This window comes from Staphylococcus sp. mip270_02, assembly GCF_054031535.1.
Genome location: NZ_CM132934.1, coordinates 980,414 through 1,211,099 on the forward strand (window position 1 = coordinate 980,414; position 230,686 = coordinate 1,211,099).

A 230,686-nucleotide genomic window follows, 5' to 3' on the forward strand; every position below is an offset into this window, starting at 1 on the left:
ATAAAAAAAGAAATTAGCCAATTAAATATAGCGTCGCGTGTTTATTATAGCGATGTGATTAATTTTAATAATGAGCTTTTAGCAATAATAGAAGACAGAATACAAGAAATTGAGGAATTAGCAAATGTATCCTATTCAACTTAACGTAACCAATAAACAAATTGTCATTATAGGTGGAGGCAAGATTGCATATAGAAAACTAATGCAAATATTAAAAGAAGATGCTTGTTCAGTAATGATTATTAGTAAAAAATTTTTACCTCAATTTTTTGAGATTGAACATCCTAAAGTAAAGCTATTAACAAAATGTTATGACAAAAATGATATTAAAAATGCATCTTTGATTATAGCTGCTACTGATGATTCAAAGGTTAATGACCAAATAAAAATAGATGCAAAGGAGCACCAACTTGTTAATCATGCAAGTGATCAGAGACAGTCCGATTTCTTTAATATGTTGGAGATAGAATTTGAAGATATAAAAATTTGTTTGAGATCAAATGGAAATGATTGTGTAAAAGTGAAGCAAATATCACAAGCAATACAAACTTATTTAACAGAGGCTTATAAGGAGGATAAACATGACTAAGAAAAAATTAGTAATGATCGGTAATGGTATGGCAGGGTTACGTACGATAGAAGAAGTATTAGAACGGGATGCAGAAAAGTATGAAATAACAATAATTGGCAAAGAACCCTACCCTAACTATAACCGAATCATGTTGTCGAATATTTTACAAAAGAAAATGACAGTGGAAGAAACTATTATGAATAGCTACGATTGGTATAAAGAAAATCATATACAACTTGTTACCGGTGATACTGTTGTAGAAGTTAATCGTGCATTAAAATATGTAACAACAAAAGCGGGATGTAAATTTGAATATGATGTATGTATATTTGCTACTGGTTCAAAAGCATTTGTATTACCAATAACTGGTTCAACATTACCAAGTGTAATTGGTTGGCGTACTATTGAAGATACTGAACGTATGATTGAAATAGCGCAATCCAAAAAAAACGCAATTGTGATTGGTGGAGGATTACTCGGGTTAGAATGTGCGAGAGGATTAATGGATCAAGGCATGGAGGTTACTGTTGTTCACTTAGCGGAGTGGTTAATGGAAATGCAACTTGATAAAAAAGCAGGAGAACTGTTAAAAGAAGATTTAGAAGCACAAGGTATGAACTTTAAATTACAAGCAAGTACAAGTGCCATACTTGGTGATGAAGATGTGACAGGTATTGAACTATCAGATGGGACAACGTTGGAAGCGGACTTAGTAGTTATGGCTGTCGGGATAAGACCATTTACGGAAGTTGCTAAAGAAAGTGGGCTTGAGGTAAATAGAGGTATTCAGGTAAATGATTATATGCAAACTAATGACTCAGCTATTTTCGCTGTAGGTGAGTGTGCAGAACATGATGGAAAAGTATATGGATTAGTTGCTCCTTTATACGAACAAGGAAAAGTTCTAGCTGATTATTTAACAGGACGTAGTACGGAAGGTTACAAAGGTTCTACAACATTTACTTCATTAAAAGTTTCAGGTTGTGATTTGTATAGTGCTGGACATATTATTGAAGATAAAGATGTTAGAGGTATTGAAATTTTTGATAGTCAACAAAAACATTATAAAAAAGTGTTTTTAAAAGAGAATGTAATTGTGGGTTCAGTATTATATGGTGACATTGAAGATGGACCACGTTTCTTTAACATGATGAAAAAATCAGAATTACTTGATGATTATACGATGGTATCGCTACTACATAAAGGTGGTGAGTCATCAGGACTTAGTATTGAAGATATGGCTGACGACGAAACAATCTGTGGTTGTAATGGTGTATCAAAAGGTTCGATTGTAGAAGCCATCAAAACAAACGGACTAACAAATGTGGAAGAAGTCACAAAGACGACAAAAGCTGGTAACTCATGTGGTAAATGTAAAGGACAAATTGGTCAAATATTAGAGTTTACATTAGGTGATGACTTCATTGCTGCTAAGCCTACAGGTATCTGTGCATGTACTGATTTAACACGTGATCAAATTGTGACGCAAATAAGAGCAAAACAATTAAAAACGTCTGAAGACGTGAGAAATCAATTAAACTTTAAAGATAAAGATGGATGTCCTAAATGTAGACCAGCATTAAATTACTATTTAAATATGGTATATCCATTTGATCATGAAGATGAAATTGCTTCAAGATTTGCTAATGAACGTTATCATGCAAATATTCAAAAAGATGGTACTTTTTCTGTAATTCCACAAATGCGTGGTGGTGTTACAGATGCAGATCAATTAATTAGATTAGGGGAAGTAGCTAAAAAATATAACGTACCATTAGTGAAAGTAACAGGGTCTCAACGTATCGGCTTATACGGTATAAGAAAAGAGTTGTTGCCACAAGTCTGGGAAGATTTAGAGATGCGTTCTGCTTCTGCATATGGTAAAAAGACACGTTCAGTTAAAAGTTGTGTAGGAAAATCATTTTGTCGATTTGGTACACAACATACAACACAACTAGGAATCAGGTTAGAAAAAACATTTGAGTATATAGATACACCGCATAAGTTTAAAATGGGCGTGTCTGGTTGTCCAAGAAGCTGCGTAGAATCAGGTGTGAAGGACTTTGGTGTCATTGGTGTGGAAAACGGTTTTCAAATATATATCGGTGGTAACGGTGGAACAGAAGTAACCGTTGGACAGCAATTAACTACTGTAGAAACTGAAGATGAAGTGATTTTATTATGTGGTGCATTGATGCAATATTATAGAGAAACTGCAAATTATGCTGAGCGTACTGCGCCTTGGTTAGACAGACTGGGCTTTGAAAATGTACAAACAGTACTATTAGATCCAGAAAAACAACAAAAATTATTTGATCGTATTATGGATGCTAAAGCAGCAGTCCGCAGTGAACCGTGGAGACAGATTGTAGATAATGAATTTGCACAAAGTATATTTGAAGTGGAGGAAGTGAAAGTATGATAGCAACGAACAAAGTAAAGGTGGCGAGCGTTGATGAACTCACGCCATTAATAGGAAAGAAAGTAAGAGTTAAAGAGCATGAAATAGGTATCTTTTTAACTGCTAATGGTGAAATTCATGCAGTTAATAATATTTGTCCTCATAAACAAGGGCCACTTTCGGAAGGGACAGTGAGTGGTGACTTTATCTATTGCCCCTTACATGATCAAAAGATTGATTTAAAGACTGGCATTTTACAAGAACCAGATACAGGATGTGTAGAAGTATATAAAGTAGAAATTATCGATGAGGATGTTTATATATGCATTTAGTAGAATCAGGCAAAGTGCATCTTGTTGGTGCGGGGCCAGGCGACCCAACACTTTTAACAAGAAAGGCTGAGCAATTGATAAGAAGTGCAGACATTATATTTTACGATAGGTTAGTAAATCCTTTCATATTACAATTAGCTAAACCAGAAATTGAAATTATTGATGTAGGAAAACGACCTTACCAAAAGCATATACAACAAACTGAAATAAATGAACAAATCGTTTTAGCGGCACAACGTTATTCGTGTGTAGTCAGATTAAAAGGTGGGGACCCTGCAATATTTGGAAGAGTACAAGAAGAGGCCGTGGCATTATCTGAACAGGGAATCCCTTTTGAAATTGTACCAGGTATTACATCAGCTAGTGCTGCGGCTGCGAAAATGGGTATAGGGCTAACTGCAAGAAATGTTGCTAAAGCTATTACTTTCACAACTGCTTCTCACTGTAAAGGGCAAGTAGAGGCACTTGATTTACACAGTCTTATGCACGGAGGCACATTGGCTATTTATATGGGCATAAAAAGGTTAGCTCAAATAGTAAAACAAATATATCAAGAAACAAAAATAGATTTCCCTATAGCAATTTTTTATAATGTGTCTACTTATAATGAACAAATGATTTCTGGCCAACTTACTACGATAATTAAACAAGTAGAAGAACAAGATTTAGGAATGACGCCAGGCATAATTATTATAGGTAAAGTCATGGATATGACAAATGAAATGTCTAGAAACATTGATAATACGAAACGAAAAAATTATTTGATTGCTGGAAAGCGAAGTTTAGCTATTGAAAAGGCTTTTGAATTATATGCAGCGGGACATTATTGCTTGATTAAAATAGATTCCCAACAGCCTTATCATAAATCTCAATTTAAACTTTATGCACAGCAGGAAAAAGATTTACAATTTGATGAACATATATTTATGGATAATTATCAAGCTTAGACAATTCTATTTTTTTGCACTTTCATAATTTAATGAGCGATATAAAAAATGACAAATTACTATGTTAGTAATTTGTCATTTTTTATTTGTACTAATAGTAGATAGATAAGTCGGATTGAATGCGATGGTTAAAGGTTTTAATTTATATAAAAATGGCCTTAAATTAAGTCTTATTATTTTAAAAAAACTAAATATATTAACACAATATAAAAGTAATGTCATTGAAATTTTACATTAAATTAATTTATTACAATATAAAATGTGTTAAGTTGTAAATATACAGTTATTAAATGGGTAAGCAATTTTATTTTAAGGGATGTAGTTTTAAAAAATATACTATGAGGTGATTTTAATGAAAAGAAATGAAAAACAATCTACAAAAACAGAAGTACAAAGGTTCAGTATTAGAAAGTATTCAGTCGGAACGGTTTCAGTATTAGCAGCAACATTTTTTATAGCAAGTGGACATATTTCTGAAGCAAGTGAATTGAATCATGCACAAGAAAGTAATAATGAAAAAAATATTACAACGATTAACTACGATAAAGATAATACTTTAAATTCAAACCAAGATAAACAAGCCTCCTCTGAAAATAATTTTAAATTAGAATCAAGTAATGCATCTGAAGAATTAAGTCAGCAATCATCTGAAATATCTCCCACATCTCACAATGACTTAGTAAAACAAAAGGCACCTACTATTCAAGAAGCGCCAACAGAGAAAGAAAATACAACTATTGAAAAAAATAATAGTGTTAATCAAAATATTGATCAAATTCAGTTAACAGATGTTGATAATGAAAATAAAATAGCAGAAGTAGAAAAAGAAGAAGAAGCCCCGAATAAAGCAGAAGTAGAAAAAGAAGAAGAAGCCCCGAATAAAGCAGAAGTAGAAAAAGAAGAAGAAGCCCCGAATAAAGCAGAAGTAGAAAAAGAAGAAGAAGCCCCGAATAAAGCAGAAGTAGAAAAAGAAGAAGAAACCCCGAATAAAGCAGAAGTAGAAAAAGAAGAAGAAGCCCCGAATAAAGCAGAAGTAGAAAAAGAAGAAGAAGCCCCGAATAAAGCAGAAGTAGAAAAAGAAGAAGAAGCTCCGAATAAAGCAGAAGTAGAAAAAGAAGAAGAAGCCTCGAATAAAGCAGAAATAGAAAAAGAAGAAGAAGCCCCAAATAAAGCAGAAGTAGAAAAAGAAGAAGAAGCCCCGAATAAAGCAGAAATAGAAAAAGAAGAAGAAGCCCCAAATAAAGCAGAAGTAGAAAAAGAAGAAGCCCCGAATAAAGCAGAAATAGAAAAAGAAGAAGAAGCCCCGAATAAAGCAGAAGTAGAAAAAGAAGAAGAAGCCCCGAATAAAGCAGAAGTAGAAAAAGAAGAAGAAGCTCCGAATAAAGCAGAAGTAGAAAAAGAAGAATACCCGAATAAAGTAGAAGTAGAAAAAGAAGAAACTCAAACGGATACTGAAAATAGCAATGAACAAAAGATAAAAAATTTAAAAACAAAAAATGGTTTTAATCCAAATAAAAATGAAGTTAAGCAAGAGTCTAAAAATGATCCAACAAAAATAAAAGATTTCGAAGCAAATAAACAAGCTACAACACGTAATCGTTCTAAAGTGCAACAAGCTGAGGTCGAATCTTTATTAAAAACTGCTAAAAAAGCAGAACAAGGTGTACATGTAAATAAATATCCAATTATCTTAGTACATGGTTTCTTAGGATTAATGGATGGTAATAAACCAGATTTGTATCCAAATTATTGGGGTGGAAAGAAATACAAAGTAAAGGAAGCATTAGAAAAAGCAGGTTATGAAGTATACGAAGCAAGTATAAGTGCAGTTGGCAGTAACTATGGTCGTGCTGTAGAGTTATATCACTACATTAAAGGTGGTCAAGTAGATTATGGTGCAGCACATGCTGCTAAATACGGGCATAATAGATACGGTAAAACATACGAAGGTGTTATGCCAAATTGGAAACCAGGTCAGAAAGTACATCTAATTGGTCACAGTATGGGTGGACAAACGATTCGTTTACTTGAGCAATTTTTACGTTTTGGAAATCCAGAAGAAATTAAATATCATGAGCAACATGGCGGTACAATTTCTCCATTATTCCAAGGGCAAAAAGATAATATGATTTCATCTATTACAACATTGGCAACGCCACATAAAGGCTCTCAGGCTTCTGATAAGTTAGCAAATAAAAATTTCATCAAAAATATATTAAATGATATAGCGAAATTAGGTAATAATAAAAATTCTAAAATTGATTTTGGACTTTCACAATGGGGCTTCGAACAGCAACCTAATGAAACGTATATAGAATATGTAAATAGATTGAAAGATAGCCCGATTTGGAATACTGAAGATGTTGCTACAAGAGATTTAACAACATTTGGTGCAGAAGATTTGAACTTAAATACATCAGTTAACCCTAATATTGTATACACTTCTTTTGCAGGACAAGCAACGCATAAAAATAGTTTAGGTCATCACAGACCTAATAGAGGTTTGTTTGGACTAATGGATTTAACAAGTAAATTGATAGGTAAAGATTCTAGAGAAGATTGGCAAGAAAATGATGGTGTCGTAGCAGTTACTTCTGCATTAAGCCCAACTGGACAACCCGCTAAAAAAGTACAAGATTTAACGCAAGCTACAGAAAAAGGTGTTTGGCAAGTGATGCCAATTAAAAAAGATTGGGATCATGTAGATTTCATAGGACTTGATAACCTTGATAGAAAACGCACAGGACAAGAACTTGAAGAATTTTATACTGGTATTATTGACCATTTAATGCGTGTAGAGGCACGTGAAGAACAAGCAGTTGCCGTATAAATAATAGAAAAATGACTTACAAATTTTGATAATAGCTTCCTTTACTTGTAATGATGGTAATCATTATTACGAGTAATGGGAGTTTTTTTATGTTCGAAAAGTTATTAGGGGATTCTTCTATCTAAATAGGTAAATCCCTAATATTTAGACTTTGTGAAAAAATGTACAATGGTTATAAGAATTAAAGAAATACAAAATTTGTGAATGCTATATAAATTATACATGAATGATGTGAGAGGATGTATAAAATGAAAAAATTTGGATTGCAATTCTTTAAACCAACAGAAAAATTTAATGGTGATTGGTCAATCTTAGAAAGTAAAAGCCGTGAATGGGAAAAAATGTATAGAGAACGTTGGAGTCATGACAAAGTAGTAAGAACAACACATGGTGTGAACTGTACAGGATCCTGTTCCTGGAAGGTATTTGTGAAAAATGGTGTCATTACTTGGGAAAACCAGCAAACAGATTACCCTAGTTGTGGACCGGATTTACCTGAATTTGAACCGCGCGGATGTCCTAGAGGAGCATCTTTTTCTTGGTATGAATATAGTCCTTTACGCATCCGTTATCCTTATATTCGTGGTAAGTTATGGGAGTTGTGGACAGAAGCATTAGAAGCGCATCAAAATAATACGATAGCTGCTTGGGCGTCGATTGTTGAAAATGAAGAAAAAGCTAAAATATATAAACAAGCAAGAGGTAAGGGTGGGTTAGTAAGAACAAATTGGAAAGATGTGTCAAAACTCATTTCAGCTCAAATTATATATACCATTAAGAAATATGGACCCGATAGATTGGCTGGTTTTACACCAATCCCAGCTATGTCGATGTTAAGTTATGCTTCTGGCGCGCGTTTTATGAGTTTGTTAGGTGGGGAAATGTTGAGCTTTTATGACTGGTATGCCGATTTACCACCTGCTTCTCCACAAATATGGGGTGAACAAACAGATGTACCAGAATCTAGTGATTGGTACAACGCAGCATATATTATGATGTGGGGATCTAATGTCCCATTAACAAGAACACCAGATGCGCATTTTATGACAGAAGTTCGCTATAAAGGCACAAAAGTAGTATCAGTTGCGCCTGATTATGCAGAAAATGTTAAATTTGCTGATAATTGGTTAGCTCCGCATCCAGGAACAGACGCTGCAGTCGCACAAGCAATGACGCATGTTATTTTACAAGAACATTATGTGAATAAACCGAATGACTATTTTATTAATTACGCAAAACAATATACCGATATGCCATTTGTCCTAATGTTAGATGAAGATAAGAATGGCTTGAAAGCTGGGCGTTTCCTACGTGCGCATGATCTAGGAGAGCATACTGAAAATAGCGACTGGAAACCTGTGATTTTCGATAAATTAGCAAAACAATTAACAGTTCCAAATGGTACGATGGGTCAGCGTTGGGAAGAAGGCAAACAATGGAACCTGAAATTAGAAAATGAAGAAGGTAAGCAAATTGATCCAGCAATGAGTTTTGCTGAAGAGGAATACGAATTAAGACTCATACAATTTCCATTTTTTAATAATGAAGGTAATGGAATATTTGAGCGTCCTATTGCTGTGCAAAAGATTAAATTAGCAAATGGTGAAGAGAAATATATTACCACTGTATTTGATTTAATGACGAGTCAGTATGGTGTGAAACGTTTTGATCACGAACTTGAGGCATCAGGATATGATGATCCAGCGTCATATTATACACCTGCATGGCAAGAAAAAATTACTGGTGTTAAACAAAGTGTTGTGACCCAAGTTGGCCGAGAGTTTGCGCAAAATGCAATTGATACCGAAGGGCGTTCAATGATTATCATGGGAGCTGGTATTAATCATTGGTTTAATTCGGACACGATTTATCGCTCTATTTTGAATTTAGTATTATTATGCGGCTGTCAAGGAGTGAACGGTGGCGGATGGGCACACTATGTTGGACAAGAAAAATGTCGCCCAATTGAAGGGTGGAATACGATTGCTTTTGCTAAAGATTGGCAAGCGCCACCACGTTTACAAAATGGAACAAGTTGGTTTTACTTCGCAACAGACCAATGGAAATATGAAGAATCAAATATCGATAGTTTGAAATCTCCATTGGCAGAAAATATTAAACATCAACATCCTGCTGATTACAATGTCTTAGCTGCTAGATGTGGTTGGTTACCATCTTATCCTCAATTTGATAGAAACAGTTTATCTTTTGGTGAGGAAGCGAAAGACGCTGGAGAATTTAATAATGAAGCAATTATGAAACGTGCGATTGAGTCCGTAAAGTCTAGAGAAACAAAGTTTGCAATTGAAGACCCAGATTCAAAACAAAATCATCCAAAAACATTGTTCCTTTGGCGCTCTAACTTAATATCAAGTTCTGCTAAAGGACAAGAATACTTTATGAAACATTTACTCGGTGCGAAGTCAGGGTTATTAGCTGAACCAAACGAAGATGTGAAACCAGAAGAAATTCAATGGAGAGAAGATACAGAAGGAAAACTGGATTTACTTGTATCCCTAGATTTTAGAATGACATCCACACCATTGTATTCAGATATTGTCTTACCTGCTGCAACATGGTATGAAAAACACGATTTATCATCTACAGATATGCACCCATTTGTACACCCATTTAATCCGGCAATAGATCCATTATGGGAGTCACGTTCAGATTGGGATATTTTTAAAACATTGAGTAAAGAAATATCAGAAATGGCTAAAACACATCTTAAAGGTGTTTATAAAGATGTCGTTACAGCACCACTTGCACACGATTCAAAACAAGAAATATCTAATGTGAATGGCATAATTAAAGATTGGACGAAGGGTGAAATCGAAGCAATACCTGGAAAAACAATGCCAGGTTTTGCAGTAGTCGATAGGGATTATACTAAAATATTTGATAAATACGTTACAGTAGGACCTTTATTAGAAAAAAGTAAAATAGGGGCTCATGGAGTAAGTTACTCAGTAGCAGAACAATATGAAGAGTTAAAAAGCATGGTTGGAACATGGAATGAAGAAGTCGAGGGTTCCATAAAAAATAATAGACCAAGATTGGATACTGCAAGACGAGCTGCAGACGTTGTATTAAATTTATCTTCAGCTACAAATGGTAAGTTATCACAAAAATCCTATGAAGATTTAGAACAACAAACAGGTATGCCGTTGAAAGATATTTCAAGTGAACGCGCATCAGAAAAAATTTCATTTTTAAATATAACTGCTCAACCGCGAGAAGTCATTCCAACAGCTGTGTTCCCGGGCTCAAATAAAAATGGTAAACGTTATTCACCATTTACTACTAATATAGAACGATTAGTTCCATTTAGAACATTAACAGGACGACAAAGTTATTACGTTGACCATGAAGTGTTCCAGCAATTCGGTGAAAGTTTACCTGTGTATAAACCAACTTTACCACCAATGGTATTCGGTGCGAGAGACAAAAAGGTAACGGGAGATGAAAGTACACTTGTCTTGCGCTATTTAACACCACATGGTAAATGGAATATCCACTCCACTTATCAAGATAACCAACATATGTTGACTTTATTTAGAGGTGGTCCAACTGTATGGCTTTCCAATGAGGATGCAGAAAGACATGATATCAAAGATAATGATTGGTTAGAAATCTATAACCGAAATGGTGTTGTAACAGCAAGAGCAGTAGTATCTCATAGAATGCCAAGAGGCACGATGTTTATGTATCATGCTCAAGATAAACATATTGAAACACCAGGGTCACAAATAACAGACACAAGAGGCGGTTCACATAATGCCCCAACACGTATTCATTTAAAGCCAACACAACTTGTTGGAGGTTATGCACAAATTAGTTATCACTTTAACTATTATGGACCAATAGGGAACCAAAGAGATGTTTATGTAGCGGTGAGAAAGCTGAAGGAGGTTGACTGGCTTGAAGATTAAAGCGCAAATTGCAATGGTGTTAAATTTAGATAAATGTATAGGTTGCCACACGTGTAGTGTTACTTGTAAGAGTACGTGGACTAACCGTCCTGGTGCGGAATATATGTGGTTTAACAACGTAGAAACGAAGCCTGGTATTGGTTATCCGAAACAATGGGAAGATCAAGAGCGATATAAGGGCGGTTGGTATTTAAATAAAAAAGGTAAATTAGAACTGAAATCAGGAAGTAAGTTATCGAAAATTGCTTTAGGGAAAATATTTTACAATCCTAATATGCCAGTGATTAAAGATTACTATGAGCCTTGGACATATAATTATGAAAATCTTACAACAGCTAAAGCTGGAAATCACTCTCCGGTAGCTACAGCACATTCATTGATTTCAGGTGATAAATTAAACTTAGAATGGGGGCCAAACTGGGAAGATGATTTGGCAGGTGGTCATGTTACAGGACCAGAAGACCCCAATATTAAACGTATTGAAGAAGATATTAAATTTCAATTTGATCAAACATTTATGATGTATTTACCTAGATTATGTGAACATTGTTTGAATCCAAGTTGTGTAGCATCATGTCCATCTGGAGCAATGTATAAACGTGACGAAGATGGTATTGTTCTTGTAGATCAGGATGATTGTCGTGGTTGGAGATATTGTATGACAGGTTGTCCATACAAAAAAGTTTATTTCAACTGGAAAACAAATAAAGCAGAGAAATGTACATTCTGTTTTCCTCGTATTGAGGCAGGGATGCCAACGGTATGTTCAGAAACGTGCACGGGCAGAATGCGTTATTTAGGTGTATTACTTTATGATGCTGATAGAGTAGAAGAAGCTGCTACAGCTGAAAATGAACAAGAATTATACGAAAAACAATTGGATTTATTTTTGAATCCTTATGATGAAGCGGTTATAGAACAAGCACAAAAAGATGGAGTCTCATTAGAATGGATAGAAGCTGCTCAGAATTCTCCAGTCTATAAATTGGCTATTGAATATAAATTGGCATTTCCTTTACATCCAGAATATCGCACGATGCCAATGGTATGGTATTGTCCGCCACTCAGCCCTATTATGAGTTATTTTGAAGGACAAACTGCAGCAAAGGCGAATAGAAATCCCAATATGATTTTTCCAGCAATCGAAGAAATGAGGTTGCCAATTCAATATTTGGCTAACTTATTCACAGCAGGTGATACGGAACCAGTGAAATCTGCATTACAACGCATGGCAATGATGAGAAGTTACATGCGTGCACAGGTAACAAATAAAGCATTTGATGTAGATAGATTATCAAGACTTGGGTTATCAGAAAGACAAACTAAAGATATGTATCGATTATTGGCAATTGCTAAACATGAGGACCGTTTTGTAATACCTACATCACATAAAGAAGCATATATGGACACATATCGCGCACAAGGTAGCGAAGGATATGGAGGAGAATACTTTGGCTCAAATTGTGAAGGATGTGGTGTTCCTGTAACTACTTCTTCTGGAAAATCAGGACAAGAAATCTATAATGATAATTTTTATGGAGGGATTTTCCGTGATTAATTTAGCGCATTTTAATAAACATCAAGAGGCACTTGGATACTTTGCACAGCAATTAACATTTCCAGAAAAGCTGACATTGCACCCTAAAACTTTTGAAGAAGTTATTCATATGGAACATCCTGCATACCAAGATTTAATTCAATATCGTAAACAAATGTATGAATTAAGTTTATTACAAATAAAGCAATTGTATTCCGATACATTTGATTTTAATAAAACTGCGCCACTCTATATGACATATAATAAATTTGATACTCAAAAAGAAAGAGGACAATTACTAGCTAAATTAAAAGTATTATACGAAATGTTTGGATTGAAAATGGCAGATAATGAACTATCTGATTTTCTGCCATTAATGCTTGAATTTTTATATATTGCTCAGTGGAAAAACGATTCACGAGCAAAAGGGAACATTGAATTTGTCATTATGATTATTGAAGACGGCACGTATGCGATGGCAAATCAATTGGCAGAGCAAAACAGTCCTTATTATTTCTTGATAAAAGGATTAAGAGAGACGTTAAAAGCTTGTATAGAGCCTGTAAATGAGGTGAAACAACATGTTTAATCAATTCTTATGGGTGATTATGCCCTATTTATGTATAGCTATATTTTTCCTCGGACATCTTGCTAGATTTAAGTTTGATAAATTTTCTTGGACCGCAAAATCAAGTGAATTTATAGAAAAGAAACAACTTAAATGGGGAAGTTTGATGTTTCATTTGGGGATTATACCTGTAGCAATGGGACATATAGTAGGTTTGCTTATTCCTGCTTCTTGGCTAACAGCAGTAGGTGTAAGTGATCATTTATACCACATTGGAGCTGTTTATATTGGAAGTATTTTTGGTATAATAACATTGATCGGTATGTTGTTATTAACCGCACGACGTGTAACCAAAAAAAATATTAGAAGATTAAGCTCAGCATCTGATATTATTGTTAATTTCTTATTATTAGCAATTGTTTTTATGGGATGCTACGCAACTCTAGTAACTAACGCAACGACACCATCATTTGATTATAGAGAAACAATATCAGTTTGGTTTAGACAATTATTTATATTTTCTCCAGATGCCGATTTGATGTTACAGGTGCCGCTAGCTTTTAAAACTCATATACTTTTAGGTTTTATTATTATGGCATTCTGGCCGTTTACTAGACTCGTGCATGTATGGAGTGTGCCACTCACATATGCAAGTCGTAGTTATATTATTTATCGTAAACATAAAGTTTGAATGGAGGCGATAAGTTGAATGCATTATCGTTAAGAGAAAGTATTAATTACCAATCAATATTAGACTCAATTCGAATCGAAGAAGGATTTGATTTTGCTGCAATCGCATTTTATGAGCAAGAAAGTGATATTTCGCCAATTAAATGGTGCTATGCCTCTGGAAATTTAAATAATCGTTATAAATTAATTGTACTACGCAAAGGAAAAGGATTAGCAGGTAATGTGATGAAGACGGGTAAGCGTATGGTGATAGAAAATGTAGCGCAATTATTATCTTCACACGAACAACATAAATATCCTATCGTTCTTTGTGAGTTATTAACAGCTATGGTTGCAATACCATTATGGTATGAAAAGAAAGTTTATGGTGTTTTGTTACTAGGTCAGCGAAATCAACAACCCTTGCCCAAAACATATAAAAACATATCACTTAAAAGTAAATTGGGTATATTTAATGAAGAAGATTAGGTGATTATAATGGAAAGCAAGCAACAGCTAGATATGGAAGCATTATTAATGCAATACTTTAATAATACGAGTGAAAAAATTGTATTTGTCGATAATCGTGGCCAAGTGATTGCAATGAACCAGGCAGCAAGTGATATCATCTCATTGGATAATGACTATGAAGGCATGACAAATGTCATATGTAATCATTGTGATGGTTATACTAATGAGTTCGAATTGCAATCATGTAGATATTGCTTTTTAGAAGCTGAAAATGTTGGGAATACAAGCTTTCAGGTATTTATGAAAACGACACGTGGTACAGTTGAGCCTTTTGCAGCTACCTATCAAACAATTGATGAATCCAAAGGAATTAAAGCGTTCACGTTACAAAATGTGTCACCTCAAATAGAAAGACATGATAAGATGTATCAACGAAAAATGATGCAAAAAACAATTTCTGCTCAAGAAAACGAAAGAAAACGGATATCTAGAGAATTACATGACAGCGTAGTACAAGAAATGCTAAATATAGATGTTGAATTAAGACTTTTAAAATATCAACAAGAAATAGAGCAGTTGGTTAACGGTTCTAAGCGTATAGAAGGATTGATGTCTAAATTAATTGATGATATACGTAATTTATCTGTAGAACTTAGACCATCTTCATTAGATGACTTAGGATTAGACGCAGCCTTTAAGACATATTTTAAACAGGTAGAAGTAAATTATGGTATCAATATTATCTATCAATCTAATTTAACGATGCGCAGGTTTGATAATGAAATTGAAACTGTAGTTTATAGAATAGTACAAGAAGCTTTGTTTAACGCCATAAAATATGCAAACGTTGATACAATTGAAGTTGAGGTACAAGTTAGTCACGGTAAACTAATTGCAGAAATTATAGATAGAGGCAATGGATTTATAAAGACAGACCAGCCAAAGGGAACTGGCTTGGGACTTTATGGTATGAACGAGCGTGCAGAACTTGTAAATGCTGAGATAAATATTGATACTCAAATAGGTCGAGGCACAATTGTTACATTAGAAGTTCCAATATAGGGAATAAGGAGACATTAATTTTGAGAATAGTTATCGCGGATGATCATGCAGTTGTGCGTACTGGATTTACAATGATATTAAATTATCAAGAAGATATGGAAGTCGTTGGGACTGCAGCCGATGGTGTGGAAGCTTATCAAAAAGTGATGAAGTACAAGCCAGATGTACTAATTATGGACTTAAGTATGCCACCTGGTGAGTCAGGGCTTATAGCAACAAGTAAAATTACAGAAAGTTTTCCAGATACAAAAATACTAATATTAACAATGTATGATGATGAAGAATATTTATTTCACGTATTAAGAAACGGTGCTAAAGGGTATATTTTAAAAAATGCCCCCGATGAACAATTGATACTAGCAATTAGAACAGTATTTAAAGGGGAAACATATGTTGATATGAAATTGACGACATCGCTAGTCAATGAATTCGTGAATAATTCAGGTGATGATAAGCAAACCACAACTGATCCTTATAAAATTTTATCAAAGCGTGAAATAGAGATATTACCTTTAATAGCAAAAGGTTATGGAAATAAAGATATCGCTGAGAAGTTATTTGTTTCTGTGAAAACAGTCGAGGCACATAAAACACATATCATGCAAAAATTAGAATTAAAATCAAAGCCAGAATTAGTAGAATATGCCATGAAGAAAAAATTGATTGATTTTTAAAGTAGTACTTATATAAAAGAGCTAACTTAATTGCCTAAAATATTCAGGCGTAGGTTAGCTCTTTCTTGTTGATTAGAACTTATTAAATACAAGGAGGAGTCGGTGAATAACTTAAATTTAGAAGTATATTTTGCTTATATAAAATTCCTTTAATTAAGTAGGGAAATTCCTGTATTTGTTAAGGGATAATCCTTATGTTCAATTTTTCACAAAGATTTTATAATGAAAATGTGGCCAGTATTCTGCTAATAGAAACGTTTATACTTACTCATATCACACCGGTGCTAATAATTATAATTGTTATATAGAAATACAGCACTTCAACTATATCCAAATACTGGCCTAATTTATCAAAAAAAATTTATAAATTGAAGGTGAAATGAATGAACAAAGCAAGTGGTGGTTTTCAACTAACATTGCAGTCTTTAAGTCTTGTTGTAGGGTTCATGGCATGGAGTATTATTGCGCCATTAATGCCTTTTATCTCTCAGGATGTACATATAACAAGCAGCCAACTTTCTATTATTTTAGCTATTCCTGTTATATTAGGTTCTATTTTAAGAGTGCCTTTTGGTTATTTAACAAATATTATTGGTGCGAAATGGGTATTCTTTTGTAGTTTTATTATATTATTATTTCCGATTTACTTTCTAAGCCATGCACAATCACCTAAGATGTTAATGGCATCAGGTTTCTTTCTTGGCGTAGGTGGTGCTGTATTTTCAGTAGGTGTGACATCTATACCTAAATATTTTCCAAAAGAGCGCGTAGGATTAGCAAATGGTATATATGGGATGGGGAATATAGGAACTGCCATTTCTTCATTCTTAGCGCCTCCGATTGCTGGTATCATAGGTTGGCAATCAACAGTTAGAGGTTATTTAATCGTCATAGTACTTTTTGCAATTTTTATGTTTTTATTAGGTGACAGTAAAGAACCCAAAATTAAAGTGCCTTTAGTTAAACAATATAAAATATTGATGAAAGATTTAAGGTTATATTATTTATCACTTTGGTATTTTATTACATTTGGTTCATTTGTAGCTTTTGGATTGTTTTTACCTAATTTCTTAGTACAAAATTTTGGTATCAGTGAAGTTGATGCTGGTATAAGAGCAGGGATATTTATCGCATTAGCTACTTTCCTAAGGCCGTTAGGAGGAGTGTTAGGAGATAAGTTTAATGCTGTAACTTTACTAATCTGCGACTTTATATTAATGATTATAGGTGCAATTACGCTAGGTTTATCAGATCATATACTATTATTTACAATTGGATGTTTACTTATTAGTATGTGCGCAGGTGTCGGTAATGGCTTAATATTTAAGCTCGTGCCAACTTATTTTGGAAAAGAGGCTGGATCAGCTAATGGTATTGTTTCGATGATGGGAGGCTTAGGCGGTTTCTTCCCACCATTAGTCATAGCTTATGTAACAAGTGTCACTGGAACAAGCCATTTCTCTTTTATCTTATTGGCTATATTCGGAGTTATTGCTTTAGTTACCATGATTCATATTATGAAACGTGAAAAATTAAATTCGACATTATAAAAAAAGCTGAAGTTAGATGGATTATCTAACTTCAGCTTTTAAATTTATCTTATAAAGATTATCAGTAGCCAATAAAATGACTATATTAATCTATTTGAATATTGGATGCTGACTGTTCTTCTTTGTCTTTTTTAGGTAGTGTTACGTTTAATATACCATTTTCAAACGATGCTTTAATAGCAGTTTCATCTATATTGTCAAAAGGATATTGACGTTTAACATCGCTATAAACCCGTTCTTGATGAAGGATGCGAACGTTTTCTTCTTGTTCTTTAGTATTATTTGATTGCTTACCTTCAATTGTTAAAGTGTCATTTTCAAATTGTAAACTAATATTTTCTTTTTTAAAACCAGGGAGTTCAGCTTCGATTATGAAGGCACGATCTAACTCTCTTACATCTGATTTAATGCTTGAAGTTTCAGGAAAGTTTTCAAAAAATTGACGTCCAAAATCTCTAAATAACTCAGTTGCGTCGCCTTCAAAAAATGGATTGTTATACGTTTTTTTATCAAAAGCCATTGTATCTCTCTCCTTAAATTTTTAGATTTAGTCGATTGAAATTTGTGTTTTTGTTTGCTTGATTGGCAGATTTATCGTTAAGATGCCGTCATTCATAGATGCTTTTATTTTATTTGTGTCTATATGTTTAAAGATAAACTGTCTACTTTGCTTATTAGAATTGCGTTCGTTAATTAAATAAGTACCTTGCTGTTCTAAATCAGATGAACGTTTTGCTAGTATAGTTAATGTTTTATGTTCGAAATTAATAGTAATATCATCTTTTTGATAACCAGGAAGTTCAGCTTCAACTGTATAGCTATCGTGTGCTTGATATACAGTTACTTTGAAATCGTGATGGTCTGAGACTAAACTTTCTAATAAATCTTTAGTAAGATTGTTAGTGCTTTGTATCATCTCTATTCACCTCTCCTTTTATCTTACAAATACAGTATAATATATTAGTCAAAGAAAGTCAAAGTCAAACCATGTGAAAATAAAAAAAGAGCTGAATATTAGTTTAATTGAGTGAGTAACATCGGTGGAATTGTGATGGGGTGGGGGCGTAATAAAAAGATTTAAGTAAGAGGAAAGTAAAGTCAAAAATAATAACATGAAAACTAGAACTTCTAACTTTAACTTTACCTCTAACAGATTAAATATCTTTAGAAAAATGTTTATTAACGAAGTGTTGTAATGTTTCTTTTAGATTAATAGCTTCATCCATGTCCATATCGAATTCGCTAAACACACGTTTTGATATTTTAGAGAGTGGTTCTTTAACATTTGCACCTTTTTCAGTAAGTGCAATCTGTAGGTTACGCTCATCATCAATTTCACGTGTTCTAGTTACATAGCCTTTTTTCTCAAGTTTTTTAAGTAAAGGTGTAAGTGTCCCTGAATCTAAATAAACACGTTCACCAAGCGTTTTAATATTGAGTTTTTCATCTACCTTAATTGCAAGTAGCACAATATAGCCTGTATATGTTAAATCGAATTCTTTTAAGTAAGACGTATACTTCTTAATGATTTCTTTAGAAGACACATAAAAAAGAAAACATAGTTGTCTTTCTAAGTAGCTGTCTTTTTCCTCCATTTAATCACCCCTTTTGAAATTTAACCTTATTATGAACTATGGTTGTTGTCAAGGAACAGTTGCGCACCTCTTTCTATTAAAAAAATAATATTTATCGACGTTTACTTAATTAGAAACTATATAGTGAAAAAGTACTGTAATAAGAAGTGCTTTTAAATTAAAAAAGTATGCTTTTAGAAGATGAAAAATTATTTTATGTTCGAAATTAATTTAAGGAGATTTTGTTACAAAAAGTCTATATGACTTTATAAATTATTTGTAATAAGTCATACTAATAATATTATGTGTTTTATTATATAATAAAGGTGTAATAAAGCGTTAATGAGGGGCGTAACTACTCATTTATCAGTTAGAAAGTTATCGTTTTAACTAAAGGAGATTAATGATGAAAACATTTTTTAAAATCATAGGTCTATTAGTGGTGTCACTGATTATTGCTATTGTATTTTTCTTTGGCATGAGAACATATCAGGGGCATAAAAATTTAGAACTAGTAGATCATTATATGGACGAACAAAATTTAACTGAAAAAATTGAATCCGAGAAAACATTGTATAGTGCTAAAAAGGGTTTATATTATAAGCAAGTTAAATTTAAAGATGATTCAGAACATACGTATACAGTGCAACCAATTAGTACATTTAAAGGTATTTTAGTACAAGGTTTTGATAGTGAAACCAATAAAAATATCAAAGATGCTAAACATAACGAATTTAAGGAAGATTATAAGCCGAAAGATAAATAGGCATACATTGTTAATATATGAGTTAGAGACAGGGACAATTAATTTGTCTCTGTCTCTAACTCATTTTTTTATATATTATCATGTTATTAGAGGTGTGCATGTATGAGTTTTTGCATTGAGGTTATAGTACAAAGATTACATGCCTTTCTTATTATCCATGTCGTGAATTTTCATCATTAAACCATGAGGAATGTCGTCATGATCGACAACTTCCATTTTACTAAAAGCGCCATCGCCTTCAGCTTTAATTAGCTTAACGAAATCTCCTTTTTTAGGAGAAAACCCTGATTCAGCCGGTAATTTAACATCATTTTCTATTTTATGATTTTTTTCACTAATTATTTTATCGGCGGTCGTTTCATTTTTCATATAGCCATAATAAGTTTCTTTTTGACCACTCGACAACATCATAATAATCAATACAGTAGCAATAATTAACATTAATGCACTTATAGTAATTGCGAACACTTTACTGCTTTTCAAAGTATAATTCTCCTTTATATCTATTTTCTTCTGTTATATCTAAAATATTTAATTTATGCAATCGAAAGTACAAACCATGTTTTAACTAAACGTATTTTACTATATTTTAAAACTTGTTAAGTTTAACGCAATTAAAATATGAAAAGTTAAGAAGGTAATATACGAATATATTTTAGTTCATCATGATGCAAAATAAATTCTAAGCTATTTTTAAATTCTGTAAACTGTCTAATTTCTGCTTTTGGTATAGTGGATTGTTCAATATATCGTAATAATGATCTTTCAATATATATGTCATTAAATGAAGGTGGTAATGCATAGTCAATAAATCCATGTTCTCGATTTAATGTCTGTATGAACAATGTGACTTTTGAATTTAATATAGTTTGTTTTAAGCTAAGATTAAGTACTTCTTTTGGTGAAGTACGACGGTTTATGGAATTGAATAAAAGTAAATGAATTTCTTCTTTTTCCTTTAGTATAATAAAGTTTTTATGGATAGAAACTGGTTTGCCTATAAAATGTCTAATGAATTGATATATATACATTAGGGGTTCATAAATGCCATGACTGTTCATCAAAGCGACGTCAGCTTTCTCTTTACGCATTAATTCGTACCCTACACCGCAACCTCTATTTAATAAGATAAGAATATGACACATTAAATCAGCTATTTCTAAAGGATGGCTTTCTTCGTAAAACTTGAAGCATTGCTTTGTAAGTTTTGTGTATACAAACTTTGATGTATCAATATGTGAAGCTTTGATTACTTTACTAAAGTAATCGTAATAACTCATTGAATTATTAAAACCCTCTCCTTTTTTATTTAATAAATTTCGAACTTGTGCTTGCTCTATATCGATAAAATGATAATCAAAGTTAAACCTTTGGAGTAGTGTGAAAGCATTTTTTAAAGAATTAACCTGGTTAATTACACCTTCGATGGTAATAGCCATTTTTATATTAAAGTTCAGATTTTTTATTTTAATATATAATCGATTAACTTCGTTTAATGATAAATGAGAGGTATCAAAGAGAATTAGGAAATTGTAATTCTGCTGATATTTTGCATATTTTGGTTTAAATTTTAAAAATTGTAATATTAAGCTTTCGACAAAATCAAACTGTGTCATAGATTTTATTCTTAGCGCGATACCGATATAATCAGAGAATAGTGAATCAACAAAATCAATCATACCAGTGAGACTTAAATTTTCTAAAGAGAGATTTTTAATATTATTAATTAATACATAGGCATCAGTTAAATCTTTAAAACTGAATTTAGAATTAAAGTCAGACTGAATAATATCCATTAAACTATCTATATGAATAAAAATAGTAGGAGGTTTTGCCAAATCCTTAAAATTTAATCGCTTGGTATCAATTTGTAATTGATTTGATGAAACAGGCTTTTCTTTAGTTATTAAATCAATTTGGGGCTTGAATCTATCCAAATCATTATTGTTTAGTACAATATTGTTTTGATGTGAAGCATGTATTGATTTTCTAAATTCATTAGGTGTCATATTTAAGAAAAATTTAAATTGATGGATATAATTTGAATAATGATTGAATCCATAATGTTCAGATATATGATAAATTGCGTGTTTCGTTTGAATAAGATCAGCGAGTGATAAAGCAATCTTAAGACTAGTTATATAATGTTTAAAGCTAATACCTAAATATTTCTTAAACAATATAGAAATATAAGGCGCAGAAATATAAAAAGTACTCGAAACATCTTTGGAGGAAAGTGATTGGGTAACATGAGCTTTTATAAACTCAGTTATATCATTTAATAAGGTGTTTTCTGTGCATATAGATGGAACATAAGTAAAGTCATGTTTTATTTTTGCCTCCTTATTAATTATAGTTATAATTTCATTGAGTATAGGTGGCTCAGTAGGTCCGCATTGACTCAACTGTTGAATCATCGTTAAGATTTGGAACTTAAGGTATTCATTGGAATTTAATAACTTGTAGTTATAGTAAAAGTTGAAAAAACTTTTAATTGTTTTTGTGAATTGTTGGACAGGTATACACATTTCTACTACTTGTTCGGAATCTGAAATGTGATATAAATCATTGTGATTTATAATAATGATATGGTTTTCAGCAGATATTTGATGGCCATTTAAGGTAACATCTAACTTATTGTTTAATGAAAATAAAAGTATGACTTGATGTATACATCGTTGTGTATGAGTGTTTAGAAATTCGTGGATACACAAAGTTGTACTATTCATAGTAAAGGCAACTCCTGATAATAATTTGAATTGGTATATTGTTCAAAATACATTATATTACAAAAAGTTATGACTTTTAATCCTTTAAATATAAATATTTTTTAATCTTATAAAGAGATTCGGCGTTAAAAATTAAATTTTAGACAATTTATTTTGGTTAGTAGATAATTTTTTCTGAGAAATCAACTTAAAAATTCATATTGTTCTATTTGTCACGGAGGTTTTGAAAAATGAAGCACATTTATTCTAAATTTTACAATCAAGAATCTAAAATAACGAAATTAAAATCTGAAGTATTAGGTGTCGTGTTGCATGATGATGCAGAAAATAATAGTGCAGAGGATTATATTGTCTGGCTACAGCAAAGGATAGATAATAATGAATTGGAAAAAGGATGGGTGTGTGCATATGTTGATAAGCAGACATGTTATTGGTTTCATCCCTCTCCATATGTAGAGTGGCACTGTGGTAATACTTTTGCGAACGAGCATTATATAGGTATAGAACGTTGTCAATCAAAAATTAATGGAATATTGTCTGATGAACAATTTATTAAGAATGAAGAAGCTAGTTATTGGATTGCAGCCTTAATATTGAAAAAAAATCAGTTACCTGTAAATAGAAATACAGTAAAACTACACAAAATGTTTTGTAATACGGAATGTCCTGCAAGAGCTTGGTCAATTCATTTGGATAATGCACCTACAAATGAAGAAAATATAAAAATGCTACAAGACTATTTTATAGACAAGATTAAATACTATTATTTCAATATAAAAGGAAGTGATATGACGGTAGTTGGATAATTATTGACACTTTAAATTTAGTCACAAAGAATATACAAAAATGGGATTGCGTTATTTAATGGAACCGATTACAATATTATTATAAAGTTTTGGTACCGGTTCCATTAAAAAGGAGGTAATATAATGAATTATAAAAAGTCTGCAGAAAATATATTGCAAGCGCTTGGTGGAGAGGATAATGTTGAAGCAATGACACATTGTGCAACGCGTTTGAGACTTGTATTAAAGAATGAAGACTTGGTTAATGAAAAGGCATTAGGGGATATGGATGTTGTAAAAGGTACATTTTCAACTGGGGGACAATATCAGGTTATCATTGGTTCTGGTACAGTAAATAAAGTGTTTAGTGAATTAGAAAAGATAACCGGTAAAGAAGCGTCTTCGGTGTCAGATGTGAAAGCGCAAGGCACTAAAAACATGAATCCTTTTCAAAGGTTTGTGAAAATGCTATCAGATATCTTTGTTCCAATCATACCAGCAATTGTAGCTGGTGGTTTGCTCATGGGTATTAATAATATATTAACTGCACCTGGTATTTTTTATGATAATCAATCATTAATAGAAGTACAAAATCAGTTTAGTGGCTTAGCTGAAATGATTAACATTTTTGCTAATGCGCCGTTTACATTACTACCTATACTAATTGGTTTTAGTGCTGCAAAACGATTTGGAGGTAATGCATATCTCGGGGCAGCACTTGGAATGATATTGGTTCATCCAGAATTGATGAGTGCTTATGATTATCCGAAAGCATTAGAAGCGGGAAAAGAGATTCCTCATTGGAACTTATTTGGACTCGAAATTAATCAAGTAGGATATCAAGGTCAAGTATTACCAATGCTAGTAGCTACATATATTCTTGCAACAATTGAAAAAGGACTAAGGAAAGTTATACCTACAGTATTAGACAATTTATTAACACCTTTATTAGCAATATTATCAACAGGTTTTATAACATTTTCATTTGTTGGTCCATTAACACGTACTTTAGGATATTGGTTATCAGACGGTTTAACGTGGCTATATGAATTTGGTGGTGCTATCGGCGGTCTTATATTTGGTTTGTTATATGCGCCGATTGTTATCACAGGTATGCATCATAGTTTTATTGCTATTGAAACTCAACTTATCGCTGACAGTTCATCAACAGGCGGTTCATTTATATTCCCTATTGCAACAATGTCTAATATTGCACAAGGAGCGGCTGCCCTTGCAGCATTCTTTATTATAAAAGAAAATAAAAAATTAAAAGGTGTAGCATCCGCTGCGGGCGTATCTGCTCTACTAGGTATTACAGAACCAGCAATGTTTGGTGTGAACTTGAAGTTAAGATATCCGTTTATTGGGGCAATTATAGGTTCAGGTATCGGTTCTGCCTATATAGCATTCTTTAAAGTTAAAGCTATTGCATTAGGCACTGCAGGTATACCAGGATTTATATCTATTAGCGGCCAAAACAATGGTTGGTTACATTACGGTATAGCAATGATCATTGCATTTATCGTAGCATTTTGCATAACATACGCTTTGTCATATAGCAAGAAATATAGAAATATTGAAGCATAGTAGTATAAAGGTATATTAAGATTTAAAGTAGTACAAAAATTACATTATCAAAATAAAAGACTAATCCGTCTTCATACGGATTAGTCTCAGACTGTCGACAAATTCTCCAACTTTGTTGACAGTTTTTTTGTATGCTTCCCGCGGTCACTGCCTTAGCCTATAATCTTCGACTAGAGTTCTACCACAGGAGTCGGTCTAAATCACTGCCGATATTACACTAAAAAGATTATATATAAATTAAACAGTGATGGTGTTTATTATGTTGCATAGATCAATTGATAAAAGAGACCAATATGAAATGATTTCTATTTCTAAATTAGTGCTTAACAATTATTTATTACGTAAAGTTGATGTGATATTAGATTTAAATTTTGTATATGAATTTGTCGAAGTCAAAAATTGTCTTATTAATAGCAAGGTGTCTATAGGACAGTTATTTTAATGAAAATATTATTTATACAAAGACTATTCTCACCATTGTATGAACGTTATAAAGTTTTATAAAGATTTTGTATGATTTAATAAGCGTTTATAATCTAATTCACAATTTTTGTTTGCGCCATAAAAACGCGCCTACGATGGTCACGATAATGAGAGAAATGCCAATCACAATGAGCCATGAAATATAACTATGGTCATCAATAGGTAAGGGAACATTCATGCCAAAAAAGCTAAATACTAAAGTTGGCAATGTTAAAAATACAGTGAAAAGCGTTAATGTTTTCATCGTATTATTCATCTCATTTGATAGTAATGATGCGTATGAAGTAGTGATACTTTCTAATATATCTGTATAAAGTCTCGTCGTTTCTAAAGCTTGATTATTTTCGATTAACAAGTCCTCTAAAATGTCTTCATCTTCATCAAAGCGTTTCATAGCTGGTAGACGGAATAATTTCTTTACTATGCCTTCATTACCTTTAAGTGCAGCTAAAAAATAAACTAAACTTTTTTCTACTTCCATTAAATTATAAAGTTGTTTATTTGTGACGTTATTCTTTAAGTCACGTTCAATACGCACACGTGTTTTATTCAGTAATCTCAAATTTCTATTGTAATGATTTGTAATTGTTAACAATATATTTAATGCAAAACGACTATGAAAGCGTAGGTTTATGTTCTGACGTGCAAAGTTTTCTAAGAATTCATTTTCAACATTACAAATAGTAATGATTTTTTTATTTCCAATAATAATTCCTAAAGGAATAGTAATAAATGACAATACTTTTGAATTAGTGTCATTTATAATAGGTAAGTCTAATATAATTAATGAATAATGCGAATCTTCGTCGTATTCAACACGCGCACTCTCTTCTCTATCTAATGGGTCTCGTATGAAATCTTCAGGAATGTCATAGCGATCTATAAGCATTTCGATTTCCTCCCAGTTGGGATCAACAACATTAACCCATGAAGCTGTTTGATCTAGTTTAGATTCGATTATTTTATCAGTTTGTGAATGTTTATATGCAGTTATCATGATAAAATGAGGTCCTTTCTTCAGAAGTGTTATTGATATTGTTCTTTTGCCATTAGACGTAATGGTCCGTTAAATATAATTTTGAATAAGTGATCAGCAACAATATCGGGTTCCATTCTATTATTATCTTGTACCCAATGTTTGATAAAAGAAATCGTAGCACCTGAAACATAACTATGAAAATAATCTATTGGTATGCCTGAAATTTTTTGTTTGTTGTTAAGGTTTTTTGTCATATTAGAGTACATAAGTTCTGAAATCTTATCTTCAAGATGGCTTTTTCTATCTAACTTAAAAATAACTAAGTAAAAATCGATATCTTTTTGGATATGGAGAATGATATTTTTAAGAATTTTTTCCGAAAATATTTTAGCGAAGTCTTCTAAATTTGAATCTTGCATAACCAACTTATAAGTACCTATTTCATCTGCTAAACCAACGAGAATTTCATCTTCTAGGTCTGAAAGTAAAATATATTTATCTTCGTAGTGTAAATAGAAAGTACCTCGGTTAATATCTGCTAAGGATGTTATATCTTGTATCGTTATTCGCTCTAGTTCTTTTTCTGCTAATAATTTTATAAAAGCTTGTTTGATTGCATTTTTAGTTTTTCTGACGCGACGATCTTCTATCATTTTACTCATCTCCTTAAACTTTAATAGACAAACCATGTTTATTTGTTGATAAACAAACAAAATGAAGTTTATTGAATATTGCTTATTGAATTATGCTCATTATAATAAACAAAGTAGTGATTAATCAACACAATGTTCAAAAAGGAGGTAATTAATATGAATATATTTAAAAATAAATTACTTTGGATAGCGCCAATAGCAATTTTAATCATATTGGCAATATTTTCAATAGCATTTTATCCAGCTTACAATCCTAAACCAAAAGCTTTACCAATTGCTATTGTTAATCAAGATGAAGGAACATCTATTCAAAATAATGACATTAACATTGGTAAAAAGTTAGAAGATAAACTATTAAATAGTGATTCTGATACTATAAAATGGGTTGAAGTAGATAATGAAAAAGATGCTCGAAAAGGATTAGATGACCAAAAATATTTTGGTGCAGCTATTTTTGAGAAAGATTTTTCAAAACATGCGATGAGTAAAACTCAAAAAATAGTAATGGATAGTAAAAAGCAAGAAATACAAGAGAAAATACAATCAGGTGAAATACCGCCAGAACAGGCTAAAAAAATGCAAAGTCAAATGGATAAATCTGGTGCTTCACAAGACATAACAGTCAACCAAGCAGAATTTAAAACATTGATTAATAGTGGTGCGAATATGCAAGCATCACAAATTTCTTCAAATGTATTAAAAGGTATCGGTGATAATTTAAATAAACAAATAACACAACAAGGTTTAGATACTCTAGAAAAACAGGATGTTAAAGTTAACCCTAGTGATATTCAAGGACTTACAAATCCTGTGAAAGTATCAGATCAAAAGATTCATAAAGTTAAAGACCATCAAGGTAATGGTAATGCATCATTCTTGATGTTTATGCCAGTGTGGATTAGTTCGATTGTGGCATCTATTTTGCTGTTCTTTGCATTTAGAACTTCAGATAATATTATAATTTCGCACCGCATTATTGCGTCGTTAGGTCAACTTGCAATTGCAGTTGTTACTGCCTTTGTAGGTGGATTTGGTTATGTATATTTTATGTCTAGTGTTCAAGGATTTGATTTCCCTGATATTAATAAAATAGGTCTTTTTGTTTCTATTGCATTACTAGGCTTTATTGGTCTTATTTTAGGTGTTATGACTTGGTTAGGTATGAAGTCTATTCCAATATTCTTTATAGCAATGTTCTTTAGCATGCAACTTGTAATGTTCCCTAAACAAATGCTGCCGCAATTTTATCAAGATTATGTTGTGAGTAGGAATCCATTCACTCACTATGGTGAATATTTGAGAGCATTACTTTATATGGATCAACCACTAGAAATGAATGCTACCATGTGGATGTTTATCGGTTTTATTATTTTTGGAGTTGTTTCTTCAATAAGCGCTGCAATAATTAGAAAACATAGTGGGAAACGTACAGAAGTTCCGTCATAAATGTATCAAATGCAACACTAATTATTATATTGATTTAAAATGAACAATTTTGTTAGCAGGGTTAGAAATCAAATTGATTATTTGATTTCTAACCCTTTTTATATAAACATTTCAATAGTAACTTAATTCAAAATCATATTTCATAAAATATACAAAATTAATTTGTATCAAATGTACTACCCATTGTTTTTATTAAACACTGTCATTACACTGTTTAAATGAATGTTGAAAACTGTTTGAAATATGATTGCATAATTGTTTAGCACATTATCTATAATTTTAATAAAGAATTAACATTTGCTTAACAAAAATAAGTTATAATTCACATAGTTTACAAATAATTTAAAGAGGTGTGACGATGGATTCTTCTGTAATGGAGATAATTTTCACTTTTATCGGTGGTTTAGGTATATTTTTATACGGAATTAAACAGATGGGCGATGGCTTACAAGCAACTGCTGGCGATCGACTGAGAAGTATATTAAATAAATTTACTAGTAATCCAATCATGGGTGTTTTGGCAGGTATGATTGTTACGATTTTAATTCAAAGTAGTTCAGGGACTACTGTCATTACGATTGGTCTTGTAAGTGCAGGATTTATGACAATGCGACAAGCAATTGGAGTTGTTATGGGAGCGAATATAGGTACCACGGTTACAGCATTTATAATAGGTATTGATATCGGTGCTTATTCACTACCCATCCTAGCTATTGGCGCATTTTTGATTTTCTTTATCCAGAAAAGAAAAGTAAAAAATATAGGTATGATTTTATTTGGTTTTGGTTCTCTTTTTTATGGCTTAGAGTTAATGAGTGGTGCAGTGAAGCCACTCGCTAATTTAGATGGGTTTAAACAAATCATGTTAGATATGTCATCAAATCCAATATATGGTGTTATAGCTGGTACATTCTTAACAGTTATCATCCAAAGCTCAAGTGCAACAATTGGTATATTACAAGGGTTCTTTGCTAATGATTTAATTAGCTTGCATGGTGCACTGCCAGTACTATTAGGTGATAATATCGGTACAACGATTACTGCTGTTTTAGCAAGTTTAGCAGGTTCTCTTGCATCAAAACGTGTTGCAGCAGTTCATGTTATGTTTAACGTGATAGGTGCAGCAATATTCTTGCTCATCTTACCGTTGTATCAATTAGTTATTGAGTGGATGCAAGGCGCAATGAATTTAAAACCAGAAATGGTTATTGCATTTGCACACGGTACATTTAACGTAACAAATACTTTAATTCAATTACCATTTATTTTTGTACTAGCTTGGATAGTTACGAAAATAATACCAGGTGAAGATATTAATGAAAAATACAAACCAAGACATCTTGATAAGAACTTAATTAATAGAGCACCTAATATTGCTCTACAAGAAGCTCAAGATGAAATTCAAAACATTGGTAGAATGACGTTATCCATGTTGCAAAAAGTCAATCACTACGACGAAAAAACTGAAAAAGATATTATTCAGAAACATGCAGCAATTGACAACATGTATGATAATGTCAGACAGTATCTTACTAAAATATCTGAGAAGAAGTTGTCACAAGATGATGCAGAAAGGATGTCAGTATTATTCGATGTTAATCGCACGATGTTGAAAGTGGCTGGTTTATCAGAAGCCTATTTATTAGATTTGAAGAAAAAAGATACAAATCCTATCAAAATATCTGATAAAGCTGAACAAAGTATTGAAAAGCTTTACAATCATGTTAACATGTCATTTGAAAAGACAGTTGAAATGTTCAACGTTTATGATCGAGTTAAGCGTGATGAAATTGTTAAAATAAGTAATGATTCATACAAACTTGAACATGATTTAAGGAAAAAACATATTAAACGTTTAAGTTCAGGTGAGTGTTCACCAGAAGGTGGCTTATTATATCTGGATATGATTGCAATATTAGAACGAATCGGTTATCATTCTAGAAATATTTCAGAATCAATGGTTGATATCGATGAAATAGAATTAGAAGAACATGTGGAAAATCCATTAGGTTGGTCTTACTAAATATTATTTAATCGTAAAAATTAGCATGTAAAATAACTACGCTAGGCGAGACAAAAATCAAATTTTAAATTTTGATTTCTGTCTCGTCTTTTTTATATAAATTATTAAAAAAGATATCGTTGATTCTAGTTATAGATTTATTAAGTTAAGAATGGTTGGATATTACCAAATTACTTTAATATCAACACTAAAGTAGCTGTCAAAGTTATAGCATACTATCTAATAATTGAATTTTTCTAAGTGAATATGTGGAAATTATCTAGATAATTAAATGTAGAGAATAAAATCAGTAAGCGTTTCCACTATCTTTGAATATTAATTTATTTTACAATTACAATTAATAAACGAAATAAATGGAGGTTACATAATATGAGTGTTTTAGACAAATTCAAACTGGATGGTCAAGTCGCAATTGTGACAGGAGGTGCCTCAGGACTAGGAAAAGCAATGGGGAAAGGTTTAGCTGAAGCAGGTGCAAACTTAGTTATTGCTGATATTAATTTAGATTTAGCAAAAGAAACAGCAAACGAATTTGAAACTGAAACAGGAAATCAAGCCTTGGCATGTAAAGTAGATGTAACAAACGTGTCGGATGTTGAGCAAATGGTTTCAGATGTAATGGATAAGTTTGGGCACATAGACATTCTATTCAACAATGCTGGAATCAACGAACATGTTAAATTTGAAGATATGCCTTACGATCGTTGGGTTAAAAATATGGATGTCAATATCAACAGCATGGTTTTAGTTTCACAAGCTGTAGGTAAAGTGATGATCAAACAGCAAAAAGGTACTATTGTGAACACTTCTTCAATGTCAGGTATCATTGTAAATACGCCACAACCACAGGCGGCATATAATACTTCTAAAGGTGCGGTAATTATGTTTACTAAAAGCTTAGCAAGTGAATGGGCAGAACATGGTATACGTGTAAATACTATTGCTCCAGGTTATATGGAAACAGAATTAACTAGAGATTATTTTGCTCAAGGTGGAGAAATGATTGATACATGGATGAATTTTACACCATTAGGTCGTCCTGGTGTACCTGAAGAATTACAAGGTGCAGCACTATATTTAGCTTCTGATGCTTCATCATTTGTTACTGGTAGTGTTGTCACAATTGATGGGGGATATACAGCATTATAAATAACTAGTGACTAATTTAAAATTAAATCTAGTAATATCAAAAGAGAAGTTGAGATAATATAATACTCCACTTCTCTTTTTTTATGCTGTTTTTAAAGTTCTTATGTTAAATGACTCTAATAAATCTAGCTTTATTTAATCCTTACTAAAACGATAAGAATACTTGACAAAGTTGTATGAGGAGCATAGTATTACTAGTAATCTAATATTCAGAAAATTGATTTGGGGGGATTATATATGACATCTATGAGCATTCTAGATCAAAGTCCAATTGATATTAATGAAACTGTAAATGAGGGTATACAACGAACTGTTGAATTAGCACAACTAGCAGATAAATTAAAATATACGAGATATTTTGTTGCAGAGCATCATAATATTCCAGAAGTTGCGGGTACAAGCCCAGAAATATTAGTGACACATCTACTCAACAAGACTAACGAAATACGTATTGGTTCAGGAGGAGTAATGTTACAGCACTATAGTCCTTTTAAAGTAATAGAACAATTCCATTTTATTAGTCACCTTGCACCAGGTAGAGTTGATTTAGGGGTTGGTAAAGCACCTGGTGGATTTCCATTAGCAACACAGGCTCTGCAATCAGAATTCAAATCGCCACAAGTTACATTCAATGATAAATTCCAACTGTTAAACAATTTAAATAATCGAAATTTTAAAGAAGATGATGCATATAATCAATTACAAACTTCTATAAGAGATAATGAAGTTCCTAAGCCAGAGCTCTTTTTATTAGGGGGCAGTGACCGTTCGGCACAATTTGCAGCAAATGAAAATGTTGGTTTTGTATATGCTTTCTTTATTAATTCTAATGTTGATATGTTAATAAGTGCAGTGAAATCTTATAAACAGCAATATCCAAAAGGGCGTTTTATTGTTGCTGTAGCAGCAGTAGTAACAGAAAATGAAAATGATAAAGAATTAGTTAAAGATGGTCGTACAAATTATGCTTTGCATTTTAAGGATGGTAGAAAAATTACTGTAAATACTAAGGAGCAACTAGAAGCATTTAGTAAACAAAGTGCAGAACATTTTGAAGTTGAGGAAAAGCAAATAGACGTTTTAGAAGGCTCAGCTGCTGAAGTTAGACATCAATTATCTCAGTTAAACAACGAAGGACTCATCGATGAGTTTATGTTGCATATGCCAATACAGAATCACAAATTAAGAGTGAAAACGGTGGAGAAACTTGCTCCATTATACACAATTGCTAACCAGAAAGAAGGGGTATTATGAGTCAGAAAAAAATAGATTTTGGAATTATGTTAAATGGTCCAGGTAGTCATATGCATGCTTGGAAATCTAATGAAGTTCCTAGCGATGCCAGTACTAACTTTGAATACCAACTAGACATTGCTAAGAGAGCAGAGCGAGCAGGTTTTAGTTTTGTTTTTGTAGCAGATGGTCTATATATTCATGAGAAGTCTATCCCTCATTTCTTAGACAGACACGAACCTTTAACGCTACTTGCTGCACTTGCGTCTATTACTCAAAAAATTGGTTTAGTTGGTACAATTTCAACTTCATATAGTGAACCTTTTACCGTTGCGAGACAGTTAGCAACGATTGATAATATCAGTCACGGACGCGCAGGATGGAACGTTGTTACATCACCACTTGAGGGTAGTGCAGATAACTATAGTAAAGGTGAACATCCGGAGCATGATACGAGATATGATATCGCTGAAGAACATATTCAAGTGGTACAAGGATTATGGGATTCATATGAAGATGATGCGTTTAAATTTGATAATGAAAAAGGCGAATATTTAGATAAAAACAAAATGCACACACTAGATTATAAAGGTGAATATTTCCAAGTAAAAGGACCATTAAATGCAAGTCGCTCTGAACAAGGTCAACCAGTCATTTTTCAGGCAGGCGCTTCACCTAAAGGACAAGACTATGCAGCCAAATATGCAGATGCAGTTTTCACATTAGGAGAATCAAAAGAAAGTGCACAACGGAATTATGAAAGTATTAAAGATCAAGCTAAGGCATATGGACGTAACCCCGATGAAGTAAGAGTTTATCCTATATTAGCACCAGTCATAGCTAAGACAGAAAGTGAAGCAGAAGCACGCTTTGAAAATATTAAGACTTTAGCAAATATTGATGAAGCATTAGATTATTTAGGTCGTTATTATGATCATCATGATTTTAGTCAATATGATTTAGATGCGCCTTTTCCAGATTTAGGAGAAGTTGGTCAAAATAGTTTCCGAGCTACTGCAGATGCAATTGCTAATCGCGCAAAAGCAAACCAATCGACGTTAAGAGAAGTTGCGCTAGAAGAGACAGTTAGACGCTCTCCATTTATGGGAACATACGAAACTGTAGCAGATATAATCATTGAATGGGTAGAAGACGGCGCAGCAGATGGTTTTATTTTTGGGCCTCATATATACGGGGCGGTTTATGATGAATTCTTAGAAAATGTATTACCTATTCTAGAAGAGAAGGGTTATTATGATAAAACATTTCATGGTGAAACATTAAGAGATCATCTTGGCCTTCCTTTTAAAGAAAATAGATACACACAATCCCGTGTTACAAATTAAAGCTTTGAAAATATTGAAATTGATGGACACATCTAAATTATAAAAGTTGTGTCTATTTTTTATTAAAAGGAGTGAACGACTATGTCAGAATCTAGTACAACATCTTATCAAAATACTGTTAATCAAACAGCTAACCAAACTTCTATAAAAACAAAAAGGAAATTAGAGTTACCACATGTGTTATTAATGATGTTACTAATGATGATGTTTGCTTGTTTTTTGACATATATCATTCCTGCTGGGACGTTTAATACTGACAAAGATGGATCGATGATACAAGGGACTTACCACGCAATTGCTCAACATCCTGTGAATCCATTTTATGCAATAACTCTGATTCTAAATGGAGGTACCCAATCTGCTCAAACAGTGACTTTGCTATTATTTATAGGTGGTGCAATGGGAGGCATCCTGCAGTTAAATTCAGTTACGAAAATAACCAATTTCATGATTTATAGATTTGAACATGTAGGTGCATTACCATTAATAATAGGTTTATTCTCATTAATGGCTTTTATAGGATTCTTTATCGGTGGAGATCAAATGATTGTGTTTGTAACCTTGGGCGTCATTTTAGTAAGACGTTTAAAGTTAGATCCTATTATGGCTTTGGCGATTACATTCTTACCTTTATATATGGCATTTTCTGTATCACCTTCTGGAATGGCTAAAATCGGACAAATTGTATATCCCGATGTCTCACTTTATTCAGGCTACGGTGGCAGGGCTATTATGTATCTTATATTTTTAATTGTGACCTTATTGTATGTAATTTGGTATGCGCGAAGAGTAATTAAAAATCCAGATAATAGTATGATGACTACAAAAGTTTGGCAACAACAAAACGATTATTCATCAAATGAAGCAATGGATTTGGAAGATAGAAAGGTAAGTTGGAGAGATTACATTGTCGTTAGTTTAGTTATTGTTACACCAATCATTTTAGCGTTAGGAAATGGTTTGCTAAAGTGGACTGAACGATATGGTAATGGTGTTTTTATTACAGTATTTGGTTTAAGTTTTGTGTTGGCCTATATTGTTAAGGGGAAACGACCATCTGAAATGGTGGATGGATTTTTAGAAGGTGCAAAACCGATGCTTGTAGTTGCATTTGCAATCATTATGGCAAATACCATTAGCGTGATATTAGAAAAAGGACAAATATTAAGTACTATAGTGCATGGATTGACGACGCAACTTGATGGTGCTTCATCAGGTGTAGTTTCGGTTTTAGTGTTTTTTGTAGCTACAATATTTAATTTCTTAGTGCCTTCTGGTTCTGGGTTGATGAGTGTGATGGTGCCTATATTACAGCCTGTTACAACAGCATTAGGAGTTAATGATCAAATATTATTAACTTCATTATCCTTTGGTGGTGGATTAGGTAATCTTATCACTCCGACATTAGGTGCTACAATTGGGGCTATAGCTATAGCTAAGGCTAATTTCGGATCATGGTTTAAATTTATGGCACCGTTATTTATCATATGGATGATTGTTGGTGGTGTGATACTTTATGTATTTACTGCAATTGGCTGGAGTGGTGGTATATAATTGATATTCAAAATAAAAGGAACAATGATGACTTTATCTAAAAGTAATTTATACTTAGAACATTAAAGTCTATCGTTGTTCCTTTTTTGTTTTTATTTTTTCATGGAGCTACTGTTAACGAGAATGGTACGTTTTTTTTCCATTTATTTGATGGTGTTTCATCAGTTATGACTTCTGTAATGTCACTGATTTTTGCAAATGAAAGTGTAGAGGATATATCGAATTTACTTTTATCAATAAGTGCAATGACATTTTCACTTTCCTTTACCATTTGTTTTTTTAATTGAACTTCAGGTAAAGAAAAATCAGTTAAGCCATTTTCAAGTGTAAAGCCGTTCGCAGATAAAAAGAAATAATCTATGTGATACATTTCTAGTATTTGTGAGTCGATATTACCTGTAATCGCATTTGAATCTTGTGAAACAAAACCTCCAACTACAAGAACTGTTAAGTGTGGATTCTCTTTTAATAATACTGCATTTTCTAACCCGTTGGTGATAATAGTTAGTTCCATTGTTGTTTCCGTTAATAATTTGGCTAATTCATAAGTTGTAGAACTTGCATCAATCATAATACATTGTTGAGGTTGTATTTTTTTTAAAGCATGTTTACTAATTTTATATTTTTCTGAATGTTTTTGAGTTAAGCGATAAGAAAAATTTAACTTAGAACCCAGATTATCAGTTATTTTTGCACCACCGTGTGTACGTATTAATTTATTTTCACTTTCAAGGCGTCTTAAATCACTTCTTACAGTTGCTTCTGTAACACTTAAGTAATCAGAGAGCTGTTTTACAGTTGCACGTTTATGAGATTTTATATAAGTATAAATATGTTCTCTACGCTCATCAGCATACATTTTCATATGAATCACATCCTCCTTTATATCATTATACATTTTAACATAAATAGTGCACAAGAAAACTAAAACAAATCAAAATGAAAATAAACGAAAGAATATTTGAAAGAAATGAAAAAATATATTAAAATAATAATTGTTAATGAAAACGTTTTCTAAAAAGAAAAGGGGAGATTTTAATTATGACTAAGAAAAATTATCCAGAACAAATGAATGCTGTTGTAGCTTATGCACCTGGTGAATATAAATATGAAACAGTTGAAACTCCGAAAATAGAAAATTCAAAAGAAATTATCGTAAAAGTGGAAGCATGTGGTATCTGCGCAGGTGATATTAAGGCCTATGATGGTGCGCCAAGCTTTTGGGGGGATGAAACACAGCCCTCATACATTAAAGCCCCAATGATTCCGGGTCATGAATTTATTGCTCGTATTGTTGAAAAGGGGGGTGATGTTACTGAATTTGAAATTGGTGATCGTGTAATTTCTGAACAAATCGTACCTTGTTGGGAATGTAGATTCTGTAATCGTGGAGAGTACTGGATGTGTGAAAAACATGATTTATATGGCTTTCAAAACAATGTGAACGGCGGTATGGCAGAGTATATGAAATTTACAAAAGAAGCCATCAATTATAAAGTACCTGAGGATATGCCTATAGAGAAAGCAATTTTAATTGAGCCTTACGCCTGTAGTTTGCATGCAGTACAACGTGCCAACATTAAACTAGGAGATTTTGTTGTACTTTCAGGTGCTGGAACATTAGGTTTAGGTATGGTAGGTGCAGCTAAAAAAGCAGGTGCTGAGACATTAGTTGTCTTAGACATGAAAGATGAAAGATTAGAGTTAGCTAAGGAGTTTGGTGCTGATATTGTAATGAATCCAGCTAAAGTTGATGTTGTTAAAGAAATCAAGTCAATGACTGAAGGATATGGCTGTGACACTTATATTGAAGCTACGGGTCATCCTAAATCAGTTGAACAAGGCTTAAGTGCAATCAGAAAATTAGGTCGTTTTGTAGAATTCTCTGTATTTGCTGATCCAGTAACAGTAGATTGGAGTATTATTTCAGACCGTAAAGAATTAGATTTGATGGGAAGCCATTTGGGACCATATTGCTACCCACTTGTTATTGATGGGATTCAAAAAGATGACTATCCAACTGATGGTGTAGTTACACATCAATTACCTTTAAAAGATTTTGAACAAGGATTTGATCTGATGAAAAAAGGAGATAAATCATTAAAAATTGTTCTCGTACCTTAAAGCTAATGGCTAAAGAATTCGTGTAATAAAAGGAGCGCATTGAAATGAAAAAAATGGTTAATAATCCAGACCATGTTATTGATGAATTAATGACTGGTTATTTAGCGGCTTACCCTGAATATTTAAGACGTTCAGAACTTCATAAAAGGGCTTTAATAGGTAACAAAAGAACGGAAAAACGCAAAGTAAGTGTCTTGATTGGTGGAGGGTCTGGCCATGAACCAGGGTTTTTAGGATATGTAGGTAAAGGTATGGCTGATGGTGTGGCTGTTGGTAATATATTTGCCTCGCCTTCACCGATACCAATTCAAGCTGTGACAAAAGAAATCAATCAGGGTTACGGCGTGTTGTATATATATGGTAATTACGCTGGTGACTTAATGAACTTTGAGATGGCTAGCGAAATGACAGAAATAGAAGATGATATCCAAACGGCTGCTGTTATTGGTAATGACGACGTAGCTTCATCTAAAGATATTGACGACCGTAGAGGTATAGCAGGTGAATTACTTGTATATAAAGTTGCTGGAGCCGCAGCAGATTTTGGATATAATTTGGAAGAAGTAAGACGTATTGCTCAATTTGCTAATGATCAAACACGTTCTATGGGAATTGGTTTAAGCCCATGTTATTTACCTCAAACAGGCAAACCAAGTTTTGATTTAGAAGATAATGAAATGGAAATTGGATTAGGACATCATGGAGAACCAGGAATAGAAAAAACAACAATCAGAACAGCTAAAGAAACAGTAAACGTGATTATGCAAAATATTTTAAAAGAATCAATTTATCATGAAGATGATGAAGTGGTTGTCTTAGTTAATGGTCTAGGGGCTACATCTCAAATGGAACTTTATATAATTAACAAAGAAGTAAGCGAAATATTGGAAGATAAAAATATTAGCGTTTATAAAACATTTGTTGGCAATTTTATTACGTCGATGGAAATGGGTGGTTTTTCAGTGACGTTAATGAAAGTAGATGACACACTGAAGGCATGTGTAGATCATCCGGTAGATTGTCCGAACTTCAAGGTAGTTTAGGAGGTGTAAATATGATATTAACAAGTCAATCATTTAAAGATTATATATTAGAGTTAACAACGTTATTTGAACAGAAAAAAGATGAGCTTTGTGAGCTAGACAGAAAAATTGGTGATGGTGACCATGGTGTCACAATGGATATTGGTTACCAAGCTGTAAAGGAAACTATTCAAAATGAGTTAGTATCACAAAGTGATATTGCGAAAATTAGTGTAGCTGTTGGGAAGAGTTTTTTAGATGCTGTGGGCTCATCAGTAGGTCCATTATATGCGTCTGGTTATCTAAAAGGAGCGGTATCAATTAAAAATCAAACAGAGCTTGATGATACAGGTTTATATCAATTTTGGATTGCATTTAGTAAAGGAATTAAAGATAGAGGCAAAGCCGAAATTGGTGATAAAACAATGATAGATACTTTAGAGCCATTTTATAAATCATTAACACAATCAATGGAACAAGATATGCCTTTTATAGATGGCTACAATAAAGCATTAAAAGAAGCACACATAGGAATGGAAAGTACAAAGGATATTATTTCTAATAAAGGACGTTCTAAGAGGTTAGGGTATAGATCTCAAGGGCATGTGGATCCCGGTGCGATGTCTGCTTATCTAATGTTACAAACATTTGGAAGTTTTATTGAAAATTAACGGAAAATATTAAGGAGGAAATTACATGAAAATAGCAATTGGTGCAGACCATAACGGATACGATTTAAAAGAAGCGGTAAAAGAACATGTTGAAGCATTAGGGCATGAAGTTGAAGATTTTGGTTGTCATCAATGTGCAGAAACAGACTATCCAGATGTGGCAGCTGAAGTTGGTAAAAGCATACAACAAGGGAAAAATGCTCGTGGTATATTAATATGTGGTACAGGTATTGGTGTAGCTATAACAGCTAATAAATTAACAGGAATACGTGCTGCGTTAGCGCATGATTATTATTCTGCAGAGCGTGCTCAACTTAGTAATAATGCACAAATTTTAACAATGGGCGCGCAAATTATTGGTATAGAAGTCGCTAAGAAAAACGTAGAAGCTTATCTCAATGTAAGTTGGAAAGGTGGTTCTCAACGCAAAGTTGATAAAATTGATGAAGTTGAGAGAAACGAGTCGAACTAAATGATAAAAGGATTAGCTACAAAGAAATTTATTATTATAAATTTCTTTGTAGCTTTTTTAACGTTTTGATGTCTGTACCTTAATATAAATGGTCCTTATCCTTTTTAAGAAGTTTGTAGAATTGTCACTGTAATTTTTAAAATATTATCCTATAATATCCTTAAGGAGGATTATCTATGCGTAGAGTACTGTATGCTTTTTTAGTTTATACAATATTAGGTTTATTAAGTGGATTCTATTATCGTGAATTGACACTCGCTCATAACTTTACTGGAGATACACAACTTGTAGTTGTACATACACACACGTTAATCTTAGGTATGTTTATGCACCTTATTTTATTGCCTGTTGTGAAAGTATTTAAGTTAGATAGTTATTATTTATTTAACTGGTTCTTTATTATTTATAACGTTGGTGTGTTGACTACGATAGGTATGATGTTTACGAAGGGAACTTATCAAGTTATTGGGCTTACTGTTCCAGATTCGTTTGCTGGCTTTGCGGGTATGGGTCATACTATTTTAACTGCAGGTTTTATACTGCTATTTTTCGTATTAAGAAATGCAATTATTAAGGATCCTAGAGATTAGTGAAAAGAGTATTAAATATTAACTCATTAAAGTGAATTTGAAACAGAACTATCATTTAAATTTAAATGCATTTTTTTGAACTTAATGAATTATATGATAAGAGGGGATGAAATCAACAGTCGGATTTCACCCCTCACTTTTTTTGTGAATCAACTTTATGAAAAATTATTTTATATTCATTAAAGCTTTATAGAAAATATCACGTTGTTTTTCTAATGAAATAGGATCATTATACTGTGTAACAGTAACGTCAAACTTAATTATGTTTTTATTTTTTACTGCGGATAAATTACGCCAGTAATTAGTATTTTCAAATGACGCATTTTGTTTGCCGTTTGTAGCAATAACTGCGAAATCACCTATATAGTCTGCAAAATTTTCTGGGTTAATTGGTGTAGCGAATTTATTTTTTGTAGCTTGTGCGAGTGCTTTAGGCTGCTTCATTCTATAACCATCATATAGAATTTCTGTGCCTCTACCCAGATGATCGCTAAAGGCCATTGTTCCTTTTGGTGTTTGCTGTAAGACAGAAATAGATTTTTCTTTAATTACTGGTTCTAGTTCTTTTCTATCTTTTGCCATTTGAGTATCCCATTCTTTGATCCATTGTTTAGCTTTCGATTCTTCATTAACTAAAGTAGCAAGCTTTTTAGTATTATCTTTATAATTAGATTTTTCTGCATTAAAAGCAACTGTAGGTGCAATTTTTTGTAATTTTTTAATATTTTTATCTTGGGTTGTAGTAATGATTAAATCGGGTTTTTGATGCGTAACTTGTTCTATACTAGTATTATCAATGCGTTTAATCCCTTTTGTAGAGTCATTTAATACTTTGTTTTTATTTACAAATTCTGGAATTGCGATTGGCTTATGACCAAATTTTACTAGAGCACCTACATAGGTAGGGTGTAAAACTACTATATTTTTAGGGCTTTTAGGAATTTTAATTTCATTTCCGTTATCATCTTTAAATGTTTTCCCAGTGGACTCAAGGTTTGAATTTTCTTTATGGTTTGAATTATTTGTACCACAAGCAGCAGTAAATAAAATTAAAGAAATAAAGAGTAAAGTTAATTTTTTCATTGGTGAACATCTCCTAAATATAAAAGTTGATTAATAAAATATTTTAGTTGATAATGATTATCAATTATAGCATAATGTATGTAAGATACAAGTTAATTTTGGGAGGGTGCTTTATGGATGACGTAATTATAATTGGTGGTGGCCCAGCAGGGTTATTTGCTAGTTTTTATTCAGGATTAAGAGGGATGAACGTCCGCATCATAGATATTCAAGACAAACTTGGGGGGAAGATGCATGTCTATCCAGAAAAAATTATATGGGATATTGGTGGATTAGCACCGAAACCGTGTTTTGAAGTTATTCAAGACACAGTTAGACAAGGTCTACATTTTAATCCTGAAGTGAATTTAGAAGAACGTGTAACTGATATAAGAAAAATTGCCGAACAACATTTTGAGGTTGAAACGGATAAAGGAAATGTATTTGAAGGAAAATCAGTGATTATAGCGATTGGCGGAGGTATCATTAATCCTAAACAACTAGATATTAAAGATGCAGAAAGATATAAATTGACTAACTTACATTATGTAGTACAGTCTTTGAAAAAATTTAAAGATAAAAATGTATTAATTTCTGGTGCCGGTAATTCAGCTTTAGATTGGGCTAACGATTTAAGTGGTTATGCTAAAAGTGTTACGCTCATTTATAGAAAAGCTGATATTAAAGGATATGAAGCAATGAGAGATAAAATGGAGCAATTGAATGTTGAAAAATTACCGAATACACATATATATCAACTTATAGGTGACCAAGGACAAACACAAATTGAAAAAGTGATATTAGAGAACATTGAAACAGGTGAGCAAACGGTAAAAGCATTTGATGATGTGATTATCAGTCATGGTTTTGATAGAGAAAATACATTGTTAGAGGCTTCTTCAACTCAAGTTGACATGTTTAACGAGTACAGCATTAAAGGCTTTGGCAATACTTCTACGAGTATTGATGGATTGTATGCATGTGGTGATATTATATATCATGAAGCAAAAGCACATCTCATTGCAAGCGCCTTTAGTGACGCGGCTAATGCTGCAAATTTGGCTAAGCTTTACATTGAGCCTAAAGCAGCTGCAGAAGGTTATGTATCAAGTCATAATGATGTCTTTAAAGAATCAAATAAAGTAGTTATGAAGAAATATTTATAATATAATTTTTAGGAGAAAATAATAAATGGTTGAGATAAAGCATGAAGCACCAACTGTTGAAGACTATAGAAATTTACGTAAAATAGCTGGACTGAGCGAAAAATCCCGAGAAGCTGCTGAAAAGGGTATACCTAATGCATGTTTTAATGTCACAATCTATGATCAACAGGTGTTAATAGGTATGGGAAGAGTGATTGGTGATGGTGGAACGGCGTTTCAAATCATTGATATAGCAGTTAATCCAGCATACCAAGGCCATGGTTATGGAAAAGAAATAATGACTCATATTATGGATTATATAAAAACTGAAGCTGAATCGGGAACATATGTCAGTTTAATAGCTGATTACCCTGCGGATCAGTTGTATGCACAATTTGGATTTATTACTACAGAACCCAATTCTTGTGGTATGTATTTAAAATATTGATAAGTAATCGTAAATTTATAATTTGTATTTTGAATATAATAACTGAGGAGGCTGGGACAAATTAATTGTCTCAGCCTCCTCAAATGCTATATTGTCAATAACTTAAGTTATTGGTCTTTTATTATGTATGAGCTTGAGTGAGAACTCAGGCTCATACATTGCTAATTGCTATTTCGTCTCTTCTATATTTGCATTTGCAGCATTTGTTCTAGAACGTAAGTCTGCTTCAATTTCTTCTAAACTACGGCCACGTGTTTCTGGTAAGTATTTGATTACAAAGATTAAGGCACAAATTCCAATCGCAGCAAAGATTAAGAATACTTGTTCAACTGATAATACTTCCGTCAAAATTGGGAAGAATTGCGCAACTAACAAGCTACCAATTGATAATACAAGCGCTGCGACACCAGTTGCGGCACCACGTGCACGCATTGGGAATAATTCAGGTAACATAACCCAAAGTACTGGCCCCCAAGTAAATCCAAAGAATATAATGAATAAAGTTAAACAAGCTACGATAATCCATGCGGATGATTGAATCCCAATTGTCCAAATTAAGACAGCCATAATTAGTAGCGAAGCTACCATACCAATGTTCCCAATTACTAATAGACGCTTACGATCAATTTTATCAATAATCATAATAGCGACAATTGTAATTAAGACGTTCACGGTACCAATTCCTACTGTGCCTAAAATGGAAGTAGCATTACCTAAACCAGCTTTATTGAAAATAGTAGGTGCGTAATAAATGATTGCATTAATTCCTATTATTTGTTGAAGTAACGCAAAGATACTTCCGATAATCAGCGTTGGTCGTAACCATGGTGATTTTAAAACATTCCATGTGCTTTCCGAAATACTATTAATTTCTTTCATATCTGCAATTTCTTTATCGATTTCACTATCTTTAAATGTTAATTTCATCACATCACGAGCTGCTTTTTCACTTCTGTGCTCAAGTAACCATCTTGGACTTTCAGGCATAAATGCAACACCAATTAACAAGATAACAGAAGGTATGATTGCAAGTCCTAGCATCCATCTCCAACCTTCTATTGGTGTGAACGCATAGTTGATTAAGTATGAAGATAAAATACCAATTGTAATCATTAATTGGTTTAAAGAACTTAATGAACCACGTTGTTCAGTAGGCGCCATTTCTGATAAATAAACTGGTACGATAGCAGTAGAACCACCTACAGCTAAACCAATGACTAGACGACCGAGAACTAGTATAGGCATGGAAGGGGCTGAAGCTAATATTAAAGCACCGACTATGTAAATAATTGCTATAATAAATACAACACGTCTACGCCCCAATCTATCAGACATCGGTCCACTAGCACCTGAACCAAATATTGCCCCAACTAACATAGACGAAACTACAAGACCTTCAGTAAAACTATTTAAAGGTATATCATCTCTTATAAATAATAAGGCGCCAGATATTACTCCCATGTCATAACCATAGAGTAAACCTCCCAATGCACCAAGGAAAAAGATGAGTTTTTTATTTACTTTTATTCCCATAAAAACCCTCCTGAATGTTTTCGATAAAGATAAGTATACGCTTTCATATTTTACTTGTAAATATTAAAGTATAAGATTTTTATTTATTATTATCTATTTATATGAGGTGTAATTCTTATTTATATGTATAAAAATGCGAGGTTATATTAATCATAATAAAATGAAAAAGAGCGTGAATATGAAAACAAATTTTAGAGTTTGCTTTCATATTCACGCTCTATTAAAGAGTGACAATTTATGAATTGTTTATAATTTGAAACATTACTATAGATTCATTTTATGCTTCAAAGTCGATGACTATGCGGCCAGAATTTTCATGTTCAAGTACTTGTTTAATACTTGATTCAATCTCACTGAATTTAATAACTTGTTTGATGTCATGTAATTGGTCTGGTTTTAAGTCTTTTGCTAAACGACGCCATATATGTTTGCGTTGTCTCATTTCAGTATAAACTGAATCGATACCTATAATGCTAGTGCCTCTTAATATAAATGGAAATACAGAACTATCAAAGTTTGTTCCGCCAGTCATACCTATTAAAGCAACACTGCCATCATAGTCTAATTGTTTAATGATTTGTGATAAACTTTCGCCACCAACTGGATCTATAGCACCTTGCCAAGTACGTTTGCCAAGTGGTTTACTATCACTTTCTGAAATACGGGGTATTACTTCTTTTGCACCTAAAGATTTAAGTTGAGCTTCAGCGTTTTGTTTACCGGTACTAGCAACAACATCAAAGCCTATTGAGTCCAACATCATTACTGCAAGTGTTCCTACGCCACCTGTTGCGCCACGTACAAGTACGTCTTCTTTTTCTACAGATAAACCATTATGTTCTAACTTTTCGATAGCTAAACCTGCTGTATAGCCAGCAGTTCCATAAATCATAGCTTCTTCAAGGGTTAAATCTTTTGGTAAAGGTACAATCCACTCTTCTTTAACACGTGCGTATTCACTAAAACCACCAAAGTGGCTGATGCCTAAATCATATCCAGTGATAATAACTTCGTCACCAGCTTCAAAAGCATGAGTATCGGAATGTTCTACTACGCCAGCTAAATCAATACCTGGAACCATTGGGTATGATTTTACGATTTTTGAATTTTCCACTGTTGCAAGTGCATCTTTATAATTGATACCAGAGTACTTAACTTTTATAAGTACCTCGCCCTCTGGTAAATCATTTATTGATAAATCTTTATATTGGTTAGTTACTTTGCCGTCTTGTTCATCGACTACAAAAGCTTTAAATGTTTCAGTCATTGCCAAATGGCACTCCCTTATGTATAAATTTACGAACAATTAAAAAACTAGAACTACTTTATCATGTAATTGAATATTACACAATAAGGCTAAACTATACGTTTTTTAGGTAAGCGCTTTAAATTAAAAACAATTTAATTTTTGTAGGAAAAAGTAAGTGATTATAAAAGTATTATTATTCAATAGTAAGATAAGAAGTGTTTTAGTATAATTGATTTCAAAGAGAGAGCAAAGTAGGGGGAGTAATATGGTGACTCAAATTGAATTGGTAAAATCTAATGAGCTAGAACAATTACGTCAACTTAGTATCACTACATTTAAGGCGACATTTGAAGACGGTGGTTACACTGATGAAGATTTCGAGCAGTATTTTAATGAAGCTTATAATGTAGAACAACTAAATAAAGAATTAGAAAATGAATCATCTTTTACTTATTTTTATAAAGAAAATGAAAAAATAGTAGGATATTTTAAATTAAATATTAATCAAGCCCAATCAGAAGAAAAGGGGAATGAATATCTCGAAATACAGCGCATTTATTTTTTACCAAAATTTCAAGGGGGTGGGCGAGGAAAACACGTCTTTGAATTCGCAATCGAAAAAGCGCAAGAATTAAAGAAAACTAAAATTTGGTTAGGCGTATGGGAGTATAATAAACAAGCACTTAATTTCTACGAAAAGCAAGGACTGCATGTTACAGGGGAACATCACTTTTATACTGGTAATGTAGTAGATATAGATTTAATTATGGAAAAAGAAATTTAGAAATAAAGTTCTTTTAGATGCTTTGTGACATAATTTAAATATGTTATGGAACTATATAAAGTTGAAAAATATTTTGAGTTTGTTAAATTTATATATTTTTTTTAAGGATTTTTCATTAAAGATGTTTATTGCTAATTTTATAGTGAATAATAAACTAATTCTCAACCAACCTCTTGGGGAATGATATACATAGATACTAACCATTAGGTTGTGAGTATTAAAAAAATAAGGAGGTTTTTCTATATGAAAAAATTATTAGTAGGTTTTCTTACTTTATCTTTAGCACTTGCAGCTTGTTCAAATGGTAATGATGATGACAGTAGTAAAAAGGACGATAGTTCAAAAGACAGTCAATCATCTGATGACAAATCAAAAGATTCTAAAAATGATGACAAGAAGAGTAATGACAGCTCTGACAAAGATTCAGACAAAGACTCAGACAAAAACAAAGATTCTGATAGCAAATCTAGCGAAGATAGTTCTTCAGGTGATGGTACGGACAGTAATGGAAACAATTCTGACAGTTCATCAAATGATGATAACAGTTCTTCTGATAACAATGGTAGTGCCTCAAGTAATAGTTCTAATTCAGATGGTAACAATGGATCTAGTGATGCGAATAGTGGAAATAGCGCATCAACTTCAGGAAATAATGACAATACGAATAACAACAATGCGAATAGCGATAATGCAAATAGTAATGACAATGCTAGCAATAACGCCAATTCAAATAATAATGCATCAAATTCAAGCGCATCTCAGTATGTTGCTCCTTATCAAGGACAAAACGCTGTACCAGTAGCGCAAAATATTACATCTGGTAATGTAGATCCACAAACTGCATTACAAAGCTTGCCTAACTTCCAAAATTCATTGGACAATGCTACTGCTGAAGTTAATTCATTAAATGGTCAATCTAATCCATTCAATGACTACGCTATTGAAGGTAGCGAAGGGAACTATAGTTATATCTTTAGTTTCCAAAATCAAGCACAACCAGGGACATATACAATTGCTACAGTAGACCAGCAAGGTACAGTTAGAGTTGTAGACCCTGCTTACCAACAATAAAAATAAAATTATAAAGTAAGTGAATGGACATAAATGCCCATAAATGCCCATTTTCAAAATAAGAAAGCTAATCAATTTAGGTTAAGATTCAGAGCGTGTACAATTGTGTGAGGGTGAGAAGGTATGAGTGAGGGGCCGGTGTCTCTCACTCATATTATGCCCGTCAGCTCTAGCATGTAATAAAATTTAATAAAACAATGAAAACGTCAATTTCTATAGAAATAATATAGAAATTGACGTTTATTTTTTACTTAGGAGCTTTATGTCTCATGTGATTTTTAACATGTATTAGTATTAGTGCAAGGTAATCAAATAGTCGAATATTATATTTTACCTAGATTTAGTACATTTATGAATGATATGAGAAATAGTTTCAAAAGCATGGTTATCTTTATTTACAAAAGAATTATCATGTATATCTTTCATTTGATGGCTTATTAAATCGTTGAGTAATGCTTTGGCATCGCTATAGCGTACTGTAGATAGCGCGTGCATCACTTCTTCATAAACACCACGTTCAGAAACATATTTTTCGTGATTTGGTGTATATTGACAGACTGTTTTATCAATAGTTAATGCATCAAAAATAATCGATGAATAGTCAGTTAAGACAATATCTGAAATCAATAATAAATCTTGAGCTTCTATATGAGAAGGCGCAATAATTGCATTCTCCGGAACGTAGTTAGAATTATCTTCAATATGCCCTTTAAAAATAACATTGTATTTATTCAGAAGCCCATCACTTATTGGTAATAAATCAGATTCATCATAATCTGTTCGCCAAGTAGGCGCATAAAGTAATGTTTCCTTTTCTGGATTTAATTTCAATTCTTTTTTGATAAATGAAATATAGTGATGATCAGATTGTTTATCTAATAAATAACGAACTCTTGGATAGCCACAATTTAATATATGCGTTCGTTGCTGTGGAAAAGCAGTTTTAAAATAATCAATAATCGCTGAACAATCACAAATGAAATAGTCTTGTTGTAACCATTTATTATATTTACGTGCGCGATAATTATAAATATTAAGGTTTTGAGTTGGTTCAGGACTATCTAAAAATAGTTTTTTTATAGGCGTACCATGCCAAAGTTGTATAATGGTTCCGTTTGGTTTTAATGAGTCTGGTATATAACTTTCTAATATTACAACTTGTGCACTTTCGATAAGTGATTTCGCTTTTGGATCATCCGGTTTAATAAAATTAGGTCCATTTACATCATTAGTAATAAAATAGATAGGTAATTTAGTAAAGTGTTTCGCAAAGTGATTAAATAAATAACGAGAATTACCGCGGAAACCATAATCAAAACCTAAGAAAACTATATGATTTTTAACTTTAGACTTGTCTTTTTCATAAATATAACTTGCTTCACGGTGCTTTTTGTCAAAATGTTGTTGAAGCATATGATAAAACCAATGGGGTAATTTAAAACCGGTATTTTTTAAGCATTTATCTGTAAAGCGCAATTGCTCTGGTGCGAGCGTTTCACTATTTTTAAATGGCACAGCGTGTTTATGTTCATATGCCAATTTGTTAAGACTAAATTTAGTTGTGTTTAATGGCGTTAATTTATGAATTTCACTCCAAATATAGTCACTTGTAATAAATGTGGATTCAAAATTAAAAACTACATGACTATCTGTAGCGATATCATCTTGTAATAGTGAAATCAGTGATAAGTCAAAAATATTACTAATTTCAAAATGTTTTAAGATGTTTTGTGTTGTTTCTATATGGAAAATAACATTTGGGAAGTGGTTAATATTTTCAATCCAATCATTGAAAGTAATTTCTGATTTCCCAAAATAGCGACAGTCGTTGACGTATTGTTGTTGAACTGTATAGTCTGTTACAATCGGGCAAGGCTTTAATTCAACGGCCTCAAGCATATGTTGGTATATTTCAATATGGTCATTAATTAATACAAAGTGTGAATAACCTTCTAATGTTGCCTTTTCCAATTCAGACTCTAAAAGGTGCAACGCTGTAATTTCAATTTGTTTTATCATTTGTATACCTCTACTTAATAGTTATTTATACTATTTTATCATGTAAAGAACCTATGACAAAAGAATCCCTTGTAAACTGAAGTGTATAAAATTAATTGTTTTTAAACTTCAAATTATTTAAAAATGACTTTTTGAATTTATAAAATAGGGAAATCTTTAACGGGGAAGAATTAATTTTTAAAAATTTATTGTAATTAGGTAAAAAAATGTTATAATTTAATTGTGAAAAAAATCACAATATCAGGTTCTTCAATGCCAAATAAAAATAGAAAATGGAAGTGAGTCAAAATGTTTGTAGAATCTTTTAACCCCTTTGGTAACATCTTGTTATCAACATTAGTAGCAGCAATACCTATAGTTTTATTTCTTTTATGTCTAACTCTTTTTAAGATGAAAGGTATTTATGCTTCATTAACAACCGTAGTTGTTACACTTATTATTGCCATGCTATTCTTCAAACTACCTGTGACGATAGCATCGGGAGCAGTCGTTGAAGGATTTTTCCAGGGTATTATACCAATTGGATATATTGTAGTTATGGCAGTTTTACTTTATAAGATTACGAATAAAACTGGCCAGTTTAATACGATACAAGATAGTATTTCTAGTATTTCACAAGATCAGCGTATCCAATTATTGTTAATTGGTTTTGCGTTTAATGGCTTTTTAGAAGGTGCAGCAGGTTTTGGTGTGCCAATTGCAATTTGTGCATTATTACTAACACAGTTAGGATTTGGTCCATTACAAGCAGCAATGCTTTGTTTAATAGCTAATGCGTCTGCAGGTGCATTTGGAGCAATTGGTTTACCTGTCACTGTTATTGACACATTAGGTTTACCAGATAATATTTCAGGTATGGCAGTTTCCCAAATGTCAGCATTAACATTAGTATTTATGAATTTGTTAATACCATTTTTATTAATATGGATTATTGATGGCTTTAAAGGTATTAAAGAAACCTTGCCAGCTATTTTAATTGTTGGTGGTACTTTCGCAGTATTACAAGGTTTAATCACTGTATTTATTGGACCTGAATTGGCCGATATTATACCACCATTAGTTTCAATGTTAGCTTTAGCTTTATTCTCGAAAAAATTCCAACCGAAAAATATCTTTAGATTGAAAAAAGATGAAAAGCCTCAAGCAATTACAAAACACAAACCTAAAGAAATAATATATGCTTGGAGCCCGTTTGTGATTTTAACTGTGATTGTAATGATATGGAGTGCGCAAAGCTTTAAAGCACTTTTCGCTCCAGATGGTGCATTATCTTCACTTGTCTTTAATATAACGTTACCCGGGACTTATAGCGATATTGCAAATAAAGCAATCACATTGCCATTGAATATAATAGGTCAAACCGGAACAGCTATTTTACTTGTAATTATTATTACAATTCTAATGTCAAAAAATGTTAAATTTAAGGATGGCATAGGACTATTTAAAGAAGCGTTTAAAGAATTGTGGTTACCAATTATAACGATTTGTTTTATCTTGGTAATATCTAAATTAATGACTTACGCTGGGTTAAGTAGCGCAGTAGGTGAGGGTATTGCAAAAACAGGAAGTATTTTCCCATTATTATCTCCAATATTGGGGTGGATTGGCGTATTCTTAACAGGTTCTGTTACAAATAACAACTCATTGTTTGCACCAATTCAAGCAGCAGTTGCAAATAATATTGGCGCTAGTGGGGCTTTACTAGTATCAGCAAATACTGTCGGTGGTGTGGCTGCTAAATTAATATCACCACAATCTATTGCGATTGCGACAGCTTCTGTACAACAAGTCGGGAAAGAATCTGAATTGTTGAAAATGACATTACGCTATAGTATTGCTTTACTTATATTTGTATGTATCTGGACATTCTTATTACATTTATTCATGTAATAATTTAAACCAATTATGTTACAAATATAAATACTCCTCAATTTAGTAAATGTATCTTAATTTATGAGGATAAATTAAAAACACGCTCGTTAAATTCATATCACAATGAATTTATACGAGCGTGTTTTTATGAATTATTAATATTGGACGTGCTTAAATTACATATTTTAAGTATTGAATATATTACTAGGAAACTTAGCAAACCTTTGCATTACTTCGTTTTTGAAAATATTCAATATTATTATAATTAAGCGTTTAACATAGTTAAAAAGTCTTGATAAATCGCTTTTGGTGCATAAGATGCAACGGTTTTATAACCATTTTGAATAACAACTTCATCTTTGAACTCTTGGTTTATGAGTCGGCGTAATTGATTAGATAATGCATTTACGTTTTCATGTTCAATTAAATAGCCATTTACATTATTTTGGATGATTGAATCAGGGCCAGCATTGCCATCAAAACTCACTACTACACTGCTTTGGTTCATAGCTTCTAATATCACCATACCGAAACCTTCATTACGCGAAGGGATAACAGTGATTTCACTTACTGCTAATTTTTCGTTTAATTGTTGTGTGGAGCCATACAATTTTACAATGTCTGATAGGTTATATTGATTAATCATTTGTTGCAGATTTGCTTGTTCTTTGCCTTCACCATATATGTGAACTTGATAATTAAATTTTCTAACAGCTTGTTGAATAGGATTAATACTTTCAACCAATAAATCAAATCCTTTTTCATATTCTAAACGGCCAGCTGCACAGATGATTTTGCTTTTCGGTTCGTGAAGACGAACTTCATTGATAATATTAGGAACTACGAATACTGGTGTATCGATATGTGATTGGTATTTGTTCTTATCTACAGTAGTTAATGTTGTGATTTTATCTAAACCTCTATAACTTTTAATAATTTCTTGTTGATATGGTTCAGAATGTGCATCAAAGTTCATATGTTCCATACCAACTTTTTCTATTTGAGTACTAGCATATTTAGCAATTAATATATTAAAACTTGCACGGGTACCTACAATCACATCTGTAGAAACATTGCTTATAGCTTTAATCATTTTTTTTTCTATATAGTGAGAAAATTGATCAATCCCTGGTTCAAATTGAGAGATATATTTTGGTCTGGAAAATGATGTGAATTTAGCGATCCTATTTATAATAATGTCTTTTATATTAAGTGGGTGAAATTGATAGTTAATTAAAGGTTTTATTTTAATGGATTCATGAATATCAAAGTAAGGCGAATCAGCCCCTTTAAAAATAGTTATGATTTCTACATGATGTCCTTTTTCAGCTAATATATTTGCCAATTGAGAAATAGACTTGACGGTGCCTCCCATTGCATAAACATTATGCATGAAAAATGTTATTGATTTCATTAAAAAACCTCCAAAAGAACTTTACTTAAATTGAAATTCATTATAGCATGAAATGAATTTTGTATAGGTATAATAGCTAAATAATTTTAAACTAGCAATCAATATAGCGTTATATTAGCTTTTTCACTAAGAAAGTATAAGAATTTTTGTGTGAGCTAGTTAACACATATTAACAAAATTTGTGTAGAATTGCTGAAAGCCCTTTTTTCATGAGCTGATTATGTATATAATTAGAGAGGTATGGAAATATATTGTGTTATTGTTTAATTACATAGCGATAATACGTGCTTTATTATTTTAATCTATAGAAAACGCTTTATTTTTATTGATGTGATTAATAACATTAAAGACAACGTTTCTATTTAACACATATAAAAGGGGGACTGTATTTGTTATGAGTACACAACATAGCAAAACAGATGTCATCTTAATTGGTGGCGGTATCATGAGCGCAACGTTAGGAACATTATTAAAAGAACTCGCACCTGAGAAAGAAGTTAAGATGTTTGAAAGGTTAGCTACACCTGCGGAGGAAAGTTCTAATGCATGGAATAATGCAGGTACAGGTCATTCTGCGTTATGTGAATTAAACTATACTAGTGAAAATAAAGATGGAACAATAGATATCAATAAAGCGGTTAAAATTAATGAACAATTCCAAGTTTCAAAACAGTTTTGGAGCTATTTAATTAAACAAGGGCAACTTGAAAACCCAGAAAAATTTATCAAACCAGTACCGCATATGAGTTTTGTTCAAGGTGTTAAAAATGTTGATTTCTTGAAAAGACGTGTGGACAGACTAAATAAAAACATTTTATTTAGTAATATGGAAATAACAGATGATAAAAATAAAATTGCTGAATGGACGCCACTTATTATGGAGGGGCGTACGTCTAATATACCAATGGCGATTAGTTATGATAAAACAGGTACAGACGTTAACTTCAGCGCATTAACTAGAAAGTTATTTGAGAATTTAGAAGATAAGCAAGTAGAGTTAAATTATGAACATGAAGTAAGAGACATTCAACAACGTGAAGATGGAGTTTGGGAAGTAAAAGTTAAAGACTTGCAAACGAACGATGAGACGATTGTTGAAAGTGATTTTGTATTTATTGGTGCTGGTGGCGCTAGTTTACAGTTGTTACAAAAAACAGGAATTAAAGAGTCTAAACATATTGGTGGTTTCCCAGTAAGTGGATTGTTCTTAGTATGTAAAGATGAAGCTATTGCCAAAAAGCATTTAGCTAAAGTTTATGGTAAAGCTCCAGTAGGTGCTCCACCAATGTCAGTACCACATTTAGATACACGTTACATAGATGGTAAACGAACTATTTTGTTTGGTCCGTTTGCAGGTTTTTCACCAAAATTCTTAAAAACGGGTTCTAATATGGATTTAATCAAATCTGTTAAGCCAAATAACCTTATCACTATGCTATCTGCAGGAATTAAAGAAATGAATTTAACGAAATATCTTATCTCGCAATTAACTTTATCAAATGAAGAACGTATGGAAGATTTACGTCAATTTGTACCTAATGCTAAAAGCGAAGATTGGGAAATCGTCGTTGCTGGACAACGTGTTCAAGTAATTAAAGATACGGATCAAGGCAAAGGAACATTACAATTTGGTACGGAAGTTATTACGTCAGAAGATGGTTCATTATCTGCACTCTTAGGTGCGTCTCCAGGTGCATCTACGGCAGTCGATATTATGCTTGATTTGCTCAAGCGTTGTTACAAAGACGAATTTACTAATTGGGAAGATAAAGTTAAAGAAATCATACCTTCATATGGTATGAAACTATCAGAAAATGAAGCGTTATATACTCAATTAAATAAAGAAATTACGGAAAATTTAAAAATTAATTAATTACTTAATATAATAAAGCTTGATTATACCTCCAAGCTTATTGTTCTATTAATAAAGACAAACTAAGCGTTGTTGTAACGTGCGGTTTGTCTTTTTATATTGATTTTTTTAAACATAAAGAAAATGCTAGAAGGGCAAGTTAATACATGCACAACTCCTAGCATTTTATATTCTCACTAGAAATATTTATTTTTAGACTCAATGAACAATATTTATTTTTTAATCTGAATTGTAAAGGTAGTGCCTTCATCCTTTTTACTTTGGACTGAAATAGAGCCATCATGTAGTTCAAATATTGTTTTTGCTATAGCTAGACCTAAGCCATTACTATTGTCATTACTACTTGCTTTATAAAAGCGTTCGAATAAACGCGCTTGTGTTTCTTTAGACATACCTTCTCCGTCATCTGTGATTTCACAAGTAATTGTCTCGAAGTCTTGATTGAGTGTGACATCGATGATACCACCCTGTTGTGAATATTTTATGGCATTGGTAATTATATTTTGGAAAGCTTGATGTAAAAGACGCTCATTACCATAAATAGTTATTTCAGCTAAATCAGACATGATAATTAAATCTTTTTCATTAGCAGAAAATTGTTCATGACGAATGATTTGTTTGAGTAATTGGTTTAATTCAATATGGTCTTCAAAGACTAAATGTTCTCCATTATCAATTTCAGATAATAATAACAATGCTTTAGTTAATTCACTTAATTGACTTGTAATTTGGTATATATCATCAATGTATTGTGTACGTGCTTCAGCATTTTTAGCGAATTTCAGCTGGTCCAATAGATGATGAATATGTGTTAATGGCGTTTTAATTTCATGTGATACGTTTTGAACAAAATGTTGTCGCATATCGTCTAATTGTTTAAGTGAAAGGCGCATGCGGTCGAAGCGGAATTGTAATGTGCCAAACTCATCTTTTCTAGTAACATGAATTGGCGTATCGAAATTACCTTTCATAAGTCTTTCAGTTGCATGCTTTAATTGTTGAATAGGCTTGATAATAGTATAGGTTGATAAAATGACTAATATAATAGAAAACAGAAGTAATAATGAGATTAATATGACTAAAAATACTCTGAATTCACTAAATGTTTTCCCAATATCAGGTCTCATAAATACTGCATACTTTTTACCTTTATCTTCAAATGACATACCTACAGTATTTTGCGTGGTATTTTCAAAGAAACCAGTAACGATTGGGTTATATGGTAGGTTTCGAATACCATGGTAGTCTTTGCCTTCTAGTACTGTTTGAATGACATTGTTATCCACGTTATCTTTTCTAAAATTAGCACCATAAAAAGAACGTTTACCATTTTCAGAAATTGTCATTACTTGGTAATTCATTTCCCCTAAATGGTTGAAAAAAGGATCTAAAGATTCAATATTTGACTGTTTTTGATAACTGATAGCATCTTCTAAAGTACGCATGATTTTTGCATCGTTATTTGCTTTTAAATAGTTATGGTAGATGATATTTGTGCATAAAAAACTGACAATAGCACTAAATAACATGACGGCAATTGTGTATATAGCAATTCGTGAATATAGGGATTTAAACATGGTCATCCACCTTATAACCTAAACCGCGTACTGTGAAAATCGTCACATTAGCATTTAATTTTTCAAGGCGTTTCCTTAGACGCTTGATATGAACATCGACTGTACGTTCATCACCTTCATAATCAAAGCCCCATATTTTTTCTATTAATACATCCCGATTAAATATTTGTCTAGGGTTAGAAGCAAGTAAAAAAAGTAATTGAAATTCTTTATTAGGTAAATTCATTGATTTCGTATCGGATTGAAGTTCTAAATATGCTTGATTTAAAGTAATATTACCTATAGTAATTTCATTATGTGCATTGATATTATAACGTTTAAGTACTGCTTTAATCCTAAACATTAACTCTTTAACTTCAAAAGGTTTCGTCACATAATCATCAGTACCCGTTAAATATGCTTGTTCTTTATCGCTTAACGCATCACGAGCAGTTAGCATAATGACAGGCATTTCATAATCCTCTTTTAAAATTTTGCAAAGTTCAAAACCACTCATGCCTCCCATCATGACATCAATAATTACGATATCCACTTGATTCGTTTCAAGGTAAGTTAAGGCATTTTCAGCGCTAGATTGCGTAATTGTATTTAACCCTTCGCGCTGTGTGTAATTTGAAACGTACTCTAATATTTTTTTGTCGTCATCAACAATTAAACAAGTTGTCATGCGCAAAATCTCCTTATTCAGTATTATTGCCATTATAAACATAACCAAATAACTTCACAAATAGTAAAAAATTAACAAAAGTTCATATTGAGTTCACATAGTGATATTAGACTCTAAATATAAGTTTTAGAGAAGGAGTGGGAATTGATGAAATTAGCATGGCAAGAGATTAAATATTATAAATTTCGTTATATTTTAATCATGTTAATTATATTATTACTTGGTATTATGGTTTTATTTATTAGTGGATTAGCGCAAGGTTTAGCCAGAGAGAATATATCAATGTTAGATAACATGAAAACTGAAAAATACGTGTTACAGGATAATAAGCAACCAGATATTACGAAGTCTATTATTAGTCCTGAGCAACAAAAGGAAATTGAAGATATTACAGATCAAGAACCATTAAAGTTAGCATCGCAAACGTTAAAAATAAATAAAGACGAAGAAGATGTTATCATGACGAACACAGTAAAAGATGAAAAACCAGAATTGAAAGATGGTAACTATCCAACAAAAAATAATGAAGTAGCAATCAATAATAAGCTTACAGCTGATGGTATTAATATTGGTGACACTATAAAAGTGAAAGACGGGGGACAACTTAAAGTATCAGGTATTCTTGACGATACAATGTATTCTCACAGTTCAGCAGTAATGATGAGCAATAACGGATTTGATAGCTTGAATAAAGAGAATAGCACTGTTTACCCAGTAAGAGATTTATCTCAATCACAACAAGATAAAATCAAAGATATTTCAGGTGTTAAAATATTCAGTGAGGATGATATCACAAGTGAAATTGCCAGTTACCAAGCTGAGCAAGCACCGTTAAATATGATGATTATAAGTTTATTTGTGATTTCAGCAATTGTATTAAGTGCATTTTTCTATGTAATGACAATCCAAAAAATTCCAGAAATAGGTATTCTAAAAGCAATTGGTATTAAGACAAGACATCTAATCAGTGCACTTGTAATCCAAATATTAATCACAACTATGATAGGTGTATTGATTTCTGTAGGTATTATTAGTGGTTTATCATTTGTTATGCCAGTATCTATGCCATTCCACGTGACAGCATCGAATTTACTACTCGTGGTCGGAGTGTTTATTGTTGTTGCAATCATTGGTGCTGCCTTATCACTAATTAAATTATTTAAAGTTGATCCTATTGAAGCAATTGGAGGTGGAGAATAATGAGTTTACAAGTTAAAGATATTAAAAAATCATTTGGTAAAGGTCAATCAGAAACAACTGTATTAAAAGGTATTAACTTTGAAGTTAGCGATGGGGAATTCGTTATACTCAATGGTGCTTCAGGTTCAGGTAAAACGACATTATTAACTATTTTAGGTGGTTTATTATCACAAAATAGTGGTGACATCTTATATAATGATGCACCTTTATATGATAGTGACAAAAAAGCATCAGAGTTAAGGTTAAATGAAATTGGTTTTATCTTTCAATCATCTCATTTAGTACCATATTTAAAGGTGAAAGCACAATTAACAACAATTGGCAGAGAAGCGGGCATGTCTAAAAAAGATGCAAACCAAAGAGCTGAAATGTTACTAAAACAAATCGGTTTGTCACACAGATTAAATGTATTTCCTCATATGTTATCTGGCGGTGAAAAACAACGTGTAGCAATTATGAGAGCTTTAATGAATAATCCTAAAATAATTTTAGCAGATGAACCAACTGCTAGTTTAGATGCAGAAAGAGCAACTGAAGTTATAGAGATGATTAAAAATCAAATCCAAAGTAAAAGAATGATTGGTATTATGATTACTCATGATAAAAGATTGTTTGAATACGCAGATAGAGTTATAGAACTCGATGATGGCGTTATTGTAAATAGCTAATAGAAACTTTAAAAGCCAAGGGCATTGATTTGTGCCCTTGGCTTTATTATATATACTTTTATATTTACAAATTAAGTAATGCAATTAGGTTATAAATGAGGAATATGCCAAAATGCAATGATACATATAAAAAAGAGAGTAGCAAAATAAATAGTTAACATCATTTTATATTGATACATTAATGCTAAAAAGTCTCGTATTAATGCGATTTCAAAAAAATGATAAGGTGTGTGACTACCAACGCCAGTTAACTTTAAATTGAATTTTTCTCCAAAACGTAATGCGCGCATTATATGAAACTGACTAGTTACACAGACAATTTTAGGCTTATAAGAAAACGAATCTTGAATTAATTGCGCAGTGTACATAATGTTTTCTAAAGTGCTTGTCGACTGATCTTCTAATATAATGTTAAGAGGATCTACGCCGTTATGAATTAAATAGCGTTGCATTGCTCGAGCTTCTGAAATAGGTTCATCAGGACCTTGACCACCACTCACGATAAATATTGCATTTGGATTTATTTCAAACAAACGCAAAGCCTTATCAAGCCGACATGCTAACATTGGTGTGACTTGTTCTGTGAAAATACCGGCACCTAAAACAAGAATTGTATCAAATACGCGAGGGGCTTTTTTATTTAGAAAAGCAGACGAACATAGCACATAACAAATAAAGGTAAATATAGAACTAAAAGCAATGGCTGAAATCCATAAGAAAATGACATTAAGCGCAATAGGGATAAAACTAATATAATAACAAGCAAGCATAAAGACGACAATTCTAAAACCAATAAAGTAAAGTCGTTTTAAAAATAATGCACTTTTTTGATGTTGTAATAAATGATTATGTTTCACATGTAATAATACAACGCCTATCAACATAGTGATAATTAAATCTATCGGTAAAGTGTGTTGACCAATATGTAAAATAATTACAGCGTATCCTACTATTACCTGGGAAATAAAACTGGCAAGATGTGTAGAAAATTTAAAATTTAAGAACATACTTATGAATGTGATTAATATTAAAATACATAAAAACAATGACAACATGTTAATGCTTCACTCCAGATTGTTTAGTATATTAAATGTAGTTTAATATTCTAAAATAAGCAACTCTAACAATGCTTAGATTTGCTAAAATATAACTATTGTTTTAAGCAAAATAAACTTATTAAATTTTACTTTTATATGGCTACAAATATTGATATTATTAACATAATATAAAAACGTAAATGAAATGTTTTATACATAGAAGATATAGGGGTGTAAGTGATGGTGAAAAATTTAGGCAATCACATTGACTTCATGGGAGAGTTCATTGATGATGTCAACACATTATTAGCTAAGTTATTGAAAGAGCTAAGAGAAGAATATAATATATCCAAAGAGCAAGCTAATGTTATTCTAATGCTTGAAAATGAAAAGACAATGACTTTGACTGAGATAACAGAAAGACAAGGAGTTAATAAAGCGGCAGTCAGTAGAAGAATTAAGAAACTAATTCAGGCTGAAGTAGTGGAATGGGTTAAAACAGAAGAAAACACAGATCAAAGATTAAAATACATTAAATTGAGTGAGAAGGGGAAACAATTTAATCGTGAAAGTAAATCGATTATTAATGATATTGTCAGTGATATGTTACATGATTTATCTGATGATGAAATTGAACAAGCGCGTTATGTGCTAGAAATTATTGGTCAAAGATTAAAAAACTTTAATATAAAAAATCATTCATAAAATAATACATAAAATATTGAAGTAAAGCTTGTGGTGTAAGAATGTCTTCAATTTGAAAGTTGATGCCTTTATATTTTGTTAAAGTAATTGAACAGTTTGTTACAAGAGTAAACCAATACTAGACTAAATATGTATATTAATTTAGATTTAGATTAAATATAATATAAATGATGCAATAGCGTTTTGTATTGTTTAATACTATCCTTATTTAATACAAAGAACAATGAAGTTCATACATATAGTTTCAGTTTATAATATGTTAAAATGAGGGGATAGTGCAAAAAATCAGGTATAAAGTTGGTGAGAAAATGCAAAAATGTCCTAAGTGTGGGGGAAATACAAGAGATGGGCAACGAAAGTGTGGTCATTGTGGGCGGCTACTACGTCAAGATGATTCAGCAAAAATAACGCGTTCATCTAAAGAAACAAAGAAAATGACAAATATTAAAGCGCGTAAAATTATACCCTTGGGGATTGCATTTTTTATCGTAATTTTACTTATCATAATTTTTATCTTATTAAAAAATTTCAATTCACCTGAGGCACAGTCAGAAATTTTGATCAATGCGATTGATAATAATGATACTCAAAAACTTTCTACTATTTTAAGTACTCAAAATAATAGTGTAGATGAAAACGAAGCAGAAGCTTATACTAGATATATCAAAGAAGAAGTAGGTATGGACAACTTTGTAAAAGATGTAAATCAAAAAATAGAGAAGCTAAACAAGAGTGACACGAAAGAAGCTGATTTTGTAACAGCCAAAAATGGCGAGGACGTACTACGTGTAAGCAAAAATGGCAGACGTTATCTAATATTTGATAATATGAATTTTACGGCACCAACAAAAGAAGCGATTATAAAACCTAAATATGAGACTACTTATAAATTTAAGTCTGGTGACAAACAAAAAACGGTTGTAGCAGAGAAAAACAAAGCAACCTCTTTAGGTAAATTTATTCCAGGCGATTATGCTTTAGAAACTAAAAAAGAGATGGAAAACGGACAGTTTGATGGTCATCTCAGGTTTAATTTTAATAATAGCAATAATGAAACTGTAGATGTACATGAAGATTTCGATGAGGCATATATTCAAGTAGAGTTAAATGGTGCTTCAGAGATAGATAAAGACTCAGTTAAAGTGAAAATTAATGATAAAACTTATGATTATGCTAAAGCAAAAGAAATTGGGCCTTATCCTAAAACTAAAGATTTAACAATATCTGCTGAAGGCGAAGCTAAGAAGAAAACATTTAAATCTGCAGAAACAACTGTGAAAACAGATAATCTAAAAGATAAAACGAAAGTTACTATGAACTTTGATAGTGATAAAATCAAAGAATACGTAGAAAAGAAAGAAAAAGAAGAAAATAGCTTCAGAAACAAGGTGGCTAATTTTTTCGGTAATTACACTGCTGCAATGAATAGCGCACACAGTCAAAGCAACTTTTCACTAGTTTCTAATTATTTAAAGAAAGATACTGATAATTATAAAGCGACTAGGAGTGGTGTAAAAGGAAATAATTTATTTTATTTACAACAACCTCAAATTACTGAAATTGTAAAACAAGGTAAAACTTATTATGTAACTGCCAATACATTGAAAGAAAATGGGCAATATGGTTCAGTTGATTATCAATTAGAAGGTAATGACGATGCTGGTAATTTAAAGATAGTTAAATATTCAGAGTGATTAAGCATTTTACGCCTTAATTACTGATAAGTATGATGTATAAGGTCCAGGGCGAAAGTAGTTGTCCTGGCCTTTTTTTTTAAAGAACCACTTCTCAATTTATTGAGTTAGTGGTTCTTACACATGAGCAAGCGCTCAGGTGGCCCAAGCTCACTTCTCTAAAGAACCACTTCTTAATTTATTAAGATAGTGGTTCTTACACATGAGTTTTACTCAGGTGCTCCGCTTTTGAAATTGAAGTGGTTCTTACACATGAGCAAGCGCTCAGGTGGCCCAAGCTCACTTCTCAATTTATTGAGTTAGTGGTTCTTACACATGAGCAAGCGCTCAGGTGAACCAAGCCCCACTTCTCTAAAGAACCACTTCTTAATTTATTAAGATAGTGGTTCTTACACATGAGTATATACTCATGCGTTCTACTTAAGAAAGTTAGTGGTTCTTACACATGAGCAAGCGCTCAGGTGGACCAAGTTCACATCTCAATTTAAGATCCTAAAGTCACAATTATTTAAAAAGAACATTCAGTTTATATGAGTCGCATGTTACTATTTAAATATCTAATTATTAAAGCTATAATAGTAGCAATGAACTTGAAAATAACTTGTAAAAGAATGTTTATAATTTTAAGAAATTAAAAAAATATAAACCTTTTCATCAACGAAATTATACATCATTGTGAGGAGAATAAATATGTCTAATTATCAAGAACAACGTAAGCAGTCTTTATTGTTCATAATTATACTCGGGGCACTCACTGCAATAGGTGCATTATCTATAGATATGTTCCTACCTGGTTTGCCACAGATCCAATCTGATTTTAATACTACAACTTCAAATTCACAATTAACTTTGTCGCTCTTTATGATCGGGTTAGCACTAGGTAACTTATTTGTTGGGCCTATATCTGATGCAATGGGACGCAAAACACCACTTGTAGTCGCAATGTTATTATTTACTATGGCAAGCATTGGGATAATTTTTGTAGAAAATATTTGGGTAATGATTGCTTTAAGATTTGTCCAAGGTTTTTGTGGTGGTGCTGGAGCTGTTATTTCAAGAGCAATTTCCAGTGATTTATATAGTGGTAAACAATTAACAAAGTTTTTAGCATTGCTTATGTTAGTTAATGGAGTTGCTCCGGTTATAGCACCAGCGCTTGGTGGTGTCATATTATCATTTGCTACTTGGCGAATGGTTTTTGTTGTATTAACAGTTTTTGGAATTTTAATGCTATTCGGTTCTCTGTTAAAAGTTCCGGAGTCTTTAGCGGTGGAACGTAGAGATAGTCCACATATTATAAGTATATTTAAAAATTTCAAATTACTATTGATGACACCAAGATTTGTATTACCTATGTTAATACAGGGTGTAACGTTTATAATGCTATTTAGTTATATTTCAGCATCACCTTTTGTTACACAAAATATTTATCGTATGTCTGCTCAACAATTTAGTATTATGTTTGCATTGATAGGTTTGAGCTTGATTTTCTCTAGTCAACTAACAGGCAAGCTGATTGATTATATAAATAGACAAACATTATTACGTATATTAACGATGATTCAATTAATAGGTGTTGTAGTTGTATCAGTTACGTTAATTATACATTTACCAATTTGGATTTTATTTATTGGTTTTATCATACTTGTAGCACCAGTTACTGGTGTAGCAACCTTAGGTTTTTCTATTGCAATGGAAGAGCGTACTGGGGGAAATGGCAGTGCATCAAGTTTATTAGGACTTGTACAATCGTTATTAGGAGGCCTAATATCTCCATTAGTAGGTATAATGGGAGAAATGAGTTTCATACCGTATGTTACAATAATTATCTTAGCAGGTATTTTACTTATTATTTTACAGATTATAAATTATTTTGTTTTTAAACCTCAGTCATTTTAAATATAAAAAAGACGCTATATTTTAAGATAGCGTCTTTTTTATGTTCAAGAATATTTGTGTTAATACCAATAAAAATATGTTTATCAACGTCTTAATTTAATTACATTTGCAAGAAGAATTTGAGCAAGTTCGTCTGCTGATTCAGGACAGCCTTCACGTATCCATAAATATACAATACCAATCTGTCCGCCCAGTGCATAAGTAACAAATTGCTTTTTCTTTTTTACATTAGTATAGTCGACAATGATTTTTGTATATGTTTCTCTAGTAAGTGTTACATAATCGGAAAATAAATCACGGTTAGGGTGTGAAACAAATATCGCATGAAAGAATCCATAATGTCGTTCGATATAAGTTAAAATACTTTTGAAAAATTTATATAATTTATAATGATTTACCTCGTCTTTATTTTGACTGTCATATAATGAATTTAATAACTTTGAATATTTTTGTAGATGATACATTTGTATTGTAGATAAAAGATCATATTTATCTACAAAGTAATCGTAAAATGTTGTTCTATTTATACCGCTATACGCACATAACATTTTTATCGTGATGTTTTCAAAAGGGTGTTCTTCTAATAGTAAAATCATACTTTTGATTATTTTATCTTTTGCTCTTTGTCTCATTTTTACTCCTTCAAAAACACGGTGGATACAAATCCAACACATTTTATATAAGTGTCGGTGTTTTTTTATTGTACATGTATCTATAATATATAAAGTGAATTTTAAAAGCAAATAGGAGGAAAGAGTAATGAAAAAAATGGTATTAATTAACATCATTACCATTGTAGTTCTTGTGATTATTGGTGTAGTCGGTTTCCACTTTTATAATCAAGCTACAGGATTTGTAAGTACAGAGAATGCCAAAGTTGACGGAGAGCAAATTAAAGTATCTGCGCCAGCATCAGGCGAAATCAAATCATTTGATGTTAAAAACAACGAAAAATTAAGTAAAGGCGACAAAGTTGCTGAAATAGCAGCTAAAGGTGGAGATGGCCAATCACAAAATATGGATATTAAAATGCCACAAGATGGAACAATCGTAAAAACTGATGGTATGGAAGGTTCAATCGCGCAAGCAGGATCTCCAATTGCTTATGCTTATAATTTAGATGATTCTTATATTACTGCAAATGTTGATGAAAAAGACATTTCAGATGTTGAAGAAGGTAAAGATGTAAATGTAAAACTTGACGGCGAAAAAGCTGAACTTAAAGGTAAAGTTGAAGAAATTGGTAAAGCTACAGCTTCAAGCTTTTCAATGATGCCTTCATCAAATACTGATGGTAACTATACTAAAGTTTCTCAAGTAGTACCTGTGAAAATCTCACTTGATTCAAAACCATCTAAAAACGTTGTTCCTGGAATGAACGCTGAAGTTAAAATTCATAAAAATTAAGGGGGGTCTATAAATGACAATGACCTTCATTATTATTTACGTAGTCATAGCGCTCATTTTTGTTGGATTGATTAATCTTTTTATGGCAAAAAGTAAGAAAAAACAATCAAAAAGACAAATGGAACAAATGAAGCAAGAAAATAACGCTTCTGATGAAAATTATCAATCTAAATTTAATATAAGTGACAAAGAAGGTTCTAACGAATCAACTATGGAGTCAGAAACAGCAACAGAAGAGAATTTGGAAGATAATGATACTTTAAGTAGTGAAGAAATGGGTCAATCAATTGATAACTCAGATGAGACAACAGATGATGACCATGAAAATATCAATCCAAATTCTGAAGAAGCAAAAGTAAACGAAAAATTAAAAGAAAAACATAGTTCCTTTATGTTTGGTAAAGGAACGTCACAAGGTAAAGTGCTATTAGCAATGATATTCGGTATGTTTATAGCAATCTTGAACCAAACGTTATTAAACGTTGCCTTGCCTAAGATCAACACAGATTTTAATATTTCTGCGAATACTGGTCAGTGGTTAATGACAGGGTTTATGTTAGTAAATGGTATTTTAATTCCGATTAGTGCTTATTTATTTAACAAATATTCTTATAGAAAACTATTTTTAGTAGCTATGACGCTATTTACAATTGGTTCTCTAGTCTGTGGTATGTCAGGTTCATTCACAGTAATGATGGCAGGACGTGTATTACAAGCGATTGGTGCTGGTATACTTATGCCTTTAGGTACGAATGTATTTATGACTATTTTCCCTCCTGAAAGACGTGGAGCTGCAATGGGGACACTTGGTATAGCGATGATTTTAGCACCAGCAATAGGTCCTACTTTATCAGGTTATATCGTTGAGAACTACCATTGGAATGTTATGTTTTATGGCATGTTCATTATTGGATTAGTTTCACTAGCTATTTCATATATTTGGTTTAGAGTTTATCAAGTTACAACCAATCCAAAAGCGGATATCCCAGGTATTATCTTCAGTACAATCGGTTTTGGTGCATTATTATATGGATTCAGTGAAGCTGGTAATAATACATGGAGTTCACCTATAGTAGTGATTTCATTAATTGTGGGAGTTATCTTTATCATTGCCTTTGTAATTAGAGAGCTCACAATGCGTGTACCGATGTTAAGCATGGAAGTATTAAAATACTCTGGATTTACTTTAACTACAGTAATCAATATGATTGTAACAATGAGCTTATTCGGAGGTATGATTTTATTACCGTTATATCTACAAAACTTAAGAGGATTTACACCAATTCAATCTGGTTTATTATTATTACCAGGTGCATTAATTATGGGAATTATGGGTCCTGTTGCAGGTAAATTGTTAGATACAATTGGTATTAAACCATTAGCTTTAGTAGGTACTGGTATCATGACTTACGCAACATGGGAATTGACAAAATTAAATATGAACACAACATATGGACATTTAATGTTGATATACATTATTCGTTCGTTTGGTATGAGTTTTATTATGATGCCGATTATGACGGCAGGTATGAATTCGTTACCACAAAGACTTATTTCACATGGTAATGCTTTATCTAATACTTTAAGACAATTGGCTGGTTCAATTGGTACAGCACTATTAGTCACAGTGATGTCAACACAAACCACACAATATGCTGCTGGTTACGCACAAGATTTAGATAAAACAAATCCATTTTTAAAAGATCGTTTACAAGAAATGGCACAATCAATGGGTGGAGAGCAAATGGCTACTTCACAAATATTAGAATTTGTACAAAAACTTGCTTCAATTAATGGTGTGAATAGTGCTTTCTTAATTGCTACAGCGCTGAGTGCACTTGCATTTATCTTAAGTTTATTCTTAAAAGGAAAAGCACATTACATTTCAAATGAAAAGTAGGTTTTCATTAAATTAGGCTAGTTAAAGTACATTAAGTTCATAACCTAGAATATGATCGCTTCTAGGTAAAAATAAACGTCAATTTCTATTGAAATAATATAGAAATTGACGTTTTCTTTAATGTTATAGAATTTTGTAGTTCGTTAAGTTACTAAATTTTAAAATTTAATGTCATATCCTAAATTTTGTTTTACTTTATGTATCTTCATAAATATATCTATTAGTATTACGTTATATTTTTATATAATGTAATTGTATAGCTATTTATTGTAAGCATAATAAAACCATACAATTTAGTTATTACCCTAATTGTATGGTTGTTTCAGTAACATAATTTAAATAATTCTTTTTTTATAAGTTTTGCGGTTTCTAAAAAATAAACTAATTAAAATCAGAGCAATGCTACATCCTAGTAGTATAAAGGCATTATGAAGCGCATCTGCTTCAGTTAAGATTTGTGTTGGTTTGACTGAAACGTAGTATTGAGACATTGAATCAGCGATACGGGTAGCAATATTTTTAATAAGGTATGAAAAACCAAAAGTAATAACCAACATAATAGCAATTACAAGTAAATTTACAATCTTTAATGCGGTTCTATTAAATACGATTGTAAAAATAGTTAAAACTAAACTAACGATACAAGCAATAAAGAACACGTAAAAGACTAATATCAATCGATCTATACTTGTTTGAAGGTCATCAATATTTTCAATATTAATGTTGAGATTCGAAAAATCATTAATTGAATCTTGGAAATTGGTTAATTGATGGAAATTAATTGTTTCTTGAACAAAAACTAAATTGAAAATAGGTTCTTTAAACATACTATAGCCAGTAATCGCTATTAGTATTAAAACGATGATATGAATAATAATACTAACCCACGATCTTTTCTTTTTTTCATATTGTGAACCACGTTGCATAGGTTCACTAGTTAAGGTGTGTTCAAAGTCTTTGAATTGTTTGTGCTTATCGGCCATAAGTACTCCTTTCACTGCGTATTGCTAGCATTTATTTATTTTGTGACTTTTGTTTTGTTATAATGTTTAATAACTGATACATTTTAAGTATTACTAACTCGATTTTTAAATACGCTAATAATGAAATTGTTAGTTTTTAAGTTACTTACATTATATTATGACTATGATTTTTGGTCATTATATTAATTTTACCATAACATTTATTTTTTTTAATAAATAAAACAAAGAATATTGAATGATAGCACAATAAATATAGATTGGATGGATTATGGAATGAAATCAAGACTAACAACTAAATTTATAAATAAATACTTGTTACCTCATAGGTCTATTATTTTCAATACAGACCAAGATTTTGAGAAATTCATGAAAAATCGTGAAAAGATTAATGATAAAAAACACAAACAGCCAGAAACATTAAATGTTAAATCTGATTTGGATAAGCAAACATTAGATGATTTGCAAGTTTTTAGATTCAGATTTAGACATAGTAAAGAAAAAAAGATTTTATATATTCATGGTGGTTATAATACTTTACAACCATCAGCTTTTCATTGGAGATACATGGATAAACTCGCATTAAGTACTTTATATGAAGTTGTTATGCCTATCTATCCAAAAGCACCAAAATATAAGATTGATGATACATTTGATGCTATTTTTAAAGTGTATAAGGAATTATTAAAAGAAGTTGATAGCGAGGATATTATTGTTATGGGTGATGGTACGGGTGGTGCTTTAGCGCTTAGTCTAGTTCAACAGTTGCAAAAGCAAGGACAACCAATGCCTAAAAAACTATATTTATTCTCTCCTTTATTAGATGCACAATTAGATAATGCAGAAATTACTGAAGCACTAGATCGAAAAGATGTACTTGTAGATAAAGAGGGTGTCCAGAAAATATTGAGTCATTGGTCGAATAACCTACCATTAAATGATAATAGACTCTCTCCTATAAACGGTAATTTAATCGATTTACCACCAATTTTTATGTTTGGTGGTACTTATGAAATTTATCTGCCAGATATGCTGAAATTTACTGAAATTTTAGCTTCAGCACAACAAGAAATTCACTTTTATGAGTATAAACGTATGGTCCATGCTTTTCCATTACTACCAATTAGAGAATCTCATAAAGTAATTAAACAAATTGTTGGAACAATTAACGAGTAAAAATACCGTGTTTTTTAGTATTTTAAAGTGATTAACCTTAGCGGACAGGATTGGAAATCAAAGTTGACTAGATTTTCAATCCTGTTTTTTATGAATAACAATAATAAATATTGATGAGTGCGTATTGTATACCAATAGTGAGTAGCTACTAGAAATACATTTGATTAATATTTAACTTAATAAAGGATAAAATAACTGCCAATAAACATAACTTCATTGGCAGTAAGATTTCTATAAAAAGCAGAACAGGATTATTGATTTATAATTGTTGTATTAATAGAATCGATGATGAATTTTTGCCCCATTAAAGTATAATGATGGGCCAATATTTCTTCGTAATCAGCGGGCGGTTGTTCAAGCATTTTAAATTTTTGTGAGGAAATGTCATAATTATTTAAAACATTTGTTGCATACTCATTAAAATTTGAAATAAAAGCCTGTTCATCTGGGTAAGATTTCAAAATGGCGTCAATGTGATCAATAGCTCTTTTTTGTCCTTGTAAATAACTAATGTCTAGGCCTCGTTTAATCAATTGACTATCAGGTCCATTGATAACAAGGCTCTTACTTTGATTTAGTTCGCTAAGTTCAAATTTAGTGTGGTCAAATAAATCATATAAATGTAATTCAATACTTGTATGGATGTTCTTTGTCATTTATTTCTCAACTCCTTATCTAGAAATTCCTATACGATGCCCCAATTGCTTTGGCCATTCTATGAGCTGTTGATTGTCGTAATAGGAAATAATTCCATTTGCATATTGTGCAGGGAAAGGGGATGTTTTTTTTGTTTTGCGATTGATACCTAACATCAAAGCTTCATTAGTTGCAACAGTTGTACCATCTGATTTTGTCATGATTGAGAAGAAGTGCACGCTTTTCTCATTATAGTCGTATAAATAAATAGTAATTTGGTATTCATCATTTTCTACTAATTCAGACAAATAAGCAGTTTGTTCTTCAACGGTAAATAGGGTATAGTTTAATATTTCACGATCCTCTAAAGATAATCCTTTTTGGTAATTAAACTGGTTGATGGCATCACTAAAAACAATATTATATTGCGCATCATGTACATGATTATTGTGATCAATCATATCTTGTGTTACGTAGTGATTAACAGTAAATAGGTTTTGCATGAAAACACTCCTTGATAGTCGAAAGTTAATAATCAAATGGTAACAAGTTTTACTTGTCTACAATGTTAGTTTACTAAAAATAACATAAACTTACACTTGAACGGTTTCATGGTAAAATAAAGTAAATGATTTAGGGAGGGAAAATATGCCAATTACAATTAAATATCAAATTTCTGGGCAGGCATTAACGCAAGCTTCATGCTTTAATGATGTACCTGAATCAGCAATATTCGTTTGGTACGATTTTTACAACCCTTCAGTATCAGAAAATGAGATTTTTAAGTCGTATTTTAACTTTAATAAACTTGAAATCGATGATACAGTTAATGGGACACCTAGGGCAAAATATAAATCATACGATACATACCAATATATTGTATTACATAGTATTGATACTAATAATAGCGGTGACAAAGCGTTGAATTTATTTATAAAAGATAAAGTGCTTATTACGTATCATCATCAGCCGTTTTCAGTTTTAAATAACCTAGCATATATGTTAATGGGAGAGAATCAAAATGGTTTGCATACATCTGATGTTGCATTGCACATCTTAGATAAAATGGTGGATAGTTACTTTGATTTGATCTATGAAATCGAAGATAAAGTATACGAATTTGAGGATTATCAACTCAAGGACGCTTCCGTTAAGATTATTATGGAAGAGGTATTTAAAATAAGATCAAATATTATAAAAATGAAGCGCATTGTTTATCCAATTCAAGAATTAGTTGATAACATCAAAGAAAGCGGCCTATTACTTGTAGATGAGAAGAATCATATGTATATTCAACATATAGATGATCATATTATAAAACAACAAAATATTTTGAAAATGTCTCAAGAGATGACTGATGAAATTAAAGATAATTATTCGTCATATAACTCATTTAAAATGAATAGTATAATGCAAATACTGACTCTGGTATCGGTGATCTTTCTACCTTTGACATTGATTACAGGTATATACGGTATGAATTTTACAAATATGCCTGAACTGAAATGGCATTATGGCTATTATATCGTCTTAACAATTATGTTAGTGATAAGTATTGGCTGTATAGTCTATTTTAAAAAAGAAAAATGGTTTTAATAGGTTATAGCAATATAAGGATAGTTCGATATAATGAATTTAATATAAAAATGTGTTGAAAGTAGGAGCGGAAAATGAGCGATATAAAAAGAGAACAACGTAAAAATGAACACGTAGAAATAGCAATGGCACAGAAAGACGCAACAATTTCAGATTTTGATGAAATAAGGTTTGTACATCATTCTATTCCTAATATCGATGTTGATGATGTTGATTTAACGAGTAATTTAACAGACTTTACGTTAAATCAACCATTGTATATTAATGCGATGACTGGTGGTAGTGAATGGACGAAACAAATTAATGAAAAATTAGCTGTTATCGCACGTGAGACTGGAATTGCGATGGCTGTCGGTTCAACGCATGCAGCATTAAGAAACAGCAAGATGGCTTCTTCATTTAGTATCGTACGTGAAACAAATCCAGAAGGTATCATTTTTAGTAACGTGGGGGCAGATGTGCCTGTAGATAAAGCCATAGAATCAGTAAAATTACTTGATGCTCAAGCTTTACAAGTTCATGTTAATGCTCCACAAGAATTAGTGATGCCTGAAGGTAATAGAACTTTTTCTACATGGATGGAGAATTTAGCACAAATTGTAGCACGAGTAGATGTGCCTGTTATAGTTAAAGAAGTTGGCTTTGGTATGAGTAAAGAAACGATTAAAAGTCTTAACGAAATCGGTATCAAGTACGTAGATGTAAGTGGTAGGGGCGGTACTAATTTTGTCGATATTGAAAATGAAAGACGAACATATAAAGATATGGATTATTTAGGCTTATGGGGGCAAACAACTGTAGAGTCTTTATTAGAAAGTACCGCATATCAACAAGATATGGATATTTTGGCAAGTGGTGGTGTCAGAACACCTTTAGATGCTGTGAAATGTCTTGCTCTCGGTGCTAGCGCAGTAGGAATGTCACGTCCATTTTTAAATCATGTTGAAAAATATGGTATCACTGAAACACTAAATTATACAGAACAATTTACGGAACACATGAAAAAAATCATGACGATGCTTGATGCAAAAGCAATCAAAGATTTACAACATGCACAAATGATATTTAGCCCAAAACTACAATCATGGATTGAACAAAGAAGCTTAGATATTAAATAAGACAATGCTATAAAACAGTAAATATATGAAACCAAATTAAAACAAGGTCGGCGCAGTTTATTCCTAACTGTTCCGACCTTGTTTTTTAAATGACTGATTTGTTTATACAAGTTTTACTCGTATTAAAGTTATGAAAGGGTTAAATTCATATGAATTTAACTAAAAATATTAATGAAAGTTGTAACTATAGGCACACCTAATAAATCAATTAAAAAGGCACCTACAATTGGTACAACTAAATATGCTTTTGGAGATGCACCATATTTTTTTGTTATAACATCTAAATTAGCCATAGCGTTTGGCGTTGCGCCAAGGCCGTGTCCAATAAACCCACCAATCATAACTGCTGCATCATAATCTTTGCCCAATCCTCGGAATAAAATTAGTACAGAGAATAAGACAATAAATACAACTTGTACCAATACAATAATGATTAATGGAATTGCCAATTGATAAATTTCAGTTAGTTTAATACTCATTAATGCAATAGATAAAAAGAGGCTAAGTGAGACGTCACTAATACTGTTAATGAGTTTCATATCAATAATATTTAAATTACTGTATTCAGATATATTTCGTATAATAACTGCAATAAACATTGCTCCTACATATATAGGGATATTTATACCCGTTAAATCAGAAAATTGAGTCCCTAAATATGAACCGATAGCCATACAAATGGCAACAATTGCAAATTGCATTAGAAATATAGTAGTTGGTGCCATACGCTTATGTAGATATTGATTAGAGGTTACATCACTATAATCTTCCATCGTTTCTTCAGCGTTTTCAGGTTTTAAGTTATATTTATTAATTAAAAATTTTACAACAGGACCTCCTATTAAACCACCAGCAACTAAACCTAAGGTTGCCGCTGCTAAGGCTGCTGTTACTGCAGAATCAATACCTAGGTCTTGGACTGTTTTCCCATAGGCAGCTGCATTACCATGTCCGCCTTCCATTGACATAGAACCGGCTGTTAAACCTAATAAAGGCGGTATATTTAATAATTTTGCCAATGATACGCCGATGATGTTTTGAAAGAATGCCAGGACGCCACAAAAAATAAAATATAATATTAAGACTTTACCACCTAAACGAAGAAGTTTAAATGACGCTCCTAGTCCAATCGTTGTAAAAAATGCAAGCATAAAGAAATCTTGAATGAAATCAGAATCTAACTTTATAGTTAATAAACCTGTTGTTTCTAGAATTGCTACAATGATAGCAAAGAGTAAACCACCAATGACTGGTGCAGGTATACATAATCTTTTTAAAATACTAGCATGATTAATAATATAGATACCTACAAGATATAATACACTTGCTAGGGCTAAAGTAGTAATAGCATCTAACTCTAGCATGTTCATTCCTCCCTTAATAATAAGATACAAAACTAATAAATTATTCATATATAATCGCTCAAAAGTGAGCGCTTACAAACCCGTAATTTCGATTATACATTTTTGAAAATCAGAATGATAGTAATAGAAATGATTATAAAAAAATTTAAGTAAAAAACAAAGCGAAAGTACTTTTATCGCAATAAAAACTTTAAGGGCAGGGGTCGTTTGCAACTCGAACAACAAATTATAAATCAGTACCTTGTAATGTATAGTAGTGTGTGTTATATTTTATTCGAAGCTACTGTGTAATGTATAGTACTGATTTAAATTATAAGGAGGACATTAATGAATAGCCAATTTAAAAAGGGTGCATTAGAACTTATCGTTTTACTCATAGTTAAAAAGGATGATCAATATGGTTATTCACTTGTTCAAAATATATCAAGGTATATGACTATTGCTGAAGGAACAGTTTACCCATTACTCAGAAGATTAGTTAAAAGTGGGGAATTAACTACTTACTACCAACCTTCAACAGAAGGACCATCACGGAAATATTATAAAATTACTAATCAAGGTAATGAACGATTAAATTTATTATTAGATGAATGGGGAGCATTTACAGCAGCCGTGAATCAATTTATTAAGGAGAGTGACGTTAATGCGTAGAACGGAGTATCTTAAAATATTGCATAAACATTTAAAGCATTTAGATGACAATGAACGTCAAGATATTATAAATGAATACGATACGCACTTTTATAGCGGGATGGAAGAAGGGAAGACTGAAAAACAAATTTCAGAAGAACTAGGTGATCCACAACAATTAGCGAAAGAATTAAATGCAAATGCAGCAATAGAAAAGGCAGAAAAAAGTAATAATATTGGTGATGTGAGTCATGCGGTTTTATCAGTAATGGGTTTAAGTATACTCAATTTTTTCGTTATTTTAATCCCTTTTGTAATCATTCTAAGTATTGCATTATCATTAATTGTAACAACACTTAGTTTTATATTTGCACCTATTGCATTATTAGTCAAAGGTGCTATAGCAGGGTTTCAAGAGATCATGTTACTTGAAGTATATACGACAGGTGTTTTGTTTGGTTTAGGTCTTATATTGTTTGTTTTAACGTACTTGGTTACAAAAGGTTTTTACATTTTATGTGTTAAATATTTGAAATGGAATATTAAAGTAGTAAAGGGGAGTGCTACTAAATGAGAAAAGTATTAGTATTTGCTTTTATAATTGGGTTAGTCACTACAGTAGTTTGTGCACTAGGGGCAATTAAACAATTTAAAATTGAACAAGAAAAAGCAAAGGATGTAACAACAAACTTTAATAAGTCATATAAAGAAAGTGATATTAAAGCATTAAAAGTTAATTTTGAGCATAGCAATCTCAAAGTAAAACATGGAGATAAATTTAAAGTAACTTCTGAAGGTTCAAATGAACAGACTAAAATTGATGCTCAGATAAATAAAGGTGAATTAAAACTTACAGATAATAATCAGACATCTAATATTAATTTGTCATTTTTAGGAATTAAAAAGAACGACGTTGTTATAACAGTACCTAAACGTTTGGAAGGTATGAAGCTTGATTCAAGTAATGGTTCAATCGAATTAAACAATATTGAAGCAGAGCAAGCATATGTATATTCAGATGTTGGTGAGCTAACAATTAAAAATTCTAAGTATAATAAACTAAAGGCTTCTAGCGATGTTGCTAGTATATTATTAGAGAAGACTATGTATAATCAAGGGGAATTTGAAACGGATACCGGACAGTTAACGATAGAAGATACGCCTATAGATAAACCTACAAATATTGATACAGATACTGGAGATGTTGTGTTGGATTATGGAAAACTTCAACCTAAGAACACACTAATAGACTTTAGTAGTGATATTGGAAATTTAAATATTGAAAATAGTAAATTAAAAAATAAAAAAATTGGTAACGGTGAGAATTTAATTAAGATTATAACAGATACAGGTGATGTGACAATTAAATAGTAAATATTGAAAGTGGAGATAATGTATATAAAATGACATTATCTCTTTTTTGATTTACCATATATATCATATAAAATACCTAGGAAATAAGGAGTTCATTTATGGAACAAACTATGCGAAGTGAAAAACAATATGGTGCCTTAGCGCTATTGCCTTTAGTAATATTTTTAGTGTTATATATAGGTGTAGGAATTACTTTTACCATTCTAGGTAAAGAAGACGCCTTTGATCAATTGCCACGTCATGTTGCAATACTAATAGGTATTGTTATAGCTTGGACTTGTTATGATAGAAAAACAGCCTTTACTAAAAAAGTACAAATATTTACTGAACATGCAGGTAATTCAGGAATAGTAAATTTAGGTCTAATTTTACTGCTTGCGGGTGCATTTTCGACTGTTACATCTGAAATGGGTGGTAAAACAGCTATGGTGAATATGGGACTTTCTGTTATTCCACCGAGTTTACTTATTCCTGGAATATTTATTATGAGTGGTTTTGCAGCATTAACATTAGGTACTTCAACTGGTGCACAAGCCGCTTTTATTCCAGTAGGTGTTGCAGTAGCACAAGCCGCTGATTTAAGTGTTGCAGCAGCTGGTGCAGCTGTTATAGCAGGAGCTTACTTTGGTGATAACTTATCTATAATTTCTGATACTACAATTGCTGCAACTAATGGCGTAGGAGCTAAGATGAGAGATAAATTCAAAATGAACGTCCTTATTGCATTGCCTGCTGCCGTGATTACAGCTATTTTCTACGCTGTTGTTGGTGGTACAGGTAAAGTGGAGGGGGACTTAAGTTATAATTTTATCAACATTTTACCTTACTTATTTGTATTAATTGCTGCAATAGCTGGTTTAGATGTCATTCTTGTGCTTATTATCGGAATTGCTATGGCGGGCCTTCTAGGTATCGTACAAGGCCAATTAGGTATATTCCAGTTCACAAAAGCTATCGGCGATGGAATGGAAAGTATGTTTACTATCTTTTTAGTAGCCTTTTTAGTTTCAGGACTTGTCGCTTTAATTCGATATTATGGTGGTATAGATTGGATCATTAAAGCAATGAAAGCGAAAGCTAAAGGACGTAAAAGTGCAGAGTATGTAATCAGTTTAATGTCTGGTGTGCTCTCTGCAGCATTATCGCATAACACATTAGCAATTATTATTTCTGCACCAATTGCAAAAGAAATTGGTGATGAATACAAAGTTCCGCCAAAACGTATGGCAAGTTTATTAGATATATTTGCTTGTTGTGCATTAATGGTCTTACCGCATGATAGTGGAATGTTAATGGTAGAACAATACGGAGATGTATCTTACTTAGAAGTATTAAAATATTCATTTTATCCAGTAATATTTGTGATTTGTACTATAATAACAATTCAATTCGGGTTGTTAGATCGTGATAAAAATAAATCATAAAATTTTAGCTAAATTGCTAAAGGGTAATTATGACGTTTATTTAGCGAATAATAAGAGGTTGAGACGATTATATGTCTCAACCTCTTATTAAATATAGAGTCAAAGTTATTACTGCCAGTATTAATCACGCCAAGTTTCATCAGGGTGCTTCATATCAGATTTTCGCATTCTTGAAACGTACGGATTGCCTTGCACAGTAAAACGTAAAGGTTTATTTGTCCATTCACCTTTGTTAGGTATTCCTATACGCCCACTTGATTCAATTATTTTAGGATATCTTCTATTTTTAGTATCTATTTGTAAACGTCCTTCATTGATTTTAGAGCCGTCTAGATGTCTTGGAATATTGAATGCTTTAGTCCATTTTCCGGGACCATTTGTTAATTCAAATCCTAATTTGCCTCGATTGTGTGACATCGCTTCGATACCTTCTTCAGGTTCTACTGCTCTGATTAATACACCTTCAGGTTGACCGTCTAATTGGGTTACAAAATTAATGAGCAAGTGCGTATGCATAACGTGCGCGTATATAGTGCCGCCAGTTTTATATAATGATTCAACTTTGGGCGTTCGCTTGCCATTAAATCCATGCGCTGCACGATCTTTTTTTCCTACATAGGCCTCTGTTTCTACTATATAGCCAGTGTACGTTTGTAATTCGTCGTGATAGATTACACGCACCCCTAATAAGTCTTTGGCAATTGTGACAGTGTTTCGTTGTATAAAATCCATGAATTGCCCTCCAATATATAGTTTGTAAATTTAAATTTTTTCGATATTTTTTTAAAAAGTTGTAAAATTGTGTTACTACTAAGGTTGTATTTTGTTACACTATTTTATGATAAGGTTAATAGGTTTTTCATATGACCTATCAAAATCTAGTACAAAATAAATCTTATCTTAAACAAATGAAATTGAAAAGAGGGAGATTATGGAGAGGAAAATAGGTTTTGGACAAGCGCTTAAATTATATTGGAAAAACTATGTTAACTTTACTGGTCGGTCCCGTAGAAGCGAATATTGGTTTATGGTATTATGGCATATTATTTTCTTGTCGCCTGCAATTGTAATAGGATTTACAGGTCTTTTTATGCTTTTAGCAAGTGCTTCTGGGACTGCTGATTCTACAATAGGGCTAAGCGTGCTTTTATTACTATTAAGTATAATATATGCGTGTATTTATTCTATAGCTACGTTTATCCCGAACTGGGCCATATTAATAAGAAGGTTCCATGATACAGGTAGAACAATGGTCATGCCGTTAGTTTATTTGGGAATCTCATTGATTGCTAATGTGGTTAATTTTGTTATTGAGAAAAATGATCCGAATGAAACAAATATAATAACTAGTATTATTCTTATTGTCTTTGGATTGCTTAATCTAGGATTAGGTATTTATATGATTGTCATTGCATGTTTGGATAGTGAAAGAAAAACCAATAAATATGGCAGTAGTCATAAATATGGGCAACATATTCAATCTTCAGACCATACGCAAAGTAATCACTCAAATTCATTCAATACTGAGACTGTTCAAAATGATGACCGTCATTCACAACAATTTAAACATGATGTTAAGACATTTGATGAAAGTAAAAAGCAAGAAAACAAACAAGATGACTTTAAATATTAAAGTATAGTTAGTTATGTATTTGAATATAGAAATAAGGATAGGAGTCTGAGACATCCATTGATGTCTCAGACTCCTATCCTTATTATATAATACTAAAATTACTAATCAATATATGAAAGTTTGGGGTGTGTTTTACCTAATAAGTCATGTAATGACTTATATCTTTGGAATAGTAGTTCATATTGTTTTACTTTTTCTGGTTCTGGCTGTTTACGATAATATATAGGTTGCTTCATTTGTTGCACAGTTTCTTTTAATGATGCATATGCACCACCTACATTTGCACCTAACATTGCAGCTCCTAAAGCAGTAGCGTTGCTTGAATCAATGACTACAATTTCTTTATTAAGTATGTTTGCATAAATTTCAACTAAGAGATTGCTCTTAATTGGAATGCCACCAGCAGCATATACCGTGTGCACCGGAATATTATTATTTTCAAATTGTTGCATAATCATTTTAGTACCAAATGCAGTTGATTCGATATGGGCACGATAGATCATTTCATAAGGTGTCTGTAAAGTTAAGCCAAAAATACTTCCAGTTAAATGACTATCGCTCAAAATACTACGATTGCCGTTATGCCAATCAAGCACTGTAACATGTTGCTCGTCAATGGCTATTTCGCTAGCAAGTTTTTCTAAGTATTCAAAAATAGAAAATCCTTGTTGTTCAGCTTGATCTACAATTGCTTTTGGTGCGAGTTCTGCAACGTAATTGAATAAATCACCCACTGCAGCTTGTCCAGCTTCATATGCATATAATCCAGGGATAATTGCATCTTTTACAGAACCAGTTATCGCAGGAATAGGTTGCTGTTTAGGGTCTAACATAAGGTGGCAAGTACTTGTCCCAATTACTGGCGTAAATTCACCTTGTTCGATTGCACCTACGCCTAATACACCTGAATGAGCATCAATGATATAAGGTGATATTTCAACATTGGCAGAGAGGCCCCACAATTGTTGATAAAATAAACTCAGATTACCGGCACTTTCACCGATATGTACTACAGGGGCTTCGCATTTGTTTTTTACAATTTCAGGTAGCTCTGGGTCTACAGCTTCAAAAAAATCATAATTAAAGCCATCTTTTTCATTATAAAAGCCTTTAAAGCCAATGCCACAATTTGAGCGAATATTTTTATCGGTAAGTAAACTTACAAGGTAATCGCCCGCTTCCATTATATAAGAAGTTTGGTTTAATATTTCGGGCGCTTTATGTTTAACTTCTAATATTTTTGGTATCATCCATTCACTGTTAACACTATGTCCGTAATAATCCAACCAGGATGGATTTATTTCATCGCTGACTTCTTTCATTTGTGTTGCTTCATCTTGTGCACCATGATGTTTCCATAATTTCACATAAGAATGTGGGTTATCTTGTAATTCAGGGTTAAGATGTAATGGTTTGAAGTCTTCGTCTAAGAACACAATTGTGCAGCTTGTAAAATCAATGCCGATACCAATAACAGAATCTAGTTTAATATTACTATCGTCTAATACATGTTTAACGCCTTCTTCTAAAATTGAAGTATAGTCTTCAGCATGTTGTAAAAAATAGTTATGTGGTAAGGGGTTACCGTTTAAAGATTCGGAGATGGTGCCATGTGAATATTCTTTTATATAGGTAGAGATAATTTCTCCATTAGATGTATCCACTAAAAACACTCTACCTGAAGCGGTGCCATAATCGATGCCGATACTATAAGTCATGTTGCTATGCCTCCTATTTTTTATTGGTGAACAATAAGTATGAAGTCCTTATTTAAGTTTATGATAGTGCTTACATTATTTAATGTAAAGCTAAGGACATTGTGAGTTTTATTGAGTGATACATTTTGTTGAAAATAAATGTTATACCTTTATAAAATTTAATATTTAAAATGTATGTGTAATAGAATAAATGGTATGATGTGACTAAAGTAATTTCAAAAGAGAGGGGCCCGTATGTCATGTCATTACTTATTGAACATGTCACGAAAAAATATAAAAATTTTACTGCTGTGAATGATATTTCACTTTCGCTAGAAAAAGGAAAAATGTTAGGTTTTTTAGGTAGAAACGGAGCAGGAAAGACAACAACCTTTAGAATGATTTTGGGGTTAACGCCAATTACAGAAGGAAAGATAACATATAATGATAAAGTAATTGATAGATCATTATATAATCGTATTGGTTATTTACCTGAAGAACGTGGTTTACATCCTAAGATGAAAGTGGAAGATGAATTGCGGTATTTGGCTACGTTAAAAGGCATGAAGTCAAGAGACATTACTGAAGCAATTGATTATTGGCTAAATCGATTTAACATTAAAGAAAATAGAGAAAAGAAAATTGAAGCTCTCTCTAAAGGTAATCAACAAAAAATTCAACTTTTAGCAAGCATGTTACACAAGCCGGAATTATTGATCTTAGATGAACCATTTAGTGGACTTGATCCTGTAAATGTGGAATTACTGAAATCTGCAGTTCAAGATTTAAATGATGAAGGAACAACAATTATTTACAGTTCACACCGTATGGAGCATGTCGAAGAACTTTGCGATAACGTCTGTATTTTAAATAAAGGGGAACTTGTTGTTTCAGGACCTATTGATGAAGTGAAATCAAATCATGGTCATAAACGTGTAGTTATTGAGACAGAACATCAAATGCCTGAAATCGATGCTATTACAGGGGTGATAGATGTAGAAAGAAATAAACGAGAAATTAAAGCGACCATTGAGTCAGAAATGATTGCGGAAAAAATTTATGATGTTGTTACGCGGTATGGCTTTGTTAAACGTTTCCAAGTTGTAGAACCATCACTTAATGAAATCTTTATAGCAAAAGTAGGTGATATTCATGAATAAATTTTGGGCTACATTTTCGCTAACTTATAAAAATAAAGTGAAAGCTAAATCATTTATGATATTCACGGCTGTAGTGATAATTCTAATGCTTGGCGCATCAAATATTAATAAAATTATTGATTTATTTGATGATGGTCCAGATAAAGTTGGGGTAGTATCGTCTAATGATGAAATTTATAAAGTTATAAAGTCTCAGGGACATCAACTGGATGAAGGCGCGAAATTTAGTAAAGTATCTGAAAAACAGGCTAGATCACAAGTGGAAAGCGAAAAATTAGATAAAGCTTATATCATTAAATTAAATGATAATAGAAAGTTATCAGGTAAAATTTTAAGTAAAGATACTGTTTCAGAGCAAGATAAACAAAAATTAAAGGCAACACTATCGACGATTCAAACTCAATTGGTAGCTAATAGTCTAGATTTATCTGAAGGAGAACTAAAGCAATTACAAGCCCAAAGTGATGTCTCCTCGGAAGTAATTGCTAATAATGCTAAAAGTTCGAATCTAAGCGAAGCGCAAAAAGGTTTTAATACTGCAATCGTTTATCTTGGTATTATGCTCATGTTCTTCATTATATTTAATTACGCAAGTCAAGTTGCAATGGAAATTGCAACTGAGAAAACGTCACGTGTCATCGAAATGATTATCACAAGTGTATCGCCAGTAACCCATCTCTTTGCTAAAATGGCGGGGGTAATTGCAGTAGCATTAACACAAATTAGTATTTTTGTAATAGTAGGCGTGATATGCTTCTTAACGTTTGACATCAGTGATATGTTACAAGGATTTAAAGTAGAACCCAATGAACTAACACTTCAATTAGCTATTGTAGGTTTTGTATCGTTGATTATAGGTATTTTTTCATATATAATTTTAGCCTCAATCCTCGGGTCAATTACGTCCCGTATTGAAGATATTAATCAGGCATTAATGCCTATGACATTAGTTAGTATGATTGCTTTCTATATCTCATTATTTAGTGTGATGAATCCAGATACATTGCTTGTGAAAATTGTGAGCTTTATTCCGCTTATGTCACCCTTTGTTATGTTTGTTAGAGCATCTACACCAGATGTTGCGACTTGGGAAATTGTGGTTAGTGTAGGCTTGTCAATCATAACGATATTTGTATTATTATGGATTGCAGTACGTAGTTATAAAGATACAATTTTAAGTTTTGATAAAGGTTTTGTGAGTTCGATGAAACGCATTTTTAATAAAAAGAATTAATAAAATAAAATAAGAAGCTAGAGCATAAAATGTTCTAGCTTCTTAAATTTATTTATCCGTATCTAGTAGCTTTAACTCAGATAATATTGAAATAATCGAAAATACATGAAAAATAGAAAAAACTATAACAATTTTCAATATTGTTTGATAAAATTCAACAATAGTATAGCTAATTATTTGTATAAATTGTTACAATATAAGAGACTTATGTTATAGATGCGAAATTTTTTATATACATACCAATTGATAACTTAATATATTTAACTGGTTGTTTAAATCATAATTTATGGTTGAGGGAAGCGTGAATTATGAAAGAAGGCATACAGTCAAATAGCGCAATGATTAAAGGGTGTGTAACAGTATAGTTTGACTATAAGCGATTTTAGTTATTATTTTCGTAATAGTCCTATATACAATGAAGTCTTTAAATTGCCAAATAATACACTTGATGCCCTCAAGTTTTGCAATTTTTAGCTTGCATTTGAAATTGATGTTTTATTCATGACAACACCTATCGCTATTAAACGAACTGTGATGGGTTTGAAAGGGAGTAATTGAGGATGTTTGCAAAAGTAGAAAGTCAAAGTAATGGTATTGATTTGATTAAAATTGATAATGAAGACACGAAAATAGTTTTCACAAACTATGGTGCCAGAATTGTTTCATGGAAGTATGACGATAACAATATTGTGCTAGGTAATGTAGTTGAAGCAGATGAGTTTTATATTGAAAACCCTTATAACTTTGGTGCTACTGTTGGAAGATACGGTGGTAGAATTGCAAATGCAACATTTGAACTAGATGGTAACAAATACAATCTTGAAGCCAATAACGGCCCCCACAATATTCACGGAGGTCCAAAGGGTTTAGATAAACGCTTTTTTGATTACAAAATTGAAGAGCAAGTTGGCCAAGTTAAAGTGATTTTTACTACAGTTATAAAAAGTGAAGACGACTACTTTCCAGGAGATATAGATTTAGAAGTCGTTCACACTTATGATGTTGATCATAAATGGACGATTGAATACAGAGCTATATCTAATAAGAAAACGTTGTTTAATCCTATGAATCATGTATACTTCAATCTTAATAGAGACAACAATGTTATTGATAATCATAGTATTTCAAGCTCTAAATTAGATATGTATACATTGGATGAAGATAATATTGTAGAGAAGAAAGAGCCGATTGACTTAGTAGATATATTTAATGAACAAAACATCCAATTTAAGGATATTTTTAATAGTGAAGATGCATTAGTTAAAGAACAAATGGAACGTTTTGGTGGCGTAGACCATCCGTTCGATATAGGTGGCAATGAGATGACTGTAGAAAACAAACATTTTTTGCTAACTGTTAAAACAGACATGCCTAACATTGTTATATTCACATTTAATGATACAACAGGTTGGCAAAGTGACTTCAATATTTATAAAGCGCACTCTGGCTTTACTTTAGAAACGCAATGTATTCCGAATGATATCAATTTATTTGGAGATAAAGCGCCATCTATATTAGAGGCGAATCAGCCATATTACTCTAAAACATCATATAAAATTTCAGAGAAATGATATAGTTTACGATGAGTCGTGATTGGTATATTAAGGTATTTTACCTTAGTCTATAAATCAGAAATAGGGAGTGAGTGTTAGAAATCAAATGTTATATTTGATTTCCGGCCCGCTCCCTTAATTATTTTTTAGCTTTTTCAGCTCGTGTTAAAAATCTTTCTAGTTTTGATATTCTTTCTTCTGTTAAATGTGGGTTTTTTAAAGCATATGTTAAGCGCTCAATATTTTTATTATCAATATAATAGATTTGATTTAAGTCAAAAACTGAAAGTAATGTTTCGTTATTGGCTTGTTTAATTAACTCTAAATTTGAATCTTCTTGAACATAACCTTCTTTTAAAACTCTAAAATAAAAACCAGTTTTTCCAGAAGTGGACATACGCTTAATTAAATTGGGAATTTTATACTTTTCTTGAATTTTCCAACATGGCTCTCTAATCTCTGAAACTTCTAAGACCGCATTGCCTAATTTGAATTGGTCTCCAAAATGTACATCTTTTTCGTCCAAATCAGAGACAGTGATATTTTCGCCAAACATCGCATATTCTGGAAGTACTGACACATCTTGTTCCCACAGTGAATAATTTTTCTTACTGTAAAGACAAACAGCTTTATTAGGCCCACCGTGATCTTTATATTCTTGTTCATCTTCAACGAATCCAGTCTTTGATAGCCACATGCTACCGGCAAATTTCTTTTTATTTAAAGCTGAGCGCATTGGTCGTTTAGTACTATAAGGTAAATCTTCAACTTTACCTGTTGAGATAGCTTCTAAAGTATAAATCATCATTTTGTACCTCCAGATAGTTAATAACTATAATTTTAAAACAATATAATGAATATGCAAGTAAAGATATAATTTACTCTAGAAAATGGTTTTTGAACTATGTATTTTAATGAATCTCATGTACAATAAGGATAAAAGTACAGTATAAAAAGGGGAAGCATTATGGATAAGAAACAGTTGAAAATAAGTACATTTAATGATGCATTAGACCAAATCAAAGACGGTATGGTTGTTGGAATTGGCTCTGGATCAACAATTGAATTGCTTGTCCCAAAAATTGCAGAGAAACTGGAACAAGAACAAATTAATATAACTGGTGTTTGTACCTCCAATAAAACAGCATTAATTGCGAAAGAATTGGGAATACATGTGGTTGATGTTAATGATGTCGAAGTAATTGATATTGCTATTGATGGCGCTGATGAGATTGATAACAACCTGAATTTGATTAAAGGTGGCGGCGGCGCTTTATTTAGGGAAAAAGTCATTGATGCCATGGCTGATAGATTTATCGTTTTAGCGGATGATAGTAAATGTGTGGATTATCTTGGACAAACGTTTAAATTACCTGTTGAAGTTGATAAATTTAATTGGTTGCTCGTGTCTAAAAAAATAAAAGCATATGATAATTTAAAGGTCATACGTCGCATGGTAGATGATGTACCATTTATTACAGACAATGGTAATTATATATTGGATGTTGATTTAAATGAAAATATAGAATCTGCCGAAATGCACGAATATTTAATACATCTCGTAGGCGTTTTAGAAACAGGGTATTTCTTAGATGTTGCAGATCAAGCAATTATTGGAACGAAAGCTGGAGTTAAAATTATTAATAAATAATTTTTGTCTCTCACTTCACTTAGTTTTAATAATAATAAAGATTAAAATTGTTCGTGTACTTAATGCTTGATTAAAGATGGTCATAATATATAAAAACATGAGCTAAGACATTAATGTCTTAGCTCATGTTTTTATATATTAACGACGATGACCACGTTTACTCTTTAAATCAAATGGTGAGCGTTGGTTACTGTTGTCATTGTCGCTTGGGTTGTCATCTTGTGCTTTAGTCTCTTGCACATTCGTGTCATGTTGACGCAGTGATGCATCTTTAGAGTTTGGGTGTGCTTTTTCTGTTGATGCTTCAACAGCACTATTAGTATGACCATTTTTATTATTATTATCTTCTTGTGGTTCGTTATGATGTGCCATTGCATCAGATTCTCTTGAATCAGAAGAAGGTGTATTTTCTTTAATGATATTAGCATGGCTATTATCTTCTTCTGTATCAATTGTGTTCTCTTCTGTATCAATTGTGTTCTCTTCTGTATCAATTGTGTTCTCTTCTGTATAGTTAGAATCTGCTGTTGTGTCATCGTTAGTATGATTTTGTACTGCTGTTGTCGAACCGTGTGCCACGGAGTCGTCTGAGATTGATTGTTGCTGATTGTTCTCATTTTGATTAATCTCATTTACAGTAGTAGAGTTATCATCTTGATGTTCTCTATCCTTAACGTCATCAGTATGATTTTGATTATCTTCATTAACATGATCAAGGTAATTGTTTTCTTCAACTTCATCTAAGTTTCGTTTCGTGAAGAAATAAAGAATTACACGGATGATTAGATTAATTAAAATGTATACAACTGCTACCGCAACTGTAGACAATGCAATTACTTTCATAGCAAAAACTTCACCTAATTCTTCATTAAATAAGAAGACAAGGCCAAATGACATTGACGCATGGAAAATTGTTGCGATATAAACTGTACGTCCTTTTGTAGCACGAATCAATTCCCCAGCAATCATTGAAAAGGCAAACGAGTAAAGGAAACTATAAATTGCATAATCAAAACTAAAGGCAATATTAACGTTCCATATAGAATACATAAAACCAACGATAATAGAGGCGAAAAATGTATTCATTTTGTTTTCAACGATATTTTGTAAGTATGAACGGAAACCAAGTTCCACAAAGAATGCCATTACAATTTGTCCAATTATGATAGAAAGAATTGAAACAGACAAGTCTTTTGTTTGTAATAGAACAAAACTATCAGCAAAGATGTTAAAACTTACCATAGCAATGATAAAAATAAGTAATGGTAACACAAGTGCTAAAATGACACGTTCGATTACTTTTAAATCAATAGTGAGTTTTAAGCTCGCTAATTGCGTACGCTTTTGTTTGAAAACGATAAGACAAATTATAGTAGCAATTAATGGCGCTAAGGTACTCATGTCAAAGACAAAGCTCTTAAATGGTACTGTACTTTGAAAATCTTTAAGTATAATCGGTAATGCATAGGCTATAATGAAGAAAATAAATATCATCATTGCCCATTGAAAACCAGGTATACGTTTTGTATTCATTATGTAACCTCCAATAGGGTTTCGGAAAATCATTCGTTCTTAATTATACATATTTATAGTCGAGAAATAAATTAAATTAAAGATTTATCATTGAAATGTAATAGTTTTACATTATCTAACATCTAATTGAAATAATTTTTGACAAATTTTTAAATTATCATGTGGGCAATTGGGTAAAGATAATTATAAATTGAATTGGTTAAAATGTAAGCGTATACTTTAAGTGGTAGTTAAGTAATTAAAGGAGGAGAATTATGTATAAACTAGCACAACGTGATCTTTGGACAGGCAGAATAGATAGTGAAACAGATGAATCGCAATTTAGACATTTTCAAACGATACAGTTTCGCAATATTGAGGACGACTACAATGAAACACGTCAAGGTGTAGGTTTATTAGGCTATGCAGTAGATAAAGGGGTCGAACTTAATAAAGGCAGAACAGGTGCTAAAGATGGGCCTGATGCAATTAAAAAAGTGTTTGCTAATTTACCAGTAACTAGAAAATGTAACGTATATGATTATGGTAATGTAGAACATGACCATCAAACTTTAGAAGAAACACAAGAAGAGTACGCCCATTTCGTAGCCAAATCGATTAAAAGACATAAGCAAACATTCCTGCTAGGGGGTGGACATGATATCGCATATGCGCAGTATTTGGGAACACGTGAAGCTTATCCAGAAGCATCGATTGGTGTTATCAATATAGACGCTCATTTTGATACGAGAGAAGCAGAAGGTTCCACATCTGGTACAAGCTTTAGGCAAATATTAGAACAGGACGAAAATGTTGATTATCTTGTATTAGGTATCCAACAAGGCGGTAATACACAAGCATTATTTGATTATGCTGAAACTAAAGGTATCGGTTATGTTTATTCGGAAGAATTACTGCATCAAATCTCTCCTCCAATTAAGGATAAAGTAGAACGTTTTATTCATGATCATGATGTCATCATGTTTACGATATGTATGGATGTTATTGATAGTGCATTTGCACCAGGTGTAAGTGCTAACGGTGTTCTAGGCTTATTTCCACATGTTGTACTCGAACTATCAAAACGTATTATACCGAATGAAAAAGTTTCAACAATAAGCATTGCTGAAACTAATCCTAAATATGATGTCGATAATAGAACAGCCAAATTATCAGCAAATTTCTTCCACCATTTTATTCTTTAAAATTCCAATAGTTTATACATTGGTCAATGAAAGAAAGCACGCGTTCAGAGTGCTTTCTTTTTTTTAGATAATTGATGTAAATAGAGCGACTTAACATCGGACGAATATCTATTGCATCTAAGTCTCGTGCGTTAAAAGATTGATAATAAACGCGTGGAATAATTGCATAGCCCAATCCTCTATGGACAAAGTTGGTTGCCGCTTCGAAGCGATCAGCTTCAATAACTATATTTGGATGCATATTCATTCGGTTAAAATAGTCATCAAGATGTTTACGCACTTGGGAACCTTTCGTAGGCAAAATAAGCGGTAAAGACGTAATTGATGTCGTTCGTTTATATGGAAATGCATTTTTTGGTGTGATTAATACATAAGACTCTTCATACAATGGTATGGAAGTTATATCTTCATGAATGATTTGCTCGTTTGTGAAAGCGAGATGATTTTCGAAATTAATAAGTAATTCTATAATCTTAGTCTGATCATGAATTTCTGAAATTAGATAGGTCTGGTCTGCGTTGTGCTTTTTATGTGTTGCCAACACTTGAGAAATCCATTGATTTGTAGATTCTAAAATAGAGATTTTGATTTTAGGCACATGTCCCATATTGAGATCATACATTTTCTCAATTGTTTGATGATAATTTTGTATGAGTTGTAAAGCATAGTTATAAAAATGGATACCTTTTTCGGTGATTTTAATATCTTTAGTAGTTCGCGTAAATAGATCATAACCTAAGTCTGATTCCATCTTTTTTATCGTAGTAGTCAGTGATGGCTGACTAATATGTAAAAAATTAGCTGCTTTCGTAAAGCTATTGTATTTTACTACTGCTACAAAATATTCTAATTGAACAATCTTCATATCTTAAACACCTCTAAAATTTTATTTATAGTTTTAAGTTATTAATAATTAGTTTATTTATATTGGTAGTCTATATAATAACATACTATACTGTGAAATATAGAGGGAGGCGTACTTTCATGTAAGGGGCGTGAAGTACATGTGGAAATTTTTCGTTTATAGTCTTATTGGTATTATATTTTTCTTTGTACCAATTACTATTAGCGGTCAATCAACGATTATGATTGATCATATCGTACAGTGGATATCGAAATTGCTTAATCCAATTTTACCGTACTATGTATTGATTTTAATATTGATTGGAGCAGCACATCCATTTATCAATAAGAAATGGAATAAGTCTAAAACAGATATAGTCTTTAGTTTATTTAAAGTCATAGGGGTATTAATTGCTTTTATGGTGGTATTTGATTTTGGGCCTGATTTTGTATTAATAGAAAGTATTGGACCATTTTTATATGAGAAGTTGGCAATACCTTTAAGCGTATTAATTCCTATAGGTGCAATATTCTTATCCTTTTTAATAGGATTTGGATTACTGGAATTTATTGGTGTTATTTGTAGACCGATAATGAGACCTATTTTTAAAACTCCAGGAAAATCAGCTGTAGATGCTGTTGCTTCGTTTGTAGGTAGCTATTCGATAGGTTTATTAATTACAAATAAAGTATATAAAGATGGGGGATATACGCACAAAGAGGCAGTAGTAGTTGCAACTGGGTTCTCGACGGTATCTGCTACTTTTATGATTATCGTAGCAAATACATTAGGTATTATAGAATACTGGAACCTTTATTTTTGGTTTACTTTAGCAGTGACTTTTATTGTGACTGCAATAACGGTACAAATCCCACCTATAAGAACAGAAAAGACAACGACGTATCAAGGCCAACCGTACAAAGAAGAAATTCGTAGAGATATGCCATTATTAAAAGAATCATGGTTAGAAGCTAAGATAGCTGTCAAAAATTCGCAAACTTTGATAGAAAATGTAATAGAGAATTTGCGTGACGGTGTAGTAATGACGATTGCTATTTTACCATCTATCATGTCGATAGGATTTTTAGGATTAATCATCGCGGAATATACACCAATTATTGAATATATTTCTTACATTTTTTATCCGATTATAAGTATATTTCCTGTAAGTGACGTTGCGGTTTTAGCACAATCTTCAACAATCTCTATAGTAGAGATGTTATTGCCAGCAGCAATAGCTCAAAGTGCAGATTTAGCGACAAGATTTACAGTGGCAGTCATGAGTGTTTCAGCCATTATATTCTTTTCAAGTGTAGTGCCAGTAATTCTATCGACGGAAGTTAAAATATCAGTCGGTAAACTAGTAATAATATGGTTTGAAAGAGTGATATTCACATTGCTTATTACTATTCCATTTGCATTATGGATATTTTAAACAAAGGAAAATTTTATTAAATTAAGGAGTGACTTTCATGAGAAAAATAGTAGCAAAAAAAGGTTTAGATATTGAGTGTAAAGGTTGGGAACAAGAAGCAGTTTTAAGAATGTTATATAACAACCTTGATCCTGAAGTAGCTGAACGTCCAGAAGACTTGGTAGTATACGGCGGTATAGGAAAAGCAGCTAGAAATTGGGACGCATTTGAAGCTATTGAAGACACATTACGTTCATTAGAATCAGATGAAACAATGTTAGTACAATCAGGTAAACCTGTTGCTGTATTTAAAACACATGAAGAAGCGCCACGTGTATTAATTTCTAACTCGGTATTAGTTCCAGAATGGGCAAATTGGGATCACTTTAACGAATTAGATAAAAAAGGACTTATGATGTATGGACAAATGACGGCAGGCAGTTGGATTTATATTGGTTCTCAAGGTATAGTTCAAGGCACTTATGAAACATTTGGTGAACTTGCCAATCAACATTTTGATGGTAAATTGAACGGTACAGTAACACTAACTGCTGGATTAGGGGGTATGGGTGGCGCACAACCGCTTGCAGTTACAATGAACGGTGGTGTTGTCATTGGCGTAGATGTTGATGAAACACGTATTGATAAGCGTATAGAAACACGTTATTGTGATGTGAAAACACATGATTTAGATGAAGCGTTACGTTTAGCTGAAGAAGCACGCGGTAAAGGTGAACCACTTTCTATTGGTTTAGTAGGTAACGCCGTCGATACACATAAAGCCATTTTAGATAAAGGTTTTAAAATTGATATCGTAACGGACCAAACAAGTGCCCATGATCCACTAAATGGTTATGTACCACAGGGTTATTCGTTGGAAGAAGCCCAAGCAATTCGTGATAAAGATCCAAAACAATATGTTAAAGAATCTCAATCTTCTATGAGAAAACATGTTGAATATATGCTTGAATTCCAAAAAAATGGTGCTGTTGCATTTGACTATGGTAATAATATTAGACAAGTGGCATTTAATGATGGATTAGAAAATGCATTTGATTTCCCTGGATTTGTACCTGCGTATATTCGCCCGTTATTCTGTGAAGGTAAAGGTCCTTTCCGCTTTGCAGCTTTAAGTGGAGATCCTAAAGATATTGAGCGTGCTGATGAGGAAATGAGAAAAATCTTCCCAGACAATGAAAAATTAATTCGTTGGTTAGATTTAGCTCAAGATAAAATAGCATTCCAAGGCTTACCATCACGTATTGCTTGGTTAGGATACGAAGAACGTGCCAAAATGGGATTAGCGCTAAATAAATTAGTACGTGACGGTGAAATTTCTGCACCAATTGTTATTGGACGTGACCATTTAGACTCAGGGTCTGTTGCAAGCCCAAACAGAGAAACTGAAGGAATGAAAGACGGCTCTGATGCTGTTGGTGATTGGGCAATCTTAAATGCATTAATCAATACTGCAGCAGGTGGTTCATGGATTTCATTCCATCACGGTGGTGGTGTTGGTATGGGTTATTCGTTACATGCTGGTATGGTTGTTGTTGCAGATGGTTCTGAACGCGCAGATAAACGTTTAGGACGTGTACTTACTACGGATCCGGGTATGGGTGTAGTGAGACATGCTGATGCTGGATATGAATCTGCAATTGAAGTTGCAAAAGAAAAAGGCATAAAAATCCCAATGATTACAGGTAAAGGAGACAAATAATGAACGATTTAATCATTCAAAACATAAAAGAACTTATTTTACCAAAATCAACTGAACGTCCATTAAAAGGAAAAGAATTAGATGAGCTAAATATCATTGAAAACGGAACTGTCGTTGTAAAAGATGGCAAAATAGTTTATGCAGGTAATCATACTGATGATTATGAAGCGCATGAAATTATTGATGCAACAGGAAAAGTAGTTTCACCGGCACTTGTTGAAGCTCATACACATCTTGTGCACGGAGGATCACGTGAACATGAAATGTCACTTAAAAGGCAAGGTGTTTCATATTTAGAAATTCTTGAACAAGGTGGAGGTATTTTATCTACTGTTGAAGCGACTCGCAAGGCTACTGAAGACGAATTGTTTGAAAAGGCAGAGAAGAATCTGTTAACTATGATTGAGCATGGCGTGTTAGCTGTAGAAAGTAAGAGTGGATATGGTTTAGATAAAGAAAACGAACTGAAACAGTTACGCGTATCTAATCGTTTAGCAGATAAATACAATTTAGATATGAAGCATACTTTCCTAGGACCTCATGCAGTTCCTAAAGATGCGCAATCAAATCAAGCATTCTTGGAAGAAATGATTGATTTGTTACCTGAAGTTAAACCGTACGCAGATTTTGCTGATATATTTTGTGAGACAGGTGTATTTACTATCGAGGAATCAAGAAAATATATGCAAGCTGCTAAAGCATTAGGATTTGATGTGAAAATACATGCTGACGAAATCGATCCATTAGGTGGACTCGAGTTAGCTATTGATGAAGGTGCAATTTCTGCAGATCATCTTGTTGCTTCAAGTACAGAAGGTAAAGCAAAATTAAAACAAAGTGATACTGTAGCTGTATTACTTCCGGGAACAACATTTTATTTAGGTAAAGAAACATATGCAGATGCAAGAGGCATGCTAGATAATGATGGCGCGATTGCAATTGCAACAGATTTTAACCCTGGTAGTTGTGTTACCAACAATTTACAACTTGTAATGTCTATTGCTGCGCTAAAATTAAAACTATCACCAAATGAAATTTGGAATGCGGTAACGGTAAATGCTGCAAAAGCAATAGATGTAGATGCTGGAACAATTAATGAAGGAGATAGAGCAAATATTGTAATTTGGGATGCACCTAACCATGAATATATCCCGTATCATTACGGTATTAACCATGCAGAAACAGTAATTAAAGATGGCAAAGTATTAGTAGATAATAAAATTCAATTAAAAGGTTAATATAATTTTTCTATCAGTCTGGGATATCTTTTGATGTCCCAGATTTTTTAGAACCACTTCTCAATTTATTGAGTTAGTGGTTCTTACACATGAGCAAGAGCTCAGGTGGCCCAAGACACTTCTCTAAAGAACCACTTCTTAATTTATTAAGATAGTGGTTCTTACACATGAGTTATACTCAGGTGCTCCGCTTTTGAAATTGAAGCGGTTCTTACACATGAGCAAGCGCTCAGGCGGTCCAAGTCCACTTCTCTAAAGAACCACTTCTTAATTTATTAAGATAGTGGTTCTTACACATGAGTTTTACTCAGGTGCTCCGCTTTTGAAATTGAAGCGGTTCTTACACATGAGTATATACTCATGCGTTCCACTTAAGAAAGTTAGTGGTTCTTACACATGAGCAAGCGCTCAGGTGGCCTAAAGTTCACTTCTCAAATTATTGAGTTAGTGGTTCTTACACATGAGCAAGAGCTCAGGTGTTGATAATTTTATATTTTGATAAACAGAATTGATAAAATATTTCGACAATTATGATACCATGTGACAAGAGGAACATATGGAGGTGACATTCGGCGTGACACGAACTGATTATATCAAACAATGGCAAGGTAATATCATTCCGAATGTACTATCTGGTATATTAATAGCGCTCGCACTTTTGCCAGGTGCTATCGCATTTTCTTTTATCGCAGGCGTGAGCCCAATAATAGGTATGTTGAGTACTGGATTAATGATGATTGTCATTAGTTTCACAGGCAATAGAAATTTAATGGTTTCAGCGCCAAGTAGTGGTGTCTCTTTAGTTGTAGCACCACTTATGGCTAGTCATGGCATACAAGCAGTGATTTTAGCTACAATTTTTATGGGATTAATCCAAATTATATTTGGTTACTGTCATACAAATAAACTATTAGATTATATTCCTACAGGCGTTGTCATAGGATTTATGAATGCACTTGGAGTACTACTATTCACATCTCAGCTTGATAATATATTTCAAATTTCTAATACTACTTATGTTTTTGTGTTAATTTCATTTTTAATTATTTGGTTGGCGCAAAGATATATAAAATTCATACCTGCACCTTTAGTTTCAATTATTGTCTTAACCTTTGCTGCTTGGTTAATTAAACCAGATATACAATATGTTCATAATTTAGCCTCTATACATGTACATTTGACAACTATTAGTTTACCTAAAATGATGTATGATTTAGAAAATACATTTATTATTTTTATTTATGGATTAACAATGGCTATTGTTGCTGTTGTACAAACAACCTTAACTGCACGAATGATGGACGTTGTGACGGATACGCCTAGTGATAAAAACAAAGAGTCAATTGGTCAAGGTATTGCAAACTTTATTGTAGGATTGTTTGGTGGATATGGTGGTAGCGCATTAGTGGGACAATCAAAATTTAATTTAAGTATGGGAGCAACATCGAGAGTTTCAACTTTGATTACTGGCAGCTTTCTACTTTTTAGTTTATTTGTATTTGGAAGTATTATTGGTCAGATACCTATGGCGGTATTAGCGACCGTATTAATAACGATATCTTTAAATACATTTGATAGAAGAACTGTATCATTTGTTAAAAAAGCACCGATTTTTAATGGTTGTATAGTAATACTAACGATGGCGATTATATTAATAACGAATAATTTGGCTGCGGGTGTAGTGATTGTAACAATTTGTTACTACCTCATTTTGCACTTAAAAAATAAGAAAGGGTGTGACATATAATGCCACAATATGAAGATTACATAAATTGGAGAAGAACTTTTCACCAGTATCCAGAATTATCAGATGCAGAATATGAGACAACAAAAAGATTAAGAAGAATTTTAGAATCATATGAGATTACAATCTTAGACCTACCATTAGAAACTGGCTTAGTAGCAGAGGTTGGTCAAGGTGAACATTTTGTAGCAGTTCGAACAGACATAGATGCTCTGCCTATTAAAGAGCAAGTTGTACATGAATTTACATCCACTAATGAAGGTATGATGCACGCTTGTGGACATGATATTCATATGGCAAGCATACTTGCAGTAGCGACAAAATTGAAAGAAATTGAATCGCAATTAACTGGGCGCGTACGCATTATATTCCAACCTGCTGAAGAACTAGGTTATGGAGCATATCATATTACTGATACAGGTGCGATAGAAGGTGCTAAAGCAGTATTAGGTTATCATAATTACCCTACATTAGACATTGGTGAATTTGCAGTAAAATCAGGAGTTATTACTTCTTCTGTAGATCGATTTGAATTTAAAATTAAAGGTGTAGGAGCACATGCTGCCAAACCTGAACAAGGTAATGATCCAGTTATTGTATTAGGACAATTAATTAATAGCGTGCAGTCTATTGTTAGTAGAAACTTATCAGCATTTGATAATGGAGTCGTTACTATTGGTGAAGTGTCTAGTGGTAATACATGGAATGTGATTGCCGATGAAGCCTATGTTCAAGGTACAGTGAGAAGTTTTGACGAAGAGAAACGTAATTATATCGAAGAACGCTTGCGTGCAATTGGAAGTGGCCTTTCAGAAGCATTTGGTGTTGAAATTGAAACGTTATATCATCGTTTACCAGGTGCGGTTGTTAATGATGAAAAATTAACAGAAGACGCAATAGAGATTGCTAAAGAGGTTGGTTATAATGTGAGTATTATGGATCAACCATTAACGATTGGAGAAGATTTTTCTGGTTTCTCAAATAAATATCCAAGTGTATTTGTGTTTATTGGTTCTAATAGTGAATATGATCTGCATCATCCTAAATATGATCCAGATGAGCGTATATTAGAACAAGTACCTGAGTATTTCTTAAGTTTTATACAAAAACTTTTAAACGAGCAATCTAAATAGAATCTTTGAATGATGTATTAAAACTTTAAAAATTAGGGTATGCATAAGCATATTCTTTAAAATAAGGAGTGTTTGCATATGCCAGGACAAGATCCTAGAACAAAATTCTCAAGTGAAGATTTCCCGAAACAAGAACAAGACGTTCCAGGTTTACAGGATAAATTAGACCCTAAGCCTGATTGTGGTGAAACAACTTATATCGGTTATGGGCGTTTAAAAGATTATAAAATTTTAGTTACTGGTGGGGATTCTGCTATCGGTAGAGCTGCTGCCATAGCGTATGCTAAAGAAGGAGCAGATGTGGCAATTAATTACTTACCTGCTGAGCAAGTGGACGCTGAAGAAGTACAACAAGTGATTGAAGCAGCAGGACGTAAAGCTGTATTAATCCCAGGCGATATACGCGATGAACAATTTAACTATGATTTAGTTGAAACAGCTTATAACAAACTTGGTGGATTAGATAATGTAACAATTGTAGCAGGACACCAACAATATAGAAACAACCTTAAAGGCTTTGATACTGAATCATTTACTGAGACATTCGAAACAAATGTTTATCCTATTTTTTGGTCAGTTCAAAAAGCAATTGATTATTTAGAACCTGGCGCAACGATTACACTGACTTCATCTGTACAAGGTTATAATCCGAGCCCTATCTTACATGATTATGCCGCTTCCAAAGCAGCTATCATTTCACTTACCAAGAGCTTATCTGAAGAATTAGGTAGCAAGGGAATCCGTGTAAATTGTGTAGCACCAGGTCCATTCTGGTCACCACTCCAAATTTCTGGTGGACAGCCCCAATCTAAAATTCCGACTTTTGGCCAAAAAGAAGTGCTAGGTAGAGCAGGGCAACCGGTTGAACTTTCGGGCGTGTATGTACATTTAGCAGCTGAGGAATCAAGTTATACTACAGGCCAAGTTTATGGCGTGACAGGTGGTACTCAATTAGATTAGAATTGATGAAGTAACGAGGCAGCAATTTAATTTAACTATTAGTGTTTCAATGTCTCGGTGATACAAAGCATAAGGAGGGAAGGATATATTGATATCCTTCCTCCTTATTTTTGAAAGGTAAGGTAATCATTTATGAAAAAATTTAAAGCAGATGCTTTAACCAAAAAACAAAATTATAAATTATTAAGTGGTAGTGTGGTACCTAGACCTATCGCATTTGTTACTTCTCAAGATAAAGATGGGCATTTAAATGCAGCGCCGTTTAGCTTTTTTAATGTTGTTAATAGTGCACCACCAATGATTATGATTTCTACAGGTCGTTCTGCAGGGAAGCGGAAAGACACTTCTTTAAATATTGAGGAAACGGAATCATTTGTAGTACATATTACAGATGAAGCTACAGTCGAACAAATCAACCATACAGCAGCCCCTTTGGCCCGTAACCAAAATGAATTAGAAAGAACAAGTCTTAATTGTGTTGACTCTGAATTAGTTGCAGTACCTGGTATCGAACAAGCTAAAATTCGAATGGAATGTAAGTTAGATAGAATTATTCCGTTAGGTGACTCTCAAGAAGGATCTGATTTAATTATAGGTGAAGTAGTTATGTTTCATATTGATGAATCAGTTTATTTTGAAGATAGTAAAATAGATGTTGACGCACTTAGTGCTGTAGCTCGTTTAGCTGGTAATGATTATGCTTCTTTAGGTAATAAATTTACTATCGAACGTCCTATGAAGTAAATATAAAGCGATTAAATAAATAACATAAGCTCTATTGAAATAATAGATGTTGAAGGGATTAGATAATGAAATCGTTTGTTAAATTGTTTTCTGTTCAATTCCATATTTGACGAATTACAATTAATACTGTACTGTAATAAAATAAAATAATAACTTATCAAGAGAAGTGTAGGGACTGGCCCGATGATACTTCGGCAACATGATGATGCGTGTGCCAAATCCAGTAGCATAATTCATGCTAGAAGATAAGAATGAATCAAGTTTACTCTTTCTTCTTAATTTAGAAAGAGTTTTTTTATTTTTAGGACTTACAAATAACAGAAGGTTGAGTTCTGTTTTAATATTTAGGAAAGTTGGTTATGTATGGAGGAGACAAAAAAAGGTAACGCATGGGCCTTGATACCTTTAATCGTATTTGTTGGTATGTTCTTAGGTGTGGGTATTAGTACAGGCGACTTTACTACGATGCCACTGAATGTAGCTATATTAGTAGCTTCTATTGTTGGATTAGCGTTAAATAGAAAAGGATCATTTCATAAAAAAGTTGAAGTTTTTACAAAAGGTGCAGGACATTCCAATATTATTTTAATGATGTTAATTTTCTTATTAGCAGGCGCCTTTTCTCAAACGACTGAAGATATGGGTGGCGTGCAGTCGACGGTTAACTTAGGGTTATCATTAATACCAGAAAATTTAATTATCGTCGGACTATTTATAATATGTATGTTTGTATCTTTATCAATGGGTACGTCTGTAGGGACGGTAGCTGCTATAGCACCAGTTGGTTTTGGTTTAAGTCAGGCTACAGATGTTTCGGCAGCTATCACAATGGCTACTGTTGTTGGTGGAGCTATGTTTGGTGATAACTTATCAATGATTTCTGATACTACGATAGCTGCAGTACGTACTCAGAAAACGAAAATGAGTGATAAATTTAAGGTGAACATAAAGATTGTTTTGCCTGGCGCGATATTTACTATTATTGTTCTTTGGTTTTTAACAAATGGTGCACATATAGATGCAAATAAAAGTTATGATTATGACCTTATTAAAGTAATTCCATACTTATTTGTGCTTATTTTAGCATTAATAGGTGTAAATGTAGTTATCGTATTAATCGGTGGCATTGTACTTTCTGCAATTATCGGATTAATCTACGGTTCATTTAGTTGGACAGGTTTATTAAGTTCTATATCTAAAGGTATTATCGGTATGGAAGATATAGCGATTATTGCATTGCTCATTGGTGGTTTAGTAGCTTTGATTCAACATAATGGTGGTATTACTTGGCTATTAAATTTTGTGCGCAGTAAAGTGAAATCTAAACGTGGTGCAGAATTAGGTATTGCTGGCTTAGTCAGTGTTGCAGATATATCAACAGCAAATAATACTATTTCTATATTAATGGCAGGACCATTAGCAAAAGATATTTCAGAGGAATATGATGTGGATCCGCGTAAATCAGCTAGTATTTTAGATATGTTTGCGAGTTGTTTCCAAGGAATGCTGCCATATAGTCCTCAATTGATTGCTGCTGCAGGTGTGGCGTCTATATCTCCATTTGAATTAGTGCCTTACTCAATTTATCCAATGATACTAGGCGTTTGTGGACTTGTAGCAATTTTCTTTAGGTTACCTAGATTAGATAAAAAGTAATTAAGATACATTGCAATATCAAGTTGGGCAATGATTTTTAAGTTCTAAATAGAGTAGTGGAGTTATATGTTAATAAACATGATTAGATAACAGTTGAAAATTGTTGATATTCATTGTGTTATTTAATAGCAATAGACTATAATCTAGATTAAATTTGAGTCCGGGATGTACGAATGTCCCGGGCTCATTCGCTATTTTAAATAAGCAGTATGTTAACAGAATATGCTAAGATAAATGTGAAGTTTATTTGGTATAATATTCAATGAAAATGAAAGTTTTGACGTTTCCTGACTAATAGCGATAAAATGAGGTTGTTAAAGCTTTATAAATATTAAAGAACATCACTATATTTACTTGATAATTGTTTAGAAGTATAGTGTAATGCGTTAGAATAGTAATAAGAGTGAAAGTAGGTGAACAATCGATCGTGGGAAAATACAATGTAGAAAATGAGAATGTTGAAATTCGTCTTGAAAGGTTATTTAAAGTAGAACCTGAATTATTATACCAAGCTTGGACAGACCAACGTTTTCTTAAACAATGGTTTATGACAACTGAAAGAACAAATAAAACTATTGAAGTAGCTGCTGAACAAAATGGTAAATACAAAATTGTTGATGTTCGTAAAGGTAAGGAGAATATAGTACAAGGTAGATTTGCTTCATTAACTCCTTATGAATATCTCGTCATGACAATTGGTATGCCAGAATTAAGTGATTCAGAAGATACGATAGAAGTTGAAATATTCGAAAGAGAACCAGGCATTACGCAAATGATTTTCAATTATATTGCTTTTGTACCGAGAGAAAGAAGATTAACATCTTTAGAATATAAACAGAAGAAGAAAGAATATCATGATTCAACGGCACATGGGTTTGAAATGTTATTTGACAAACTACAATTAACGCTTGAAGAGTTTGAAGCAAATTTATAAAATAGTTCGCTGATATAGAAATTACACGGGGTGATATGATTTTACTGGATTATTTCAATCCTGGTAATATTATCTAAGTTTGAATAAAATTCAGACCTGTATCAAAGTAAATTCTTTATATGTTTTGCTCAATCAGCACTTAAAATAAATAATGCTCCCTTTAAAAGTAATCACTAAATGTGACAATCTTTAGAGGGAGCTTTTGCTATTATTAACAAATTTAGCATAATTATTCAAACTCCAATACGGTTATTTGAACGTGGCGAATAAGACAATAGTTGGGCACTGTATTTTAATACAGTTCGCCTATTACTTTACGTTCATTATATTTTCGTAATAAGGTTTCGAAGAAAATATGGTAACTAATAAAACTTGAATAATCTATACCATCAGCTAAGTAAAATGTATTACTAGATACATAGATATTATAATTTGCTTTTTGAGCAAGGGTATTATCTTTTAAAGTGGTTACAGAGAAAAAATATTTTTGACGCAACTGTAATAAATTGCTGATATCTGTTAACTGCTCTGATTCACCAGAAAGAGAAATGATAAAAAAGATATCTTTTGGTGTTGTTTTATTCAATACCATTTTAAATTCGTGTACGTCATGAAGTACGATAATACTTTTATGTATCGTTAGTAATATACGCTGTGCTTCTTGAGCCACATTCATTTGGGCTAGTCCAGTTCCATATAAATAAACGGTTTCTGCTTCGTAAATTTTATCTGTAATAAGGTCATAATCGATTCTTTCTAAATAAGTGAAAGTATTTTCGATTTCTTGTTTAAAACCTTCTATTGAATCTGAAGGTAATTGATGTGATTGTTCGGTTTCAAATTTTAAATAAGATTTAAAATCACTATAACCATCAAAGCCTAACTTACGAGTGAAACGATGAATGGTGGCGTTAGATGCATGTGTGTGTTCTGCTAATTCTTGTATTTTCATCGTTTTACATTGTAGGATATGTGTATTAATAAAATGTGCAATATGTAAGTCATTTTCATTTAATTTATTAAAATTAGTATTAACACGTTCATCTAAAAACAAATTTATCACCTCACACTTCATGAAAATATTTTCACATTTTGAAAATATAATCTGATTATACAAAATTGTTCCGAATGGCGTCAAACTATTGTTTGTATGTAAGCGTTTCCTTTAATATTAAATTAATCACATGCAACACATACTCAATGAATTATATTTATAGATTTATTATGAATGATGTGTAGACAAATGCTTACGTATAGAAATAGGAGGTTATACGGCTATGAATGCAATTAAACGATTTGGGAGTGCGATGATTGTACCTGTATTAATGTTTGCATTTTTTGGTATTGTTTTAGGATTTGCCACTTTATTTAAAAATCCATCGATTATGGGAAGCATTGCTGCTGATGGTACAACTTGGTTTAAAATTTGGTCAGTAATCGAAGCTGGTGGTTGGACAATTTTTAATCATATGGAAGTTGTGTTTGTGGTCGGTTTGCCACTATCTTTGGCTAAAAAAGCGCCTGGACATGCAGCTTTAGCAGCATTGATGGGCTACCTTATGTTCAATACTTTTATAAATGCAATACTTACACAATGGCCGCATACATTTGGAGCGAATTTGGAAAAAGGCGTTGAAAATGTAACAGGGCTTAAAGCTATTGCTGGGATTGAAACGTTAGATACGAATATACTTGGTGGAATTATCATTTCAAGTATCATAACTTGGATACATAATCGATACTACAGTAAACGTTTACCAGAGATGTTAGGGGTTTTCCAAGGTCTAACATTTGTGGTGACGATATCATTCTTTGTTATGTTACCAATAGCTTTACTTACATGTGTTATTTGGCCGACTGTGCAAGGTGGTATTACTTCATTACAAGGCTTTATTATTGGATCAGGTTATATAGGTGTTTGGTTGTATCACTTCTTAGAACGAGTGCTAATTCCAACAGGATTACACCATTTTATATATGCACCAATTGAAGTTGGTCCTGTTGTAGTCAATCATGGCTTAAAGGCAGAATGGTTTGAACACGTTAATGAATTTGCTAAAAGTACCGAACCGTTAAAGGAACAGTTTCCATATGGATTTATGTTGCAAGGTAATGGTAAAGTATTTGGAGCTATAGGTATTGCTTTGGCTATGTATTCAACAACGCCTAAAGAAAATAAAAAGAAAATTGCAGCATTACTTATTCCAGCAACATTAACTGCTGTTGTAGTTGGTATTACCGAACCGTTAGAATTTACATTCCTATTTATAGCACCATATTTATTTGTATTGCATGCATTATTAGCTGCAACAATGGATACAATGATGTATGGATTTGGTTTAGTAGGTAACTTTGGAGGAGGACTATTAGACTTCTTTGCAACAAACTGGATACCGTTAGCACAAAATCATTGGTTAACTTATGTGATACAAATCATTATAGGGTTAGGATTTACTGCGATTTATTATTTCTTATTTAGATTTTTAATTCTTAAATTTGATATACCACTTCCTGGTCGTAAAAAAGATGAAAAAGATATGAAATTATATAACAAAAATGATTATAAAGGTAAAAAGAACGAAGATCATAGCGCAGTAGCAACAGGAAATGAGTATGAAGATAAGGCGATTTATTATTTAGAAGGTTTAGGTGGCAAGGAAAATATCAAAGATGTAACCAACTGCACAACACGCCTAAGACTTACGGTGAACGATGTTGAGAAGGTCGAAGATAGTGCGTATTTTACACATAATCAAATGGCGCATGGATTAGTAAAAAGTGGTAAAAATGTTCAAGTGGTGGTAGGTATGTCTGTGCCTCAAGTAAGAGAAGCATTTGAAAATATAGTGAATAATGACGATATAAAATAATGATATATAAGCAATAGAGGAAGAACTATTCAAGGCTCAGTACTTGTATAGGAACTAGTTAATAGTTTCAATTCATGTAACGATTGCCTAATAGATTAAGAGGAACCAAAACATCAATGTCTTGGTTCCTCTTTTTTGATACTTATTTTAAATTGGTAATTTTTATAAGTAGTTTATTTAAATTATGAAATTCTAGCTTTATTCATCCAACGAGGCTGGTATACAGCGCCAAGGATATCGATGTTATGCGTAGCAAGCATGTATATGAGTTTCGCAAAAACTGAGGGTGACGTAGATACGTTTATCTTATTACGATTGAAAGTATATGTAATATATTCGGTTTGATTTATTAAATTTAAAATATCGATGACCTTGTCTTTAATAAATGCGTCACGAAGTCCATCTACAACTAATTCAAAACGTCTGGAAGATAATAATAAATGATCTAAATCTAAAAGGTCATTAGTATCTGTACCTTGTAGTATTTGATAAATAGAATAGTTATGAAAACTAAGGAAACTAATCATATATGGTAATTGCTGCTTTGGTAAATTAATCTCTAAAGCATACAAATTATTTTGTTTGAAAATCGTAAATTTAAATGAATTACAAAATTGTATTTGCTTACATAGTTTGGTTAAATTTTTTCTTGTGGCACGATTATTTAATCCTCCAATATTTAACACAAAAGTTTCAGTTCTATCTAAAAACATATGATACCCCCAATATCTATAGAAAGTGTTTTATCTCTATTAATCATAATATTCAATTACACTTAAATTTCCACAAGTTATTATTTCTATTAGATTGTACCACTCTTTTTTATTAGAATCACTAGGTCTTAAGAACGAAGTTAAAATTTTTACATAGTAATTGATTACAGATATTATTTTTAGAATATTTAGAAAATTAAGTTGTTTGGGAGTATAAAGTATGATACATTTTTCTTTGTTAATACATAAAGGGAAGTGTTTATAGATGTTATCAAAAGTAAGTAGATTTGCAACCAACACATTCTTATTATGGATGTTAATTGCTGCAATTATAGGTTTTATTTTTCCTGCCCAATTAGCAACATTAAGTGGATGGGTTCCTTATTTATTAGGTATTGTAATGCTAGGGATGGGTTTAACGATAGACCCTAAAGATTTTAAAATTGTATTTCAAGCACCGCGTTCAGTGATAATTGGCGTTATATTACAATATACAATTATGCCATTAGCAGCTTTTTTAATTGCTAAATTATTTAATCTGCCACCAGAAGTAGCTATAGGTGTCATTTTAGTGGGATGTTGTCCTGGCGGAACATCAAGTAATGTAATGAGCTACCTTGCTAATGCAAATGTCGCTTTATCAGTTGCAATTACAAGTGTCTCCACACTATTAGCGCCTATTTTAACACCAGCCTTAATATATTTATTTGCTAATCAATGGTTAGAAGTATCATTTATGAGCATGTTTTGGTCAGTTGTCCAAGTAATCTTAATTCCAATCATCATTGGTTTTATATTACAAAGATTATTTAAAAACTTTGCTGCTAAATCAGCGACAGCTTTACCAATTGTTTCAGTTGTTGCAATTTCGCTTATCTTAGCGTCAGTAGTAGGGGGAAGTAAATCACAAATACTTGAAACAGGCTTATTGATTTTTGCTGTTGTCATCTTACACAATATTGTAGGTTACACGCTTGGATATACTTTGGCTAAAATATTCCATTTGGAAAGAGCTGATAAAAAAGCTGTTTCTATAGAGGTTGGTATGCAAAATTCAGGGCTGGCTGTATCATTAGCCACCGTTCATTTTAGTCCATTAGCCGCAGTTCCAGGAGCTGTGTTTAGTCTGATTCACAATATTACTGGACCAATATTAGCTAAATATTGGAATAAACGATAAAAAATAAGAAGAGACTAAATTTATGAACTGTGTTCACTCAAATAGACAATTAAATAATTAAAGTAACTTAATGGTTCGATTCATAGTAATGCTATGGATTGGGCCATTTTTAATATTATTCACTTGTGTTATAAAAATGGTTATAATTAGTTAATTCAAACCTGAAATATGATAAGCTATCATTAAATGAATGTGACCCCATATTAAATAGGAGGCGTAATTATGTACAAGGCAGTTGTATTTGACTTTGATGGCACGATTATAGATACAGAAAAACATCTGTTTGAAATTATTAATAAGCATTTAATTCAGCACAATTTACAAGAAATCTCATTAGATTTTTATCGTCAATCTATTGGAGGCGCTGCAACGGAATTACATAGTTATTTGGAAACACAACTCGGTACGAATGATAAGGAAAAAGTTTATTTAGAACATAATGAAACGAGTGTTTCTTTGCCAATTGTTGATGCAATGCATCAACTTATGGAATATTGTAAAAAACGTCATATCCCTATGGCAGTTGCCACAAGTAGTTATCGTGAAGATATTCAGCCAACGTTTGACAATTTAGGATTGAGCGAGTATATAGATGTTATTGTAGGACGTGAAGATGTAGAGTCAATTAAGCCTAACCCGGATCCATACCTCACTGCTGTTCAAAGATTAAATTATAACCCAGCAAATTGCCTAGCGATTGAGGACTCAGTAAACGGTGCAACAGCAGCTGTTACTGCTGGTCTTGATGTTATTGTCAATACGAATGATATGACGGAATTACAAGACTTTAGTCATATTGCATATACAGGGAAAGATTTGTCTGCGAATGAAATCATAGCGTTATGTTTTGAAGCTGATAGGAGTTAGTTTTATGAATGGTTATTTATTAATATTTTTCTTAGGCGGTCCTATTATCTTAGCCATAGGTAATTTAGTTTTAGGACCTGTATTTAATAAAAAGATTCCTTTTAATATACAATTTCGTTCATTTATAGTCGGTACGATGGTTTATTTATTAGGTGCTATAGCATTATATTATTTAGTACTACAAGATAGGTTTTGATTATATATACTAAAACAGATGACGCTTTATGAGACAAGCGTCATCTGTTTTATAAAAGTTGAAATATTAATGTTACACAAACAAGAACAAGCAGTATAGCATCTATACCTATCATGATAGCAAACCGGGGATTTTTTTCTCCGGTTTCTTTTGTTTTTTTATAGGCTTTCAAATTTGGAATTAAGCTTACAATTAATAAAATAATTACGACGATTCCTAAAATTACACTCATTATTTGTCACCACCGTTTTGATTTTTTACTAGAAATTCCCAAACGTAGCCGGCAATAACACCTATGATTAATCCAATAATAATCCCGACTTTTATTGCTGAAAATAGAGCGCTTATGATAATCGCGATTAATAATGCAATCGGAATAGTTATACCAAATTTATATTTTCGTTCTGGAGAATTTACAATAGAAAACAAAGTATAATATAAAATACCAAAAACAAAGATAACCATTACACTTTTTAATATTAAAGGAAGAACTGAACTATCAGATTCACTAAAATAATTTAAAAAGAAAAATAACACACCAAATATAATGGAAACCGTAAGCGTACGTTTCATTAAGTGTTTATTCATATATAACTCCTTTGTAATAAAATCTACTGAAAATTATACCATATAAAACAGATGAATTATTGTATTAGCAGTTATCTAGATATATTACGTTCATATTGGTGATGATCGTTTAAATAAGCATAGAACAAGCCTATAATTAATCCTCCTCCGATGTAATTGCCGATACCTGCACCTAATAAATTGATGATAACAGGCATAAGTGCTAATTCATTACTTTGATAGACTAAACCACCACCAAATAAAACAGAGTTATAAACCACGTGCTCATAACCCATAAATGCAAATATAGACACACCAAACATCATGACGAACATTTTAGCTAAAACATCGTCTATTTGCATCGCTATGACTAAAGAAATATTGATGAAGAAATTAGCAAAAATACCCTTAACCAATATTGCAATAAAACTAGCAGTTAAAGTTTTATGTTCAATTGTATGCTCTAATTGTATTAACATTTCAGTGGTCATCACATCAGAATGACGTAATAATAAGAAAAATAAAAATCCACCCAATGCATTACCAATAAAACATAGGGTAAAAATTTTAAAAACTCTGGTAGGGCTGATGACATGATAATATAAACCCACTGTAAAATACATAAAATTACTCGTCAGTAATTCTGAATTGGTAAATAAGATAAGCACTAGAGCAAAACTAAATGCTATAGATGCAATTATATTAATAACACCAGAAGGTAGATGAGTGTCTAGCGATGCTTTAATAAGCAAAACGAAGACTGTAATGACACCTAGAATAAAACCAGCCATTATGGCTCGAAGTAAATAACGTTTGAAATAAAAACTTTGTAAAATGTCTTTAGTTTTGATGGTGTCAACTACATGGTCAATCCAAGCTTTTCCATAAAATACTTTATCCCATTTAATGTTTTTTTCGCTCATTTTTTATCCTCACTTTCTACAATTATTTATAAGTATACTATGTCATGTAGAATTTGTGATATTTTTCACAAATTCTACATGAATTCATGCTTCACTTATATTTTTATAGTTGATTTTTAAGAAAAATAATTTTTGAAAAAAGCTTTACTTTCCAATGTAAAATCGCATACAATTGACAAACGGGAATGTAAGCCCTTACATTATTCGAAAATAATTGTTTAAATTTTTTGAATTTATAGTATAATAACGACATAATAAGTGAATTTAGTTCCACTTATATTTGAAAGAGATGGGGTTTGAATGATGAAAGATAATAATGAATTACAGAGGGGGCTAGGTGCACGTCAAATGCGTATGATTGCACTTGGTGGAACGATTGGTGTAGGACTATTTATGGGAGCTACAAGCACTATAAAATGGACAGGTCCTTCTGTTATATTTGCGTATTTAATTGCAGGTATATTTTTATTCTTAGTAATGAGAGCAATGGGAGAAATGGTTTATTTACATCCAACTTCTGGTTCTTTTGCTAACTTTGCAAGTGATTACATACATCCAGTAGCAGGTTATCTAACGGCTTGGAGTAACGTTTTCCAATGGGTAGTTGTAGGTATGAGTGAAGTTATTGCAGTCGGAGAATATATGAACTATTGGTTCCCTGATTTACCACAATGGATACCGGGCGTTATTGTTGTAGCTTTATTAGCTGGAGCTAACCTTGTATCTGTTAAAGCGTTTGGTGAATTTGAGTTTTGGTTTGCAATGATTAAAGTAGTTACAATTATTTTGATGATAGTTGCAGGTTTTGGTCTTATCTTCTTTGGTCTAGGAAATGGCGGAGAAGCAATTGGTCTCTCAAATTTATGGGCTCATGGTGGGTTTATGCCTAATGGTTGGATTGGCTTCTTCTTTGCACTTTCAATTGTTATCGGTTCATACCAAGGTGTTGAATTAATTGGTATTACTGCCGGTGAAACAAAAGATCCACAAAAAAATATCAAGAGCGCGGTTAACGGCGTTATCTGGCGTATATTGATTTTCTATATTGGTGCAATTTTTGTAATTGTTACAGTTTATCCTTGGAATGAATTAGGAAATATTGGTAGTCCATTTGTAGCTACGTTTGCTAAAGTAGGTATCACTTTTGCAGCAGGATTAATCAACTTTGTTGTACTTACTGCAGCGATGTCAGGTTGTAACTCGGGTATATTTAGTGCTAGCCGTATGTCATTAAATTTATCTCAAAAAGGAATGTTACCTAAATTCTTTGGCAAAGTTATGAAAAATGGTGTCCCTATGTGGACTGTACTTGCAATTGCAACAGGTATTTTAATTGGTGCTTTACTGAATGTAATTTTACCGTTATTTATCAAAGGCGCGGACAGTGTATTCGTATATGTTTATAGTGCTTCAATTTTACCGGGTATGGTGCCGTGGTTTATGATTTTAATTAGTCATTTAAGATTTAGAAAAAATCATCCTGAAGAATTGGAAGGTCATCCATTTAAAATGCCAGGTGGCGCATTTACAAACTACATTACAATGGCATTCTTTATTATGGTATTAATCGGCATGTTATTTAATAAGGAAACTGTGGTTTCAGTAATTATTGGTATAGCGTTCCTATTGTTTATGACAATGTTCTTCTTCTTGAAGGGCTACCATAAATTAAGTAAAGATCAACAACTTTAAAGTATAAAGTCTCACTGCTCTAAAGAACCATTGCTTTAAAGAACCACTGCTTAATTTATTAAGCTAGTGGATCTTACACATGAGAAGTTACTCAGGTGTTCTGCTTTTGAGAGCTAGTGGTTCTTACACATGAGAAGTTACTCAGGTGTTCTGTTTTTGAGAGCTAGTGTGACTTATGCATGAACGTTAGCTCAGGTAAATCTTCTATTTTTATCAAATATAGTCATCTTAATGGGGTGGGACGATGAAATCTTTTTAAATAAATTAGATTTCTGTCTCGCTCCTTTGTCTATTTATAGTCATTTAATCTCCTAGTTGAGAAAGGATTGATACAACGAAGTTGCTTAGCAAAGATAGTTTTTTTGTTCATCTATCATTTTTAATTGTTAGCAGTATGAAAGTTTTTAGCGCACTGTATACATAACTTTATTTTTAATTTACATAAAATTTACTGCATTAAAATAATTACTCAAAATTTGTGCACTACACTTAAAGTGTAGGTCGATAATACATATTTAAAGGAGTTATTACTTTATGAAAATTTTTAACAAATTAGCAACTGTTTCTGTGGCAAGTGTAATCGTTATGGGTACTGTGTTGGGGAGTGCGCAGTCAACCTATGCCTCGGCTGGAGGGCATGCGTCAAAAGAAAATGATGTTTCATATATGGGTAATACAAAAAATCCAAAGAATGTAATATTTTTAGTTGGGGATGGTATGGGCCCTTCATACAATTCTGCTTATCGTTATTTTGCTGATAACCCAGAAACAAAAGAAATGGAAAAAACTGCTTTTGATAAATATCTAGTAGGGAATCAACGTACAAATCCAAGTGACCCAAAAGAAAATGTAACTGATTCTGCGGCTGGTGCAACAGCGTTTAGTTCTGGTCACAAAACTTATAATGGGGCAATTGGCTTAGATAATAAGAAGAAAAAAGTAAAAACTGTGTTAGAGCAAGCAAAAGAGAATGGCAAGTCGACTGGATTAGTTTCTACTGCAGAATTAACTGATGCAACGCCAGCAGCATACGCAGCACATGTTGATAGCCGTGATAAAAAAGATGAAATTGCTAAACAATTCTATAACGATAAAATTAATGGTGAGCATAAAGTAGATGTCTTACTCGGTGGCGGCGCAGAATATTTTGGTAAAGAAAATGGTAATTTAGTAGATAAGTTTAAAAAAGACGGCTATGATGTTGTCGATAATAAAACAGATATGAAACAATCTACGAACAAAAAAATCTTAGGGCTGTTTGCAGATAATGATATGCCGTTGCAAATCGATGCACCAGATAAAAATCCTAAACTTCTAGATATGGCAGATACAGCAGTAAATAAATTACAAGAAAATGATAAAGGTTTCTTCTTAATGGTAGAAGGTGCCTCTATAGATAAAGCTGGTCATCCAAATGATATAACCGGTGTAATGTCTGAAATGAATAGTTTCGAAAAAACCTTTGAATTTGCTACAAATTATGCAAAATCAAATCCTGATACATTAGTCGTTGCAACGGCAGACCATTCAACTGGTGGTTTGTCTATTGCTAAAGGCAAAGATTATGTGTGGAACCCAGAAGCAATTCATTCTATGAAACACTCAGGTATGCATATGACTAAAGAAATTACTGAAGGCAAAGACCCACAAAAAGTAATTCAAGACGGCTATGGTTTTGAAGTTGAGCAATCACAAATTGATAAAGTTAAAGATGAAGCAACAAAACTTAATAAACTAGATAAAGAATCGGATGAATATAAAGAACAAATGCAAAAAGTACAAGATGCAGTACAAAAACCAATTAATGACAAATCTCACACTGGCTGGACAACATATGGTCATACTGGCGAAGATGTAAACACATATGCATACGGACCTGGTAGTGAGCATTTTAGAGGAAATATTAACAATACAGATAATGCGAACAATATCTTTGATTTCTTCAAAAATGAACAAAACTAATTGAATAAAATTAGTCTAAAATCAGTGAAAAAATTATAAATAATGATGAATAAGAAAGAAGTGAGTTTGATAAATCACATAAACATTGGTTTATCTCTCGCTTCTTTCTTTATTTGGTGGTTAAAAATTATATGAACTAAAATTTTTGATTCATACAGTAATTATAAAAACATAAATCCAACCTACTCAACGTAAAGAAACAGTTGCTAGGTTGGATTTATGTTAATGTTTGAAATATATATTTGATAAATGCTTTCGATAATTATCTAAAGCCATTTTAGATTGAGTAATAGCGTCTAATGATTTGTCGTAATTTAACGCGATGTAACGGTAATATAAAATATCGACTGTGAACAATTGAGCAAATAAAGATGTTGTTGCAGCCATACGTAATTCGTTTTCATCTGTTTGACCATATATCAATGTATAATCTGATATTTTTGCAATAGGATTATCGTTCGAACTTGAAATAGTTATTATAGGAATTTGGTAATCTGTTGCTACTTTTGCCATGGACTGCAATTCACTGTGGCTACCTTGATTTGTCACAAATATAATACAATCACGTTCATCATGTGTAGCAAGTGTAGACATGAACAAATGTGTTTCTTGCAAAAGTCTTACATTTAATCCAATTCTAGATAACTTTTGAAATAGGTCTGTAACAATAACAAGTGAAGCCCCGTAACCAAATAGAAAAATTGTGCGAGCATTTTGCATCTTTGCGCATATCATATCTATATTTTCATTCTCAATATGGTTCGAAACGAAGCTCATCGTGTTGGTAACACGTGACAACATTTTAGACTTCAATACATCTACAGATTCATTATTCATTAATTCCAGATGATTGTTATTTAATGTTTCTTCGGGTAAATACCGAGATATAGCTATTTTAAGTTCTTGAAACCCTTTTTCAGTCATTTTCTTACTAAATCTAACAATAGAAGCGGTACTTGTATCTATTTCATGAGATAAATCTTGAACTGACATATTGATAATCTTGTGTGGTGTATTTAAGATATAATCAGCAATTTTTTTCTCACTTTTAGTTAATTCTGGGTATTGTCGATCAATTTTATATAATACGTTGGACATAGTTAATCACCTAGAGTATCAGTTTCTCGCATAGCCTTTGTAGTGCCAAAGAAATAAGTGAATAAGAAACCACCGGCATATGCTGCAAGTAATCCGGCTATATAGCCTAAGTACATGTGGTCCGAAATCAATGGTAATAATGATATGCCACTTGGACCAATTGCGGTTGCTCCAATATGGCCAATGCCTCCAATGACAGCGCCACCGATACCACCGCCAATACAAGCCGTTATAAATGGTTTACCTAAAGGTAAGGTAACACCGTATATAAGAGGCTCACCAATTCCTAAAAAACCAACCGGTAGGGCACCTTTAAGTGTATCCCTTAGCGTTGTGTTTTTACTACATCTTACCCACAATGCTAAAGCAGCTCCGACTTGTCCAGCACCAGCCATAGCGGCAATTGGTAATAAATAAGTTGCACCAGTTTGATTGATCATCTCAATGTGAATAGGTGTGAACATATGATGCAAACCTAACATAACTAATGGTAGGAAAAAGGCGCCAATAATAAATCCACTAAAGACGCCACCAATGTCGATAATTGCATTGATAACTGAGACAAGTCCATCTGAAACGAAGCCAGCTAAAGGCATAAAAATAAAGATTGTTAGAAGTCCTATAATAAACAGAGTAATTGTTGGCGTAACGATAATATCTATGGCATTTGGAACAATTTTATGTAATCGTTTCTCAACGATACTAAGGAGCCATACTGCAAAAATTACGCCAATTATACCACCTTGACCAGCTTGTAACGGCTCGCCTGTGAAAATGTTGGTAATCATATTTTCATCAGTTAAACCCGTTAATAATGTTGTACCACCAATAACACCACCTAAACCTGGTGTAGCGCCAAATTCTTTAGCTGCATTGATACCAGTAAAGATTGCCAAATACGCCAGCATACCATCTTTAATAACATTAAAAACTGTGACGAGTTGTGTTACCCATTCGCCAGAAATCTGACCAGCCGCTAAAAGGTTACTTAATACAGCCGCGATACCACCAATTAAACCTGCCCCAATAAATGCCGGAATAAGTGGTATAAAGATATTAGCAATTGTTTTTAGTAATTTATTAAATTTACCGCGTTGCTGTTTACTTTGAATAGAAGTTTTATTTTCTTTAGCTTTCGCTTCAGCATCCGCACGGTAATTTTTAGTGTTATGGGGGATAGTTTCACCTAAACGTACACCACTTAAGTCGGACATATGAGTAGCAACTTTATTCACCGTTCCTGGTCCGACAACAACCTGTACGCGATCGTCTTTTACGACACCCATCACGCCTTTAATTGCTTTCAGTTTCTCATAGTCAACCTTATCTTCATTGAGTACTTTTATTCTAACTCGAGTCATACAATTAATAACGTTATCCATATTATCAAGTCCGCCTACAGCGTCTATGATATTTTCGGCAAGTATTTGCTCTTTTGTCATAAAATGACCTCCTTTTTTGTCATTAAAGATTTATGAAATGTATAAATAAGTGACAGTTGTATTTAAAAGTAATTAGTCTTTAATGGCTTGTTTGATAATATTGTCGTTTTGTTGTAAACGTTTTGAAGCTTCCGATTTGGATATATCGCATAGGTGCATGACAACAGCAACTTTTAAATTTTGGTCTGCGTCTTCATATAATATTTGAGATTGCTCGTATGTGGTATTGCAAATATCTTGGATTATACGAATAGAGCGATCAATTAATTTTTGATTTGTTGCTTTAACATCAACCATAAGGTTGTCGTACACTTTACCAACACCAACCATTGTGATAGTAGATATCATATTCAATATTAATTTTTGTGCAGTTCCTGATTTTAGTCTAGTAGAACCAGTTAATACTTCTGGTCCAACATTAACTTCAATAGGGTATTGGGCTAATTTGCTAATTTGAGTGTCTACATTACAAGAAATTGCTACGGTAGATGCACCAACTTTGTTTGCGAATTTTAGTCCTCCTTTGACGTAAGGGGTACTACCACTTGCAGCAATACCAATAACAACATCTTTTTCAGAAAGATGGATGTGCTTTAAATCTTCCTGTGCGAGATTTTCATCATCTTCTGCACCTTCAACTGCAACAGTCATCGCACGTTGTCCACCAGCGATTAAACCAATGACCTCATTTTTATTCGTATTAAATGTCGGTACGCATTCGGCGGCATCAAGTACGCCTAACCGACCACTTGTACCTGCTCCCATATATATAATACGGCCACCTTGTTTAAACTGGTGTGTGGTAATTTCAATTACTTTTGTTAATTCAGGCAAGATGACTTTTATTTGCTCTGGTACCTTTTGGTCTTCTGCATTCATCGTTTCTAAAGCTTGTTGAATAGTCATTTCATCTAAATGCATGGTTGCTTCATTTCTTGATTCGGTTATTGATTTTTTCATGATTTCAACTCCTTAGCATTTATAGTGAATTCAAATGAATCATTAGGTCGCATACAGTTGATGATGGGTATGTCGTCGGTATCAATTTGCGCTACAACATTGATATTTTTATGAGGTGGTAATACTTTCTTAATGATTTGTAATTCACCTTGATAACGTCCGTTATGTTTATTGTCTAAAGTTATTGCTCCGAGTGTCCTTTCGGTTATCAATGATGGCTGTATATCAGCTTTACAGTAATGGCGTGCTTCTTGAGATCTGATTAAATTACCAGGATTGTCAGGACGAACTGTGTGAGGTTTTAGTAAAATCTCTTCTGCCTGTGTATCAAGTAATGTTATTGATAAGTTAAAATGTCTCTGTTTTAAAAATGAAATAAGTTGTTGCGCACGATGACAGTTTAAATACGGATCACCAATCATAATATGGTGTGTATTTAAGTCTTGAAGCAATTGGGCGCTCTCAATTGTATGCAAATATCTCGTAGTTTCTATTGTTGGTAAGCCTTTGAAAAGTGGCCCGCGAAGTGTAGTTCCTGCAATAAACCCATAAATATTAGCCTGAGGATTATACGCTAAAATCAAGTCGTTTTGTGATTTAACAAATTGCGCTTCTAACCCTGTGTCAGGGCGAGGATAATAGTTATGGCAATAACATAAATAATTAAAATGATTTAAGTGTTGATATAAATGTTGTAGTAAATGATCTGAAATAATACTAGCGTTTAAACAACATTGAAAATCATTACTTATAATTTCATTAACAATGTCAATAGAAGTACTATGATCAATTCGAATAATAAATTGCGCAGAGTCATATTGTTTTAAAAATTCATAAAAATGATGATCCAGCAATGAAGGATTGATATCAATCATATAGTTCAGCTGGTCGTTTGATAAAAAATCTAAAAGTTCTCCCAAATAGCGATATTTAGTGTCATCATTATCTTCAGGTATTTGAACTGAAGTAAAAATCGTTTTGTACCCTAAATCGACCATGCGTCGTATATACGACTTATCGATGGGGTGGCCGAGATAAATGGAAAAGCCATGCATCAGTTATCACTCCTTAATTACTGTAATCGTTTTCATTGTACAATACATGAAAAACTATTACAATTTCGTTTTCAATAAAACCTTAAAGTGAAATTTTATTACAAAATAAAGGAGAGTGATTTTAGTATTTTGAGTAATTGTCCTTGGATAATTTCAATATGTTTAAGCGTATTGCCAATTGTGAACTCATCCATTGGATCTTCTATTTGATTGGATAGAAAGTTGAAATAGTTATAATGAAAAAGGGAATTGTGTTGTAAATTATTTTGAATAAAGTCGTTGTAGTCGTGTTCTATGTATATATGTAAGTTTTGCTGAAATTTTAATTTGTCTCTATGATTGGTCATAATGCCATATTTGTATAATTCGATTAAATTTAATAATTTCATTATACGTTGTTCTAAGTTGTGTAATTCTAGGTGATACATAAAAAGACATCCTTTCGTAATTTATGATTTTAATATTAGATAGATTTTAAAGCGTAGATAAATATTTAAAATAAATGAACATTATTTAGTGGAATGTAGTAGAGGTTGTTATATTAGCTTAGTTTCAAGTTCAATTTACTTAATTGCAAATTGAACTTGGAACAAAACAGAAAATAAAAAATCCAACTGGCACATTAGGACTCAGTTGGATTTAAAAATTGCTGATAGTTGTTTATATTTATATCTTGTGTCTTAATTGTTTTTTCAAATGAATACGAAATATCATGAATATCAATAATCGGAATTTCATTTGTTTTACCGAGTCCAATTTCAAAGATAATTGCTTTCCACAATCCTTCATCACATAAAAGGCCAATAAAAATGACATTTTCTGTTACAACTTGATTGTTGTTGTAAAATTCCATCGCCATTACGTTTCTTTCGGTACTATAAATGAGTACATCCGAAAAGATGGGTGGTAAGTTTGTGTGTTGCTGTTTGTCAAATTTAATATAACGATCTAGTTTTTTTAGTGTTCGTCTCATTTTAGTATAAGGTAAGTTGAGACATTTTTTAATAATAGCATTAATTTCTTCTCTGTATGGAAGCGTTGTATATGATTGACTTTCATTGAGTACCAAGAATAAAGCAGATAATTGATTCTCAGTCAGCTCAATTTCATAACTATTTGGTGTTTCTTGCAGTTGATAACCACCAAGTTTGCCGTGTTTTGCTAGTATTTTAACACCTTGATCTTCTAAATCTTGAATATCTCTTAAAATAGTACGTTTTGACACATTTAAATTTGAAGCTAACTCTGATGCTGTAATCTGTTTATTCTCTTGAATGGCTAGAACAAGTTTATTTTGTCTTTCGCGTTTGTTCATTAGAAAGTCACCTCCCGAATGATTACATATTACATTTATTATAGCATAAAAGTGACAATGACGACATTTAGAAAATAAATTTTTAAAAAATTAAAGAAAACGCTTACATTTTCGAAAGGATTATGTTAATATGAATTTAGTAACAAGGGGATAGCGATTAGATGACAAAGGGGTAGGCTATTACATAATAGTTTTGTTAACATCTATTCGTACGAGTTACTAATCAAACATCTTCAATATTTATTACTTACTTTCCTTTCTATTTAACCGACTAGCATCGCTAGTCGGTTTTATTTATGTTATAGATGGACTTTAAAAGCCTCATATTTAAATATAGGAGTTTTCAAAGTTAGTTTCTATCATATATTTCTTTGATAATTCTATGATAGAATATAACAAATTATACATAGCGATTATTTTGTTAACATACTATTTAAAAGAGGTGTACTACACATGGAAAAAACACAATTAAATTACATAGATGAGTCAGTAATAACTTGGTTAGAAACTTTGGACGAGATTATTCCTAGCCTTATACAAGAAATGGTAACGAGCACGAAACAGAATAGATTTGATTTAGTGACAAATGTTGATAAATCAATTCAACAAAACTTTGAACAATTTTTAGCTGAAAACTTTCCAGACCACCAATTATTCGCTGAAGAAAAATCTAATATTAATATCAATGCTAAACAAGGGCACGTATGGATAATGGATCCTATAGACGGTACGACAAATTTAGTTAAACAACAAGAGGATTATTGTATTATCTTAGGCTATTTTGTTGATGGAGAACCTGCTTTGTCTTATATCTACGATTATCCACATAGAAAACTATATAAAGCAATTAAAGAACACGGTGCTCATGTAAATGGAGAGCGACTTGTAAAACCAGAGCCTATAGATTTACAAGAGGCGATTATTTCATTTAATTCATTAGTGATTAATGACGAAACTATTCATGATTTACAGGAGGCATCATTTGGCTATCGTTGTATTGGTTCGTGTGGGTTAGATTCAATTCGTGTTATTAAAGGACAATTTGGCGCTCATATAAATACAAATCCTAAACCATGGGATATTGCAGCGCAATTTTTATTTGCAAGTGAACTTGGTTTGAAAATGACAACATTGGACAACACTGAGTTAGATTTTTCTAAGGCAGGTCCTTTTATAATTAGCAATCCAGCATGCCATGAAAAAATATTAGCAATTTTGAATTCAGGTAATGGATATAAGAAATAAAACTAATTTACTTTATTAATATTTTATTTAATAAATAATAGGTCTTAAGAACTATGTCATCTTAAAAGTAATACTATATAATGTATTATTAAATAGAATAGAAAATTGAATACGGAAATGGAGTATGATAAGAGTGAATCGTTCTGAGAAGAATAGGAAAATGGGCTTACCTGCTAAAATATTTTTATGGTTTTTTGGGATATTAGTTTTATTTGCTTTACTAGCAGTGATTTACCTAGGGTTCAAAATATTTTCTGTCGGCGGGTCAATACACAACCCATTAGATAGAGATAAATCAGCATTAAGAGATAAAAATGTGAATTTAGATGATGGTGATCCATTTACTATAGCGTTATTCGGTGTAGATTCAGATGCTAAAAGGGATGCAGCTGGAGGCGGACAACGTAGTGATACGGTGATGGTACTATCGATAAACCCACAAAAGAAAACAACTGAAATTGTAAGTATCCCTAGAGACACACAAGCTGATATCGTAGGTAAAGGAACTACTGAAAAAATTAACCACGCCTATGCTTATGGCGGTCCAGATATGGCAGTAAAATCAGTCGAAAAATTATTAAATGTCCCAATCGATCATTACGCAACGATAGATATGGATGGTATGAAAGATATGATAGATACGGTTGGCGGTATCTCAGTAACAAGTAACGCTACATTTTCTTATGATGGCTACCAGTTTAACCAAGGTGAAAACACAAAAATGGACGGCAAAGAAGCAATGGCATTTATTAGAAGTCGTAAAGAAGATGGCGCAGGCGGAGACTTTGGACGTCAAGAACGTCAACAATTAGTTATACAAGGTCTTGCGAACAAGTTAACAAGTGTAAGTTCAGTTACACACTTTAATTCATTGATGAATCACATTGAGGACAACGTTAAGACAGATTTAACAGTTGGACAATTAAATAAAGTTAGAAGTAATTATAAAGATGCTAATGACACTGTCAATAGACATCAATTAGAAGGTCAAGGTGGCATACAAGATGATGGACTTTATTACTTCATTCCAAGTGAAAGTTCATTAAGTGAAATAGAATCAACAATTAAAAATAATCTAGGTATATAATTTATAAAGCTATATGTTTGCACTATCATGTAAATATATAGCTTTTTTATTTTGGCTATTGTAATGGTAATAGTTTCATGTTCTATACGTTTAATTTTGCGCTATATACTAAATAAAAAATAAAAAACAGTGAAATATAATAGAATACCTTAACATTTAATGTAAATACATATACAATGTAAGTAACATTATCTTAAAAAGTGTGGGGCTTTTTAGATGGAATGTTGACCAACATCTTATGAAGTTTTTACATGGGTAGAATAAATAATAGGGGTGAAGATTATGCAAGAACATTTAATTGTCTCTTTAGACGGTAAAGACTATCTTGTGGAACCCGGAACAAATTTACTTCAGTTTATTAAATCACAAGATACTTTTGTTCCGTCGATATGCTATAACGAATCGTTAGGTCCTATCCAAACTTGTGATACATGTACTGTGGAAATTGATGGTAAAATGCAACGAGCATGTAGCACGACGATAGACAAACCAATGATTGTTAATACGCAAAACGACAAAGTCCAAACAAGTCAAAAAGAAGCACTTGATAGAATTTTAGAAAAGCATATGCTTTATTGTACAGTGTGTGATTATAACAATGGTGACTGTGAAATTCACAATACAATGGATCAATGGGGATTAGAACATCAAACTTATGAATATAAGGAAAAACCCTATGAAAAAGATTACGGTCCATTCTATCGTTATGACCCAAATCAATGTATTTTGTGTGGTCGTTGCGTTGAAGTTTGCCAAGACGTTCAAGTTAACGAAACACTTACAATTGATTGGGAACGTCAACAGCCACGAGTAATCTGGGACAATGATACAACGATAAATGATTCATCATGTGTAGGCTGTGGACAATGTGCAACGGTATGTCCATGTAATGCAATGATGGAAGTGAATATGGAAGGTAACGCAGGTTACATGACAGATTTAGAGCCAGGTTCACTTGCAGCGATGATTGATTTAACTAAAAAAGCAGAGCCCGGTTATGGTCCGTTGTTTGCTGTTTCAGACTCAGAAGCGGCTATGCGCGAAGAACGTATCGAAAAAACTAAGACAGTATGTACATACTGTGGTGTAGGTTGTTCTTTCGATGTGTGGACAAAAGATAGAGAAGTGTTAAAGGTTCAGCCACAACATGAATCACCAGCAAATAAAATTTCTTCTTGTGTTAAAGGAAAATTTGGTTGGGATTATGTTGATTCAGATGAACGTTTAACGAAGCCTTTAGTACGTAAAAATGGGCAGTTTGAAGAGGTTGAATGGGAAGAAGCATTGAAAGTTGTTGCGGACAATTTTAACAAGGTGAAAGCATCGCACGGCTCTGATGGTTTAGCATTTATTTCTTCTTCTAAAGCTACAAATGAAGAATCTTATCTCATGCAAAAACTCGCTAGACAAGTTATTGGTACAAATAATGTAGATAATTGCTCACGTTATTGTCAAGCGCCAGCGACTAAAGGGTTATTTAGAACTGTAGGACATGGCGGTGACTCAGGCTCAATAGACGATCTTGAGATTGCAGATATGGTTGTATTGATAGGTACAAATACAGCAGAAGCACATCCAGTGATTGCATCTCGTATTAAACGAGGGCATAAATTATATAACAATACTTTAAATGTTTTTGATATACGTAAACATGAAATGGCAGAGCGTGCGGATAATTTCTATCAACCAAAACCAGGTACAGATTTAGTGTGGTTATCTGCTGTAACAAAATATATTATTGATAATGAATTGCATGACAAGTCATTTATTGATGAATGGGTAAACCATTTTGAAGATTATTATAATTCATTAGCACCATATACTATGGAATTTGCAGAAGAAACTACAGGTATTTCTAAAGAAGAATTAATCGATTTTGCGCAACAAGTAGTAGACGCTAAGTCAGTATCTATTGCATGGGCTATGGGTGTTACACAACAAGATATAGGTAGTGATACGTCAACTGCAATTTCTAATTTATTGTTAGCGACAGGTAACTATAGAAAACCAGGCACAGGTGCTTATCCTTTACGTGGACATAATAATGTTCAAGGATGTAGTGATATGGGCAGTATGCCTGATCAATTCCCAGGCTATCAAAAAGTTGTAGACGACGAAATTAGAGCTAAATTCGAACGCGAATATGGCGAAGCATTACCAAGCAAAGTTGGTAGAGATAATCATCAAATGATGGAAGGTATACACGAAGGTGAAATCGATTCCTTATATCTATATGGTGAAGATACGGGGATTGTCGATTCTAATATCAACTATGTACAAGCAGCATTAGAGAAAGTTGGATTCTTAGTAGTACAAGATGAATTCTTTACATTTACAGCAACGTTTGCAGATGTTGTATTACCAGCAAGTCCTTCACTTGAAAAAACTGGAACATTTACAAATACAGAGCGTCGTATCCAACGTTTATATCAAGCTTTAGATACTAAAGGCGATTCTAAACCTGACTGGGAAATTATCCAAGCAGTAGCCAAATCATTAGGGTATGATTGGGGCTACACACATCCAAGCGAAATAATGGATGAAATTGCTAGAGTTACACCGCTTTATTCAGGGGTAAGTTACGACAGACTTGAAGGATATAATAGTTTGCAATGGCCAGTTGCTGAAGATGGTACAGACGAACCAACGTTATATCTTAACGGATTTAATTTTGAAGATGGTAAGGCTAATTTCTATCCATTAACATTTGATAATTTCTTTAAAGTGAACGAAGAGTATGACTTACATGTTAATAACGGACGTTTATTAGAACATTTCCATGAAGGTAATATGACTTATAAAGTACCAGGATTGGAATATAAAATGCCACATGCATTCGTAGAAATATCTCCTGAACTTGCTAAAGAAAGAGATATTCATGAAGGCGCAGAAATTAAATTAATTTCTGAAACTGGCGAAGCAGAATTAATTGCTCACGTAACAGATAGAGTAAAAGGTAAACAAATTTATATTCCTTTAAATAATAATGCAATGGTTCATGGTGATAAAGGTGCAATCAACTTATTAACTAATAGTGATGTTGATAAAGATACAGATACGCCATCATACAAACGCACAAGTTGTCGTATGGAAGTGAAAACGCGTAGAGGTAAATCACCACTGAATCCTACGAACTTCCGTGTTAATAAACAACGTCAACCACAATATAGTGTTCGAGTTCAAGACAAATGGAAACGTGAGGATTACACATTCCCAGGAAGTCAGGTGGATAAATAATGGCTGAAAGAATAACTAATATTAAACGTATGCAAAAGTCCGAAGAAGAACTGAAACAAGATAGTTTGGCGGAAGTTACAGATGCAATTGTTGCCAATAAAGATAGTATCTTAAAAGCAATTAATATTATCAGTACATTAGATGATGCTAAATTATTAGATGCATTATCCGGTGCAGTGAAAAGCAGAGGCGTCATTGCTAACAAGTTTACAGTTGAACTCAACAAAGAACAGTATACAGGGTTAATTTCAAATATGGCTTCACTTGTGTTCTTACTTGGTGACTTAGATGTAAATGATTTATCTACAATGCTTAATAAGGTAAATAAAGGTTTGAGTGTTGCTAATAAAGCAAACCCTAATCAAAAGACATCTATTACTGGTTTAATGGGTATATTGAAAGATGATGAAATGAATCGTAGTTTAACCTACATGCTGAACATGCTAAGAGGCATGTCTAGAGAATAGAAAGTTTGCAATTATAAAATTTAAAAAATAAGCGAGGCTAGGATAGTTATTATTGTCCTAGCCTCTACTATGTTCATAGGTAGGGTTAATCGACATCAATTGATACATATTTATTTACTTAAAAAGTAAATAAACAGTTAGAAATGTACAAAAATTAATCATGAAATTTGATTTTCTTTTAATCAACTTACTGTTACTGTTTTTAAAATGACATATTGAAAGATGATTAAATGTGATACAATTTCTATTATTAGTGTTTTATTTAACTTATTATTTAAGGCAAGGAGTGGAAGACGTATCAATCCGAAAATGATAAAAATCTCAGCTATAATGTCTAATATATTTCTAGTTATTGGAATTGTATTTTTATTAACTTTTAATATTTTAATGGCGATGACGATGTTTGTGTTATCTCTAGTCATTAGTTTAACTATATTTAACACGTTATTTAGAGATCGAAAAGGTATGAGAATAGTAATTAATGTTTCCTTTATAATTGTTTTAATTGCTATTGTATTTGCTTATGTTACATTAACAAAATAAGTGTAGGATAAGGGGTTATTTCACATAATGAATGAAAATCTAAAGCGTAAATTACCATTGATTTTGGTGGGGCTAATTGTATTAATATTTGTTGTTTTATTGGTTATTAATGAAACAGATTTATTTGATAATCGCAAGACCCACACTTTTGATGAAGCGGTTGATAAGCAAGTTGGAGCAGGTACATTAAATATGACTGAAAAGGATGGTCAATTTGTTGTAGCTTCAAAAAATGATGTAAAGCAAGCAATGAATGTTAATAATGAGAAAGATAATTTGAACCACATGGATATTTCTGAAAAAGTGCCAATGTCTGAAAAGGAATTAAACAATATTTTAAAAGATAAGGGCATTTTAAAAAATAAAGGTAAGGCGTTTTTAAAAGCACAAGATAAATATGAAGTGAACGTGCTATATTTAGTGAGTCATGCGCTTGTAGAAACTGGTAATGGCCAGTCAGATTTAGCTAAAGGTATTAAAGATGATGGAGAGCACTACTATAACTTTTATGGCATAGGCGCATTTGATGAAGATGCTGTTCATACTGGTAGTAGTTTTGCAAAGAAACAGAAGTGGACCTCACCAGAAAAGGCAATTATGGGTGGTGCTAAATTTGTAAGAAATAATTATTTTGAAAATAAGCAACTTTCGTTATATCAAATGCGTTGGAATCCAGAATCCCCAGGAGAACATCAATATGCTAGTGATATTGAATGGGATGAAAACATCGCAACCTTTATGCAACGTTACTATGATGATTTAGGTATAAAAAAAGATCATGTAAAAAAAGATTACTATTTATAAACAATAACAATAGAGAAGACTAGGGAAATATGGAGTGGTTTGAAAATGAAAATAGCTATAGTTGGAGCAGGCATTGGTGGTTTAACCGCAGCAGCTTTATTAAAGGAGCAAGGACATGAAATAAAGGTGTTTGAGAAAAATAGTGAAATAGCTGAAGTTGGAGCAGGTATAGGTATCGGCGGCAATGTCATTGATAAATTAGGCAAACATGATTTAGCTAAAGGTATTAAAAATATTGGGCAAATTATAGATATAATGGAAGTATTGGACGACAAAGGAAATGTGTTAAATAAAGCAAAACTTAAAAAGAATACTGTGAATTTAACTATGACAAGACAAGGGTTATTAGATGTTATTAAATCGTATGTACCAGACTCTATCTTATTTACAAATCATAAAGTAACACACGTGGATAGTGGCGCCTTGAAAGTTGAATTACATTTCTCAGAACAACAATCAGAAGCATTTGATTTATGTATTGGTGCAGATGGTATACACTCTCATGTTCGTAATACAGTAGTGACTAATAGTAAAACATTGTATCAAGGCTATACAGTATTTAGAGGCTTAGTAGAGGATGTAAATATTAAACCAGACAACGTTGCTAAAGAATATTGGTCATCTAAAGGAAGAGTGGGAATTGTCCCGCTATTGAATAATAAAGCATATTGGTTTATTTCAATTAATGCTAAAGCAAAAGATGCTACGTTAAAATCTTATGGTAAGCCTCACTTACAAGCTAGATTTAATCATTTTCCCAATGAAGTTAGGCAGATTTTAGACAAACAAAGTGAAACGGAAATCTTATTACACGATATGTATGATTTACAACCATTGAAAGCATTCGTATATCAACGCGTAATACTCTTAGGCGACGCAGCACATGCAACTACCCCAAACATGGGACAAGGTGCAGGACAAGCTATGGAAGATGCTATTGTACTTGCAAATTGTTTGGAGTCGTATCCATTTGAAGAAGCACTTCAAAGATATGATAAGTTACGCGTTAAACATACAAAGAAAGTAATCAAAAAGTCTAGAAAAATAGGTAAAGTGGCACAACTAAGTAATAGAATATTGATTGCTTTAAGAAATAAAATTGCTAAGTTAATACCAAATCAATTGGTATCTAGAGAAACAAAATTTTTATACAAATCAAAGAGCAAATAAAATACTGTAATAAATAAGAACCTAGAAATACGTTTGAATTGTAAAACGGGTTTCTAGGTTCTTTATTTGTTGTTAATAATTAATAGAATAAGGATATAAAACTTTAATTAACTACGTATTTAGGTTTATTGTTAGTCAATTTACTAACTGTATCATTTGCAACAATCTTAGACATCATATCTCGAGATTCAAATGTTGCATTACCAATATGTGGTGTTAGTACAACATTGTCCAATTTTTTAAGTTCATCATTGATCTCTGGTTCGAATTCAAAAACGTCTAATGCTGCGCCTTCAATTTCTTTATCTTTTAAAGCTTGTACTAAGGCTTGTTCATGGACAATAGGCCCTCTTGATGCATTAATAAGGTAACTTGTTGGTTTCATCATTTCGAATTGCTCAGTGTCAATCTGATGGTGCATGTTTGGATTATATGCAGCATTTATTGTTACAAAATCTGCATTTTTTAATAATGTTTCTAAATCTACATATTTGGCGCCTATTTCTCGTTCTCTATCAACTTTTTGATTAGGGCCTGTATAAAGTACATTCATATCAAATGCTTTGGCACGTTTTGCCACTGCACAACCTATTTCTCCAAGACCGATTATACCAATAGTCTTACCAGAAACTTCTCTACCACGGAAAAATAATGGCGCCCATCCATCAAAACCAGTTGTACGGCATAATTTATCTCCTTCTACAATACGTCTTGCAGCTGAGAGTACAAGGCCAAATGTTAATTCGGCTGTTGAGTTAGTTGATGCTTTAGGTGTATTAGTTACATCTATATTGCGTTGACGTGCATAATCGCCATCTATATTATTAAAACCTGCACCATAATTCGCGATTATTTTTAAATTACTTGCTGCATCAATCACATCTTTATCTACATTTGTTGAAAGTAGGCTAATTAATGCATCGGCATCTTTTATACCTTCTTTTAGTGTTTCTTTATCAATAATGCCTTTGCCCTCATACATATCAACTTCAAAACCTTGATCTTTTAATAAGTTGAGTCCTACCTCTGGAATTGGACCTGCTATATAAACTTTTACCATGTATAATCACTTCCTTTATATCAAAGTATAGTAAATTTCATTGAGTCAAACAAATAAAAGTAATGATTATATAGAAAAATATGAAAGCGTTTTATAATCTGTAAAATTTAGTTTACTAATTTTAATCCAACAATGGATAAGATAATGAGACCAATAAAGAAAATGCGCTTTATACTTTTAGATTCATTATAGATGAGCATACCAACTAAAGTGCCGCCTCCAGTACCAATTCCACTCCAAATGGCGTAAGCAGTTCCCATTGGTATATCGTTCATTGCTACTTTAAGTGTGCTAAAACTACAGACAAAAGCGACAGCTAAGAGTATGACTAACCATTTCTTTTTAGTTCGTGCAATTTCATTTAAAATAACAACGCCGATGACTTCTAATAGTCCTGCGATAAATAATATAAACCAAGCCATCAGCTTTCAGCCTCCTCTGTTGATAATTTTAATCCAATAATACCAACAACTAATAAAATGATTAAGCCGACTTTTAAAAAGTTAAATGGGTCACCCAAAAAGATCATATCTACTGCTACAGTTCCAACTGCGCCAATACCAACAAAGACAGCATAAACTGTCCCAACTGGAAGGTATTTACAAGCGGAAATAACTAGGAAGAAACTAATTATAATCACGATGATTGTACTAGCCCAACTAAGTAAAGAATCAGCAGCATTTAGTCCTGTTACCCACAATATTTCAATTAGTCCGGCTAAAATAACTTTAAACCACTGCATAAATTGTGCCTCCTTTTATCACTAAACTATTCTATTTTCTCAAATAATATATAAGAATTCAATGTTATTAATTGTATAAAAGTTATAGTGATTTTCTATTAATTTTAATATAAAGAGAAACTAATAGAAAAATGAGGGACAAAAAATCAAATCTAGATATTAATATATGAATGACAAGGAGTATGAGGTTAGAAAAGTTTAATAAGCATTTAATTGAAGTTAATCTGTAGAACACTGATAATTTTCATAAAAGGAACACCTGAGATAAGGCTCATGTGTAAGAACCACTAATTTTCATAAATGAAAATTAGTGGTTCTTTAAAAAAAGTCCGAGACATATGTTTATGTCCCGGACTCAATAGGGTATTTTCTATAAATAAGTTGAATTAAAATTACTTATAGTAAATAACAATATTTATTATTGTGTAACTATAGATTAGTTTACGTGGATATAGTTATAAGAGCTTGCTTCACCAGCTGAAATTGTACGTTCGCTTACTGAATAAGGTCCACCATTATAGTTCATTTCTGATACTGTAACAGAGCCGTCACTACCAACGCTTTCAACGTAAGCCACGTGACCCATTGGACCTGAACCTGATTGCAAGATTGAACCAGCTTCTGGATTGTTATCTACTGCATAACCTGCAGAAGAAGCAGCAGAAGCCCAGTTATTCGCATTTCCCCAAGTAGAACCAATACCTCCACCTACTTTGTCGAATACATACCAAGTACATTGTCCTGCTGTATATAAGTTAGCGCTTGAATGATTTGATTGTGTAGTTTCATTTGTTTGTTGTGTTTGTTCAGCTGCATCAGCTTCGCTTCCGTGATCTAATCCTACGATTGCTGCGCCAATACCTGCTGTTAATGTTGTAGCTGTAACTAATTTTTTCATAATTAATAAATCCTCCCAGAGATTTTAAAAAGTTTATATTTTAGCTTAAATGCTTATCTTTAAATTTTTTTTTCGCTTTGCTTTCAACGACAAGTAATACTCTAACAGATGAATCAAGCTTTGTGTGGAATGTTACGCTTTTGTAAAACAATTAAAAAAACCTCACATATCGTTGTAATAAACGAGATGTAAGGTTACAAAATCGTATCGAACCGTAATATTTCAAAAACGGTGATATTATAAGGTTTTTGTTATGAATTTAAAATACACTTCGACGTTATTGTTACATTCATTGTAAAAAGTCACAAAATTGTGATTCAAATTATTTGAAGAATCTAATGGATAAGGGTGGTAAATAATCTTCACCATTATATGCTTTTACAGCTGCTACAATTGTGAAAATGAAATTTAAAAGTACAAGTATAGGAAGAATGATAATTCCTATAATAATAAATATAGCGATTGTAGCAACCGTTATCCAAATTAAGTAAGAAAGTAAAAAGTTCAAGTAATTCTTGCCAGCTCTATCTACAAACGGTGATTCATCCCGTTTAATTAGCCAAATAATTAATGGTGCAATTAAAGATGTAAAGAAACTTAATACATAGATAAGTGTTGCCATTAATCTAGCATCCGCATCTGGCTCTTGATTCCCATATGTGTTTGAAACCTGTTCGTCTAAATGTGTTGTCATAAGTAACAAATCTCCTTTACTTTAATATAATCATATCAAATCTAATTGTACTTAAGTATGTAATTAAAATAATTCAAAAACTTTTAAAATATACCTATTTTGATATGACATTAGTTGTTAAAATATAGCAATGTCACTATAGATACTTACTTATGTTATAGCCATAAAATTAAGTTGTAAACCAGTGTTTATTCAATTTCTTATTAGGCTATAGTTCAAAGTAATGATTTAATATTGTACTTAATAATAAATTTGGAAAGAAGGTTGATTATGAAAATTGCTATCGTAGGCTCAGGGAATGGAGCGGTAACAGCAGCATTAGATATGATTAATAAGGGACATGAAGTGAAGTTATATTGTCGAAATCAATCTATTAATAAATTTGATAAAGCATTGGAACAAGGTGGATTTACTTTTAACAATGAAGGTGAAGAAAACTTTGTAGCATTTACAGACATTAGTGATGACATGGAATATGTAATTAGTGATGCAGAAGTCATTCAAGTCATTATACCATCATCATTTATTGAACATTATGCACATACTATGGCTCCTTTTGTGAAAAAAGACCAACTGATTTTCTTCAATATTGCAGCAGCTATGGGTTCAATAAGATTTATGAATGTTTTAGAGGATATGCACATAGATGTTATGCCTCATTTTGCGGAAGTCAATACACTAACATACGGTACTCGAGTGAATTTTGAAGAGGCACGTGTAGATTTATCATTGAATGTAAGAAAAGTACATTTTTCAACTTATGATAAAGATTATTTAAGTGATTGTTTCGATAAAATTGAAAGACTATATCCATATATTGTAAAAGAAGAAAGTTTATGGAAAACTAATTTAGAAAATGGTAATCCTGAAGTTCATCCAGGTCCAACATTATTAAATGTAGGTCGCATCGATTATTCAGATGAATTTGCGTTATATGAAGAAGGCATTACTAAGCACACAGTTAGGTTACTACATGCGGTTGAATTAGAACGTCTAACATTAGGTCGTAAATTAGGATTTGAGTTATCTTCGGCAAAGGAAGCACGTATTGAACGTGGTTATTTAGAAAGACAAGATGAAGATGAGCCATTAAATAGATTGTTTAATACAAGTCCAGTATTTTCACAAATTAAGGGACCAAATCATGTCAAAAATCGTTATTTAACAGAAGACATTGCCTATGGCCTCGTATTGTGGTCTAGTCTTGGACGTGAGATTGACGTTCCAACACCTAATATTGATGCAATCATAGTAATTGCTTCAACTATTTTAGAGCGTGATTTCTTTGAAGAAGGACTGACGATAGACGAATTAGGGAAAGATAAGTTAGGGCTTGATTAATTAACATAATTAACGAGGGGGATTGCGTATGAAAAGACAACCAACATTTTTAGAGTCAATCTCAACCATATTAGTAATGATTGTAATCGTAATTACAGGTTTCGTTGTTTTTGAAATTCCGATACAAGCATTGTTGATTCTATCTTCTGCATATGCAGCTTTGATAGCAAGACGTGTAGGTTTAAAATGGCAAGACTTAGAGGAAGGTATAACGTATCGTTTAGCAACAGCGATGCCTGCAATTTTCATTATTTTATCAGTAGGTATTATCGTTGGAACATGGATGTTTTCAGGAACAGTACCTGCATTAATTTACTATGGATTAGAATTGTTAAATCCTAATTTATTTTTAGTATCAGCATTTATTATTTGTGCTATTACATCTGTAGCAACTGGCACAGCATGGGGATCAGCATCTACAGCAGGTATTGCATTAATAGCTATTGCTACACAATTACATATTCCAGCTGGTATGGCTGCAGGTGCAATTATTGCAGGAGCAGTATTTGGAGATAAAATGTCACCGTTGTCTGATACAACTAATTTAGCTGCATTAGTTACAAAAGTGAATATATTTTCACATATCCGAGCAATGGTGTGGACGACAGTTCCTGCTTCGATTATAGGACTTATAGTTTGGTATATTGCTGGAAGACAATTTGGTGGCAATACGAATACATCAAATGTTAATGCATTACTTAATGAACTATCACAAATTTATAACATTAATATTTTCGTTTGGTTGCCATTAATCATTATTATCATATGTTTATTGATAAAAATATCAACAGTACCAGCAATGCTTATTTCGAGTTTAAGTGCCATTATTGTTGGTGTGTTCAATAATGGGTTTAACATGGTTGACGGATTCAAAGCAACATTTGATGGATTCAATAAAGGAATGGTTTCATCAAGTAACGGAGAATTAACTGATAGAGCGATTGGCTTAATTGAACAGGGCGGTATAATGAGCATGACTGAAATTGTCGTTACTATTTTTTGTGGTTATGCTTTTGCTGGTATTGTTGAAAAAGCCGGTTGTTTAGATGTAATACTTAATAAAATTTCTAAAAACATCAATTCTGTTGGTCAGTTAATACTAGCTACAGTACTTGGCGGAATTATGATGGTTCTTGCAGCAGGAGTGGCTTCTGTTGTAATTATTATGGTAGGTGTATTGTTGTTGGAAATGTATAATAAAATGGGATTAGATCGTACTAATTTATCTAGAACACTTGAAGATTCTGGTACTATGATTATTCCATTAATTCCATGGGGAACGTCAGGCATTTATTATACTCAACAGTTAGGAGTGACTGTAGATCAATTCTTTATATGGACAGTTCCATGTTATTTATGTATAGTTTTTGCACTATTTTATGGTTTTAGCGGTATTGGTATTAAAAAAATAAAAACTACAGAATGAGGGTTTTATAAAAAATTCTAAAACAAGCAAGATGGTTAGAATTTTTAATATTTGAATAGCAGAATGCTAAAGAAACTGGGGTGAATTTAATCGTCCAGCCTTAAATATTATAAAAGCATGAACATCAAGCTTAGTTGAACTCTTTTAGAATTTTCGACATTAGTGATTTTTACTGTGATAGAAAGACGAAATTTTTAAAATAAATTTTATTTCTGTCTCGCTACCTTATACTTACTCTTTCTTTATTCTGCGTAGTTAATTATTAATTAGAGTGATATTTCGCTATATTTATAGGTAGAACTTTTAACTATTATTCATATATAAATTTCAGAGTAGAAGTTTAAAAAAATATAAACAGGATATATATAACTATGAATGAGGTGAATCTTTGTTATACATAGTAATAATTGTAGCGATATTACTATTAGACATTGAAACTCATCAATATTTCAATATAGATAAAAATTGTTAAATATACTTCCGTTATCTATTGTATAATCGGTTTTGTTTTGTATATTGTAGCGATATTACATGACAAAATCGATTGATTAATGTAGCTAAGGATTTTAGTTGTTATGAAAATTACGATATGACATTTAAGTGCATCACTTAAGTAATAACTTTCTATCACGATAGCATAGATTAAATTATTCCTTTACTTAATAGATAAGCTTGAAAGAGGAAGTAATAAATATAAATACAGTATGACATTGGTTAAGATAATCTCTAAGTGGATATTATTATCAATAACTAGTATGTGTAGTTAATATCTTAATTGTTAATATAATAAAAAAGACCAAACGCTAATAATAGCGTTTGGTCTTTTTTGTATCACTAATTAGTGAATATAATTATAACCTGAAGCTTCGCTTGCAGAGATAGTACGTGAAGTTACAACACCAGCGCCTTGGCCGTAGTTCATTTCAGAAACGTTGATTGAACCGTCGCTGTTAACATTTTCAACGTATGCAACATGTCCCATAGCACCTGTTGAAGATTGTAAGATTGAACCTTGTGAAGGGTTGTTGTTTACTGTATAACCTGAAGCTGCTGCTGCGCTAGCCCAGTTATTAGCATTACCCCAAGTAGAACCGATTTTACCGCCAACTTTATCGTATACATAGTATGTACATTGTCCAGCAGTATATAGGTTGTTTGAAGAACCTGAAGTACTTGAAATTGAGTTTGAAGAACTTGATGGTGCACTAGTTGTACTAACTTTAACATTGCTGCTTGAAGTTGAGTGTGAAACTGCGCCACTTCCACCAGTACCTTGGTTGTTTGCTGTATATGATTGAGTTGAGTTCGTGTTGCTTGTAGCATATGAACTATTGTTATTGTAGTTATTGTAGCTATAACCACTGTTTGAGTGACCTTGGTCTGCTTGACTTGGGTTCCAGTTACCTTGCCAAGTGTAGTTGTAGTTACCTTGTTGATCTATTGTATAAGAATAGCTATATGAAGTAGGGTCATTTGGATTATACCCACCGTTATTGTTTTCTGCTGCGTCTGCTTCGTGTTGAGCTAAACCAAAAGTAGCGATTCCTGCAGTAGCGATTGTAGCTGTAGCGATTTTTTTCATTGTTAAATATCCTCCTAAGAATTGTAAATAAATATATCCCAGTCTCTAAACGACAATTTTTATAATTTTTTAATTCGCTGTTTTAACGACAAGCAATACTTTATCAGAAAAACTTACGTTTGTGTGGGTTGTTATCATTTTGTAATTTAGTTCTAATAATGTATCGATTTATGTAATAAAAGAAATATAAAACTTATGCGTTTAAACGGCGTTGTTATAGCTTTTTAAATTTAAAAGGTGTAACATTGCACTACGCTTTATTACAACGATGTAAAATAACAGAAAATTTGAAACACTAAAAAACAGGGGGATTTAATATTTAAAAAATAAATTATTACTCGTACAAAGTGTAATGATTTACATTATTTAAGTTAAGTAAATTAATATTTTATTTACTATTCAAGCAACGATATTGACACCTTATAGAGAAGATATTAATATAGTAGTATAAAAATTATACTTATATTGTGAGGTGAATAAATGAAAATTGAATTGGGTTTAACATCTTTCGCTGATAATAGTGATATATATATGGAAGATGGTTATCAATCTGCTATAAGTAATGCACAGAGAATTCGTAATATAATAGAAGAAATTGAAACAGCAGATCAATACGGACTTGATGTTTATGGTCTAGGAGAACACCATAGACCTGATTATGCTGTATCAGACCCAGTCACTGTATTAGCAGCTGCAGCAAGGAATACTAAGCATATTAAACTTAGTAGTGCAGTAACTGTACTCTCTTCTGACGATCCTGTACGTGTATACGAAAGATTTTCTACATTAGATGCAGTTTCAAATGGGCGTGCAGAAATTATGGTAGGTAGAGGATCGTTTATTGAATCATTTCCACTATTTGGTTATGATTTGAAAAATTATGAGGAACTTTTCAATGAAAAGATTGAGCTATTAATGCAAATTAATAAGAAAGAAGTTGTAAATTGGGAAGGTCATATGAGACCATCAATTCATAATTTAGGTATTTATCCAAGAACAGAAAAAGGTTCACTACCGATTACTATTGCTACTGGAGGTACACCTGAGTCTTCTTTAAAAGCAGGAGCATTAGGATTACCGATAACTTATGCTATAATAGGTGGCGATCCAAAAAGATTTAAAAGAAATATAGATATGTATAAATCTATTGCTGGGTCTTATGGGCATAATGTAAATGAACTACCAATAGCTACGCATTCTTGGGGATACATTGCTGAAACAGATGAACAGGCAAAACGAGAGTTCTTTCCATCAGTTAAGGCAAATCATGATATATTGGCAAAAGAACGTGGATGGCCAATGTATGATGAGAATAGTTTTGAGCGAGAAGCCGGACCAAATGGCGCACTATATGTAGGTGATCCTGAAACTGTTGCTCAAAAAATAATTGAAACGATTGAGGCTTTAGGTATTACTCGCTTTATGTTGCATACCCCTGTTGGATCAATGCCACATGAAAATACGATTAACACAATTAAATTGTTGGCAGAGCGGGTAAAACCTATTGTAGATAAATATTTTGAAAACAAATAAAAGGAGATTTTGTAATGATATTACGTTATTTAACAAATTTAAAATTAGCTAAAGAATTATATGGTGCAGCAAAACCTAAACTTAAAGGTGACCAATCAATGAAAGAGACATTTGTAGAGGTGTTTAATTTACCTTCAAATGCAGTACCTTTAGCTGGTGCGGTAGAAGCGTTAAGTGCAGTATTCTTCGTATTAAGTTTTGCTAGTAAAAGACTTTCTCGTGTTGCTTCACTATTAACAATTTCAGTTTTAGGTGTAGCTGCTTACAAACACTTTGAAGCTGGTCATGGTAAAGCAGGCGCTAAACACGCTTTAGATTTATCAGGTTTAGCAGCATTAAGCTTCCTTGATACAATTGATTGTAAAAAAAAGTAATTCATTAATTTAAATATATAAATAAATAGTGTCACTTTTAAAGTGTCACTGTATAAATGATAAGAGCCGGGACATTTAAGGATGTTTCGGCTTTTATTCTTGTAAAGAACAATATTCATACACGAGTTTATTCTATTAGTATGTTACATTTGATGACATTCTAGCATAAAGAATGCATTTTGAAATTGGATGCCTAGGTATTCTTTTATTGTTATATTGATAATAATTTGGAAAAGCTAACAGGAAATGTTGGGTTGATTTTTACAAAGTTATAATTTGTTAAATGCAATCGATGAACATATTCTTTTTTTAGTAATAAAAAGAATGAATATCCAACTAAAATTTGAATTTGAAAAGTAAATATTAAAAAAATAGTAGTATTTTTTAACATTTCTTATACTTGGACATATTGAATTAGCGCAAAGTAATAGTATAGAATTATTATATTAATATTGTTAAAAATCGCTTTGACATATTAACATCATGAAAAAACAAAAGGAGTGGTTTTATGATTGAACAAAATTTTAAAACACTGAACGAACTAATCACAACTTATCAAAAGGGCAAACAATTTTTCAAAACAACTAAAAAGCAACACAAGCTTAACTATGAAGAAATATTTATTTTAAACTATATCTATAGTTGTAACGAAAATGAAATTACAGCAAAAGAAATAGCTAAGTATTCAGAACTACAACCTTATTATTTAACGAAAGCTTTACAAAAATTGATTAAAATGGGGTATTTGAGCAAAAAGAGAAGTGAAATAGATGAACGAACAGTAGTTGTTCGTGTGAATGAAGCACAACGTGGTAAAATAAATGAGATAATTAAAACACTGCAACAAACGTTGTAATGGCTGATGAACGTAATGATAAAATAGAATTGTACATAAGTAAAAATAAAATGAATATTCTGAATAATGTAAAATTAAAATATTTATTAAGTATTTAACTAATATTTGTTTTTAGAAACAAATTAACTATGTTATACTAATATTTGTTGAATGAAAGCGCATACAAAACGACTGGGAAAGGTGTTATTATGAATTTACTAATTGGAGTTATATTTTTAGGGATTGTTTTATGTTTGTTTACATTATTCACAAGTAAAGCGCCTAATGGTGGTAAAGCGATGGGAGCACTTGCCAATGCTGCAATTGCGTCATTTTTAGTTGAAGCATTTCATAAGTATGTAGGTGGAGATTTGATTGGTATACCATTTTTAGGAGATTTAGGAGATGTTGCTGGCGGTCTTGGCGGTGTTGCAGCTGCTGGTTTAGTCGCATTAGCAATGGGCGTGTCTCCTGTATATGCATTCGTAATTGCTGTTGCTTGTGGCAATATGGATTTACTACCAGGATTCATTGCAGCTTATATTGCTAGTTTTGGTATGAAGTGGATGGAAGAAAAATTACCAGACGGACTCGATTTAATCGCAGCAATCATTGTTATTGCACCAATTACCAGATTAATTGCAATTGCAACTAAACCTTTGGTTGATGCAAGCTTGCTTCAAATCGGTAATATTATTAAAGAATCAACTACATCAAGTCCAATATTAATGGGTATTGTTTTAGGGGGGATTATTACAGTGGTTGCTACTGCACCATTAAGCTCAATGGCATTGACTGCATTACTAGGGTTAACTGGTACACCAATGGCTATAGGTGCATTAGCAGTATTTGGATCTTCATTTATGAATTTCGTACTATTTAAGCGGATGAAGTTTGGAGATCGTAAAACAACGATTTCAGTAGCTATTGAACCGTTATCTCAAGCAGATATTGTAACTGCAAACCCGGTGCCTGTATACATAACTAACTTTATGGGGGGTGCAATTTCTGGGGTGATTATAGCTATGTTTGGATTAGTTAATGATGCAACAGGAACTGCTACACCAATAGCTGGACTTATGGTTATGTTTGGATTTAATAATGCGTTAACTGTGATTATAGTCGCAGTCATGTGTGCTCTCAGTAGCGCAATTTGTGGATATTTAGGTTCACTAATGTTTAAAAATCACCCAATTATCACTAAAGATGAATTACAAAATGGCACGATGTCTAAAAAGGTCAAAAAATATTACAAATTAAAAAAGCAATATGCTAAAAGTTTAGCTTTATAAAATTTTGTAAGTGAAATGTTGACTGATATAGAAAGGGTAGAGACAATAAGCGCTATTTAGAAATTATTTATTTTTGTCATGTCCTTACATATTTATATGTATAAAAATTATTAAAAAACAAAGGATACAAAGTTCAAGATGTAAAAGCTTGATAATGTATCCTTTGTTTTTTATGAGTTAAATTCCTCAATTGTAATTATTTTGAAAGTGATTTTGTATTTATGATATTAAAGGGACTGAGTTAAACGTATAACCATTGAATATTTTTAATTATGGTAAGTTAAATAATTTAGAGAAAGAATAAAACTACCAATAAAGCAAAAATGTTGCAGTTTTAAAGGTATAGGTAAAAGATGTATTACTTTAGTAATGAATTTATCCATCCTTTAAAGCTATTTAACAACCTATTAACCTATATTAAGTTGTACGCGTGTTTAAATAAAGTGTTGTTCTATTTTCCATTTTTGAAAAAAAGAACTCTAATAAAATTGCTAATAACCAATAAAACGCTGCAGCAACTGAATAAACTGTTATAAACCTATATCCTTCATTAGCAATTACATGACTTACTGCCATAATTTCAGTGACTTGTACGGCAAATGCCAGTGAGGTACCTTTTATTAGCATAATAAATTGATTTTCTATATTAGGCAGGGCATACGCAAAAGCTTGAGGCAAAACGATTTCTTTATAAATATGAAATCTTGAAAGACCTACACTTTGAGCTGCTTCTATTTGAGCAAATTCTACCGACTGTAATCCACTTTTTATTGATTCAGATAGATAAGCTATCGCATGTAATGAAAAAACAATAAAAGCAATAATTAAAGGTGAAAAAATATCTGGATTAATATGCCATCTGAATTGATCGTTTAAAAATATAATAAATGTAGGAAATCCATAATATAAAATAAACAGCTGAACAATTAATGGTGTACTTCTGAAAAATGAATTATAGACTATGATAATTTGTGATAGTACGGGAATGTGTTTTAAGCGAATCAGTGCAAAGCATAATCCTACAATTAGACCTACGATTATGGCAACAATAGAAATCATTATTGTATTAGGAACTCCTGTAAGCACTTCAGTTATTGTATATAAAACAAAGTCCAAATGAATATCCTCCTTAAATGCGGTATGGTTTTTGTGAGCGTTTATCTATTAAAGTAAATGTGCCTTGTATAATTAAAGCGATAATCCAATAGATGATTGAAATGACAATATAAACTTCTAACATGCCTAAACCGTAATTATTTCCGATGATTAATTTAACTTGCCCCATCATGTCAATGATGCCTATTGTAAAAGCTAATGAAGTATCTTTTACTAATTCGATAATTTGCGTTGTTAAATTTGGAATACTATTTCTTAAAGCCTGTGGAACGATTATTTCTTTTAGCATTCTAGGGTAGGATAGGCCGATTGATAAACCGGCTTCTATTTGATGGTAGTCTACAGATTGATATCCAGCACGTATTATTTCTGATAAATAAGCTCCAGTATGTAATGTGAAGGCTAAGATAACGAAAAATAATCTACTAAAATGATTAATATCTATATGAATCAATAACAATAGTTGTGGTAATGCAAAGTAAACTAAAAATAGTTGTAAAAGTAGTGGTGTGCTACGTATAAAAGATAAATAAATTCTTACAATTGGCGAAAGTACCTTAATCTGTTTAATGCGAATAAGAGCTAACATAAAACCTAGAATCAACGCACATATTAATGACATAACAATCATTAACAGAGTTAACGGCAATTGCTGTAATACTTGTCCAAACAAATCTAACCAATTTACAGATTGCATTATCGTTGCACCTCCAATTGCGACTTTTTGTGATTTATTTCGTCTAAGTCATCGAATACATTAATATCAAAATATTTTTCTGAAAGTGCTTGTAATTTACCTTCCTTTTTAAGTTCTAATGTCGCTTGATCAATGTCATCATGTAATTTTTGATGTTTTTTATTATAAACGATATGCAGAGGCTCTTTTTTTACAATACCTCCAATTTTAACATTTTCTTTGACTTGTTTTTGAATGGCTTTATAAGTGTTCCAGTTTAATAACATAGCGTCACGTCGCTGCTGACTGACCATTTTTAAGTTGTCTCCATTAGAAGGTTCTTGAATCGTATTAATATTGATTTTTGATGAATTATTTTTGTTGTACTGAGATAAGATGGAATATAGTCCACCACTAGGCGCCATGGGTGTAATTGATTTTCCAGGTAAATCGTCTAAACTGTGTATATCCGTATTGTTACGATTGACTACTAACATAGGCAAGGCATAACTATAGGGCACATCTTGGTACAGAAATTGTTTTTCGCGTTCAGGTGTTTTGAAAAACCAGTTAATTCCCATATCAAATTTACCAGCACCAATACCAACTAAATTTGATTCTTCTTCACCTACTTCATATTTAAAATCATATTGTGGTAACTTTTTTTCGATTAATTTCATATAGTCCATATCTAGCCCTACAAACTGGTTTTGCTTATTGGTATACAAGTAGGGTGGATTCACCTCTGCTGACAGTGCTACTTTAACTTCTTTTTTGTGAGATTCTTTATTTGAATTATCATTTTGAGTACAAGCAGTTAAAACGAAAATCGATGAAAGTATAATGGCGGTAATAAATCTTTTTTTAGATGTCATTGTTTATCACGCTCCGTGCTTACTTTGTTTAAGAAGCGATTTATTCTTTCTGAGTTATTATTATCTAATACCTCTTGAGGTGTGCCATGATGAATAATTTGACCATCATCAATAAATATCATTTGATCGGCAATAGCTTTAGCAAATTCAATTTCATGTGTTACTAAAACCATCGTCATACCTTCTTGTGCAATAGATTTAATGAGAGATAGTACACCTTGTATAGATTCTGGGTCTAGTGCAGAAGTTGGTTCATCCAACAGTAATACATCCGGATTAAGAGCAAGAGCACGGATGATACCAATACGTTGACTTTGACCGCCAGACAATTGAATTGGGTATTTGTCTTTTTGGCTTGCTAAATTAACACGTTCTAAATAGGAGAGCGCTATTTCTTTTGCTTGAGTTGTACTGTGATTTTTACCATGTATTAAACCGACAGTTATATTTTCTAAGATAGTTTTATTCTTAAATAAATTATAATTTTGGAAGACCATTGCAGATTTTTGTCGTAATTTTGCAATGTCTTTTTTAGTATGTTTTGAAGTGTTAAATGTTTCATTGCCAATAGTAATCGTTCCAGATTCTGGTAGTGCTAATGCATTTAAAGTCCTTAACAGCGTTGTTTTACCAGAACCACTTGGCCCGATAATTGCAGTGACAGTTCCTTGTTCTTGACTAAAACTTACGTCATTGAGTATCGTATTTTCATTATATTTATGCATAAGATGTTTAACGTTAATCATTCAATTTCCCCCAATATTTCATTAAGTATAAATTATCACAATAAATCTTATCGGTAAAGTAAGGATTTTGTGCTTGAAAAGCTTTATTTCAATCATGGCGAGTGTTAAACTTGTATTTAATAAGGAAAAAGTGATAATCGAGGTGAAGGAAATGAATACGTCCGCATTAATACATACGGAGATTCAAGAAAAATGGATTGCTAAATTAGATACTGTAAAAGACGATTTTAGAGCGAGAGCGGAATATAATGATATACATTCACATTTTCCCTACGAAAATATTAAATGGCTTGTAGATGAAGGTTATACATTGTTGACGTTGCCTAAAGCATACGGCGGTGAAGGTGCGACTATTGAAGACATGGTGATACTTCAAAGTTATTTGGGATCAATCGATGGTGCAACTGCTTTATCAATAGGTTGGCATTTAAGTGTAATTGGACAATTATATGAACAACAAATGTGGGAACCTGATATGCTTGACCAATTTGCTGAAGCAATAAAACAAGGGGCATTGGTGAATAGGGCTGTTAGTGAAGCGGAAACTGGTAGCCCAACGCGTGGAGGTAGACCTGCAACGAACGCAGTAAAAGTAGACGGTGGCTTTGTACTTAATGGGGTGAAAACATTTACTTCTATGAGCAAAGGGCTTACACATTTTGTGGTAAGTGCTTATTACGAAGCTATTGACCAAGTAGGATTTTTCTTAGTTACTAAGGATACTCCAGGTGTGGAGATAGCTGATAACTGGAATATGGTAGGTATGCGTGCAACAGAAAGTCATGACCTTGTATTAAATGATGTATATTTACCAGAAGGAAATTTTGTTGAAATAAGGGGAGCTAGTGGTAAAAAGCCAAATGGCTGGATATTACACATACCAAGTGTTTACTTAGGTATCGCTCAAGCAGCACGTGATTACGCAGTGGATTTTGCTAAAACTTACAGTCCTAATAGTATAGAAGGGACTATTGGTGATTTACCTACAGTCCAACAAAATATTGGAAAAATGGAAACACTTTTATTATCTGCACGTCATTTTTTATGGAGTACAGCTGCTTTGTATAATAATGAAGGTTCCGAAAAAGTGAAATGGAATGAAACGTCTGCCAGTAAAGTAATGGTGATGAACCAAGGTTTAGAAGTTATAGATATTGCCATGCGAATTGTAGGAGCGAAAAGTCTTGAAATGGAACGCCCTTTACAACGTTATTATAGAGACATGCGCGCAGGTTTGCACAATCCGCCTATGGAAGATATGGCATATACAAACATTGCACACAGTGTATTAGATCATTTTTAAATATTAAGAGCAATACAATAACCATGCATTTAGACAAATTGTCTAAATGCATTTTTTAATAATTAAAAAAATAAAAATTCACTTGTTTACTATTGTAAAATTACTAGAATCATTATATAATCAATTGGTACTGATAATCATTTTCATTGGAGGAGAATTATGAAAAAATTATTGTTTCCGTTACTTGTTTTAGTACTCATTTTAGCTGCATGTGGTAATAAATCAGATAGTGACAAAAAAGAAGAAACAAAATCTTATAAATTAGATAGTGGTAAAAGCATAGATATACCTAAAAAACCCGAAAGAATAGCAGTTGTAGCACCTACATATGCAGGTGGTATTAAATATCTTGGCGGTAATATTGTAGCTGTCAACGAACAAGTAGATAGTAGTAAATTGCTAAAAGATAAGTTTAAAGGGGTAGAAAAAATTGGGGAAAATGATGTAGAAAAGGTAGCAAAAGCAAAGCCTGACTTAATCATTGTTTATTCTACGGATAAAAATATTAAAAAATACAATAAAATTGCACCAACTGTTGTTTTTGACTATGGGAAGCATAAATATTTAGATCAACAAAGAGAATTAGGTAAATTACTTGGTAAAGAAGATAAAGTAGCTTCTTGGGAAAAAGAATGGAAAGCTCAAACTAAAAAAGATGGACAAGAAATCAAAGACAAAATTGGTGAAGATGCAACAGTCTCTATCTTTGATGAATTTGATAAAAAATTATACAGCTACGGACCGAATTGGGGACGTGGTGGCGAAGTATTATATCAAGCATTTGGTCTTAAAATGCCTGACAAATTAAACGACTTAGTTAAAAAAGAAGGTTGGGCAGAAGTGAAACAAGAGAAGATTGCAGATTATGCAGGTGATTATATTGTTTCAACAAGTGAAGGTAAATCGAAACCAGCTTATGAAAAAACAGATTTATGGCAAAATATACCAGCTGTTCAAAAGGATCAAGTGATTCAAGTTCAAGCAGAAACATATTGGTATAATGATCCTTATACACTAGAATATATGAGAAAAGATTTAAAAGAAAAATTTTTAAATAATTAGAAATTCATATTCTTTAAATGTATAAGATAGTAAATTTAATAACGAAATAGTCTCTAAGGAGCGAGCATATGAATTCAAAGGTAGACTTTTGACTTATAACTCGCTCCTTAAATTGTGACGTCACAAATGTAAACTAATAGTTTTTATTAGTTTACATTTGTGGTATAATTTTTTTCATTGAAGGAGGAATCACTTTGACTACAAAATATTTAGTATATACAGCTTTGATGACAGCAATTATAGCTGTTTTGGGGTTTGTGCCTGCCATCCCATTGCCTGTCATGCCTGTGCCAATTGTATTACAGAATATCGGTATATTTCTAGCGGCAATTTTGCTTGGTCGTAAATATGGTACGTTAAGTGTCATTGTCTTATTATTGCTAGTAGCTGCAGGATTACCTTTACTATCAGGTGGCCGAGGTGGCATCGGTGTATTTGCAGGACCGTCAGCAGGATTTTTATTTATGTATCCAGTTGTTACATATATTATTGGCTTGGTAAGGGACTTATATTTTAAAAAAATTAATTTTGTTGTACTATTAATTACAACAATAGTTTTTGGTGTCTTACTATTAGATATCGCAGGTACAATTATAATGGGCTTAATAACTAATTTACCTATCACGAAATCTGTTACATTATCACTATTATTTATACCTGCTGATATTCTAAAAGCGATTGTCGCAAGTTTAATTGGTAATATTATGTTAAATCATAGCCAATTTAAACAGTTATTAAAATAAACTTTTAGACATTCAATTAGATAAGAATTGATGGGCAGAAGAAGATAGGGTGACGGTTCATGGCAATTTCGATGGCAAACATATTTCAAGAGGGTAAAATTTTTTCTGATGATCAGATTAAAACAATTTATTTAACACCTGAAGAACCTTTAGTATATGATGCGAATAAATGGGTGTATAAAGAAATGCCTACAATCAAGGATTGGAAGCAACATATGGAAATGCAACAAAGTTTACATAGACAACAATATTCCGACCATTTAGCATTTACTTTTCCAGAGAATACACCTTTAAGCCAAGCTTGGTTAGATGAAATTAAAGATTGTGGTTTCGAATTAGGGTGTATGGAACTTTATGCAATTGAATCACAGAATATTCGTAGAAGCCAAAATAACCATGTCGAAGTAAAATTTGTCACGGATCAAAACTTAGAAGATTATATTGCAATCTATCGACAGTTTTCAGAACCTTTTGGACTTGAATATGCAGAAGAAAGTATACGAGTAATACGTGATCAATTTCATTATGAAAGTAAATCACGTATTATTGCCTATGAGAATAACACACCAGTAGGTATTTTAGATTTAATAATTACTAATAAAACAGTTGAAATAGATGGCTTTGGTGTATTGGAAAATTTTCAAAGACGAGGGATAGGTCAAACAATGCAATCATTCGTAGCTGATGTCTCGGATGATAAAGTAATTATACTTATCGCTGATGGCGAGGATAGTGCCAAACATATGTATATCAAACAAGGATACATTTTTATCAGTTACTGTTATCAAATATTGAAAGAACAGGCTTAAATATAAAATACAAAGCGATCCTAGGACATACAGCTATGTCCTAGGATCGCTTCATGTTTATTTAATTAGTGGATTATTTATTTATATGCTCTAATTGTACACGTTCAGGACGGCTATATATATTGAAATTTCCATCTCTAATAAACCCGACTGCAGTAATATTTAAGTCTTCAGCCAGTGTAACAGCTAATGTGGTCGGGGCAGATTTTGAAAGTATAACACCTACGCCTATTTTAGCGGCTTTAATTAGTATTTCAGAGGAAATGCGACCACTGAAAATTAGCACTTTATTTCGCACAGGAATGTGTCTTTGAATACAATAACCATAAAGTTTATCTAGCGCATTATGACGGCCGATATCTTGACGGTGTTCGAAGAAAGCCTCTCCGTCACTAATAGCTGCATTATGAAGACCACCAGTTTGTTTGAAAACGGCACTTGCACTTTGTAAACGCGTCATCATGTTTAGAATTTGTTTTGGGCTAATAACAATTTTTGACATAGAAGTTTTAGCTACAGCAGCATCATTTTGAAAATAAAATTCTCTACTCTTACCACAACATGATGCAATCATCCGTTTAGTTGAATATTCAAAACGTTCCCCTAATGGTCTTGTTAATTCAACGTGAGCAAAGCCTTTACTATCATCTATTTGCACTGATTTTAAGTCGTCACTTTTTAGAATAGCCCCTTCAGACGCTAGAAAACCAAGCACAAGTTCCTCCATATGATTTGGGCTACAGATTATAGTAGCAAATTCTTCTCCATTAACCATAATTGTTAAAGGGAATTCAGTTACATAGTGATCGGTTTTATTAATAAGTTCACCATTTTCGTATCGTACGATTGGTTGGTTGGTTAAAACGTCTTCATTCATTCGTACACCTCTTTTCGTATTCACTTTATATTTTAGCGCATTTTTAATTATAAAAAAATAATTCGGTTTTACTCATGTAAATTGGCATACATTAATGTAGTGCTTAAATCAAAATTAGGAGTAGTCAAGATTGATTTACGAACTTAATGAAAGTAAACTTGGGGTAAACAAACTAAAGAGGTGAATTTGACATGGTTAGTATACGAGATATTGCACATTTAGCAGAAGTTAGCCCAGGAACTGTATCCAGAGTATTGAATAATGACCCAACTCTTTCGGTATCGAAAAATACTAGAGAACGTATCCATCAAATTGCGAAAGAGAAACAATATCTTAAGTCAGCAAGAAAAAATAAAAGTATTCAAATCATTACTTATGCATCAAGAGCTAAAGAAATGTCAGATCCTTATTACAGAGAAATTCGATTGGCAATTGAAGCGGAAGTTAAACGTTTAAACCTATCGTTAAAGCGAACAATTCGTATAGATGGCAACCAAAATAATAATGAGTTAAATACGATAGAAAAGGCAGGCGCAATAATAGTTATAGGTAATTTTTCTATTGATGCTCTACAAAAACTCCAATCGTATAATCCTAATATGGTAGTTATTAATAATCCCCATGTACCTAAATCTATAGATGCAGTATATTCAGATCTTCATTACTCTATGACTCACTTGCTAGATAAGATAAAGGGGTTAGGTTTAACACGCATAGCATACATAGGTGGGTATCATACAATAAGAGATTTAGATGGCACCCCAACTTCAAATGCAACTGATGTACGATATAAAGCTTATCAAGATTGGTGTGAAAGACATCAATTAGAAACGATAGCATTGCTTAATGGATGGAAAAAAGAACACGGTGAGATGGCGGTTAAAACATTTATAGAGAACAAACAGGAGCTCCCACAAGTTTTTGTTGCGGGAAATGACATGGTTGCAATAGGCGTTTTACAGCAAATTCAAGAGAATAAAATTGAAATACCTGAACGCGTAAAGTTAATCAGTTTTAATGATTTAGAAGTTATTCAATATGCTGTACCTTCTATTAGTAGTGTACATATTCCTGTAGATGAATTTGGTCGAATAGCAGTAAGGATGGCAGAAGAACGTATTAACCAAACAAGAAAGCTTGCTATTCATATAGTAGTAGAAGCGCCATTGAAGTCTCGTAATACTTTTAAAGCCTGAGTGAAGTAAATTACGTTGACAAAACTTTTAGTAAACAAGTAAACTTTGTTTGTGTTTACTAATAAGAAGAAAAGAATTAATCACTTTGCATTTAATGTAGATAAAAAGGAGTGGGAATCTTATGTTACAAGCAATGCGCGAAAAGTTTGAAACGTTATTTGGTGTAGCAGCTGAAGTTAGCGCTTTTGCCCCTGGAAGAATCAATTTAATTGGGGAACATACTGATTATAATGGAGGATATGTTTTTCCAGCGGCAATAGAATTAGGAACTTATGGGTTAGCAACTAAAAGAGATGACCGTAAAATTCAACTTTACTCTAACAATTTTGAAGGAAAAGGTATTATCACTTTCACTTTGGATGATCTAGTATTTAACCAAGATGATGACTGGGCAAACTATCCCAAAGGCGTGGTAAAGTATTTAACTGAAACATTCGATAAAATTGACCACGGATTTAATATTTTAGTAGAAGGCAACATTCCAAATGGAGCCAGTTTGTCGTCGTCTGCTTCAATCGAAATACTTACAGGTTGGTTATTAAAAGATTTATTTGATTTAGAATTAGAACATCTGCAGCTTATTAAAATAGGTCAAGTTGTCGAAAATAAATTTATGGGTGTAAATTCAGGCATTATGGATCAATTTATTATTGGACTGGGGAAAGCAAATCATGCAGTATTACTTGATACTGCGACACTGGATTTTGAATACGTTCCAGCCAAATTTGGAGATTATGTGATTTCTATAATGAATACGAATAAACGTCGTTCATTAACTGAAAGTAAATATAATGAGCGCAGAGCAGAATGTGAATCTGCACTTGCTGACTTAAAAGAAGAATTGAATATAGAAGCTCTATGTGAACTGACATTAGCTGAATTTGACCAAAATATGCATCTTATTAAAGATGACGTATCGCGTCGTAGAGCTAAACATGCTGTATCAGAAAATGAACGTACAAAACTTGCGCGTAAATTACTTGCTGAAAATGATTTTGACCAGTTTGGCAAACTACTTAATATGTCGCATGCTTCATTGAAAAAAGATTATGAAGTTACAGGAATTGAATTGGATACATTAGCTGAAACGGCTCAACAAGTTAATGGTGTATTGGGCGCAAGAATGACAGGTGCCGGGTTTGCAGGTTGTGCGATTGCCTTAGTGCATAAAGATAGTATCGAGCGATTAGAACATGAGGTTTCCCAAATGTATTTAGAAAAAATTGGTTATACACCTTCTTTTTACCACGTAGGTATTAGCGGTGGCGTAACATCTTTATAAGTGATACAAAATAAATGAAGGAAGGTTTTTATATGTCTGTTTTAGTGTTGGGTGGGGCAGGTTATATAGGCAGCCATGCTGTAGATCAATTGATTGAGAAAGGTTACAAAGTTGTAGTTGTAGATAATTTAGGAACAGGACATAGAGAAGCAGTACATCAAGATGCAAGTTTCTATGAAGGTGATATTCGTGACAAAGCATTTTTAGACCGTGTTTTTACAAATGAACAAATTGAAGGTGTTTTTCACTTTTGTGCATACTCGTTAGTTGGAGAATCTGTAGAAAAACCATTAGCCTATTTCAATAATAATGTATATGGCTTACAAGTACTATTAGAGGTAATGTATGAGCACCAAGTAAAACATATTATATTCTCGTCAACGGCAGCTGTATATGGAGAACCCGATACAGTTCCAATAACTGAAGAAGATTCTAAAACACCAACGAGCCCATACGGCGAAAGTAAATTAATGATGGAGAAAATGATGCATTGGAGCCATAATGCTTATGGTGTAAACTATGCTGCACTGCGTTACTTTAATGTTGCTGGTGCCAAACAAGGTGGATGGATAGGTGAAGATCATCGTCCTGAAACGCATTTAATTCCTATTGTATTACAAGTAGCATTAGGACAACGTGATGCTTTAACTATTTTTGGTGACGATTATGATACTGAAGATGGTTCTTGTATACGTGATTATTTACATGTTGTAGATTTAATTGATGCACATATTTTAGCTTATCAGTATTTACAAAATGGGGGGGCATCGGGTGCTTTTAACTTAGGTAGTAGTCAAGGCTATTCTGTTTTTGAAATTTTAGAAGCTGCACGTAAAGTAACGAAAGAACCGATTAAGTCTGAAGTTGGCCCAAGAAGAGCTGGTGATCCAAGTAAATTAATTGCGGCAAGTGACAAGGCACAATCTGTCTTGGGTTGGAAACCACAACATGATAATATTCATGAAATCATTGATTCAGCATGGCAATGGCATCATCAGCATCCTGATGGTTATCAACAAAGTATGGAGGGATAACGCATGTTATTAAACCAACAATTAGTGCAACAATTTATTGCACAAGCAATTTCATTTGGCGATTATGAACAAGAAGATAGCATCTATATTCAAAATCAAATATTGCGTATTTTAAATGCACGAGGGATAACTGAGACGTTAGAATCACCTTTACCTAAAAATGCTACAGCAAATGATATAACACAATATTGGATTAATGAAGCTATAAATGAAAATTGCATTGAAGATGCGTTATACAATAAAGAAATTGTTGAAGCACAACTTTTAGACATAATCACGCCAAGACCGTCTGTTATTAATAGAAAGTTTAGAGAAGCTTATGAACAATCACCGGAAACAGCGACAAAATATTTTTATGAAATCGCTAAACGTAATCATTATGTGAAAGAAGACGCGATAGCTAATAATATTAATTATGAAGTAGCCACTGAATATGGTGACATAGAAATCACCATTAATTTATCTAAACCAGAAAAAGATGCAAAGCAAATTGCAAAAGCTAAAGCTGCGCCGGCTACTGAGTATCCAAAATGTGCTTTATGCATTGAAAATGAAGGTTTTCAGGGGTCTGTTACGCAAGCAGCACGTACTAACCATCGTGTGATACGTTTAAATTTAGATAGTCAACTATGGGGATTTCAATATTCTCCATATGCTTATTTCTTAGAACATAGTATAGTGTTTTCTGAAAAACATGTTCCGATGGAGATTAACAAGCAAACCTTTGTTAATTTAATTGATTTTATAAAACAATTCCCACATTATTTTATAGGATCTAATGCGGATATTCCGCTTGTAGGCGGTTCTATATTATCACATAACCACTATCAAACAGGGCAACATATATTCCCGATGGATAATGCAGCAGAAATTGAAAAATTTATTATAACGGGTTTCCCAATAGTAGAAGCAAGTACTTTAAATTGGCCAATGAGTGTGATTCGATTAAAAAGTGAAAATAGTGATGAGCTAATCCAAGCGGCAACACATGTTATGGTACAGTGGAATCAATATTCTGATAATAGTGTAGACATTAAGGCTTATAGCAAAGATGGAGAGAGACATCATACGATTACACCTATTGCCAGGTATAGAAATGGATTGTATGAATTGGATATTGTACTGAGAGATAATCAGACTTCTGCGGAGTTTCCAGATGGTATTTTTCACCCACACAAAGATGTGCAACACATCAAAAAAGAAAATATTGGATTAATCGAAGTAATGGGAATGGCAATATTGCCTGGCCGTTTAAAGAAAGAATTAAAACAAGTGAAATCATATTTATTAGGTGCAGTGCATGTTGATATAGGTATTCATCAACAATGGGCCGATGGCATGAAACAAAATTATGATATCGATACTAACAATGTAGATGATATTGTTGAAAAAGAAGTAGGTTACAAATTCAAACGCGTATTAGAAGATGCAGGTGTCTTTAAAAATACTGAGATTGGTCGAGCAGCGTTTAAACGCTTTATAGACATTTTATGATTAAAATAAATTATCAATTGTGACATGAATAAGGTAAATAAAGTAGCTTCTATGAAACTTTATCTACTTTTTTATTAATTAGGAGTGTGGTGAGGCTATCAAATGATGAAATTTGATAGCTATCTATCATGCTCCTATTTTCTTACTTTTATTTTATTATATGCAAGCATATAATAAAGTGAAGGAGTGATTTTTTTGAAAATTAGAGCCAAATACATACTTATTACATTTATTGTTCTGACATTCATTTTAACTGGGTGTTCTAATGAAAATAAAGGTAATGAAAATGCTAAGAAGAAAAATGAAGAAAGCCAAAAACAGGTATTGCATGTTGCTGCGGCAGCAAGTCTTACAGATGTAACAAAAGATTTAGAAAAAGCTTTTAAAAAGCAACATAATAATGTAGATGTTACTTTTAATTATGGAGGTTCGGGCGCTTTAAGACAGCAAATAGAAAAAGGAGCTCCTGTTGATGTTTTTATGTCAGCAAATGAAAAAGATGTAGACGCACTTGTAGATAAAAATCAAGCACAAAATACATACGAATATGCCAAAAACAAGTTGATGCTTATCGCTGGTAAAGATAGTGATTATAAATCTGTAAAAGATATTAAAGATGGTGATAAATTAGCTATTGGCGAAACCAAATCAGTGCCAGCTGGTAAATACGCTGAACAATATCTCAAAAGTAATGACTTGTTTGAAGGTGTAAAGTCTAATCTAGTATATGCAAAAGATGTACGCCAAGTATTAAATTATGTTGAAAAAGGTAATGCACAATTGGGATACGTTTATCAGACTGACTTATATCAAAGTCAACAAAATGGTAATAGCAAAGTTAAAGCGATTAATACAGCAAATTTAAATAACCCAATTGTTTATAAATCTGCTACGATTACAGATGATAAATCTGCTAAAGAATGGATAGATTTCTTAAAAACAGATAAAGCGAAAGCTATTTTAAAAGAATATAAATTTGAAGCATAGGAGGTTTTAGTAATGCAAGATATGACGCCATTTTGGATATCGCTTAAAGTAGCTCTAATTAGTACTATTATTGTTACTTTGTTGGGGATTTTAATATCAAAATGGCTATATAAACGCCATGGTATCATTGCTAGAATCTTGGAAAGTGTCATTGTCTTACCAATTGTCTTACCACCAACTGTAATGGGTTTTATTTTATTGATTGTATTTTCACCACAAAGTTATGTAGGTGCATTTTTTAAAGACATACTAAATATGCCAGTAGTTTTCACTTTGACTGGCGCAGTTATTGCATCAGTAATTGTAAGTTTTCCACTGATGTATCAACATACCGTACAAGGTTTTCGTAGCATTGATCATAAAATGTTAAATACAGCTAGAACAATGGGGGCCAGTGAGAATAAAATATTTTTCAAACTAATTTTTCCTCTATCGAAAAGACCAATACTTTCAGGTATTATGATGAGCTTTGCACGTGCGATTGGTGAATTTGGGGCGACGCTCATGGTTGCTGGTTATATTCCAAATAAAACGAACACCTTACCGTTAGAAATTTATTTCTTAGTAGAACAAGGTAAAGAAAATCAAGCTTGGTTATGGGTGATTGTGTTAGTAGCATTTGCAATCACTGTGATTGGAACTATAAATATATTAAATAAAGATCGTTTTCGGGAGGTGGACTAATTGTTGAAAATACATTTAAATCATCTATTAAAAAAGCAACAATTAAAAATCCACATTGAAGACAATGAGCCTAAAATTTATGCTATTAAAGGTCCGTCGGGAATTGGTAAAACGACATTATTAAACATTATAGCTGGTTTAAGAAAACCAAATACTGCTTTTATCCAACTCAATGGTCATGTTATTTGTGATACAAAGGAAGATATAGACGTGAAAATACAAAAACGAAATATTGGCTATTTATTTCAAGATTATCAATTATTTCCTAATATGGATGTTTATCACAATATAACTTTTATTGCAAAACCTTCTCAACATATAGACAAGCTTTTACAGCAATTAAATATAGAGCATTTAAAGGATCAATATCCTTTGCGACTTTCAGGCGGTGAAGCACAGCGTGTGGCATTGGCTAGAGCACTAAGTACAAGGCCGGATTTGATTTTATTAGATGAGCCATTTTCAAGCTTAGATGATGCAACTAAAACAGAAAGCATAGAGCTTGTTAAACGTATATTTGAACAATGGCAAATACCTATTATATTTGTAACACATTCCAATTACGAAGCTACTAACCTAGCGCATGAAGTTATAAATATCAAATGAGATTAACGCTGTGTTGCATTTATACAAAATATTGAAAAATTAAACAGTTAGGGGCTTTAATGTCTCAAACTGTTTTTTTATACAGCCCTTTATCTTTATGTAGTAATCGATGATGTCAAAGAAGCAATTTAGTAGCTCAAGTTCTTTATATATTGTGTGAAGAAAAATGCAGAAATTAAATACTTCATCATGTATGGTAAATGTAATTTAAATAATTTTAAATATTTTTGAATGAGGTGTATACATGAGAATAGAGTTTTTGGGGACTGCTGGTGGCGTACCTTCACTATATAAATCAGTTTCTCAACATATAGATACGATTCAGCGAACGGGACCTGCTATTTACATTCACGACTTACAATTGTTGATTGATACATCAGAAGATATTTTTTATCAATTACGACGCTCTCAAATACATGATATAAAATATGGTATATATTCACATTGGCATCCAGATCATACAATGGGTCTTAGAATTTGGGAAACACTCAATTATGATTTTATTAATAAAATACCGCAATCTAAAAAGTCTAAAATTTATATTACGAAACAACAAGTGGCTGATTTTAAAAAGTATTTTGGCCACTGGGATCATTTGAATTACCTGAGTGAACTCGGTGTTATTGAAAAAGAAATTGTAGAAAACGACTCGCGAATAAAGATAAATAATGTGTCAGTCGAGTGGATTCAATTAGCAGAGGAGTTTGCATTTGGATTTTATATTACATCTAATGCGCAACGTATTTTGATTATTCCGGATGAGATAAAAAAATATACACCTATAGAAAAAGTAAAAGAAGTTGATGTGGCAATTTTACCTTTTGGTAGTAATGAAGTTAATCCTGTAACTCATGAACGTATACATGAAGCGGGGATGCTTGATGAACTAGGAGAAATACGATTTGAGGAAAGCGTAGAACTTGCTTACGAAATTAATGCAAAACATACTTATTTTACACACATAGAAGCAACAGAAAGTTTAAATGAAATGCAAGTAATAAAGTTAGAACAACAACTAAAGCAGTCTGGGCTGAAGGCGACCATCGCTTATGATGGTTTAATAATAAAGACATAAAAAGGCATAAAGTTCCAATTGGAACTTTATGCCTTTTACTCGTTATGGGTATTTGGAATGGGGAAATGTTCGAAAATTTCTCCACTATTAAGTGATTCAGATAATGTAGATAACCAAGCATAATATACTTTAGAATGATCTAATTGTTTTGACATTTCTTTAGCTTCTTCGATGACTTCCTCAGATGCACTTTCTGAATGAATAATGGGGTCCAATAATTTTTCTGCTCTTTGAATTGCTTCTAAATTTAATTTAATCTCTCTGTTCCATTTTTGTGAGAAAAAATTACCAAAGAAAGTAAAGAAATCTTTTTCAGCAACAAAATGCTGTTTTCTACTGCCACGTGTAAATTGTTGTTTAACGCCGTCAAATTCTTGGAGTTTTTTAACTCCTGCACTCATACTTGGTTTACTCATTTGTAATTCGTAGCGCATTTCATCTAGTGTCATGCTTTTTTGTTCGAATACCATTGTTCCATACAAATTGCCGACGCTACGGTTTACACCGTAAAGATCCATAGTCTCACCTATAGAATTAATAACGATGTCTTTAGCTTGAGTTAATAGTTGTTCATAATCCTTTGAACGTGCCATTGATTCACCTCCGAATAATATTCAATTAATTGTACCACGAACATTTAAGCAAGGGGTATGATTAATTAATATATAGCGTATTGAATATGATTTCAATATAGAAATATATTTTAATCACAAATAATTAACATAGGGAAAACGCTACTTTTTATAATATTAATATCAAAACATTGTTACATTGTGACCCAAGATTTATAATAGTAACAATGATGTATAGAAAGGGTAATGCTTGTGACTAAAGATCGCTATTCGAGACAAACGTTATTTAAGCACATTGGTTCTAAAGGCCAAGATAAAATTATAAACGCGCATGTCGTGATTATTGGGATGGGTGCTTTAGGGACGCATCTTGCTGAAAGTTTAGTTCGTGCTGGGTTAGGTGAACTTACAATTGTAGATAGAGATTATATTGAGTTCAGTAATTTACAAAGACAAACTTTATATACGGAAACTGATGCAAATGAAGCATTACCTAAAGTCGTAGCAGCTGAACGACATTTAATGGCAATTCGCCAAGATTTAAATTTAAGTTGTCATATTGCACATGTTGATCGACAGTTTTTGGATGAACAATGTAAAAATGTACAGCTTATATTAGATGCGACAGATAATTTTGAAACACGTCAAATGATTAACGATTTTGCGTTTCAGCAAAGGATACCTTGGATATATGGTGGTGTTGTAGAAAGCACATATATAGAAACCGCGTTTATTCCAGGTTTAACACCGTGCTTTAATTGTTTGATGCCACAATTACCTGTTATTAATAGAACTTGTGATACAGTTGGTGTCATTCAACCAGCTGTAAGTATGACTACAAGTTTACAGATGAGAGATGCGTTAAAAGTATTAACCCAGCAAGATATTAGCACCAAAGTAACATATGGAGACTTATGGGACGGAACACATTTTACGTTTGGTTATAGTAAATTACAGCGACTACATTGTCCAACATGTGGGGAATCACCTACATATCCATATTTAAACGAAACAAAGCGTCAATTTGTCAGTTTATGTGGGAGAGATACGGTACAGTATGAAAACCCTAACATTTCCCAGGAAATGTTAGAAGCATTTTTAACAGAATATGAAATTCCATTTAAACGAAATGACTATCTGCTTCAATTTAAATACAAAGGGTATCGCATAGTAAGTTTCAAAAATGGGAGAATGCTGATACATGGTATGACCAAGCCTGATATGGCTATTACACTAATGAATCAACTTTTTGGATAAAGGAGAATTAATAATGATGCATACAAATGTAAAGTTAGATAAAGATATTAATTGTGCAATATTAACTGTATCTGACACAAGAAACTACGATACAGATAAAGGTGGCCAATTGGCAATATCTCTTCTTTCTGAATTGAACGTTCATATTGCTGATAATCATTACTGTATTGTAAAAGATGATATAACTGCAATACAAACTCAGTTAAAGCAATGGTCAACCGAAGAAATTGACGTTATTATCACTACGGGTGGCACGGGTATTGCACAAAGAGATGTGACAATAGAAGCAGTTTCTTCTCTTATCACAAAAGAAATTGAAGGATTTGGAGAGTTGTTTAGGTATCTTAGTTATACTGAAGATGTTGGGAGCCGTGCATTATTATCGAGGGCGATCGCAGGCACAGTTGGTAAACAGTTAATTTTTAGTGTGCCTGGTTCTACCGGTGCAGTTAAGTTAGCATTGAACAAACTAATCAAACCTGAATTAAATCATTTAGTTCAAGAAATAACTAAATAAAATAGGAGAGAGATAAAAATCAAAAAGTTTCAATTGATTTCGTTATCTCTCTCTCAAAAGTTTGACTCAATAGTCAAAACAATTGTGATACGTAGTGTCATCTATTACCAAACACGATATTGAATTTAAGGTCATATAATACCTAAGTCATATTGTGATATGTAATATAGTTTTGCAAGTGTCTAACAAACATGTATAACCAGATATTAATTCGGTCGTTGGAAATCACCGGATTTACCACCAGTTTTAGATAGTAAATATGTTTCACCAATAATCATACTTTTATCTAAAGCTTTCGTCATGTCATATACAGTTAACGCAACTGCAGATGCTGCGGTAAGTGCTTCCATTTCGACACCAGTTTTTCCAGTTGTTGAAACGCTCGCTTGGATATTTAAAGTAAATGATGTTTCACTTTCTTTCCAGTTAAATGAAATATCAATCCCGGTAAGCGGTAATGGATGGCACATAGGAATAATATCAGCAGTATTTTTAGCAGCCATGATACCCGCGATTTGTGCAGTATTGAGTACATTGCCTTTTTTATTTGTATTATCGACAATTTGCTGATAAATTGCTTGATTAACTGTAATACTTGAATGCGCAATGGCTGTGCGTTTGGTAATGTTTTTTTCTGAGACATCAACCATTTTAGCGTTACCTTGTTCATTGATATGTGTGAATTCAGACAAAGTTATCCCTCCTAATCGTTTCCTAGTATATCACGAAATCCATTTTTTTAAGGAGTAGATTTTAAATGCCAGTTGAAAAAAGAAATCCAATACCAGTAAGAGAAGCAATCGAGCGTGTTGTGAGCCAAGATATATATACAAAACAAATCGAAGTGCCTTTAGAAAACAGCGTTAATTATATATTAGCGGAAGATATTGTAGCTACATATGAAATCCCGAGATTTAATAAATCACCTTATGATGGATTTGCACTGAGAAGTAGAGACACTGAAGGTGCCAGTGGAGACCATAGAATTACTTTTACAGTGGTCGACCATATTGGTGCAGGATCAGTTTCTGAAAAGGAAGTAGGACCTTTTGAAGCGGTACGTATTATGACAGGAGCTGAAATGCCAAAAGGTGCAGATGCAGTAGTAATGTTAGAACAAACAGTAGAAGATGAACAAAGTTTTACTATAAGAAAGTCATTTACTGCTTATGAGAATGTATCTTTAAAAGGTGAAGAAACACAGATTGGTGATACGGTTCTAAATAAAGGACAACAAATCAACCCAGGTGCTATAGCAGTTCTAGCAACGTATGGTTACACACAAGTTAAAGTGTTTGATAAGCCTAGTATCGGCGTTATTGCGACAGGGAGTGAGTTGCTAGAAGTTGGCGATGACTTAGAACCAGGTAAAATCAGAAATTCAAATGGACCAATGATTGTTGCTTTAAGTCAAAAGTTTAATTTAGATGTTGCATCTTACCAAATTCAAGAAGATGATTTAAAAAGTAGTATTCAAGTTGTAAAAGATGCTATGTCTAAACATGATATTGTTATTACAACAGGAGGTGTTTCTGTTGGTGACTTTGATTATTTACCACAAATTTATGACGAGATTAATGCGGAGGTGCTATTTAATAAAATTGCAATGCGACCTGGTAGTGTTACAACAGTAGCTGTAGCTGATGGTAAATATTTATTTGGTCTATCTGGTAATCCATCGGCATGTTTTACTGGTTTTGAACTATATGTTAAACCTGCTGTACTGCATATGATGGGAGCAACAGCTGTTTATCCTCAAATAATACAGGCAACCTTAATGGAAGATCTAACCAAAGCCAATCCATTTACACGTTTCGTACGAGCAACGGCTACTTTTAATGGAAAGTCAATGACAGTCGTGCCTTCGGGATTTAATAAATCAGGGGCAGTCGTTGCTATTGCGCACAGCAATGCGATGATAATGTTACCAGGTGGAACAAGAGGATATCAAAAAGGGTATACAGTAGATGTTATTTTAACGGAGTCACAAGCTTATGAAACGGATTGTTTTATATGATTCTACAAATAGTAGGTTTTAAAAATTCAGGAAAGACCACTTTGATGTCTCATACAATTGAACTTTTGAAAGAACATAACTTAACTGTTGCTACTGTAAAGCATCATGGACAACATCAACAGGATTTCCAAGATGATGATATTACCTTACAAAAAGAACAAGTGGATCATATGAAACATTTTCATGCTGGTGCTGATCAAAGCATTGTACAGGGGCATTTATATCAACAAACAGTGACAAGAATTGAGGAACAAAGTCTTGAGGAAATCATAAATGAATCTGTTACAATAGACAGTGACATCATATTGGTAGAAGGTTTTAAAAATGCAGTTTTTGATAAAGTAGTTGTTTACACTAATGAATATGAGCGCCAAACTTTAGCCAAGCTTTCCAATGTACGGTATTATATGAAAATGAATGATATTAATGCAATGGAATATTATGAGAATTGGTTATTAACTTATTTTAAGATAAAAGGAATGCATTAAATGAAGCAGTTTGAAGTAGTGAATGAACCCATACAAACAGAACAGTATAGAGAGTTTGTTTTAAATGAACATCAGGGTGCGATTGTAGTTTTTACAGGACATGTAAGAGAATGGACAAAAGGAATAAAAACAGAATACCTTGAATATGAAGCTTATATTCCTATGGCAGAGAAGAAACTTGCTCAAATAGGTGATGAAATTGCAAAGAAATGGCCAGGGACTTTAACGGCGATCGTCCATAGGATAGGACCACTAAAGATATCAGATATTGCTGTACTTATAAGTGTTTCATCTCCTCATCGTAAAGACGCCTACCGTGCAAATGAATATGCAATAGAACGCATTAAGGAAATTGTGCCTATTTGGAAAAAAGAGATATGGGAAGATGGTGCGCAATGGCAAGGTCATCAACATGGTAATTATAATGATGCTATTATAGGAGATGATTCTAAATGAAGATATTATACTTTGCAGAAATCAAAGATATATTAGAAAAAACGTCTGAAGAGATTGATTTGAGTTATGATATTACAGTAAATGAATTTTTAACAGATTTATTTGAGCGTTACCCACAAATCAATGATAAACAATTTCAAATCGCAATTAATGAAGAATTCGTTCAACAAGATGATATAGTACATCCAAATGATACAGTGGCATTAATTCCACCAGTTAGCGGAGGGTAAATAAGACATGAAGGCTATTATACTTGCCGGAGGACAATCTGAGAGATTCGGCGAACCAAAAGCTTTTGCACAAATAGATTCCCAATATTTTTATAAGCGAATTATCAGTGTGTTAGAAGCAACAAATATGTTTAATCAAATCATAATTAGTACAAATGAGAATTTAGCTTCACAGTTTGATTATGAAGATATTGTTATTGACGATGATCAAAATAAAGAGAAAGGTCCTTTGGCAGGTATTCGTTCCGTGATGAACTTATATAAAAACGAAGAGCTCTTTTTTGTGATTTCGGTTGATACACCAATGATAACGCAAAAAGCCATTAGTAAATTATATCAATTTATGGTGGAACATTTGATAGAAGATCAATTAGACGTTGCAGGTTTTCATGAACAGGGAAGACCAATACCAACTTTGGCATTTTATAGCCCACATACATTGAATACGATGAACGAAGCTTTAGCTTCGGATGATTTCAGCTTGAAAAATGTATATAGTAAAGTTAAAAGTGACTGGTTAAGTGTAGATACAATACAATCACCAGGCTATTGGTATAAAAATATAAATTATCAACAAGATTTGGACTCTTTACAACAAGATATATTAAATAGATAAGGAGGCCTAACGTTATGGTAGAACAAATAACTGATAAACTGGGACGTCCGATTCGTGATTTAAGATTGTCAGTTACCGATAGATGTAATTTTCGTTGCGATTATTGTATGCCAAAAGAAATTTTTGGTGATGACTTTGTGTTCTTACCTAAAGATGAACTACTTTCATTTGATGAAATGGTACGTATAGCTCATGTCTATACAAAGTTAGGTGTGAAAAAGATAAGAATAACAGGTGGAGAACCGTTATTAAGACGTGATTTGGATAAACTTATTTATAAATTAAATCAAATTGAGGGAATAGAAGATATTGGACTTACTACCAATGGTTTGCTATTAAAAAAACATGGTCAAAAGTTATATGATGCTGGTTTAAGACGTATAAACGTAAGTCTTGATGCTATTGAAGATGAAGTGTTCCAAAACATAAATAATAGAAATATTAAAGCTTCAACAATCCTACAACAGATTGATTATGCTGTTTCTATTGGTTTTCAGGTGAAAGTCAACGTTGTTGTACAAAAGGGTGTCAACGATAATCAAATTCTTCCAATGATTCAATATTTTAAAGAGAAGGAAATTGAAATTAGGTTTATCGAATTTATGGATGTCGGTAATGATAATGGTTGGGATTTTAGTAAAGTTGTTACGAAAGATGAAATGTTAGAAATGATTGAAAAAGATTTTGATATTGAAGCGGTCAAACCAAAATACTACGGGGAAGTGGCCAAATATTATAAACATAAAGGTACTGGAGCACAATTTGGATTGATTACTAGCGTTTCTCAATCTTTTTGTTCTACATGTACTCGCGCTAGACTATCATCAGATGGCAAGTTTTATGGTTGTTTATTTAGTACAGTAGATGGCTTCGATGTTAAATCATTTATGAGAGATGGTGCAACTAATGCTGAGTTATTAGAACAATTTAAGCTTCTTTGGAATATAAGAGACGATCGTTATTCAGATGAACGTACAGCCCAAACAGTTGAAAATAGAAAACGTAAAAAAATAAATATGAATTATATTGGCGGTTAATTCGATTCATATAACCACAGCCCTATTAAAGTAGTCATTTAACACTTTGAACACTTTAATAGGGATTTTTTATTTTGAAAAATAAAAAAATAAAATAATTTATCATAGTAAATACTATTATATATGTATCATATCATAAAGAGATTAAAGTATTATAAAATAATAATGTTAAACAAAGAGGTTAATCGATGTTGAAACATTTTAGAGAATACAAATTTTTGAAGATATTCATTTTAAGTGATATAAATAATGTTCAATAGAAAAAAATATTTATCTTTTCGATTAAAAATAATAGATTAAAAGAAGAAAGTGTTATATAATACTTTTGAAGCTTATTCATTAAGTAAAGCCAAATAAAAAGAATTAAAACAACTAGAGTAGTCAATAAGGAGGCCATTTTTATGGATAGTAAAGTATCATATTTTATAACATCTGAAAGAGATTTGTGTCAGTTAAAGCATTGGTTGAAATCAAAGCATAAAATGTCGATTGAAGAATTTGTTGTATTGTTTAAAGTATACGAAGCTACAAGAATAAGTGGTAAAGAATTACGTGACGTCCTTCATTTCGAAATGCTTTGGGATACTAGCAAAATTGATGTAATTATAAGAAAGATTTATAAAAAAGAATTGATTTCGAAAGTGCGTTCTGAAACAGACGAAAGACAAGTTTTCTATTATTATAATAATGAGCAGATACAGTTGTTAGATGACATTATTAAAGAGGTTGAACAAATTAATGTTGCGCAACCATCAAAATGATACATAAGTAATATAATTACAAAAACAAAGATAAGGCTGGGACAAGTTAATTGTCCCAGCCTTATCATAATATTGAGTTAGTGTTAGTTATAAAGTTTTTAGTTAGAAACGATTTTTTTTACTTTTCTACCATGTAAAAAATAATAAATAATTGCAGTTATTAGTACAATAATTGCCATAATGCCGTACAGCTGCGCATAACTAACAGTAGAAGTGATAAAACCTAAAACATAAGGTCCAAAACCAAGCCCTAAATCAAGCCCTATAAAATAAGTTGAAGTAGCTATACCATATTTTGCAGGAGGAGATACTTTTATAGCAATTGCTTGCATGCAGGAAGAAATATTACCATAACCGGCACCTAAGAATAGACCTGCTAGAATAAGTAACCAACCATTATTTGTAATACTCAAGGTTAAAAAAGTAATAATTAAGAAAAAGAATGCAGGGTATGCAATAACATTTTCATTTTTTTGGTCCATTAAGCGACCTGCTATTGGACGAGTAACTAATGAGGCAATAGCATAAAATATAAAGAAGTAACTAGATATGGTTACGAGATTAATTTCTTGAGCGAAGAACTGTAAAAACGTAAGAATAGATGAATAAGTCAGACCTGATATTAACATGATGATAGCGACAGGTACTGCTTCTTTTGCTATATAATTGTTTATATTAAATTTCTTATTTTTAACATGTTCAGAAGTGGTTTGTGTTTTTGTTTCTAATTTGAAATCTAAGTTTACAAAGAATGAAATAATAAAACTAACAATGCCACAAACTAAACAAATTAAAAATAATAATTTAATTGGAAAAGTATTGATAAGTAAGAGACCAAAGAATGGACCTATTGCAGCACCAATAACAAGACTTAGCGAGAATAAGCTAATACCTTCACTTTTTCTATCATTTGGTGTTACGTATGCTGCAATTGTACCAGTTGCAGTAGTAGTAATACCTGTAGCAATCCCATTAATTAATCTAGTGAACATTAATAGTGCCAATGAGCCTTCTATAAAATAAAAGAGCTGTGTGATGATTAAGAATATTAAACCTACTAATAAAATGGTCTTTGGACCTATTTTATTAACATACTTACCTGTAGCAAATCGTCCAATTAGGGACCCTATTATAAAAAGGCCTGAAACGAGTCCGGCTATACTATCGGAGACATGGTATTCTGATTTAGTATAACTCGCTATAATAACTATGAGTAAATACATGCTAAGATATATTGCAAAGTTCGTTATAAAATTGATATTAAAGCTTTTAGTCCATATAGGTGATCTCACGGATGATGATTGATTCATTTTTACATTTCCTCCATTTTAGTTATTTCTTCATGAATTTTTTGAATGACTTGAACTGTATGATTCAGGTCAGCTTCGGATAAATTAGTTTTTTGAAGTATTTCTTCTTGTACGATAGAAACGCGTTCATTTATATTGTCATAAAGAGTTTGACCTTCTTCAGAAAAAGATAATAATTTTTCTCTTTTATCTTCTCCAGTTTCAATTTTTAACAATGATTTTTCAGAGAGTACTTTTAAGATTTTTCGAGTTGTAGGCTTTTCGATTGCACGGCGTTTAGAAATTTGAACTAATGTTGTTGGTGCATTATGTGCAATATCTTTCATCACTAACCATTGTGCAGGATATAAGTCATAGTCTTCAAATATAGGTGAAAATAACTTTGTATAAGGTCGATAAACTGCAATTAAATTATTGAATATGCTTGGTGTATTCATAATGGCCTCCTAAATTAGTTAGCAAAGCTAACTTTTAATAACAGATAATATTTTAAGCCTTTTTATGAAATAAATCAATAGCATCGTTTTGAAATAATAATTAAAACTTACGGTAAAGAGTTAATTAACAACTTCCTTAGCCACTTATAAGAAGTAAAGTAGTACGCAATTTGTTATGATAAGGTTAAAGATGAAAATAGGGGAGAAAAGTTATGCAAAATTTAAAATTAGATCATTTAGTACACTATATTCAACATTTAGACAACTTTAAATACCCAGGACATTTGCTAACTTTACAACAAGGTGGACAACACGAGAGATTAGGTACATACAATAGGTTGTCTTATTTAAGCAATGCATATATTGAATTGATAGATGTTTATAAGCCAGACGTCTTGCAAAAAATTATTAAAACTGATGAAGGTAGAGTGTCATTTCCTTCTAAAATAGTTCAAGATAATTATGCACAAGGTTTAAAAACATTGGCATTTCGTACGCAAGATATCGACCAACTAAAAGTAGATTTAGAGGAAAAAGATATAGACGTTATTGGACCTGTAAACATGCAAAGAGAGAATATGAAAGGCGATAAAACATCATGGAAATTATTATATATTGCAGACCCAGACTATAGAGTGAAACCCCCATTTTTTATCCAGTGGAATGAACAAGAAGATACGCGAAATGAAAAGTTAGAGTCACTGCGTCAAAATGAATTCATAATTCAATCAGTAGAACTGTCTAGTACTGAGCGCAAACATACAGTGAATAAGTGGCAACGTTGGTTTGATATGGAAATAATAAACGAAACAGAAAGTGTCACAACATTAAAATTAAAAGGCGATGAGACATTATTTAACATTAGTGATGGCACTGACTCAGGTTATAAATCAGTCACTATAAAAGATAATAAAACAACGTCTCCTTACACATTAATTATACGCGGCTTAAGTTACAAATTTATAGCAGACTAATAAATATACAAGTATGCGCTGTGTGCGATTATGAATATGTGTATCAAAGATGTGATAAGTGTTAAAATAGCTAAGTAAGTAGAAATTTTTTGAGTACGCAATAGTAGTAAATAAACAGTTATTATAAATGTAAATGCTGCTAAAATAATTCTTAAACTTAAGTATGAAATTGTAAGTGGTTCATTGATAGCTTGAAAAATGAAAATTAAATTAATTAATAATAGTAAGCCAATAATAAAAATTCGCATAAAAAAACCTCATTTCTATATTTATTATAGTATAGCAAATGATAGTTTGTATGTGAAAATTAGAATAAAACAATATATAATATCATAGAATTGAATTGATAAAGGAGACATCAGTTTTTATGGAAAAGATGAATATCACTAATCAAGCGCATGATGCATTTGTTAAAGCTCATCCGCAAGGTGACTTATTACAATTAACTAAATGGGCTGAAACCAAAACATTAACTGGCTGGTATTCAAGACGTATCGCAGTTGGAGAAGATGGAGAAATTGTTGGAGTAGGTCAGCTATTATTTAAAAAAGTGCCTAAGTTACCTTATACACTTTGCTATATTTCACGTGGGTTTGTTACTGACTACAGCAATAAATTAGCTTTAGAGACGTTATTGGAAGCAGCAATGCAAATCGCTAAAGAAGAGAAAGCATATGCGATTAAGATTGATCCAGATGTAGAGGTAGATAAAGGTGCAGAAGCTTTAACCAATTTACGTGCATTAGGCTTTAAACATAAAGGGTTTAAAGAAGGACTATCTAAAGACTATATACAACCAAGAATGACAATGATAACGCCTATCGATAAAACAGATGAAGAATTGATTCAAAGTTTTGAACGTCGTAATCGTTCGAAAGTAAGATTAGCATTAAAACGTGGCACTACAGTTGAACGTTCAAATAGAGAAGGTTTAAAGACATTTGCTAAATTAATGCAAATTACAGGCGAACGTGATGGATTTTTAACAAGAGATATCAGCTATTTCCAGAATATATATGATGCCTTGCATCCTGACGGAGATGCAGAACTATTCCTAGTTAAGTTAGAACCAAAACCAGTCCTACAAGAATTAAGAAAAGAGTTACAAGAAATTGAAGCTGAAAAAGTAAAATTAGCCGATAAGAAACAAGATAAAAAGACAATTAACAAACTTAACGATGCAGATAATAAAATAAGTAAAACACAAGAACTCATTGAGGAAATGATTGAATTAGAAGCCAAACATCCTGAAGGTATATATTTATCAGGCGCATTGTTAATGTTTGCAGGTAATAAATCGTACTATTTATATGGTGCTTCTTCAAATGAATATCGTAATTTCTTACCAAACCATCATATGCAATTTGCAATGATGCAGTATGCTAGAGAGCATGGCGCAACGACTTATGATTTTGGTGGTACAGATAATGATCCAGATAAATCTTCTGATCATTACGGCCTATGGACATTCAAAAAAGTTTGGGGCACTTATTTGAGTGAAAAAATTGGTGAATTTGATTATGTGTTAAATCAACCACTATATCAAGTTATCGAAAACTTTAAACCTAAACTTACAAAAGCAAAAATTAAATTATCACGTAAATTAAAAAATAAATAAGCAGTTTAAATTCAAATGCATGCACGTTATAAAGTTTTAGAATTAATTTAATAAACTATATAACGTGCGCTATTTATGTATACATATTTTACCGGTATTTATATTAATTAATGTTATTGCAGTAAAAAGGGAAATGTTTGTTATTAAAATGGAATGTGTGATTTTTAAGAAACGGGAGAGGGGAAACAATATGATAAAGAAACTGTTACAGTTTTCACTAGGGAACAAATTTGCCATATTTCTAATGGTACTATTAGTTATTTTAGGTGGATTATATGCTAGTGCAAAAATGAAACTAGAATTATTACCAGATGTAGAATCTCCAATGATTACAGTACAAACGTCTATGCCAGGTGCCACACCAGAAACAGTTAAAGAGGATGTTAGTGATAAAATTGATGATCAAGTTAGATCGATGGCCAGTGTTAAAAATGTCACAGCGCAATCTATACAAAATGCTTCCATGGTTACAGTAGAATATGAAGAAAGTGTAGACTTAGATAAAGCAGAAAATGATTTGAAAAAAGAAATTGATAAAATAAAATTTACGGAGGGCGTTGAAGAACCTGAACTTTCAAGAAGTTCTATGGACGCCTTTCCGATTGTAGCGTATTCATTTACGACTAAAGACAATAACTTAAAAGATACAACTAACAAAATTAATCATCAATTAATACCGAAGCTACAAACAATAGATGGTGTACAAAATGCTCAATTAAATGGGCAAACATCTCGTGAAGTGTCTATTAAATTTGACCAAGAGAAACTCGAGAGCAGCGGTTTAACAAAAGATAGTGTTGAACAGTATTTGAAAAGTGCGACAAGTGAAACGCCATTGGGATTGTTCCAATTTAATAACACAGAAAAATCCGTGGTTATTGATGGTGAGTTTACATCTGTAGATGCACTCAAAAACATAGATATACCACTATCTGCTGGTGCAAGCTCAGGTACTCAGTCTCAAACTGAAAGTAATTCGAGTGATGCAACGATGCAAGAATCCAATGGTCAAACTGAATCACAAAGTTCACTTGAGGCTCAGTCGCAACCTGACAATTCGACAGCAAGTAGTCAAACTGACGGAGCCGAGATACCTTCAGTTAAATTAAAAAATATTGCTGATGTAACAGCTGGGGATGAACGAGAGTCCATATCTAAAACAAATGGTAAAGATGCTGTAAATGTTCAGATAACAAAAGCGCAAGATGCAAATACAGTTCAAGTGGCAAAAGATACGAAGAAAGAAATAGATAAACTTATTAAAGAAAATCCAGATATGGTAGCTACAAAAGTAATGGATACAGCAAAACCTATTGAAGATGCACTGTATACTATGATTGAAAAAGCAATATTAGGTACGATTGTTGCAATTATCGTTATTCTATTATTTTTAAGAAATATTAGAACAACTACAATAGCTATTGTTTCAATACCGATGTCTATTTTAATAGCGATGATTGCTTTGAAATTATCGGATGTATCACTAAATATTTTAACATTAGGTGCATTGACGGTTGCAATCGGTCGTGTCATTGATGATTCAATTGTAGTAGTAGAAAATATTTATCGGAGATTATCAGACAGAAATGAATCATTAACAGGAGATCGATTAATTGTAAGTGCAACGAGTGAAGTATTTAAACCAATCATGTCATCTACAATCGTAACGATTATCGTATTCTTACCCTTAGCGTTTGTTACCGGCTCTGTTGGTGAAATGTTTAGACCGTTCGCATTAGCGATAGCCTTTAGTCTATTAGCATCATTACTTGTTTCTATTACAATTGTACCTGCTTTAAGTGCTACATTTTTTAAAAAGGGTATTAACCATTATAAAGAGGAATCTTTAGGATTTATTGGTAGAAAATACAAAGTAATTTTAAAATGGTCTTTAAATCACAAATGGATTGTCATCCTAGTTAGTACAATCATCTTAATTGCAAGTATAGGATTAGGTGCAGCTAAATTAGGAACTAGCTTTATTTCCACTGGTGAAGATAAATTCATGGCATTAACCTATACACCAAAGCCAGGAGAAACAGAAAAAGGCGTATTAAATCACGCGGAACAAGTTCAAAAATATTTAAATAAAAAAGATAAAGTAAAAACCGTACAATACTCAGTTGGTGGTGCATCGCCAACTGATCCAACTGGAAGCTCAAACAGTATGGCTATTATGGTGGAATACGATTCAAATACACCAAATTTTGATGAAGAGCCCGATAAAGTATTACAACACTTAGAAAAATACAATCATCCAGGCGAATGGGCAAATCAAGACATGGGTACAGGTGGTAGTAATAATAAGTTAGAAGTTTCGGTTACAGGTCCAACACTTGAAGCCATTAAAGACACAGTTAATAAAGTAGAAGATGAGATGAAGGACGTTAGGGGTATGGCTAATGTCAAATCTGACTTAACACAGACATATGATCAATATAATATTAAAGTTGAACAAAATAAAGCAGCAAAATATGGTTTATCAGCTGCTCAATTAGCTATGACCCTGAACCAAAATACGCCAGAGCAAAGTGTGACTATCATCAAGGAAAAAGGGAAATCTATTGATGTGAAAATTAAGGAAGATAAAGAAACAGATTGGTCGAAAGAAAAGTTAGAAAGTACGAAATTACAAACACCGATGGGGCAAGCTATAGAGTTAAGTGATATTGCTACATTAGAACAAACTAAAACACCGAATAAGATAGAAACAAAAGCAGGTGATTATACTGCTACCGTTTCAGCTAAAGTGACAAATGACGATGTAGGTGGCACCTCTCAAAAGGTATTATCTAAAGTGAACAATCTTGATACACCTACGAATGTTAAAATTAACGTAGGAGGCGCGAATGAAGATATTGGTAATGCCATTACTCAATTAGCATTCGCAATGTTAGCGGCTATTATCATTGTGTATTTAGTGCTTGTATTAACATTTAAAGGGGCACTTGCACCATTCACTATATTATTCTCTTTACCATATACAGTGATTGGCGTAGTTCTAGCATTAGTCATTACAGGAGAAACGATTTCTGTACCAAGCATGATAGGCATGTTGATGTTGATAGGTATTGTAGTTACTAATGCGATCGTGTTAATAGATAGAGTGATTAATAAGCAAAAGCAAGGCCTAGAGATGAAAGAGGCGCTATTAGAGGCTGGTGGAACACGTATCAGACCAATATTAATGACGGCGTTAGCCACAATAGGTGCACTCGCGCCAATGCTATTTGGTGAAGATAGTTCAATTATTATTTCTAAAGGCATGGCAGCAACTGTTGTCGGAGGATTGATATCTTCTACAATATTAACATTGATTGTCGTTCCAGTTATTTACGAAATATTGTTTACATTAAAAGATAAAGTAACACGCAAAAAGAAATAGTTTGAATAAGTATAAGGACAGTCCGAGGCATAAGTATGTGTCTCGGACCGTTATGAATATAAGTATATTCAATAACAATCAGCTAATAGTATAAAACCATCTTAATAGAAGGCGTTTCTGCTCATAATTATTTAATTCATATAAAAAAGACGAGACCACAATCAATACTATAATATTGATTGTGGTCTCGCGTTTGTATAAGTATTCCATATTAATATAATACTAAAGTTAAAATAACATATATTACAAATATAATTATTGTAATAATATTTAAAATTTGAACCGCTTTTTGGTCTTTTTTACCACTTTTGAAACTTGTAATTTCCACGTTACCAACTAATAGTAAGAGTAGAATAAATACCCACCAGTTAATTGCGGGGAATGAGAGTGTTGTAATCGCTACTACAAATAGTAATAATAGAGCCATAATTATTCTTAAAATACGAGTGATAATTGTATTCATTTTAAATATGCTTATGTAACTCACAATTAGATAAAGTATTGGTAACAAGATAAGATATAGTTGCATATGTTGACATCCTTTCTATATTCGCTCTTAATCTTAGCATGTAAAAAATAGATTGACTAGGATGTTATTTATGATCTTTTCGACTAATTTCTGAACGCACAGATGCAATTTCTTCTTCTATCTCTTCAAGTTGTCTTACCAATGGGTCAACATCTTGATTGACGGATTCTCTTTTTTCCAAATCGCCTTGTAATCTGACATAATCATATTTTAGTTCTGCTAATTTATCATTTAAATCCATTGCTAGTCACTCCTTATTATTATAATAGCATTAGGCTACATGAGATTGACTAGAATTATAACATGAAATCGAAAGCTTCTAAAACAACCAACATTTATGTTAAAGTATGAAAATGGAATGAAAACGAAATAATGTAATGAAAGAAGGATTATTGTGACTCAACAATTTATCATAATTATTATACTGATTGCATTGGGTTATACATTAAAGAGGGTTAATTATTTTAAGGCGAATGATAGCCAAGTATTCTCTACCTTAGTATTAAATGTCACTTTGCCTTCGCTAGTAATAGTTAATTTGAATGGTGCAGAACTTGATTTATCACTTTCAATTTTACCAATAATGATGATTATTTATGGTATTCTTGCCAAGATTATTGTGGTCTGGCTATTTATAAAATATGATAACCAAATTCGCGGCGCGACTGGCATGATGATGGCTTCATTGAATATAGGTTTATTTGCTTATCCGCTCGTTGAAGCAATATGGCCACAAACAGGGATGATATATTTTGGTATGGCTGATATAGGTGGGGCTATTATCATGTTTGGTGTAACTTACTTTGTCGGTAGCTATTTTAGTAGCGCCGGCGATAGTTTCGACTTTAAATATTTAGGGAAAAACTTGCTCAAATCGGTGCCACTTATGACTTATATCATAATGTTTATTTTAAATATGCTTGATATTCATTTTCCAGACCCAGTAATTGATTTTTTCTCTGTGTTATCTGGGGCTAATATGCCATTATCAATGATTTTACTAGGTCTGATGTTGAACTTCAGCATTGATAAGAGGTTTTTACCGATTGCACTTAAATATTTAGCTATACACTATGGTTTAGGTATACTTGCTGGTTTATTAGTACATTTCTTTTTACCAGTAGAAGATGAGATGATCAAAACAACTTTACAAGTTGCTTGGTTATTACCTGTTGGTGTAGCTATCATACCTTATTCCATACAATTTAAATATAAAACTTTACCGTTGGTAGGTATGGTTACGAATTTAACTATTGTAATTAGTATTGTCATTCTGTACATTTATCAAGCTTTATTTGTTTAAACATTCGTAATCAATAATTTAATAACAAAATATAGATTAAGGCTGGGACAAATTGATTGTCTCAGCCTTAATCTATAAATAAGTATTTATCTCAGATAAACATTTTAACTTATAACAAATCTAGTCATCTTTGTCTACGCGGGATGATTACATCTTTTTAAATAAATTGCTTTCTACTCTACTTTCTTATTTGACTTATTAATTGAAAAAGGGAAGAACACAGGTACAGTTAAGATTAATTTAACAACCCTTATATATATAAACAAAAAGTACTCAGGACATTTCACTAACGTCTTGAGTACTTAATCGTAATTGTAAATTTAATGGCCCACAAGAACATATAAGCTTTAGCTTAAATATTCTTGTGGGCCATAATATCGAGACATAAAGATAAGTCGTGGTTAATTTAGATATTGCTGTCGGGGTGTGACAACGATATCGTTTGCGAAAAAATATTGCTACCTAAACGGGTTTACTAATGGTTTATCATTAAACAGGGATAAGTCTAATTGATAAATAAAAGTTAACCTTTACCGCCCATAAATGCTGGGTAGTTTGTCATACCACCGTCTACATAGATTGTAGTACCATGAATGTAGTCAGCTAAATCTGAACATAAGAAACGTGCAACATTTGCAACTTGATCAGCTTCACCAATTTCTTTGGCTGGAATCATTTCTAATGTTTCAGCGCGTGTTTCTGGATCAGAGAATTTCTCTCTTGTATGTTCTGTTACGATAGCACCAGGTGAAATATTATTAATGCGGATGCCGTGTTGAGCGTACTCCATAGACATTGTTTCCATCATTAATTTTAAGCCGCCTTTACTAGCAGCGTAGTTTACATAGTTTGGCCAAGGAATTCTATCGTGTACACTTGATGTGTTAAGAATAATACCTTTTTTATCTTCTTTAAGGAATTGATTAACTGCAGCTTTTGAACCGATAAATGCACCAGTTAAGTTGATATCAATAACTTTTTGCCATTCTTCTAAAGGCATCTCATGAGTTGGGATTGGTTTTTCAAAACCAGCATTATTTATAAGAATATCTAATGTTCCAAATGTATCAACTGCAGCTTTAATTAAATTATTTACATCTTCTTCTTTTGATACATCTGCATGTACTTTAATTGCTTGTCCGCCTGCATCTTCAATTAATTTGATAGATTGAGCTACATCGTCTAATGAACTTTCTGAAAGATAGTTAATAACAACCTTAGCCTTTTCTTTACCAAATTGTTCTACCATTGCTTTACCAATGCCGCTACTACCACCTGTGATAACTACTACTTTGCCTTCTAAATCTGTGAACATATTCAAACTCCTCCTTAATTAGTAACAATTTAAAGCATGGTCATATCTCTTAATTATAATTATGCTTTAATATTTCCGAGTACAAAGGCTGCAATAACGATAAGTACAATACCAGCCCAAATACCAATCATTTGACGTTTGTCTTTTTTCTCGCCTAATAGGAAAATACCGCCGAGTGTAGATACAATAACTAATAATTGTGAAAATGAGAAACTAGTTGCTACACCAACTTTTGGTTGTGAGTAGAACATAAATAAGTTACCGATACCCCATACAACACCTGGAATTAAATTCCATAGTGTACTTTTAACTGATGTTTCATGTTTAGCTGATAGTATTAAACCACCAATAGCCATACCTATAGATTGGAAGAATAAAGCATTCATTCCATCTACGCCAAATATTTGTGCTACTACTACGTAGACAACATAACCAACAGTAGATATTAAAAGGATAGGCATCGCTTTACCAAAGTTTTTGGCACTTTCTGATGCTTCATTTTTACCTTTAATAGATGTTAACGCAATACCAATAACAAGTAACACCATAGCAACAAGGCCTAATGTAACTTGCACACCAGTACTCCATTCACCTAAGAAAATGGCACTAAATAACGTTGTACCAACCAACTGTAATCCTGTTGAAATAGGCATTGTTTTTGAAACACCTATAAGACTTACAGATTTTAATTGATAACCTTGACCTAATGCCCAGAAAGCACCAGAAATTAAACCGACAATAATGATAGTAAGATCATCAAATTTGGCATTACCTGTAAGTAATAAGATAATACCGATGATTAATGCACCAAAAGTCGTCCCTCTAATCTGATTATAAGGGCCTCCACCTACAAGAACATTAATTAAAACTACACTACCCCAGAATAACGCAGGTAATAAAGCAATTAATAAATCCATACTTTTACTCACTCTCTCTCTATTTGTTTTTCTCCCCTTAAAACAATCACCAACAATTGTTTACAAACATTCATTCTAAACCAAACTATTATTTTAGTAAAAGTATTAGTTTATAATTTGCAATTTTTTTGTAATTAAATTGCAAAAAGAGAGCAATAGTGGACTATTGCTCTCTTTTATATAATTAAAAAGATTTTATTATAATAATATAGTTTAGAGATGTGCAGCTACGTATTTGAATTTTTTATATTCGTAATTAATATAAAAACCTAATTCGTTAAAACGTTCTACTAATGTATGATTTTTATTTCTAATCTTGAAATATGTTTTATCAATATCATAATTAGAGAATGCAAAATTTAAGGCGTGCGATAATAAGTCAAATGCGATTCCCATAAATCTATAATCTGTATGAGATGAGAAATACTTAATTTCAGCATTTTTAGTATCTTCGTATATTTGTAAGTATAAGTAGCCTTTTAGAAGGCCTTCAGACATGAAAACAAAAAGTTTATGTTGCTTATCCAATGAATTAACAATTTCGTCAGCGGTCATTACATCATGTTTGAACGTGTGCTCATGTAATTTTTTGAAGGAACGATAGTAAGCTGGATGATAGTCTGTTATGTTTTGGATATTATCAACAGTACCAATGTCCTGTGTTGATATTAAATGATAATCTGTAAAACTATAAGATGACTGAATTGATTTCATAAAAGATGAATAATTTTGCTCATATTCTTCAAAGGAAAAATTAAAGTTGGCTGTGTCAGGTTTACTTTGAGCCATAGTTTCAAATAAAACTTTAAATGATTCAGTTGTTAATTCTCTATTTTTATCGATGAAAGGACCAATAACCTTGTATTTATTATCTTCATATTTGAATGCGAAGATAAGCATAACGATTTCATTTTGTTCATTGATTTGAGCAAATACACCTGGATCGTCTATAGCTTGTTTTATGGCAACTTCAACATTTTCGCGTGCTTGTGGTAATTTATATAGATAAGATGCGGTATGGTAATCAGCGTTATTAATAAACTTTACAATTTGATCATAGTTATTTAACTGAATAATTTTCATAACAATACCTCCATAGAATGATCGCTTAAGTTAATTATAAGAACTTTTTTGATTAAATGGAAGTTTTGATGTGCTACATACATGTTACAATGTATATTATATTGAATTTGAAAGGGCGAAATTATGAAATCATTAATTATAGCTGAGAAACCTTCAGTAGGTAGAGATATTGCAAATACGCTTAATATCAACGAAAAACGTAATGGTTACTTTGAAAATAATAAATATATTGTTACATGGGCGTTAGGTCACTTGGTAACTAATGCAACTCCAGAACAATATGATAAGAGTTATAAAGAATGGAAACTTAATGATTTACCGATCATACCTAATAAAATGAAAACAGTTGTTATTAGTAAAACTAGAAAACAATTTTCGACTGTTCAATCATTGATTAATAATAATAATGTGAAAGATATTATTATTGCAACCGATGCTGGGAGAGAAGGAGAGCTTGTAGCACGTTTGATTTTAGATAAATCACACAATAAAAAGCCAATAAAACGTTTGTGGATTAGTTCAGTAACGCAAAAAGCAATTAGAGACGGTTTTAACAAGCTTCAAGATGGTCGGAAATTCAACAACTTATACTATGCTGCGTTAGCAAGAAGCGAAGCAGATTGGATTGTAGGTATAAATGCAACGAGAGCATTAACTACTAAGTATGATGCGCAATTGTCATTAGGACGTGTTCAAACACCAACAATACAATTAGTCCAAATGCGACAGAATGAGATTAAACAGTTTGAACCGAAGACATACTATACAATGTCAGTTGATGCAGGAGACTTAACTTTTCAATGTACTAAGCCACAGTCACATCCAGATAAAACAGTATTTGAAAGTATAGAAGGTAAAATTAAAGGCCACTCTGCTCAAATAACATCAATAACTAAATCACATAAAAAAGCTTATCCACAACAACTATATAGTCTAACTGACCTTCAGCAAGATGCATATAAACGGTTCCACTTAGGTCCAAAAGAAACTTTGAACACGTTACAAGCATTGTATGAACGCCATAAATTGGTTACGTACCCGCGTACGGATTCTAATTATCTAACTGATGATATGGTAGATACTTTAAAAGATAGATTGCAAGCAATTATGGCAACTTCATTAAAAGATGTGGCCAAAAGTCAAATGAGGCAATCATTCTCAGTTAAGCAAAAGTTTGTAGATAATAGCAAAGTTTCAGATCATCATGCAATTATTCCAACTGAGGTACGACCAGACATGGGTCAATTAAGCCAGAGAGAATCTAAAATATATATGATGATTGCACAAAGGTATTTAGAAAATCTTATGCCTCCACATGAATTCGAAGCTGTTTCAATAGAATTGAATATTAAGGGCTATGTATTTACTTTTAAAGACAAAGTAACTACTAAATTAGGTTTTAAAGAAATATATGAAGACAAAGACAAAGTAAATTACCAAATGGAGCAACTGCAAAAAGGTGCAAAATTAAATATTAGCAAAGTACAAATAAATCAACATGAGACGACCCCGCCGCCATATTTTAATGAAGGAACATTGCTTAAAGCGATGGAAAGTCCTCAAAAATTCTTTGATTTAACTGATAAAAAACATAATCAAACATTAAAAGAAACTGGTGGTATTGGTACAGTGGCTACAAGAGCGGATATTATCGACAAACTCTTTAATATGAACGCGATTGAAACTAGAGATGGCAAAATAAGGATTACATCCAAAGGTAAGCAAATATTAGAATTAGCACCTCAGAAACTAACTTCACCATTATTAACCGCAGAATGGGAAGAAAAGTTAACGCTCATAGAACAAGGTAAATATGATGCAAATAAATTTATAGCTGAAATGAAATCGTTTACGAACGATGTTGTATCTGAAATTAAAGAGAGTGATCAGAATTATAAACATGATAATTTAACAACAACAGAATGTCCAACATGTGGTAAATTTATGATCAAAGTGAAAACAAAAAATGGTCAAATGTTAGTCTGCCAAGACCCTCAATGTAAGACGAAGAAAAATGTACAAAGAAAAACAAATGCACGTTGTCCAAATTGTCATAAGAAAATGACGCTATTCGGTAGAGGTAAAGAGGCAGTATATCGTTGTGTATGTGGTCATACAGAAACGCAAGCTCAAATGGATAAACGACATAAAAATAAAAAGTCAGACAAAGTAAATAAAAAAGATTTAAAAAAATATATGAATAATGATGAAGGATTAGAGAACAACCCATTCCAAGACGCATTAAAAGGCCTAAAGTTCTAGATTAATCGAACAAATAGCATAAAAAATCTAGTAAGGTTCGTGTTTGCTATTGTAAAAAAGTTCGTTTGGTATTAGAATATGTAGGTATTTTAAAAAAAGGAGAACTAACCGTGAAAAAGTATTTCAAGTTTGATAAACACGAAACAAACTATAAGAGAGAGATACTTGGTGGGCTTACAACTTTCTTGTCTATGGCATATATATTAGCTGTTAACCCTCAAGTACTTAGTTTAGCAGGCGTTGATGGCGTATCTGAGAATATGAAAATGGACCAAGGTGCAATCTTTGTTGCTACAGCTCTGGCTGCGTTTGTTGGTTCATTATTTATGGGCTTAATAGCAAGGTATCCTATCGGACTAGCGCCAGGCATGGGTTTAAATGCGTTCTTTGCATTTACAGTTGTACTAACCATGGGCATTCCATGGCAAATTGGTTTAACAGGTGTTCTATTTTCAGGAATAGTCTTTGCATTTCTAACAATGACTGGACTCAGGGAAATAATTATAAATGCTATACCTTATCAGATGAAGATGGCTGTATCAGCCGGGATTGGTCTTTTTATAACCTTCGTAGGATTGCAGAGTTCTGGGATAATTGTAAGTAACGATTCTACATTAGTAACATTAGGACATATTACGAATGGACCAGTTTTATTAACAATATTTGGTATTATAGCTACTGTTGTATTGTATGCTCTAAGAGTACCTGGAGCTATCTTTATTGGTATGGCACTGACGTCTATTGTAGGTATGATTACAGGGCTTATACATACACCAAGTGCTATTGTAGGGCAAGTACCAAGTATAGAGCCGACTTTTGGCGCAGCATTTGAAGCGTTTAAAGACCCAAGTCAATTATTTACAGTGCAATTCTTAATTGTAATACTAACGTTCTTGTTTATTGATTTCTTTGATACTGCAGGTACACTTGTTGCTGTCGCTACACAAGCAGGCATAATGAAAGATAACAAGCTCCCAAGAGCAGGACGTGCATTGTTCTCAGATTCATTAGCGACAATTGTTGGTGCAATATTTGGTACAACAACAACAACTTCTTATATTGAATCAAGCTCAGGTGTTGCAGTTGGAGCTAGAACAGGGTTTGCAAGTGTTGTAACCGGGTTCTGTTTCTTACTAGCGATATTCTTTAGTCCCTTAATGGAAGTAGTAACAAGTGCTGTTACCACACCAGCATTAGTCGTAGTCGGCGTGTTGATGGCAGCAAACTTTGCAGAAATAGATTGGAAGAAATTTGAAGTAGCAGTTCCTGCCTTTATAACAATTATAATGATGCCTTTATCATATTCAATTGCTACAGGTATTGCATGTGGGTTTATTTTCTATCCAATTACGATGCTTATTTCAAAACGTCATAAAGAAGTGCATCCAATTATGTATGCATTAATGATATTATTCATCCTTTATTTTGTATTTGTTCACGGATAATAAAAATATATAGAAGCGCACATTGTCTTTGTCGTATGACCTAGAACAATGTGCGCTTTTAAATTTTATACAGCAAAAATAAAGTCAGTGTTAGGCTTAATTTGTAATGATAAATGATAGAAAGAACATTTTCCTTCATTATAATGATAGCAAAACTATCTATTATTAATACTTGTTGTTTATTGTACTACTTATTCCGTCTATCTTCCGTATAAATGACTTTAGCGTTCTTATTAGGAACATAAAGTGGAGTAGATAATAAGATGAAGACAAAAAATAACATTAAGAAGAATAATATCCAATGTACTACCATCCCCACAACGGGTATGAAAGCAATGATGTTCCCTATAACACCTAATAAGGGAATAAACATCATAGGTTTAATTGCATTTTGTTTATCTACAATTAAAATCACTATCATTATAAAATAAAGCAACATACTTATTAATAACGGTTGCCAACCCAAACTAAGAATAATACTGCCTCCAAAGAAAGGAATCCCGTATACTAATTCGCTAATTATTAAAATAATACTCAATACTAAAAGTGTAGTGCGGATTGCACTTTTCATTTCATTTCACCACCTGACAACAATTATTATATCTATCTATTATAAAGGAAATAATTAAAATAGAATAACAATAAGAAACAGTAGAATTATAGAAATTTAAAGATTACAATAGAAATATTAAGAAATAGGTTGAAGTGAAATACTTAATCAAGTACAATAACAAAGTATGTGTTAGACAAAAGTTTTAAAAACTTTTATAGAAAAGCTTGATAAATCACTGTTTATCATGTATCATATCTAATGTTGGACTTTAAGAATACGCGATGAAGCGAAAGGTTACTGACACACCCGGCCGCTTTGCCATGGCGCTGTGTGAGATAGTTTTCGTGGAGAAGTCTATCACTTAAATGTAGACGAATAAGGAGGGAAAATTATGGCAAAACAAAAAATCAGAATCAGATTAAAAGCTTATGATCATCGAGTAATCGATCAATCAGCAGAAAAAATTGTTGAAACAGCAAAACGTTCTGGTGCAGATGTTTCTGGACCAATTCCGTTACCAACTGAAAGATCAGTTTATACTGTGATTCGTGCCGTGCATAAGTATAAAGATTCACGTGAGCAGTTCGAACAACGTACTCATAAACGTTTAATCGATATTGTTAACCCTACACCAAAAACAGTTGATGCTCTAATGGGCTTGAACTTACCATCTGGCGTAGACATCGAAATCAAATTATAATAGAAAAAATTAGGAGGTGGACTTTCGATGACCAAAGGAATCTTAGGAAGAAAAATCGGGATGACACAAGTTTTCGGAGAAAACGGTGATCTAATTCCTGTAACAGTAGTAGAAGCAAGCCAAAACGTTGTATTACAAAAGAAATCTGAAGAGATTGATGGATACAACGCCATCCAAGTAGGCTATGAAGACAAACAAGCTTACAAAAAGGATAGTAAAAGTAATAAATATGCAAACAAACCAGCTGAAGGCCATGCTAAAAAAGCAGGCACAGCACCTAAGCGCTTCATTCGTGAATTCAGAAACGTTAATGTTGATGAATACGAAGTAGGTCAAGAAGTCTCAGTTGATACATTTGAAGCTGGAGACGTAATTGATGTAACAGGCGTATCTAAAGGTAAAGGTTTCCAAGGTGCCATTAAACGCCATAATCAAGCACGTGGTCCAATGTCACATGGTTCTCATTTCCACAGAGCCCCAGGTTCTGTAGGTATGGCATCAGATGCTTCAAGAGTCTTTAAAGGACAAAAAATGCCTGGACGTATGGGCGGTAACACTGTAACAGTTCAAAACTTAGAAGTAGTTCAAATTGACGCTGAAAACAATGTTATTTTAGTAAAAGGTAATGTACCTGGTCCTAAAAAAGGTTTTGTAGAAATTACAACATCAATCAAAGGTAATAAATAATATAAAACGAAAGGAGGAATTGCATAATGGCTAATTATGATGTATTAAAAGTAGATGGATCTAAATCAGGTTCAGTTGAACTAAGCGATGCAGTATTTGCAATCGAACCAAACAACAATGTTCTTTTTGAAGCGATTAACTTACAACGTGCTTCATTACGCCAAGGTACACATGCTGTTAAGAATCGTTCAGCAGTACGTGGTGGTGGACGTAAACCATGGAGACAAAAAGGTACAGGACGTGCGCGTCAAGGTACAATCCGTGCTCCACAATGGCGTGGTGGTGGTGTTGTATTCGGACCAACACCAAGAAGTTACTCATACAAAATGCCTAAGAAAATGCGTCGTTTAGCATTACGCTCAGCATTATCTTTTAAAGTACAAGAAAAAGGTTTAACTGTAGTAGATACATTAAACTTAGATGCTCCAAAAACAAAAGAGTTCAAAACTGTACTTTCTAATTTAGAACAACCTAAAAAAGTATTAGTAGTTACAGAATCAGAAGATGTAAATGTTGCTTTATCAGCACGTAACATTCCTGGTGTACAAGTTACTACAGCTCAAGGTTTAAATGTTCTAGATATCACAAGCGCTGACAGTGTAGTAATTACAGAAGCAGCTGCTAAAAAAGTTGAGGAGGTGCTCGGATAATGGAAGCAAGAGACGTTCTTAAGCGCCCCGTAATCACTGAAAAATCTTCTGCTGCAATGGCTGAAGATAAATACACATTCGACGTTGATACTCGTGCTAATAAAACACAAGTTAAAATCGCTGTTGAAGAAATCTTTGACGTTAAAGTTGATAATGTAAACATCATTAACTATAAACCAAAGAAAAAACGTATGGGCCGTTACCAAGGCTATACAAACAAGAGACGCGTAGCAATCGTTAAATTAAAAGAAGGATCAATCGATCTATTCAACTAAAAAGATTACCAATAAGGAGGTAAACGACAATGGCTCTAAAAAAATATAAGCCAATTACTAATGGTCGTCGTAATATGACTAGTTTAGATTTCGCTGAAATTACGAAAACTACACCTGAAAAGTCATTATTACAACCGCTACCGAAAAAAGCGGGACGAAATAACCAAGGTAAATTGACAGTTCGCCATCATGGTGGAGGACATAAACGTCAATACCGTGTTATTGATTTCAAACGTAATAAAGATGGTATCAACGCTAAAGTTGATTCAATCCAATACGACCCAAACCGTTCAGCTAATATTGCATTATTAGTTTATGCTGATGGTGAAAAACGCTATATCATCGCTCCAAAAAACCTTAAAGTAGGTCAAGTACTTGAAAGCGGTGAAGAAGCAGACATTAAATTAGGTAATGCATTACCATTACAATTCATTCCAGTAGGTACTGTAATCCACAATATCGAGTTAAAACCTGGTAAAGGTGGACAAATTGCTCGTTCAGCTGGTGCTAGTGCACAAGTACTTGGTAAAGAAGGTAAATATGTATTAATCAGATTAAGATCTGGCGAGGTACGTATGATTCTTTCAACTTGCCGTGCTACTATTGGTCAAGTTGGTAACATCCAACATGAACTTGTAAACGTTGGTAAAGCAGGACGTTCTAGATGGAAAGGCATTCGCCCAACAGTTCGTGGTTCTGTAATGAACCCTAACGATCACCCACACGGTGGTGGTGAAGGTCGTGCACCTATCGGTAGACCATCTCCAATGTCACCTTGGGGTAAACCTACGCTTGGTAAGAAAACTCGTCGTGGTAAAAAATCATCTGACAAACTTATCGTTCGTGGACGTAAGAAAAAATAAAAATAACTTATTTGCGTGTGTGGCTTAAAAGCCGCACGCACACAATAAGAAGGGAGGCGCCACTATGGCTCGTAGTATTAAAAAAGGACCTTTCGCTGACGATCATCTAAAGAAAAAGGTTGAAGCTCAAAGCGGAAGCGAGAAAAAACAAGTAATTAAAACTTGGTCACGTCGTTCAACTATATTCCCTGAATTCATCGGACATACATTCGCTGTATATGACGGACGTAAACACGTACCTGTATTCGTAACTGAAGATATGGTTGGTCATAAATTAGGAGAATTCGCACCAACTCGTACATTCAAAGGACACGTTGCAGACGACAAAAAAACTAGAAGATAATTTCTAACAGGTAGAGGAGGAAATTCCAATGGAAGCAAAAGCGGTTGCTAAAACAATAAGAATCGCACCTCGTAAAGTTAGATTAGTATTAGATCTAATAAGAGGCAAAAATGCTGGAGAAGCTATTGCGATTTTAAAATTAAAGAACAAAGCTTCATCACCAGTAGTTGAAAAATTATTAATGTCCGCTTTAGCAAATGCTGAACATAACTACGACATGAACACTGATGAATTAGTAGTTAAAGAAGCTTATGCTAATGAAGGACCAACATTAAAACGTTTCCGTCCACGTGCACAAGGCCGTGCAAGTGCGATCAACAAACGTACAAGCCACATTACAATCGTCGTAAGTGACGGTAAAGAAGAAGCTAAAGAAGCTTAATACATTTTTTAAGGAGGGAACACTTTGGGTCAAAAAATTAATCCAATCGGACTTCGTGTTGGTGTAATCCGTGATTGGGAAGCTAAATGGTATGCAGAAAAAGACTTCGCTTCATTATTACACGAAGATTTAAAAATCCGTAAGTATATTGATAACGCATTAACAGAAGCATCAGTTTCTCACGTTGAAATCGAACGTGCTGCGAATCGTATCAACATCGCTATTCATACTGGTAAACCTGGTATGGTAATCGGTAAAGGCGGTTCAGAAATTGAAAAATTACGTAATAAATTAAATTCATTAACAAACAAAAAAGTACACATCAATGTTATCGAAATCAAAAAAGTTGATTTAGATGCTAAACTTGTTGCAGAAAACATTGCACGTCAATTAGAAAACCGTGCTTCATTCCGTCGTGTACAAAAACAAGCAATTACAAGAGCAATGAAACTTGGTGCTAAAGGTATCAAAACACAAGTTTCAGGTCGTCTAGCTGGAGCTGACATCGCTCGTGCTGAACAATATTCAGAAGGAACTGTTCCACTTCATACTCTACGTGCTGACATTGGTTATGCACATGCAGAAGCAGACACAACTTACGGTAAGTTAGGTGTCAAAGTATGGATCTATCGTGGAGAAGTTCTTCCTACTAAGAACACTAGTGAAGGAGGAAAATAATAATGTTACTACCAAAACGTGTAAAATATCGTCGTCAACATCGTCCTAAAACAACTGGTCGTTCAAAAGGCGGTAATTATGTAACATTTGGTGAGTATGGTTTACAAGCAACTACAACTTCTTGGATCACATCTCGTCAAATCGAATCAGCTCGTATTGCAATGACACGTTATATGAAACGTGGCGGGAAAGTTTGGATTAAAATCTTCCCACATACACCTTACACTAAAAAACCTTTAGAAGTACGTATGGGTGCTGGTAAAGGTGCAGTAGAAGGTTGGATTGCAGTAGCAAAACCAGGTAGAATTTTATTTGAAATCGCAGGCGTTAACGAAGAAGTTGCGCGTGAAGCATTACGTTTAGCAAGTCACAAACTTCCAGTTAAAACTAAGTTTGTAAAACGTGAAGAATTGGGTGGTGAAACAAATGAAAGCTAAGGAAATTAGAGACTTAACCACTTCAGAAATCGAAGAGCAAATCAAATCTTCAAAAGAAGAGCTTTTTAACCTACGCTTTCAGTTAGCTACAGGTCAATTAGAGGAAACTGCACGTATTCGCACAGTAAGAAAAACGATTGCACGTCTAAAAACTGTTGCTCGTGAAAGAGAAATTGAACAAGGTAAAGCGAATCAATAATTCAATTGAAAGAGGAGGTTACTAAAGTGAGCGAAAGAAATGATCGTAAAGTTTATGTAGGTAGAGTCGTTTCCGATAAAATGGATAAAACGATAACTGTACTTGTTGAAACATACAAAACACACAAGTTATATGGTAAACGAGTAAAATACTCTAAAAAATACAAAACTCATGATGAAAACAACTCAGCTAAATTAGGGGACACAGTTAAGATACAAGAGACTCGTCCTTTATCAGCAACTAAACGTTTCCGTTTGGTAGAAATTGTTGAAGAATCAGTAATTATTTAATTAAATAGTGAAGATAAAGGAGGTTTAACTCATGATCCAACAAGAAACACGATTAAAAGTAGCAGATAACTCTGGTGCACGTGAAGTTCTTACAATTAAAGTATTAGGTGGATCTGGTCGTAAAACAGCTAATATTGGTGACGTTATCGTAGTAAGTGTTAAAAATGCTACACCAGGTGGCGTTGTCAAAAAAGGTGAAGTAGTAAAAGCTGTTGTTGTACGTACTAAATCAGGCGTACGCCGTAATGATGGTTCATATATCAAGTTCGATGAAAATGCATGTGTTATCATTCGTGATGACAAAGGCCCACGTGGTACTCGTATTTTTGGACCTGTTGCTCGTGAATTACGTGAAGGAAACTTCATGAAAATTGTATCATTAGCTCCAGAAGTACTTTAATAAAAATATTTATAAATATATAAATTTAAGGAGGTGCCACACATGCATATCAAAAAAGGTGACAACGTTAAAGTTATCGCAGGTAAAGACAAAGGTAAAGAAGGTAAAGTTGTTTCAACTGAACCTAAAAAAGACCGTGTCGTTGTGGAAGGTGTCAATATTATCAAAAAGCACCAAAAACCAACTCAATTTAACCCTGAAGGTGGAATCTTAGAAACAGAGGCAGCAATCCATGTTTCTAACGTACAATTATTAGATCCTAAAACGAATGAACCAACTCGCGTAGGTTATAAATTCGAAGATGGTAAAAAAGTTCGTGTAGCTAAAAAATCTGGCGAAGAAATCAAATCTAATAATTAATAACTAATTGAAAGGAGGATCCACTGTGAACCGTTTAAAAGAAAAATATAACTCTGAAGTTACTCAAAACTTAGTGAAACAATTTGACTATAGTTCAGTAATGGAAGTACCAAAAATAGAAAAAATCGTAGTAAATATGGGTGTCGGTGACGCTGTTCAAAATACTAAAGTATTAGATGACGCTGTAGAAGAATTACAGTCAATCACTGGTCAAAAACCATTAATTACAAAAGCTAAAAAATCAGTAGCAACTTTCCGTTTACGTGAAGGTATGCCTATCGGAGCTAAAGTAACACTTCGTGGAGAAAGAATGTATGACTTTTTAGATAAATTAATCGCTGTATCACTTCCACGTGTACGTGACTTCCGTGGTGTATCAAAAACTGCATTCGACGGTAGAGGTAACTACACTCTAGGTGTTAAAGAACAATTAATTTTCCCTGAAATCGACTATGATCGCGTAAGTAAAATACGAGGAATGGATATCGTTATCGTAACTACTGCTAACACTGACGAGGAAGCTCGTGAATTGTTAACACAATTCGGTATGCCATTTCAAAAATAATCTCTAAAGGAGGCTAATTAAGTGGCTAAAACTTCAATGGTTGCTAAGCAACAAAAAAAACAAAAGTTCCAAGTACGTGAATATACTCGTTGTGAACGCTGTGGTCGTCCACATTCTGTATATCGTAAATTCAAATTATGCCGTATTTGTTTCCGTGAATTAGCTTATAAAGGCCAAATCCCTGGCGTTCGTAAAGCTAGCTGGTAATAGAAAATAGTCTGAAAGGAGGCAACAATCAATGACAATCAACGATCCAATTGCAGATATGCTAACTCGTGTAAGAAACGCAAACATGGTGCGTCACGATAAATTAGAATTACCTGCTTCTAACATTAAAAAAGAAATTGCTGAAATATTAAAGAGTGAAGGTTTCATTAAAAACGTAGAATACGTTGAAGACGATAAACAAGGGGTAATCCGTTTATTCCTTAAATATGGTCAAAATAATGAGCGTGTTATCACTGGATTAAAACGTATCTCAAAACCTGGTTTACGTGTATATGCTAAAGCTAACGAAGTACCTAAAGTACTTAACGGTTTAGGTATTGCATTAGTTTCTACTTCAGAAGGTGTTATCACTGACAAAGAAGCTAGAAAACGTAACATCGGTGGAGAAATCTTAGGTTACATTTGGTAATAATAAATAATAAGGAGGTGCGATAACATGAGTCGTGTTGGTAAAAAAATTATTGACATCCCTAGCGACGTAACAGTAAGTGTTGAAGGTAACACAGTTACTGTTAAAGGTCCTAAAGGTGAATTATCAAGAACAATGAATGAAAGAATGACATATAAACAAGACGAAAGCACTTTAGAAGTTGTAAGACCAACTGATTCTAAAGAAGATAGAACAGTACATGGTACAACTCGTGCTTTAATCAATAATATGATACAAGGTGTTAAAGAAGGATACCAAAAAACACTTGAACTAGTTGGTGTTGGTTACCGTGCTCAAATGCAAGGTAATGACTTAATCTTAAACGTTGGTTACTCTCACCCAGTTGAAATCAAAGCTGATGATGGTATTACTTTCGGTGTAGAAAAAAATACAACAGTTACAGTTGCTGGTATTTCTAAAGAACAAGTTGGAGCTATCGCTTCAAACATTCGTTCAGTAAGACCTCCAGAACCTTATAAAGGTAAAGGAATTCGTTACCAAGGTGAATACGTTCGCCGTAAAGAAGGTAAAACTGGTAAATAATAAATAACTTTCTATAGAAAGGAGAATTAAGATGATCAGCAAAATTGATAAAAATAAAGTGCGTTTAAAAAGACATTCACGTGTACGCAGTAAATTAGCTGGTACAGCTGAAAAACCACGTTTGAATATCTATCGTTCAAACAAACATATCTATGCACAAGTTATAGATGATGTTAATGGTAAAACAATCGCGCAAGCATCAACACAAGAAAAAGATTTAGCTAATGAATCAGGTTCAAAAGTTGACTTATCAGCTAAAGTTGGCGAAACTGTAGCTAAAAGAGCAAGCGAAAAAGGCGTAAAAACAATTGTATTTGACCGTGGAGGATATTTATACCATGGCCGTGTTAAAGCCTTAGCAGATGCAGCTCGTGAAAATGGATTAGAATTTTAATTTAAAGGAGGGACATTTACATGGCTCGTAGAGAAGAAGCGAAAGAATTTGAAGAACGCGTTGTTACAATTAACCGTGTTGCGAAAGTTGTAAAAGGTGGTCGTCGTTTCCGTTTCACTGCTTTAGTAGTAGTAGGAGATAAAAACGGTCGCGTTGGTTTCGGTACTGGTAAAGCGCAAGAGGTACCAGAAGCAATCAAAAAAGCAGTAGAAGCAGCTAAAAAAGATTTAGTTGTTGTTCCACGTGTTGAAGGTACTACACCTCACACAGTTACTGGACGTTTCAGTTCAGGCAGTGTATTTATGAAACCAGCTGCACCTGGTACTGGTGTTATTGCAGGTGGCCCTGTTCGTGCAGTATTAGAGTTAGCGGGTATCACTGATATCTTAAGTAAATCTTTAGGATCAAATACACCAATTAACATGGTTCGTGCAACAATCAACGGATTAAAAAACCTTAAAAATGCTGAAGACGTTGCGAAATTACGTGGCAAATCAGTAGAAGAATTATACAATTAAGGAGGGAAAATAAGTTATGGCTAAATTACAAATTACCCTCACTCGTAGTGTTATAGGTCGTCCAGAAACACAACGTAAAACTGTTGAAGCTTTAGGTTTGAAAAAAACAAACTCTTCAGTAGTCGTTGAAGATAACCCTGCTATTCGTGGGCAAATCAACAAAGTAAGTCACTTAGTGACAGTAGAAGAAAAATAATTTTAAGGAGGTGCCGAAATGAAATTACATGAGTTAAAACCGGCAGAAGGTTCTCGTAAAGTTCGTAACCGCGTTGGTCGTGGTGCAGCTACTGGTAACGGTAAAACTAGTGGTCGTGGACAAAAAGGTCAAAAAGCACGTTCAGGTGGTAGTGTAAGACCAGGCTTCGAAGGTGGTCAATTACCATTATTCCGTCGCTTACCAAAACGAGGTTTTACTAACATTAACCGTAAAGAATATGCTATTGTTAACTTAGACCAACTTAATAAATTTGAAGATGGTACTGAAGTAACTCCTGCTTTATTAGTAGAATCTGGTGTAGTTAAGAGTGAGAAATCTGGTATTAAAGTACTAGGTAACGGTTCACTTGATAAGAAATTAACTGTTAAAGCTAACAAATTCTCTGCATCTGCAGCAGAAGCTATTGATGCAAAAGGCGGAGCACACGAGGTGATCTAATGTTTGAAACGCTTGTGAATTTCTTTAAAACTAAAGAAGTTCGTAACAAGATCTTTTTTACTCTCGCAATGTTAGTTATTTTTAAAATAGGTACTTATATTCCAGCACCTGGTGTGAATCCAGCTGCTTTTGACAGTCAACAAGGTTCTCAAGGTGTCACTGACTTGTTAAATACATTTGGTGGCGGAGCCTTGAAGAACTTTTCTATCTTTGCCATGGGTATAATGCCTTATATAACTGCATCAATTGTAATGCAGTTATTACAAATGGATATTATTCCGAAGTTTTCAGAGTGGGCAAAACAAGGTGAGGCAGGTAGAAAGAAACTTAATAACGTAACTCGTTATTTTGCGATTGTACTTGCTTTTATCCAATCAATAGGTATGGCTTTCCAATTTAATAATTATCTCAAAGGCCAATTGATCATGGATCAATCAGTCCTTAGCTATTTATTAATTGCTGTTGTATTAACAGCTGGTACTGCGTTCCTAATTTGGTTAGGTGAACAAATCACTCAATTCGGTGTTGGTAATGGTATATCCATTATTATCTTCGCAGGTATTTTGTCTTCATTACCTTCATCATTAATACAGTTTTATCAACAGGCCTTTGTTGGTCAAGATGATACTTCTATGGCATGGTTGAAAGTAATTGGATTAGTTATTGGCATGATATTATTAACGGTTGGCGCAATATTTGTATTACAAGCTATTCGTAAAATTCCAATTCAATATGCGAAGAAACAATCAACACAACGATTAGGTTCACAAGCAACATATTTACCTTTGAAAGTTAACTCTGCAGGGGTTATTCCAGTTATCTTTGCAATGGCGTTCTTCTTGTTACCAAGAACTTTAACATTGTTCTTCCCTGACGCTAGTTGGGCGCAACGGATATCTGATGTGGCAAATCCATCGAATAACATCGGTATGATTGTATATGTGGTGCTTATTATTGCATTCGCATATTTCTATGCATTTGTCCAAGTTAATCCTGAAAAGATGGCCGATAACCTTAAGAAACAAGGAAGCTATGTCCCAGGCATTAGACCTGGCGAACAAACAAAACTATATATTACTAGAGTTCTCTATCGTTTAACATTTGTAGGATCAATATTCTTAGCTGTAATTGCGATTCTGCCAATTATTGCAACTAAAGTTATGAGTTTACCTCAATCTATTCAGGTTGGTGGTACTAGCTTACTGATTGTAATTGGTGTAGCGATTGAAACAATGAAAAGTCTAGAAGCTCAAGTGAGCCAAAAAGACTATAGAGGCTTTGGTGGTAGATAAATTGTAGGAGGGCACTTATGAATATCATTTTAATGGGTTTACCTGGTGCAGGTAAAGGAACTCAAGCGAGTGAAATTGTTAAGAAATTCCCAATTCCACACATATCTACTGGCGACATGTTCAGAAAAGCGATTAAAGATGAAACTGATTTAGGCAAAGAAGCTAAATCATACATGGATCGTGGAGAATTAGTCCCTGATGAAGTTACTGTGGGTATCGTAAAAGATAGAATATCTGAAGACGATGCGAAAAAAGGATTCTTACTTGACGGCTTTCCTCGTACTATTGAACAAGCTGAAGCATTAAGTAATATTATGCAAGAATTAGATAGAAAAATTGATGCTGTTATCAATATAGAGGTACCTGAAGAAGAATTAATGAACCGCCTTACTGGTCGTAGGATCTGTGAAAAATGCGGAACAACTTATCATCTTGTATTCAATCCTCCAAAAGTTGATGGAATTTGTGATCTTGACGGTGGTAAATTGTATCAACGTGAAGATGACAACCCAGAAACAGTTGCAAATCGTTTAAATGTCAATGTTAAACAATCTAAACCTATCTTAGAATTCTATGATAATAAAAATGTTTTAAAAAACATTGATGGTTCTAGAGATATTAACGTAGTCACTAAAGACGTAATTGATATCTTAGAGAATTTAAAATAAAGTCAACTTTGTACGGTCTATGTAATGCTAAAGGTATAATTAAATAAGAGTGACCATGCGTTAACGTAATTCATTTAATTTTGTTAAACTGATTAACAACACTTATAGACTCGTATGGTTAGAGTTGATTTTTTGACGATAACCAACTATTTCAAAAAGGGGGAAGTTAATTAATGGCTAAACAAGATGTAATTGAATTAGAAGGTACTGTATTAGATACTTTACCAAATGCAATGTTTAAAGTAGAATTAGAAAATGGTCATGAGATATTAGCTCATGTGAGTGGTAAGATCAGAATGAATTATATTCGTATTCTACCTGGCGACAAAGTAACAGTTGAAATGTCTCCGTACGATTTAACGCGCGGAAGAATTACGTATCGTTATAAATAATCGTCACTCCATAATATAGGGAGGTATTAAAATGAAAGTAAGACCATCAGTAAAACCAATTTGCGAAAAATGTAAAGTCATTAAACGTAAAGGTAAAGTAATGGTAATTTGTAGCAATCCAAAACATAAACAAAAACAAGGCTAATAAAGAGAGGTGTAATTAATTATGGCACGTATTGCAGGAGTAGATATTCCACGTGAAAAACGTATTGTTATTTCATTAACTTATGTGTATGGTATCGGTACTACTACAGCAAATAAAATTGCTGAAGAAGCTAACGTATCACCTGAAACACGCGTTAAAGATTTAACTGATGATGAATTAGGTCGTATCCGTGAAGTAGTTGACAACTATAAAGTAGAAGGTGACTTACGTCGTGAGCAAAACTTAAACATTAAACGTTTAATGGAAATCTCATCATACCGTGGTATCCGTCACCGTCGTGGATTACCAGTTCGCGGACAAAAAACGAAAAACAATGCTCGTACTCGTAAAGGCCCAGTTAAAACTGTAGCTAACAAGAAAAAATAATAGGTAAAGGAGGCAAAATTTAAATGGCACGTAAACAAGTATCTCGTAAACGTAGAGTGAAAAAGAATATTGAAAATGGTGTGGCTCACATCCGTTCAACATTCAATAATACAATCGTAACTATTACTGATGAATTTGGTAACGCGTTATCATGGTCATCAGCAGGTGCACTAGGCTTTAAAGGATCAAAAAAATCAACACCATTTGCAGCTCAAATGGCTTCTGAAACTGCTTCAAAAACAGCGATGGAACACGGTTTAAAATCTGTTGAAGTTACTGTAAAAGGCCCAGGTCCTGGTCGTGAATCAGCTATCCGTGCGTTACAATCAGCTGGATTAGAAGTAACTGCAATTCGTGACGTTACTCCAGTACCACATAATGGTTGTCGTCCACCAAAACGTCGTCGCGTATAATTTTATTGTTATTGTCGCAGGTCACTGAGAAATACAGTATATATCAAGTCGACGTAATCAAGGAGGATATTGTAAATGATTGAAATCGAAAAACCTAGAATTGAAACAATTGAAATTAGTGATGATGCTAAATTCGGTAAGTTCGTTGTTGAACCACTAGAACGTGGCTACGGTACTACACTAGGAAACTCCTTACGTCGTATCCTACTATCTTCATTACCAGGTGCAGCCGTTAAGTACATTGAAATCGAAGGCGTGTTACACGAATTTTCAGCAATAGATAATGTCGTTGAAGATGTTTCTACAATTATTATGAACATCAAAAAACTTGCATTAAAAATCTATTCTGAAGAAGACAAAACTTTAGAAATTGATGTTAAAGATGAAGGCGATGTAACTGCAAGTGACATTACTCATGATAGTGATGTTGAAATTTTAAATCCTGAGATTAAAATTGCAACAGTATCAAAAGGTGGACATTTAAAAATCCGTCTAGTTGCTAATAAGGGTAGAGGTTACGCATTAGCAGAACAAAACAAAACTAGTGATTTACCAATTGGTGTAATTCCAGTGGACTCACTTTATTCACCAGTAGAACGTGTTAACTATACTGTAGAAAATACGCGTGTGGGTCAAAGCAGTGATTTTGATAAGTTAACTTTGGATGTTTGGACTAATGGTTCAATCACACCACAAGAATCTGTTTCATTGGCTGCAAAAATCCTAACTGAACATCTGAATATCTTCGTTGGATTAACTGATGAAGCACAAAATGCTGAAATCATGATTGAAAAAGAAGAAGATCAAAAAGAAAAAGTACTTGAAATGTCTATTGAAGAATTAGACTTATCAGTGCGTTCTTACAACTGTTTAAAACGTGCAGGCATTAACTCTGTTCAAGAATTAGCAGATAAATCTGAAGCAGATATGATGAAAGTACGTAATTTAGGTCGTAAATCTTTAGAAGAAGTTAAATACAAACTCGAAGATTTAGGTCTAGGTTTAAGAAAAGAAGATTAATATAAAGGAGGTTAACTCATGGGTTACAGAAAATTAGGTCGTACTTCTGATCAACGTAAAGCGATGTTACGCGATTTAGCTACTTCACTTATCGTTAGCGAACGCATTGAAACTACAGAAGCGCGTGCAAAAGAATTACGTAGTGTGGTTGAAAAATTAATCACTTTAGGTAAAAAAGGAGATTTAGCTTCTCGTCGTCAAGCTGCTAAAACTTTACGCAATGTAGAAATCTTAAATGATGATGAATCAACTCAAACTGCATTACAAAAATTATTTGGTGAAGTTGCTGAACGTTATACAGAACGTCAAGGCGGTTACACTCGTATTCTTAAAGCAGGTCCTCGTCGCGGCGATGGCGCTGAATCAGTAATTATTGAATTAGTTTAATTTAAATATACGTAACTACTATGTATAAAGCAAATGAGTGCAACGATAATGTTTGCCACATACAAATATTGTCTAGCTCAGAGTACCCCATCAAAACTTAATAAAATTTAAAGCGTGAACTCAAAATATGATGGGGTGCGCGCTTTTTTTATTTAGTCCCCCTTAATTCTTTAGAATTTAGGGGGACTTATGCAATTGCGGAGCAATAGCGAACCAAAGTACCTTAATTCTTTAGAATAAAAAAGGAATACATTCGATAAACGAATGCATAAGCAGTACTAGCTAAACGAATTTTAGAGAACTGCTATAGACTTATGCAATTGCGGAGCAATAGCGAACCGAAGTACCTTAATTCTTTAGAATAAAAAAGGAATACATTCGATAAATGAATGCATAAGCAGTACTAGCTAAACGAAGTTTAGAGAACTGCTTTAGACTTATGCAATTGCGGAGCAATAGCGGACCAAAGTACCTTAATTCTTTAGAATAAAAAAGGAATACATTCGATAAACGAATGCATAAGCAGTACTAGCTAAACGAAGTTTAGAGAACCGCTATAGACTTATGCAATTGCGGAGCAATAGCGAACCGAAGTACCTTAATTCTTTAGAATAAAAAAGGAATACATTCGATAATCGAATGCATAAGCAGTACTAGCTAAACGAAGTTTAGAGAACTGCTATAGACTTATGCAATTGCGGAGCAATAGCGAACCGAAGTACCTTAATTCTTTAGAATAAAAAAGGAATACATTCGATAAATGAATGCATAAGCAGTACTAGCTAAACGAAGTTTAGAGAACTGCTATAGACTTATGGTATGTAGCTAGTAATAAAATCTAAATTGAGTAATTCTTTAATGGTAGTATATATTCATATTTTCATGTAAAATAGATAAGGTATATAAAAAATGGACTTACTAAATATTGGAGGCAATCGTTATGGATACGCAAGAGCATATTATTACATTTAATCATGTTTCATTTAAATATAATAGTGATGAACCACTTGCGTTGAATGATGTATCATTCAGTATTCCAAAGGGAAAATGGACTTCTATAGTTGGTCACAATGGTTCAGGGAAATCTACGATTGCTAAATTAATGGTAGGTATTGAAAAGCCATTTGAAGGTAATATTTATTTTAGAAATGAAGCTATCAACCAACAGAATCTTGATTATTTAAGACAACATATTGGTATTGTATTTCAAAATCCAGAGAATCAATTTGTAGGTTCAACTGTTGAATTTGATGTAGCCTTTGGTTTAGAAAATCACAGCGTCCCTTATGATGATATGAGAGCGATAGTGCCCAAAGCTTTGAATGATGTAGATATGTTAGATAGAGCGAATTATGAACCTCAATCGCTTTCTGGTGGCCAAAAGCAGCGTGTTGCTATAGCAGGTGTACTTGCATTAAATACTGATATAATTATTTTAGACGAAGCGACATCGATGTTAGACCCTGCTGGTAGAAAAGACTTAATTGATTTAGTTCATCGTTTGAAAGAAGACAAAGATGTAACTATTATTTCTATTACACATGACTTATCAGAAGCTGCAGAAGCTGATTACCTCGTTGTATTAAATGAAGGAGAGGTATATCAAACGGGACTACCAAAAGCTATCTTCAGTGATGGTGATAAACTAACTCAAATTGGTTTAGACTTACCTTTCTCTATACGAATGCATAATCAATTATTAGGTAGTATTGATTTCATAACATATGAAGGGTTGGTAAAAAAATTATGACTGTTAATTTTAACCAAGTAAGTTATGTTTATCAAAAAGGGACACCATTTGAGCATCAAGCCTTAAATGAAATTGTAACGACTTTTGAACAAGGAAAATATTATGCAATCATTGGTCAAACTGGCTCTGGAAAGTCTACATTGATCCAACAATTTAATGGTCTACTTAAACCAACAGAAGGTTTGCTTCAAATTAATGATGTGGTAATTAGTCATAAGACGAAAGATAAATATTTGAAGGATGTTCGCAAGCGTGTGGGCGTTGTATTCCAATTTCCAGAGTCACAGTTGTTCGAAGATTCAGTAGAACGCGAAATATTATTTGGACCAAAAAATTTTAATATGCCATTAGACGAAGTGAAGGAAAGAGCATTTCGTTTGCTCATAGAATTTGGATTTAATAGAGATATACTACAACAGTCGCCATTTCAAATGTCTGGTGGACAAATGAGGAAAATAGCTCTCACATCAATATTAGCAATGGATCCAGACATTGTTATACTTGATGAACCTACAGCGGGTCTTGATCCTAAAAGTAGAAAACAGATAATGGAAATAATAAAGAAACTTCAAGTTGAACAGCAAAAGACGATTATTCTTGTGACGCATGAAATGAATGATGTGGCGAAGTATGTGGATGAAATAAAAATTATGCAACACGGTCAACTGATAGAATCATGTTCACCTCGAAAGCTATTTAGTGATACGAATTATGTAAATCAAATGCATCTTGATGTGCCAGACGTTGTGAAATTGCAACGTGATTTAGAAGATAAGCATCAATATTATTTCAATAAAATTGCTTTGACAGAAGAAGAATTTGTTGAGATGTATAAGGGGTGGCAACAAGATGAAAGATAAATTTATTATAGGACGTTATCTCCCACTAGATACGATTATACATCGGTTAGATCCACGTGCGAAATTGATTTTTGTTTTTGTATTTATTATCTTAATCTTTTTTGCACATTCTTTTGCAACGTATTTATGGCTATTTATTTCAATTGTTGCATTTATGAAACTAGCACAAATTAAATTTTGGTTCTTAGCCAAAGGTTTAATGCCTATTTGGATTTTTCTAATATTTACTTTTTTAATGCATTTGTTCTTAACAAAAGGCGGTACAAGGTTATTTGAATTAGCTTTCGTTTCAATTGATACAAATGGTATTTTAGAAGGTATTTATATTGTTTTACGACTTATGTTTATCATTATGATTTCAACAATTATGACGTTAAGTACAAGTCCTATTGACTTAACTGATGCTTTTGAAAAATTACTATCACCACTGAAATTAGTGAAAATACCTGTACACCAATTAAGTATGATGATGTCCATTGCGTTAAGGTTTATTCCTACGTTGATGAATGAGTTAGATAAAATTATACTGGCCCAAAAATCTAGAGGTTCTGAAATTAGTTCTGGTAGTATAATCAATAGAGTGAAAGCATTTGTGCCTTTATTGATTCCTTTATTTATTTCTGCGTTCCAACGCGCTGAAGATTTGGCGATTGCGATGGAAGTGAGAGGTTATGATACGAAGAAGCAACGAACAAATTATCGTAAGCTACAGTGGCGATTCAAAGACAGTTTAACGTTGCTAATATTATTGCCACTATCAGTAGTATTATTTGTGTTAAAATTCATGGGAGTGTAGTAAATCATGCGTGTTTTAGTTAATATTTCTTATCAAGGAAGCCAATTTCTAGGCTTTCAAATACAACAAAATGGAAGAACGGTACAACAACAATTCGAAAAAATATTAAAGCGTATGCATAAGTATGATGTGAGAATTCATCCAAGCAGTAGAACAGATAGAGGTGTGCATGCAATTGAGCAATATTTTCATTTTGACACAGAGCTGAACATTCCTGAGCAACAATGGCAATATGCGATGAATCGAGCATTACCAGGTGACATATATGTCAATCATGTAAGCTTTGTTAGTGAGGACTTTCATTGTAGATATGATTGTGTAGGCAAATCTTACCGGTATAAAATTTATCAAGCTGAACACAAAGATCCATTTCTTAATGGCTTAAAAACACATATCGCTGAAAAGCTAGATATAGATAAAATGAATAGAGCTGCACAATATTTTATAGGTACTCATGATTTTACAGGGTTCTGTTCACAAAAAACAGAAGTTGTTAGCAAAGTGAGAACACTTTACGAAAGTCGTATAGAAAAAACAGAAAATGGCTTTGACTATATTGTCACAGGCTCCGGTTTCCTATATAATATGGTGCGTGTGTTAATAGCCTTTTTAATTGAAGTAGGCAAAGGAAAACGACAACCAGAAGAAATACCTAAATTATTAGAGGATAAAGATCGTAATAAAGTGCCTTTTACTGCACCTGCAGAAGGGTTATATTTAGAGAAGATTTATCTAACACCAAGTGAATTAACCACTGATTTTGGTAATGATATAAAATTACATCAAAAAAAATCGATATGAAATTGTTAAATGTCGTTGACAAAATGACAAAAAAATTATACGATTACTAACGGTATTGTTTTATATCACCCACGATAAGCCCCGGAATCTTATTGTGTTACAAGATATAGAAGCACGTAGAAACAAACTATTTAAAAAAAATAGATGAAATTTAAGATTTAGTAAGTATAAACTATTAATTTAAGAGACATTTATTTACTCTAGGAGGACAATTATATGCGTCAAACATTTATGGCTAATGAATCAAACATTGAGCGCAAATGGTATGTTATTGATGCTGAAGGTAAAACACTTGGTCGTTTATCATCAGAAGTAGCAGCTATTTTACGCGGTAAAAATAAAGTAACTTATACACCACACGTTGATACAGGTGATTATGTAATCGTCGTTAATGCTTCAAAAATCCACTTCACTGGTAACAAAGAGCGCGATAAAATGTACTATCGTCACTCAAATCATCCAGGTGGTATCAAATCAGTTTCAGCTGGTGAGTTAAAAGCTAACAACCCAGAACGTTTACTTGAAAATTCAATTAAAGGTATGCTTCCAAGCACACGTTTAGGCGAAAAACAAGGTAAAAAATTATTTGTATATGGTGGCGCTGAACATCCACACGCTGCACAACAACCAGAAAACTACGAGTTACGTGGTTAATTAAAAGGAGGAAATTACATTGGCACAAGTTGAATATAAAGGCACAGGCCGTCGTAAAAACTCAGTAGCACGTGTCCGTTTAGTACCAGGTGAAGGTAACATTACTGTTAACGGCCGTGATGTACGTAGTTATTTACCATTCGAATCATTAATTTTAGACATTAACCAAGCATTTGATGTAACAGAAACTAAAGGTAACTATGATGTATTAGTTAACGTTCATGGTGGAGGATTTACTGGACAAGCTCAAGCAATCCGTCACGGAATTTCACGTGCATTATTAGAAGCTGATCCTGAATACAGAGGTTCTTTAAAACGCGCTGGATTACTTACTCGTGATCCTCGTATGAAAGAACGTAAAAAACCAGGTCTTAAAAAAGCTCGTCGTTCACCTCAATTCTCAAAACGTTAATATTACCAAACTGTTGCGAATTCAATTTGCTTACAGATTTGGTACACAAGTTCTATAGCAATTTGTGTTCAATCAAACAAACGTTTAAACTTCCCAAGAAATTGGGAAGTTTTTTTGTTTTATTTTAATACTATTTATTTGTATCAAAATGAATGACTAATCATGTAAAGTGTCATAATATAAATAATAGGACACAATTTTAAATTCGAGGTATTTATATGAAGATTAACAAACGTAAGACTAATATATATCTGACAATTGTATTAATCGCATTTATTTTATTTGTCATTGTTTTGATTTCAGCCTTTAAAACATATAGTCAATATAAAGAAAATAATTATAAGTATACTAATATACCTACATTTTATTTACATGGTTATGGTGGAACAGAGAATTCTATAAAGTACATGATTAATTCTGCAGTACAAAAAGAAATTACAGGAGAAGTAATCAAAGCAAAAGTTTCTAAAGAGGGAACGGTGACATTCGAAGGAGAATTATCACCTGATGCAAAGAATCCAATTATTGAGATTATATTAGAAGATAATACAAATAAAGATTTAAATAAAAATGCGCAATGGATTCAACAAGTTATCATCGCTACGATGAGCCAACATCACTTTGATCAGTTTAATTTTGTCGCACATTCTATGGGTAATCAATCTTTCAGCTACTATATGTTGAATTATGGTGATAATCAGAACTTACCCAAACTAAATAAACAAGTAAGTTTAGCAGGTAATTTTAATGGTGAAGTTGACATAGATGGGCTTGATTTAGATGTTAAATTAGATGAAGATGGTAAACCAAATAAAATGCTAAAAGCATATAAAGATTTGTTGCCTATGAAAAAGTCATATCCAGAAACTACAAAAGTGCTGAATATTTATGGTGATATAGAGGATGGCACGCATTCTGATAATCGAGTTACCAATGTTTCGTCTAAATCATTAAGGTATTTAGTTGATGATAAAGTAAGAAGTTATGAAGAATTTAAAGTAACCGGAAAAAAAGCTGATCATAGTGAACTTCATGATAATACTTATGTCACCGATAAAATGAATCAATTTCTATGGGGGAAATAAATTTAAAGTACTATTTAATATATTGATTTTGTAACATTTATACAAGAGGTCAACTGCTTGTATTCTATATATTAAGCAAAAGGCGCTTACACATCAGCTTTACTATATGTGTAAGTGCCTTTTATTTATTCTTAAAGTTCTCTGTTGCGAGTAATTGAATTAATTGTTTTCTATTATCTTCTCCATAAACATGTGGTTGAATCATAATTTCATCAACATCAAAGTCAGTCAACATTACTTTTAATTTGGAGATGACTTCATTAGCTGAACCTACTATGACTCGGTTATTGTGTTGATTCATTTTTTCAATTTCTCTAGAAGAAAATGATTTTTGTTTTGCATAGTTCACAGAGGGATAGAATTTTGGTTGGTTTAAATAACCAATACGTAATAACCACAAATGAAACGTATTAGCTAAATCTTCGCACTGATATTTATTATCTGCCGTAATTACAAAAGAAGTCATGATGACATAAGGCTGATGTAAAGGATGTTGTGCTTTGAATGAAGAACGGTAATGGGTTATTACAGATTTGATTTGTTTTTTATCTTGTCCCATATTGGCAATAACAAAAGGTAATCCTCTAATAGCAGCAAGTGAAGCACTTTTTTTACTTGTACCCAAAATAAACATATTAGGCTTAGTGTTGATGAGTGGCATCGCATATAAATTTTTATAGTGCTGATTTATATCGTTGTGACTGTCACTATTAAAATAAGATAACAAATCATCAATTTGATTCTCATAATCAACGGGTATTGTTTTATGTTCATTCAAAGCTTTATTTACATTTTTATAACTCTTAGAATGGCCAGTACCTAAGTTGACTCTGCCGGGGTGTCTAGCTTCCATAGTTTTAAATACTTCAGCCACTTTATAAGCACTATAATGTGGTAACATAACACCACCGCTTCCAATTTGAATTGAGTTAGTATTTTCTAATAATGACATCATAATCATTTCAGGTGCACTGGATGCTACTGAAAAGACTTGATGATGTTCAGCAACCCAATAACGTGTGTAATTTAGCTTTTCAGCTAATTGAGCTAATTCAACAGCATGATTTAATGCTTGAGTAGCGGTACGTCCTTCAAATATTGGCACGTAATCTAAAATACTAAGTTTCAATGTACAATCTCCTAACGTAATAAAACGAAAAAATGTTTTATAAATTAGCAATAGCATAACACGTTATTGAAGTATTAAATAAGCGATTTGATTGATTGATGAAAAGTATCCCTTTAGAATAAAGTCAAACAATGAATGGAGGTAATATAATGAATACAGAAAGAATTGTATTGGCAAAAAGACCTGAAGGGATTCCATCCGATGATGTATTTAGATATGAAACTGTTGAGGTAGATGGACCAAAGCAAGATGAAATTCAAATAGAATCGTTATATATTTCAGTAGACCCTTACATGCGTGGTCGTATGGATGATAGTGAATCATATGTAGCCCCATTCGAATTAGACGAACCAATGAATGGTCATGTAGTAGGGAGAGTTATTGAGTCAAGTGTAGATGGATTTACAAAAGGTGACATTGTTACTGGTACGTTTCCATGGCAAAAAATAGTGAATATAAAGGCCAAGCATGCTATTAAAGTAAGTCAAACTGACATTCCTTTATATCTGTATCTTAGTGTTTTAGGTATGACCGGACAGACAGCTTATCATGGCTTACTAAAAATAGGACAACCACAAGAAGGTGAGACTGTTGTAGTTTCAGCTGCCTCAGGTGCAGTTGGCTCAGTTGTAGGTCAAATAGCAAAATTAAAAGGCGCTCATGTAGTGGGTATTGCAGGTGGTAGTGAAAAAACCAATTATTTAACTGAAGAACTAGGCTTTGATGTAGGAGTAGACTATCAAGCGAATGATTTTGCTGAACAATTGGCGAACGCAGTACCGAATGGCGTTGATGTCTATTTTGAAAACGTGGGCGGCACGATTGCGGATGAGGTCATGAAACACCTTAATCAATTTGCTAGAATTCCAGTTTGCGGTGCTATTTCTGGTTATAATAATACAGAAGTCGAATATGGTCCTCGAATACAACCAATTATTATTAAATCACAAGCATTGATGCAAGGGTTTATTGTTGCTAATTATGCAGATGATTTTCCAAATGCTAGTAAAGCACTTGCACAGTGGGTTCAAGAAGATAAAATTAAAACTAAGACATCTGTTAAAAAAGGTTTTGATAGTTTACCAAATGCTTTTAGAAACTTATTTACAGGTGATAATTTCGGCAAACAAGTTGTTCAAGTCTCAGATGATGTTTAATTAAGAAAGGAGTGCGTACGATGAAAGCAATAGGTGCAGATCAAAGTTTTAATCTAGAAGATGGCAATTTATTTTATGAGTTTGCTATTGATACTCCCAAACCTGAACAATATGAATTATTAGTACGTGTTGAAACAATCAGCGTTAACCCTGTAGATACAAAAATCAGAAAGACAGCGGTTGAACAAGCACCAAGAATTTTAGGTTTCGATGCTGTAGGTGTGGTAGAAGCAGTGGGCGATGATGTTAGTCACTTTAACGTTGGAGATGAAGTTTTTTATTCAGGCTCTCCTAAATATCAAGGTTCTAACCAATCTTATCAAATTGTCGATGAGCGTTTAGTAGCGAAAAAGCCTAAAAATATATCTAATGTGGATGCAGCAAGCCTACCACTAACTGGTTTAACAGCTTATGAAACCCTGTTTGATGTATTTAAAATATCTTTTAATCCAGAAGAAAATAAAGGAAAGTCTATTTTAATCATAAATGGGGCTGGTGGTGTAGGAAGCATAGCAACACAAATCGCTAAACACTATGGCTTACATGTTATCACTACAGCATCTCGTGAGGAAACACACCAATGGTCTAAAGATATGGGTGCAGATATTGTATTAAATCATAAGAATGATTTAGCTGAAGAGTTTAAGAAATATGAAATAAGTGAAGTGGATTATATTTTCTGTACCTTTGATACGGATATGTATTATGAAAAAATGATTGAATTAGTAAAACCAAGAGGTACGATTGCAACGATTGTTGCTTTCAAAAATAACCAAGATTTAAACTTGCTTAAACCTAAGAGCATTACATTTACACATGAATTTATGTCATCAAGACCTATTCATGAGACTGAAGATATGCAAATACATCGTGATTATCTCACTGATATTTCTGAAAAAATAGAAACGGGTGTATACAAACCGACCGTTAATGAAGTGATAGATGGCTTAACTGTTGAAAACTTGTACGATGCACATGTTAAGTTAGAAAATCAAAGTATGATAGGTAAGCTAGTAATTAAACTTTGAAATTAAGATTAACAAAAATGATTAATTAAATAAAATGAATATAAAGCTAAGCGTCTTCAATAGTTCATCATAATATGGTGGATAAGAAGATGCTTTTTATTTTAAATAATATATATTAAATTTATAATATGATTTATTTTATGAATTTTACGAATATATGCAATAAGTTAGGGTATGTAAGTTACATAAAAGTATAGGGAGTGTGTAATTTTGACATGCGTTTAAACAGATTAACGGTTGTATTTTGGGTAGCATTATCAATTTGTACACTGTTTGTTGTATACGGTGCAATATTGCCAAAACAACTAGAAACAGTCACACAAAATATTACAAATTTTATTGCATTAAATTTTGGTTGGTACTACTTATTACTAGTACTTGTCATATTAATTGTATGTGTATATCTATTATTCTCTAGATATTCATCAATAACATTAGGTGAAGATGGAGAGGATCCAGAATTCTCATTGAAATCTTGGTTTGCTATGTTATTTAGTGCTGGTATGGGGATAGGACTAGTCTTTTGGACTACAGCAGAGCCAATTAGTCATGCATTTACGTTAACGCCTTTACATAAAGCAGGTACGCAAGCTGCAATTAATGATGCCATGCAATTCTCATTCTTTCATTGGGGTGTCCATGCTTGGGCAGTTTACGGCATAGTTGGACTAATCTTTGCTTATTTTAATTTTCACAAAGGTTATCCGGGATTAGTAAGTGCGACGTTAACACCGATATTAGGCTCTAAAATGATGAGAGGACCAATAGGTGGTTCGATTGATGTTTTAGCAATTATCGCTACTGTTACAGGTGTAGCAGCAACACTTGGATTCGGCGCGTTACAGATTAATGAAGGATTGAATTTTTTATTTGATATACCTTCAAACTTTACAACTCAGGTAATTATTATTGTTTTAGCAACGATTTTATTCACGTGGTCAGCTTGGTCAGGTATTAATAAAGGAATCAAAACATTGAGTAATATCAATATGATACTCGCTTTTCTAGTACTCATCGTATTATTTTGTGTAGGTCCAACTTTAACTATACTAAATACCTTTACCAATTCACTTGGTGATTACATTGCAAATTTCTTTAATATGAGTTTACGTATTCCACAATCAGGTGGAGAAAAATTCCAATGGTTACAACAATGGACGATTTTTTACTGGGCCTGGTGGATTTCATGGGCTCCATTTGTTGGTATATTTATTGCTCGTGTTTCAAGAGGTAGAACGATTAAAGAATTTATTTTGGGCGTTTTATTTGTACCAGCGCTAGTTTGTTTCTTATTCTTTGCAGTATTTGGAGCGTCTGCTACTTATTTACAGCAACATGGTATTGCAGACATTGCGAAAGAGGCAACAGAGACTGCTACATTTGCAACTTTAGAACATTTCCCACTAGGGTTCTTGTTAAGTATAGTGACATTAATTGTGATTATGATTTTCTTTGTAACTTCAGCAGACTCAGCGACATACGTTTTGGGTATGTTGAGTTCTAAAGGTAGTATTAATCCTAAAGGCATTGTAAAAGTTAGCTGGGGTATCATATTAGCTTTATTTGCAATGATTATGATATACACAGGCGGTACGCAATCTATACAAAACTTATTAATTATTGCTGCTTTACCATTTTCGATTGTCATTATATTTATGATATGGTCACTTTTTAAATCATTAGCGATTGAAAAGCCAAGACCGAGTAATAAGTTGCTCATATCAGACGACAAACTATTACAATATCGTATTGCAAATCATCCAGAACTAGCTGATCAAGTAACAAAGGGTAAACAATAAAATGGTCTAAAAAATTTGTTTTGTAATAAAAGTTAAAAATAAAATTCAATAAAAATGTTTCTAAGAATTTTTTTAAGGGTAGTAGTTCTGTATGACAAGTACATATTAACAAAGCATAGGAGGTGTCATACGAGGTGAAACGACTAAAGAATTTTATCCTAGGCATATTAATTGTAGTAATCGTTGGATTTTTACTCTTTATGTATATTCAAGATTCTAGAATTAGCCAGTATCAAGACTATTTTAATCAGTTTAACTGGTTTGAACCAACGCTAATTGGTTTAGCAGCGCTACTTATTATTATTGGTCTTATATTAGTATTCAGCTTGTTTAAACCTACGTATAGAAAACCCGGACTATATAAAGATTTCGAAGATGGTCATATTTATGTATCGAGAAAAGCAGTTGAAAAATCTGCATACGATACACTTACGCAATATGATCAAATACGTCAACCAAACGTGATTGCAAAACTTTATAACAAGAAAAAGAAATCGCATATTGCTTTAAAAGCAGATTTCTTTGTTCCTGGTGATGTTCAGGTTAATTCTTTAACTGAAGAGATTAGAAATGACATCAAGCAAAATGTCGAGCATTTTACAGAATTACCAGTATCAAAATTAGAGGTTAATGTTAGAGATCAAAAAACCTCAGGCAAACGTGTGTTGTAAGGGAGGGTTATCATGGCTAACAATAATAACCAAAATGGACAAGATTCTACGCAAGAAATTGTTGAATTTTTCAAAACGTTTAAATGGAGAATCATTGGTTTCTTAGCATTTCTAATCATAGCAATATTATTTTTAACTTTAGGTTTCTGGAGTACAATTTTAATTCTAGTATTATGTTTGATTGGAATTGGAGTTGGGTATACTAAAGACCGTAAGCAAGACTTTTTAAATTTTCTTAATCGATGGAGTTAATCGATTAAATTTTATGAATTCTAATGCAATTAAAAATTTTAAACAAATTATATAAGGTAAAGGAGAATGCAATATGGCAGTAGACAACAATAAAGCTAAACAAGCTTATGACAATCAAACAGGAGTTCAAGAAAAAGAACAAGAAAAAAGACAAGAGCAGCAAAACCAAGAGCCTCAATTCACTAATAAATTATCATTCTCAGATGAAGTAATCGAAAAAATTGCAGGTATTGCTGCACGTGAAGTTAGCGGTATCTTAGAAATGAAAGGCGGATTCGTCGACAATATTTCTAGTTCATTTGGTAGCAACAACAATGTTACACAAGGTGTTAGCGTTGAGGTTGGAGAAAAACAAGCTGCTGTTGATTTAAAAGTAGTATTAGAATATGGTGAATCAGCACCAAAAATCTTCCGTAAAGTAACTGACTTAGTTAAAGAACAAGTTAAATATATTACTGGTCTTGACGTAGTTGAAGTTAACATGCGCGTTGAAGATGTTATGACTAAAAAAGAATGGTCTCAAAAAAATGAAAAAAGCCAATCCTCAAACAATGAGGAAAAAGGTTTACAATAATTAAGAACCATCCAATTTAAATAAAAGGGGAGTGGGACAGAAATCAAATTTTCTAACATAGATTTCGTAGTCCCCCCCCCGGCAATAGTGACTAGCATTGAAAAAAGCTTGATATAAGCGTATTTTCAATTCAGTCACTTACTGCCAAATTGAAAAAGAGCCTGAGACATCTATTTATGTCCCAGGCTCCTTTTTTATTTATGTATGAAAATTATTAATTTATATACATAAGTATTAACTCAAATATTGCATTTTTAAAATGTAGTGATTTTTACACTCATAATCTTCAACTTTAATAACATTATATAAAGCTTCTTTGATGTCCTAAGACAAGATACTTACATAGTTATTGTTCTAATAGATACTACAATTATTATTGTTCTTTCATGGTTCTGTATAAAGGATTCTTCACTTTAATATAAGTATAATAATCTGCTTCATCTTCTAATCTCATTGTAGTAACACATTTATAATCGATTTGTGGCGAAAATAACACAGATTTTATTTCTGTAATTCTGTCGTTATTAGTCATTGTAGATGCAATATCTTGTAATTTTTCATACATAATATCACTTATGACTGACCAAATCTGTTGCTCTAATCCATTACTTTGACTAGATTGAGCAATGGTTATAATTAATTCGCCAAGATGATTTTGGATACTAGAATAAAATACTTTGTTGAAAACGGTTTGCGACTGATCTGTAAGAATTAATGATTTTTTATGAAAGTCTGATGTACTATAACCAGCTTGATTTAAATAAGTTTTATCAATACGCAGTCCTTCAAAATCACGAATATATAATGTATGGATTGAACCGTCTTGATTGAAGGTAGCTATAGAGTTTTGTAAATGTGCTTCTAATGCAATACCGTATTTTACATATAAAGGCAGAGTTATATCAATCAAAGCTTTACTATATTCTGCAATCCATTTGCTACATGCTTCTTCATAACTTTCAATATTGAAACTATTAGCGTATGTTTTAATTAATGTCACGATAGGTGACTCACTATTATTGCTATAATGTGCAACTAAGCTAGAAGGAATAAGTGGTATTGTATTATATTCCTTGATATTATAAATATTTTCTCTAAACAGCGTACCTAACTGTTCGCTCTTTATTGTTTGTTGTGATGGTTTATCTTGTGGATTATAAAAATGAATACCGGCAACTTCGTCAATCGTATCTGCCTGAATATGATTAAATAATGGATCATGTTGTTTAATATGGTTCAATATGCGTGTAACTTGTGGTCCGTTATATGTTGTTTGTTCAGAAAGAGTACGTATCTCACCTGTAATATGAACATTCGTCGATAATTTAATGTGCGGTTCAATATTTGGGCTTTGTGGCATTAATGTTCTAAATGACAGACCAGCATAATAATTTAAATCAAAGTCTAAAGGTATCAGCAGTTGCTTATTTAACTCATTCTTATAATCATTTTCTAACACAGCATTATATTGCCATGGGTGAACGGCCATAACATAATAATCATCAATTTGATCATCAGTTAATAATTTTGCTACAGCTGCGTAAAGGCCATCAAAGAGTGCAAATACTGTTTCATTAAAAGGCCTCGCTAATGATTGTACTTTCGCAATATCATGGTGAATTAATATAAATTTCATAGCGATGGCATTTCCAAACTCAGAAGAATAGTCAATAGTCGTTTCTGGCGTCATACCTTTACGTAGTTTTGCGCCGGGATGTAACGGGTGACCTTCAACAACTGCTTGTTCAGACCTTAAATAGCTATCCTTTGCATTAATGATTAATTCTAAAAGCGGTTCATTATTTTGAGATAATGTAATGGATTGATAACTTAACGAAATAGCCATATTCGCGACACTGTTATTTATATCATCCTTAAATTGGTTACTAGCTTCGTTATCAAGGTTAGGTGCTTCTATTAAAATAGCATTTAAAATTTCATTTGGATGTAATATACGCTCTAAATGGTTGTCATATTCAAAATAAAAGGGCCCTTCAACATCGATTCTGTCAAAGGCATGTTGCCCTGAAATAGGTGCATATAAAGTTTTTTTAGCTTCCGGAAACGTTATTTTTAAAATGAAAGGTTGCGTGATTGCAACATTCAAGTTTAAGTTTTGTGCTTTAATAATCTCACTGTGATGTCGACTTTGAACTAAATTTTCTCTATGTAAAGAAGTGATTAACCTTTGAGAAATTTTATCGCGACTTTCTAATAATATATCTTCGAAAGCACTTGCCCATCGTACATCTCTCGAACGTAAATACGATAAAGCGTATTGTTCGTCATTAGTGAGTTTTTCAATTGAATTGTTGTCGTTTATTTTGTGATTCATAATGCACCTCTAAAAAAATTATTTTACAAATGTATAAGATATTTGTATAATCCATAATATCGATAATGATAATTATTATCAATTGAAAAACAGGAGGAATTTTATGGCAAAGTATTTTTTTCCTAGTTCATTCCTACTGTTCTTAGGGAATTGGATTGGACAAATCACGCTAAATTGGTATGTATTTACACTATATCATAACGCAATTTATCTAGGACTAATTAATTTTTTCCGACTCGTACCTATTTTACTCATAAGTGTATGGGCTGGAAGTTTAGCTGATAGATGTGATAGAGGAAAATTATTAAGATTAACAATGACCTCCTCATTTTTATTAACAATGATACTATGTATCTTAACATTTCAAAATCCACAATTACCGATAATTGTATTTTTGTTATATTCTCTAGGTCGTGGCATTATGAGTGCAATAGAAACACCAGTACGTCAAGCAGTATTACCAGATTTAACACAACGATTAACTACAACACAAACAGTATCGTATCACTCATTTATTATAAATATATGTCGTTCGATTGGACCTGCGATAGCTGGTTTTATTATGGCTGCTTATAATGCGCAAATTAGTTTTGGGATACAAGCGCTATGTTATTTCATAGCGTTAATACTTTGTTTACCGTTATCATTTAGTCATAACGTATTACCAAAGGCAAACCCTGAAGTGAGTTTTAAGTACGTAATTAATTACTTTAAAGATAATCAAGTAGGAGCCAGAATATTTGTGACATCGTTACTTATTATGGCAACTGGCTTTACTTATACTACACTTTTGCCAGTACTAACAGACAAGACATTCCCTAATCAAGTAACGATATTTGGTAGTGCTATGACCTGTTGTGCAATAGGCGGTATTTTAGCAACAATAGTTTTACCTAATATTTTAGAAAAAGTATCTATGGTCAAAATGTATTACATAAGCTCTGTATTTTTTGGCGTATCACTATTGTGTACGATTAGTAGTAATACCTATTTATTATTTATGTCATTATTCTTTATTGGTCTGTTCAGCCAATGGGCAAGAACTACAAATAGAATATACTTTCAACATAGAGTAGAACCTGAACATAGAGGGAAAATACTTAGTGTCATTATGATGGATAGAGGTATGATCCCCTTAGGAGCCATGTTGATGAGTTTCTTAGCAGAACTTATTGGTATTATTGAAACTTTTATTATTATGGGAATGAGTACATTTGTCATTGCATTGTTATTCAGTGTAATTTCTAGAAGGCAAAGAAAAAATGGAGGCAGTATTGTATGATGCATGAAACATGGCAGTTGGCAGATAGAAATGTGCAGTATCGTATTTTTAACGCAATTATTAAAGAGCAAATATTTCCACAAGGTATGCTATTTAATGAGTTTGATCACTGTGTTGAAATACAATATCAAGGCCAAGTGTTGCAATTAAACAAAGTTAGAAAAAGTGCTATGGAACGTTATGAATTTTATGGTGTGATTTTCTATATCAAGGGTAAGGCACAAGTAACGATTGAGACTTTAGAACAACTATTAGAAGTGCTAGAAGTACATTTCAATATGCCTATTAGTCAGCGATTAACAGATGAATTGATTTCTAGTAGGGAAGGTTTCGCACTGACTTATGAACATTTTCAACATAGAAAGTCGTTGATACATGCAACGCTAAAATTTTCAAGAATGCCTGAAACAATAAACTTCTTTTCATGGCTACAGCATATGGTTGGATCAAAGCAAATAAATGATTTGAATTATTCTGAAAGCCTTGTTATTGAAGGGCATCCTACACACCCATTATCTAAGACTAAGCTTCCATTAACACCTGATGATGTAAGAAAATATGCGCCAGAGTTTGAAAAGATTATTCCATTAAAAGTTATGCTCATCCATAAAGATAATTGTGTAATTACTTCTATGGAAGATGATGCAAACTATATGATAGATGAAGTTATACCAGAATATCGTTACAAATTGAAAGGATTTTTAGCACCGCATGATTTAGAGTTGAAAGATTATAGTGTTGTACTTGTACATCCTTGGCAATATGAAAATGTTATTGTTCACAAATTTGCAGACTGGATATTAAAAAAACGATTACTACCTACACCCTTTGAGGTTGAGTCTAAAGCGACCTTATCATTTAGAACTATGCAACTTGTTCACAAGCCGTTTCATATTAAATTACCAGTCAATATACAAGCAACAAGTGCTATAAGAACTGTGTCGAGCGTAACAACGGTAGATGGACCTAAATTGAGCTATGAATTACAAGACATGTTAGCAATCTATCCACAGTTACAAGTTGCTATGGAACCATTTGGTATACACGCTAAAACTGAACCAGATGATGCAAAGCATTTGGCTTGTATAGTACGACATCAACCTTATATTTCAGATAATGGCACAACTATAGTAACTGCAAGTTTAGTTAATAAAAATCCTGTCGATAACCAAGTAACCGTAGATAGCTATATCAATTGGGTAAATGATGGTTTAACGGCAGATGCGATTAAGCAATTTCTATTGCACTATAGTAAAGCATTAATCGACCCATTAATTGCTTATATTCAAGATTATGGTATTGCTTTGGAAGCGCACATGCAAAATACAATCGTGAATCTAGGGCCGAATTATCAAATGAAGTTTATCGTTAGAGATTTAGGTGGGTCAAGAATAGATCTAACAACATTAAAACATAAAATTCCTAATATTGATGTTACTAACACGAGTTTAATTGCAGAAAATATTGAAGCGGTCATAGCTAAATTTCAACATGCAGTTATTCAAAATCAAATTGCAGAACTTATTCATCATTTTGCAGAATATGAATTTGTAAAAGCTTCCGAATTATTTGAATTAGTAGGTGAAATAGTTGAGGACGCAATCGATCTAAATAAACCACATGCTAATAAGTTGAAACAAGCATTGTTCGGTGAAACGATAACAGTAAAAGCGCTCTTACGCATGAGAATGGAAAGTAAAGTAAAACAATATGTGACCATTGATTTGAGGAATCCTATATATAAAGAGGTGTAATAGATGGCTGAAATAAAGATAAATTTGTCCAAAATAAAATATAATGCACAAGTATTATTGTCTATTTTTCAACAGAATCATATGCAATTTACACCAGTTATTAAATGCGTAGGTGGCGATAGAAAAATTGTTGAAACGTTAAAAAAAATCGGTATAACGCATTTTGCTGATGCACGTATTGACAATATTAACAAAAGTAATGATCAGAATTTATCTTATATGATGATTAGAACGGCTAGTCAACATGAACTGGAAGATGTTGTTAGATATAGCGATATAAGTATACAGACAGAAATAGCGACAATCCGCAGATTAAATGAAATTGCCCAAAAGCACCAGGTAAAACATCACATATTACTTATGGTTGATTGGAAGGATTCAAGAGAAGGCATACTCACATATGATGTTGTAGATTATATTAATGAAATACTTTCGATGCACCATGTAAGTGTTGTTGGATTAGCATTTAATTTTATGTGCTTTCAATCAATTATTCCAACTGAAGAAGATGTATCACTTATTAATCAATTCGTAGAATCAGTTGAATTAGAAACGCATATAAGATTTAAAATAATCTCAGGTGGCAATTCCAGTATGATATCACAAATGCTATATCAAGATATGGGGAAGATTAATGAGTTACGTGTAGGAGAAACGCTTTTTAGAGGTGTTGAAACAACAACTAATCAACCGATAGCCTCTTTGTATCAAGACGCTATCATTTTAGAAGCGGAGATAGTTGAAATTAAACCACGTATTGATATTTCATCAAGTCAGCAATATTTACAAGCAATCGTTGATATTGGCAACTTAGATACATTTATCGAAGACATTAAACCACATCACCATCATGTTAAAGTAATCGGGGCAACTAGCGATCATGTAATGATTGATTTGTTAAACCAAGACCATTACCAAATTGGGGATAAAATACAATTTAGTTTAGGGTATAAGGCGTTGGCACAAAGTATGTATATGACAAACTTAGATAAAAATTATATTCAAGATAACGTTATTGAAAAATTATGCCACAACTTTAATATTCAAAAATCCAATCGCATTTAAACTTTATTAAATGTTTTAAAAGTTTCTGTTGACACCGATAATCATTATCAATAAAATTGAATATGTAATTATACATATTCTAAGGAGTGAAAACGATGAAACATAGTTATAAAATTATGGCTATCCTGTTTTTAACTTTAACCGTAGTAATGTTGTCTGCTTGTGGCAGCGTCAGCGATAAAGGTTCTGACAAATCCAGTAAAGGCAATGACGACAAAGATGGTGTAACAATTAAGCATGATGGAGGTACGACAAAAATTGCTAAAGACCCTAAACGTGTTGTAGCATTAGAATTCTCATTTGTCGATGCACTTGCAGCATTAGATGTTAAGCCAGTCGGCGTTGCAGATGATGGTAAAAAAGATAGAATCCTTAAACCTATTCGCGAAAAAATTGGGGATTATAAATCAGTAGGTGCACGTAAGCAACCTAACTTAGAAGAAATAAGTAACCAAAAACCAGATGTTATTATCGCAGACAGCAATAGACATAAAGGCATCCAAAAAGATTTAGAAAAAATTGCACCAACAATTATGCTTCCTAGCTTTGATAGTGATTATAAAGACAACTTAGAAGCATTTAAAACAATTGCAAAAGCAATAGGTAAAGAAGATAAAGGTAAAGATAGATTAAAAGAGCATAATGAGCTAATGGATAAGTACAGTAAAGAAATTACAATGGATAAATCACAACCTGTATTAGCATCAGTAGTTGCAAAATCTGGCCTATTAGCACATCCTGAAAATACATATGTTGGAGAGCTTTTAAAAGAGTTAGGTTTTGATAATGCGTTAAATAAAACGAAAACTGATAACTTATCTAAATATCTAAAAGGGCCTTACTTACAATTAAATCCAGAAGTACTTTCTGATATTAACCCTGGTCGTATGTTTATTATGGCTGATAAAGGTGAAAATGATCCAAACCTTAAAAAACAAGAAGAGGATCCAGTTTGGCAAGATTTAGATGCGGTTAAAAATAATCGCGTATCTGTAGTGGATAGAAATACATGGGCACGTGCAAGAGGTATTATATCTTCCGAAGAAATTGCAAAACAACTTGCTGAAATTTCTAAAAATGAGCAAAAAGACTCACAACAAAAGTAGGATGAACGGTAATGATTAAATCGCATAGTGTTAACCCAACTAAATCAAATGAAAAGAAAACTCAAAAACGTACTGCACTCACATTTATTGTGAGTGTATGTGCGCTTTTTGTCATTATATACTTCAATCTTAGTGTTGGAGCTTCACAAATTACTTTTCAAGATTTTATAGATTACAGTGTAAAACATATTGATACAAAAGAGACATTTTTGATACATAACGTCCGTATGCCAAGAATGTTTGCTGGCCTTTTAATAGGGGCCGCACTTGGCGTTTCGGGTTTGCTAATGCAAGCGATGACGCGTAATCCTTTGGCATCACCACAAATATTTGGTGTTAATTCAGGAGCTTCATTTGTAATTGTATTTATTTCAATGATTGTACCAGCTTTAACTGTGTATTCAACGATATTAGCTTTTATTGGTGCATTTATCGGCGGATTGACAGTGTATACACTATCAGGTTCGACTAAAGGAATGACTCCTATAAAGCTAGCATTAGCCGGTATGGCTATTCATTTATTCTTTTCTAGTATGACCCAAGGAATTATATTGCTAAACGAAGATGCAACTTCAACTGTAATGTTTTGGTTAGTAGGTTCTTTATCAAGTATTCAATGGCCGCAAGTCATTGGTGTATTTCCTTGGATAGTAATGGCTTTCATTGGAGCAATTTTTATATCTAAGCAATTAACTATTATGGAATTAGGTGAAGATTTAGCAACATCGCTAGGGCAAAATGTCAAAGTTGTACGAATTACTGTTGGACTACTTGTCATTGTTTTAGCAGGTGCATCCGTTTCAATAGCAGGACCAATTGGTTTTGTAGGACTAATTGTGCCACATATTGTAAAACATTATATTCGAACAGATTACAGGCTAATGGTACCGTTGACGATGATTATCGGTGCAGATTTATTATTGTTATCTGATGTCTTAAGCCGTTTAATAGCATTTCCGTTTGAATCGCCTGTAGGAATTGTTACCTCATTTGTAGGAGCGGTATACTTTCTATTTATTACAGTTAGAGGAGTTGATAGACTATGATCGGGAGATTAACTTTTCGTTATGGTATCGTTGTAATATTAATTATAATCTCAGCAGTTGCATCATTGTCTATCGGAGCAGTTTGGATTAATCCAGTTGAAGCGGTTAAAAGTTTATTTGCACAAGATAACTTTATATTAAATGAATACCGTATACCAAGGATGATTCTCGCAATTATTGTTGGGAGTAGCCTTGCGATTTCTGGTGCACTTATTCAAGGCGTAGTAAGAAATGCACTTGCCTCGCCAGATGTTATTGGTATAACTAAAGGTGCAAGTTTATCAGCAGTCTCTATAATTATGCTATTCCCTTCTGCGCCTCTCTTCATTTTACCGTTTGGATCATTTGCGGGTGCCTTATGTGTAAGTTTGATTTTGACATTACTAATTGCAAAATTTAATGTCAAAGGGTCTAAGTTAGCATTGATAGGTTTAGCAATAGGTGCAATTTGTACAGCGGTAGTGCAATATTTATTAATACGTAATCCGCAAGATGCCAATACAGCATTAGTGTGGTTAACAGGTAGTTTGTATGGCCATAGTATGTCGAACGTTTTGGTTATTTTACCTTGGTTCATCGTTGCGTTACCGATTATCTTTTATTACTGTCATCAGCTCGATATTTTAACTTTAGGTGATGATATTGCAATTGCATTAGGTACAAAAGTGAAAAAAATTAAAATGATATTGTTACTATTAGCTGTTATTTTAGCAGGTGCATCTATTTCAGTAGTGGGCGGATTGAGCTTTTTAGGACTTATCTCTCCACATATAGCCAGAAGAATTGTTGGACATAAACACGTACACATTACTATTATGTCAGGATTGATAGGAGCGTTAATATTATCAATAAGTGATTGTTTAGCGCGAGGAATACATCCACCTATCGATATTCCTGTTGGTGTTGTTGTTGCAATCGTCGGTGTACCTTATTTTTTATTCTTATTGAGAAAAATTTAATAATAAATTGCAAAAGTAAACGCTTTCATTTAAAGTAGAGTTAATTCTAAATATTAGGATTAACTCTACTTTTTTATACAAAAATAACAACAAATAGACACAATTTATAGATTTACATATTTATACATCATACGTTATAATTATTGGTGTTGTTTTTTTAAGTATATATCAAATAATACACCTAAGGGGTGAATGTAGTGACTCAGTATAATAAATCACAGCGCACACGTGGGCAGCTTAAATTCATTATCATGTCATTAATTGGTATCATTTTATTCTTAGTACCAATTACAGTGACAGAAGATGGTGAAAAACAAACAACACTCCCTGTTGCATTTTTAGCAGGATTACTAAAAGATTTAATTGGAAATGCTATGCCATTGGTTATTGTAATAATCATTACGATATCAGGTATTTTATCTATTTTATGTTCGACAGTATTGAAAAATAAATTTAAGCCAGAAGGTCTAATGAACAATGCATTTAATGTAAAGTTTGTCTGGTTGATTTTAAGAATATTAGCAGTAGTGTTTGTTTGGATGACATATTTAAAAGTAGGTACTAGCGTTATTTATTCCGAAGACACGGGTGGACTTGTATTTGAAAGTCTATTACCTACATTAGTAACTGTCTTCTTCTTTGCAGCGTTATTTTTACCATTACTTATGGAATACGGATTATTAGAATTATTAGGACCAATCTTCAGACCGATAATGAGACCTTTATTTACATTACCTGGACGGTCAACTGTTGATAATCTAGCATCATTCATTGGTGATGGAACAGTAGGGGTTTTAATCACTAGCAGACAATATCAAGAAGGATTTTATTCTAGAAGAGAAGCGACAGTTATTGCTACTACGTTTAGTGTTGTTTCACTAACATTTGCCATTGTTGTTGCCGAAACTGTACATATGCAAAATCATTTCTTCTATTTTTATTTAACTGTAATCATTTCTTGTTTAGTATGTGCATTTATATTGCCAAGAATTTGGCCGCTTAGATCTATTAAAGATGAATACTCAAAAGAAGTGTCTGAAGAAATGAGAACTGAAAAGTTACCTGATAATAAAACTGCTCTCGGCCATGGTTTTGATATGGCGACTGAAACAGGTATCAACGCACCAGGAGTTAAATCATTTTTCAAATCAGGTTTTAAGACTGTGATAGATATGTGGTTTGTAATTTTACCGGTAGTGATGAGTGTAGGTACGCTTGCAACCATTATAGCAACCTATACGCCATTATTTGCAATTATCGGGAAACCATTCGTTCCATATTTAGAATTGCTACAAATACCTGAAGCAGCTCAAGCATCAGAAACAGTATTAATTGGATTTGCCGATATGTTCTTACCATCAATTTTAATTGAAGGTGTTGGTAACGATATTACATTATTTGTTGTTGGTGCATTGAGCATTACACAATTGATTTACTTATCAGAAGTTGGTGGAGTAATCTTAGGTTCTAAAATACCAGTAAGTATCTTTAAACTCTTTATCATATTCTTAATAAGAACAATTATAGCGTTACCTATTATAGCGTTAATGGCTCACTTATATTTCAATTAAAATATAGGATGTAGAAAATTAAATCTAAAAATCTAGTAAACTCTACTTAGTTGAAAGCAAAAAGAAGCGTCATAGACATTTACTTGTCCATGGCGCTTCCTTTTATTTATACGATATAACAATTATAATCAGTTGAATGATAATTATTAATTACTAAGTACTGATATTACATTTGCTTTGACAACTTTATTACCTAAGACAGGTGATTCTTCACTGCTAGATTTTGATTTTCCTTCATGAGCTTCCTTAAAAGCATCGCTTTGAAGCCATGCTTTAAAATCATTTTCAGTTTCCCACCATGTATTGATATACATTTGATCGTAATCTTCCTCATCATCAATTAACCAAACTTCTACTTTATGAAAGCCGTCTAGTTCTTGTATTTTCCCGCCCTGAGTAAATTTTGGAGCCATTTTTTCAGCAAATCCTTTTTTTACATCAATTCTGTTCGTAACTACATACATGAAACGCACCTTCTTTCTATAATATATGAACAGTATACCATTGATAATTTATTAATATAATTGAGAACTCTTATTAATTAATAGCTTAGAGTATATAATGCTTATTTAGACAATAAGATTAAATTATAATTAAAATATTGGTACCATGAAAATAGAAAAACTGGTGCTTTTAAACATCCAATAATTATAGTAAAATTCAGAAAATTGAATATAGTAGTTATTCATTCTAGCTAAAGATTTAATAAATGAGTAAACAAAGGGGTATGTTTATGAAGATTTCAATCGCACAAATGGAACCAATGTTAGGTAGAATTGAAATTAATACAGATTATATTTGCCGTACATTGATAGATGAAAGCCAAAAGAATGTAGACTTAGTACTTTTTCCTGAATTAGCTATATCGGGTTATATACAAAATAGTGACTTATTAAAAAAAGTAGCCATGTCAGACAGTAGTGAATTTTTAACAAGTATTGTGAAAACCTGTAAAAATTATAATATTGATGCAGTGATTTCATTTCCAGAAATTGAAAAAGACAAATACTATATAGCAACTACTTATATAGATGCTACGAGAGGGATTATAGCAAAATATCGTAAAACACATTTATTTGCGGATGAACAACTTATTTTTGATAAAGGTAACGATTTTCCAGTTATAAATACCAGATTTGGTAAAGTCGGTCTCATGATATGCTATGATTTGGAATTTCCAGAGGTAGCACGATTATTGAAGTTGAAAGGCTCAGAAATAATTTTGATTTCGACGGCCAATATGTCGCCTTATGAGTTTTATCAAGATATATATTTAGCAAGCAGAGCATTGGAAAATGAATTGCCAATAGCAATTGCTAATCAATATGGAATAAACGAACCACACCATTTCTTTGGACATAGCAGTATAGTGAATCATAAAGGTGAAAATTTATTATATTTAAAAGATGGCCAAACAACACAGAATGCAAATGTTACTTTAAAAAATGATTTAGATAAGGATTTGAGCTTAGACTATGTTAATCAAATCCATCCAAATATGTATCAAAAACTAAATGATGCATTTAAGGAGGGCAGATAACATGGTTCAGACAAAACTAAAAAAATCTCTAACTTTATATCAAGTTGTTATGTTCGGATTAGCTTATATGGCACCAATGATTGTTTTTGGTACTTATGGCACACTGTACGAAGTTACAAATGGTTATGTTCCTTATGCATATTTATTTGCTACTATTGCAATGCTATTCACAGCTTATAGTTATGGTTTAATGGCAAAAGCTTTTCCTTCTGCTGGCTCTGCTTATACTTTTGTTTCTAAAAGTCTCCATCCATCTATGGGATTTATGATAGGTTGGACAATATTATTAGATTATTTATTTTTACCATTAGTTATATGGCTTATTGGAGCAGAATATTTGTCAACTGCTTTTCCAATCATACCAAGTTGGGCATGGATAATTATATTTATAATAATGACGACATTAATTAATATTATAGGAATTAATTCAACTACATCCACGAGTTTATTAATTATGATTTTTCAATTATTAGTGATATCAATTTTTATTATTTTATGTATTTGGCATGTAACACATGGAATGGGGGAAGGAGGGATTTTAAGTAGCCGTATTTTTAACATAACGGATAACCATATTTCCCCAATATTGGCAGGAGCGGCCATTGCATGTTATTCATTCTTAGGGTTTGATGCTGTTACTACATTGGCTGAAGAAACCCAAAATCCTACAAAAACTATTCCTAAGGCAATTATGATTATTACTATTGTAGGTGGTTTTCTATTTGTTACTGTTGCATATATACTTTCAATCACACTTCCGAATTTTAATGTTATTAACAATACTGATTCTGCTGCTTTTGAAATAGCTAAAATTGTAGGCGGTAACTTACTATCTTCATTATTTTTAAGCGGTTTAATATTAGCACAATTAGCTTCAGGATTATCAGCACAAACTAGCGGAGCAAGACTTCTTTATGCTATGGGGCGTGATGGCGTACTCAGCAAAAAAATTTTTGGTTATATTGAAAAGAAAAGGCAAACACCAATTTTCAATTTAATGTTTATAGGCATTATAGGTGTGATTGGTATCTTTATGAATGTAAGTACTTCAACTTCATTTATAAATTTTGGTGCATTTATTTCATTTGCGTTTGTTAACTTATCAGTTATTGTTTTTTATTTTGTCAAATTGAAGCAAAGACAAGGAATGAAGAGGATTACTTATTTCACTATACCATTAATAGGAATGATTTTAGATATATGTTTATTTATAAGTTTAGATAAACATGCATTAATATTAGGTACTGTATGGACGAGTATTGGTTTTATATACCTAATTTGTCTTACTAGAGGTTTTTCAAAGTTACCACCAACTTTAGCAATATGAAAATTGAACTAAATAAAAGGGGAGTTCATTTTAACTAATGTAGCTTTTACTTAGGTTAGTAAGAATGTATAAAATAAAATGTTGCTGAGACATGTAAAGTATATGTGTGCATATCAGGATTATAAATATAAGATTTATATGATTAAAAAGTTGATTTGTTAAGATATAGGTTTATCTAGCCAACGAAATGAACTTTCAAACGATATTTTTATTTGAATTTCAATTCTTTTGTTCAAGGATACGAAATAAAACTGATTGTTTTATTTTTAAGTAAGTTATAAAAATTGTTTGTATTAAATATAGACAAATCAAATATAATGATTGTATTTGATTAAACTGCTAACAAAGCCTTAGACTTTGTTAGCAGTTTTTTTATGAACGCTTTATGAGAGCGCTGCCCTATTCTGTCTGATTAGGTTAACTTGCTTACCGTAGGAATAGGTTATAAAGCTAAGCATATTAAAGTTAATACAAATGAGAATTAATATATCACAGAAGTTTAAGATTCGCTGGTACAATAAAAACCAAAATAAATGTGAAGTTAAACAGTAGAAAAGAGGTTTGGCGACAGATTATGAAATTAATGAAATATAGTGAACTTGGTAAAGTTTCTATGGGTACCACGTTAATTTGCGTTGACATTTATCTTAAAAAAGTAATTTGGCTAGTGAAAGGACTTATAATGGTCTGGAAGGATAACATTATTTTGAAAAATTGATAACATAAATAGCAATAAAACCCCTACACAATTTAATGCGTAGGGGTTGTCTATATTTTAATGTGAAAATTGTTGTTTTGGTTATTGATGTAAGCTAGTTTATAATTAATTATTTAGTTAATTCGTTATAAACTTTTTGATCATTTTGAGTGTATATAATGTATTCATGGTCATCAGTGTCGATGATAACACGGTTTGTTTTTCCAAAAGTAGATCCAATTCTTGAAACTTTATTTCTATCAAGTTTAGGAACTTCATGAATATTTTGGTCCTGTGAAATATTTTTAATTTCATTTGTTGGAATCTTAATATCTGCAACTCTCCATTGAATTCTTACTTCACTGTTATCTTTTTTTACTGTCATTGCCATATATCGAACACATCCTTTAATTAATTTATAGCTATAGCATACAATAAACTGCAAACGTTTTCAAGTGATTGTGTGATACTTTTTAAAAATAGGTTATACTCATGTTTTTAACGAAAGTATGTTCGCATTTAACGCTTAAATGTGCTAAAATGTAATCCGATAAGGAGTAGTGAAAATGACAGGTAAAACCCATGCATCATGCGGCTTATTAGTCGGAGCTTTAACATTAGAATATTTTCATACTGATTTGTTTACATCTGTTACAGTTATAACGCTTGCAGTTATTTCGAGTTTAATACCTGATATTTGTCACGCACAAAGTAAAATTGGTAGACGATTTAAACTTATTAGTTACTTAATTAGAATGCTATTTGGACACAGGACATTTACACATTCACTTTTATTTATAGGTATTATTATCTTTTTATTGTATTTGATTCAAACCCCCAACTATTATTTGAGTAGTATTGTTCTTGGTTTGCTTTCGCATGTTATACTAGATATGTTAACCCCAAGAGGTGTTAAATTATTTTATCCTGTTCCAATAAGTGTGAAATTCCCAGTGGTTTTTAAAACAGGCGGTTTAGTTGACTTGTCTTTAGCCAGTGCGTTATCGATTGGAGCAATTTATGTAATTTTTCAACCCTCTATACATAAGTTATTATTGAATTGGTTATGATTATGGTTGTACTGAGCATCATAATAATATAAAGTACATATAGTGAAATTATATATCCGTAATGCAAATAAGATATATTTTTTATTTAAATATTTGGATATTAAGGAGAGAGAGCATGCTAGATAAGAAAGCTTTAGAAAAGTTTAATCAAGACCATCTCATTGAGTTTGAAAAATTGATGAGCACAAATGAGAGAGAGCAACTATCTGAAAAACTAGATGCACTAAATTTAACGGATATTCAAGATTTATACGAGGATTTATATGTAAATAAAAAAGAAATTAATGATGTTACTTCTATTAATGAAGTAAAGTATGATATAAAAAATGAATTTACAGATGAAGAGATCGAGCAATATGAAAAAGTTGGACTTGAAGCTATTCGTAAAGGTAAATTTGCAGTACTACTTATGGCCGGCGGGCAAGGTACTCGATTAGGATATAAGGGTCCTAAAGGTTCTTTCGAAATTGAAGGCGTAAGTTTGTTTGAGATTCAGGCTAAACAATTATTAGCATTAAAAGAGCAAACTGGCGAATTCGTTGATTGGTATATCATGACTAGTAAAGTGAATGATCAAGAAACACAGTTATTCTTCGAATCAAATAATTACTTTGGTTATGATAAAGCACATGTGCATTTCTTTATGCAAGATAATATTGTAGCTTTATCTGAAGAAGGTAAATTAGTATTAGATGTAGATAATAATATTTTAGAAACACCAAATGGTAATGGTGGTGTGTTTAAAGCACTTAAAAAAGCTGGATATTTACAAGAAATGTTAGATAATGGTGTCGAATATATTTTCTTAAATAACATCGATAATGTACTAGTTAAAGTACTTGATCCATTATTTGCTGGATATACATTCCAAAATAGTATGGATATTACTACAAAATCTATACAACCTAAAGATGGCGAAAGCGTTGGCCGTTTAGTTCATACAAAACATAAAGATACGGTACTTGAATATTCAGAACTAAGTCCAGATGTAGCAAATGAATTTAATAATGCTAATATAGGAATTCATTCTTTCAAACTCTTATTTATTAGTAATGTTGTTGACAATGAGTTGCCATACCATTTAGCAATCAAAAAATTAAAACAATTAGACGAGGACTTTGGTGTGATTGAGCAATCAACTTTGAAATTTGAATTGTTTTATTTTGATATATTCCAATATGCAAATAGCTTTATTACTTTACAAGTTCCGAGGGATGAAGAATTTTCACCTCTCAAAAATAAAGAAGGTAAAGATAGTGTTGAAACAGCTAGAGCAGATTTAAAACGTATGAATATGATATAAAAAAGGTGGTTACATCGTTGTCTCAATCAATAAAAGCTGATGATAATAAAGTAGTTAAAACATTTAAAGATATTGTACCATTAACATTCGGTGAAGAAATAGGCAATGCAGTATCCCACGGTGTAGCAGCTTTTATAGCGTTATGTGCGCTACCTTATGCTGCCATCTTAAGTTTTTTAAACTTTGGTATAATGGGTGCTTTTAGTGTTTCCGTTTATGTTATAAGTATATTTTTAATGTTTATTTCATCAACGGTTTATCATTCGATGCCAAATAAATCATCACATAAATTCATTTTGCGCATAATTGACCATAGCATGATTTATGTTGCAATCGCTGGTACATATACTCCAATTTGTTTAGCTTTAGTTGGGGGATGGATTGGTTGGTCAGCAATGATTGTACTGTGGGGAATAACGATTTGGGGCATTTTATACAAATCACTAGCTAAAAATGTTAATCATAAATTAAGTTTAATTATGTATCTTGTAATGGGGTGGATTGGCGTATTGTTCTTGCCTAAAATTATTTTTGATACATCCATTACATTTATGCTATTTATACTTTTTGGTGGTATTGCATACACAATAGGTGCTTGGTTTTACGCACAAAAGGATAGACCATATTTTCATATGATTTGGCATTTCTTTATTGTGATTGCTTCAGTATTCCATTTTATAGCAATTATATATTTTATGTAGCTTTATATGAGCCTGGGACATAAATAGATGTCTCAGGCTCTTTTTCAATTTGGCAGTAAGTGACTGAATTGAAAATACGCTTATATCAAGCTTTTTTCAATGCTAGTCACTATTGCCGGGGTGGGACTACGAAATCTATGTTAGAAAATTTGATTTCTGTCCCACTCCCATTTCTGTGTATTTAGCCATTTTAACAAATAATTAATTATGTAATTAAACAAAAATGTAATAGTAGTATTAATTGGCGTGAGGCATAAAAGTTTGTTTAAAATAAAATAAAGCAAAGATATTGAACTTAGAAATAAATAATGATTAAGTAGAAATAAATATAAATTTTAAGAAGGTAAGAGAGTTGAGAATAATACATGAATATAAAATCATTAGGCGTTGTAGTTGCACTTATTTTAATAATGTTTATGTCTGCAATTGAAACATCCATAGTTTCTTTAGCTTTACCAACAATTAAAACGGATTTGAGTGTAGAATCATCCATTTCACTCATATTTGCAGTTTATTTTATTGCTATAGTTATTGCCAACCCAATTGTAGGTGAATTGTTAGAACGCACAAAAATTATTTACATAACTTTATTAGGACTTTTATTATTCACAGTAGGAAGTTTGTTATCTGGACTAAGTGACACTTTCACTTTGTTAATTGTGTCTCGTTTTATTCAAGGATTAGGTGCTGGAGTTATGATGGCATTAAGTCAAATCGTGCCAAAGTTAGCCTTTGAAATTCCATTACGTTATAAAATTATGGGTACGGTAGGAAGCGTTTGGGGGATTTCAAGTATTATTGGTCCAGTGTTAGGGGGAGGGATTTTAGAATTCGCAACTTGGCATTGGTTATTTTTTGTAAATATTCCTATTGCAATAATAGCAATGATACTTGTTATATTTACTTTTCATTTTGAAAATGAAAGCACAACAGCTAAAAATAAGTTAGATATAAAAGGCTTAACTTTATTTTATGTTTTTGTATTTTTCATAATCTTTACAGTTATGAATAAGTCAAACCTATATTTAAATATAGGTTCAATGATTATAGCAATAGTAGTAGCAATCGGACTATTTAAAAATCAGAAGAGAGTAAAAGCACCATTTGTACCAGTTAACGAATTTAATAAAATGATTGTTTTAATATTCTTTACTGATTTTGCTTATGCAATTATATTGATGGGATACAATTTATATATGCCAATCTATTTACAAGAAGATATTGGTTTATCACCGTTGCAAAGTGGATTTGTTATTTTCCCGATTTCATTTGCATGGCTAATTTTAAATTTCTCACTGGATAAAATAGAAGCGAAAATGTCGAGAAAAGCATTATACATCAGTGCGTTTACATCATTGATAATTTGTGGGATATTAGTATTTATTGGAACAGAATCCCCAATTTTTATCGGATTGAGCTTATTATTAGCTGGTGTTAGTTTCGGGACCGTTTATACTAAAGATAGTGTGATTACCCAAGAGGAAACATCGCCAGCAAATATGAAACGTATGATGTCGCTCTATACATTAACGAAAAGCTTAGGAAATTCTATAGGATCTACAATTATGGGATACGTGTATGCCTTATCGTTTACTTTTATTAGCGTTCACATACACAACGTCATTATTTTAAGTTTGCTAATACTTGTCACGCTCATTTTATTATGGTTATTCGCATTTAAAGAGAAAACAGTATCAACTGAGTAACAATGTATATACATTTAGCTAATTTTGATATTATGTGAAAGTTACTACTTAAGATATGTTTTGTACAAGATGGGTATAATGATAATATAAATAATGAATGGGAGTATACCATTTACACATATTGTAGATAAATCGAGAAAGGGAGGACAGTAAGCAATGAAATATATTAGATATTTATTTACAACGCTTATTGTACTTTCTGTATTTATAATATCTGGCGCCATCTTCTTAACATTTCTAGGTTTTGGTTTATATGGGTTAAGTAGGATTTTAATATATTTTCATTTGGCGTACTTTGGTTATAATAAAAGTTTTTACGATAATTTAATTTACTATGGTAGTTATATCGTATTAGGTTATTTTAATTTATTTACTATAGAAAATTTAATGGATTACTTTAGGAAAAAAATACCTGAAAATCCGTATTTTCAAGGAACAACATACCATTTGATTACTTTTACGGTAACGACCTTACTATTTTATTTTATAGTGCATATTCATTATGCATATATCAATATTGATTTCTGGGTGATTGTCCTAATCATTGGCATTTTGTTTATATGTAAGGAAATCTTTTATCCAGATAGCAAAAATCTTAATGATAAGCACAAATAGTATTTTTGTGATATACACAAGGGGAAAAACATTTGCCGAGTAAATATAAATAAAATTGTTGGTGGATATAAGAAATACTAAATCAAAGTAGTTAGTTCATTATTCTTATATGTAAGAATAATTTGAGCTAACTGCTTTTTTATTCTTTGTATTAAATTTATACTAAGTATAAACAATTTAAAGCATAGTCAAAGTTTATTTGTTAGAATATAAATGATAATGAAATAAGAGGGGGACGCTTTGTGTTAACGATAGAGCAAGTTAAAGAGCTTGTTGGAGAATTAAAGGATCCAATAATTGATGTACCATTAAAAGAAACAGATGGAATTATCGAAGTAAGTATTAAAGAAGAAAAAGAACATGTAAGTGTTAAAGTAGCAATGGCTCAATTAGGTGGCCAACCACAACTAGACTTACAAATGGCAATTGTAGAAGTGCTTAAAGAAAATGGTGCGAATACAGTTGGCATTCGATTTGAAGAATTACCATCAGATGTTGTAGAACAATACCGTGGCTCAGGGGAAGAACAAAATCAAACAATAGAAGGTTTGCTTTCAAAAGATAATCCGGTTGAATTTATCGCTATTGCCTCAGGTAAAGGTGGCGTTGGTAAATCGACGGTAGCAGTCAACTTAGCAGTATCTTTAGCAAGAGAAGGTAAAAAAGTTGGACTTGTAGACGCTGACATTTACGGTTTTAGTGTTCCTGATATGATGGGGATTGATGAGAAACCAGGTGTTCAAGGAAAAGAAATCATACCAGTTGAACGTCATGGAGTTAAAGTAATATCTATGGCATTCTTTGTTGAAGAAAACGCACCAGTCATATGGAGAGGTCCAATGCTCGGCAAAATGCTCACAAACTTTTTCGTTGAAGTAAGATGGGGAGATTTAGATTATCTTATTCTAGATTTACCTCCTGGTACGGGAGACATCGCATTAGACGTTCATACTATGTTACCTTCAAGTAAAGAAATTATTGTGACTACACCGCATCCAACAGCAGCGTTTGTTGCTGCAAGGGCTGGAGCAATGGCAAAGCATACTGAACATTCTATTCTAGGTGTAATTGAAAATATGTCTTATTTCCAAAGTAAAGAAACTGGGAATAAAGAATATGTATTTGGTACTGGTGGAGGGGAGAAACTTGCTGAAGAACTCCAAACTGATTTATTAGGACATCTTCCACTAGAACAACCATCATGGAACCCTAAAGACTTTGCACCTTCCATATATCAAACTGATGATAGGCTTGGAGAAATATACCAATCGATGGCGCAACAAATTATTAAAAAGACTAGTAAATAAGTGGTTTTTAGTAGTGGATAGAATTTAATTTAAATTCTATCCACTTTTCTATTGCTTTTTTTCTGAATGATGGTAGAATTGTTTCTTGTGGCAAACATTTGATTACACAAGCGTGAATTCAAAAAATAATTAGTTTGAAATTGTTGTTGACTTTTCTAGACAGAATTGATATTATATAAAAGTCGTCAAAAACGGCAAACAAATTATTTAAATTAATTATAAAAAGTGTAAAAAATATACTTGCATTAATAAGAATAATAATTTAATATTGTTACAGTAATGTTAATTGATTATTAAAAAATAATATTTTCTTGTTGACAAAACATTAAACAAGATGTTAACATTGTAAAGCAACTATTAATTAAATGAAGAAATGAACATTGAAAACTGAATTGCAATATGTCAACGTTAATTCCGAACACAACATTAAATTGTTGGTTCAAAGCAAGTGTTAGAGATAACACAAATTAGTATTTTATGAGCTAATCAAACATCATAATTCATTTATGGAGAGTTTGATCCTGGCTCAGGATGAACGCTGGCGGCGTGCCTAATACATGCAAGTCGAGCGAACAGATAAGGAGCTTGCTCCTTTGACGTTAGCGGCGGACGGGTGAGTAACACGTGGGTAACCTACCTATAAGACTGGGATAACTTCGGGAAACCGGAGCTAATACCGGATAACATTTGGAACCGCATGGTTCTAAAGTGAAAGATGGTTTTGCTATCACTTATAGATGGACCCGCGCCGTATTAGCTAGTTGGTAAGGTAACGGCTTACCAAGGCGACGATACGTAGCCGACCTGAGAGGGTGATCGGCCACACTGGAACTGAGACACGGTCCAGACTCCTACGGGAGGCAGCAGTAGGGAATCTTCCGCAATGGGCGAAAGCCTGACGGAGCAACGCCGCGTGAGTGATGAAGGGTTTC

230 protein-coding genes, 1 rRNA gene and 1 riboswitch (2 of these 232 cut by a window edge) are annotated in these 230,686 nt (G+C 32.6%); of the genes, 168 read left to right on the forward strand and 63 right to left on the reverse strand.

Annotation, left to right across the window (positions count from 1 at the left end; all coding sequences use genetic code 11):
• From ACW5YJ_RS04320 to ACW5YJ_RS04385, 14 genes are all read left to right on the forward strand, one after another.
• On the forward strand, positions 1-144 hold the 3' end of the coding sequence (locus ACW5YJ_RS04320) for a sirohydrochlorin chelatase (RefSeq protein WP_158262916.1). Its footprint begins 597 nt before the window's first position; only the last 144 of its 741 coding nucleotides appear in the window; its start codon lies off the left edge, out of view; it ends in the stop codon at positions 142-144.
• A complete protein-coding gene (locus tag ACW5YJ_RS04325; RefSeq protein WP_017722749.1) occupies positions 125-589 on the forward strand; it encodes a precorrin-2 dehydrogenase/sirohydrochlorin ferrochelatase family protein in 465 nt (154 codons plus the stop codon). Before ACW5YJ_RS04320 ends, ACW5YJ_RS04325 begins: the two co-directional genes overlap by 20 nt.
• Positions 582-2,993: a nitrite reductase large subunit NirB gene (nirB, locus tag ACW5YJ_RS04330; protein WP_107551521.1), complete on the forward strand. Its 2,412-nt coding sequence runs from the start codon at positions 582-584 to the stop codon at positions 2,991-2,993. The genes ACW5YJ_RS04325 and nirB overlap by 8 nt, the downstream gene beginning before the upstream one ends.
• Positions 2,990-3,304 carry a nitrite reductase small subunit NirD gene (gene nirD, locus ACW5YJ_RS04335; protein WP_457338528.1) on the forward strand — a complete coding sequence of 105 codons (315 nt, stop codon included), beginning with the start codon at positions 2,990-2,992 and terminating at the stop codon, positions 3,302-3,304. Before nirB ends, nirD begins: the two co-directional genes overlap by 4 nt.
• Positions 3,295-4,251, forward strand: a complete 957-nt coding sequence (gene cobA / locus ACW5YJ_RS04340) for a uroporphyrinogen-III C-methyltransferase (protein ID WP_107551522.1) — start codon at positions 3,295-3,297, stop codon at positions 4,249-4,251. Before nirD ends, cobA begins: the two co-directional genes overlap by 10 nt.
• A gap of 352 nt (positions 4,252-4,603) precedes the next feature.
• Positions 4,604-7,081, forward strand: coding sequence for a YSIRK-targeted triacylglycerol lipase (gene lip / locus ACW5YJ_RS04345; RefSeq protein ID WP_457338529.1), 2,478 nt, complete (start codon positions 4,604-4,606; stop codon positions 7,079-7,081).
• 248 nt (positions 7,082-7,329) lie between these two features.
• Positions 7,330-11,013, forward strand: a complete 3,684-nt coding sequence (locus ACW5YJ_RS04350; protein ID WP_457338530.1) for a nitrate reductase subunit alpha — start codon at positions 7,330-7,332, stop codon at positions 11,011-11,013.
• Positions 11,003-12,571, forward strand: a complete 1,569-nt coding sequence (narH, locus tag ACW5YJ_RS04355) for a nitrate reductase subunit beta (RefSeq protein ID WP_457338531.1) — start codon at positions 11,003-11,005, stop codon at positions 12,569-12,571. The genes ACW5YJ_RS04350 and narH overlap by 11 nt, the downstream gene beginning before the upstream one ends.
• Complete coding sequence (narJ, locus tag ACW5YJ_RS04360; protein ID WP_107551405.1) at positions 12,564-13,139, forward strand: nitrate reductase molybdenum cofactor assembly chaperone; 576 nt, start codon at positions 12,564-12,566, stop codon at positions 13,137-13,139. Before narH ends, narJ begins: the two co-directional genes overlap by 8 nt.
• A complete protein-coding gene (narI, locus tag ACW5YJ_RS04365; protein WP_135091847.1) occupies positions 13,132-13,809 on the forward strand; it encodes a respiratory nitrate reductase subunit gamma in 678 nt (225 codons plus the stop codon). Before narJ ends, narI begins: the two co-directional genes overlap by 8 nt.
• A 14-nt stretch (positions 13,810-13,823) precedes the next feature.
• The gene (gene nreA / locus ACW5YJ_RS04370) at positions 13,824-14,276 is read left to right on the forward strand and encodes a nitrate respiration regulation accessory nitrate sensor NreA (RefSeq protein ID WP_436957691.1); all 453 of its coding nucleotides are present in this window, start codon (positions 13,824-13,826) and stop codon (positions 14,274-14,276) included.
• Between the two features lie 9 nt (positions 14,277-14,285).
• Positions 14,286-15,320: a sensor histidine kinase gene (locus ACW5YJ_RS04375; RefSeq protein ID WP_017723265.1), complete on the forward strand. Its 1,035-nt coding sequence runs from the start codon at positions 14,286-14,288 to the stop codon at positions 15,318-15,320.
• A gap of 20 nt (positions 15,321-15,340) precedes the next feature.
• Positions 15,341-15,994, forward strand: coding sequence for a nitrate respiration regulation response regulator NreC (nreC, locus tag ACW5YJ_RS04380; protein ID WP_017723264.1), 654 nt, complete (start codon positions 15,341-15,343; stop codon positions 15,992-15,994).
• Positions 15,995-16,377: 383 nt separating this feature from the next.
• Entirely contained in the window at positions 16,378-17,544 is a 1,167-nt protein-coding gene (locus ACW5YJ_RS04385) for a nitrate/nitrite transporter (protein ID WP_153672495.1), read from the forward strand.
• An 85-nt stretch (positions 17,545-17,629) separates the two neighbouring features.
• Here ACW5YJ_RS04385 and ACW5YJ_RS04390 read toward each other — a convergent pair whose 3' ends face one another.
• The 3 genes from ACW5YJ_RS04390 to ACW5YJ_RS04400 all read right to left on the reverse strand — a co-directional run bounded on the left by ACW5YJ_RS04390 (position 17,630) and on the right by ACW5YJ_RS04400 (position 19,139).
• Entirely contained in the window at positions 17,630-18,064 is a 435-nt protein-coding gene (locus ACW5YJ_RS04390; protein WP_457338532.1) for an Hsp20/alpha crystallin family protein, read from the reverse strand.
• A 27-nt stretch (positions 18,065-18,091) separates the two neighbouring features.
• Positions 18,092-18,460, reverse strand: a complete 369-nt coding sequence (locus tag ACW5YJ_RS04395) for an Hsp20/alpha crystallin family protein (RefSeq protein WP_135091843.1) — start codon at positions 18,458-18,460, stop codon at positions 18,092-18,094.
• Positions 18,461-18,698: 238 nt separating this feature from the next.
• On the reverse strand, positions 18,699-19,139 hold the full coding sequence (locus ACW5YJ_RS04400; protein WP_017723260.1) for a MarR family winged helix-turn-helix transcriptional regulator: 441 nt from the start codon (positions 19,137-19,139) through the stop codon (positions 18,699-18,701).
• Positions 19,140-19,524: 385 nt separating this feature from the next.
• On the opposite strand from ACW5YJ_RS04400, the gene ACW5YJ_RS04405 reads away from it, so the two are divergent.
• On the forward strand, positions 19,525-19,884 hold the full coding sequence (locus ACW5YJ_RS04405; RefSeq protein ID WP_107555343.1) for a DUF3139 domain-containing protein: 360 nt from the start codon (positions 19,525-19,527) through the stop codon (positions 19,882-19,884).
• A 135-nt stretch (positions 19,885-20,019) separates the two neighbouring features.
• On the opposite strand, the gene ACW5YJ_RS04410 is transcribed toward ACW5YJ_RS04405, so the two are convergent.
• Together ACW5YJ_RS04410 and rsp are read right to left on the reverse strand one after the other, a co-directional pair.
• On the reverse strand, positions 20,020-20,367 hold the full coding sequence (locus ACW5YJ_RS04410) for a DUF4889 domain-containing protein (protein ID WP_017723258.1): 348 nt from the start codon (positions 20,365-20,367) through the stop codon (positions 20,020-20,022).
• A 146-nt stretch (positions 20,368-20,513) separates the two neighbouring features.
• A complete protein-coding gene (gene rsp, locus ACW5YJ_RS04415; RefSeq protein WP_457338533.1) occupies positions 20,514-22,613 on the reverse strand; it encodes an AraC family transcriptional regulator Rsp in 2,100 nt (699 codons plus the stop codon).
• 230 nt (positions 22,614-22,843) lie between these two features.
• Between rsp and ACW5YJ_RS04420 the strand changes: the two genes are divergently transcribed.
• The 3 genes from ACW5YJ_RS04420 (at position 22,844) to ACW5YJ_RS04430 (ending at position 25,427) form a co-directional block, all read left to right on the forward strand.
• Positions 22,844-23,419: a peptidoglycan recognition protein family protein gene (locus ACW5YJ_RS04420; RefSeq protein WP_457338534.1), complete on the forward strand. Its 576-nt coding sequence runs from the start codon at positions 22,844-22,846 to the stop codon at positions 23,417-23,419.
• A gap of 123 nt (positions 23,420-23,542) precedes the next feature.
• Entirely contained in the window at positions 23,543-24,985 is a 1,443-nt protein-coding gene (locus ACW5YJ_RS04425) for a sucrose-specific PTS transporter subunit IIBC (protein WP_017723255.1), read from the forward strand.
• Positions 24,986-25,244: 259 nt separating this feature from the next.
• Positions 25,245-25,427 carry a hypothetical protein gene (locus ACW5YJ_RS04430; RefSeq protein WP_017723254.1) on the forward strand — a complete coding sequence of 61 codons (183 nt, stop codon included), beginning with the start codon at positions 25,245-25,247 and terminating at the stop codon, positions 25,425-25,427.
• A gap of 99 nt (positions 25,428-25,526) precedes the next feature.
• Here the strand turns inward: ACW5YJ_RS04430 and ACW5YJ_RS04435 are convergent, their stop codons facing one another.
• A complete protein-coding gene (locus ACW5YJ_RS04435) occupies positions 25,527-26,465 on the reverse strand; it encodes a magnesium transporter CorA family protein (RefSeq protein ID WP_017723253.1) in 939 nt (312 codons plus the stop codon).
• Between the two features lie 29 nt (positions 26,466-26,494).
• Complete coding sequence (locus ACW5YJ_RS04440; RefSeq protein WP_017723252.1) at positions 26,495-27,100, reverse strand: TetR/AcrR family transcriptional regulator; 606 nt, start codon at positions 27,098-27,100, stop codon at positions 26,495-26,497.
• 156 nt (positions 27,101-27,256) lie between these two features.
• On the opposite strand from ACW5YJ_RS04440, the gene ACW5YJ_RS04445 reads away from it, so the two are divergent.
• The 6 genes from ACW5YJ_RS04445 (at position 27,257) to ACW5YJ_RS04470 (ending at position 35,851) form a co-directional block, all read left to right on the forward strand.
• Complete coding sequence (locus tag ACW5YJ_RS04445) at positions 27,257-28,546, forward strand: YhgE/Pip domain-containing protein (protein WP_457338535.1); 1,290 nt, start codon at positions 27,257-27,259, stop codon at positions 28,544-28,546.
• A gap of 358 nt (positions 28,547-28,904) precedes the next feature.
• Entirely contained in the window at positions 28,905-30,569 is a 1,665-nt protein-coding gene (locus ACW5YJ_RS04450; RefSeq protein ID WP_017723250.1) for a Na/Pi cotransporter family protein, read from the forward strand.
• Between the two features lie 369 nt (positions 30,570-30,938).
• Positions 30,939-31,718 (forward strand): SDR family NAD(P)-dependent oxidoreductase, encoded by a 780-nt coding sequence (locus ACW5YJ_RS04455; protein ID WP_017723249.1) that lies wholly within the window; start codon positions 30,939-30,941, stop codon positions 31,716-31,718.
• 237 nt (positions 31,719-31,955) lie between these two features.
• On the forward strand, positions 31,956-32,972 hold the full coding sequence (locus ACW5YJ_RS04460) for an MsnO8 family LLM class oxidoreductase (RefSeq protein ID WP_017723248.1): 1,017 nt from the start codon (positions 31,956-31,958) through the stop codon (positions 32,970-32,972).
• The gene (locus ACW5YJ_RS04465; RefSeq protein WP_017723247.1) at positions 32,969-34,297 is read left to right on the forward strand and encodes an LLM class flavin-dependent oxidoreductase; all 1,329 of its coding nucleotides are present in this window, start codon (positions 32,969-32,971) and stop codon (positions 34,295-34,297) included. The genes ACW5YJ_RS04460 and ACW5YJ_RS04465 overlap by 4 nt, the downstream gene beginning before the upstream one ends.
• Before the next feature lie 81 nt (positions 34,298-34,378).
• Positions 34,379-35,851: a Na+/H+ antiporter NhaC family protein gene (locus tag ACW5YJ_RS04470; protein WP_017723246.1), complete on the forward strand. Its 1,473-nt coding sequence runs from the start codon at positions 34,379-34,381 to the stop codon at positions 35,849-35,851.
• Between the two features lie 100 nt (positions 35,852-35,951).
• Here the strand turns inward: ACW5YJ_RS04470 and ACW5YJ_RS04475 are convergent, their stop codons facing one another.
• Complete coding sequence (locus tag ACW5YJ_RS04475; RefSeq protein ID WP_017723245.1) at positions 35,952-36,716, reverse strand: DeoR/GlpR family DNA-binding transcription regulator; 765 nt, start codon at positions 36,714-36,716, stop codon at positions 35,952-35,954.
• A gap of 176 nt (positions 36,717-36,892) precedes the next feature.
• Between ACW5YJ_RS04475 and ACW5YJ_RS04480 the strand changes: the two genes are divergently transcribed.
• The 5 genes from ACW5YJ_RS04480 (at position 36,893) to ACW5YJ_RS04500 (ending at position 40,730) form a co-directional block, all read left to right on the forward strand.
• Positions 36,893-37,975, forward strand: a complete 1,083-nt coding sequence (locus ACW5YJ_RS04480) for an MDR/zinc-dependent alcohol dehydrogenase-like family protein (protein ID WP_457338536.1) — start codon at positions 36,893-36,895, stop codon at positions 37,973-37,975.
• 44 nt (positions 37,976-38,019) lie between these two features.
• Entirely contained in the window at positions 38,020-39,018 is a 999-nt protein-coding gene (locus ACW5YJ_RS04485) for a dihydroxyacetone kinase subunit DhaK (protein WP_457338537.1), read from the forward strand.
• Between the two features lie 11 nt (positions 39,019-39,029).
• A complete protein-coding gene (gene dhaL, locus ACW5YJ_RS04490; protein WP_017723242.1) occupies positions 39,030-39,668 on the forward strand; it encodes a dihydroxyacetone kinase subunit DhaL in 639 nt (212 codons plus the stop codon).
• Positions 39,669-39,693: 25 nt separating this feature from the next.
• A complete protein-coding gene (rpiB, locus tag ACW5YJ_RS04495) occupies positions 39,694-40,140 on the forward strand; it encodes a ribose 5-phosphate isomerase B (protein ID WP_017723241.1) in 447 nt (148 codons plus the stop codon).
• 176 nt (positions 40,141-40,316) lie between these two features.
• The gene (locus tag ACW5YJ_RS04500) at positions 40,317-40,730 is read left to right on the forward strand and encodes a DUF2871 domain-containing protein (RefSeq protein WP_107551419.1); all 414 of its coding nucleotides are present in this window, start codon (positions 40,317-40,319) and stop codon (positions 40,728-40,730) included.
• 165 nt (positions 40,731-40,895) lie between these two features.
• On the opposite strand, the gene ACW5YJ_RS04505 is transcribed toward ACW5YJ_RS04500, so the two are convergent.
• The gene (locus ACW5YJ_RS04505) at positions 40,896-41,813 is read right to left on the reverse strand and encodes an ABC transporter substrate-binding protein (RefSeq protein WP_107551420.1); all 918 of its coding nucleotides are present in this window, start codon (positions 41,811-41,813) and stop codon (positions 40,896-40,898) included.
• A gap of 113 nt (positions 41,814-41,926) precedes the next feature.
• Here ACW5YJ_RS04505 and ACW5YJ_RS04510 point away from each other — a divergent pair, with 113 nt between their 5' ends.
• Both ACW5YJ_RS04510 and ACW5YJ_RS04515 read left to right on the forward strand, forming a co-directional pair.
• Complete coding sequence (locus tag ACW5YJ_RS04510; protein ID WP_017723238.1) at positions 41,927-42,958, forward strand: NAD(P)/FAD-dependent oxidoreductase; 1,032 nt, start codon at positions 41,927-41,929, stop codon at positions 42,956-42,958.
• Positions 42,959-42,983: 25 nt separating this feature from the next.
• Entirely contained in the window at positions 42,984-43,385 is a 402-nt protein-coding gene (locus ACW5YJ_RS04515) for a GNAT family N-acetyltransferase (RefSeq protein WP_017723237.1), read from the forward strand.
• Positions 43,386-43,553: 168 nt separating this feature from the next.
• Here the strand turns inward: ACW5YJ_RS04515 and glcP are convergent, their stop codons facing one another.
• Both glcP and ACW5YJ_RS04525 read right to left on the reverse strand, forming a co-directional pair.
• A complete protein-coding gene (gene glcP, locus ACW5YJ_RS04520) occupies positions 43,554-44,918 on the reverse strand; it encodes a glucose transporter GlcP (protein ID WP_426432753.1) in 1,365 nt (454 codons plus the stop codon).
• A gap of 277 nt (positions 44,919-45,195) precedes the next feature.
• Positions 45,196-46,185: an acrylyl-CoA reductase family protein gene (locus tag ACW5YJ_RS04525; RefSeq protein WP_017723235.1), complete on the reverse strand. Its 990-nt coding sequence runs from the start codon at positions 46,183-46,185 to the stop codon at positions 45,196-45,198.
• A 247-nt stretch (positions 46,186-46,432) separates the two neighbouring features.
• Here ACW5YJ_RS04525 and ACW5YJ_RS04530 point away from each other — a divergent pair, with 247 nt between their 5' ends.
• Both ACW5YJ_RS04530 and ACW5YJ_RS04535 read left to right on the forward strand, forming a co-directional pair.
• The gene (locus tag ACW5YJ_RS04530; RefSeq protein WP_457338538.1) at positions 46,433-46,951 is read left to right on the forward strand and encodes a GNAT family N-acetyltransferase; all 519 of its coding nucleotides are present in this window, start codon (positions 46,433-46,435) and stop codon (positions 46,949-46,951) included.
• A gap of 243 nt (positions 46,952-47,194) precedes the next feature.
• Complete coding sequence (locus tag ACW5YJ_RS04535) at positions 47,195-48,022, forward strand: hypothetical protein (protein ID WP_017723233.1); 828 nt, start codon at positions 47,195-47,197, stop codon at positions 48,020-48,022.
• A 330-nt stretch (positions 48,023-48,352) separates the two neighbouring features.
• Here the strand turns inward: ACW5YJ_RS04535 and ACW5YJ_RS04540 are convergent, their stop codons facing one another.
• Positions 48,353-50,041, reverse strand: a complete 1,689-nt coding sequence (locus tag ACW5YJ_RS04540) for a CDP-glycerol glycerophosphotransferase family protein (protein ID WP_017723232.1) — start codon at positions 50,039-50,041, stop codon at positions 48,353-48,355.
• Positions 50,042-50,329: 288 nt separating this feature from the next.
• Between ACW5YJ_RS04540 and ACW5YJ_RS04545 the strand changes: the two genes are divergently transcribed.
• Positions 50,330-51,931 carry an L-lactate permease gene (locus ACW5YJ_RS04545; RefSeq protein WP_017723231.1) on the forward strand — a complete coding sequence of 534 codons (1,602 nt, stop codon included), beginning with the start codon at positions 50,330-50,332 and terminating at the stop codon, positions 51,929-51,931.
• Positions 51,932-52,178: 247 nt separating this feature from the next.
• On the opposite strand, the gene ACW5YJ_RS04550 is transcribed toward ACW5YJ_RS04545, so the two are convergent.
• On the reverse strand, positions 52,179-53,327 hold the full coding sequence (locus tag ACW5YJ_RS04550) for a glycosyltransferase family 4 protein (RefSeq protein ID WP_107551968.1): 1,149 nt from the start codon (positions 53,325-53,327) through the stop codon (positions 52,179-52,181).
• Between the two features lie 394 nt (positions 53,328-53,721).
• Between ACW5YJ_RS04550 and mqo the strand changes: the two genes are divergently transcribed.
• Entirely contained in the window at positions 53,722-55,200 is a 1,479-nt protein-coding gene (mqo, locus tag ACW5YJ_RS04555) for a malate dehydrogenase (quinone) (RefSeq protein WP_017723229.1), read from the forward strand.
• 212 nt (positions 55,201-55,412) lie between these two features.
• Here mqo and ACW5YJ_RS04560 read toward each other — a convergent pair whose 3' ends face one another.
• Both ACW5YJ_RS04560 and ACW5YJ_RS04565 read right to left on the reverse strand, forming a co-directional pair.
• Positions 55,413-56,777 carry a sensor histidine kinase gene (locus ACW5YJ_RS04560; RefSeq protein WP_107551967.1) on the reverse strand — a complete coding sequence of 455 codons (1,365 nt, stop codon included), beginning with the start codon at positions 56,775-56,777 and terminating at the stop codon, positions 55,413-55,415.
• A complete protein-coding gene (locus ACW5YJ_RS04565) occupies positions 56,770-57,444 on the reverse strand; it encodes a response regulator transcription factor (RefSeq protein WP_017723227.1) in 675 nt (224 codons plus the stop codon). The genes ACW5YJ_RS04560 and ACW5YJ_RS04565 overlap by 8 nt, the downstream gene beginning before the upstream one ends.
• A 147-nt stretch (positions 57,445-57,591) precedes the next feature.
• On the opposite strand from ACW5YJ_RS04565, the gene ACW5YJ_RS04570 reads away from it, so the two are divergent.
• Positions 57,592-58,644 (forward strand): ABC transporter permease, encoded by a 1,053-nt coding sequence (locus ACW5YJ_RS04570; protein WP_107551966.1) that lies wholly within the window; start codon positions 57,592-57,594, stop codon positions 58,642-58,644.
• A complete protein-coding gene (locus tag ACW5YJ_RS04575) occupies positions 58,644-59,312 on the forward strand; it encodes an ABC transporter ATP-binding protein (RefSeq protein ID WP_017723225.1) in 669 nt (222 codons plus the stop codon). Before ACW5YJ_RS04570 ends, ACW5YJ_RS04575 begins: the two co-directional genes overlap by 1 nt.
• A gap of 89 nt (positions 59,313-59,401) precedes the next feature.
• On the opposite strand, the gene ACW5YJ_RS04580 is transcribed toward ACW5YJ_RS04575, so the two are convergent.
• A complete protein-coding gene (locus tag ACW5YJ_RS04580) occupies positions 59,402-60,367 on the reverse strand; it encodes a YdcF family protein (RefSeq protein ID WP_182477233.1) in 966 nt (321 codons plus the stop codon).
• 222 nt (positions 60,368-60,589) lie between these two features.
• On the opposite strand from ACW5YJ_RS04580, the gene ACW5YJ_RS04585 reads away from it, so the two are divergent.
• The 3 genes from ACW5YJ_RS04585 to ACW5YJ_RS04595 all read left to right on the forward strand — a co-directional run bounded on the left by ACW5YJ_RS04585 (position 60,590) and on the right by ACW5YJ_RS04595 (position 64,647).
• Positions 60,590-61,054, forward strand: a complete 465-nt coding sequence (locus ACW5YJ_RS04585; RefSeq protein WP_017723223.1) for a MarR family winged helix-turn-helix transcriptional regulator — start codon at positions 60,590-60,592, stop codon at positions 61,052-61,054.
• Positions 61,055-61,329: 275 nt separating this feature from the next.
• Entirely contained in the window at positions 61,330-62,748 is a 1,419-nt protein-coding gene (locus ACW5YJ_RS04590; protein ID WP_241962518.1) for a TcaA NTF2-like domain-containing protein, read from the forward strand.
• Positions 62,749-63,438: 690 nt separating this feature from the next.
• The gene (locus tag ACW5YJ_RS04595) at positions 63,439-64,647 is read left to right on the forward strand and encodes a multidrug effflux MFS transporter (RefSeq protein WP_017723221.1); all 1,209 of its coding nucleotides are present in this window, start codon (positions 63,439-63,441) and stop codon (positions 64,645-64,647) included.
• 83 nt (positions 64,648-64,730) lie between these two features.
• On the opposite strand, the gene ACW5YJ_RS04600 is transcribed toward ACW5YJ_RS04595, so the two are convergent.
• Complete coding sequence (locus tag ACW5YJ_RS04600) at positions 64,731-65,279, reverse strand: TetR/AcrR family transcriptional regulator (protein ID WP_017723220.1); 549 nt, start codon at positions 65,277-65,279, stop codon at positions 64,731-64,733.
• A 127-nt stretch (positions 65,280-65,406) separates the two neighbouring features.
• Here ACW5YJ_RS04600 and ACW5YJ_RS04605 point away from each other — a divergent pair, with 127 nt between their 5' ends.
• Both ACW5YJ_RS04605 and ACW5YJ_RS04610 read left to right on the forward strand, forming a co-directional pair.
• Entirely contained in the window at positions 65,407-66,054 is a 648-nt protein-coding gene (locus ACW5YJ_RS04605) for an HlyD family secretion protein (protein ID WP_457338539.1), read from the forward strand.
• A 13-nt stretch (positions 66,055-66,067) separates the two neighbouring features.
• Positions 66,068-67,954 carry a DHA2 family efflux MFS transporter permease subunit gene (locus ACW5YJ_RS04610; RefSeq protein WP_017723218.1) on the forward strand — a complete coding sequence of 629 codons (1,887 nt, stop codon included), beginning with the start codon at positions 66,068-66,070 and terminating at the stop codon, positions 67,952-67,954.
• A 335-nt stretch (positions 67,955-68,289) separates the two neighbouring features.
• Here the strand turns inward: ACW5YJ_RS04610 and ACW5YJ_RS04615 are convergent, their stop codons facing one another.
• Positions 68,290-68,937: a hypothetical protein gene (locus tag ACW5YJ_RS04615; RefSeq protein WP_017723217.1), complete on the reverse strand. Its 648-nt coding sequence runs from the start codon at positions 68,935-68,937 to the stop codon at positions 68,290-68,292.
• A 273-nt stretch (positions 68,938-69,210) separates the two neighbouring features.
• On the opposite strand from ACW5YJ_RS04615, the gene ACW5YJ_RS04620 reads away from it, so the two are divergent.
• Positions 69,211-70,110, forward strand: a complete 900-nt coding sequence (locus ACW5YJ_RS04620; RefSeq protein WP_017723216.1) for an alpha/beta hydrolase fold domain-containing protein — start codon at positions 69,211-69,213, stop codon at positions 70,108-70,110.
• A 251-nt stretch (positions 70,111-70,361) separates the two neighbouring features.
• On the opposite strand, the gene ACW5YJ_RS04625 is transcribed toward ACW5YJ_RS04620, so the two are convergent.
• Together ACW5YJ_RS04625 and ACW5YJ_RS04630 are read right to left on the reverse strand one after the other, a co-directional pair.
• Positions 70,362-70,766, reverse strand: a complete 405-nt coding sequence (locus tag ACW5YJ_RS04625) for a hypothetical protein (RefSeq protein WP_107552086.1) — start codon at positions 70,764-70,766, stop codon at positions 70,362-70,364.
• A 15-nt stretch (positions 70,767-70,781) separates the two neighbouring features.
• Entirely contained in the window at positions 70,782-71,249 is a 468-nt protein-coding gene (locus ACW5YJ_RS04630) for a thioesterase family protein (RefSeq protein ID WP_107552088.1), read from the reverse strand.
• A 145-nt stretch (positions 71,250-71,394) separates the two neighbouring features.
• On the opposite strand from ACW5YJ_RS04630, the gene corA reads away from it, so the two are divergent.
• A complete protein-coding gene (gene corA, locus ACW5YJ_RS04635; protein WP_017723213.1) occupies positions 71,395-72,342 on the forward strand; it encodes a magnesium/cobalt transporter CorA in 948 nt (315 codons plus the stop codon).
• A 74-nt stretch (positions 72,343-72,416) separates the two neighbouring features.
• Positions 72,417-73,460 (forward strand): type 2 isopentenyl-diphosphate Delta-isomerase, encoded by a 1,044-nt coding sequence (gene fni, locus ACW5YJ_RS04640; RefSeq protein WP_135091810.1) that lies wholly within the window; start codon positions 72,417-72,419, stop codon positions 73,458-73,460.
• A 155-nt stretch (positions 73,461-73,615) separates the two neighbouring features.
• On the opposite strand, the gene gltS is transcribed toward fni, so the two are convergent.
• Positions 73,616-74,824, reverse strand: coding sequence for a sodium/glutamate symporter (gene gltS, locus ACW5YJ_RS04645; RefSeq protein ID WP_107552092.1), 1,209 nt, complete (start codon positions 74,822-74,824; stop codon positions 73,616-73,618).
• 327 nt (positions 74,825-75,151) lie between these two features.
• On the opposite strand from gltS, the gene ACW5YJ_RS04650 reads away from it, so the two are divergent.
• The 4 genes from ACW5YJ_RS04650 to ACW5YJ_RS04665 all read left to right on the forward strand — a co-directional run bounded on the left by ACW5YJ_RS04650 (position 75,152) and on the right by ACW5YJ_RS04665 (position 78,252).
• The gene (locus tag ACW5YJ_RS04650) at positions 75,152-75,475 is read left to right on the forward strand and encodes a PadR family transcriptional regulator (protein ID WP_017723210.1); all 324 of its coding nucleotides are present in this window, start codon (positions 75,152-75,154) and stop codon (positions 75,473-75,475) included.
• Positions 75,468-76,028: an HAAS signaling domain-containing protein gene (locus ACW5YJ_RS04655; RefSeq protein ID WP_017723209.1), complete on the forward strand. Its 561-nt coding sequence runs from the start codon at positions 75,468-75,470 to the stop codon at positions 76,026-76,028. The genes ACW5YJ_RS04650 and ACW5YJ_RS04655 overlap by 8 nt, the downstream gene beginning before the upstream one ends.
• Positions 76,025-76,825 (forward strand): DUF4097 family beta strand repeat-containing protein, encoded by an 801-nt coding sequence (locus tag ACW5YJ_RS04660; RefSeq protein ID WP_457338540.1) that lies wholly within the window; start codon positions 76,025-76,027, stop codon positions 76,823-76,825. Before ACW5YJ_RS04655 ends, ACW5YJ_RS04660 begins: the two co-directional genes overlap by 4 nt.
• Positions 76,826-76,926: 101 nt before the next feature.
• Positions 76,927-78,252 carry a Na+/H+ antiporter NhaC family protein gene (locus ACW5YJ_RS04665; RefSeq protein ID WP_017723207.1) on the forward strand — a complete coding sequence of 442 codons (1,326 nt, stop codon included), beginning with the start codon at positions 76,927-76,929 and terminating at the stop codon, positions 78,250-78,252.
• Between the two features lie 120 nt (positions 78,253-78,372).
• Here the strand turns inward: ACW5YJ_RS04665 and ACW5YJ_RS04670 are convergent, their stop codons facing one another.
• Positions 78,373-78,984 (reverse strand): DNA-3-methyladenine glycosylase, encoded by a 612-nt coding sequence (locus ACW5YJ_RS04670; protein WP_017723206.1) that lies wholly within the window; start codon positions 78,982-78,984, stop codon positions 78,373-78,375.
• Positions 78,985-79,183: 199 nt separating this feature from the next.
• Here ACW5YJ_RS04670 and ACW5YJ_RS04675 point away from each other — a divergent pair, with 199 nt between their 5' ends.
• Positions 79,184-79,885, forward strand: a complete 702-nt coding sequence (locus ACW5YJ_RS04675) for a DUF805 domain-containing protein (RefSeq protein WP_017723205.1) — start codon at positions 79,184-79,186, stop codon at positions 79,883-79,885.
• Between the two features lie 101 nt (positions 79,886-79,986).
• Here ACW5YJ_RS04675 and ACW5YJ_RS04680 read toward each other — a convergent pair whose 3' ends face one another.
• Positions 79,987-81,603, reverse strand: coding sequence for a ribulokinase (locus tag ACW5YJ_RS04680; RefSeq protein WP_457338541.1), 1,617 nt, complete (start codon positions 81,601-81,603; stop codon positions 79,987-79,989).
• Positions 81,604-81,842: 239 nt separating this feature from the next.
• Between ACW5YJ_RS04680 and ACW5YJ_RS04685 the strand changes: the two genes are divergently transcribed.
• From ACW5YJ_RS04685 to ACW5YJ_RS04695, 3 genes are all read left to right on the forward strand, one after another.
• Positions 81,843-82,742, forward strand: a complete 900-nt coding sequence (locus ACW5YJ_RS04685; RefSeq protein ID WP_119614532.1) for an ABC transporter ATP-binding protein — start codon at positions 81,843-81,845, stop codon at positions 82,740-82,742.
• The gene (locus ACW5YJ_RS04690; RefSeq protein ID WP_017722828.1) at positions 82,735-83,976 is read left to right on the forward strand and encodes an ABC transporter permease; all 1,242 of its coding nucleotides are present in this window, start codon (positions 82,735-82,737) and stop codon (positions 83,974-83,976) included. Before ACW5YJ_RS04685 ends, ACW5YJ_RS04690 begins: the two co-directional genes overlap by 8 nt.
• Before the next feature lie 560 nt (positions 83,977-84,536).
• Positions 84,537-85,547 carry an aldose epimerase family protein gene (locus ACW5YJ_RS04695; RefSeq protein WP_107551825.1) on the forward strand — a complete coding sequence of 337 codons (1,011 nt, stop codon included), beginning with the start codon at positions 84,537-84,539 and terminating at the stop codon, positions 85,545-85,547.
• 121 nt (positions 85,548-85,668) lie between these two features.
• On the opposite strand, the gene ACW5YJ_RS04700 is transcribed toward ACW5YJ_RS04695, so the two are convergent.
• Positions 85,669-86,334: an MOSC domain-containing protein gene (locus tag ACW5YJ_RS04700; RefSeq protein WP_135092051.1), complete on the reverse strand. Its 666-nt coding sequence runs from the start codon at positions 86,332-86,334 to the stop codon at positions 85,669-85,671.
• Between the two features lie 159 nt (positions 86,335-86,493).
• Between ACW5YJ_RS04700 and ACW5YJ_RS04705 the strand changes: the two genes are divergently transcribed.
• Positions 86,494-87,180, forward strand: a complete 687-nt coding sequence (locus ACW5YJ_RS04705) for a ribose 5-phosphate isomerase A (RefSeq protein WP_182477201.1) — start codon at positions 86,494-86,496, stop codon at positions 87,178-87,180.
• Between the two features lie 138 nt (positions 87,181-87,318).
• On the opposite strand, the gene sdpC is transcribed toward ACW5YJ_RS04705, so the two are convergent.
• Positions 87,319-88,713, reverse strand: coding sequence for a peptidoglycan release complex CPBP-like subunit SdpC (sdpC, locus tag ACW5YJ_RS04710; protein WP_135091799.1), 1,395 nt, complete (start codon positions 88,711-88,713; stop codon positions 87,319-87,321).
• Between the two features lie 254 nt (positions 88,714-88,967).
• On the opposite strand from sdpC, the gene hutG reads away from it, so the two are divergent.
• Positions 88,968-89,897, forward strand: coding sequence for a formimidoylglutamase (gene hutG, locus ACW5YJ_RS04715; RefSeq protein WP_107551827.1), 930 nt, complete (start codon positions 88,968-88,970; stop codon positions 89,895-89,897).
• Here hutG and ACW5YJ_RS04720 read toward each other — a convergent pair.
• Positions 89,887-90,762, reverse strand: a complete 876-nt coding sequence (locus ACW5YJ_RS04720; RefSeq protein ID WP_017722834.1) for a LysR family transcriptional regulator — start codon at positions 90,760-90,762, stop codon at positions 89,887-89,889. The two genes, hutG and ACW5YJ_RS04720, sit on opposite strands and share 11 nt — an antisense overlap.
• 139 nt (positions 90,763-90,901) lie before the next feature.
• On the opposite strand from ACW5YJ_RS04720, the gene ACW5YJ_RS04725 reads away from it, so the two are divergent.
• The 9 genes from ACW5YJ_RS04725 to ACW5YJ_RS04765 all read left to right on the forward strand — a co-directional run bounded on the left by ACW5YJ_RS04725 (position 90,902) and on the right by ACW5YJ_RS04765 (position 102,284).
• Positions 90,902-92,176: a YjiH family protein gene (locus tag ACW5YJ_RS04725; RefSeq protein WP_017722835.1), complete on the forward strand. Its 1,275-nt coding sequence runs from the start codon at positions 90,902-90,904 to the stop codon at positions 92,174-92,176.
• A 37-nt stretch (positions 92,177-92,213) separates the two neighbouring features.
• The gene (gene hutU, locus ACW5YJ_RS04730; RefSeq protein WP_457338542.1) at positions 92,214-93,875 is read left to right on the forward strand and encodes a urocanate hydratase; all 1,662 of its coding nucleotides are present in this window, start codon (positions 92,214-92,216) and stop codon (positions 93,873-93,875) included.
• Positions 93,875-95,113: an imidazolonepropionase gene (gene hutI, locus ACW5YJ_RS04735; protein ID WP_107551830.1), complete on the forward strand. Its 1,239-nt coding sequence runs from the start codon at positions 93,875-93,877 to the stop codon at positions 95,111-95,113. The genes hutU and hutI overlap by 1 nt, the downstream gene beginning before the upstream one ends.
• A gap of 556 nt (positions 95,114-95,669) precedes the next feature.
• Entirely contained in the window at positions 95,670-96,860 is a 1,191-nt protein-coding gene (locus ACW5YJ_RS04740; protein ID WP_017722838.1) for a SulP family inorganic anion transporter, read from the forward strand.
• Positions 96,860-97,990, forward strand: a complete 1,131-nt coding sequence (locus ACW5YJ_RS04745) for an amidohydrolase (protein ID WP_017722839.1) — start codon at positions 96,860-96,862, stop codon at positions 97,988-97,990. The genes ACW5YJ_RS04740 and ACW5YJ_RS04745 overlap by 1 nt, the downstream gene beginning before the upstream one ends.
• 78 nt (positions 97,991-98,068) lie before the next feature.
• A complete protein-coding gene (locus ACW5YJ_RS04750) occupies positions 98,069-98,950 on the forward strand; it encodes an SDR family oxidoreductase (RefSeq protein WP_171915004.1) in 882 nt (293 codons plus the stop codon).
• A gap of 132 nt (positions 98,951-99,082) precedes the next feature.
• Positions 99,083-99,694: a flavin reductase family protein gene (locus tag ACW5YJ_RS04755; RefSeq protein ID WP_017722841.1), complete on the forward strand. Its 612-nt coding sequence runs from the start codon at positions 99,083-99,085 to the stop codon at positions 99,692-99,694.
• 151 nt (positions 99,695-99,845) lie between these two features.
• Positions 99,846-99,946, forward strand: a riboswitch (SAM riboswitch).
• 111 nt (positions 99,947-100,057) lie between these two features.
• On the forward strand, positions 100,058-101,350 hold the full coding sequence (locus ACW5YJ_RS04760) for a Na+/H+ antiporter NhaC family protein (RefSeq protein WP_457338543.1): 1,293 nt from the start codon (positions 100,058-100,060) through the stop codon (positions 101,348-101,350).
• Positions 101,351-101,777: 427 nt separating this feature from the next.
• Positions 101,778-102,284: an SRPBCC family protein gene (locus tag ACW5YJ_RS04765; RefSeq protein ID WP_017722843.1), complete on the forward strand. Its 507-nt coding sequence runs from the start codon at positions 101,778-101,780 to the stop codon at positions 102,282-102,284.
• A 292-nt stretch (positions 102,285-102,576) separates the two neighbouring features.
• On the opposite strand, the gene ACW5YJ_RS04770 is transcribed toward ACW5YJ_RS04765, so the two are convergent.
• Positions 102,577-103,338 (reverse strand): MurR/RpiR family transcriptional regulator, encoded by a 762-nt coding sequence (locus tag ACW5YJ_RS04770; RefSeq protein WP_107551831.1) that lies wholly within the window; start codon positions 103,336-103,338, stop codon positions 102,577-102,579.
• 223 nt (positions 103,339-103,561) lie between these two features.
• Between ACW5YJ_RS04770 and ACW5YJ_RS04775 the strand changes: the two genes are divergently transcribed.
• A complete protein-coding gene (locus ACW5YJ_RS04775; protein ID WP_107551832.1) occupies positions 103,562-105,154 on the forward strand; it encodes an alpha-glucoside-specific PTS transporter subunit IIBC in 1,593 nt (530 codons plus the stop codon).
• 182 nt (positions 105,155-105,336) lie between these two features.
• On the opposite strand, the gene ACW5YJ_RS04780 is transcribed toward ACW5YJ_RS04775, so the two are convergent.
• The gene (locus ACW5YJ_RS04780; RefSeq protein WP_017722846.1) at positions 105,337-105,867 is read right to left on the reverse strand and encodes a hypothetical protein; all 531 of its coding nucleotides are present in this window, start codon (positions 105,865-105,867) and stop codon (positions 105,337-105,339) included.
• Positions 105,868-106,132: 265 nt separating this feature from the next.
• On the opposite strand from ACW5YJ_RS04780, the gene ACW5YJ_RS04785 reads away from it, so the two are divergent.
• The 3 genes from ACW5YJ_RS04785 (at position 106,133) to ACW5YJ_RS04795 (ending at position 108,110) form a co-directional block, all read left to right on the forward strand.
• A complete protein-coding gene (locus ACW5YJ_RS04785) occupies positions 106,133-107,047 on the forward strand; it encodes a bile acid:sodium symporter family protein (RefSeq protein WP_017722847.1) in 915 nt (304 codons plus the stop codon).
• A gap of 222 nt (positions 107,048-107,269) precedes the next feature.
• On the forward strand, positions 107,270-107,914 hold the full coding sequence (locus ACW5YJ_RS04790) for an HAD family hydrolase (protein WP_017722848.1): 645 nt from the start codon (positions 107,270-107,272) through the stop codon (positions 107,912-107,914).
• A gap of 4 nt (positions 107,915-107,918) precedes the next feature.
• The gene (locus tag ACW5YJ_RS04795; RefSeq protein WP_017722849.1) at positions 107,919-108,110 is read left to right on the forward strand and encodes a hypothetical protein; all 192 of its coding nucleotides are present in this window, start codon (positions 107,919-107,921) and stop codon (positions 108,108-108,110) included.
• Between the two features lie 49 nt (positions 108,111-108,159).
• On the opposite strand, the gene ACW5YJ_RS04800 is transcribed toward ACW5YJ_RS04795, so the two are convergent.
• From ACW5YJ_RS04800 to ACW5YJ_RS04810, 3 genes are all read right to left on the reverse strand, one after another.
• Complete coding sequence (locus tag ACW5YJ_RS04800) at positions 108,160-108,342, reverse strand: hypothetical protein (protein ID WP_017722850.1); 183 nt, start codon at positions 108,340-108,342, stop codon at positions 108,160-108,162.
• A complete protein-coding gene (locus tag ACW5YJ_RS04805) occupies positions 108,342-108,698 on the reverse strand; it encodes a hypothetical protein (protein WP_017722851.1) in 357 nt (118 codons plus the stop codon). Before ACW5YJ_RS04805 ends, ACW5YJ_RS04800 begins: the two co-directional genes overlap by 1 nt.
• 71 nt (positions 108,699-108,769) lie before the next feature.
• Positions 108,770-109,600 carry a formate/nitrite transporter family protein gene (locus ACW5YJ_RS04810; protein WP_135091791.1) on the reverse strand — a complete coding sequence of 277 codons (831 nt, stop codon included), beginning with the start codon at positions 109,598-109,600 and terminating at the stop codon, positions 108,770-108,772.
• Between the two features lie 303 nt (positions 109,601-109,903).
• On the opposite strand from ACW5YJ_RS04810, the gene ACW5YJ_RS04815 reads away from it, so the two are divergent.
• Complete coding sequence (locus ACW5YJ_RS04815; RefSeq protein WP_135091789.1) at positions 109,904-111,292, forward strand: amino acid permease; 1,389 nt, start codon at positions 109,904-109,906, stop codon at positions 111,290-111,292.
• 534 nt (positions 111,293-111,826) lie between these two features.
• On the forward strand, positions 111,827-113,254 hold the full coding sequence (locus ACW5YJ_RS04820; RefSeq protein ID WP_017722854.1) for an alkaline phosphatase: 1,428 nt from the start codon (positions 111,827-111,829) through the stop codon (positions 113,252-113,254).
• Positions 113,255-113,476: 222 nt separating this feature from the next.
• Here the strand turns inward: ACW5YJ_RS04820 and ACW5YJ_RS04825 are convergent, their stop codons facing one another.
• The 6 genes from ACW5YJ_RS04825 to ACW5YJ_RS04850 form a co-directional block, all read right to left on the reverse strand.
• Positions 113,477-114,352 carry a MurR/RpiR family transcriptional regulator gene (locus ACW5YJ_RS04825; protein WP_017722855.1) on the reverse strand — a complete coding sequence of 292 codons (876 nt, stop codon included), beginning with the start codon at positions 114,350-114,352 and terminating at the stop codon, positions 113,477-113,479.
• 2 nt (positions 114,353-114,354) lie between these two features.
• Entirely contained in the window at positions 114,355-115,794 is a 1,440-nt protein-coding gene (locus ACW5YJ_RS04830) for a PTS transporter subunit EIIC (RefSeq protein ID WP_135091788.1), read from the reverse strand.
• Between the two features lie 72 nt (positions 115,795-115,866).
• Complete coding sequence (murQ, locus tag ACW5YJ_RS04835) at positions 115,867-116,754, reverse strand: N-acetylmuramic acid 6-phosphate etherase (RefSeq protein ID WP_017722857.1); 888 nt, start codon at positions 116,752-116,754, stop codon at positions 115,867-115,869.
• Positions 116,751-117,809 carry a MupG family TIM beta-alpha barrel fold protein gene (locus tag ACW5YJ_RS04840; RefSeq protein ID WP_457338545.1) on the reverse strand — a complete coding sequence of 353 codons (1,059 nt, stop codon included), beginning with the start codon at positions 117,807-117,809 and terminating at the stop codon, positions 116,751-116,753. Before ACW5YJ_RS04840 ends, murQ begins: the two co-directional genes overlap by 4 nt.
• A 98-nt stretch (positions 117,810-117,907) precedes the next feature.
• The gene (locus tag ACW5YJ_RS04845) at positions 117,908-118,237 is read right to left on the reverse strand and encodes a hypothetical protein (RefSeq protein WP_017722859.1); all 330 of its coding nucleotides are present in this window, start codon (positions 118,235-118,237) and stop codon (positions 117,908-117,910) included.
• A gap of 194 nt (positions 118,238-118,431) precedes the next feature.
• Positions 118,432-119,124: a helix-turn-helix transcriptional regulator gene (locus tag ACW5YJ_RS04850; RefSeq protein WP_017722860.1), complete on the reverse strand. Its 693-nt coding sequence runs from the start codon at positions 119,122-119,124 to the stop codon at positions 118,432-118,434.
• 453 nt (positions 119,125-119,577) lie between these two features.
• Between ACW5YJ_RS04850 and ACW5YJ_RS04855 the strand changes: the two genes are divergently transcribed.
• From ACW5YJ_RS04855 to ACW5YJ_RS04870, 4 genes are all read left to right on the forward strand, one after another.
• Entirely contained in the window at positions 119,578-120,369 is a 792-nt protein-coding gene (locus tag ACW5YJ_RS04855) for an inositol monophosphatase family protein (RefSeq protein ID WP_135091786.1), read from the forward strand.
• Between the two features lie 133 nt (positions 120,370-120,502).
• Complete coding sequence (locus tag ACW5YJ_RS04860) at positions 120,503-121,456, forward strand: LCP family glycopolymer transferase (protein WP_026113502.1); 954 nt, start codon at positions 120,503-120,505, stop codon at positions 121,454-121,456.
• A 282-nt stretch (positions 121,457-121,738) separates the two neighbouring features.
• Complete coding sequence (gene fdhF / locus ACW5YJ_RS04865; RefSeq protein ID WP_107551703.1) at positions 121,739-124,693, forward strand: formate dehydrogenase subunit alpha; 2,955 nt, start codon at positions 121,739-121,741, stop codon at positions 124,691-124,693.
• Complete coding sequence (locus ACW5YJ_RS04870) at positions 124,693-125,160, forward strand: helical membrane plugin domain-containing protein (RefSeq protein WP_457338546.1); 468 nt, start codon at positions 124,693-124,695, stop codon at positions 125,158-125,160. Before fdhF ends, ACW5YJ_RS04870 begins: the two co-directional genes overlap by 1 nt.
• A gap of 182 nt (positions 125,161-125,342) precedes the next feature.
• On the opposite strand, the gene ACW5YJ_RS04875 is transcribed toward ACW5YJ_RS04870, so the two are convergent.
• Positions 125,343-125,582 (reverse strand): hypothetical protein, encoded by a 240-nt coding sequence (locus ACW5YJ_RS04875; protein ID WP_153672028.1) that lies wholly within the window; start codon positions 125,580-125,582, stop codon positions 125,343-125,345.
• Between ACW5YJ_RS04875 and ACW5YJ_RS04880 the strand changes: the two genes are divergently transcribed.
• The 3 genes from ACW5YJ_RS04880 to ACW5YJ_RS04890 are packed head-to-tail and all read left to right on the forward strand — an operon-like array spanning position 125,470 to position 127,677.
• Positions 125,470-125,703 (forward strand): hypothetical protein, encoded by a 234-nt coding sequence (locus tag ACW5YJ_RS04880; protein WP_017722865.1) that lies wholly within the window; start codon positions 125,470-125,472, stop codon positions 125,701-125,703. The two genes, ACW5YJ_RS04875 and ACW5YJ_RS04880, sit on opposite strands and share 113 nt — an antisense overlap.
• A 27-nt stretch (positions 125,704-125,730) precedes the next feature.
• Complete coding sequence (locus ACW5YJ_RS04885; RefSeq protein WP_107551702.1) at positions 125,731-126,507, forward strand: N-acetylglucosaminidase; 777 nt, start codon at positions 125,731-125,733, stop codon at positions 126,505-126,507.
• Positions 126,508-126,552: 45 nt separating this feature from the next.
• The gene (locus ACW5YJ_RS04890) at positions 126,553-127,677 is read left to right on the forward strand and encodes an FAD-dependent monooxygenase (RefSeq protein ID WP_457338547.1); all 1,125 of its coding nucleotides are present in this window, start codon (positions 126,553-126,555) and stop codon (positions 127,675-127,677) included.
• A gap of 103 nt (positions 127,678-127,780) precedes the next feature.
• On the opposite strand, the gene ACW5YJ_RS04895 is transcribed toward ACW5YJ_RS04890, so the two are convergent.
• The 5 genes from ACW5YJ_RS04895 to ACW5YJ_RS04915 all read right to left on the reverse strand — a co-directional run bounded on the left by ACW5YJ_RS04895 (position 127,781) and on the right by ACW5YJ_RS04915 (position 131,071).
• Entirely contained in the window at positions 127,781-128,737 is a 957-nt protein-coding gene (locus tag ACW5YJ_RS04895; protein WP_107551700.1) for a 2-hydroxyacid dehydrogenase family protein, read from the reverse strand.
• A 107-nt stretch (positions 128,738-128,844) separates the two neighbouring features.
• The gene (locus ACW5YJ_RS04900; RefSeq protein WP_017722869.1) at positions 128,845-129,159 is read right to left on the reverse strand and encodes a DMT family transporter; all 315 of its coding nucleotides are present in this window, start codon (positions 129,157-129,159) and stop codon (positions 128,845-128,847) included.
• On the reverse strand, positions 129,159-129,479 hold the full coding sequence (locus ACW5YJ_RS04905) for a DMT family transporter (RefSeq protein WP_017722870.1): 321 nt from the start codon (positions 129,477-129,479) through the stop codon (positions 129,159-129,161). The genes ACW5YJ_RS04900 and ACW5YJ_RS04905 overlap by 1 nt, the downstream gene beginning before the upstream one ends.
• 436 nt (positions 129,480-129,915) lie before the next feature.
• Positions 129,916-130,377, reverse strand: coding sequence for a CHAP domain-containing protein (locus tag ACW5YJ_RS04910; RefSeq protein WP_017722871.1), 462 nt, complete (start codon positions 130,375-130,377; stop codon positions 129,916-129,918).
• 322 nt (positions 130,378-130,699) lie between these two features.
• Complete coding sequence (locus tag ACW5YJ_RS04915; protein WP_017722872.1) at positions 130,700-131,071, reverse strand: DUF4870 domain-containing protein; 372 nt, start codon at positions 131,069-131,071, stop codon at positions 130,700-130,702.
• Positions 131,072-131,341: 270 nt separating this feature from the next.
• Here ACW5YJ_RS04915 and ACW5YJ_RS04920 point away from each other — a divergent pair, with 270 nt between their 5' ends.
• Positions 131,342-132,412 (forward strand): NAD/NADP-dependent octopine/nopaline dehydrogenase family protein, encoded by a 1,071-nt coding sequence (locus ACW5YJ_RS04920; RefSeq protein ID WP_017722873.1) that lies wholly within the window; start codon positions 131,342-131,344, stop codon positions 132,410-132,412.
• Positions 132,413-132,440: 28 nt separating this feature from the next.
• Positions 132,441-133,838 carry a Na+/H+ antiporter NhaC gene (gene nhaC / locus ACW5YJ_RS04925; protein ID WP_457338548.1) on the forward strand — a complete coding sequence of 466 codons (1,398 nt, stop codon included), beginning with the start codon at positions 132,441-132,443 and terminating at the stop codon, positions 133,836-133,838.
• A gap of 838 nt (positions 133,839-134,676) precedes the next feature.
• Here the strand turns inward: nhaC and ACW5YJ_RS04930 are convergent.
• A complete protein-coding gene (locus tag ACW5YJ_RS04930; RefSeq protein ID WP_017722875.1) occupies positions 134,677-135,420 on the reverse strand; it encodes a CHAP domain-containing protein in 744 nt (247 codons plus the stop codon).
• A gap of 480 nt (positions 135,421-135,900) precedes the next feature.
• On the opposite strand from ACW5YJ_RS04930, the gene ACW5YJ_RS04935 reads away from it, so the two are divergent.
• The 4 genes from ACW5YJ_RS04935 (at position 135,901) to ACW5YJ_RS04950 (ending at position 139,454) form a co-directional block, all read left to right on the forward strand.
• Positions 135,901-136,953 carry an LLM class flavin-dependent oxidoreductase gene (locus tag ACW5YJ_RS04935; protein WP_107552515.1) on the forward strand — a complete coding sequence of 351 codons (1,053 nt, stop codon included), beginning with the start codon at positions 135,901-135,903 and terminating at the stop codon, positions 136,951-136,953.
• A 14-nt stretch (positions 136,954-136,967) separates the two neighbouring features.
• Positions 136,968-137,327, forward strand: coding sequence for a DoxX family protein (locus tag ACW5YJ_RS04940; protein ID WP_017722877.1), 360 nt, complete (start codon positions 136,968-136,970; stop codon positions 137,325-137,327).
• A 508-nt stretch (positions 137,328-137,835) separates the two neighbouring features.
• Positions 137,836-138,183 (forward strand): transcriptional regulator, SarA/Rot family, encoded by a 348-nt coding sequence (locus ACW5YJ_RS04945; RefSeq protein ID WP_107552580.1) that lies wholly within the window; start codon positions 137,836-137,838, stop codon positions 138,181-138,183.
• A gap of 188 nt (positions 138,184-138,371) precedes the next feature.
• Positions 138,372-139,454: a PTS sugar transporter subunit IIC gene (locus tag ACW5YJ_RS04950; protein ID WP_457338549.1), complete on the forward strand. Its 1,083-nt coding sequence runs from the start codon at positions 138,372-138,374 to the stop codon at positions 139,452-139,454.
• Positions 139,455-139,871: 417 nt separating this feature from the next.
• On the opposite strand, the gene ACW5YJ_RS04955 is transcribed toward ACW5YJ_RS04950, so the two are convergent.
• Genes ACW5YJ_RS04955 through ACW5YJ_RS04970 form a run of 4 tightly spaced genes read right to left on the reverse strand, consistent with a single transcriptional unit; the run spans position 139,872 to position 142,867 of the window.
• Entirely contained in the window at positions 139,872-140,570 is a 699-nt protein-coding gene (locus tag ACW5YJ_RS04955; RefSeq protein WP_457338550.1) for an amino acid ABC transporter permease, read from the reverse strand.
• A gap of 13 nt (positions 140,571-140,583) precedes the next feature.
• Positions 140,584-141,267, reverse strand: coding sequence for an amino acid ABC transporter permease (locus ACW5YJ_RS04960; RefSeq protein WP_017722881.1), 684 nt, complete (start codon positions 141,265-141,267; stop codon positions 140,584-140,586).
• A complete protein-coding gene (locus ACW5YJ_RS04965; protein WP_107551761.1) occupies positions 141,267-142,121 on the reverse strand; it encodes an amino acid ABC transporter substrate-binding protein in 855 nt (284 codons plus the stop codon). The genes ACW5YJ_RS04960 and ACW5YJ_RS04965 overlap by 1 nt, the downstream gene beginning before the upstream one ends.
• Positions 142,118-142,867, reverse strand: a complete 750-nt coding sequence (locus tag ACW5YJ_RS04970; RefSeq protein ID WP_457338551.1) for an amino acid ABC transporter ATP-binding protein — start codon at positions 142,865-142,867, stop codon at positions 142,118-142,120. Before ACW5YJ_RS04970 ends, ACW5YJ_RS04965 begins: the two co-directional genes overlap by 4 nt.
• Positions 142,868-143,018: 151 nt before the next feature.
• Here ACW5YJ_RS04970 and ACW5YJ_RS04975 point away from each other — a divergent pair, with 151 nt between their 5' ends.
• The 4 genes from ACW5YJ_RS04975 to ACW5YJ_RS04990 all read left to right on the forward strand — a co-directional run bounded on the left by ACW5YJ_RS04975 (position 143,019) and on the right by ACW5YJ_RS04990 (position 146,784).
• Positions 143,019-144,170: an acyl-CoA dehydrogenase family protein gene (locus tag ACW5YJ_RS04975; RefSeq protein ID WP_457338616.1), complete on the forward strand. Its 1,152-nt coding sequence runs from the start codon at positions 143,019-143,021 to the stop codon at positions 144,168-144,170.
• A gap of 159 nt (positions 144,171-144,329) precedes the next feature.
• Positions 144,330-145,232 (forward strand): ABC transporter substrate-binding protein, encoded by a 903-nt coding sequence (locus tag ACW5YJ_RS04980; RefSeq protein WP_017722885.1) that lies wholly within the window; start codon positions 144,330-144,332, stop codon positions 145,230-145,232.
• 194 nt (positions 145,233-145,426) lie between these two features.
• Positions 145,427-145,975, forward strand: coding sequence for a biotin transporter BioY (locus tag ACW5YJ_RS04985; protein ID WP_017722886.1), 549 nt, complete (start codon positions 145,427-145,429; stop codon positions 145,973-145,975).
• Between the two features lie 59 nt (positions 145,976-146,034).
• On the forward strand, positions 146,035-146,784 hold the full coding sequence (locus ACW5YJ_RS04990; protein ID WP_017722887.1) for a GNAT family N-acetyltransferase: 750 nt from the start codon (positions 146,035-146,037) through the stop codon (positions 146,782-146,784).
• Positions 146,785-146,857: 73 nt separating this feature from the next.
• Here ACW5YJ_RS04990 and fdhD read toward each other — a convergent pair whose 3' ends face one another.
• Positions 146,858-147,661, reverse strand: a complete 804-nt coding sequence (gene fdhD, locus ACW5YJ_RS04995; RefSeq protein ID WP_017722888.1) for a formate dehydrogenase accessory sulfurtransferase FdhD — start codon at positions 147,659-147,661, stop codon at positions 146,858-146,860.
• A 191-nt stretch (positions 147,662-147,852) separates the two neighbouring features.
• Here fdhD and ACW5YJ_RS05000 point away from each other — a divergent pair, with 191 nt between their 5' ends.
• From ACW5YJ_RS05000 to ACW5YJ_RS05035, 8 genes are all read left to right on the forward strand, one after another.
• Positions 147,853-148,857 (forward strand): LacI family DNA-binding transcriptional regulator, encoded by a 1,005-nt coding sequence (locus tag ACW5YJ_RS05000; protein WP_017722889.1) that lies wholly within the window; start codon positions 147,853-147,855, stop codon positions 148,855-148,857.
• A 121-nt stretch (positions 148,858-148,978) separates the two neighbouring features.
• Positions 148,979-150,139 carry a galactokinase gene (locus tag ACW5YJ_RS05005; protein ID WP_119604057.1) on the forward strand — a complete coding sequence of 387 codons (1,161 nt, stop codon included), beginning with the start codon at positions 148,979-148,981 and terminating at the stop codon, positions 150,137-150,139.
• A 32-nt stretch (positions 150,140-150,171) separates the two neighbouring features.
• Positions 150,172-151,173 carry a UDP-glucose 4-epimerase GalE gene (gene galE / locus ACW5YJ_RS05010; protein ID WP_017722891.1) on the forward strand — a complete coding sequence of 334 codons (1,002 nt, stop codon included), beginning with the start codon at positions 150,172-150,174 and terminating at the stop codon, positions 151,171-151,173.
• Positions 151,174-151,176: 3 nt separating this feature from the next.
• Positions 151,177-152,667, forward strand: coding sequence for a UDP-glucose--hexose-1-phosphate uridylyltransferase (galT, locus tag ACW5YJ_RS05015; RefSeq protein WP_457338552.1), 1,491 nt, complete (start codon positions 151,177-151,179; stop codon positions 152,665-152,667).
• A 201-nt stretch (positions 152,668-152,868) separates the two neighbouring features.
• Complete coding sequence (gene modA, locus ACW5YJ_RS05020) at positions 152,869-153,654, forward strand: molybdate ABC transporter substrate-binding protein (RefSeq protein ID WP_026113503.1); 786 nt, start codon at positions 152,869-152,871, stop codon at positions 153,652-153,654.
• A 12-nt stretch (positions 153,655-153,666) separates the two neighbouring features.
• On the forward strand, positions 153,667-154,338 hold the full coding sequence (gene modB / locus ACW5YJ_RS05025; protein ID WP_017722894.1) for a molybdate ABC transporter permease subunit: 672 nt from the start codon (positions 153,667-153,669) through the stop codon (positions 154,336-154,338).
• On the forward strand, positions 154,339-154,944 hold the full coding sequence (locus tag ACW5YJ_RS05030; RefSeq protein WP_457338553.1) for an ATP-binding cassette domain-containing protein: 606 nt from the start codon (positions 154,339-154,341) through the stop codon (positions 154,942-154,944).
• Positions 154,945-155,188: 244 nt separating this feature from the next.
• Positions 155,189-156,019 carry an MBL fold metallo-hydrolase gene (locus ACW5YJ_RS05035; RefSeq protein WP_457338554.1) on the forward strand — a complete coding sequence of 277 codons (831 nt, stop codon included), beginning with the start codon at positions 155,189-155,191 and terminating at the stop codon, positions 156,017-156,019.
• A 35-nt stretch (positions 156,020-156,054) separates the two neighbouring features.
• On the opposite strand, the gene cudC is transcribed toward ACW5YJ_RS05035, so the two are convergent.
• Positions 156,055-156,612: a choline uptake/conversion transcriptional regulator CudC gene (gene cudC / locus ACW5YJ_RS05040; RefSeq protein ID WP_017722897.1), complete on the reverse strand. Its 558-nt coding sequence runs from the start codon at positions 156,610-156,612 to the stop codon at positions 156,055-156,057.
• A gap of 231 nt (positions 156,613-156,843) precedes the next feature.
• Here cudC and ACW5YJ_RS05045 point away from each other — a divergent pair, with 231 nt between their 5' ends.
• Together ACW5YJ_RS05045 and ACW5YJ_RS05050 are read left to right on the forward strand one after the other, a co-directional pair.
• Positions 156,844-157,848 (forward strand): ThiF family adenylyltransferase, encoded by a 1,005-nt coding sequence (locus ACW5YJ_RS05045; protein WP_017722898.1) that lies wholly within the window; start codon positions 156,844-156,846, stop codon positions 157,846-157,848.
• 16 nt (positions 157,849-157,864) lie between these two features.
• The gene (locus ACW5YJ_RS05050) at positions 157,865-158,365 is read left to right on the forward strand and encodes a MogA/MoaB family molybdenum cofactor biosynthesis protein (protein ID WP_026113504.1); all 501 of its coding nucleotides are present in this window, start codon (positions 157,865-157,867) and stop codon (positions 158,363-158,365) included.
• Positions 158,366-158,571: 206 nt separating this feature from the next.
• Here ACW5YJ_RS05050 and moaC read toward each other — a convergent pair whose 3' ends face one another.
• Positions 158,572-159,057, reverse strand: a complete 486-nt coding sequence (gene moaC, locus ACW5YJ_RS05055) for a cyclic pyranopterin monophosphate synthase MoaC (protein ID WP_017722900.1) — start codon at positions 159,055-159,057, stop codon at positions 158,572-158,574.
• 65 nt (positions 159,058-159,122) lie between these two features.
• Between moaC and ACW5YJ_RS05060 the strand changes: the two genes are divergently transcribed.
• From ACW5YJ_RS05060 to ACW5YJ_RS05090, 7 genes are all read left to right on the forward strand, one after another.
• The gene (locus ACW5YJ_RS05060; protein WP_017722901.1) at positions 159,123-160,382 is read left to right on the forward strand and encodes a molybdopterin molybdotransferase MoeA; all 1,260 of its coding nucleotides are present in this window, start codon (positions 159,123-159,125) and stop codon (positions 160,380-160,382) included.
• Positions 160,379-160,870: a molybdopterin-guanine dinucleotide biosynthesis protein B gene (gene mobB, locus ACW5YJ_RS05065; protein ID WP_457338555.1), complete on the forward strand. Its 492-nt coding sequence runs from the start codon at positions 160,379-160,381 to the stop codon at positions 160,868-160,870. The genes ACW5YJ_RS05060 and mobB overlap by 4 nt, the downstream gene beginning before the upstream one ends.
• Positions 160,871-161,326: a molybdenum cofactor biosynthesis protein MoaE gene (locus ACW5YJ_RS05070; protein ID WP_119613132.1), complete on the forward strand. Its 456-nt coding sequence runs from the start codon at positions 160,871-160,873 to the stop codon at positions 161,324-161,326. It begins immediately after the preceding gene.
• The gene (moaD, locus tag ACW5YJ_RS05075; RefSeq protein ID WP_017722904.1) at positions 161,323-161,556 is read left to right on the forward strand and encodes a molybdopterin converting factor subunit 1; all 234 of its coding nucleotides are present in this window, start codon (positions 161,323-161,325) and stop codon (positions 161,554-161,556) included. Before ACW5YJ_RS05070 ends, moaD begins: the two co-directional genes overlap by 4 nt.
• Before the next feature lie 7 nt (positions 161,557-161,563).
• A complete protein-coding gene (gene mobA, locus ACW5YJ_RS05080) occupies positions 161,564-162,172 on the forward strand; it encodes a molybdenum cofactor guanylyltransferase MobA (RefSeq protein ID WP_017722905.1) in 609 nt (202 codons plus the stop codon).
• A 14-nt stretch (positions 162,173-162,186) separates the two neighbouring features.
• On the forward strand, positions 162,187-163,209 hold the full coding sequence (gene moaA / locus ACW5YJ_RS05085; RefSeq protein WP_017722906.1) for a GTP 3',8-cyclase MoaA: 1,023 nt from the start codon (positions 162,187-162,189) through the stop codon (positions 163,207-163,209).
• Between the two features lie 401 nt (positions 163,210-163,610).
• On the forward strand, positions 163,611-163,970 hold the full coding sequence (locus ACW5YJ_RS05090) for a SarA family transcriptional regulator (protein ID WP_017722907.1): 360 nt from the start codon (positions 163,611-163,613) through the stop codon (positions 163,968-163,970).
• 98 nt (positions 163,971-164,068) lie between these two features.
• On the opposite strand, the gene ACW5YJ_RS05095 is transcribed toward ACW5YJ_RS05090, so the two are convergent.
• Both ACW5YJ_RS05095 and ACW5YJ_RS05100 read right to left on the reverse strand, forming a co-directional pair.
• Entirely contained in the window at positions 164,069-165,280 is a 1,212-nt protein-coding gene (locus ACW5YJ_RS05095) for an MFS transporter (RefSeq protein ID WP_107552255.1), read from the reverse strand.
• A gap of 2 nt (positions 165,281-165,282) precedes the next feature.
• On the reverse strand, positions 165,283-165,717 hold the full coding sequence (locus ACW5YJ_RS05100) for a MarR family winged helix-turn-helix transcriptional regulator (protein ID WP_017722909.1): 435 nt from the start codon (positions 165,715-165,717) through the stop codon (positions 165,283-165,285).
• Positions 165,718-165,929: 212 nt separating this feature from the next.
• On the opposite strand from ACW5YJ_RS05100, the gene ACW5YJ_RS05105 reads away from it, so the two are divergent.
• The 3 genes from ACW5YJ_RS05105 to ACW5YJ_RS05115 all read left to right on the forward strand — a co-directional run bounded on the left by ACW5YJ_RS05105 (position 165,930) and on the right by ACW5YJ_RS05115 (position 171,694).
• Positions 165,930-166,691, forward strand: coding sequence for a VOC family protein (locus ACW5YJ_RS05105; protein WP_017722910.1), 762 nt, complete (start codon positions 165,930-165,932; stop codon positions 166,689-166,691).
• Between the two features lie 367 nt (positions 166,692-167,058).
• Positions 167,059-168,309, forward strand: coding sequence for a lipid II:glycine glycyltransferase FemX (locus tag ACW5YJ_RS05110; RefSeq protein ID WP_017722912.1), 1,251 nt, complete (start codon positions 167,059-167,061; stop codon positions 168,307-168,309).
• A gap of 190 nt (positions 168,310-168,499) precedes the next feature.
• Positions 168,500-171,694 carry an efflux RND transporter permease subunit gene (locus ACW5YJ_RS05115; RefSeq protein ID WP_457338556.1) on the forward strand — a complete coding sequence of 1,065 codons (3,195 nt, stop codon included), beginning with the start codon at positions 168,500-168,502 and terminating at the stop codon, positions 171,692-171,694.
• A gap of 211 nt (positions 171,695-171,905) precedes the next feature.
• On the opposite strand, the gene mspA is transcribed toward ACW5YJ_RS05115, so the two are convergent.
• A complete protein-coding gene (gene mspA / locus ACW5YJ_RS05120) occupies positions 171,906-172,223 on the reverse strand; it encodes a membrane stabilizing protein MspA (protein WP_017722914.1) in 318 nt (105 codons plus the stop codon).
• 64 nt (positions 172,224-172,287) lie between these two features.
• Entirely contained in the window at positions 172,288-172,464 is a 177-nt protein-coding gene (locus ACW5YJ_RS05125; protein WP_017722915.1) for an SE1832 family protein, read from the reverse strand.
• Positions 172,465-172,617: 153 nt separating this feature from the next.
• Between ACW5YJ_RS05125 and ACW5YJ_RS05130 the strand changes: the two genes are divergently transcribed.
• Positions 172,618-173,526 carry an AEC family transporter gene (locus ACW5YJ_RS05130; protein WP_017722916.1) on the forward strand — a complete coding sequence of 303 codons (909 nt, stop codon included), beginning with the start codon at positions 172,618-172,620 and terminating at the stop codon, positions 173,524-173,526.
• 523 nt (positions 173,527-174,049) lie between these two features.
• Here the strand turns inward: ACW5YJ_RS05130 and ACW5YJ_RS05135 are convergent.
• The 3 genes from ACW5YJ_RS05135 to ACW5YJ_RS05145 form a co-directional block, all read right to left on the reverse strand.
• Positions 174,050-174,841 carry a glucose 1-dehydrogenase gene (locus tag ACW5YJ_RS05135; protein ID WP_017722917.1) on the reverse strand — a complete coding sequence of 264 codons (792 nt, stop codon included), beginning with the start codon at positions 174,839-174,841 and terminating at the stop codon, positions 174,050-174,052.
• 59 nt (positions 174,842-174,900) lie between these two features.
• Positions 174,901-175,758: a RhaT/GlcU family sugar-proton symporter gene (locus ACW5YJ_RS05140; RefSeq protein ID WP_017722918.1), complete on the reverse strand. Its 858-nt coding sequence runs from the start codon at positions 175,756-175,758 to the stop codon at positions 174,901-174,903.
• A gap of 213 nt (positions 175,759-175,971) precedes the next feature.
• Positions 175,972-176,841 (reverse strand): GNAT family N-acetyltransferase, encoded by an 870-nt coding sequence (locus ACW5YJ_RS05145; protein ID WP_107551623.1) that lies wholly within the window; start codon positions 176,839-176,841, stop codon positions 175,972-175,974.
• A 123-nt stretch (positions 176,842-176,964) separates the two neighbouring features.
• Here ACW5YJ_RS05145 and ACW5YJ_RS05150 point away from each other — a divergent pair, with 123 nt between their 5' ends.
• Both ACW5YJ_RS05150 and ACW5YJ_RS05155 read left to right on the forward strand, forming a co-directional pair.
• Entirely contained in the window at positions 176,965-179,103 is a 2,139-nt protein-coding gene (locus tag ACW5YJ_RS05150; protein WP_457338557.1) for a DNA topoisomerase III, read from the forward strand.
• 110 nt (positions 179,104-179,213) lie between these two features.
• The gene (locus tag ACW5YJ_RS05155) at positions 179,214-180,548 is read left to right on the forward strand and encodes an NCS2 family permease (protein ID WP_457338558.1); all 1,335 of its coding nucleotides are present in this window, start codon (positions 179,214-179,216) and stop codon (positions 180,546-180,548) included.
• A 187-nt stretch (positions 180,549-180,735) separates the two neighbouring features.
• On the opposite strand, the gene ACW5YJ_RS05160 is transcribed toward ACW5YJ_RS05155, so the two are convergent.
• Positions 180,736-181,119 (reverse strand): hypothetical protein, encoded by a 384-nt coding sequence (locus tag ACW5YJ_RS05160; protein ID WP_017722922.1) that lies wholly within the window; start codon positions 181,117-181,119, stop codon positions 180,736-180,738.
• A gap of 373 nt (positions 181,120-181,492) precedes the next feature.
• On the opposite strand from ACW5YJ_RS05160, the gene rpsJ reads away from it, so the two are divergent.
• From rpsJ to ACW5YJ_RS05340, 36 genes are all read left to right on the forward strand, one after another.
• Positions 181,493-181,801, forward strand: coding sequence for a 30S ribosomal protein S10 (gene rpsJ, locus ACW5YJ_RS05165; RefSeq protein WP_002482611.1), 309 nt, complete (start codon positions 181,493-181,495; stop codon positions 181,799-181,801).
• Between the two features lie 27 nt (positions 181,802-181,828).
• The gene (gene rplC, locus ACW5YJ_RS05170; RefSeq protein WP_017722923.1) at positions 181,829-182,488 is read left to right on the forward strand and encodes a 50S ribosomal protein L3; all 660 of its coding nucleotides are present in this window, start codon (positions 181,829-181,831) and stop codon (positions 182,486-182,488) included.
• Between the two features lie 26 nt (positions 182,489-182,514).
• Positions 182,515-183,138 (forward strand): 50S ribosomal protein L4, encoded by a 624-nt coding sequence (gene rplD, locus ACW5YJ_RS05175; RefSeq protein WP_017722924.1) that lies wholly within the window; start codon positions 182,515-182,517, stop codon positions 183,136-183,138.
• On the forward strand, positions 183,138-183,413 hold the full coding sequence (rplW, locus tag ACW5YJ_RS05180) for a 50S ribosomal protein L23 (protein WP_002482614.1): 276 nt from the start codon (positions 183,138-183,140) through the stop codon (positions 183,411-183,413). Before rplD ends, rplW begins: the two co-directional genes overlap by 1 nt.
• Positions 183,414-183,442: 29 nt before the next feature.
• Positions 183,443-184,276 (forward strand): 50S ribosomal protein L2, encoded by an 834-nt coding sequence (rplB, locus tag ACW5YJ_RS05185; protein WP_017722925.1) that lies wholly within the window; start codon positions 183,443-183,445, stop codon positions 184,274-184,276.
• A gap of 64 nt (positions 184,277-184,340) precedes the next feature.
• Positions 184,341-184,619, forward strand: a complete 279-nt coding sequence (rpsS, locus tag ACW5YJ_RS05190) for a 30S ribosomal protein S19 (RefSeq protein WP_017722926.1) — start codon at positions 184,341-184,343, stop codon at positions 184,617-184,619.
• Between the two features lie 28 nt (positions 184,620-184,647).
• Entirely contained in the window at positions 184,648-185,001 is a 354-nt protein-coding gene (gene rplV, locus ACW5YJ_RS05195; protein ID WP_017722927.1) for a 50S ribosomal protein L22, read from the forward strand.
• A gap of 24 nt (positions 185,002-185,025) precedes the next feature.
• Entirely contained in the window at positions 185,026-185,679 is a 654-nt protein-coding gene (gene rpsC, locus ACW5YJ_RS05200) for a 30S ribosomal protein S3 (RefSeq protein WP_017722928.1), read from the forward strand.
• A gap of 2 nt (positions 185,680-185,681) precedes the next feature.
• Positions 185,682-186,116 carry a 50S ribosomal protein L16 gene (gene rplP / locus ACW5YJ_RS05205; protein ID WP_017722929.1) on the forward strand — a complete coding sequence of 145 codons (435 nt, stop codon included), beginning with the start codon at positions 185,682-185,684 and terminating at the stop codon, positions 186,114-186,116.
• Positions 186,106-186,315, forward strand: coding sequence for a 50S ribosomal protein L29 (rpmC, locus tag ACW5YJ_RS05210; RefSeq protein WP_002482620.1), 210 nt, complete (start codon positions 186,106-186,108; stop codon positions 186,313-186,315). The genes rplP and rpmC overlap by 11 nt, the downstream gene beginning before the upstream one ends.
• Before the next feature lie 26 nt (positions 186,316-186,341).
• Complete coding sequence (gene rpsQ / locus ACW5YJ_RS05215) at positions 186,342-186,605, forward strand: 30S ribosomal protein S17 (RefSeq protein ID WP_002482621.1); 264 nt, start codon at positions 186,342-186,344, stop codon at positions 186,603-186,605.
• Positions 186,606-186,636: 31 nt separating this feature from the next.
• Positions 186,637-187,005 carry a 50S ribosomal protein L14 gene (rplN, locus tag ACW5YJ_RS05220; RefSeq protein WP_002482622.1) on the forward strand — a complete coding sequence of 123 codons (369 nt, stop codon included), beginning with the start codon at positions 186,637-186,639 and terminating at the stop codon, positions 187,003-187,005.
• Positions 187,006-187,047: 42 nt separating this feature from the next.
• Positions 187,048-187,365: a 50S ribosomal protein L24 gene (gene rplX, locus ACW5YJ_RS05225; protein ID WP_017722930.1), complete on the forward strand. Its 318-nt coding sequence runs from the start codon at positions 187,048-187,050 to the stop codon at positions 187,363-187,365.
• Between the two features lie 25 nt (positions 187,366-187,390).
• Positions 187,391-187,930 (forward strand): 50S ribosomal protein L5, encoded by a 540-nt coding sequence (gene rplE, locus ACW5YJ_RS05230; RefSeq protein ID WP_017722931.1) that lies wholly within the window; start codon positions 187,391-187,393, stop codon positions 187,928-187,930.
• A gap of 21 nt (positions 187,931-187,951) precedes the next feature.
• The gene (locus ACW5YJ_RS05235) at positions 187,952-188,137 is read left to right on the forward strand and encodes a type Z 30S ribosomal protein S14 (protein WP_002482625.1); all 186 of its coding nucleotides are present in this window, start codon (positions 187,952-187,954) and stop codon (positions 188,135-188,137) included.
• A 31-nt stretch (positions 188,138-188,168) separates the two neighbouring features.
• A complete protein-coding gene (rpsH, locus tag ACW5YJ_RS05240; RefSeq protein ID WP_017722932.1) occupies positions 188,169-188,567 on the forward strand; it encodes a 30S ribosomal protein S8 in 399 nt (132 codons plus the stop codon).
• Positions 188,568-188,594: 27 nt separating this feature from the next.
• Entirely contained in the window at positions 188,595-189,131 is a 537-nt protein-coding gene (rplF, locus tag ACW5YJ_RS05245; RefSeq protein WP_017722933.1) for a 50S ribosomal protein L6, read from the forward strand.
• A 31-nt stretch (positions 189,132-189,162) separates the two neighbouring features.
• On the forward strand, positions 189,163-189,525 hold the full coding sequence (gene rplR / locus ACW5YJ_RS05250) for a 50S ribosomal protein L18 (RefSeq protein WP_017722934.1): 363 nt from the start codon (positions 189,163-189,165) through the stop codon (positions 189,523-189,525).
• Positions 189,526-189,545: 20 nt separating this feature from the next.
• Complete coding sequence (gene rpsE, locus ACW5YJ_RS05255) at positions 189,546-190,043, forward strand: 30S ribosomal protein S5 (RefSeq protein ID WP_017722935.1); 498 nt, start codon at positions 189,546-189,548, stop codon at positions 190,041-190,043.
• Between the two features lie 16 nt (positions 190,044-190,059).
• Positions 190,060-190,239 (forward strand): 50S ribosomal protein L30, encoded by a 180-nt coding sequence (gene rpmD / locus ACW5YJ_RS05260; protein ID WP_002482630.1) that lies wholly within the window; start codon positions 190,060-190,062, stop codon positions 190,237-190,239.
• A gap of 18 nt (positions 190,240-190,257) precedes the next feature.
• Complete coding sequence (gene rplO, locus ACW5YJ_RS05265) at positions 190,258-190,698, forward strand: 50S ribosomal protein L15 (RefSeq protein ID WP_017722936.1); 441 nt, start codon at positions 190,258-190,260, stop codon at positions 190,696-190,698.
• Positions 190,698-191,990 carry a preprotein translocase subunit SecY gene (gene secY / locus ACW5YJ_RS05270; RefSeq protein ID WP_017722937.1) on the forward strand — a complete coding sequence of 431 codons (1,293 nt, stop codon included), beginning with the start codon at positions 190,698-190,700 and terminating at the stop codon, positions 191,988-191,990. Before rplO ends, secY begins: the two co-directional genes overlap by 1 nt.
• 17 nt (positions 191,991-192,007) lie before the next feature.
• Positions 192,008-192,658: an adenylate kinase gene (locus tag ACW5YJ_RS05275; protein WP_017722938.1), complete on the forward strand. Its 651-nt coding sequence runs from the start codon at positions 192,008-192,010 to the stop codon at positions 192,656-192,658.
• A gap of 173 nt (positions 192,659-192,831) precedes the next feature.
• A complete protein-coding gene (gene infA / locus ACW5YJ_RS05280; RefSeq protein ID WP_001118443.1) occupies positions 192,832-193,050 on the forward strand; it encodes a translation initiation factor IF-1 in 219 nt (72 codons plus the stop codon).
• Between the two features lie 31 nt (positions 193,051-193,081).
• A complete protein-coding gene (rpmJ, locus tag ACW5YJ_RS05285; RefSeq protein ID WP_002471372.1) occupies positions 193,082-193,195 on the forward strand; it encodes a 50S ribosomal protein L36 in 114 nt (37 codons plus the stop codon).
• Between the two features lie 21 nt (positions 193,196-193,216).
• The gene (rpsM, locus tag ACW5YJ_RS05290) at positions 193,217-193,582 is read left to right on the forward strand and encodes a 30S ribosomal protein S13 (RefSeq protein WP_002482635.1); all 366 of its coding nucleotides are present in this window, start codon (positions 193,217-193,219) and stop codon (positions 193,580-193,582) included.
• Between the two features lie 23 nt (positions 193,583-193,605).
• On the forward strand, positions 193,606-193,995 hold the full coding sequence (rpsK, locus tag ACW5YJ_RS05295; protein WP_002482636.1) for a 30S ribosomal protein S11: 390 nt from the start codon (positions 193,606-193,608) through the stop codon (positions 193,993-193,995).
• 75 nt (positions 193,996-194,070) lie between these two features.
• Positions 194,071-195,015, forward strand: a complete 945-nt coding sequence (locus ACW5YJ_RS05300; RefSeq protein WP_017722939.1) for a DNA-directed RNA polymerase subunit alpha — start codon at positions 194,071-194,073, stop codon at positions 195,013-195,015.
• Between the two features lie 18 nt (positions 195,016-195,033).
• Positions 195,034-195,402, forward strand: coding sequence for a 50S ribosomal protein L17 (rplQ, locus tag ACW5YJ_RS05305; RefSeq protein ID WP_017722940.1), 369 nt, complete (start codon positions 195,034-195,036; stop codon positions 195,400-195,402).
• Between the two features lie 940 nt (positions 195,403-196,342).
• A complete protein-coding gene (locus tag ACW5YJ_RS05310) occupies positions 196,343-197,152 on the forward strand; it encodes an energy-coupling factor transporter ATPase (protein WP_017722941.1) in 810 nt (269 codons plus the stop codon).
• Positions 197,149-198,012 (forward strand): energy-coupling factor transporter ATPase, encoded by an 864-nt coding sequence (locus ACW5YJ_RS05315; RefSeq protein WP_017722942.1) that lies wholly within the window; start codon positions 197,149-197,151, stop codon positions 198,010-198,012. Before ACW5YJ_RS05310 ends, ACW5YJ_RS05315 begins: the two co-directional genes overlap by 4 nt.
• On the forward strand, positions 198,002-198,808 hold the full coding sequence (locus tag ACW5YJ_RS05320; RefSeq protein WP_017722943.1) for an energy-coupling factor transporter transmembrane component T family protein: 807 nt from the start codon (positions 198,002-198,004) through the stop codon (positions 198,806-198,808). The genes ACW5YJ_RS05315 and ACW5YJ_RS05320 overlap by 11 nt, the downstream gene beginning before the upstream one ends.
• A gap of 6 nt (positions 198,809-198,814) precedes the next feature.
• Positions 198,815-199,609, forward strand: a complete 795-nt coding sequence (gene truA / locus ACW5YJ_RS05325; RefSeq protein WP_457338559.1) for a tRNA pseudouridine(38-40) synthase TruA — start codon at positions 198,815-198,817, stop codon at positions 199,607-199,609.
• Between the two features lie 216 nt (positions 199,610-199,825).
• Positions 199,826-200,263, forward strand: coding sequence for a 50S ribosomal protein L13 (rplM, locus tag ACW5YJ_RS05330; RefSeq protein WP_017722945.1), 438 nt, complete (start codon positions 199,826-199,828; stop codon positions 200,261-200,263).
• Positions 200,264-200,282: 19 nt separating this feature from the next.
• Entirely contained in the window at positions 200,283-200,675 is a 393-nt protein-coding gene (gene rpsI / locus ACW5YJ_RS05335) for a 30S ribosomal protein S9 (RefSeq protein ID WP_017722946.1), read from the forward strand.
• A 218-nt stretch (positions 200,676-200,893) separates the two neighbouring features.
• A complete protein-coding gene (locus tag ACW5YJ_RS05340; protein ID WP_457338560.1) occupies positions 200,894-201,760 on the forward strand; it encodes an alpha/beta hydrolase in 867 nt (288 codons plus the stop codon).
• 121 nt (positions 201,761-201,881) lie between these two features.
• Here the strand turns inward: ACW5YJ_RS05340 and ACW5YJ_RS05345 are convergent, their stop codons facing one another.
• Positions 201,882-202,889 carry an LLM class flavin-dependent oxidoreductase gene (locus tag ACW5YJ_RS05345; protein WP_457338561.1) on the reverse strand — a complete coding sequence of 336 codons (1,008 nt, stop codon included), beginning with the start codon at positions 202,887-202,889 and terminating at the stop codon, positions 201,882-201,884.
• 149 nt (positions 202,890-203,038) lie between these two features.
• On the opposite strand from ACW5YJ_RS05345, the gene ACW5YJ_RS05350 reads away from it, so the two are divergent.
• The 6 genes from ACW5YJ_RS05350 (at position 203,039) to ACW5YJ_RS05375 (ending at position 208,370) form a co-directional block, all read left to right on the forward strand.
• Complete coding sequence (locus ACW5YJ_RS05350) at positions 203,039-204,046, forward strand: NADP-dependent oxidoreductase (protein ID WP_107551897.1); 1,008 nt, start codon at positions 203,039-203,041, stop codon at positions 204,044-204,046.
• Positions 204,047-204,066: 20 nt separating this feature from the next.
• Positions 204,067-205,074 carry a zinc-binding alcohol dehydrogenase family protein gene (locus tag ACW5YJ_RS05355; RefSeq protein WP_017722950.1) on the forward strand — a complete coding sequence of 336 codons (1,008 nt, stop codon included), beginning with the start codon at positions 204,067-204,069 and terminating at the stop codon, positions 205,072-205,074.
• A gap of 215 nt (positions 205,075-205,289) precedes the next feature.
• Positions 205,290-206,873 carry a BCCT family transporter gene (locus ACW5YJ_RS05360; protein ID WP_017722951.1) on the forward strand — a complete coding sequence of 528 codons (1,584 nt, stop codon included), beginning with the start codon at positions 205,290-205,292 and terminating at the stop codon, positions 206,871-206,873.
• A gap of 134 nt (positions 206,874-207,007) precedes the next feature.
• On the forward strand, positions 207,008-207,544 hold the full coding sequence (gene amaP / locus ACW5YJ_RS05365; RefSeq protein ID WP_017722952.1) for an alkaline shock response membrane anchor protein AmaP: 537 nt from the start codon (positions 207,008-207,010) through the stop codon (positions 207,542-207,544).
• 12 nt (positions 207,545-207,556) lie between these two features.
• Positions 207,557-207,796, forward strand: a complete 240-nt coding sequence (locus tag ACW5YJ_RS05370) for a DUF2273 domain-containing protein (protein ID WP_017722953.1) — start codon at positions 207,557-207,559, stop codon at positions 207,794-207,796.
• Positions 207,797-207,869: 73 nt separating this feature from the next.
• Positions 207,870-208,370, forward strand: coding sequence for an Asp23/Gls24 family envelope stress response protein (locus tag ACW5YJ_RS05375; protein ID WP_017722954.1), 501 nt, complete (start codon positions 207,870-207,872; stop codon positions 208,368-208,370).
• 373 nt (positions 208,371-208,743) lie between these two features.
• On the opposite strand, the gene ACW5YJ_RS05380 is transcribed toward ACW5YJ_RS05375, so the two are convergent.
• Positions 208,744-210,705 carry an IucA/IucC family protein gene (locus ACW5YJ_RS05380; protein WP_457338562.1) on the reverse strand — a complete coding sequence of 654 codons (1,962 nt, stop codon included), beginning with the start codon at positions 210,703-210,705 and terminating at the stop codon, positions 208,744-208,746.
• Between the two features lie 103 nt (positions 210,706-210,808).
• On the opposite strand from ACW5YJ_RS05380, the gene ACW5YJ_RS05385 reads away from it, so the two are divergent.
• From ACW5YJ_RS05385 to ACW5YJ_RS05415, 7 genes are all read left to right on the forward strand, one after another.
• Entirely contained in the window at positions 210,809-211,987 is a 1,179-nt protein-coding gene (locus ACW5YJ_RS05385; RefSeq protein WP_119604084.1) for an MFS transporter, read from the forward strand.
• A complete protein-coding gene (locus ACW5YJ_RS05390) occupies positions 211,984-213,741 on the forward strand; it encodes an IucA/IucC family protein (RefSeq protein WP_457338563.1) in 1,758 nt (585 codons plus the stop codon). The genes ACW5YJ_RS05385 and ACW5YJ_RS05390 overlap by 4 nt, the downstream gene beginning before the upstream one ends.
• 3 nt (positions 213,742-213,744) lie before the next feature.
• Complete coding sequence (locus ACW5YJ_RS05395; RefSeq protein WP_017722967.1) at positions 213,745-214,806, forward strand: alanine/ornithine racemase family PLP-dependent enzyme; 1,062 nt, start codon at positions 213,745-213,747, stop codon at positions 214,804-214,806.
• A 95-nt stretch (positions 214,807-214,901) separates the two neighbouring features.
• Positions 214,902-215,912 (forward strand): ABC transporter substrate-binding protein, encoded by a 1,011-nt coding sequence (locus ACW5YJ_RS05400; protein ID WP_017722966.1) that lies wholly within the window; start codon positions 214,902-214,904, stop codon positions 215,910-215,912.
• A gap of 11 nt (positions 215,913-215,923) precedes the next feature.
• Positions 215,924-216,958 (forward strand): FecCD family ABC transporter permease, encoded by a 1,035-nt coding sequence (locus ACW5YJ_RS05405; protein ID WP_017722965.1) that lies wholly within the window; start codon positions 215,924-215,926, stop codon positions 216,956-216,958.
• Positions 216,955-217,917, forward strand: coding sequence for an iron chelate uptake ABC transporter family permease subunit (locus ACW5YJ_RS05410; protein WP_017722964.1), 963 nt, complete (start codon positions 216,955-216,957; stop codon positions 217,915-217,917). The genes ACW5YJ_RS05405 and ACW5YJ_RS05410 overlap by 4 nt, the downstream gene beginning before the upstream one ends.
• Before the next feature lie 251 nt (positions 217,918-218,168).
• On the forward strand, positions 218,169-219,488 hold the full coding sequence (locus tag ACW5YJ_RS05415) for a YjiH family protein (protein ID WP_153672626.1): 1,320 nt from the start codon (positions 218,169-218,171) through the stop codon (positions 219,486-219,488).
• Between the two features lie 146 nt (positions 219,489-219,634).
• Here ACW5YJ_RS05415 and ACW5YJ_RS05420 read toward each other — a convergent pair whose 3' ends face one another.
• Positions 219,635-219,952: a heme oxygenase gene (locus ACW5YJ_RS05420; protein ID WP_107551903.1), complete on the reverse strand. Its 318-nt coding sequence runs from the start codon at positions 219,950-219,952 to the stop codon at positions 219,635-219,637.
• A 269-nt stretch (positions 219,953-220,221) separates the two neighbouring features.
• Here ACW5YJ_RS05420 and ACW5YJ_RS05425 point away from each other — a divergent pair, with 269 nt between their 5' ends.
• Both ACW5YJ_RS05425 and ACW5YJ_RS05430 read left to right on the forward strand, forming a co-directional pair.
• A complete protein-coding gene (locus ACW5YJ_RS05425) occupies positions 220,222-221,028 on the forward strand; it encodes a carbon-nitrogen hydrolase family protein (protein WP_017722961.1) in 807 nt (268 codons plus the stop codon).
• A gap of 1 nt (position 221,029) precedes the next feature.
• Positions 221,030-222,355, forward strand: a complete 1,326-nt coding sequence (locus ACW5YJ_RS05430) for an APC family permease (RefSeq protein ID WP_017722960.1) — start codon at positions 221,030-221,032, stop codon at positions 222,353-222,355.
• An 827-nt stretch (positions 222,356-223,182) separates the two neighbouring features.
• On the opposite strand, the gene ACW5YJ_RS05435 is transcribed toward ACW5YJ_RS05430, so the two are convergent.
• Complete coding sequence (locus ACW5YJ_RS05435) at positions 223,183-223,443, reverse strand: SunI/YnzG family protein (RefSeq protein WP_017722958.1); 261 nt, start codon at positions 223,441-223,443, stop codon at positions 223,183-223,185.
• Positions 223,444-223,618: 175 nt separating this feature from the next.
• Between ACW5YJ_RS05435 and ACW5YJ_RS05440 the strand changes: the two genes are divergently transcribed.
• The 7 genes from ACW5YJ_RS05440 to ACW5YJ_RS05470 all read left to right on the forward strand — a co-directional run.
• Positions 223,619-224,122 (forward strand): metal-dependent hydrolase, encoded by a 504-nt coding sequence (locus tag ACW5YJ_RS05440; RefSeq protein ID WP_017722957.1) that lies wholly within the window; start codon positions 223,619-223,621, stop codon positions 224,120-224,122.
• Between the two features lie 115 nt (positions 224,123-224,237).
• Positions 224,238-225,425: a UTP--glucose-1-phosphate uridylyltransferase gene (locus ACW5YJ_RS05445; RefSeq protein WP_017722956.1), complete on the forward strand. Its 1,188-nt coding sequence runs from the start codon at positions 224,238-224,240 to the stop codon at positions 225,423-225,425.
• 17 nt (positions 225,426-225,442) lie between these two features.
• Positions 225,443-226,126: a PAQR family membrane homeostasis protein TrhA gene (gene trhA, locus ACW5YJ_RS05450; protein ID WP_107552172.1), complete on the forward strand. Its 684-nt coding sequence runs from the start codon at positions 225,443-225,445 to the stop codon at positions 226,124-226,126.
• 365 nt (positions 226,127-226,491) lie between these two features.
• Complete coding sequence (gene sdrM / locus ACW5YJ_RS05455; RefSeq protein WP_107552170.1) at positions 226,492-227,832, forward strand: multidrug efflux MFS transporter SdrM; 1,341 nt, start codon at positions 226,492-226,494, stop codon at positions 227,830-227,832.
• A gap of 156 nt (positions 227,833-227,988) precedes the next feature.
• Entirely contained in the window at positions 227,989-228,447 is a 459-nt protein-coding gene (locus tag ACW5YJ_RS05460; RefSeq protein ID WP_017723724.1) for a SepA family multidrug efflux transporter, read from the forward strand.
• Between the two features lie 242 nt (positions 228,448-228,689).
• Positions 228,690-229,754 carry a P-loop NTPase gene (locus tag ACW5YJ_RS05465; protein WP_107552168.1) on the forward strand — a complete coding sequence of 355 codons (1,065 nt, stop codon included), beginning with the start codon at positions 228,690-228,692 and terminating at the stop codon, positions 229,752-229,754.
• Positions 229,755-230,257: 503 nt separating this feature from the next.
• A 16S ribosomal RNA gene (locus tag ACW5YJ_RS05470) occupies positions 230,258-230,686 on the forward strand; it runs 1,124 nt beyond the window's last position.

Coding starts and splice junctions, on each gene's coding strand:
- ACW5YJ_RS04500 (WP_107551419.1), top strand. CDS start 40,317: ATGCGTAGAGTACTGTATGCTTTTTTAGTTTATACAATATTAGGTTTA.
- modB (WP_017722894.1), top strand. CDS start 153,667: ATGCAAGATATGACGCCATTTTGGATATCGCTTAAAGTAGCTCTAATT.
- ACW5YJ_RS04450 (WP_017723250.1), top strand. CDS start 28,905: ATGGATTCTTCTGTAATGGAGATAATTTTCACTTTTATCGGTGGTTTA.
- ACW5YJ_RS04800 (WP_017722850.1), bottom strand. CDS start 108,342: ATGAGTGTAATTTTAGGAATCGTCGTAATTATTTTATTAATTGTAAGC.
- ACW5YJ_RS04400 (WP_017723260.1), bottom strand. CDS start 19,139: ATGGAGGAAAAAGACAGCTACTTAGAAAGACAACTATGTTTTCTTTTT.
- ACW5YJ_RS04840 (WP_457338545.1), bottom strand. CDS start 117,809: ATGCATGGCTTTTCCATTTATCTCGGCCACCCCATCGATAAGTCGTAT.
- ACW5YJ_RS04935 (WP_107552515.1), top strand. CDS start 135,901: ATGAAAATTGAATTGGGTTTAACATCTTTCGCTGATAATAGTGATATA.
- ACW5YJ_RS04575 (WP_017723225.1), top strand. CDS start 58,644: ATGAGTTTACAAGTTAAAGATATTAAAAAATCATTTGGTAAAGGTCAA.
- ACW5YJ_RS04660 (WP_457338540.1), top strand. CDS start 76,025: ATGAGAAAAGTATTAGTATTTGCTTTTATAATTGGGTTAGTCACTACA.
- ACW5YJ_RS04980 (WP_017722885.1), top strand. CDS start 144,330: ATGAAAAAATTATTGTTTCCGTTACTTGTTTTAGTACTCATTTTAGCT.
- sdrM (WP_107552170.1), top strand. CDS start 226,492: ATGAATATAAAATCATTAGGCGTTGTAGTTGCACTTATTTTAATAATG.
- ACW5YJ_RS05320 (WP_017722943.1), top strand. CDS start 198,002: ATGAAAGATAAATTTATTATAGGACGTTATCTCCCACTAGATACGATT.
- ACW5YJ_RS05420 (WP_107551903.1), bottom strand. CDS start 219,952: ATGTATGTAGTTACGAACAGAATTGATGTAAAAAAAGGATTTGCTGAA.
- ACW5YJ_RS05140 (WP_017722918.1), bottom strand. CDS start 175,758: ATGGATTTATTAATTGCTTTATTACCTGCGTTATTCTGGGGTAGTGTA.
- nirB (WP_107551521.1), top strand. CDS start 582: ATGACTAAGAAAAAATTAGTAATGATCGGTAATGGTATGGCAGGGTTA.
- rplQ (WP_017722940.1), top strand. CDS start 195,034: ATGGGTTACAGAAAATTAGGTCGTACTTCTGATCAACGTAAAGCGATG.
- ACW5YJ_RS04625 (WP_107552086.1), bottom strand. CDS start 70,766: ATGACAAAGAACATCCATACAAGTATTGAATTACATTTATATGATTTA.
- ACW5YJ_RS05460 (WP_017723724.1), top strand. CDS start 227,989: ATGAAATATATTAGATATTTATTTACAACGCTTATTGTACTTTCTGTA.
- ACW5YJ_RS05125 (WP_017722915.1), bottom strand. CDS start 172,464: ATGGATTTAAATGATAAATTAGCAGAACTAAAATATGATTATGTCAGA.
- ACW5YJ_RS04960 (WP_017722881.1), bottom strand. CDS start 141,267: ATGCAATCTGTAAATTGGTTAGATTTGTTTGGACAAGTATTACAGCAA.
- rplB (WP_017722925.1), top strand. CDS start 183,443: ATGGCTCTAAAAAAATATAAGCCAATTACTAATGGTCGTCGTAATATG.
- fdhD (WP_017722888.1), bottom strand. CDS start 147,661: ATGAATGAAGACGTTTTAACCAACCAACCAATCGTACGATACGAAAAT.
- ACW5YJ_RS04970 (WP_457338551.1), bottom strand. CDS start 142,867: ATGATTAACGTTAAACATCTTATGCATAAATATAATGAAAATACGATA.
- ACW5YJ_RS04650 (WP_017723210.1), top strand. CDS start 75,152: ATGAATAGCCAATTTAAAAAGGGTGCATTAGAACTTATCGTTTTACTC.
- ACW5YJ_RS05090 (WP_017722907.1), top strand. CDS start 163,611: ATGGATAGTAAAGTATCATATTTTATAACATCTGAAAGAGATTTGTGT.
- ACW5YJ_RS04540 (WP_017723232.1), bottom strand. CDS start 50,041: ATGATAAAACAAATTGAAATTACAGCGTTGCACCTTTTAGAGTCTGAA.
- ACW5YJ_RS04685 (WP_119614532.1), top strand. CDS start 81,843: ATGTCATTACTTATTGAACATGTCACGAAAAAATATAAAAATTTTACT.
- rpsM (WP_002482635.1), top strand. CDS start 193,217: ATGGCACGTATTGCAGGAGTAGATATTCCACGTGAAAAACGTATTGTT.
- fdhF (WP_107551703.1), top strand. CDS start 121,739: ATGCAAGAACATTTAATTGTCTCTTTAGACGGTAAAGACTATCTTGTG.
- ACW5YJ_RS04760 (WP_457338543.1), top strand. CDS start 100,058: ATGGAGGAGACAAAAAAAGGTAACGCATGGGCCTTGATACCTTTAATC.
- ACW5YJ_RS04745 (WP_017722839.1), top strand. CDS start 96,860: ATGCCACAATATGAAGATTACATAAATTGGAGAAGAACTTTTCACCAG.
- ACW5YJ_RS04570 (WP_107551966.1), top strand. CDS start 57,592: ATGAAATTAGCATGGCAAGAGATTAAATATTATAAATTTCGTTATATT.
- ACW5YJ_RS04610 (WP_017723218.1), top strand. CDS start 66,068: ATGACAATGACCTTCATTATTATTTACGTAGTCATAGCGCTCATTTTT.
- ACW5YJ_RS04405 (WP_107555343.1), top strand. CDS start 19,525: ATGAAAACATTTTTTAAAATCATAGGTCTATTAGTGGTGTCACTGATT.
- rplR (WP_017722934.1), top strand. CDS start 189,163: ATGATCAGCAAAATTGATAAAAATAAAGTGCGTTTAAAAAGACATTCA.
- rplM (WP_017722945.1), top strand. CDS start 199,826: ATGCGTCAAACATTTATGGCTAATGAATCAAACATTGAGCGCAAATGG.
- ACW5YJ_RS04375 (WP_017723265.1), top strand. CDS start 14,286: ATGGAAAGCAAGCAACAGCTAGATATGGAAGCATTATTAATGCAATAC.
- ACW5YJ_RS04870 (WP_457338546.1), top strand. CDS start 124,693: ATGGCTGAAAGAATAACTAATATTAAACGTATGCAAAAGTCCGAAGAA.
- rpsS (WP_017722926.1), top strand. CDS start 184,341: ATGGCTCGTAGTATTAAAAAAGGACCTTTCGCTGACGATCATCTAAAG.
- ACW5YJ_RS04675 (WP_017723205.1), top strand. CDS start 79,184: ATGGAGAGGAAAATAGGTTTTGGACAAGCGCTTAAATTATATTGGAAA.
- galT (WP_457338552.1), top strand. CDS start 151,177: ATGTTATTAAACCAACAATTAGTGCAACAATTTATTGCACAAGCAATT.
- ACW5YJ_RS04515 (WP_017723237.1), top strand. CDS start 42,984: ATGGTTGAGATAAAGCATGAAGCACCAACTGTTGAAGACTATAGAAAT.
- ACW5YJ_RS04595 (WP_017723221.1), top strand. CDS start 63,439: ATGTCTAATTATCAAGAACAACGTAAGCAGTCTTTATTGTTCATAATT.
- lip (WP_457338529.1), top strand. CDS start 4,604: ATGAAAAGAAATGAAAAACAATCTACAAAAACAGAAGTACAAAGGTTC.
- ACW5YJ_RS04385 (WP_153672495.1), top strand. CDS start 16,378: ATGAACAAAGCAAGTGGTGGTTTTCAACTAACATTGCAGTCTTTAAGT.
- rpsK (WP_002482636.1), top strand. CDS start 193,606: ATGGCACGTAAACAAGTATCTCGTAAACGTAGAGTGAAAAAGAATATT.
- sdpC (WP_135091799.1), bottom strand. CDS start 88,713: ATGAATACAAAACGTATACCTGGTTTTCAATGGGCAATGATGATATTT.
- ACW5YJ_RS05370 (WP_017722953.1), top strand. CDS start 207,557: ATGGCTAACAATAATAACCAAAATGGACAAGATTCTACGCAAGAAATT.
- moaA (WP_017722906.1), top strand. CDS start 162,187: ATGGTAGAACAAATAACTGATAAACTGGGACGTCCGATTCGTGATTTA.
- ACW5YJ_RS05425 (WP_017722961.1), top strand. CDS start 220,222: ATGAAGATTTCAATCGCACAAATGGAACCAATGTTAGGTAGAATTGAA.
- ACW5YJ_RS05035 (WP_457338554.1), top strand. CDS start 155,189: ATGAGAATAGAGTTTTTGGGGACTGCTGGTGGCGTACCTTCACTATAT.
- infA (WP_001118443.1), top strand. CDS start 192,832: ATGGCTAAACAAGATGTAATTGAATTAGAAGGTACTGTATTAGATACT.
- galE (WP_017722891.1), top strand. CDS start 150,172: ATGTCTGTTTTAGTGTTGGGTGGGGCAGGTTATATAGGCAGCCATGCT.
- ACW5YJ_RS04915 (WP_017722872.1), bottom strand. CDS start 131,071: ATGACAACACATTTAGACGAACAGGTTTCAAACACATATGGGAATCAA.
- mobB (WP_457338555.1), top strand. CDS start 160,379: ATGATTCTACAAATAGTAGGTTTTAAAAATTCAGGAAAGACCACTTTG.
- ACW5YJ_RS04425 (WP_017723255.1), top strand. CDS start 23,543: ATGAATTATAAAAAGTCTGCAGAAAATATATTGCAAGCGCTTGGTGGA.
- ACW5YJ_RS05435 (WP_017722958.1), bottom strand. CDS start 223,443: ATGGCAATGACAGTAAAAAAAGATAACAGTGAAGTAAGAATTCAATGG.
- hutU (WP_457338542.1), top strand. CDS start 92,214: ATGAGAAAAATAGTAGCAAAAAAAGGTTTAGATATTGAGTGTAAAGGT.
- rplD (WP_017722924.1), top strand. CDS start 182,515: ATGGCTAATTATGATGTATTAAAAGTAGATGGATCTAAATCAGGTTCA.
- ACW5YJ_RS04900 (WP_017722869.1), bottom strand. CDS start 129,159: ATGGCTTGGTTTATATTATTTATCGCAGGACTATTAGAAGTCATCGGC.
- ACW5YJ_RS04535 (WP_017723233.1), top strand. CDS start 47,195: ATGAAAAAATTATTAGTAGGTTTTCTTACTTTATCTTTAGCACTTGCA.
- rplC (WP_017722923.1), top strand. CDS start 181,829: ATGACCAAAGGAATCTTAGGAAGAAAAATCGGGATGACACAAGTTTTC.
- ACW5YJ_RS05105 (WP_017722910.1), top strand. CDS start 165,930: ATGCAAAATTTAAAATTAGATCATTTAGTACACTATATTCAACATTTA.
- ACW5YJ_RS05340 (WP_457338560.1), top strand. CDS start 200,894: ATGAAGATTAACAAACGTAAGACTAATATATATCTGACAATTGTATTA.
- ACW5YJ_RS05350 (WP_107551897.1), top strand. CDS start 203,039: ATGAATACAGAAAGAATTGTATTGGCAAAAAGACCTGAAGGGATTCCA.
- ACW5YJ_RS04885 (WP_107551702.1), top strand. CDS start 125,731: ATGAATGAAAATCTAAAGCGTAAATTACCATTGATTTTGGTGGGGCTA.
- hutI (WP_107551830.1), top strand. CDS start 93,875: ATGAACGATTTAATCATTCAAAACATAAAAGAACTTATTTTACCAAAA.
- ACW5YJ_RS04740 (WP_017722838.1), top strand. CDS start 95,670: ATGGAGGTGACATTCGGCGTGACACGAACTGATTATATCAAACAATGG.
- ACW5YJ_RS04530 (WP_457338538.1), top strand. CDS start 46,433: ATGGTGACTCAAATTGAATTGGTAAAATCTAATGAGCTAGAACAATTA.
- ACW5YJ_RS05275 (WP_017722938.1), top strand. CDS start 192,008: ATGAATATCATTTTAATGGGTTTACCTGGTGCAGGTAAAGGAACTCAA.
- rplO (WP_017722936.1), top strand. CDS start 190,258: ATGAAATTACATGAGTTAAAACCGGCAGAAGGTTCTCGTAAAGTTCGT.
- ACW5YJ_RS04875 (WP_153672028.1), bottom strand. CDS start 125,582: ATGACTAGAGATAACACAAACATCGTCATCGCCATTAAAATATTAAAA.
- ACW5YJ_RS04750 (WP_171915004.1), top strand. CDS start 98,069: ATGCCAGGACAAGATCCTAGAACAAAATTCTCAAGTGAAGATTTCCCG.
- ACW5YJ_RS04630 (WP_107552088.1), bottom strand. CDS start 71,249: ATGCAAAACCTATTTACTGTTAATCACTACGTAACACAAGATATGATT.
- truA (WP_457338559.1), top strand. CDS start 198,815: ATGCGTGTTTTAGTTAATATTTCTTATCAAGGAAGCCAATTTCTAGGC.
- ACW5YJ_RS04485 (WP_457338537.1), top strand. CDS start 38,020: ATGAAAAAAATGGTTAATAATCCAGACCATGTTATTGATGAATTAATG.
- ACW5YJ_RS04920 (WP_017722873.1), top strand. CDS start 131,342: ATGAAAATTGCTATCGTAGGCTCAGGGAATGGAGCGGTAACAGCAGCA.
- ACW5YJ_RS05145 (WP_107551623.1), bottom strand. CDS start 176,841: ATGAAAATTATTCAGTTAAATAACTATGATCAAATTGTAAAGTTTATT.
- ACW5YJ_RS04930 (WP_017722875.1), bottom strand. CDS start 135,420: ATGAAAAAAATCGCTACAGCTACAATCGCTACTGCAGGAATCGCTACT.
- ACW5YJ_RS04695 (WP_107551825.1), top strand. CDS start 84,537: ATGTTTGCAAAAGTAGAAAGTCAAAGTAATGGTATTGATTTGATTAAA.
- ACW5YJ_RS04795 (WP_017722849.1), top strand. CDS start 107,919: ATGAATGGTTATTTATTAATATTTTTCTTAGGCGGTCCTATTATCTTA.
- ACW5YJ_RS04605 (WP_457338539.1), top strand. CDS start 65,407: ATGAAAAAAATGGTATTAATTAACATCATTACCATTGTAGTTCTTGTG.
- ACW5YJ_RS04785 (WP_017722847.1), top strand. CDS start 106,133: ATGTTATCAAAAGTAAGTAGATTTGCAACCAACACATTCTTATTATGG.
- ACW5YJ_RS05400 (WP_017722966.1), top strand. CDS start 214,902: ATGAAACATAGTTATAAAATTATGGCTATCCTGTTTTTAACTTTAACC.
- ACW5YJ_RS05100 (WP_017722909.1), bottom strand. CDS start 165,717: ATGAATACACCAAGCATATTCAATAATTTAATTGCAGTTTATCGACCT.
- ACW5YJ_RS04975 (WP_457338616.1), top strand. CDS start 143,019: ATGAATACGTCCGCATTAATACATACGGAGATTCAAGAAAAATGGATT.
- ACW5YJ_RS05375 (WP_017722954.1), top strand. CDS start 207,870: ATGGCAGTAGACAACAATAAAGCTAAACAAGCTTATGACAATCAAACA.
- ACW5YJ_RS04615 (WP_017723217.1), bottom strand. CDS start 68,937: ATGGCCGATAAGCACAAACAATTCAAAGACTTTGAACACACCTTAACT.
- ACW5YJ_RS04945 (WP_107552580.1), top strand. CDS start 137,836: ATGATTGAACAAAATTTTAAAACACTGAACGAACTAATCACAACTTAT.
- ACW5YJ_RS04325 (WP_017722749.1), top strand. CDS start 125: ATGTATCCTATTCAACTTAACGTAACCAATAAACAAATTGTCATTATA.
- rplN (WP_002482622.1), top strand. CDS start 186,637: ATGATCCAACAAGAAACACGATTAAAAGTAGCAGATAACTCTGGTGCA.
- ACW5YJ_RS04755 (WP_017722841.1), top strand. CDS start 99,083: ATGAAAAAATTTAAAGCAGATGCTTTAACCAAAAAACAAAATTATAAA.
- ACW5YJ_RS05135 (WP_017722917.1), bottom strand. CDS start 174,841: ATGTTCACAGATTTAGAAGGCAAAGTAGTAGTTATCACAGGTGGTAGT.
- ACW5YJ_RS04990 (WP_017722887.1), top strand. CDS start 146,035: ATGGCAATTTCGATGGCAAACATATTTCAAGAGGGTAAAATTTTTTCT.
- ACW5YJ_RS04390 (WP_457338532.1), bottom strand. CDS start 18,064: ATGGCTTTTGATAAAAAAACGTATAACAATCCATTTTTTGAAGGCGAC.
- ACW5YJ_RS04680 (WP_457338541.1), bottom strand. CDS start 81,603: ATGACTTATAGTATCGGCATCGATTATGGCACCGCTTCAGGTAGAGTG.
- ACW5YJ_RS05395 (WP_017722967.1), top strand. CDS start 213,745: ATGGCTGAAATAAAGATAAATTTGTCCAAAATAAAATATAATGCACAA.
- ACW5YJ_RS04545 (WP_017723231.1), top strand. CDS start 50,330: ATGTTTGTAGAATCTTTTAACCCCTTTGGTAACATCTTGTTATCAACA.
- rplV (WP_017722927.1), top strand. CDS start 184,648: ATGGAAGCAAAAGCGGTTGCTAAAACAATAAGAATCGCACCTCGTAAA.
- rplF (WP_017722933.1), top strand. CDS start 188,595: ATGAGTCGTGTTGGTAAAAAAATTATTGACATCCCTAGCGACGTAACA.
- ACW5YJ_RS04815 (WP_135091789.1), top strand. CDS start 109,904: ATGAAAGATAATAATGAATTACAGAGGGGGCTAGGTGCACGTCAAATG.
- ACW5YJ_RS05095 (WP_107552255.1), bottom strand. CDS start 165,280: ATGAATCAATCATCATCCGTGAGATCACCTATATGGACTAAAAGCTTT.
- ACW5YJ_RS04940 (WP_017722877.1), top strand. CDS start 136,968: ATGATATTACGTTATTTAACAAATTTAAAATTAGCTAAAGAATTATAT.
- ACW5YJ_RS04880 (WP_017722865.1), top strand. CDS start 125,470: ATGATAAAAATCTCAGCTATAATGTCTAATATATTTCTAGTTATTGGA.
- ACW5YJ_RS04700 (WP_135092051.1), bottom strand. CDS start 86,334: ATGATTTATACTTTAGAAGCTATCTCAACAGGTAAAGTTGAAGATTTA.
- ACW5YJ_RS04550 (WP_107551968.1), bottom strand. CDS start 53,327: ATGAAATCAATAACATTTTTCATGCATAATGTTTATGCAATGGGAGGC.
- rpsJ (WP_002482611.1), top strand. CDS start 181,493: ATGGCAAAACAAAAAATCAGAATCAGATTAAAAGCTTATGATCATCGA.
- ACW5YJ_RS04665 (WP_017723207.1), top strand. CDS start 76,927: ATGGAACAAACTATGCGAAGTGAAAAACAATATGGTGCCTTAGCGCTA.
- rplX (WP_017722930.1), top strand. CDS start 187,048: ATGCATATCAAAAAAGGTGACAACGTTAAAGTTATCGCAGGTAAAGAC.
- ACW5YJ_RS05445 (WP_017722956.1), top strand. CDS start 224,238: ATGCTAGATAAGAAAGCTTTAGAAAAGTTTAATCAAGACCATCTCATT.
- rpsE (WP_017722935.1), top strand. CDS start 189,546: ATGGCTCGTAGAGAAGAAGCGAAAGAATTTGAAGAACGCGTTGTTACA.
- ACW5YJ_RS04690 (WP_017722828.1), top strand. CDS start 82,735: ATGAATAAATTTTGGGCTACATTTTCGCTAACTTATAAAAATAAAGTG.
- ACW5YJ_RS04810 (WP_135091791.1), bottom strand. CDS start 109,600: ATGAGCGAAAAAAACATTAAATGGGATAAAGTATTTTATGGAAAAGCT.
- moaD (WP_017722904.1), top strand. CDS start 161,323: ATGAAGATATTATACTTTGCAGAAATCAAAGATATATTAGAAAAAACG.
- ACW5YJ_RS04600 (WP_017723220.1), bottom strand. CDS start 65,279: ATGAGACAAAGAGCAAAAGATAAAATAATCAAAAGTATGATTTTACTA.
- ACW5YJ_RS04350 (WP_457338530.1), top strand. CDS start 7,330: ATGAAAAAATTTGGATTGCAATTCTTTAAACCAACAGAAAAATTTAAT.
- ACW5YJ_RS04775 (WP_107551832.1), top strand. CDS start 103,562: ATGAATGCAATTAAACGATTTGGGAGTGCGATGATTGTACCTGTATTA.
- rpmJ (WP_002471372.1), top strand. CDS start 193,082: ATGAAAGTAAGACCATCAGTAAAACCAATTTGCGAAAAATGTAAAGTC.
- ACW5YJ_RS04905 (WP_017722870.1), bottom strand. CDS start 129,479: ATGCAGTGGTTTAAAGTTATTTTAGCCGGACTAATTGAAATATTGTGG.
- mspA (WP_017722914.1), bottom strand. CDS start 172,223: ATGCAACTATATCTTATCTTGTTACCAATACTTTATCTAATTGTGAGT.
- ACW5YJ_RS05150 (WP_457338557.1), top strand. CDS start 176,965: ATGAAATCATTAATTATAGCTGAGAAACCTTCAGTAGGTAGAGATATT.
- ACW5YJ_RS04790 (WP_017722848.1), top strand. CDS start 107,270: ATGTACAAGGCAGTTGTATTTGACTTTGATGGCACGATTATAGATACA.
- rsp (WP_457338533.1), bottom strand. CDS start 22,613: ATGAATAGTACAACTTTGTGTATCCACGAATTTCTAAACACTCATACA.
- ACW5YJ_RS04395 (WP_135091843.1), bottom strand. CDS start 18,460: ATGATACAAAGCACTAACAATCTTACTAAAGATTTATTAGAAAGTTTA.
- ACW5YJ_RS05000 (WP_017722889.1), top strand. CDS start 147,853: ATGGTTAGTATACGAGATATTGCACATTTAGCAGAAGTTAGCCCAGGA.
- secY (WP_017722937.1), top strand. CDS start 190,698: ATGTTTGAAACGCTTGTGAATTTCTTTAAAACTAAAGAAGTTCGTAAC.
- ACW5YJ_RS04780 (WP_017722846.1), bottom strand. CDS start 105,867: ATGTTTTTAGATAGAACTGAAACTTTTGTGTTAAATATTGGAGGATTA.
- ACW5YJ_RS04585 (WP_017723223.1), top strand. CDS start 60,590: ATGGTGAAAAATTTAGGCAATCACATTGACTTCATGGGAGAGTTCATT.
- ACW5YJ_RS04455 (WP_017723249.1), top strand. CDS start 30,939: ATGAGTGTTTTAGACAAATTCAAACTGGATGGTCAAGTCGCAATTGTG.
- ACW5YJ_RS04470 (WP_017723246.1), top strand. CDS start 34,379: ATGTCAGAATCTAGTACAACATCTTATCAAAATACTGTTAATCAAACA.
- ACW5YJ_RS04965 (WP_107551761.1), bottom strand. CDS start 142,121: ATGACATCTAAAAAAAGATTTATTACCGCCATTATACTTTCATCGATT.
- ACW5YJ_RS04830 (WP_135091788.1), bottom strand. CDS start 115,794: ATGACAAAAGAGCAAATACTTGCCGAAAATATCATAGACGCTGTAGGC.
- ACW5YJ_RS04805 (WP_017722851.1), bottom strand. CDS start 108,698: ATGAATAAACACTTAATGAAACGTACGCTTACGGTTTCCATTATATTT.
- ACW5YJ_RS04725 (WP_017722835.1), top strand. CDS start 90,902: ATGTGGAAATTTTTCGTTTATAGTCTTATTGGTATTATATTTTTCTTT.
- rpmD (WP_002482630.1), top strand. CDS start 190,060: ATGGCTAAATTACAAATTACCCTCACTCGTAGTGTTATAGGTCGTCCA.
- ACW5YJ_RS04560 (WP_107551967.1), bottom strand. CDS start 56,777: ATGTTTAAATCCCTATATTCACGAATTGCTATATACACAATTGCCGTC.
- ACW5YJ_RS04845 (WP_017722859.1), bottom strand. CDS start 118,237: ATGTATCACCTAGAATTACACAACTTAGAACAACGTATAATGAAATTA.
- hutG (WP_107551827.1), top strand. CDS start 88,968: ATGTATAAACTAGCACAACGTGATCTTTGGACAGGCAGAATAGATAGT.
- ACW5YJ_RS04910 (WP_017722871.1), bottom strand. CDS start 130,377: ATGAAAAAATTAGTTACAGCTACAACATTAACAGCAGGTATTGGCGCA.
- ACW5YJ_RS04655 (WP_017723209.1), top strand. CDS start 75,468: ATGCGTAGAACGGAGTATCTTAAAATATTGCATAAACATTTAAAGCAT.
- ACW5YJ_RS05300 (WP_017722939.1), top strand. CDS start 194,071: ATGATTGAAATCGAAAAACCTAGAATTGAAACAATTGAAATTAGTGAT.
- ACW5YJ_RS05060 (WP_017722901.1), top strand. CDS start 159,123: ATGCCAGTTGAAAAAAGAAATCCAATACCAGTAAGAGAAGCAATCGAG.
- glcP (WP_426432753.1), bottom strand. CDS start 44,918: ATGGGAATAAAAGTAAATAAAAAACTCATCTTTTTCCTTGGTGCATTG.
- mobA (WP_017722905.1), top strand. CDS start 161,564: ATGAAGGCTATTATACTTGCCGGAGGACAATCTGAGAGATTCGGCGAA.
- cobA (WP_107551522.1), top strand. CDS start 3,295: ATGCATTTAGTAGAATCAGGCAAAGTGCATCTTGTTGGTGCGGGGCCA.
- ACW5YJ_RS05160 (WP_017722922.1), bottom strand. CDS start 181,119: ATGAAAAGTGCAATCCGCACTACACTTTTAGTATTGAGTATTATTTTA.
- ACW5YJ_RS04580 (WP_182477233.1), bottom strand. CDS start 60,367: ATGTTGTCATTGTTTTTATGTATTTTAATATTAATCACATTCATAAGT.
- ACW5YJ_RS05430 (WP_017722960.1), top strand. CDS start 221,030: ATGGTTCAGACAAAACTAAAAAAATCTCTAACTTTATATCAAGTTGTT.
- narI (WP_135091847.1), top strand. CDS start 13,132: ATGTTTAATCAATTCTTATGGGTGATTATGCCCTATTTATGTATAGCT.
- ACW5YJ_RS05050 (WP_026113504.1), top strand. CDS start 157,865: ATGCATACAAATGTAAAGTTAGATAAAGATATTAATTGTGCAATATTA.
- ACW5YJ_RS04825 (WP_017722855.1), bottom strand. CDS start 114,352: ATGTCCAACGTATTATATAAAATTGATCGACAATACCCAGAATTAACT.
- ACW5YJ_RS04480 (WP_457338536.1), top strand. CDS start 36,893: ATGACTAAGAAAAATTATCCAGAACAAATGAATGCTGTTGTAGCTTAT.
- gltS (WP_107552092.1), bottom strand. CDS start 74,824: ATGCTAGAGTTAGATGCTATTACTACTTTAGCCCTAGCAAGTGTATTA.
- ACW5YJ_RS04460 (WP_017723248.1), top strand. CDS start 31,956: ATGACATCTATGAGCATTCTAGATCAAAGTCCAATTGATATTAATGAA.
- dhaL (WP_017723242.1), top strand. CDS start 39,030: ATGATATTAACAAGTCAATCATTTAAAGATTATATATTAGAGTTAACA.
- ACW5YJ_RS04890 (WP_457338547.1), top strand. CDS start 126,553: ATGAAAATAGCTATAGTTGGAGCAGGCATTGGTGGTTTAACCGCAGCA.
- ACW5YJ_RS04950 (WP_457338549.1), top strand. CDS start 138,372: ATGAATTTACTAATTGGAGTTATATTTTTAGGGATTGTTTTATGTTTG.
- mqo (WP_017723229.1), top strand. CDS start 53,722: ATGAGTACACAACATAGCAAAACAGATGTCATCTTAATTGGTGGCGGT.
- fni (WP_135091810.1), top strand. CDS start 72,417: ATGAGCGATATAAAAAGAGAACAACGTAAAAATGAACACGTAGAAATA.
- ACW5YJ_RS04620 (WP_017723216.1), top strand. CDS start 69,211: ATGAAATCAAGACTAACAACTAAATTTATAAATAAATACTTGTTACCT.
- ACW5YJ_RS04525 (WP_017723235.1), bottom strand. CDS start 46,185: ATGACTGAAACATTTAAAGCTTTTGTAGTCGATGAACAAGACGGCAAA.
- ACW5YJ_RS04505 (WP_107551420.1), bottom strand. CDS start 41,813: ATGAAAAAATTAACTTTACTCTTTATTTCTTTAATTTTATTTACTGCT.
- nirD (WP_457338528.1), top strand. CDS start 2,990: ATGATAGCAACGAACAAAGTAAAGGTGGCGAGCGTTGATGAACTCACG.
- ACW5YJ_RS05415 (WP_153672626.1), top strand. CDS start 218,169: ATGTCATTAATTGGTATCATTTTATTCTTAGTACCAATTACAGTGACA.
- rpiB (WP_017723241.1), top strand. CDS start 39,694: ATGAAAATAGCAATTGGTGCAGACCATAACGGATACGATTTAAAAGAA.
- rplW (WP_002482614.1), top strand. CDS start 183,138: ATGGAAGCAAGAGACGTTCTTAAGCGCCCCGTAATCACTGAAAAATCT.
- ACW5YJ_RS05440 (WP_017722957.1), top strand. CDS start 223,619: ATGACAGGTAAAACCCATGCATCATGCGGCTTATTAGTCGGAGCTTTA.
- ACW5YJ_RS05405 (WP_017722965.1), top strand. CDS start 215,924: ATGATTAAATCGCATAGTGTTAACCCAACTAAATCAAATGAAAAGAAA.
- ACW5YJ_RS04475 (WP_017723245.1), bottom strand. CDS start 36,716: ATGAAAATGTATGCTGATGAGCGTAGAGAACATATTTATACTTATATA.
- ACW5YJ_RS05310 (WP_017722941.1), top strand. CDS start 196,343: ATGGATACGCAAGAGCATATTATTACATTTAATCATGTTTCATTTAAA.
- ACW5YJ_RS04670 (WP_017723206.1), bottom strand. CDS start 78,984: ATGGATTTTATACAACGAAACACTGTCACAATTGCCAAAGACTTATTA.
- ACW5YJ_RS05390 (WP_457338563.1), top strand. CDS start 211,984: ATGATGCATGAAACATGGCAGTTGGCAGATAGAAATGTGCAGTATCGT.
- ACW5YJ_RS05360 (WP_017722951.1), top strand. CDS start 205,290: ATGCGTTTAAACAGATTAACGGTTGTATTTTGGGTAGCATTATCAATT.
- ACW5YJ_RS04445 (WP_457338535.1), top strand. CDS start 27,257: ATGAATATATTTAAAAATAAATTACTTTGGATAGCGCCAATAGCAATT.
- ACW5YJ_RS04440 (WP_017723252.1), bottom strand. CDS start 27,100: ATGATAGAAGATCGTCGCGTCAGAAAAACTAAAAATGCAATCAAACAA.
- corA (WP_017723213.1), top strand. CDS start 71,395: ATGCCAATTACAATTAAATATCAAATTTCTGGGCAGGCATTAACGCAA.
- ACW5YJ_RS05115 (WP_457338556.1), top strand. CDS start 168,500: ATGATAAAGAAACTGTTACAGTTTTCACTAGGGAACAAATTTGCCATA.
- ACW5YJ_RS05385 (WP_119604084.1), top strand. CDS start 210,809: ATGGCAAAGTATTTTTTTCCTAGTTCATTCCTACTGTTCTTAGGGAAT.
- ACW5YJ_RS04895 (WP_107551700.1), bottom strand. CDS start 128,737: ATGGTAAAAGTTTATATAGCAGGTCCAATTCCAGAGGTAGGACTCAAC.
- ACW5YJ_RS04565 (WP_017723227.1), bottom strand. CDS start 57,444: ATGACAACTTGTTTAATTGTTGATGACGACAAAAAAATATTAGAGTAC.
- cudC (WP_017722897.1), bottom strand. CDS start 156,612: ATGGCACGTTCAAAGGATTATGAACAACTATTAACTCAAGCTAAAGAC.
- murQ (WP_017722857.1), bottom strand. CDS start 116,754: ATGAAAAAATCAATAACCGAATCAAGAAATGAAGCAACCATGCATTTA.
- ACW5YJ_RS04435 (WP_017723253.1), bottom strand. CDS start 26,465: ATGATAACTGCATATAAACATTCACAAACTGATAAAATAATCGAATCT.
- ACW5YJ_RS04430 (WP_017723254.1), top strand. CDS start 25,245: ATGTTGCATAGATCAATTGATAAAAGAGACCAATATGAAATGATTTCT.
- ACW5YJ_RS04720 (WP_017722834.1), bottom strand. CDS start 90,762: ATGAAGATTGTTCAATTAGAATATTTTGTAGCAGTAGTAAAATACAAT.
- ACW5YJ_RS05410 (WP_017722964.1), top strand. CDS start 216,955: ATGATCGGGAGATTAACTTTTCGTTATGGTATCGTTGTAATATTAATT.
- rpsH (WP_017722932.1), top strand. CDS start 188,169: ATGACAATCAACGATCCAATTGCAGATATGCTAACTCGTGTAAGAAAC.
- ACW5YJ_RS04465 (WP_017723247.1), top strand. CDS start 32,969: ATGAGTCAGAAAAAAATAGATTTTGGAATTATGTTAAATGGTCCAGGT.
- ACW5YJ_RS05110 (WP_017722912.1), top strand. CDS start 167,059: ATGGAAAAGATGAATATCACTAATCAAGCGCATGATGCATTTGTTAAA.
- ACW5YJ_RS05355 (WP_017722950.1), top strand. CDS start 204,067: ATGAAAGCAATAGGTGCAGATCAAAGTTTTAATCTAGAAGATGGCAAT.
- ACW5YJ_RS05315 (WP_017722942.1), top strand. CDS start 197,149: ATGACTGTTAATTTTAACCAAGTAAGTTATGTTTATCAAAAAGGGACA.
- ACW5YJ_RS04420 (WP_457338534.1), top strand. CDS start 22,844: ATGAAGCACATTTATTCTAAATTTTACAATCAAGAATCTAAAATAACG.
- ACW5YJ_RS05005 (WP_119604057.1), top strand. CDS start 148,979: ATGTTACAAGCAATGCGCGAAAAGTTTGAAACGTTATTTGGTGTAGCA.
- nhaC (WP_457338548.1), top strand. CDS start 132,441: ATGAAAAGACAACCAACATTTTTAGAGTCAATCTCAACCATATTAGTA.
- ACW5YJ_RS04850 (WP_017722860.1), bottom strand. CDS start 119,124: ATGAACAAACGCGAAAGACAAAATAAACTTGTTCTAGCCATTCAAGAG.
- rplP (WP_017722929.1), top strand. CDS start 185,682: ATGTTACTACCAAAACGTGTAAAATATCGTCGTCAACATCGTCCTAAA.
- ACW5YJ_RS04510 (WP_017723238.1), top strand. CDS start 41,927: ATGGATGACGTAATTATAATTGGTGGTGGCCCAGCAGGGTTATTTGCT.
- rpmC (WP_002482620.1), top strand. CDS start 186,106: ATGAAAGCTAAGGAAATTAGAGACTTAACCACTTCAGAAATCGAAGAG.
- ACW5YJ_RS05070 (WP_119613132.1), top strand. CDS start 160,871: ATGAAGCAGTTTGAAGTAGTGAATGAACCCATACAAACAGAACAGTAT.
- ACW5YJ_RS05380 (WP_457338562.1), bottom strand. CDS start 210,705: ATGAATCACAAAATAAACGACAACAATTCAATTGAAAAACTCACTAAT.
- ACW5YJ_RS04820 (WP_017722854.1), top strand. CDS start 111,827: ATGAAAATTTTTAACAAATTAGCAACTGTTTCTGTGGCAAGTGTAATC.
- ACW5YJ_RS04855 (WP_135091786.1), top strand. CDS start 119,578: ATGGAAAAAACACAATTAAATTACATAGATGAGTCAGTAATAACTTGG.